We start from the raw sequence: 200,428 nt of genomic DNA, 5'->3' as shown, positions 1-200,428 counted from the left end.
CCCGATGCGGTACATAGGGGGTTCTGAGTAGAGAAATGCTAGTTGAAAATGTGTAAACCTATTTCAGGACTAGACAGGGCTATTTGCCAGAAGCTCCGTGCCAGCAGGCCGATAGTCCAGAGGTGGCTGCGGCGATCTCATCGTGGCGGGTGAATACTCCTTTAGCCTCCCTCCTCAGCTCCTTTTCTTGTCCCCCAATCTGTCCTCATTGCGACCAATAAATAGTTAGATGTGTAATCATTTGGTCGTTGTCGATTATCTGGATGGCGCGTTACACAGTTACCGTCATTAACCTGCATTTTATTGCGCTTTTTTGATTGTTTTTGAATGACTTTTCCCAGTGCATCTTCGTTTTATATGGAAAATTTTATGGATAAAGCCAGGCTTTGTTCGGTTTTTATTGATAAAAATAACTTTTTAAAATCAATGGTTTATTTTGTGGTTTGTTTTTGTGGACTCTATTGGTTCTTTTGTTTTGGTTGTTAATTGCTTAGTGTAAAAAACAATCGATTCGCGTTCGGCAGGTTAATCACCAAGATGTCGACCATGAAAAAAGGACAGTATGACAGTCAAACTCGAGGTTAAATCACTCTACAAAATCTTCGGCGATCAGCCGGAAAAAGCGTTCAAATTGCTGGCGAAAGGGCATGACCGCGCCAGCATCCTGCAAAAAACCGGGCAGACCCTGGGGGTCCAGGATGTCAATCTGGCCATCGACGAAGGGGAAATCTTCGTGGTGATGGGCCTCTCCGGCTCGGGCAAATCCACCCTGGTGCGTCTCTTCAACCGGCTGATCGAGCCGACCCGCGGCCAGGTGCTGATCGATGGCGAGGACATCGCCGCCATCTCCGACAGCGAGCTGCGTCAGGTACGGCGCAAGAAGATCAGCATGGTATTCCAGTCCTTCGCCCTGATGCCGCACCTGAGCGTGCTGGAAAACACCGCCTTTGGGCTGGAGCTGGCCGGTGTGCCGCTGGCGGAGCGCCAGCAGAGCGCCTGTCAGGCGCTCCATCAGGTGGGGCTGGGTCAGTGGATCGATGCCTTCCCCGATGCCCTCTCCGGCGGCATGAAGCAGCGGGTCGGCCTGGCCCGCGCGCTGGCCAACGACCCCGACATCTTGCTTATGGACGAGGCTTTCTCCGCGCTGGATCCGCTGATCCGCACCGAGATGCAGGACGAGCTGCTCAAGCTGCAGGCCAGCCAGCAGCGCACCATCGTCTTCATCTCTCACGATCTGGACGAGGCGATGCGCATCGGCGATCGCATCGCCATCATGCAGGACGGCCAGCTGGTGCAGGTCGGCACCCCGGACGAGATCCTCAACCAGCCCGCCAACGACTATGTGCGCGCCTTCTTTCGCGGGGTGGATCTGGCCAACGTGTTCAGCGCCCGCGACGTGGCCAGCCGCAAGCAGATGCCGCTCATCAAGAAACACACCACCGACGGGCTGGGCAACGCCTTGCGCCAGCTCAAGGAGCAGGAGCGGGAGTTCGGTTACGTGGTGGATCGCCGGCGCCGCTTCATCGGGGTCGTCTCGGTGGAGTCGCTCGGTCAGGCGGTCAGGGCCAAAGGCCGCCTGGAGCAGGCGCTGCTGGCGGACATCCAGCCCATTCTGGCGGACACCGCTCTCAACGAACTGATCAGCCAGGTGGCGGCCGCCCCCTGTCAGGTGCCCGTGGTCGAGGAGGATGGCACTTACCTGGGCCTCATCTCCAAGGCCAACCTGCTGAACACCCTGGACAGGAGTACCCCGGCATGAAGCGGATGAATCCCCATTTTTTACTGAGCGGGCTGCTGGCCCTGGTGCTGCTGGCGAGCCCCTCCCTGCGTGCCGATGAGGCTGCGGTCGACCCCTGGGGGGCCAGTGCGGCCGCCACCGAGGTTGCCGATCCCTGGGGCAGTACCGACACTGAGGCGACCGACTGGCAGAACCAGATCGAGGCGGTCGACACTACCGCCGCCGTCGACTGGCTGGATCCCTTCCAGCAGGCGCTGGTGCCGCTGGATAGCTGGGTCGAGGGCGGCATCGGCTGGCTGGTCGACAACCTGCGTCCCGTGTTTCAGCTGATCCGTGCACCGGTGGAGCTGGCGCTGGGCGGCATGACCCATCTGTTGCAGACGGTGCCCTCCACCCTGATGATCGGCCTGCTGACCCTGATCGCCTGGCAACTGGTGAACGGTCGCATGGCGCTGGGTACCCTGTTCTCACTGGTAGTGGTGGGGCTGATCGGCGCCTGGTCCGATGCCATGGTGACCCTGTCGCTGGTGCTGACCTCGCTGTTCTTCTGCGTGCTGATCGGGCTGCCGGTCGGCATCCTGCTGGCGAGGAGCGAGCGACTGTCGCGCTGGACCCGGCCGCTGCTGGATGCGATGCAGACCACGCCGGCCTTCGTCTACCTCATCCCCATCGTCATGCTGTTCGGCATCGGCAACGTGCCCGGGGTGGTGGTGACCGTCATCTTTGCGCTGCCGCCGATGATCCGGCTCACCATGCTGGGCATTCGCCAGGTACCCGCGGATCTGGTGGAGGCGGCTCACTCGTTCGGTGCCAGCCCCTCCCAGCTGCTGTTCAAGGTACAACTGCCGCTCGCCATGCCCACCATCATGGCCGGGGTCAACCAGACCCTGATGCTGGCACTCTCCATGGTGGTGATCGCCTCCATGATCGCGGTGGGGGGCCTCGGCCAGATGGTGCTGCGCGGCATCGGCCGGCTCGACATGGGGCTCGCCTCCATCGGCGGCCTCGGCATCGTGCTGCTGGCCATCGTGCTCGACCGCCTGACCCAGGCGATGGGACAGCCGGATCGCAGCCGTAGCGGCCGCTGGTATCAACGCGGCCCCGCCGCCCTGCTGCTGCGCCTGCTCGGCCGCGACAAGTCAATCGATTACAAAGGAGTAAATGCATGAGGCTTATCACCAAGACGCTGACCCTGGGTTCCCTGCTGTTGAGCTCCCAACTGCTCGGTCCGCTCGCCATGGCCAGCACCGAGCTGCCGGGGGAGGGCGTGCGCGTCCAGCCCCTGCAGAGCTCGTTGCCGGAGGAGAGCTTTCAGACCCTGCTGGTGAGCAAGCTGATGGCGCGCCTCGGCTATGACGTCCAGTCGGCTCAGGAGGTGGATTACAACGTGGCCTACGCCTCGGTGGCGCAGGGGTATGGCACCTTCCTCGCCTTCAACTGGATACCGCTGCAAAACAACAAGTATGAGCAGGCGGGAGGTGACAAGGTGTTCTTCCGTGAGGGCACCTATGTGGCCGGGGCCGCCCAGGGCTATCTCATCGACAAGCAGACCGCGACCCGCTACGGCATCACCAACCTGGGTCAGCTCAAGGATCCCAAGCTGGCGGCGCTGTTTGACGGCGATGGCGACGGCAAGGCCGATCTGGTGGGTTGCAACCCGGGCTGGGGCTGTGAAGAGGCGATCAACCGTCATCTGGCCGGGTTTGGCCTGACCCCGACCGTCACCCACAAGCAGGGCAACTACGCGGCGCTGATCGCCGATACCCGTGCCCGTTACCAGGCCGGCAAGCCGGTGCTCTACTACACCTGGACCCCCTACTGGCTCAGCAGCGAGCTGGTGCCAGGCAAGGACGTGGTGTGGCTGGAGGTGCCCGCCGATGGCCCTGATGCGGCCAAGACCCGGCTGCCGAACGGCAAGAACTATGGCTTCCCGGTCAACACCATGCACATCGTCGCCAACAAGCAGTTCGCCGAGGCCAACCCGGCAGCCGCCAGGCTGTTCTCCATCGTCAAGCTGCCGCTTAATGACATCAACGTGCAGAACGGCCTGATGAACAAGGGGCAGAACAAGCCGGCGGACGTGGAGCGTCACACCGACGCCTGGCTCAAGGGCCACGAGGCGCTGGTGAACGACTGGCTGACCCAGGCACGCGCCGTCGCCAAGTAATGAGGGGCGGTAGCTCGCTCTTTGCGCAAATAAAAACGCCCGGCAGTTGCTTGCCGGGCGTTTTTTATGGAGGCCGTGCGGGTGGACCCTCTGGCTCAGATGCCGGAGCCGTCGTTCTCGCCGTTCTCCTCGTGCAGGCCGCATTCGCGCTTGAGGCCGAAGAAGCGGGTCTGCTCCTCGCTCATACCGGGCTCCCACTTGGTGGTGGTGTGCACGTCGCCCACCGAGAGATAACCCTGCTCCCACAGCGGGTGGTAGGGGAGGTCGAACTCCTTGAAGTAGTAGAAGACATCCTTGTTGCTCCAGTCGATCACCGGCAGGAACTTGAAGCGGCCGCGCTGGATGCCCAGCACCGGCAGCTTGCCACGGCTGCCGGACTGCTCCCGGCGCAGGCCGGAGAACCAGGTCTGGGCCCCCAGCTCACGCAGGGCGCGGTCCATCGGCTCCACCTTGTTGAGCTGGTTGTAGCGGGTGATCCCCTCCACCCCCTGCTCCCACAAGAGACCAAATCGCGCCTCCTGCCAGGCAGGGCTGAACTCGGCCCGGTAGATCTTCAAGTTGAGCGCGAGGCGCTCGGTCAGCTCGTCGATGAAACGGTAGGTCTCCGGGAACAGATAACCGGTATCGGTCAGCACCACTGGCACGTCGGCCCGCTCGCGGCTCACCAGATGGAGCATCAGTGCCGCCTGAATGCCGAAGCTGGATGAGAGTACATGCTCCCCCGGCAGATTGGCCAGGGCCCAGCGCACCCGCTCGGGGGCACTCATGGTATCCAGCTCCCGGTTGAGGGGCACCAGTGCCTCGACTTGCTCCTCACGGCCGAGGGCTAGCAGCGCCTGCAGGTTAAGGCGGCCATCTTCAGTGACATTAAGCGGCAGATTAAGCGGCATAGAAGTCCCTCGCAGAATCGATAACGGGGGCAATTACCCCAACCCGGATCACGAAGTCGCCGAAGCACTCACCCTGATTGCGCTCGGTGGCCCAGCGGCCGATCAGAGCGTCCAGTTCGGCCAGGATCTGCGGCTCGGTGATGTTCTCCTGATAGAGGCGCGGAATGCGGGTGCCCTCCAGGTTGCCCCCCAGATGGAGGTTGTAGCGGCCGGGCGCCTTGCCCACCAGACCTACTTCGGCCAGCATGGCACGGCCGCAGCCGTTGGGGCAGCCGGTGACCCGGAAGACGATGGCATCGTTCGCCAGCTCGTGTTTGGACAGCAGCCCTTCAAGTTCGGTGACGAAGGCGGGCAGCATGCGCTCCGCCTCGGCCATCGCCAGCGGGCAGGTGGGCAGGGCCACGCAGGCCATCGACTGCTTGCGCTGCTCGCTGACGCCGTCATCCAGCAGGCCGTACTGGCGTGCCAGCCCTTCGATACGGGCCTTCTCGCCAGCCGGAACGCCCGCGATGATCAGGTTCTGGTTGGCGGTCAGGCGAAAATCCCCCTGATGCACCTTGGCGATCTCCAGCATGCCGGTTTTGAGCGGCTTGCCCGGGAAGTCCAGCAGGCGGCCGTTCTCGATAAACAGGGTGAGGTGGTGCTTGCCGTCGATCCCCTCGACCCAACCGAAACGGTCGCCACGGCTGGTGAACTCATAGGGACGCACTTCGCCAAACTGGATACCGGCACGGCTCTCCACCTCGGCCTTGAACGCTTCGACGCCAACACGTTCGAGGGTGTACTTGGTCTTGGCGTTCTTGCGGTTGACCCGGTTGCCCCAATCGCGCTGGGTGCTGACCACGGCTGCCGCCACCTCCAGCACGTGGGAGAGCGGAATAAAGCCAAAGTCGCTCGCCTTGCGTGGATAGGTGCTGGTGTCGCCGTGGGTCATGGCGAGGCCCCCGCCGACCAGCACGTTAAAGCCCACCAGCTTGCCGTGATCGCTAATGGCCACGAAGTTGAGATCGTTGGCGTGGATGTCCACATCGTTGTGAGGCGGGATCACCACAGTGGTCTTGAATTTGCGCGGCAGGTAGTTGGAACCCAGGATTGGCTCCTCATCCTGTCCCAGTTTTTCACCGTCCAGCCAGATCTCCACGTAGGCACGGGTTTTGGGCAGCAGGTGCTCGGAGATCTTCTTGGCCCACTCGTAAGCTTCCTGATGCAGCTCGGACTCCACCGGGTTGCTGGTGCAGAGCACGTTGCGGTTCACATCGCCTGCAGTGGCGATGGAATCGATGCCGGTGCTGTTGAGAGTCTGGTGCATCAGCTTGATGTCGCGCTTCAATACCCCGTGAAACTGGAAGGTCTGCCGGGTGGTGAGACGGATGCTGCCGTAGAGGGTGTTCTCTTCGGCGAACTTGTCGATCACCTGCCACTGAGCCGGAGTAATGATGCCGCCGGGCAGACGGGCACGCAGCATGACGTTGTGCAGTGGCTCCAGCTTTTGCGCCGCGCGCTCCGGGCGGATATCGCGGTCATCCTGCTGGTACATGCCGTGGAAGCGGATCAGCTGGAAGTTGTCGCCATTGAAGCCGCCGGTGAGCGGATCCTGCAGATCCTGCTCTATAGTGCCGCGCAGAAAGTTGCTTTCGCGTTTGAGGCGTTCGTTGTCGGCCAGCGGTCCTTCGACCGGCCCCGCTTTTGGGTGAGAAAGAGGTTGTTTGCTCATCAATAGACATCCCTTTGATAACGTTTGGCACGACGCAATTCGCTCAAATACTCTTCTGCTTCCTCACGGCTCTTGTGGCCATGTTCGGCAATCACATCCAGCAGGGCCTCCTGCACATCCTTGGCCATCCTGTTGGCGTCACCACACACATAGAAGTGAGCGCCTGCTTCCAGCCACTGGTAGAGCTCAAGCCCTGCCTCGCGCAGACGGTCCTGCACATAGATCTTGTTGGCCTGATCCCGGCTGAAGGCCAGGGAGATCTTCGACAGCAACCCCGATTTCACATAACGCTGCCACTCCACCTGATAGAGGAAATCCTGGGTAAAGTGGGGGTTGCCGAAGAAGAGCCAGTTCTTGCCTTCCGCGCCCTGAGCTTCCCGCTCCTGCATAAAGGCGCGGAACGGGGCGATGCCGGTGCCCGGGCCCACCATGATGACGGGTGTGTCGGGATTGGCGGGCAGGCGGAAGTTGTCGTTGTGCTCGATGAATACCCGCACCTCGCCATCCTCAATCAGCCGATCCGCCAGATAGGAGGAGGCGGCGCCAGAGCGCACTGAGCCATCTTCCTGCGGGTAGCGCACCACGCCGACGGTCAGGTGCACCTCCTCTTCGACTTCGCTCTGTGCGGAGGCGATTGAGTAGAGGCGCGGGGTGAGGGGTCGCAGCAGGCCAACCAGCTGCTCGGCCGTGAGCGCGGTCGGGAAGCGTTTCAGCACATCCACCACCTGAGCGGAGGCGACCAGTGTATTTACCTGGGCCTTGTCACCGGCCAAGTCTTTCAGCGCCGCGTTGTCCGATATATCAGCGAGCCCTGTGATAAAGCCGCCGTGCAGCCGGGTCAGTTCGAAGTGACCGGTCAGGGCGGCGCGCAAGGTGCCGTGGGCCGTGGCTTCATCGCCAGAGAGGCCGGTCAGGGCCAGCACTTCCCCCACCAGGTCGGCGTCGTTGTCGAACCAGACGCCGAGGGCATCACCCGGTTGATAGGTGATGCCGGAGTCGGCCAGATTGATCTCGATATGGCGGATATCCTTGGTGGAATCCCGGCCGGTGATCTTCTGATTGACCGACAGGCGGGCAGGGAAGGGGTTCTCCTTGCTGTACTGGCTGTGGCCAACCGCCTGCTGCACCGCGCTGGCTACGCTGCTGCTGGCCGCTCCGGTAGAGAGGGTCGCGGCAATGGCGTTGAGTGCCTGTTCGCCCCACGCCTTGGCGGCATCCTGATAATCCACATCGAGGCTGGCGAGTTCATAAATGCGCTCGGCCCCTGCGCTGGCGAGGAAGTTGTCAAAATCTTTGCCGGTCTGGCAGAAAAATTCGTAGGAGCTGTCACCCAGCCCCAGCACCGCGAACTTGAGGCCGTCCAGCTTGCCGATCTTGCCTTTTTTAAGCTGCTCGAACAGATCGACGGCGCTCTCCGGCGGTTCACCCTCCCCGTAAGTGCTCACTACCACCAGCAGATGGCTCTCTTTCTTGAGCTGCTTGGGTTTGTAGTCGGCCATCGACGCGAGGGTGGCCGGTAGACCACGGGCTTCGGCCTGCGCCTTGATGGCAGTAGCGACACCTTTGGCGTTGCCGGTCTGGGAGCCGTAGAGAATAGTTAGGCTACCGCTGGGAGCCACGACTTCTGCGCCTGCGGTCGCAACGGGCTGGATGCCCACCTGGGAGAGGCCGTAGAGATATCCGCTCACCCAGGCCAGTTGCTGGGTATTGAGGGTCGAGAGTACCTGACCCAGCTGACGTTGCTGCTCGTCAGAGAGGGGAGAGAGGTTGAATGGGAAATCCTTCAATTGCATCACACGCGTCTTCCATGGTCTGATTTTTGGCCAGATTAAAGGGCGTGTTGGTTAACAACAAAGAATAAAAATATCTTCTTTATTCCATTATTGAATTTATAAAGTGATTTGGCGGCAAAGGAGATAGAAAAACGCCCCGCAGTCGCGGGGCGTTTTTATGGGCTATCACGCTCGGGATTGACCCAAGGGATGTAGCTGGCTTCTGTGGGCCTTACTTCTGCGGGCCTTACTTCTGCGGGCCTTATTTCTGCGGACGCAGGGCTGGGAACAGAATGACGTCACGGATGGTGTGGCTGTTGGTGAACAGCATCACCAGACGGTCGATACCGATACCCTGACCGGCAGTCGGCGGCAGGCCGTGCTCCAGTGCGGTGACGAAGTCGGCGTCATAGAACATGGCTTCGTCGTCGCCTGCTTCTTTCTGATCAACCTGATCCTGGAAGCGCTTGGCCTGGTCTTCTGCATCGTTCAGCTCGGAGAAGCCGTTGGCCAGCTCGCGGCCACCGATGAAGAATTCGAAGCGGTCGGTTACGTCCGGGTTCACGTCGTTGCGGCGAGCCAGCGGAGAAACGGCGGCCGGGTACTCGGTGATGAAGGTCGGTTGCAGCAGCATGTGCTCCACGGTCTCTTCGAAGATCGCGGTGATCACGTGGCCCAGCTCCCAACCCTTCATCAGCTCGATGTGCAGACGCTTGGCAACGGCCTTGGCGCTCTCCAGGGTAGCCAGATCGTCCAGAGTTACATCCGGGTTGAACTTCAGGATGGACTCGACCATGGTGAGGCGCTGGAACGGCTGACCGAAATCGATGGTCAGGCCCTCTTCGCCCTCTTTGGCGTAACGGATCTTGGTGTCGCCCAGGATGTCCTGCGCCAGGGTGCGCAGCAGCTCTTCGGTCAGGTCCATCAGATCGATGTAGTCGGCGTAGGCCATGTAGAACTCGATCATGGTGAACTCGGGGTTGTGACGAACCGAGATACCTTCGTTACGGAAGTTGCGGTTGATCTCGTAGACACGCTCGAAACCACCGACCACCAGACGCTTCAGATAGAGCTCCGGAGCGATACGCAGGTACATGTCGATGTCCAGCGCATTGTGGTGAGTGACGAACGGACGCGCGGAGGCGCCACCCGGGATGACTTGCATCATCGGGGTTTCCACTTCCATGAAGCGCTTTTCGTTGAAGAACTTGCGGATACCGGCAACCACCTGGGTGCGGATCATGAAGGTCTTGCGGGACTCTTCGTTGGCGATCAGATCCAGGTAGCGCTGGCGGCAGCGAGCTTCCTGGTCGGTCAGGCCTTTGTGCTTCTCGGGCAGCGGACGCAGCGCCTTGGTCAGCAGGCGGATATCGGAAACGTGAACGGAGAGCTCACCGGTCTGGGTCTTGAACAGGGTACCTTCGACACCCACGATGTCGCCCAGATCCCACTTCTTGAACTGCTCGTTGTAGAAACCTTCCGGCAGGTCGTCACGGGTGACGTAGACCTGGATCTTGCCGGCCATGTCCTGCAGGGTGGCGAAAGAAGCCTTGCCCATGATCCGGCGGGTCATGATGCGACCGGCAATCTTCACCCGTTTACCCAGGCTCGTCAGCTCCTCGGCGCTTTTGTCGTCGAACTCTGCGTGCAGATCGCCAGAGAGGCTGTCGCGACGGAAGTCGTTGGGGAAAGGATTACCCTGGGCGCGCAGGGCGGCCAGCTTGGAACGACGCTCGGTCATCTCGTTGTTGAGTTCGAGAGTTTGGTCGACTTCCGGAGTGATGGTTTGTTCAGACATGGTGATTCCTGCTTGTTTACAGACCTGATTTCAGGCTGGCTTCGATAAACTTGTCCAAGTCACCGTCGAGCACCGATTGGGTATTACGGGTTTCGACGCCGGTGCGCAGATCCTTGATACGGGAGTCATCCAGCACATAGGAACGGATCTGGCTGCCCCAACCGATATCAGACTTGGTCTCTTCCAGGGCTTGTTTCTCAGCGTTCTGCTTCTGAATTTCCAGCTCGTAGAGCTTGGCTTTCAGCTGCTTCATACACTGGTCTTTGTTTTTGTGCTGGGAACGGTCGTTCTGGCACTGTACCACGACACCGGTCGGAACGTGGGTAATACGTACCGCGGATTCGGTTCGGTTAACGTGCTGACCACCGGCACCGGAGGCACGGTAGACGTCGATCCGCAGATCCGCCGGGTTGATCTCGATATCGATATCGTCGTCGATCTCGGGGTAGACGAACACAGAACAGAAGGAGGTGTGACGGCGGCCACCGGAATCGAACGGAGACTTGCGAACCAGACGGTGTACGCCGGTTTCGGTACGCAGCCAGCCGAATGCATATTCGCCGGTGAACTTGATGGTGGCGGATTTGATACCAGCCACGTCGCCTTCGGAGCATTCAATCAGCTCGGGCTTGTAGCCGTGGGCATCGCCCCAGCGCAGGTACATGCGCAGCACCATGTTGGCCCAATCCTGCGCTTCGGTACCACCGGAGCCGGATTGAATATCGATATAGCAGTCGGAGCCGTCGTGCTGGCCGGAGAACATGCGGCGGAACTCGAGGTCCACCAGCTTGGCTTCCAGTTGCTCGGATTCGGCGATAGCTTCGTTGAAGGTCTCTTCGTCTTCTCCTTCCACGGCCAGGCTCACCAGCATCTCGACGTCATCCACGCCCTGGGTCAGGGTGTCGATGGTGCCGACCACGTTTTCCAGCGCTACGCGCTCTTTGCCCAGCGCCTGTGCGCGCTCGGGTTCATTCCATACGTCCGGCTGTTCCAGCTCGGCGTTGACCTCTTCTAGACGCTCTTTCTTGGCGTCATAGTCAAAGGTACCCCCTAAGAAGCTCGGTCCGCTCAGACAGCTCCTTAAGTTTATTTAATACGGGATTAACTTCGAACATCGTGAAAACTCTCAGGGTCGATGTGATTTAAAAACGGGATATTCTAGCCAATTGTGGAAGGAATAAACAGGGTTGCCTTGGCTTGTGCGGCTCATGCCGTCAATTTCTGGTGTACTTTTCTCCACCTCGGCAGAAAATATCGCCTGCCGACCCATTTTCGGCTTCAGTTTTGGCCATTCGGGCCGCTAATGACTACGTAGTGTTGTGCACTTTTAGGGAAAAACCCGCTCCTCACCTCAATAAGAAGAACGCATGATGAAAAACCTGTCACTCAAGCAGAAGATACTGTTGTCAGTGGTGATCGCCCTTTCGCTGGTGATCTCGTTGCTCTCCTGGCAGAGCTATAGCAGCCAGAAGAGTCTGTTGCTGCAAGGCAGTCAGGAGCAGTTGCAGCGGTTAGGCACCCAGCAGGCCGAGCGTGTCAGCGACTGGCTCGCAGCCCGTCGCGACGTCATTCAGGCGCTCGGCAACAAGGCAGGTGCCGACCCCCTCAATGCCTTGCAACAGGCACAAGTTTCCGGCCGTTTCCAGCTTACCTATTTCGGTGAGAGCAGCGGCAAGATGAATGACTCCGATCCCTCCATCAACCGCGATGGCTACGACCCGCGCTCCCGTGGCTGGTATCAGGAAGCGATGGGCAAGGGCGGCCTGATTGTCACCAAGCCCTATCTCGATGTGGCCTACAACATCATGGTGGTCACTCTGGCCCAGCCGGTATCCGGCGGGGTAGTAGGTGGTGACCTCTCCATCGCCTCGCTGGTGGAAGACGTGACCAAGATGCAACTGCCTGCCGACGGTTTTGCCATCATGATGCACAAGGATGGCACCATCATCGCCTACAAGGATGCGGCCAAGGCGATGAAACCGGCGATCGAGATCGACAACGATCTGACCAACACGCTGATCGAGCAGAGCAAGTCGAGCAAGGAGCTGGTTCCGGCCTACTTCGACAGCGAAGGGCGTGACAAGCTGCTGTGGGCGGTCGATATCCCCGACACGGATTGGGAACTGGTGCTGGTGCTGGACAAGGCCGCACTGGAAGCGCCGCTCTCCTCCTTGCTGATGACCCAGCTGGGGATGGCGCTGCTGGTGCTGGTGGGCAGTATTCTCGCCATCTCCTGGTTGGTCAGCATGCTGCTTGGCCCGCTCAGCAAGGTCTCCCAGGCCCTGGCCCGCATAGCCGATGGTAACGGCGATCTGACCCAGCGCATCAAGATCGATGCCAACGACGAAGTGGGCCAGCTGGCCAACAGCTTCAACCGCTTCGTCGGCAGCCAGCACCAGCTGATCGCCAATATCCGCCAGCTGGCCAACGAGTTGAACGCCGATGCCGAGCGCAGTCTGGTGACCAACCAGGCCGCCGTGGACGAGCTGCAGCGTCAGCAGCAGGAGGTGACCATGGTCGCCACTGCGGTCACCGAGATGGCGAGCGCCACCATGGAGATCGCTGGCAATGCCGAGAATACCGCCGCCGCTGCCCAGCAATCTGCCCAGAGCAGTGAACAGGGCAAGATGCTGGTCAACAAGACCCGCCAGTCCATCAATGGTCTGGCTGAAGAAGTGGGACAGGCGACCGAAGTGATCGGCGAGCTGAGCCGCCACGCGCAGGCCATCACCAGCATCCTCTCCACCATTCAGGGGATTGCCGAGCAGACCAACCTGCTGGCACTGAACGCGGCCATCGAAGCGGCTCGTGCCGGTGAGCAGGGCCGTGGTTTTGCTGTGGTGGCTGACGAGGTGCGGGTGCTGTCGCGCCGTACCCAGGACTCCACCCAGCAGATCCAGTCCACCATCGAGACCCTGCAGCAGACCACCGCCCGTGCGGTGAGCCTGATGCAGACTAGTCAGAGTTTGGCAGATAACAGTGTGCAGGATGCCGATGCCGCCGCTGCCGCGCTGGAGGAGATCACCCAGGCAGTGTCGCTCATCTCCGACATGGCAGGCCAGATCGCTACGGCGGCTGAGGAGCAGACCCAGGTGACCGGAGAGATCACCCAGAACACCACCGCCATCAAGGATGTGAGTGACGAGATCACCGCCGCCGCCATGCGTGATCTGGATCAGGCCCAGAGCCTCAAGGGGCGAGCTACTGACCTGAACCAGCAGGTGTCGACCTTTATTCTGTAAAGTCCGGTTTTAGGCAGTCATCAACAAGCCCCGCACTCGGCCGAGTGCGGGGCTTGTTGTTACCCGGAATATGATGGAGCCTGTCTGTATGGTTGGTTTGGTTGGTACCTTCATGCCTGTGTGGTGCCATTGCCCAGCAAAGAGGCCACAGACGGAAGACTTAGCCAGTAAACAAGATGACGAGTCCAGTAAACAAAAAGCGCCCACCGATTGGTGGGCGCATTTGTATTTACGTCTGACTACAGGGAATTACAAGAAGGGCAGTGCCAGGAATAGCTTGATCACCATGGCGTTAATGATGTCGATAAAGAAGGCGCCCACCATGGGCACCACCAGAAACGCCAGATGGGAGGGACCAAAGCGCTGGGTGATGGCCTGCATATTGGCAATGGCTGTCGGGGTTGCTCCCAGACCGAAGCCGCAGTGGCCCGCTGCCAGTACGGCCGCATCATAGTTGCTGCCCATCACCCTGAACGTAACGAAGATGGCGTAGAGTGCCATCGCTACGGTCTGGGCGGCCAGCAGGATAAAGATGGGGAGCGCCAGGTTGGCCAGATCCCACAATCGCAGACTCATCAAGGCCATGGCGAGGAATAGTGACAGGCTGACGTTGCCGAGCAGGGAGACCTCGCGGTCGCTCACCTCGTGCCAGTTCAGCAGGGTCAGCACATTGCGCAGCAGTACGCCGACGAACAGCACGCAGACGAACACTGGTAGTTCGAAAGCGCCCCCTTTCAGGTAGGCGGAGAGTATCTCGCCTCCCTTGAGACTGATGGCAATCAGCGCCAGCGTCTCGATGACGCTGAAGGTGGTGAGGGGCCGCTCCATGTCCGGCATCTCGAAGCCTTGAGGTGCGCCATCCCGGTTGTGCTCCTCACCGGGCACCTGCACCTTTTTCACCAGATAGCGGGCCACCGGGCCGCCGATCAACCCCCCCAGTACCAGGCCGAAGGTGGCACAGGCGATGGCCAGTTCGGCGGCGGATTGCACACCGTACTTCTCGGTGAAGGTGGCGCCCCAGGCCGCCCCGGTACCGTGACCGCCGGAGAGGGTGATGGAACCGGCCAGCAGCCCCATGTGGGGATCCAGGCCAAGCAGAGTCGCCAGACCCACGCCCAGGCTGTTCTGTACCAGCAGCAGACCGGTAACTACCAGCAGAAAGGTGAGTACCGCTTTGCCGCCGCGCTTGAGGCTGGCGAGATCGGCAGAGAGACCAATGGAGGCAAAAAACGCCAGCATCAGCGGTGTCTGCAGGCTGGTATCGAATTGCAGCTCCATCTGCAGGGTGGAGCGTAGCAGCAGTAGCACCAGCGCGACCACCAGACCACCGGCAACCGGTTTAGGGATGTTGAAGGTTCGAAGCAGCCCGACACGAGTGACTAGCACTCGGCCAAGCAGTAATACCAGAGTGGCAGCGACCAGTGTTGCGTAGGAATCAAGTTGTATCATTCAGTACTCCCATGTTGATTGGCTGTGCCTTCTGTTGGTGAAGACTCACAGATTCAGCCGGGATAAAAACAGTGTGGCTTATAGGCCAACTTTAAGAAGGGGAGAGTGCTCCCCGCCCCATGAAAATAGGGCCAGTGCGGGCCTGAAATATTCAGGCATCCAGATGATATTTACGAAAAATCGGGCGAATAGTAGCAAAAAACGTCGTTTGGTGCCAACTTTGTCGTATTAATGTTCGCCTGGGTGCCTTATTGTGAAATTTAATACCATGGTGGTGGTGAGTGAAAAAGCCAAAAAGAGGGTAGGGAACGGCTGTCATTTAGGGTGTCAGTCTCTATAATTCGCCGGTTTCCGCTGCGCGCAGAGGAGCTGGCGGGTGTTGACATTGTGGTTCACCCCGATATGGCTCCTGTGCCGGCGGTGTTCACTTCATCAAGAGGAGAGGGTGTGAAGAAGAAGTCCATCTATATCGCCTACACAGGCGGCACCATTGGGATGCAGCGTTCCGAGCACGGCTACGTGCCGATGGCTGGCTTTATGGAAGACTGTCTGGCGCGGATGCCCGAGTTCCACCGCCCCGAGATGCCGGATTACCATATCCACGAATATGCGCCCCTCATTGACTCTTCCGACATGACCCCGGCGGACTGGCAGCGTATCGCTGAAGATATTCGCGACAACTACGACAAGTACGATGGCTTTGTGATCCTGCACGGCACCGACACCATGTCGTTCACCGCCTCGGCGCTCTCCTTCATGCTCGAAGATCTGCACAAACCGGTCATCATTACCGGCTCCCAGATCCCGCTCGCCGAGCTGCGATCCGACGGTCAGCAGAACCTGCTCAACGCCCTCTATATTGCGGCCAACTACCCGATCCACGAGGTGACGCTGTTCTTTAACAACCAGCTCTATCGCGGCAACCGCAGCAAGAAGGTGCACGCCGACGGCTTCCACGCCTTCGACTCCCCCAACTATCCGCCGCTGCTCAATGCCGGGATCGCCATCTCGCTGGAGGCGGGCGAACTGGGTGTGCCGTCCGAGCGGCCGCTGGTACTGCACGACATCACCCCTCAGCCCATTGGCGTGGTGACCCTCTATCCGGGGATCTCCAGCGAGGTGATCGCCAATATCCTGCAACAGCCGGTGAAGGCGCTGATCCTGCTGTCGTTCGGAGTGGGCAATGCGCCGCAGAATCCGGCCATGCTGGCACTGCTCTCCGAGGCCTCGGCCCGCGGCGTCATCATCGTCAACTTGAGCCAGTGCCTGCACGGCAAGGTCAATATGGGTGGCTACGCCACTGGCAATGCCCTGTCGCGGGCCGGGGTCATTTCGGGCTTTGACATGACCGCCGAGGCAGCACTCACCAAGCTCCATTTCCTGCTGAGCCAGAACTTGCCTTCCCACCGCATTCGCGAGTTGATGCAGCAGTCCCTGCGTGGGGAGCTGACTCCCTGAGAAACTGTCCACGATCTTACTGCGAAGCCGCGATCAAGGCTCATGTGCTGCTCGCGTGTTTGTGAACCAGAGGCTCACGTATATCTATACGCTCCGCTTCCTGCGCTGCTCTTCACCTTGCTGACGTCTTCTCGCTACAGGTCGTGAACAGCTTCTGACCTCCCCACCATGGGGAGAGTGGAAAAAGAGGGGAGCCATTATGGCTCCCCTCTCTGTTGTGGCCGCTGCGAGCGGCCTACCGGGTCAGGTTCAATGGTTAAGGTCGACCCGCACTATCTCTTCCTCATCGCGATACTGACGCTTGAGCTCGCTCTTGCTCTTCATCACGATCTCGCCATCACGACCGATATTCATGTGCTCCGGATTGTCGAGATGCATCGCCTGCCAGGCCATCACTGCTTGCAGGGAGGTGGCCTTCTGCTCGTCGGTGAGGGGCTTGCCATCGGGCCACTTGCCCAGCTCGACTGCGGTTTTGAGCCGCTCGTACACCTCTTGTGGCATCTGCCTGATTGCTTGCAAAAACTCACCCTGTTGAAACGACATCCGGCCTCTCCTTGAACTATTGAGCTATAAGCTGCGGGATCTGACGGGCAGATCCTGACGGGCTATGCAGGCAGATCCTGGCGGACTACGCCAGCCATCTGTTCCATCACCCGCACTACCTGACAACTGTACCCGAACTCGTTGTCATACCATACGTAGAGCACGCAGTGATCCCCCTCGGCGATGGTCGCCTGGGAGTCGACGATGCCCGCATAACGGGAACCCACCATGTCGGAGGAGACCAGCTCGGTGCTGGCACTGAAGTCGATCTGGCGATGGAGGGCCGAGCTTAGCGCCATCTGCTGCAGATAAGCGTTGAGGCTCTCCCGATCGGTGGCCTGCTCCAGCGACAGATTGATGATGGCCAGCGACACGTTGGGAGTCGGTACCCGGATGGCGTTGCCGGTCAGCTTGCCCTTGAGTTCGGGCAGCGCCTTGGTCACCGCCTTGGCGGCGCCGGTGCTGGTCATCACCATATTGAGGGCCGCGCTGCGACCGCGGCGCTCGCCTTTGTGGTAGTTGTCGATGAGGTTCTGATCGTTGGTGTAGGAGTGGACCGTCTCCACGTGGCCGTGGCGGATGCCGTACTTGTCCTGCATCACCTTGAGCACCGGGGTGATAGCGTTGGTGGTGCAGGAGGCGGAGGAGATGATCCTGTCACCCGGGCCTATCACCTCATGGTTGACCCCGAACACCACGTTTTTCATCTCCCCCTTGCCGGGAGCTGTCAGCAGCACCTTGCCGGCACCGCGCGCTTTCAGGTGCTCGGAGAGGCCTGCTTCGTCACGCCAGACGCCGGTGTTGTCGACGATCAGCGCATCGTGAATGCCGTAGGCGGTGTAGTCGATGTCGGCCGGGCTATTGGCGTAGATCACCTGAATGAAGGTGCCGTTGGCGATGATGGCGCTGCGCTCCACATCCACCTCGATGGAGCCGTTGAAGGGACCGTGCACCGAGTCGCGGCGCAGCAGGCTGGCACGTTTCTCCAGATCCCCGTCGCGACCGCCACGCACCACGATGGCGCGCAGGCGCAGCGGATTGGCGGCGCCGGTACGCTCGATCAGCAGGCGGGCCAGCAGGCGACCGATACGGCCAAAGCCGTAGAGCACCACGTCGGTCGGCTGCGGCATCTGGCTGCGGCCAAGGGCAGGTGCCAGTCGCGCTTGCAGATAGTCCTCGATCCCCGCTTCATCCTGATGATCCTGCCAGTAGCCGACTGCCAGCTTGCCAAGGTCAACCTCGGCGGCGGTGGGTTTGAGGGCAACGATGGCCTGGAGCAGGGGGAAGCTTTGCTGGATGGGGAGTGGAGCGCCCTGGTGGCGGCGGACGACCCGGTGGGCCTTGAGGATATCGATGGTGGAGGCGTTTTGCAGCGGGCGGCCGTAGAGGGTGATCTCGACCCCTTGTTGTCGGTAGAGGCGACCAATCAAGGGCTGCATGGCTTCGGCGAGCTCCTGGCTCTCCTGCCACGCTTGCAAGTAGTGCTCGTGGGTCATTGACCAGATCCTTTATTTCACGTTGTTGGTGTAAATAGAAAATTCGTCGAATGCAGATCAGTGTAGGGGTCTATATTTCGTTATATTATTCTGCAGTCGCGGCCTTATATGGCGCGCGCATTGTAATGGATATGTAACCGGTTTGCTAGCCGGAGGTGGCCTGTGAAGGCGCCAGTTGTTACCAACAAGATGTGAACCATGGCCAATTTCCCTCTGCGACAGACCTTCATCATGCTTTCAGTCGGCCTTGCCGTGGCTGGCTGCAATGACGATCGGATCCACAACATCTGTGGCAATCATCCCGAGCTCTGCCAGGATCTGGTGGACGATGGCTGGTGTCGCTACGAGCGTACCGATGTGATCCGCAGTCGCTTCTATCTCAAGGAGGAGGGGACGGATCGGCGCAAGTACGAGCTGATGCGCAACCTTGAGCGCTATCTCAAATGTGCCGAGCGCTCCACCAGCATTGAATACAAGAATGCCCGCGAGCAGAAGAGTCCACGGGTAGAGGGCATGCTGGCGGCCGAGGATCAGCTGGCCCAGCTCGATGCGGCGACTCGCAATTCGCAAGATCCCTACCTGCTGCTCTGGCACTGGACCAACAACACCAACGAGCTGGCCCGTCAGCAGTTCATGGCACTGGAAGGCAACAAGGTGCTCGACGAACCGGAACTGCAGCTGGCCCTTGGCGGAGCCTACGCCAAGAGCGACCCCGAGAAAGCTATTTCCATCATGCATCACGGCCTCTCCCTCTATCGGGAAGGTGACAAGATAAACAGCCGCCTGCTCACCTCCCTCAGCACCCTCTATATGGGCCAGAAACAGTATGGGCTGGCCTATCTGTGGGGCAAGGTGAGCGAGTCGTTTCAGGATAGCCCCGAGGTCTCAGCCAAGCGTTTTGGCATCTACCACACCCTGAGCAAGACAGAGCAGGATGGCTACGATGTTCGGGCTGCCGAGATTGTCGAGCAGCTCAAGCATGGCAACTACCGACCCTGATGCAGTGATGACGACGTTTTCTCCGGCCAGCTGCTGGCCCAATCCGTTCGATCTCTCTTTCGTTCATGGCGAGGTACGTACCGATGGCCGTACTCTGGAGCGCCTCACGGTGCGCGCCGTGGTGCCCCGTGGCGACGAGCTGCTGCTGGTGCACTCCCGGGTCAACGGCGATCTGATGTTCCCCGGGGGCGGCATTGAAGCGGGGGAGAGCCACCATGTGGCGCTCGCTCGCGAGCTGCTGGAGGAGTGTGGTGCCGAACTGCGGGAAGTGGGTGGCCTGCTTGGCGAGACCCGTGAATATCGCGCCGCCCGCGAGCCGGGGTTTGATGCCTACTGCATCCGCTCGCTCTACTACTTGTGCCGGATTGGCGATCAGCTGGTGGCCCCGCAGCCACAGCCCTACGAGATCCGCCTTGGCTTCGTGCCCGGCTGGTTTGCCCTCGACGAAGCGCTGCAAACCAACAAGACCCAGCTGGCGGGACCCTGTCCCCAGTGGACGGCGCGAGAGACCCGGGTGCTGGCCCAGCTGCAACGCTGGCATCAACAGGGGATCTTCGACCACGGCTACTGAAGTAGATCAAGCCGCGACGGTCAGTGATACCAGCAAAAAGAGCGCCAATAGGCGCTCTTTTTAATTGAGATGGAGGCGGTTATTTGGCCTCTCTGTCGTGCGAGATCATTTGACCTCTTCGCCCTTGGCTTGCAGATCAGCATGGTAGGAAGAGCGAACGAAAGGACCACAGGCGGCGTGGGTAAAGCCCAGCTCCATGGCGACATCTTTCAGCTCGTCAAACTCTGCTGGCGGCACGTAGCGCTTGACCGGCAGGTGGTGGCGGCTCGGCTGCAGATACTGACCCAGGGTCAGCATGTTGACGCCGTGGGCGCGCAGATCCTTGAGCACCTCGACGATCTCTTCGTTGGTCTCGCCAAGGCCCATCATCAGACCGGATTTGGTCGGCACGTGAGGGTGCATCTCCTTGATACGGCGCAGCAGCTCCAGCGACCACTTGTAGTCGGCACCCGGGCGAGCGACGCGATACATGCGCGGCGCAGTTTCCAGGTTGTGGTTGAAGACGTCCGGCGGCGTTTCGCGGAACACCTCAAGGGCCTGCTCCATCCGGCCACGGAAGTCCGGGGTCAGGATCTCGATGCGGGTCTGCGGGCTGTGCTCGCGGATCTCGCGGATGCAGTCGGCGAAGTGCTGGGCACCGCCGTCGCGCAGATCGTCGCGGTCCACCGAGGTGATCACCACATACTTGAGGTTCATCTCCTTGATGGTGAGCGCCAGCTTCTTCGGTTCTTCCGGATCGAGTGCCAGCGGGCGGCCGTGGGCCACGTCGCAGAAGGGGCAGCGCCGGGTGCAGATCGCGCCCATGATCATGAAGGTGGCCGTGCCGTGGTTGAAACACTCCGCCAGGTTGGGGCAGGAAGCCTCTTCACAGACCGAGTGCAGCTTGTTCTTGCGCAAGGTGCTCTTGATGTGTTCGATCTTCTGGCTGGAAGGGGGGAGTTTGATCCGCATCCAGTCCGGCTTGCGAAGGATTTCTTCGTTGGGATCCGGCATGAATTTCACCGGGATCAGGGCCATCTTGTCGCCATCGCGCAGCTTGACGCCCGGCTCCATACGAACGGGTTTGCTCATGATTCACTCTCGGTGTTTGTTATTGTCTGATAGCCAATCAGGCTGGCCAGTTCGGCCACCAGAATGGATTGCGCCTCGGCCACGCTCTGCGGGCCGCCCAGGGCGCTGGTCTGGGTCATGGCCATGCCCGCATAGCCGCACGGATTGATGTGCAGGAAGGGGGTCATGTCCATGTTGATGTTGAGGGCCAGCCCGTGGAACGAGCAACCCTTGCGGATGCGCAGTCCCAGCGAGGCCAGTTTGGCCTCCATGCCAAGGTCATTTTTCACATAGACCCCGGGGGCATCTGCCTTGGCATAGGCCTGGATATTGCTTTTGGCCAAGGTGTTGATGATGGCTGTTTCCAGCGCGGTCACCAGCTCGCGCACCGAGAATTTGCAGCGGCGGACATCCACCAGGACGTAGAGTACCAGCTGGCCCGGGCCGTGATAGGTCACCTGACCGCCGCGATCGCTCTGCACCACCGGGATATTGCCCGGATTGAGCAGGTGTTCGGCCTTGCCGGCCTGGCCCTGGGTGTAGACGGGGTCATGTTCGACCACCCAGAACTCGTCCGGGGTGTCGCTGGTGCGGTTGTCGGTGAAGGCTTTCATGGCGTCCCATACCGGCTGGTAGGGGCGGCGACCCAGCTGCCTGACTATCAGGCTGTGCTGAGCGGGGATCTGGGATGACATGGTGTCCTCGTGGCGTGCTGCGGCCAAAAACAGTCGCCCCGCAGAACGGGGCGAGAGAGAAATTACAGTACGTATTTCACCAGCTCGATCTTGCCAAGCGCAGTGTACATCGCTTCGATGTGCTCTTTGCTCTGGGCTGTCACGGTCACGCGAACCGAGTGGTAGTTCCCCTTGGAGCTTGGCTGGACGGTCGGGCTGTAGGTACCCGGAGCGTGCTGCTGCAGCACTTCAACCACCATATCCGGCAACGCAGGATCCGCGATGCCGAGTACCTTGAACGGGAATTTGCAGGGAAACTCCAGCAGTTCATCAAACTTGGTATTCATTTACTCACCTTTTTCGTCATCAGCATGATGACTTCATCTTGGATGGCTAGTGGCCGATGGCCCGTGGAGGCCGCCATTTCAAGTCTGTATGGGTGCGGCTAAACCCTATATGGGCGCCGCACACTCCGGGATCAAGGCCGAGAGCGGTCAGACAAGGATGGAAGTGCTGCTTTTTACCACAAATCAGGGTAAGGCGGAACCTGCAGTTTACAGGGTTATTCACTGCCATTGTCCGGCGCAGACAGCAGCGGCGCCTGTTGGCGCCGCTGTTTGGTGAGGATTGTGCGTCGGATTACTTGAACCAGCTGGTGACCAGCAGTACCAGGTAGTCCCACAGACGGCTCATCAAGCCACCTTCCTGCACCTCTTCCAGAGCGACCAGCGGTACCTGCTTGATCTCTTTGTCACCCTGCTTCAGGAACACGGTACCAACGCGTTGACCCTTGGCCAACGGGGCTTTCAGCTCGCTGTCGAGCTGGAAGTCTGCCTTGAGGTTGTTGCCCTGACCGCGGGTGACCAGCACGGAGACATCCTTGTCGACGCCCAGTTTCACTTCAGATTTGTCGCCCATCCAGATCTTCTGGGTGACCAGCTCGGTGCCTGCCTTGTACGGAGTCAGGCTCTGGAAGAAGCGGAAGCCGTAGGTGAGCAGTTTCTTGCTCTCGGCGGCGCGGGAGGCTTCGCTGCTGGCGCCCAGTACCACGGCGATCAGGCGCATGCCTTCGTTGTTGGTGGCAGAGGAGACCAGGTTATAGCCGACCTGGCTGACGTGGCCGGTCTTGATGCCATCCACTTGCAGGGATTGATCCCACAGCAGGCGGTTGCGGTTGTGCTGGGTGATACCGTTGAAGACGAAGGATTTCTGGGAGTAGATCTTGTACTCCTCCGGCTGATCATGGATCAGTGCCTGACCCAGGCGGGCCATATCACGGGCTGTACTGTAGTGACCCTCTTCATCCAGACCGTGGGGGTTCTTGAACTGGGTGTCCTTCATGCCGAGCTTGGCGGCCCAGGCATTCATCAGGCTGGCGAAGGAGTCGGTACTGCCGGCCAGATGTTCGGCCATGGCGACGCAGGCATCGTTGCCGGACTGGATGATGATGCCCTTGTTCAGGTCATCGACAGAGACCTGCTTGCCCACCTCGATAAACATCTTGGAGGAGTCTGAGTAGTTCTTGGACCAGGCGTTCTGGCTGATGGTCACCATGTCGGTGCCCTTGATGTTCCCCTTGTGCAGCTCGTCGCCAACGATGTAGGAGGTCATCATCTTGGTCAGGCTGGCAGGGGGCAGACGCTCGTCGGCGTTCTGCTCGGCCAGCACCTGACCGGAGTAGTAGTCGATCAGGATATGGGCCTTGGCGGAGATCTCCGGCGCGGCGGGAACCACCACTGGGTTGGCGTTCGGCGTGGGTGTCGGCACCGGCGTATTGGCCTGAGCGGTTACGCTGATCAGTGAGGCCAGAAGAACTGAACGGGCAAATTTGGACATCTTGAAATTCCTGCGAGCCAGATGGGGATAAAATGCGGGCCTAACTATACCAGATGCGCCCGCAGGTTATAGTCCGACATGGCGATCATGACTGGTTTTTTATCCATCAATCCCTGCCATCACGCCATAAAGCGACGTGATGGCGGGGCCAGGAGATTGGTCACCGCCGCTGTCAGAGGAGGGATCAGGGCACGATAAAGGCCTGTTCCAGTCCCCCTTGCCGTACTTTTTCCAGCAGTGCGGCTTGTTTATCCGCCTCCACCGGGCCGATCAAGACCCGGAAGATGGCGCCATGGGCTTCAATCCGGTAGGGCACACCATGGCGCTGGGTCATCACCTTGCCCATCACCTCGGCCCGATCCCGGGAGCCGCTGGCCAGTACCTGGATCATCTTGCCATCACCGCTGCTGGCGGGCGCTGCAGCCTTGGCCGGAGCCTGCTTGACAGGTGCCGCTTTGGCAGGCTTGGCCGCTGGCGCCTTGACGGGAGCAGGGGCAGCAGCGGGAGTGGCCATCGCCAGTGCGGTTGGTTCACCCAGGAAGCCATCTTGCGACAGCGTGTTGGAGGCCGCAGCCGGAGTGGTCGGAGTCATTTCGATGGGCTTCATCGGCTCCATGATCACCATCTGATCCGGGGTGTCGCTAATCAGCTCCAGCCGTACTCGGGCCTCACCGCTGTCGACCATCTCCAGCTGCTTGGCCGCTGCGTAGGAGAGGTCGATCAGGCGCGGGCTGTTGAATGGACCGCGATCGTTGACCCGCACTATGGTCTCCAGCCCGTTGTCCAGATTGGTGACCCTCACATAGCTCGGGATGGGCAGGTTGCGGTGGGCGGCACTGAACAGCTTGCTGTCCAGCACATCGCCGTTGGCGGTCTGCTGGCCGTCCAGATCCGGCGACAGCCAGCTGGCGGTGCCCTCTTCGCTGTAGTGTTTGATGTCGCGCCACACCTCGTGCTTCTGCTTGCCGATCCAGTAGTCCCGGTTGCCGCTGGCACTCAGGGGCTCGGGGCGCGGAATGGCGCCGGTGGCTTGCGGGATCTCGATAACGGGTGGCTTGCTGACCGGTGCTTGCGGCTCTACGGGGGCGCTCTGTTTCGGCTGGCTGCTACAGGCGGCCAGCAACAAGCTCAGGCTGAGCGGGAGGAGTTTGTGACGAAGATGCATACGCTTCCTGAATGGCTTGGCTAAGTTGATACACCGCCATCGCGTAGAGTGGGCTGCGATTGTAACGGGTGATCACATAAAAGTTATGCCGTGCGACCCAGTATTCCGGTCCATCGGCTTGGGCAAACGCCAGCAACTTGACCGGCGTCTGTGGGGCCAGCGGCGTGGCGAGCTCAATCCCTGCCGCCGCCAGTTCTGACCACTGTTGTGTTAACTCGGGCTCAGGCCTGAGTAGAGGTTCGACTGCCATCAACCCGATCTGGGCCGGTTCCACCACGGATTCGCCCCAGCGCCACTGGTGGCTGGCAAAATAGTTGGCCACGCTGCCGATGGCATCGACCGGGTTGGCAAACAGATCCCGCTTGCCATCCCCGTCAAAGTCGACGGCGTAGTGGCGGTAGCTGGAGGGCATGAACTGCCCCATCCCCATGGCGCCGGCATAGGAGCCCTTGAGGGCATCGAGTTGCCACCCTTCCTCTTTGGCCAGCACCACCAGCTGGGCAAACTCCTTGGCAAAGAAGTCGCTGCGCTCCGGGTAGTGGAACCCCAGGGTGTAGAGGCTATCGAGCACCGGATGACGGCCCATCTGGCGACCGTAGAAGGTCTCGACCCCTATGATGGCCACGATGAGCGAGGCCGGCACCCGATAGAGCTGTTCCGCGCGGGCCAGCGTCTCGGCATGTTGCTGCCAGAACTGCTGGCCGTCACGGATGCGATCCGGGGTAACAAACAGCGGCCGGTAGCGATGCCAGGGTTTGGCCTCCCACGGCTTGCTGATGGTGTCGAGCACCTCCTGCCGTAACTGAGCGCGGGCGACGGCAGCCTGCAGCTCCGCCAGCGGCACTTGCTGCTGTTCGGCGAGCAGGGCCAAGCGATCCGGCGCCACGGCAGCGGTTGCCATCGAGGCGGCGAGAGAGAGCAACAATCCAACCCGTTTCATCAGGCAAGCAGCCCTCTATGAGTCTGAATTGACATCAGGATACCGAATCCGGCCATCAAGGTCACCATGGAGGTGCTGCCATCGATCTTCAGCAGCAGGGGAACACCCACCGCCGGCAAATAGATCCATCTCATCATGCCAGCAGCCTTCTATGAGTCTGGATGGACATCAGTATGCCAAAGCCGGCCATCAGGGTCACCATGGAGGTGCCGCCATAGCTCACCAGCGGCAGGGGAACCCCCACCACCGGCAGGATGCCACTCACCATGCCCATGTTGACGAACACATAGACGAAGAAGGTGAGAGTGATGGCGCCGCCCAGCAGTCGCTCGAAGCTGTTCTGGGCCTGCATCGAGATAAACAGACAGCGGCTGATGACATAGAGATAGAGCACCAGCAGCAGGGCAACCCCCACCAGACCGAACTCCTCGCTAAATACCGCGAAGATGAAGTCGGTGTGGCGCTCGGGCAAGAACTCCAGCTGGGACTGGGTCCCTTGCAGCCACCCCTTGCCGAAGACGCCACCGGAGCCGATGGCAATCTTGGACTGGATGATGTGGTAGCCGCGGCCGAGCGGGTCTTTCTCCGGGTCGAGCAGCATCAGCACCCGCTGGCGCTGGTAGTCGTGCATCAGGAAGAACCAGAGCACCGGCATAAAGGCCAGCATCAGTAGAACCGCCAAGCCGATCAGCCACCAGCTGAGCCCCGCCAGAAAGATCACGAAGAAGCCGGAGGCGGCCACCAGAATGGAGGTGCCAAGGTCGGGCTGGGCGGCGATCAGCAGGGTGGGCAGCAGCACCATGATGAGGGCGATCACCACATGGCTGAACTTGGGGGGAAGCGAGTGGCGGCTGAGCCAGGCCGCCACCATGATGGGCATGGAGAGCTTCATCACTTCGGAGGGCTGGAACTTCATAAAGCCGAGATCGAGCCAGCGCTGGGCCCCCTTGCCGATATGGCCGAATACGTCTACCGCAATCAGCATCAGCACCACCACGGCGAACAGCGGCACCGACCAGCGGGCGTAGAGGGAGGGAGGGAGCTGGGCCATGCCTATCATCAGGGCAAAGGCGAGGCCGCCGCGCACCAGTTGGCGCACGATGGAGTCCATATCCTGGCCTGACGCTGAGTAGAGCACCACCATGGAGAGGGCGACAACGGCCAGCAGACCCAACAGCAGGGGCAGGTCGATATGCAGCTTGTACCAGATACTCTGCTGGCGGGCTGAATTACTCATGGGGGGCGACCTCACTCGGTTGGGACGGCTTTTCCGGTGCCGGTGGCAGTTGCGGATCTGGAGGCAGCAGATAGGCATCCAGCATCTGGCGTGCAATGGGCGATGCAGCCCGGCCACCACCACCACCAATGGAGTTTTCCAGCACCAGTGCGACGACCGCTTTGGGCGCCTCAAAGGGGGCATAGGCAACGAATAGGGCGTTATCGCGATGCTCCGCTTTGACGGTCTTGATGTTGTAGACCTGATTTTCCTTCAAACCGACTACCTGCGCAGTGCCTGATTTACCACCTGACGAGTAGGGGGCCTTTGCAAATGCATGACGGCCACTGCCTTCACTGCCATGGTTGACGCGCCACATGCCGTCCTGGGCTACTTTCCAGTAGCTGTCGCTCTTGAGCTTGAGGGCGATGTTGGGGTTGACCGGGGCATCGACCACCCCCGCCTGCGAAGCGGTGCTCTTGAGCAAGTGCGGCGTCACGTCGTGGCCGTTTTGGGTCAGGATGCTGATCGCCTTGGCCAGCTGGAGTGGTGTCGCGCTCCAGTAGCCCTGACCGATACCGACCGAGATGGTGTCACCCTGATACCAGGGCTGGCGCCAGCGGGCCATCTTCCAGTCGCGAGACGGCATGACGCCCTTGGTCTCTTCATAGAGATCGACGCCAGTGTACTGACCGAAACCGAACTTGGTCATATAGCTGTGGATCTTGTCGATACCGACCCGATAGGCGAGATCGTAGAAGTAGGTATCGGCCGAGACCTCGATGGCGCGATAGACATCGAGCCAGCCGTGGCCCCAGCGGCGCCAGTCACGGAACTTCTTGGTGGTGCCGGGAATGGAGAAGCTCGGGCCGCCGAAATAGCGGTAGCCCGGGGTAATGGCCCCCTCGTTGAGGCCCATGATGGACATCATGGGTTTGACGGTGGAGGCGGGGGCATAGATCCCCTGAGTGGTACGGTTCACCAGCGGCCGTGCCGGATCGTTGAGCAGTGCCGAGTAGTTGGCGCTGGATATGCCTGTCACGAACAGGTTGGGGTCATAGCTCGGGCTCGACTCCAGCGCCAGGATGGCACCGGTTTTCGGGTTCATCATCACGATGGCACCACGCTGGCCGGCCAGCAGTTGCTGGGCCTTGAGCTGCATCCGGACGTCGATATTGAGGTAGATATCCTTGCCCGGAACCGGAGGCTGGAACTTGAGGGTGCGGACAATCCGGCCGCGGTTGTTGACCTCGACCTCCTGATAACCCGCCACCCCGTGCAGCTCATCCTCGTAATACTTCTCCACCCCCTGCTTGCCGATATCCTTGGTGGCGGCATAGTTGGCGAGTTTGTCCTCTTTTTCGAGACGTTCCACGTCGCGGGTATTGATCTTGGCCACATAACCCAGCGCATGGGTCAGGGTGTCGCCAAACGGGTAGTAGCGCTTGAGGTAGGCCTCGATGCTTGCACCCGGATAGTTGTGCTGGTTGACCGAGAAGAGCGCCACCTGATATTCGGTCAGCTTCTCGTAGAGAGGGACCGGCTTGAAGCGACGCTGGCGTTTTACTTCGGTCAGAAACTTCTCTTTGGTGCCTTCCGGCAGCCCCAGCAGGGCGATCAGCTGGTCGGCAGTTTTTTCAAGATCCCTGGTCTCTTCCGGGACGATTTCCAGACTGTAGACAGGGCGATTCTCCGCCAGCAGCACGCCGTTGGTGTCGTAGATGAGCCCCCGTGGTGGCGCCACCGGCACCACCCGGATACGGTTGGAGTTGGAACGGGTCTGGTAGGTGTCGTAGGACTCCACCTGCAGGTAGTAGAGATTGCCCAGCAGCACCAGCATCAGCACCACGATGCCGATGTAGGCTACCAGGGTGCGCCGGAAGAACAGATTGCCCTCGGCACTGTGATCGCGCATCTCGATGCGTTGTTTCAACATGCCTTTACCTCGGATTTGTGGGGGGCAATAACGGCAGGAACGGCATGGTTCACTCTCTGTGATAAGGGTGATTGGTCGTTATGCTCCAGGCACGGTAGAGGCTCTCGGCCACCAGTACCCGTACCAGCGGATGGGGCAGGGTGAGCGGCGACAGCGACCAGCTCTGCTCGGCGGCAGCCTTGCACTCGGGGGACAAGCCTTCCGGCCCACCCACCAGCAGGGCCACATCGCGGCCATCGAGCTTCCACGCTTCCAGTTGCACGGCGAGTTGCTCCGTGGTCCAGGGTTTGCCCGGAATATCGAGAGTGACGATGCGCGAGCGCCCCGCTGCCGTCAGCATGGCCTCCCCCTCTTTTTGCAGAATGCGGGGAATATCGGCATTTTTGCCCCGTTTGCCGGCGCCAATCTCCACCAGCTCGAACGGCATATCTTTTGGGAAGCGACGGCGATACTCTTCGAAGCCATGCTCCACCCAGGCGGGCATCTTGGTGCCCACCGCAATCAACTGAATCTTCATCTTGCTACGTTGCTGCTCTCGTTATTGCGTGTTCATCTGAGCGGCACCGCTCCACAGTTTTTCCAGTTGGTAGAAGTCACGATATTCATCCTGCATCACATGCACGATCACCGAGCCCATATCTACCAGCACCCACTCGCCGCCAGATTCACCTTCCACGCTCAGTAGATCAAGCCCGGCATGGCGGGCCTCACTGGCCAGATGGTTGGCGATGGCGCTGACGTGACGACTGGAGTTGCCGGAGCAGACGATCATGGTGTCAGTGATGCTGGATTTGCCGCGTACATCGAGGGTGATGATGTCGCGGCCTTTCATGTCATCGATCTTGTCGATGATAAAGGCGTGCAGTTCTTGGCCTTGCAATGAGTCTCTCCTGTATTCCGGCGCCTGACAGCGTGAGGGCGGCGGATTATATCATGGTCACTCCCGTTTCCTATCGGAACGGAGCCGCCGGGAAGTCTTACCGGCAAATGGCGCGGTAGAGCCCCTGTTGATCAATATAGTGCGCAACCGGCTCGGGCAAGAGGTAGCGGGGATCTTCTCCCGCCGCCAGCAGTTGGCGCAGCCAGGTGGCAGACAATTCAATGGGCTGGTTGCTGGCCAGCCAGATATAGCCAGCCCGTTGCCGACGCAGGGCTTCGACCTCTTTGACCTGATGACTGGCTAGCAGCTGCGCCAGTTCGGCCGGGTAATCGGGTTGCCAGCCGGGGCGGGTGCTCACCACCAGATGGGCATAGTCGAGCAGCTCCTGCCAGCGGTGCCAGCCTGGCAGGCTCAGCAGGGAATCCATCCCCATCAGAAAACATAGCGGCGTATCGGGCAGCTCCTGACGCAGCTCGATCAGGGTATCGATGGTGTAAGAGGGCTTGTCCCGTCGCAGCTCCCGCTCATCCACCACAAAGTGGTGGTTCTCCGCCGCCGCCAGTTTGACCATGGCGAGACGCTGCTCGCTCGAGCAGAACGGGTTGGCGCGGTGGGGCGGGATATGGTTCGGGATCAGCCGCACTTCGGCCAGACCAATGGCATCGCGCGCCTCGATGGCGGGGCGCAGATGGCCGATATGAACGGGGTCGAAGGTACCGCCAAGCAAGCCGACAGGTGCCTGCAGCGAGCTGCCAGAACGCTTCAGCATGGGCTGCTCTCCATGACCAGCGGCAGTGGGGTGCCATCACGAAAGCCAAGGGCGATGGTCTGCAGCATCAGCCAGGCTTGCTCGGTATCAAAGCGGCGCTGGGCGTCATCCAGCTGGGCCATCAGCAGCCACAGTTGCTGCAGCTTGGCGAAGGGGAGGCGAGTCAGCGCCTGTTGAATGAGTTGCTGGCGGCTTTGCCAGATGCGCAAGCGGCTGAAGTGCTCCCCCAGCGGCTGGCCGTTGCGCATCGCCAGCGACAGCTCTGTCAGCTGCTCCAGCTCGCGGCAGAGGGTCCATGCCAGCATCCCCGGCTCGGTGCCTTCTGCCCGCAGGGCGGCCAGGATCCGCTGGGCCCGGTTCACCTTCCCCTCCAGCAGGGTATCGACCAGCTGGAACGGGGTGAAGTGGGCGTGACGGATGATTGTTTCCTGCAGATAGGTAACGCTGATGGGCTGTGGCGGCGAGAGCAGAGTCAGCTTCTCGATCTCCTGACTCGCCGCCAGCAGGTTGCCCTCGTAGGAGTGGCACATGAAGTTGATGGCATCCGGCAGCGCCTTGAGGCCAAAACGCGCAAAACGGGCGCTCATCCAGCGCGGGAAGAATTTGGGTTCCGGATGGTTGACCGGCACATAGGTGCCAATCTGGTAGAGCTTATCGAACCAGGCTGCCTTCATCTGGGTCTGGTTGAGGCGACCGCCGCTCAGCACCAGCAGCAGGTCTGGATGGAGCTGTTTGCCGATTTCGCTGATACGGGCGGCCAGATCCTTGTCGACCTTGGCGGGCAGCTCCAGCTCGATGATCTGGCGGGCTGAGAAGAGGCTCATGGCCTGACAGGCGTCATAGACCTGATTCCAGTCCAGACCGGCTTCGACCACAAAGGTGTGGCGCTCATCGAATCCCTGTTTACGGGCGATCTGACGGATGGCGTCGATGGCTTCCAGCCGTAACAGAGGCTCGTCGCCAAAAACGAGATAGCAGGGCCGAAGCCCTGCTTTGAGGTGGTCACCAAATTGTTCCGGGTAGACTCTCATCAAAATACTCGCATCAGAAGCTGACCTGGCTCAACTGCCGGATCACCTGATTGGCCGCCTGCTCCTGCATCTCGCGATTGAGCTGCTCCTGTTCACGAGAGGAGGCGAGAGCTGCATCCGGCTTGTTGAGGAAGCTGCGGTTGAAGTTGATGGGGAAGACCTGGGTCGGCTTGCCCGGGGCCGAGATGGTGAACTGGGTCGTGAAGCCCAGCACATATTCGGTGTCCGTCCCCAGCGCGTTGACCGAGGCGACCTGGCTGGAGCTGCGAATGATGCCCAGAGTGAGCACGGGAATGCCCTCCTTGTCAGCCAGGGTTACGCCAGAGGCCTTCAGGCGGGTGGTCACCAGCCGGTAGAAGTCGCTCTTGTTGTCGCCCACGACCTTCATGGTCATCAGCTCGGCCGGGATGCCGGTGCCGCGCATGTGAAAGCCGCAGCCTTGCATCAGCAGACCCGCCAGCACGATGGCCATCCAGCGGGTGAAGATGGTGCCCATAGAAAATCCTCTTTGCATTAAGGGAAAGCGGCGGGCGCAGGGCCCGCCGTTATCATCCGTTTGCTGTCACAGATTGACAATGATCAGCTGGCAGCCAATTAGTTAGCGACAATGTTGAGCAGCTTGCCAGGTACATAGATCACCTTGCGCACGGTCAGCCCGTCGGTGAACTTCTGTACGGAGGCATCGGCCATTGCCAGCTTCTCGACGTCGGCCTGGCTGATCTCGGCCGGCACGGTCAGCTTGCCGCGCATCTTGCCGTTGATCTGTACCACCACCAGCTTCTCGGTCTCGACCATGGCCGCTTCATCGGCCACCGGCCAGGCTGCGTGATCGATGTCGTCGCCCTTGCCCAGCATCTTCCACAGCTCGAAGCCGATGTGCGGAGTGATGGGGTAGAGCATGACTACCACAGCTTCCAGCGCTTCCTGCAGCAGGGCGCGGTCCTGCTCGTCGTTGCCCAGCTTGGAGAGATTGTTCATCAGCTCCATGATGGCGGCGATGGCGGTGTTGAAGGTCTGACGGCGACCCACGTCATCGCTCACCTTGGCGATGGTCTTGTGCAGTTCACGGCGTACCGCTTTCTGCTCGTTGGTGAGAGCAGCGACATCGAGTGCGGCAACGACACCACCGGAAACGTGTTCGAAGGTGACGCGCCACAGGCGACGCAGGAAGCGCTGGGCACCCTCTACGCCGGAGTCGGACCACTCCAGCGTCATTTCTGCCGGAGAGGCGAACATCATGAACAGACGGACGGTATCGGCGCCGTAACGCTCGACCATCAGCTGCGGGTCGATGCCGTTGTTCTTGGACTTGGACATCTTGGTCATGCCGGAGTGCATTACCTCACGGCCTTCGTTGTCGATGGCCTTGGTGATGCGACCCTTCTCGTCACGCTCTACCTTGACGTCGGTCGGGCTGACCCAGACGTTGCCGCCCTTCTCGTCCTTGTAGTAGAAGGCGTCGGCCAGCACCATGCCCTGGCAGAGCAGGCGCTTGAACGGCTCGTCGCTGTTGACCAGACCCGCGTCACGCAGCAGCTTGTGGAAGAAGCGGGCGTAGAGCAGGTGCATACAGGCGTGCTCGATACCGCCGATGTACTGATCCACCGGCAGCCAGTGGTTGGCAGCAGCCGGATCCAGCATGCCCTTGTCGTAGTCCGGGGAGCAGTAGCGCGCGTAGTACCAGGAGGACTCCATAAAGGTGTCGAAGGTATCGGTCTCGCGGAACGCTTCCTGACCGTTGTAAGTGGTCTTGGCCCATTCGGCGTCAGCCTTGATCGGGCTCTGGATACCATCCATCACCACATCTTCCGGCAACAGTACCGGCAGTTGATCTTCCGGCGTCGGCACTACGGTACCGTCAGCCAGGGTCAGCATCGGGATGGGGGCACCCCAGTAACGCTGACGGGAGACACCCCAGTCACGCAGACGGTAGTTGACGGTGCGCTTGCCCTTGCCGAGCCCTTCCAGCTTGCTGGCGATGGCATCGAAGGCGCCCTGGAAGTCGAGACCGTCAAACTCGCCGGAGTTGAACAGCACGCCTTTCTCGGTATAAGCGGCGTCGCTCACGTCGACGTCGCCATCAACCGGCTTGATCACCGCCTTGATGTCGAGGCCATATTTGGTGGCGAATTCGAAGTCACGCTGATCGTGGGCCGGAACCGCCATCACGGCGCCGGTGCCGTAGTTCATCAGCACGAAGTTGGCGACCCAGACCGGTACCTTGCGGCCATCCAGCGGGTGAATGGCGTAGAGGCCGGTGGCCATGCCCTTCTTCTCCATGGTGGCCAGTTCCGCTTCGGCGACCTTGGTGTTCTTGCACTCTTCGATGAAGGCGGCCAGCTCCGGATTGTTCTGGGCTGCTTGCAGCGCCAGCGGGTGACCGGCAGCGATACCGACATAAGTCACGCCCATGAAGGTGTCCGGACGGGTGGTGTAGACCTCCAGCTGCTCAGCCTGGCCCTCGATATTGAAGCTGATGTTGACCCCTTCGGAACGGCCAATCCAGTTGCGCTGCATGGTCTTGACCATCTCTGGCCAGCCTTCCAGATTGTCGATGTCGTTGAGCAGCTCTTCGGCGTAGTCGGTGATCTTGATGAACCACTGGGGGATCTCTTTCTGCTCCACCGGGGTGTCACAGCGCCAGCAGCAGTTGTCGACTACCTGCTCGTTGGCCAGCACTGTCATGTCGTTCGGGCACCAGTTGACGGAGGAGGTCTTCTTGTAGACCAGACCCTTCTCGTAGAGCTTGGTGAAGAACCACTGCTCCCAGCGGTAGTAATCCGGTTTGCAGGTGGCGACTTCACGATCCCAGTCATAACCCAGACCCAGCATCTTCAGCTGGTTCTTCATGTATTCGATGTTTTCGTAGGTCCAGGGCGCCGGTGCGGTATTGTTTTTGACTGCGGCGTTCTCCGCCGGCAGACCGAATGCATCCCAACCTATGGGTTGCAGCACGTTCTTGCCATTGAGGCGTTGATAACGGGAGATCACATCACCTATGGTGTAGTTACGAACGTGCCCCATGTGTAGTCGACCAGACGGATAGGGGAACATGGACAGGCAGTAGAACTTCTCCTTGTCTACCTTCTCCACGGCCTTGAAGGTTTTCTTGGCATCCCAGTGCTTTTGCACTGCTGGTTCGATTGATTGGGGAACGTATTGCTCTTGCATTGGTGACATCCGGATCTGTGAAATGAATAGATAAATCAGCTGGGAAATCGCAATAGAATACCCATATCCTGCGGCGGCAACAACCGCCAGCGTCCCTTGGGCCTTAAGCCGGGCCAGATCAGGGTTTAGTAGAGGAGTTAGAGCCATGGACAAACGTCAAAAAGGGTACGAAGCCTTCATTGCCGAGCTGCAAAAACAGTGGCAAGAGACTGAAGAGTTCCAGGGGGAGCGCCTCAACCGGATGATTGCCAAGGTGCAGGCCTATCTGGAGGCTGCCAGCGACCTGACCCAGGACGAACTGGCGCTCATCGCCGAGTACGTGAAGCGGGATCTGGGCAACTATGACGAGGGGCGCCATGACGATAGTGCGCAGGTGGAAGAGTCTGCCTTTATGCTGGCCCTGAAAGACACCGCCTGGTCCTGGCTGGCGGATGTGACCGACCGCGCCCAGGTGGAGTGGCGGGAGCTGGCCGACGAGCTCGAGCACAAGGGGGTTTACGAAGCGGGTGATTGGGTAGGGCTCGGGGTCATGGTGTGCGACCAGTGCGGCTGGCGCCATACCGTGCTACACCCACAACAGCTCGATACCTGCCCCGAATGCGGCTGCGCCGAGTATCACCGCGAGCCGCTCTCGCCCTGAGTCATGCCATCAATGCGGACGAGATAACGAGCAAAAAGGCGCCATCAGGCGCCTTTTTCTTACTTGCAGGTTTCGTCGGGGCATTTACTTGCCCGCGACGGAGAGACCGCCAAAACGGATAAGCGGGGCGTAGAAGCCCTTGCCATCGTTGTGGTGCAGGGTGTCACCGACCGCTTCCAGCTCACCCAGCAGGCGATAGAAGTTGCCCGCTACCGTGATGCCGCGCACCGGCTGCAGTCGCAACCCGTCGCGACAGAGGAAGCCCGACGCGCCAAAGGAGAAGTCGCCGCTCACCGCATCGGCACCGGAGTGCAGGCCATCCAGCTTGACCAGCTCCAGATAGTCGCCGCTCTGCACCTCCGCTTCGCAGTGGGGGCCTGCGCCAAACACCAGGTGGCGAGCTGTCACATCGAGGGCGCTGCGAGCGCCGCGGGCGGCCGAGCCGTTGCTGGCGACGCCAAAGTGGCGGGCGGTGGCGCTGTTGTGGAGCAGGGTTTTCAGCTCCCCTTCGCCAATCAGCAGCAGATCCGAGCTGGCCGCCCCCTCGCCATCAAACGCCTTGATGTTCATGCCGCCAGGCATATAGACCCGGCTCTCCAGAGTAAGCCAGCGTGACGCCACGCTCTGGCCGACCTTGCTGCGCCAGGGGTTGATCCCCTGCTGGGCCCACTTGCCCGACAGCACGCCCTGAAAGCAGCCAAACAGGCTGGCGAAGCAGTTGGTGCTAAAGATGACGCTGTAGCGACCGCTCGGCACCGCTTCACCGGGCAGCAGACCATCGGCGATGGCGTAGATCTGCTCGATTAGGGCCTGACTATCCAGCTCGTCGAAGCGACGGCCATACTGCCCCTGCGAGTGCATCGACTGGCGGCCATCCCGTTCCACTAGCGCCGAGGTGTAGCAGCCGACGCTGAACTCGCCGTGCTGACAGAGGGTGCCCTGACTGTTGGCGAGCCAGAGCTGGCTCTCCCCTTCGAAGAAGCTGTTGTAGGGGGCGCCGCTCACATCGGGCATGGCCAGCATGTCTGATTCGAGGCGCAGGGCCAGGGCGATCTTCTCCTCAACCGGCGTGGTATCGGGCAGGTTGATCTCGGCGCAATCTGTGGTGATCCGGCTATTGGCCACCGAGATACGCTGGTCCGCATCCACCTTGGCAAAGCGGCTGGCATCGAGCGCATCCTGCAGCATGGCATCCAGCGCCAGCTCATCGAGGGATTCCGAGTAGGCTATGCCGACCCGACCCTCTTTGATCAGGCGAATGCCGAGCTGCTGGCTGCTGGTGACCTTGTATTCACCCAGCTCGCCCTTGTCTGCCTTGAGGGAGAAGGCCTTCTCCTGATTGGCGATGATGTCTGCCTCGGCGCCGAGGTCGGCCACCTTGCCTAGCAGGCGGGTGAGCAGTTGGTTCATGTCGAGCTGGCTCATCAGGCGTTCCCTCCCACCAGAATATTGTCCACTTTCAGCGCCGGCTGGCCCACCGAGGTGGGAACCGAGCCCGAGATCGAGCCGCACATGCCGGCGGCCAGTGCCAGATTGCTGCCCACCATGGAGATCTCTTTCAGCACCTGCGGGCCGGTGCCGATAAGGGTGGCCGACTTGAGCGGCTTGGTGATTTTGCCGTGCTCGATGAGGTAGGCCTCCTGCACATTGAAGTTGAACTCGCCGGTGCCGGGCTGTACCGAGCCGCCCCCCATCTTCTTGGCGTAGATGCCGTGCTCCACCGTGGCCAGCATATCGTCGAGGCTATGGTTGCCCGGTTCGATATAGGTGTTGCGCATACGCGAGGTGGGGGCATACTTGTACGATTCGCGCCGACCCGAGCCGGTGCGGGCGTAGCCCGTCTTGAGGGCGCCCATTCTGTCCACCAGAAAACCGGTCAGTACGCCGTCCTTGATGAGCTGGGTGTGCTGGGTCGCCATCCCCTCGTCATCGACGTTGATGGAGCCCCAGGCGTTGCTCTGCAAGCCTTCATCCACAGCGCTGACTGCCGGATTGGCGATGAGCTGGCCCATCTTGTCATGGAATACAGAGGCCTTCTTGGCTACCGAGGTGGTCTCCAGCAGGTGGCCGCACGCCTCGTGGAAGATGACGCCGCCAAAGCCGTTCTCCATGATGACCGGCAGAGTGCCGCTCGGGCAGGGAGCCGCGCCCAGTTTCACCAGTGCCTGACGGGTGGCGGTGAGGGCCAGCTCGCGCGGATCGATGCGATCGGCATGCTCCCAGCCCATCAGGGCGCCGGGGGCCTCGTAACCGACGCTCTGCTCGCTCCCTTCCATGGCGATGGTCTGGGCCATGATGCGGTTGTAGTGGCGGCGATCGGCGACTTGCACCCCTTCGCTGTTGAAGATCTCCACCTCCTGCTCCCAGCCCAGCACGTTGCCGGAGAACTGGCTCACCTTGCTGCTCTCGGCACGGGCCACCGCATCCATGGCGTGCAGATAGGCGATCTTCTGCTCCAGCAGCTTGTCTACCGACAAGGGCAGGGCCACCGGGTTGCGATCGCTCAGGCGGGTGAAATCGAAGGCGGTGGCGGTCACCACGGGGTCGCGGCGGTCTTTGGCCGCCAGCAGGGTGACGATGCGCAGCAGTTCGTCGCGGCTGGCTTGGTTGGTGTAGCCGTAGAGCACCTTGTGGCCGTAGCAGAGGCGCACGCCGATGCCGAAATCGAGGCCACCGCTGATGTTCTCTATCTGGCTGGAGAGCAGGCTGAGTTGGCTGCGGCGCTTGCGCTCGACAAACAGCTCGGCGAAATCGGCACCCAGTGCCAGCGCGTGATCGAGCACGTCACGGGCGATGGCGGGGGCCAACAGGGAGAATGGGGTCATAGAATATCCTTTTCTGGTCTGTCCGTTTGCTTCCGACATCCAGCTCTGATTGTTATGGGATGTCGAGTCCATTGTTGCAGACCAGCACAAAAAAGTCGCTATAGCGTCATGCGATGATACCGATTGAGAAAATCGGTGCGATAACTGCGCCCGGCGGCCAAGGCCAGGCGCTCAGGGTCGTTTTGCCAAAACGTGGGAAAGATCAGAGCAGGGCGTGGATTTCGCTCAGGATCTGCTCGACCCACTGCTCGATGCGCGGATCGGTCTGGTCATATTGGTTGGCATCATCGAGGGCCAGCCCGACGAAGTGACGGCCATCGTCGATCAGTGCCTTGGAGGCATCGAATTCGTACCCTTCGTTGGGCCAGTAGCCCACCAGCTTGACCCCTTTTGGCATCAACTGATCGTGCAGCATGCCGAGGGCGTCCTGGAACCATTCGCCATAACCGAGCTGATCGCCGAGGCCAAACAGGGCCACGATGCGTCCCTCCAGGTGGAGGTCGGCGATATCTTCCCAGCGGGACTCCCAGTCCTCCTGCAGTTCGCCAAAATCCCAGGTGGAGATGCCGAGGATCAGGATCTCGTAATCCTCCATCCGGCGCAGGGAGACATCCTTGATATTGTGAATATCCACCAGCTCGGGGCCGATGAGGGCGCGGATCTTCTCGGCTGCCATCTCGGTGTAGCAGGTGGTGGAACCGTAAAACAGACCAATCTTCATCGCTCTTCTCTCTGTTGGCGCTTTCTCGCTTGCTTTTGGCGCGTTCTCGCATGCTCGTGTGGGCTGCGCCATGTTGGCAACACGATGGGTAACGTAAGGGGAGGGCGCCAGTCTAGCAGATTGCCATTCGACCTTCACCGCCCGGCAAGGGGTGTGGCAAACGTGCCTTATCTTTCCAATGAAAGTGCCTTGTCTTTCCAAGGAGTTGGCGCGTTACAATGGGCCATCGATCCCCTGATTGCAGCGCACCATGAGCAAGCCCGACCCCCATCCCCTGATTGAACCCTTCCTCGACGCCCTCTGGCTGGAGCGGGGATTATCTGACAACACGGTCAGCTCCTATCGCAGCGATCTGGAGAAGTTCTCCCTCTGGCTCGACGAGCAGGGGAGCTCGCTGCTGCTGGCGGGGATGGACGAGATCCAGCACTACCTCGCCTGGCGGGTCGATCACCAGTTTGCGGCCAGCAGCACCGCCCGCTTTCTGTCGGCCCTGCGCCGCTTTTACCAGTATCTCAACCGCGAGAAGCTACGCAGCGACGATCCGACCGTGCTGCTGGAGGGGCCCAAGCTGCCGAAAAAACTTCCCTCCGATTTAAGCGAAGCGGAAGTGGAGGCACTCTTGAGTGCGCCGCTGGTGGATGACCCGCTGGAGCTGCGGGACAAGGCAATGCTGGAGCTGCTCTACGCCACCGGGCTGCGGGTTTCCGAGCTGGTGGGGCTCACCGCCGAGCATGTCAGCCTGCGTCAGGGCTTGGTGCGGGTGGTGGGCAAGGGCAACAAGGAGCGGTTGGTGCCGATGGGCGAGGAGGCGATGCACTGGCTGGAGCGTTACTACCGCGAGGCCCGTACCCTGCTGCTGGGGGGCACCAGCTCGGACGTGGTCTTTCCCTCCAAGCAGGCGCGCATGATGACCCGCCAGACCTTCTGGCATCGCATCAAGCTCTATGCCCAGCGTGCCGGCATTCAGGGCGAGCTCTCCCCCCATACCTTGCGCCACGCTTTTGCCACCCATCTGCTCAACCACGGCGCCGATCTGCGGGTGGTGCAGATGCTGCTGGGCCACGCGGATCTCTCCACTACCCAGATCTACACCCATGTGGCCAACGAGCGGCTCAAGGCGCTGCACGGTGAGCACCACCCCAGAGCCTGAGTGCTGTCCTCCCAAAAACAAAAAACCGCCAGCAGGCGGTTTTTTTATCTCTACACGACAGGAGATGGCGCTTATTTCCCTTGCTGGGATTTCAGCAGATCACGGATCTCGGTCAGCAGCTCCTGATCCTTGGTCGGGCCTGCCGGGGCGGCGGCTTCCTCTTCTTGTTTCTTCTTGAGGGTGTTGATGGCCTTCAGTCCCATGAAGATGGCAAAAGAGATGATCAGAAAGTCGATGATGGTCTGGATGAACTTGCCATAGGCGATGACCACGGCGGGTGTTGTCCCTTCTGCGGCCTTCAGGGTGACCGCTAGGTCGCTGAAGTCCACGCCGCCCAGGATCAGGCCTATGGGCGGCATGATCACGTCACCGACGAAGGAGGAGACAATTTTGCCGAAGGCGGCACCGATGATGATACCGACGGCCATGTCGATGACGTTGCCGCGGGCGGCAAAGGCTTTGAACTCTTGAATCAGACTCATTATTTCCTCCGAAATTAAACAAGATAGCGCGTTGATAACCCTTGCCAAAGGGCGAACTCTTGTCAGGAAAAACAGAGGCTAAGCCGCGTTATTCCTGTCGTCCTGACTAGCTTGCTGGGGTTATGCCCCCTTGGCAATCGGGGGAGACATTTTTTCTCCTCCTCTTCACTGATATTGATTTTGTTGTAAATAGCGAGTTGAGTAATGAACTTGGCTGCTGTACCTTCTTGAATCCATTCATTCATGCCGCATGAGCAATAAAATGAAGTATTTACTACTGGTTGTGATGCTTACATGCACATTTTCTGCCAGAGCAGGGATGGATCCCAAAGTCTTGAAACAGACCATTATCGCCCGTCTTGGGGTCTCTGTTTATCTGGTGGAACAGACCCCCATTCCCGGGCTCTATATGTTGGGCACTTCGCAAGGAGTGCTCTACAGCGATGCCAAGGGGAACTATGTTGTGCAGGGGGTCATGCTGGATATGACTCATAACATGAAGAACCTTACCGTCTCGGGTATGCGCGAGCAGCGTCGGTTGGGCTTGTCCCAGGTGACCCATCCACCTGTCGTGCTCAAGGCCAGGAATGAGCGCCATCGGGTTGCGCTCTTTTTCGGTGAACAGGATGCCGCTCGTCGTCAACTGTCTGGCACGTTGCAACATCTGCAAACATCCGGTGTGAGCGTCGAGCTCTACCCTGTGATTGAACATGCCGGACAGGCTTCCCACTGGTGCAAGGATCCCCTGCTGCAGAATGATCCCTTCAAAGCCTATTTGCCTCAAAAGGAATGTAGTGAGACCCTTATCGAGAATATTGGCCTGAGCCAGTGGTTGGGGGTCAAGGTACTGCCTGCCTGGGTCTCCTCTGATGGAGATCTGGTACGTGGCTACCAGAGCCCTGAACAACTGCTCAAGATACTGGATCACATCAATGCCCCTGCAAATCCGTCGTCGTCCGCGAGTTGATGATTCCCATCTCCCCGCTAACCTGCACCCCCTGCTTCGTCAAATCTTCGCCAGCCGTGGCGTAGAGGATCCTGCCCTGCTCGAGCGCAGCGCCAGCCAGTTGCTGCCGCCCCAGCGCCTCTATGGGATGGGGCGTGCGGTGCCGCTGCTGGCGGAGGCTCTGACCGCTCAGAAACGGATCCTTATTGTCGGTGACTTCGACTGCGACGGCGCCACCAGCTCGGCGCTGTGTGTGCTGGCCCTGCGCGCCATGGGCGGTCGCCACATCGATTTTCTGGTGCCCAATCGCTTCGAGTTCGGCTATGGACTGACTCCCGAGATCGTCGAGCTGGCGGTGGCGCGCGGCGCCGAGTTCCTGATCACGGTAGACAATGGCATCTCCAGCATCGCCGGGGTGGCGGCTGCCAAGGCGGCCGGCATGCAGGTACTGGTTACCGATCACCATTTGCCGGGTCAGGAGCTGCCTGACGCTGATGCCATCGTCAACCCGAACCAGCATGGTTGCGATTTCCCCTCCAAGTCGCTGGCCGGGGTGGGGGTAGCCTTCTACCTGATGGCGGCCCTCAACACTCATCTGCGTCAGCTCGGCTGGTACGAACGGCAAGGGCTGCGCGCCCCCAATGTGGCGGATTACCTCGATCTGGTGGCCCTCGGCACGGTTGCCGACGTGGTGGCGCTCGATGGCAACAACCGCATTCTGGTCCATCAGGGGTTGCAGCGGATCCGGGCCGGGCGCTGTCGCCCCGGCATTCAGGCGCTGGTGGATGTGTCGGGCCGCGATGGTCGTCGCCTCACCGCCGCCGACCTCGGTTTTGCACTGGGGCCACGCCTCAATGCGGTAGGGCGCCTCGATGACATGTCCCTCGGGGTCGCCTGTCTGCTCTGCGATGATCTCAATCTGGCGCGCCAGCTTGCGGCCGAGATGGATAGCCTCAATCAGGAGCGCAAGGAGATCGAGCAGGGGATGCAGCAGGAGGCGCTTGCCACCCTGGAGCAGATCCGGTTTCGCGATGGCGAGGTGCCCTCTGGCATAGTGCTGCACCGGGACGAGTGGCATCAGGGGGTGGTGGGGCTGGTGGCCTCCAAGGTGAAGGAGAAGTACTACCGCCCGGTCATCGCCTTTGCCGAGAGCAGTGAGACCGAACTGAAGGGCTCCGGCCGCTCCATTCCCGGGGTGCACCTGCGCGATGCGCTGGAACTGCTCGATACCCGCCATCCGGGCCTGATGGGCAAGTTTGGCGGCCACGCCATGGCGGCGGGGCTGACCCTGCCCAAGGCCAATATCGAGGCTTTTAGCCGCGCCTTTGAGGCGGTCATCGGCGAGCTGGTGACCCCCGAGCTGCTGACCGGAGTGCTGCTCACCGACGGCGAGTTGTTGCCGGATGAGCTCAACCTCGAGCTGGCGGAGCTGATTCGCGCCTCCGGCCCCTGGGGTCAGGCCTTCCCCGAGCCACTGTTTGACGGCGAGTTCGTGCTGGTGCAGCAGCGGCTGGTGGGGGAGAAGCACCTCAAGATGATGCTGACAACCGATTCTGGTCACGCGGTGGATGCCATCGCCTTTGGCGTCGATCTCAAGCGCTGGCCCGATGCCTCGGTCAAACGGGTGCGGCTTGTCTACCGGCTCGATGTCAACGAGTGGCGCGGCAACCGCAGCGTGCAGCTGCTGGTGGAACATCTGGAGGCAGCCGGTCTCTGAGCCGGGAGCATTGCTGCTTTGTCGCTGACATCGCTGACAACGGCCACCCTCGGGTGGCCGTTTTACTGTGGGCCAGGGGGACTCTACCGCTTTGTTATGTTGGTATTTAATTGCTGGCTTTCTGAGTGAGATGGTTTTTTTGTATCGCTTTACGTCATTCAATGCGGTTAAAAATTCAAGAAAAAGAGGTGTTGTGATACATTCATCCCTGCATCATTTTGTTGTTTGAACGGGACTGACTCTTTGCTGCCTTCTGGTCGACTGTCGACCTGGACGATTGCCCTCGCTATCGCCAGCCTGCTGTGGTTTGCCGCTTTCGCTGCGGTAGGGGTCACTGCAACACCTCATCAGGCGTCGGTCAGGCAGAAGGTCTCGATGCAGTTGCATGAGCAATCCGATCCGGGATTGGTCAACAGTGTCGGCCTCCCCCCAACCTCCCAATGGCGACTCGGCTTCGAGCTGGGGCGGCGGCTCGAAGGGGCCACTCATCCCGAGCGCTATCAGATGGTGCTGGCCTGGTTCCAGCACGATATCCTCGGCCTGCTCTGCGGTCTGCTACTGGTTCTCCCTCTTCTCTATGTCAGGCAGCTCCCCGGCTACTTCGGTTATCTGCACCGACGGCTACTGCGCTGTCGCCACCTGCAATATCGTTTCTGTCACGGCGACTAGCTCACCCTGCTGGCGGGCGCCCATCCACCTTTTCACTCGGTTTGTAACGCTCCTGATTGACTGACGGGCAGGCTTGCACCTGTTGCCTGCGCTATATCGTCCGGTGTTGCGTCCGCGCTTCCTGTTGCTTCGTCCATGCTGCTGGCCATCGGCCAGAGGCAGACTTTTCTTTGCGCAAACATCTGGTGAGCACACCCTATGGACTACTACTTCAACCTGTTTATTCACTCGATCTTTGTCGAGAACCTCGCCCTGGCCTTCTTTCTGGGGATGTGTACCTTTCTGGCCGTCTCGAAGAACATCAACACCGCTTTCGGCCTCGGCATGACGATCCTGGTGGTGATGGTGATCGCCATTCCTCTCAACAACCTGATCTACCGCCATATCTTGCGGGCAGGCAGTACCTTTTTCGGTGAATTCGATCTGGGCTTTCTCGATTACATCATTTACATCGGGGTGCTGGCGGCGCTGGTGCAGGTGATGGAAATGGTGCTCGACAAGTACGTTCCGGCGCTCTATCAGGCGCTCGGCATCTATCTGCCGCTGTTGACGGTGCACTGTGCCATCTTCGGAGGGGTGATGTTTATGGCGCAGCGGGATTATGGTTTCATCGAGTCGCTAGTCTACAGCGCAGGCTCCGGACTTGGCTGGCTGCTGGCCATTGTCGCCATGGCCGGGCTGCGCCAGAAGCTGAAGTACGCCGATGTGCCCGAGGGGCTGCGGGGCATTGGTATCACTTTTATCGTGGCGGGGCTGATGTCCCTTGGCTTTATGTCCTTCTCCGGCATATCGATCTGATGAGGAGATGAAAAAACGAGGCGCCTGTGGGCGCCTCGCTGTTTATCGGAGATTGCGGGTGGTCGTTACAGCTCGCGGGCCCAGGGGTGTGCCTTGGGGCGCAGCGCCAGCGCCAGACCCAGCAGCAGCACGGTCAGGCCGTAGAGGGGCCAGGTGCCAAAGCGCATGTAGGGAGTCTCGCCGTGGGCGGGACGCACCTCGCTGCGCAGCACACCCGCTTCAAACTGCGGGATCTGGCCGATGATGCTGCCGTCAATCTCGGTAACAATAGTGATGCCGGTGTTGGTGTCGCGCAGCAGCGGACGAGCCAGCTCCAGCGCGCGCATCCGGGCGATCTCCATATGTTGCCAGGGGCCGATGCTGGTGCCGAACCAGGCATCGTTGGAGACGGTCAGCAGGAAGTCAGTATCGGCATTGACGTTGCGGCGCACCTCCTCCGGGAAGATGATCTCGTAGCAGATGGCGGCGGCGAACTTGAGCCCCTTGGCGATCAGATTTGGCTGCACTTCATCGCCCCGGCTGAAAGAGGACATCGGCAGATTGAAGAAGGGGGCGATGGGACGCAGCAGATCTTCAAATGGCACGAACTCGCCGATGGGCAGCAGGTGGTACTTGTTGTAACGGTTGGGGTGCCCGTAGAAGTAGGACTCCTTGCCATCCGCATCCTGTACCCCCATGCCGAGCACGGTATTGAAGAAGCGTCGTTGCTCGAAATCATAGTGAATAATCCCCGCCAGCAGACCGGTGTTGTTCACCTTCATCGCTTTGTCGAGGCTCTCCAGATAGGGGCCCATCTCCTTCTCGATGGCCGGGATGGCCGACTCCGGCCAGACGATGATATCGGCATCCTGATTCTCGCGGCTGAGATCCTGATATTTGCGCACCGTCGGCACCAGCGCCTCCGGATCCCACTTGAGGGACTGGGCGATATTGCCTTGCACCAGTGCTACCTTGACCGGCTCGCCACGGGTGACCCAGCTGAGCTGCATCAGACCGTGGGCACCGGCTACCAGCAGAGCGGGCACTGCCAGCCAGAGCGGGGAGCGGGATTTCCACACCAGCCAGATGGCGGAGGCAGAGAGCAACAGGGCGAGGGTGATGCCCTGCACCCCGAAAATGGGAGCAAAGCCCCTGAGCGGGCCGTCGATCTGGCTGTAGCCAAACCAGAGCCAGGGGAAGCCTGTCATCACCCAGCCACGCAGCCAGTCCGCCAGCAGCCAGAGTGCCGGAAAGGCGAGCAGCCAGCGGCTCCAGTGACGGCTGCCAAAGAAGCGGGCGAAAACCCAGCAGGCGAGCGTCGGGTAGAGCGCCAGATAGGCGGATAGACCGGCCAGCAGTATAAAAGCGACCGGCAGCGGGATGCCGCCAAATTCGGTCATGCTGACGTGGATCCACCACAGGCCTGGTAAAAAGAGCCCCATGGCATAGCCAAAACCGCGCCAGGCGGCCTGCTTTGGCGTGGCTTTGTCCAGCAGGGCATAGAGGCCAAGCAGGGAGGGGAGCACCAGCGGCCAGTAGCCGAAGGGGGAGAAGGCCAGCACGGCGATGGCGCCAGAGGCCAATGCACTGAGGCTTAACAGAATTTTGGAAGTAACAGGGGATAATCTCACGGGCGATGGTGCTCGTCTTGGTGTGCAACTGGGGTCGAATGGCCGGTATCTTACCCCGTACGGCGGTTAACGGCGAGCCTCGCGCCATCCGGATAGCACAACGCCCCGCAGGCGGGGCGTTGTCAAAAGATCGCTGGCAGTTTACTGGGGTTCAGATTGTGCCACGACATGGTTCTCCGGGATCTTCACCTGCAACTGCTGCAGACGACGCCGGTCGGCATGCATCACCTTGAACAGGTAGCCATCCAGCTCAATCTCCTCGCCCTTTTTGGGCAGATGACTGAAGGCGTGCATCACCAGACCACCCACAGTATCCACCTCTTCATCGCTGAACTGGGTGCCGAAGAAGTCGTTGAAATCCTCGATCTCGGTAAGGGCACTGACCGAGAAGACCCGTTTGCTGATGCGGCGGATCTCGTCCGGCTCATCCTCGATGTCATCGAATTCGTCATCTATCTCGCCGACGATAAGCTCGAGAATGTCTTCAATGGTCACCAGACCGGAGACGCCACCAAATTCGTCGACCACGATGGCCATGTGGTAGCGCTCTTCACGGAACTCCTTGAGCAGACGGTCAACCCGTTTGCTCTCGGGCACGATCACCGTGGGGCGCAAGATTTTCTCGAGCTGCAGCGGCTCGCTGGCGTGATGGCCGCCAAACCCGAAGGGAAGCAGATCCTTGGCGAGCAGAATGCCCTCCACATGATCCTTGTCTTCGTTGATCACCGGGAAGCGGGAGTGACCGGACTCGATGATCACCGGCAGAATCGCATCCACCGGTTGGGACTTCTCGATGGTCACCATCTGGGAGCGGGGGATCATGATGTCTCGCACGCGAAGATCGGCGATCTCCAGCACCCCCTCGATCATGTCCTTGGTGTCCTGATCGATGAGGTCGCGCTCCTCGGCATCGGCTATCACGTCTACCAAATCGTTGCGGTCTTTTGGCTCGCCCTGGAAGAGTTGGCTGAGTTTGTCGAGCCAGGTTTTCTTCGGCGAGCCGGTACTAGGGTGATCGTCGGTCATTTTCTCTCTTGGTTACTCGCTTAAACACACTTGAAATTGTTCGGGTTATATAAGGATGGCCATCTGCTGTTTCAAGTCGATGACCATCCGGCGTTTTACTCTTCGTCGTTCAGATAGGGATCGGCAAAACCGAGCTCCTGCATGATGTCGCGCTCAAGCGCTTCCATCTCTTCGGCTTCCTCATCCTCGATATGGTCATAACCTAGCAGATGCAGACTGCCGTGCACAACCATGTGGGCCCAGTGGGCCATGACGGGCTTGCCCTGCTCTTGGGCCTCACGCTCCACCACCTGACGGCAGATCACCAGATCGCCCAGCAGCGGCAGCTCCAGACCGGGTGGCGCCTCGAACGGGAAGGAGAGCACGTTGGTGGGCTTGTCCTTGCCGCGATAGGTGAGGTTGAGCTCGTTGCTCTCCGCCTCGTCGACGATGCGCACCGTCACTTCAGCCTCTTGCTGGAAGCCGAGAATGGTGCCGTCGAGCCAGCCTTGCAGCTGGGCCTCGCTTGGCAGGCCTTCGATGCTGGCACTGGCCAGTTGCAGATCCAGGGTTACGCTCATTGCTCGCTCTCTTTGCCGATGCTCTCTTTCCCAAAAATGGGGGCTGCTTTTTCCGCTGCCTGTTTGGCATCGAATGCCTCGTAAGCCTGCACGATACGGGCCACCACCGGGTGGCGAACCACGTCTTTGGACTCGAAGAAGTTGAACGACAGACCATCGACCCCTGGCAGTACTTCCAGCGCATGGCGCAGGCCGGATTTGGCATTGCGCGGCAGGTCTACCTGGGTGATGTCACCGGTGACCACCGCCTTGGAGTTGAAGCCGATGCGGGTGAGGAACATCTTCATCTGCTCGGTGGTGGTGTTCTGGGCCTCATCGAGAATGATAAAGGCGTCATTGAGGGTTCTTCCGCGCATATAGGCGAGCGGTGCCACTTCGATGATGTTGCGCTCCATCAGTTTCTCGACCCGCTCAAAGCCCAGCATTTCAAACAGGGCGTCGTATAGCGGGCGCAGGTAAGGGTCGACCTTTTGGGAGAGATCGCCGGGCAGGAAACCAAGCTTCTCGCCCGCTTCCACCGCTGGACGGGTCAGCAGAATGCGGCGAATTTCCTGACGCTCCAGGGCATCCACTGCCGCCGCCACCGCCAGATAGGTCTTGCCTGTTCCTGCAGGGCCTATGCCGAAACAGATATCGTGGCGCACGATGTTGGCGATGTACTGGGCCTGATTGGGGCTGCGTGGCTTGATGAGACCGCGCTTGGTCTTGACTGTCACCTCTTTGCCATAGGGGATGCTCGGCGCCGGTTCCTCATCCTGTTCCAGCACCCGAGACTCCTGAATGGCCAGATGGACCATGTCGGGGGTGATGTCGGTCACCTTGCCGCCTTTGAGGGGCTGGGTTTCCACATAGAGGTGCTTGAGGATAACGGCAGCGGCATCCAGTTGGGCTGGTTTGCCCACCAGCTGGAAGTGGTTGTCACGGTAGCTGATCTCGACGCCGAGGCGGCGCTCCAGCTGCTTGATGTTGTCATCGAACGGACCGCACAGACTGGCGAGACGCTGGTTGTCGGCAGGATCCAGATGCAGATTCAGGGTCGAGATGTGTCGGCTCACAATATCCTCGTATCGGGGCGCTCCCCATCCGCCAAGCGGATAGGGAGGGAAAATTAATGGGGAGTGAAGGCAGCTACACCCAGCTCGTCCGGCACATTGTCCGGGCGACGGGCCAGGATCTCGCTCGGGGCGGTGGCGATGCGCAGGTTCATCTCGTTCTCGCCGCGGATGAATTTGCCGCGCAGGGAGTTGGGACGTACTTCGGTGATCTCCACGTCGGCAAAGCCGCCGATCAGGGTGTGCGGACCTTCGAAGTTGACCACCCGGTTGTTCTCGGTGCGGCCGCACAACTGCATCGGGTCGAGCTTGGAGGGCCCTTCCACCAGAATACGCTGGGTAGTGCCCAGCATAGCGCGGCCAATCTGCATCGCCTGGTTGTTGATGACGTGCTGCAGGCGGCTCAGACGGGCTTTCTTCACCTCCATGTCGACGTCATCGGGCAGGTCGGCGGCAGGGGTTCCGGGGCGTGGGCTATAGATGAAGCTGAAGCTCATGTCGAAGTTGATCTCTTCGATGAGTTTCATGGTTGCCTCGAAATCCTCATCCGTCTCGTTCGGGAAGCCGACGATGAAGTCCGAACTGATGGTGATGTCGGGACGGGCGGCGCGCAGGCGACGGATCTTGGACTTGTACTCCAGCACGGTGTGCGGGCGCTTCATCATGGTAAGAATGCGGTCGGAGCCGCTCTGCACCGGCAGGTGAAGGAAGCTGACCACTTCCGGGGTGTCCTTGTAGACCTCGATGATGTCGTCGGTGAACTCGATGGGGTGACTGGTGGTGTAGCGAATGCGATCGATGCCGTCGATGGCGGCCACCAGCCGCAGAAGCTCGGCGAAGGTGCAGATGCCACCGTCGAAGGTCGAGCCCCGGTAGGCGTTGACGTTCTGGCCGAGCAGGTTTACTTCGCGTACGCCCTGTTGGGCTAGCTGGGCGATCTCATAGAGCACGTCGTCCAGCGGTCGGCTTACCTCCTCGCCGCGGGTGTAGGGCACCACGCAGAAGGAGCAGTATTTGGAACAGCCTTCCATGATGGAAACGAAGGCGGTCGCCCCTTCGGCGCGCGGCTCGGGCAGGCTGTCAAACTTCTCGATTTCGGGGAAGGCGACGTCAACCTGGGCGCCGCGCCCTTCCTGTACCTGCTTGATCATGGTGGGCAGGCGATGCAGGGTTTGCGGGCCGAACACGATGTCCACATAGGGGGCACGAGTGCGGATGTTGTCCCCCTCCTGGGAGGCGACGCAGCCGCCCACGCCGATCACCAGACCGGGTTTGTTTGCCTTGAGCTTTTTCCAGCGACCCAGCTGGTGAAACACCTTCTCCTGCGCTTTTTCGCGGATGGAGCAGGTATTGAGCAGCAAAACGTCTGCCTCTTCGGGCTCTTCGGTAAGCGTGTAGCCATTGCTGGCATCCAACAGGTCGGCCATTTTGGACGAGTCGTACTCGTTCATCTGGCAACCCCAGGTTTTAATGTGAAGTTTTTTGCTCATTGCTTCTCTTGACTTGTTTTGAATGCGGCATGGTCAAAGGACCGCGCATTTTACTCCGCAATCGTGAGACTGCCTAGCGAATATCCAATTTGCCCCCTTTTCCCAGAGGGGTGATTGCATGCGGGGAAAATCGGCTTTCTCCTTGATTTGACGCAGCAATTCTCAAATCCCTTCACTGTTTATCCCGTTCCCTTGCGCTATCATGCAGCCATCCGGTTCACGTCCGGGCGCTGTCGCCGGACGCACCCTTTCAGGAATCAATCTATGGAACAGTGTGATATCGCCATCGTCGGCGCCGGTATGGTGGGCGCAGCTACCGCCAGCCTGCTGGCGGCCCAAGGCCTCTCTGTGCGGGTCATCGAGACGCAACTACCAGAGCAATACGCGCCAGAGCAGCCGCTGGATCTGCGGGTTTCCGCCATCAGTCAGGCTTCGGTGGCGCTGCTGGAGCAGGCTGGAGCCTGGCAACATCTGCAGCAGATGCGGCTCTGCCCCTATCGCCGGCTGGAGACCTGGGAGCTGGACGGTTTTGCCACCCGCTTCAATTCCGCCGATCTTGGCCTGCCCCAGCTTGGCTACATCATCGAAAACCGGCTGGTGCAGCTCGCCCTGCTCAAGCGGATGGAGGATTTTCCCACCATCCAGACCCACACTCCGGCGGTGGTGACCAGCCTGCGCCAGGATGCGGATGAAGCTGTGTTGACTCTGGATGATGGCACCGAGCTGGCCGCCCGCTGGGTGCTGGCTTGCGACGGTGCCGAATCCCATACCCGCAAGCTGGCGGGTATTGGCGTATCGCGCTTCGAGTATCGCCAGCACTGCATGCTGATCAATATCGACACCGACTTCGCGCAGGAAGATATCACCTGGCAGCAGTTCACCCCGAGTGGTCCGCGTGCCTTCCTGCCGCTGCCCGGCCAGCACGGCTCTCTGGTGTGGTATGACTGCCCGGCCCGTATCCGGGCGCTGGTTGCCATCAGCAACGAAGGGCTTGCCGCCGAGGTGCGCCGCCACTTCCCGAGCCGGCTCGGCGGGTTTACCGTCACCGGCAAGGGGAGCTTCCCGCTGGTGCGCCGTCACGCCAACGACTATCACGCCGGTCGGGTGGTGCTGCTCGGCGATGCCGCCCACACCATCAACCCGCTGGCGGGGCAGGGGGTCAACCTCGGCTTCAAGGATGTAGCCTGCTGGGTCGATCTGCTGCAAGGGGCTGGCGCTGACTGGCATCAGCTGGCGCTGGCCGAGCGTTACGAGCGGCGCCGTCGTCCCGACAACCTGTTGATGCAGTCGGGGATGGATCTCTTCTATGGGGTTTTCAGCAACGAGATTGGCCCTCTCAAGCTGGCCCGCAATCTGGTCCTCAATCTGGCGGACAAGGCAGGCCCGCTCAAGGAGATGGCGCTACGCTATGCGCTGGGGCTGGTTTGACCGGTTGGAACCAGATATCACGGGCTGAATTTGCGAAGGAGCAAAGGTGATGAACAAGGCACTGCTGGTGATCGATTTTATCAACGATATTGCCCATCCCGACGGGCGCATCGCCGCCTCGGCGGCCCATGTGCTGGAGCAGGATGCCATTGGCCACGCCAATCAGGCGCTGGCCCATGCCCGTGCCCACGGTTGGCTGGTGGTGCTGATCAAGGTGGGCTTCGACGACGGCTATCAGCTGCAACCCAAGGGGTCTCCCATGTTTGGTCGAGCTAACCAGCTGGGGGCGCTCTCCCTGGCTGACAGTGGCACCGATTTTCACCCGGAGCTGGATGTGCAGCCCGGCGATCTGGTGCTGGTCAAGCCCAGAGTGAGCCCCTTCTATGGCACGGCGCTGGAGCCTGCGCTGCGGGCCAACCACATCAATCACCTCTATCTATGCGGGGTGAGCACCAGCTGGGCCATTCAGGCGGCGGCACGGGATGGCCATGACAGGGACTACGCCATCACCATTCTGGAGGATGCCTGCGCCGCCGCCGATGCCACCGAACACCACTCCTCGCTGCGGATGCTGGGTCGCATCGCCGAGATCATCAAGGTTGCCCAGCTGGCCTGAAGCCCACCGCAGGCTGCGCCCGATCACCGTTTTGAGATTTAATTTGCTGCTCCCTGTCGGGCCGCAGTGCTTTTGGGCAACATGATGATTGGGCAAGAGAGTGCTCACATGGATAACAACAGGGATGAACAGATGCGTTATCAGGGACGGATCGCGAGCTGGAACGAGGCGCGCGGCTTTGGATTTATTACGCCGGAACAAAATGGCGATGAGCAGGCATCTCATGGCGTGCGTGGTGGGCTCTTTGTGCATATCACTGCGCTGCAATCTGATGGCCGCTTGCCCGAGCCGGGAGAGCGGGTCACTTATCTGATCGGCATTGGTCAGGATGGCAAGCCGCGGGCGCTGCAGGTTTTTTTCCCCGATCGCCCGCTCACGTTGGCTGATGCAGGGCTGTCGGCCGCGTCATTTTCTGCATCATCATCATCAGCAGCAAGGTCAGCAACACCATCGGCAACTCCATCATGGCGGGCGGCAAGCCAGCCGCCACGATCCACTGCGACCAGAGAGCGACGTAAGCCCTATCGGCGCCGCAAGAGCAGTTGGCGCGGCAAACTTATTCCCCTGCTGGTGCTCGCTGGCCTTTTTTCTATCTACTCACGCTTCTCGGCCGAGTCGATTGCGCCCTTGCCGGTCTCCTCTTTCAATCAGGAGGAGGCCAGCACCACGGTCAGCAGGCCACAGGCAACCACATTTATTCGTCAGTGTGATGGCCGGCAGCATTGTTCCCAGATGACATCCTGCGAGGAGGCGACTTGGTTTTTGCAACATTGCCCGAACACCAAAATGGACGGAGAGGGCGATGGCATCCCCTGTGAAGATCAGTGGTGTGGGCATTAAATGTTACTTATCAGTCAAATACATTCATAACGTGCTTTTGCTATCTGGTTCGGGGTTATTGGCCTGAAACCTTGCCGGATGGTGTGCATGATGAAATTTGGTCTCAGTTGGCCAAGTGGAAATTGGGTGCTTTACTCTATCTGCTGACTTAATAGTTAATAGATGGCGATACGCCACTTTTGCCACAGGATGGCCATCATGGTGGATGATATACAGAGGCCGCGAAGTCACTTCGCCGAGCGAGCTCATTATCTGGCTGCGCTGCTGGATTCGCTGGAAGACCAGATATCGGTGATAGACCGGGATGGCGTGATTCATTACACCAATCTCGCTTGGGATCTGTTTGCCGAGCAAAACGGCATGCCCCAAGGGTATGACTGGCTCGGGGTTAACTACATCGGGGTGTGTGACAGCTCTGACGAGCCGCTGGCGCGCAGCGCAGTGGAGGGGATCCGTCTGGTGCTGCGTCGTGTTCAGGAGAAGTTCTATCTGGAGTACCCTTGCCACAGCCCCGATACCCAGCGCTGGTTTATGATGAGGGTGGCGCCAGTGATCGGCGTCGATGACGAATTTTATGCCATTGCTCATATCAATATCACTGAGCGCAAACGGCTTGAACTGGAAGTCGCCAACCTCTCCCAGCATGATCCCCTGACCGGACTGGCCAACCGGCGGTTGTTCAACAGCTTCCTGCACAACGAGTGGCGCCGCAGCGTGCGCGAACATACCCCGCTCTCCCTCATCATGCTGGATCTGGATAACTTCAAGGCGTGCAATGACCATCTTGGTCATCAGATGGGGGATGGCTCCCTCCAGCTGGTGGGCCATCTTCTGCAATCCTTCTGCCAGCGCCCGGCGGATTTGCCCTGTCGCTTTGGCGGGGACGAGTTTGCCCTGATCCTCGGCAATACTGACAGGGAGGCTGCGCTGACACTGGGGGAGATGATCCGCGAGGCCATCAATGAGCTCGGCATAGTGGTGAAGGAGGAGATCCGCCTTAGCGCCAGCATTGGCATTGCCACACGCAACAGCGATCTGCCGCTCGCCAGTGAAGGGGATCTGCTGGCCGCTGCCGATGCCGCGCTCTATATCGCCAAGGGGTCGGGCAAAAACCGCAGCCATAGCGTCAGCTGCTAGCAATTCACCGGCATCATGTTGTCAGGCCCCCGTTGCGGGGGCTTTTGTTTTTACAGGGGTTAGCGTTCCGGGCGTGGCCGAGATAGGCGTGGGGTGAGTGGCGACCACCAGCTTGACGAAGTTGTCGCGAATGGGGTCGGCAAACAGGGGATTCCATACCAGGCTGACCTCCCACTCGGAATTGGGGCCAGAGAGGGGATAGAGGGTCACGTCGGGACCGGCAATAAAGCTGACGCTGCGCGGCAGGATGGCGTTGCCGATACCGGCGGCCACCAGCGCTACCAGAGTCTGGATATCCTCGGCCTCCTGGATCATCCCGGTCAACCGGTTGGCGCCGAGAAAACCGGCGATCTGCTGGCTGAGGCCGGGGCAGCGGTGGCCCACCATCTGCAGCAGCGGCTGGCTGGTCAAGGCTTGCTGGAGATCAAACGCAGCCGGATCTGGCTGGGTCATCCGGGTTGGTACCGCAAGTACCAACCGATCAATCAGCAACCTGTGCTCGCGTAGCTGCGGCAACTGCGGGCGGCGCATAAAGCCAAGCTGGAGCTGGCCGGAGAGCAGCTGCTCCTGCTGGATGGCAGAGGGCATGTCCTGCAGATGCACCATCACATCGGGCTCCTGCTGCTTGAAGCGGGCGACCAGCGAGGGTGCCAGTGCAAAGCTCGACAAACCAAAGCCAATCTTGAGCCGACCGGCAATCCCGCTCGCCACCGCCAGGGCATGGCTCTCGAACTCCCGCCCGTGCTCGACCAGCGCACTTGCCTGGGTCAACAGCTGGGCGCCGACAGCGGTCAGTTCGGCACCGTGACGACCGCGATTGAACAGGGTGCTGCCGAGGGTCTGCTCCAATCCCTGGATCTGCTTGGTGAGGGCGGGCTGGGTAATGAAGAGGCGATTGGCCGCTTCCCGGTAGTTGGCGGTCTCGGCCAGCATCACGAACGCCTGCAGTTGTTTGAGGTCGAATTTCATTCCGTTTGATTATCGAAGGTGGCTATTTGCTCATTATAAATTATCTAAACGCCCTGTTCTAATGGCGCTGAAGGGGAGTCGAGTCCCCTCCGGTCTGGAACAAGGAGTCATATCATGTCTACCCAACGCTATCTCTTTTTGATGAAAGGCACCTTGGTGCTGGCCCAACCGCTGGCCGCGCCTGAAACGGGGGAGCTGCTTGCCAGCCTGCTGCAACAGGGTTTTGTGGTCGGCCCGCTGCAGGTCTGGGCAGGCAGCGCCGAACAGGCGCTCGCCTGTTATGAACGTGCCGCCCAGCAGCAGGCTTTTGCCGATGCGCTGCAGGGAGCTGAACCTGAGCTGGCGGGAGTATCGGCATGATTACCGGCATGAGTTGCGAACCGGGCGTTTGTATGAGCGGCACAAAAACCGTGGCGGTCGCCGCCCTGCTGCTCGATATGGATGGCACCTTGGTCTGCTCGACCGACGATGTGGAGCAGGTATGGCGGATCTGGTGTCGTGAGCATCAGCTCGACCCCGAGCCGGTGCAGGCGATGTGCCACGGCATGCGCTCGCGGGAGGTGATCCGGGCGCTGGCCCCGCAACTGGATGTGGAGCGGGAGGCGGCGCGCCTCGACGAGCTGGAGATGCTGCACACTGGCGGCGATGCCATCGCCGGATGTGGCGAGTTGCTGCGCCGCTTGCCACCACTGCGCTGGGCCATCGTGACCTCCGCCAGTGAGCGGGTTGCCCGTCACCGCCTGCATTGTGCCGGTTTGCCGCTGCCCAACCTGCTGGTGGGGGCCGAAGCTGTGGTCCATGGCAAACCCGATCCCGAGCCCTATCTGCTGGGGGCTGAACGGCTTGGCGTCTCGCCCGCTGGTTGTCTGGTGTTCGAGGATGCCCCGGCCGGTATCGAGAGCGCCCTGCACGCAGGCTGTGCCGTGGTGCAGGTGGGGGGCGATGCGCCGCTCAATCCGGTAGTGGTTGCGGTGATCCGCGACTGGCGCGAGGTGAAAGTGGAACTTGGAGAGACATCCCTGCTGGTGACGCTGCCCGCCTGAGCGGTGGAGATAAGGGGTTGCGGCCGCATATTGCGGTATGAACCATCGTCATCCGCACCCGATGTCGCAATAAAAACGCCCCCGAACTGCGGGGGCGTTTTGCTATCTGACCGTTATTTGAAGACGCGAAAACGGGTAGCGTCGTCGATAAAGGTCTTGTCGCCAGCCGCTTGCTTGATGCTGCCAAAGGGCATCTGGGCGCGCAGTAGCCAGCTGGCGGGCAGGTTCCACTCCTTGCGAACAGCCTCGTCGATGAGCGGGTTGTAGTGCTGCAGGGATGCGCCGACTTGCTCCTGCGCCAGCGTCGTCCAGACCGCAAACTGGGCGATGCCGGTGGCATGTTCCGACCAGATGGGGAAGTTGTCGGCATAGAGGGCGAATTTTTGCTGCAGATCCTTGATTACGTCGGTGTCTTCAAAGAACAGCACAGTGCCAAAACCTGCGCGGAAGCTGCCATCCACCTTGGCCTCACTCTGGGCATAGGCTTCCGGCGGCACAATCTTTTTCAGCTCGGCTTTGACGATATCCCACAGCTTGTGGTGCTGGGCGCCAAACAGGATGACGGCGCGGGAGCTCTGGGAGTTGAAGGAGGAGGGGCTGTGCTTGATGGCATCCTGGATCAGGGCCGTCAGCTGCTCCGGCGTATGGGACACCTGGTCACCCAGGGCATAGATGGTACGACGTGCTTTGATCTGCTCGATAAACGGACTGCTCATAACATCTCCTTTGCTTGATAGTCACCGGGCGCCAGCCTTGTGGCCAGCCATCCCCTGTTGTTCAAGCTATAGACTATACCACCCGATTATCTTCTGGGCGTTTACATGCAGTGGGTTCACTTTCAACCGAGGGTAAAAAACCGTCTACAGGCGACCGGATTGATCGCCTGTAGACGGAGTAGGTTTAGTTGAACAGCAGGTAGGAGAGGGTCATGCAGCAGATGATGCCCGAGATGATGGGCACCGAGGTGCGCTTGATGATCTCGATGGGGTTGCTGCCGGTGATCGAGGCGATGACGATGATCACCGCGGCGACCGGCGACATGGAGCGGATCAGGTTGGCGGTGAGCTGCATCGGCAGGGCCACTGACACACTGTTGACCCCGACTTTCTCGGTAATCTCGGGAATGATGTTGATAAAGGAGTAGAAGACCGCCAGCCCGCTGCCGCTGATAAAGCCGATCAGCGCCGCCGTGCCGGAGAAGAAGAACATCAGGATCGAGCCGACCCCGTCGATGTGCTTCACGCTCTCCACCAGGGTATCTATGATGCCAATAGCTTTCAGACCCTCCACCAGCATGCTGGCTGCCACGATAAGCGAGACTACCTGAGCCAGACCTGTCCCCATACCGGTAAAGAAGATGGCGAACTCCTTGCTGGTCTCCTTGATATTGCCTTTGCGCAGCAGCTCCACCCCGATAGTGAGCAGCAGGCAGACGAAGGTAATCTCCACCAGCCCGAGGGAGATGTGGGTGAAGCAGACGCCAAACAGCAGTACCAGCACCAGCGGCAGCACAGGGAAGAGGCCGTAGTAGGCGGGGGGCAACCCAGTGGGCACGGCGAGCGATTCATCTTTCTCTTCCAGTCCACCGCGTGCCTGTTGGCGCTTGTCCATCGCCTTCTGCCAGAAGTAGTGCACCACCGCCATCAACGCCAGCGTGGGCAGCGAGATGGGGGCGTGGTAGGAGACGATATACTCCACCAGCGGGATCCCCAGTTTCTCAGCGGCCAGCACGTTATCGGCCCCCAGCGGGCTGGGCATGATGGTGGCAGTGGTGGCGATGACGGCCCCGGCAGTGAGGGAGGACATGTTCGACGCCTTGAGCACCGGATAGAGGGTGGCCATCAGTAACACTGCCAAGCTGGCGGCACTGGGCACCACCAGCGAGAGCAGGTTGCCCAGCAGGAAGATCACCGGCACCAGCAGGTAGGGGGAGCGGATGTGGCTCAAGGGGCGGGTGAGCAGCATGACGGTGACGTCGTTGGCGCCGATGTGGCTCATGTAACTGGAGAAGCCGAACAGCACCATGATGGTGAGACCGACATTGCCCATCTGGCTGATGAAGATCTGCTTGATCTGGACGAAGGGATCGAGCCAGCTGAGGCCACTGCTATCTGCGGCGGGCAGCAGGGTGTGGCCCAGTCCGACGGCGGCAAACATCAGTAGTAACCCGGCGCCAAACAGCACTATCTTGGCATCGTAGTTTTTGGCGATGAGATAGCCGCAGATGATCAGGAGCAGGGTGCTGACAATTATTTCCAGCATGTTTCAAACACTCTCTTCTTGATGTGAATTGACCAGCAAGCTGGCGGTTCGGGATCAGATGGCGCGGGCAAGGGTCTCCATGCACCAGGCTCTGAATCCGGGCACGTCGATATCGAGGCACACCTCGGCATTGGGTGGCCGCTTGAGCCGGTTGTTGATATCCACCGAGGTAGTGCCCAGAGTGTGTTCACCTCGGGTTTCGATGGCCACATGGCAGGCTCGGGTGATAAAGAGGTCAGGGCGCACCAGATAGGCGATGGCGCAGAGATCGTGCATCTTGAGCCCAGTCTGCATGCTGCCACCGCGATAGTGGCCAAACAGGGCGTGAAGCATGGCACCGGTGCGGTTGAGGGCGGGCAGCTCTGCTATCATCTCGCCAGTCAGGGTGGCCCGGCTGGTGACGTCTAGCCCGCACATCACGATAGGCAGGCCGCTGCTGAAGACGATGTGAGCGGCCTCTGGATCTATGTAGATGTTGAACTCGGCGTTGGGGGTGTGGTTGCCTCGACTGGCCGAGCCTCCCATCAGCACGATCCGCGCGATCTTCTCCCGGCACTCTGGGTGCAGGGTGAGCAGCAGGGCGATATTGGTCAACGGCCCGATAGGCACCAGGGTCATGGCCTGTTCGCTGGCGAGCAGGGTGGCCTTCATGGCTTCTACGGCATGCATTGGCAGCGGTTGTTGCCCGGGCTCGACAAACTCGTAACCATCGAGGCCGGAGTGACCGTGGATATGGCTGGCATTGTCGAGGGGGCGCACGAGGGGCTGGCTGGCCCCTTGTGCCACCGGCACCTGTTTGTTGAAAAAGTGCAGCAGGCGCAGGGCGTTGCGTGTGGTCTTGCTGACCTCTACGTTACCGGCGACCGTGGTGACAAGTGTCAGCGCGATCCCGGGGTGAAAGAGAGCGGCGGCGATGGCAACGGCATCGTCGATGCCGGGGTCGGTATCCAGAATAATCGCGACAGGGTTCACGCTGTTCTCCTCGGTGTTAATCGGCTTGGCTGGCATCGTGGGGCCAGCAGCAGATGAAGGGGTCGACAATCTCGCGGGTCAGGCCATCGGTGAGACCAAGGTCGGTCAGGTGGGGCCCCGCATTGCAGGCGAGACAGGTTCCCTCGATGGCCTTGAAGACCCGGTAGGGGGGCTCCCACTCCGCCACCTTGCCGCTCACTTCGCGCAGAGCGTGGAAACTGGCGGCCAGCTCGCTGGCCGCCAGGTCGGAGAGCATGCCGGCGATGGGCATGGCAACGTGGGCCAGCACCTCACCTTGCTGAACGACCGCCATGCCGCCCCCGCTGGCGATCAGGGTGTTGGCGGCCAGCATCATCTCTTGCGGGTCGCGCCCCAGCACCACCAGATTGTGGGAGTCGTGGGAGTAGCTGGTGGCGATGGCCCCTTGCAGCTCGCCCCACCCTTCCAGCAGCGCCAGCCGGGTGCCCGCCTGATGGCGGCCATGGCGGTGTTGCACCGAGATGAGGCTAAATCCTGCCGGCACAATCACCTGACCATCCCGAACCTCAACCTCGGTTTCACTCCACTGGGTGAAGCGAGCCCCCTTGATGGTCTTGAAGCGGGCACGCCCCGCAGTCAGCCCGGGTACCCGAATGACAAAGTCCTCCGGCGTGCGCAGGGGGATCTGCATGGTATCGCGCGGCACCTGACAACCTGCGACAGGCTCGGAGGGCGTGAGAATGGCGCCATGGCGGGCGACCCGCTGGCCGCTGCTATAAACGAAGATCGGATTCAAGTCGGTGAGGTTGTCGAACACCACCAGATCGGCGTTGCGGCCAGCGGCAACCAGCCCCAGATCGTTGCGCTGCAGGCGGATGGCGGCGTTGAGGGTGGCCATCCGCAGCACGTCGGGCGCCGCCAGCCCCAGCTCAACCAGCAGTTTGACCAGCGCAATCATGCCTCCCTTCTCCAGCAGCATGTCGGGCGGCACATCGTCGGTACAGAGAGTGATTTGGGAGGAGAGGTGGGGCAGCTGTTTCAGCGCCGCGACGATCTCCGGCAGCAGATAGGGGTGGGAGCCGCGCAGCTGCAGGGTAAGCCCGGCCCGCAGCTTCTCCAGCGCATCGGCAGCCGAGGTGAGTTCGTGATCCGAGCTTACCCCGGCGGCCAGATAGGCTTGCAGCCGGTTGCCACTGAGGCCCCTGGCGTGCCCCTCAATCAGGGCATTGCGCTGCAAACCGGCGTGCAGGATGCCGGTCATCCGTTCGCTGCCGCCCAGCACCCCCTGCATGTCCATCACCTCGGCGATCCCCGCCACCTCCGGCCACTCCAGCATGGTAGCCATCTCGGGGCCGTGGAAGTCGGCGCCAGACATCTCGAGACCCGGCGTCGAGGGGACGCTGGAGGGGGCGGCGCAGATGATCCGCAGTGGCAGATTGCGGCTGGCGTCGATGGCGTAGCGCACCCCCGCCAGCCCGAGCACATTGGCCAGCTCGTGGGGATCCCAGAAGATGGTGGTGGTGCCCTGGGCGACCACCACATCGGCGTAGCGCTCCGGTGTCAGGTGGGAGCTCTCCACATGGACATGGCTGTCGATCAGACCGGGCGAGAGATAGGCGCCAGCCAGGTCGTGGGTCTCGTGTGCCTGCTGGAAGGTGCCGACCGGATGAACGCTGGCGATCAGCGGGCCGACCAGCCCCACGTCGACGGGGCGGATCTCGCCAGTCACCATGTCGACCAAGTTGGCGTTGGTCAGCAGCAGATCGAAGGGTGCTTCGCCGAGGGCTGCCTGCACGGCGCGGCGGCGCGAGTTGAGGGATGCATCTTGTTCACACATGAAGGAGATGGCCTGACAAGGGGAATAATGGGCCCACTTTAGGGAGGGGATTGGCCCGTGCATAGCGCAAAGAATTTATAACTGGATAAGAAAGGGTTATGCTGCTGCAAACGTTTTTCTCCGGTTGTCGATTTCATGTCCGAACCTTGGCGCCGTCTGCCTGCGCTCTCTCTCAAGCAGATCCAGTATTTTGTCACCCTGGCCCAGCTGCGCCACTTCACCGAAACGGCCAATCAGATGGCCATCAGCCAGCCTGCTCTGAGTAGTGCCCTGCGCCAGATTGAATCTGTACTCGGCGGCAAACTTTTTCACCGCACCGCGCAGGCGGTCACCCTGACCGAACAGGGGGAGGCGATCCTGCCCCACGCCAAGGGGCTGCTCAATGTGGCCCACGCCGCTTTTGCCGATATGCAGCAGGTGATGGCAGAAGGTGGTGATGGCACCCTGCGCATCGGTCTGATCCCGTCGGCCTGCACCCTGATGTTTCCGCTGGCGGCCGCCCGTCTGCAGCAGCAGTTCCCGGGCTTGCGGGTCGAGTTTCAGGATCACACCAACGACGGTCTGCTGCAGGCGCTGGCCGAGGGGTCTCTGGATGCGGGGATAGGCGTGCTGGATGGCGAGTTGCCCGATTCGCTGGAGGTGACGCCGCTGCTGGACGATGCGCTGGTGGCGGTGATCAACCGGCAGGATCCGCTGGCAGGGGAAGAGGCCATCAGCTGGCAGGCGCTGACCCGCCGCGACATCGCCCTCTTTGCCAGAGGCAACGTCAGCCGGCAGGTCAACGGACTGGCCCAGAGCCAGCTGCCCGGGCTCAAACCCAGATACACCACAGATTATGTCGAGACGCTTTACGGCCTCGTGCGTTCCGGGCTGGCGGTTGCCATCCTGCCCGGGCTCTATGCCGCGCACCAGTGCGATCCCCAGCTCAAAGTCGTGGCGTTGCACGAACCGGTGCTGAGCCGCACCCTGGCCCTGATGTGGGCGAAGGGGCTCTCCCGTTCAACCCGTATTGATGAGGGGCGCGCGTTGCTGCGTCAGGTCATCATGGCGCAGTACGCCGCATCCTCCTCTCGCTAACCGGCTGCAGGGCTGGTGACAGGAGCTGTCCGATGGCCGCTTGACTCTGACAGGAGCAAGTTGTTGCAACTGCCTTTGGTTGCTCTCCTCCACTTCTGATATTTCACCGGTTTCCCCTTCTGATTCAATTCGTTGCATCGGTGGCTCTGCCTGCATTCCTGATTTGGCGCGACTTGAGTAGCATAGGTGGCGATTGCCTCCCATCTGGCGCTGGCCACGCTGCTTTGTATAGTGCCGGTGGAATTAATCAGGTTTGACAGGAGTACCCATGGAGATGAATTCGCGCGCGCTTCGCGCACTGGCCCTGTTGGGCGCCTTGCTCGCTGGCAGTACGACCGTGCACGCCTCCGAGACCCTCAATACCATTCTCGGTGGCGGCGCAGGCGGGGTGGCGGGCACCATGATCGGCAAGGAGTTGGGGGGCGATACCGGTGCGCTGGTTGGTGCGGCCATTGGCGGCGCAGCTGGTGGTGCGGCGACGGCCAACAAGGGCAACAAGAATGAAGCGGCCCTTGGCGGCGCGGTGGGGGCGCTGGGCGGTGCTGCCATCGGCAAGAGTGTCGGTGGCGATACCGGTCAGCTGATCGGCGCCGGGGTCGGCGGGGCGAGCGGTTCAGCCATCGGTGCCAAGACCGGCGATGGCCACAAGAGCCAGGATCGTTATTACGATGATGACGATGATCATCACCATCACAAGCACCACAAAAAGCACAAGAAGCATAAAAAACACAGATGGCATGACGACGATTGATGCGTGTGCAGTGAGTGAGTGCGGAAGATGCAAAACGGGGCCTGTTGGCCCCGTTGTGCATTGTGTGGTGACTCGATCGTGCAGTCACACCAGCCGGTGCTGGCGGCGACCGGCGGCAAAGGCGTTGATGTTGTCGATCAGCTGGTCGGCCAGCCGCTGCATCGACTCCTCGCTGGCCCACGCCACATGTGGGGTGAGGATGAAGTGGGGGTATTGCAGCGCCTTCATCAGGGGATGGTCGGGGGGCGGCGGTTCGACGCTTGCCACATCGAAACCGGCACCGCCGAGGCGGCCGTTGGCCAGCGCCCGCAGCAGCGCCTCCTCATCCACCAGACCGCCACGGCCGACGTTGATCAGCAGGGCGCCCGGTTTCATCAAGCCCAGCTCCCGCTCGCCAATCAGGTTGCGGGTGTAAGGGGTGAGCGGGCAGTGCAGGCTGATCACATCCGAGCTTTGCAGCAGCTCGTCGAGCGGCAGGCGATCTTCGTCGTGGCTGCCACCGATCTGGCTCTGTGCATAACGCACCGTCATCCCCATTCCCTTGGCCCGCTCGCCGAGCGCCTGACCGAGGGTTCCCTTGCCGATGATGCCAAGCTGCTTGCCGTGCAGATCCATGATGTTGTGGTCGAAGAAGCAGAACTGACCGCTCTGTTGCCAGCGCCCCTCCAGCAACGACTGGCGCCAGCAGAAGAGGTTGCGCGACAGGGCCAGCATCAGCGCCATGGCGTGTTCCGGCACCGAGGGGCCCGAGTAGTTGCGGATATTGCACACCCCGACGTTGGCGGCGCGGCACGCCTCCAGATCCACGTTGTCGCTGCCGGTGGCGGCGAGCGCTATGAGTTTGAGCTCCGGTAGCTGGGCCAGCTCGGCGGCGCCGATCCGTACTTTGTTGATGATGGCAATACTGGCATCTTTCAGCCGCTCGACTACCTGTTCCGGGGCCGTGCTGGGATAACTCTGCCAGTGGTGGGGGAAGTCGGGATGACGCAGGGTGATGCCCGCATCCAGGGTATCGCTGTCGAGAAATACGATTTGCTGCATGGTCCTTCCTGCCATTTTTCCGGTGTCGAGGGATCATGATGCCAAACAGGATACAGTCATTGCCAGCTCGCCGCTGTGTCATGACTGGGCTTTATCCGGCAGATGTGAGCTTGCGCGCTTTATTGCGCCACGCTAGCGGCCGGTTTAGAGCCAGCCCAGATGGTTGAGCCAGCCCTGAATGCGGGTGGGGGTCTCCTCCAGCTCCATCAGGGCGTAGGGGCGATAGTTGAGCTTGTGGCTGCGCCGGCTCTCGGTTTGGCGCGCCTCGGCCGCCAGCAGCGGCCAGCGGCCGCCATCCTCCTGATAGAGATCCAGAGTAGGGATGGAGCCCTGCGCTATCTCTTTTGCGAGGATCTGGTTGCTCTGCTGGTCGGGGAAGAAGCCATCGAGCAGCACCAGCGCATCGGGGGCGGGCAGCTGTTCGCTGGCGATAAGGTTGGCGGTCCAGGCGGCGCCGGTGCCTTGCGCCAGGATCAGCTTGAAGCCCCCCTCCTGCAGCTTGGCATCGGCCAGCTTGCTGATCCGCTCGGCAAACTGCTTGCGAAACTCATCGCTGTTTTTCGCTTTTTTCTCGGCGGCTGGGTCCAGTTCGGTCTGCTGGGGGGAGGGCAGCAGCAGCAGGGTATCAAAGCCCAGTCGGCTGAGGGCGCGAGTCAGTTGCCAGAGTTGGCCGCTGCGCTGCCAGTCGGGCAGTAAAATGGCGAGCCCCAGATAGTTTTCACTGTCGTGTTTGGCGAACAGCACCGTCTGCTTGTCGATCTGGGTAGCATCGGGCAACCCTTTCCAGTCGCTGGCTTGCCAGTGGTCGAGGGGCATAGGTTTGGCAACGGGGGGGGCGACCTCGCTCGCCTCTGCCCCATGGCCAGCCAGCAAGGTCAATAACAGCAGTGATAAGGATAATCTGGCCATAGTGTGCTCCCCCGGTTATCTGGGTTAGCGGCGGCGGCGGGATTTTCTGAAGGCGGGCGGTGTGATGGCAACTCGGAGGCAATAAAAAAGCGAGCCGGTGGCTCGCTTTTTTGTAATCAATTCAAAGCGGTCAATTAGTTGACGCGACGCTTGAATTCGCCGGTGCGGGTATCGATTTCGATCTTGTCACCGATCTCTACGAAAGCGGCAACAGCCAGCTCGTAGGTAGTGCCTTTCAGACGGGCAGGCTTGGTCACTTTACCGGAGGTGTCGCCACGGGCAGCCGGCTCGGTGTACTCAACTTCACGCACGATGGTGGTCGGCAGTTCTACGGAGATGGCTTTCTCGTTGTAGAAAGTCACTTCGCAGATGTCTTCCATGCCGTCTACCAGGTAGTTCAGCACGTCACCCAGGTTGTCTTTCTCTACGTCGTACTGGTTGTACTCGGTGTCCATAAAGACATACAGGGGGTCGGAGAAGTAGGAGTAGGTGCACTCTTTACGTTCCAGCTGAACAACGTCCAGCTTGTCGTCGGCCTTGAAGACGGTCTCGGTAGCGCTGCCGTTCAGCAGGCCCTTCAGCTTCATTTTGACCACGGCGGAGTTACGGCCGGATTTGTTGAATTCAGCCTTTTGAACCACCATCGGCTCGGTGCCGATCATGACTACGTTACCAGCGCGGATTTCCTGTGCGGTTTTCATGTAAAAAATTCCTGTTCGTGAAACGGACGGATAAAAACTGCCAGATTATATACGGCTTTCTAAAAATTTCACCAACCGTGTGACGAGATCCCCATCCCGGAGCAACTTCTGTGACCAGCTTCGCCCATGTTGCTGCCAAATGGCGCTATATCGTGGCCATTGGGTCCAAAGTTCGCGGCAATCTTCACCACGGTTGAGAGCCAGATTAAAGCGGCGCAGCCATTGGCCGCACTCGGCGGGTAGATCGGATAAGTAGTGGTCAAGGAACTGCTCCAGCTTGACCAGATGGGCCTCCTCCTCCTGTTGGTAGATGTGCCAGAGGAAAGGACGTGCTGCCCACTGGGCCCGCACGAAGGAGTCCTCCCCGCGCACCAGATTGAGATCGCAGCTCCACAGCAGTCGATCGTAACCGGCCTGATCGGTCATCGGCAGCAGCTTGATGGTGAGGTTGCCCGAGTGGAGCAGATCCCCCGCCCTGGCGGTGGTGATGGTATCTTCAAGGCTCGCGCCGCGCAGCACATCTTGCAGCGAGCGCCCCAGCGGCAGCAGCAGGGTGACGGGCGTGGTGCTCTGGCACCAGCTCTCGACCAGGCTTTGCAGTGCATCGCTCTCGTAGGTAAAGAGACTGACCCGCAGCTCGTTCTCTTGTCTGGGCGGCAAACCGAGGCTGGCCCAGTAGGCGGTAAGTCCCGCATCATCTTGCTGCCACCGCTCCTGTTCGGCGATGAGGTCGTGCTCGCACAAAAGGCCGCCGGTTTTAGCGGTAAAGCCTGGGAAGAAGAAGTATTTGTTGAGGCTTTTATTGCCAACCCGCTGGGGCGAGGCGAGGCCGTGGCAATCCTCTACCCAGCTCTCCGCCGAGAGGTACTCCAGATTGATCCAGCATGGGGGGCTGGGTTGGCTCGCCATCAGCTCTATGAAGAGGTTGGGCAGCTCGCAGGCAAAAGCCTCGATCACCACTCTGGCCGGGGTCATGTCGGTCGGCAGGGTCTCATGCCAGTGCTGGATATAGATGCCATCGACCCACTGGCCATCCTGCGCTGGGTCGAGCTTGGGGCAGATGCGGGCGAAACTTTCCAGATCGTCCACCCAAAGCCGCACCTGAACCTCATTGCCATGTGCCGCAATATTCCCCTCCCGCTTTAACTGGCGGGCAAGTCGCCAGGTGACGCCGATGTCACCGAAGTTGTCGACGACGCAACAGAAGATATCCCAGTCAAACGGGGGCAGGGGAGTGGTCATGGCTCGGGGTTCCAAATGCAAAAAACCGGTGCGCAGGGTAGCACACCGGTTGACTGGCTTCTAACCGTCAGCGCGTGACGGTCGCTGCGGCAGGTTACTCCTTGCCGTAGACGTTGTTCTCTTGCTCACGTACCCGGATAAAGGTGGTGCGTTTGGTGAGCTCTTTCAGCTGGCTGGCGCCCACGTAGGTACAGGTGGAGCGCACGCCGCCCAGAATGTCGCGCACGGCGTTCTCGACCGGGCCGCGGTAGGGCAGCAGCACGGTTTTACCCTCGGAGGCGCGGTATTCGGCGACACCACCGGCGTGCTTGTCCATGGCGCTGGAGGAGCTCATGCCGTAGAACTTCATGAAAGGCTCACCGTCTACATCGACGATCTCGCCACCGCACTCCTCGTGGGCTGCCAGCATGCCGCCCAGCATCACGAAGTCGGCGCCGCCGCCGAAGGCTTTGGCGACGTCGCCCGGGCAGGTGCAGCCGCCGTCACCGACGATCTGGCCGCCGAGGCCGTGGGCCGCATCGGCACACTCGATGATGGCAGAGAGCTGAGGGTAGCCGACGCCGGTCTTGACGCGAGTGGTACAGACTGAGCCCGGGCCAATACCGACCTTGACGATGTCGGCGCCGGAGAGGATCAGCTCTTCGACCATCTCGCCGGTCACCACGTTGCCCGCCAGAATGACGTGGTTGGGGCAGGCTTCACGAATTTTGCGCACGAACTCGACGAAGTGTTCGGAGTAGCCGTTGGCCACATCGACACAGATGAAGCGCAGCGCTTCGGACATGGCGAGGATTTGGCGGGTCTTGGCGAAATCTTCAGCCGAGGTGCCGGTGGAGACCATCACATGGCCCAGCAGCGCCGGGTCGGTCTCGTTGACGAAAGCTTGCCACTGCTCAAGGCTGTAGTGCTTGTGTACCGCGGTCATCATCTCGAAACCGGCCAGCGTGCGCGCCATGGCGAAGCTGCCGACGGTATCCATGTTGGCGGCGATAACGGGTACGCCTTGCCATTGGGTCTGAGTGTGTTTGAAGGTGAACTGACGGGTCAGGCTTACTTGGGAACGGCTCTTGAGAGTAGAGCGCTTGGGGCGGAACAGGACATCCTTGAAACCGAGCTTCAAGTCTTCTTCGATACGCATTACAAATTCCTTATTGAGCCTTGTTGAAAGTCACTTTTGCAGTGGCAAATTTTCGGCAGGCGCAAAAAAACCGGTGGTTTTCAGGCCCTCCGGTTTACAACAGTGTAGGCAAAAATCCCTTCAGAACAAGACTGATAATTTGTAAATCCTTGTGGTAGCCTTTGGCGTCACAACCTGAGGTTAACCACCAGTTTCATCCAGCACCGTTCGGTGCCTTGCTCTCCTGCGATATTCCCGCTCGCTTGGGCCGCCGTTCGGCCACTCTTTGTCGTCTCTCTCCTGACCCGCCAGATATTATCCAACTAACTGAAATAAATCGGATTGACCCACAATGGGACTGTGGTAGATCTGGGCGCAGGATTGACAAGGCAGGGCAGTAAAATGGGCAAGATGATGGTGGGGATCACCCTGATGCTGGCACTGTGTGGCAGTGCGCTGGCTGAGACCCCGACCACCTATGGCTGGATCGAGAAGGGGCTTATTTTGCCTACCGGCGTGGCGGTAAAGATGAAGCTCGACACCGGGGCGCTCACCTCTTCCCTCGATGCACGCTCCATCACCAGATTCAAACGGGATGGCAAGCCCTGGGTGCGCTTCATGCTGGTGGTGACCGATGCCGACAGCGGCAAACTGGTCAAGCAGCAGTTCGAGAGGCGGGTCGAGCGCAGCGTGACGGTACGTGGGGCGGGCGGCATGGAGCAGCGGCCAACGGTGACCATGTCCATCTGTCTGGGGGACAAGGTGTATGAGGAGTGGTTTACCCTGCGGGATCGCAGCAAGATGATCTATCCGGTGCTGCTGGGCCGCCGCTTGCTGGCGGAGCTGGGCCCGGTGGATGCCAGTCGAACCTTTACCGTGCAGCCAGATTGTCATTGAAAAAAACAGCCCGCATCGCGGGCTGTTTGCTTATCGCTTATCTTGCCGGAGGTTGCGGGAGCAGCACACTCACCTCCAGTCCTCCTTCCGGTCGGTTGTGGACATCGAGGTCGGCGCCGTGCAACTGGGCGATACGTGAAACGATGGCCATGCCGAGACCCACGCCATCCCCCTGCTGGGGATTGACTCGAAAGAAGCGTTCACACAGCCGGCTCAAGGCGTTGGTGGGGATGCCGGGGCCGTTGTCGCTCACATCCACCCTCACCCGGTTACCCTCTCGCTGAACTCGCACCCTGATCTCGCCCTCCGGCTGGGTATAGCGCAGCGCATTGTCGATCAGGTTGCTGAACAGCAGCTCGAGCAGGGTGGCCTGCCCCATCACCAGCTGCGGCACTTCACACTCCAGCGACAGCTGCTGATCCTTCTTGAGCGCGATGGGTGCCAGGGTCGCGAGGGTGCCTTGCAGCAGGTGTCCCACCTCCAGTTCGGTCAGTACCAGTCCCTGCTGGTTGTCGATACGGGCCTGGGTCAGCAGTTGGCGGATCAGCCGATCGCTGCGGTCGAGTGCCTGCAGCATTTTGTGCAAGGATTGCTGGCGGCTCTCTTCATCTTCGGCAGCCAGGGCATTTTCACTGTGGATCCGCAGCACCGCCAGCGGGGTGCGTAGCTCGTGTGCCGCCTCGTTGGTGAACTGCTTCTCCCGCTCTATGGTCTCTGCCAGCGCCTGCATCAGGCGGTTGATCTCGTTGGTGAGGGGGGTCAACTCCTGAGCGCTTATCTTGAGGCTGAGTGGGCTCAGGTTGGCGGGGTGGCGTTCGCTAATGGCCTGTGCCAGTTGGCGCAGTGGTGCCAGCCCGCGGGTGATGAGCCACCAGAGCAGGGCCAGCAGGAACGGCAGGGTGATCAGCAGCGGCAGCATGGTAAGGGTGGCCATCTTGCTGGCCAGTTCGCTGCGCTCGTCGTCCCGCTCGGCCACCACCAGCCAGGTCTGCTTCTGCTCGTTGTAGAGGGTGAAGGTGCGCCACTGATGTCCATCCTTCTCTACCGTGTTGAACCCGAGAGCCAGCTCAACCAGTGGCTGGGCCGGAGCGCTGGGGGCACGCAGCAGCAGGCCGCCCTTTCCATCGAGGAGCTGGAAGTAGAGGTTACGTTCGAACTCGTGGCCGTAGGGAGTGAGTTCCCGATCTTCGCCGGTCAGGTTGAGGCCGGGATCTTTTTGCCACTCGTCGGGATTTTGCGCCTCCCACTCCTGATAGACGGTGCCGTTGGCGGGCAGTTGCCCCTGCTGTGCCAGGTAGCGGACCAGCAGCTGGTTGGTGATACGGGCTGACTGGGCGAGGCGGGCATCAAACAGCTCCTCCATCTCGTGGCTCGCCTCCATGTAGCCGATAAAGGCACTGATGGTGAGACTCAGGCTCACCAGCGTCAGGATGCCGGTGAGCAGAAAGCGGCGAATGGAGCGGGGACGTTTCATCGTGCTGATGTCCGGCTTGGTTGTTCGAGCTGGGGAATGATGTAGCCGACTCCACGAATATTGCGGATGAGGTCGCTGTAGAACTTCTTGCGCAGATGGTGGATATGCACCTCCACCGCGTTGCTCTCGGCACCTTCATCCCAGCCATAGAGGCTCTGTTGCAGCTGATCTCGACTAAGTACCCGGCCGCTCTGGCTGATCAGCTCCTGCAGCAGCTTGTATTCGTGGGGGGTGAGTTTGACCGCCTCCCCCTGATAGGTGACCTGCTGGGATTCGGGATAGATGAGAATATCGCCATACTCCAGTACTGCCTGGGCCTGCCCCTTGCTTCGGCGTACCAGGGCGCGCAGACGGGCGTTGAGTTCCTGCAGGGCGAAGGGTTTGACCATGTAGTCGTCGGAGCCGGCATCAAGGCCGATCACCCTATCATCCAGCGCATCGCGGGCGGTGAGGATCAGCACCGGCAGCTGGTGGCCTTCCCGGCGCAGTTTGCGCAGCAGGCTGAGGCCGTCGATGTCGGGCAGGTTGAGATCGAGGATCAGGGCGGCGAACTCGTCACTTTTGAGGGCAGCCAGAGCGGGCAAGCCCTGTTGCAGCCAATCCACCGTGTAGCCGCTATGGCGCAGGGCATCCTGCATACCGTCACCCAGCATCACATCATCTTCTACCAGCAGGATCCGCATTCTTTTCTCCCTTTTTTGTCGGCTGTGGCGATGTGGTTCAGTCGCCAAGGTTGACCGTGGCATAAAGAACGCTGCCCACCAGTATGCAAGCTGGTGGGCAGAGTTTAAATAGATCTTTGATCCATCAGGGGTTTATAGCTTTGCCAGCCGTTCGCGGATCTCCATTCTGCGCCCTTCGTCGGCCACTTCCCGGCCCGGGCGGGCCGGGGCGGCCAGCGCCTTGTCGAGGTAGGTTTTGGCCTCGGCCTTGCGCCCCTGATCCAGCAGGAAGTCGCCATAGAAGAAGTTGGGGTCGATGCCATCCGGATTGATGGCCAGCGCCTGCTTGAGCAGTTGCTCCGCCTTCTCGTCATCACCGAAGCCGACCGGCCAGCCGGGTACCTGATAGTAGAGAGAGCCCAGACTGGTGTAGGCAGAGCCGTCCAGCGCCTTGGGGTCTTGCTTGAGCGCCAGCTCCAGCTTGGCTTTGGCCTCTTTCACCAGTCCCAGTGCCCCCAGCCCCCCTTTGGCCCCCGCCCAGGTGCTCTTGACGATGGCAGACCAGATCAGCAGATCGGCGCGAAAAGGCTCCTTGGCGCTGGCCGTTTCGGCCCGGGTGCTCAGGGTCTCGAGGCAACTCTCTTTCGCTTTGCCGGTCTGTTGATACTGGCAAACTGCCCACTGCTGCTGGATGGGCGCGAGAGCATCATCCGCGGCCATGACCGAGGTGGAGCCCAGCAGGATGGCGATGGCACAAGCGGTCACTGATTGACGGACAAAGTTCATATTAATGCTCCTTCTTGGTCGGGATCGGGCGAGAAAAGTCTGGTTGCGGCGCACTGTTGGCGCATACATCAGTCGTCCCTGGCTGAAGATGTCGGGCATAACGCTTGATGATCGGCAGCTGTCTGGCCAACGCCTTGTCGACGATGCCGGGCAGCAGGGCATTGAGTCGTACGAACAGTTTTTCCGGCCAGCCGAGCCAGCTGCGGCGGGTCTCGTTGCACAGGGCGATGATGGCCTCTTCGGCTACCTCTTGCGGGCTGTCAGTCTGGGTGCCGAGCGCTGCATTCATCTCGTAGGCGGCCTCGGAATTGAGCTTGGTGCGGGTGGCGCGCGGAGCAAAGTGCAGCACCTTGACGCCGCTCCCCTCCAGCTCCCGTCCCAGCGCCTCGCTAAAGCCGCGCAGGGCAAATTTGCTGGCGCAGTAGACGCTGTAACCGGGGTAGCCAATGCTGCCCAGGCTCGACCCCATGTTCATGATGATCCCCGGCTTGCGCAATCTGGGCAGCAGGGCGCGGGTGAGCTGGATTGGCGCCTCGATATTGAGCAGCAGCTGGCGCTCCACCTGCTCAAAGCTCTGATCTTCCAGCCAGGCAAACTGGTTGCAGCCAGCGTTGTTGATCAGGATGTCGAGTCCATTCTCCAGCGCCGGGTGTTGCAGCAGCTTGGCTCGCTCCTGTGCAGAGCCGAGGTCGGCGAGCACCACCTGATGGCGCTCGGGATGCGGCAGTGACTTGCACTGCCGTTCCAGCACAGGAGCACGGCGACCATGCAGCAGCAGGTGGGCCCCCTGGGCCGCCAACTCCTGCGCGAGCTCTTCACCTATGCCACCGCTGGCGCCGGTGAGCAGCACGAGTTTCCCTTCAAGGTTCATGGTGTGGGTTCCCTTTTTGCTGTCTGCTGCCAACTTATACAGTGGCGGTGAGGTTGTAGAGCATCTCGCCATAGAGACGATAAACCACCTTGGCCCCGTGAATGATGGCTGCTTGATCCGCCGGGCTCTCGACCCGATCCATCAGGGATTCAAAGAACTTGAGGTGCTCCTGATCCAGGGCGCCGTGGGAGCTCAGGTAGCTCATCGCCTGGGGTGGCAGGCCGAGGCCCTTTTTCAGCTGGTCGGCGACGGTGAGGGCGATGGCCACGCTGGTGCCTTCCAGCACCTGTACCATGCCGAAGAAACCCATGGGGTTGCCGCGCTGGATCTGGTCGTAGAGAAAGGCCACCATCAGCTCGATGGGCAGCCCCGGTTGGCCGTGGCGCACTGCCTCGGCATCACCGCCACAGGCGCGGATGTCATTGAGGATCCACTCCTGATGGCCATACTCCTCGTCGATGTATTCGGCAATGGCGCCGCGCACCCACTCGTACTCCTGACCCAGCTTGCCGCCGGTTGCCATCAGCAGCGGGACCGTGTGGCGCACGTGGTAGTAGGCCTGCGCCAGAAAGGCGAGATAGGTGTCACGGCTGATGTCGCCACGGCGGCAGGCTTCGATAATGGGGGCGTTGAACAGATGCTCACGCTCACTTGCAGTTGCTTGTTGCAGAGTCTGATAGAAGCTCATGACGATTCTCCTGTAAGGCATTGGCTGATTTGCCGGGAAAAGTGTTGGTAAATCTCGTTGCGACGTGGGCGCCCGTTGGCGGTCAGCAGGCCGGGATGCTGGTCGAGTGCCACCGGCAACCAGTGGTGCAGCCGGGCATAATCGGGCAGCCGCTGGTTCAGACCTGCGATCTGGCGTGGCAGATCCGCCTCTTTGCCCGGCAGGGGTTGGATCAGCGCCACGTTGGCGGGTTGACCATCGCCAAACACCACGATGCGGGCGATGGCGGGGCAAAGCTGTGCTTCGGCCTCCACCCACTCGGGTGAGAAGTTGCGGCCAAAGGCGGTGATCTGGACATTCTTCTTGCGCCCGGTGATATGGAGGTAGCCCTCATCGTCCAGATGACCCAGATCGCCAGTGGCAATCTGTTCGGGAGTCAGTTCGTTGCTGCCGAGATAGCCCAGCATGGCGCTGCCGCTCACCATAATTTCGCCATCGGTGGCAATGGAGACCTGACAGTGGGGCAGTGGACGCCCCACGCTGCCGGGCTTGTCAGCATCCGGACTGTTGAGTGCCACCACGGAGCCGCACTCCGAGAGGCCATATCCCTCATACACCGGCAGGCCGAGCTGGCGGGCGTGTTTGATCTGGTCGGGAGCCACCTTGCCGCCACCGACGGCAATAAAGCGCAGACTCTTGAGCTGCTGGGCCAGCACTGGGGTGCTGGTGCAGAGCGCCAGCAGCAAGCGCAGCAGTTCGGGCACCAGCACCAGACTGTGGGTCGGCCAGCGCAGCAGGGCCTCCCCCAGCATGGCTGGATTGAGCGAGCTGGAGCCGGTGAAGCCGAGTTCGCCGAGGGACGGAATGCGACTGCAAGCGCCGGTCAGCAGCGGCACATAGAGGCCGGTGATGTTCTCAAGCAGGGTCGCCAGCGGCAGCAGGGTCAGGTGTTTTTCCACCTTGGCTAGCGCGACCCGCTCAGCCAGCGCATGGCTCACCGCCATCATCTGGCTCAGTGACAGGCAGACGCCCTTAGGCTGGCCCGTAGTGCCGGAGGTGTAGGTGATCTTGGCGGTGCCTTTGGGCAGCGCCGGTCGATTGGCTGGTGTGTGGCGCCAGAGCGGCAGCTCTCCGGTGATCAGCGAGAGCGGCTCGGCGGCATGCCACCCCTGATGATGTGGGCCCACCAGCGCATCGGCGCCGCTGCTCTCCAGCAACCAGGCCTGCTGGGCCTGACTGAAGAAGTGGGGCACCGGGATGACCACGATACCGGCACGGGTGCAGGCGAGATCCAGCAGCGCCCAGGGCAGGCCGTTGTCCAGCTGCAGAGCCAGACGATTGATGTCGAGCTGTTGCAGTTGGCTGGCCAGACGCTGGATCTGTTGCCACAGGGTCTGATAATCGAGACGCTGCTGGCTGCTCACTAGTGCAGGCGACTGAGGATCCTCGTGGGCATGTTTGGCGATGGCGTCGAACAGGCTCATTGGGCGCACCTTTTTTGATTGGTCAGGTTGTCATTACTCTTGCTGGTATCGTCAAACAGGGTCGGCATGGGGGCCAGCAGATTGAGCAGCAGGCTGCTCTGGGCCAGCACCTCGCGCCCCTGATTGATGTCGCCCACCATCACCTTGGGTTGGCAACGGTAGTACTCACCCCAGGCATCGGCGTCGGCCCCCACCTGATGGGCCTGGGCGGGGGCCAGCTCCACCGGGTTGAGTTGCAGGCGGGCAAAGCTGTTGCGCAGCTTGGCGGTGCCGGTAAAGACCACGTAGTCGAGGGCGTTTTCACACAGCAGACGACACAGGGCCGCAAACATCAGGCGGGCATTGCCCGGTTCGCTGCAGGCCAGATTGCCCACTTCGATAATGCGGTGGCGTGCCGGATAGACCCCGAGGCGGGTGTTGATGGCCGCCTCGATGGGTTGCTCCAGATACTGTTCCAGATAGAGAGTCCCCTCACTGGCATGATTGAGACCACAGGCACCGACCAGCGTCCCGTCTGCCCGATAGAGACCCAGCAGGCAGGGGAGAAAATGGGGAATACGGGCATTGAACTCACGGGTGTAGGCGGCCTGGATATAGGTTTGCAGCGCCATGACCTGCTGCGGGGACTCGGCCAGGATCAACCGGTAGGGTGCTTGGATCTCAATGGTCATGGGTGACTCCTTCTCTTGCGATGGTTTGAGAGTAAAAGGGCAAACTTAAGAAACCCTTAAGGAGCAAAAAAAGTTGTCAGCGAGGCAGCGGGCAGGCAATCTGCGCCGCTGTTATCCAACAGGAAGCACCCAAGAGGAACCGTCATGTCATCCAACGTCTGCTGCCCCCTGTGTGCCAGTCATCGCAGTTATCCCCTGCCGGTGGCAGGCAAGCGCTATCATCGCTGCCTCGCGTGCGAGCTGGTCTGGCTGGATGAGGCGGATCATCTGGATGAGACTGCCGAGAAGGCGGTTTATGACAGTCACGACAACCGGGTGGATGATCCCCGTTATCGCACCTTTCTGATGCGGGCATTTGGCGAGGTGTTGAGCCGGGTGCCGACTCCTGCCTGCGGCCTCGATTTTGGCTGTGGCCCAGGCCCAGCGCTGGTGGCGATGGGGCGCGAGGCGGGTTACCAGATGGCGGGGTATGACAAGTTCTACGCCGATTTTCCCGAGTTGCTGACGCGCCAGTACGACTTCATCACCAGTACCGAGGTGATCGAGCATATCGCCGAGCCGCGTGCCGTGCTGAACAAACTGTGGGATTGCCTCAAGCCGGGCGGTGTGCTGGTGCTGCAGACCCAGCGGGTACTCGGTGACGAGCGGTTTAAAAACTGGCGCTATCGCCACGACCCGACCCACATCGTCTTCTTTTCCGAGGCATCATTTCAGGTGCAGGCCGCCAGCTGGCAGGCCGAGCTCAGCTTCCCCCACACCGATGTGGCGGTTATCACCAAACCTTGAACTGGGTGTATTCATTTGATCATGGATTGGGCATGCTGATCGCCTGACTTCTGGAACGGATGCCCTGTTTTCATGTCCATACCCCACATCTCACTGCAAGATGCCCGTCATCTGCAGCTGGCGGCGCAGGGGCTGCTCGTCCCCCGTCGCAGCAAGGCGACCCCGGCCAATCTGCTGGCCACCATTCGCCGAATGGCGTTGCTGCAGATTGATACCATCTCGGTGGTTGCCCGCAGCCCCTATCTGGTGCTCTTTAGCCGGCTTGGCCAGTACGAACCGAACTGGCTGGAGCAGTTGCTGGCCGACGGCGAGATCTTCGAATATTGGGCTCACGAGGCCTGTTTTGTACCCCGCGAGGATTACCGGCTGTTGCGCCACCGGATGCTCGACCCCGCGGCCATGGGCTGGAAGTTTTCGGCCAACTGGCTTGCAACCCATCAGCAGGAGATTGACCAGCTTATCGAGCGCATTCGTGACCATGGTCCGGTGCGGGCGATCGACTTTGAGCGCACAACAGGCAAGGGGAGCGGCTGGTGGGACTGGAAGCCGGAGAAACGCCATCTGGAGGTGTTGTTTACCACCGGTCAGTTGATGGTGCGGGAGCGGCGCAATTTTCAGCGGGTCTATGACTTGGCCGAGCGGGTCATTCCCGAATGGAGCGACCAGCTGCATCTGCCGAGTGTTGCAGAGGCGCAGCGGGATATGGTACGTGCCAGTTGCCGTGCGCTGGGGCTGGTCAAAACCGGCTGGGTTGCGGACTACTATCGGCTGCGGCGCGGCAAATATGATGTCCTGCTCCATCTGCTGGCGGACGAAGGTGAGCTGCTGCCGGTTCGGGTGGAGGGGTGGCAGCACGATGCCTTTGTGCACGTATCTCTGGCCGATGAGCTGATGCAGGTCAAGGAGGGCCGTCTCAAGGCAACCCATACCACGGCCTTGTCGCCGTTCGACCCGCTGGTGTGGGATCGCAAACGGGCCAGTGAACTGTTCAACTTCGACTATCGCATCGAGTGCTATACCCCGGCCCCCAAGCGCCAGTATGGCTACTTTGTGTTGCCCTTGCTCCATCGCGGCAAGCTGGTGGGCAGAATGGATGCCAAGGCCCATCGCCAGCAGGGGATCTTCGAGATCAAGAGTCTCTATCTGGAAGTCGGGGTGAGAGTGACTCGCACGCTTGCACAGGATCTGGTGAAAGCCCTGCACAAGCTGGCTGATTGGCACCAGACCCCGCAGCTTCGTTATGGTGCCATTCCGGCCAATTTGCTGGCGTTATGGCATGAAAGTGTTATTGACGAATGAGCGCTATCCCTTCTGGACTAAGCTGCAAGAGGAGAAAACAGTTCGGGAGCGGGAGATGAAACGAGCGGTGACATGGTTGACTGGGCTTGTGCTGGCTAGCCTCTCACCCGTGCTATGGGCACAAGGACCTGTGGTACGGATCTGTTTGGGGGAGGGCAACGAGTGGGCTCCCTTTACCTACTGGGAGCGCAAGGACGGGGTGCCCGATACCAGCCGTCTGACCGGTTCGGCGACCACACTCGTGCTCGATGCATTGGAAAAGAGCGGATTGTCATATCAGATCCGCTATCTTCCCTGGGCGCGGGTCCAGCAGGAGCTGGCAGACTATCGCCAGAATGGTCTGTGCGAGTTGACCTGGGATGCCAGTTACAAACCGGAGCGGGCCGAGTTTGCTTTCTACAGCGTTCCTCTCTATTACACCCGCCTCGGCTTTTTCTATCTCAAGCGTCGCTTCCCCGACGCACCAGATTTACAGATGGTCAATCGCTCACGTGTGTGCGGGGTGATTGGCTATAACTACACCCCCTACGGTTTGGCACAGGAGCCACGCAGGGTGAGGCAGTTACAGCAGGCGCTCGATATGCTGGAGCGGGATCGCTGCGATTTTCTGCCAAGCGAAATTGAACCACTGGTGAGTGGCATCAGTCTCGGGATTTACCAGAGCGAGAGTGGATTGCTCAACCTCGTCTTGCCCAGCCGAAAGCAGTTTTACCTGCTGGTCAGCAAGGGCTCCCCCCGCGCTCACGAGCTGGTGAACAACCTCAATCAGGCTCTGGTGGCGTTTCAGGAAGGAGGGCATGCCGACGAGGTGATGCGCCGTTTCTTGCCGCCGATGGAGTAGGTGCTCATCAGGAAATGCAGCTGAAAAGGGCCAGCCTGAGCAATCTTGCTGGCCCTTTTCAGCTGTTCAGGAGGATAAAAAAACCGGGCAGAGTGCCCGGTTTGGTCTATCAGTCAGATGTGATTACTGGAGTACCAGTACCATCAGCAGGCCGACGGTAATGGCAGATACCAGGAAGGCAAAGCCATAGAACACATAGTGGTGCAGCTTGGTGGTGTGGATCCCGAGATCATGCAAACCGTGGTAGATACGGTGCATGCCGTGCCAGATCGGCAGGGCGATGATCACCAGCAGGATGCAGGCACCCCACCAGGAGCTGGCGAATTCGAGCACGCGCTCGTAGCTCATGGTCTCTACGTCCATGATACCCATGGGTACCAGCAGACCGGTGATGAGGACAATGACCGGCAGCAGCATGGCAACGACCATGCCACCCGCACCAAACAGACCCCAGTAAATTGGCTCGTCAGAACGTCTCATTGTTTTCTCCTCAGGCCACGATGATCAGGACAAGCAGGGATACCACAGCCAGCGCCACATACTGGGCGATGACGATCGGTTTCTCCGGCACCAGGTCTTCACCACGGAAGATACGCATGGCTTTCGGCGCCAGTGCGAACCAGGTCTTGGCGTGGAACAGGCAGGCTGCCAGCGCAATCACATGGAACAGGATGGCGATCGGGCTTTGCAGGGATTCCAGCCAGCCGTTGAACGCTTCCTGACCCTGTACCAGACGCATCAGACCCCACATCAGCACAACAGCGTAGATGGAGACGAAGATACTGGTGCCTTCGCGGATCATGTAACCGGTGTAGAAGGCGTTCTTTAGCCACCAGTCTTTCTTCATTTCGCGGACGTAAGGTTTACGTTTGCTTTCAGTGTTGTTCATGGTCTCAATCCTGCTCTCAATCTGGCTTGAACATGGCGATCATGTAGTCCTTGGCACTCTCTACCTTGCCAAGCTGGATGGCCGCTGCCGGATCGACGCCCTTCGGGCACACTTCGGAGCAGTAGCCCACGAAGGTACAGCCCCAGACGCCTTCGTCCTGGCTGATGATGCGCATACGCTCTTTGGCGCCGGCATCACGGTTGTCGACGTTGTAGCGATAGGCCAGAGCCAGTGCCGCCGGACCGGTGAACTTCTTGTTGATGCCGTACTGCGGGCAGGCCGCGTAGCAGAGACCACAGTTGATGCACTGGGAGAACTGCTTGTACTTCGCCATCTCCGCCGGAGTCTGGATGTACTCGCCATCGCACAGGTTGCGCGGCTCGCTCGGGATGATGTACGGCTTGATGCTCTCCAGCTTCTCGATGAAATCGGACATGTCGACCACCAGGTCGCGCTCGATCGGGAAGTTGTTGAGCGGCTCGATGGTCATCTTGCCCGGCAGATAGTCGCGCAGGAACGCCTTGCAACCCAGCTTGGGCACACCGTTGACCATCATGCCGCAGGAGCCGCAGATCGCCATCCGGCAGGACCAGCGGAAGCTCAGGGTAGAGTCCAGGTGATCCTTGATGTACTGCAGGGCATCCAGCAGAGACATCTCTCTCTGGTATGGCACCTGGAAGGTTTGCATCCAGGGCTCGTTATCCTGTTCCGGACGGTAGCGCAGGATCTCAATTTCAATCATCTCAGCCATTCTTCTTAGCCTCGTCTTGTTTCTCACCCTCGGAGCCGTACACGCGTTTTGCCGGCTGGGACTTAGTGATCTTCACATCGGAGTAATCGATGGAGGGCGTTTCGCCATTGTTGTAGAACGAGAGCGTGTGCTTGAGGAAGTTCACGTCATCACGCTCTTCGTAACCATCCAGACGCTGGTGGGAACCGCGGGACTCTTTACGATTGATGGCGGAGTGAGCCATGGCTTCTGCCACGTCCAGCATGTAACCCAGTTCGATGGCGTACAGCAGGTCGGTGTTGAAGACAGAGGACTTGTCGTTGATCTTGACCTTCTTGTAACGGGCTTTCAGCTCGTTGATCTTGTCGATGGTGCCCTGCATCAGCTCTTCGGTACGGTAGATACCGACACCGGCTTCCATGGAGGTGCCCAGTTCGTTGCGGATGTCTGCCGGGTTCTCGGTGCCATCGATGTCGAGCAGGGAGAGATGCTGCTTGACCAGAGCCTCGGCCTTGGCGACCAGCGCTTCGGTATTGCCATGCTTCTGGGTCTTGGCGAATTCACCGGCTTGTTCACCAGCCAGCTTGCCGAATACCACGATCTCGGACAGGGAGTTGGAACCCAGACGGTTGGCGCCGTGCAGACCAACAGAGGCACATTCGCCAGCGGCGTAGAGGCCGGCCAGACGGGTGGCACACTTGTTGTCAGTCTCGATACCACCCATGGTGTAGTGGGCAGTCGGACGTACCGGGATAGGCTCTTTGGCCGGATCCACGTTGACGTAGGCTTTGGCCAGTTCGCAGATGAAGGGCAGACGCTCTTTCAGGTACTTCTCGCCAAGGTGACGCAGGTCGAGGTGAACCACATCGCCCATCGGGCCCTGGATCACGCGGCCTTTCTGCTGCTCTTGCCAGAATGCCTGGGAAACGCGGTCGCGCGGACCCAGTTCCATGTATTTGCTCTTCGGCTGGCCGATCGGAGTTTCCGGGCCCAAGCCGTAGTCTTGCAGGTAGCGGTAGCCATCCTTGTTGAGCAGGACGCCACCCTCACCACGACAACCTTCGGTCATCAGGATGCCGGTGCCCGGCAGACCGGTCGGGTGATACTGGACGAACTCCATATCACGCAGCGGTACGCCGTGACGGTAGGCCAGTGCCATGCCGTCGCCGGTGACGATGCCACCGTTGGTGTTGTAGCGATAGACACGGCCAGCACCGCCGGTTGCCACGATCACGGATTTGGCCTGGATGAAGCGGGTGATACCGTTCTGGATGTCGAAGGTCAGTACGCCCTGGACACGGCCGTCGTCCACGATCAGATCAAGGCAGAAATGCTCGTCGAAGCGCTTGATGCTCGGGTATTTGACGGAGGTCTGGAACAGGGTGTGCAGAATATGGAAACCGGACTTGTCTGCGGCGAACCAGGTACGGGGAACCTTCATGCCACCAAATGGACGCACGTTGGCTTTGCCATCCGGCTTGCGGCTCCAGGGGCAACCCCAGTGCTCCAGCTGGATCATCTCTTTGGTCGCGTTGTTGACGAAGTATTCCACTACGTCCTGCTCGCACAGCCAGTCACCACCGGAGACGGTGTCGTTGAAGTGGTTTTCGAGGGAGTCGTCATCACGGACGACACCGGCGGCGCCGCCTTCGGCAGCAACCGTGTGGCTGCGCATCGGGTAAACCTTGGAAATCAGGGCGATGTCCAGGTCTGGCTGTGATTCGGCTATAGCGATAGCGGCGCGTAAGCCGGTACCGCCAGCACCGATGATGGCCACATCGGTCTTGATAATATCCACATCTGCCTCCTTAGGGATAGATTTGCTGGGCACGATTTTGCTCTATGAAAAAAATTCAGGCTTGATGCAAGTCAAACTGCTAGGTTTTATTCCCTTTTTATTGGTTATTTTTCTATAAAACACCCAAATCCCTGGATGAAAATGTCGTTATTATCGTCATTTTTTGGTGTCACTGAGCAGTTGAACACCTAGCTACGAGCACTTTAACTTCTGGATTGTACGTAGTTTTCTTTCAATAAAATGCGAATCACCTCTCTTTTTAGGTACTCGCGAAAAAAATTTTAAGTTTTTTATTGTAATTTTTTAATGAGAATTATTGGTATTTATCTATTCGGATAGAAATAGGTAATCCGAAATGCTGCGGTGACCACGGCGGTGATCTGATAATTCCAGACGAATTACAAGGATTTCAAGGCGGGGTATTTGGCGGGTAATGTGAGATTACTCACTGAAAATTAAGCGCTATTTAGAAAAATAAAAGGGGCCTGTACGGCCCCTTTTGCTCATGCTCAAATGCGGAACATGCCGACCTGATTGCTCAGTTCACCCGAAATATTTTTAAGTTGTTCAGAGAGATGGCGTGAGCTGTCTGCATCTACTGCCAGTTCGTCCGAGACATCTTTCACCGCCTGAATGTTGCGGCTTACCTCGTCGGTGACGGCCCGCTGCTCTTCAGCCGCGCTGGAGATCTGGGTCGCCATGTCGGAGATCTGGTTGATCGAGGTGGTGATCTGTTCCAGCGCATGGGTGGCGTTGTTGGCGTCATCCACGCTGTTCTGGGCCAGCAGCTGGCCTTCGTGCATGGTGCTGACCGCCCCTTGGGTATTGCGTTGCAGGGTTTCGATCATATTGCGGATCTCGACGGTGGAGCTGTGGGTACGCTGTGACAAGACGCGCACCTCGTCGGCCACCACCGCAAAGCCGCGGCCCTGTTCGCCGGCACGTGCCGCTTCGATGGCGGCGTTCAGTGCCAGCAGGTTGGTCTGCTCGGCGATGCCCTGAATGGTGGAGAGGATGGTGTTGATCTCCTGAGCGTTTTTCTCCAGCTCCTGAATGATGTTGGAGGCCTGTTCCACCTGGGTGGCCAGATCGGTGATGGAGCGCTGGTTGCGGGCGATCACCTGCTTGCCATGCTCGCAGCTGCTGGAGGAGCTGCGGGCCGCTTCGGCGGTCTGCTCCGCGTTGCTGGCAACTTCGACCGCAGTGGCCGACATCTCGTGTACCGCAGTGGCGATCTGGGAGATCTCGTTTTGCTGGCGTGCCAGCCCCTGATTGGCCTTCTCCGCCATGCTGTGGGAGGACTTGGCCTGCTGGTTGAGCTGGCCGGAGGAGTTGGAGATATCCTGCACCATCACATGGATCCGCTCGATGAAGGTGTTGACGTGTTTGGCAACCGCGCCTACTTCATCCTCACGTTCAATCTTGATGCGGCGGGTCAGATCGCCGTTGCCACGGGAGAGATCGGCAATCGCTTCGCCCAGGGTTTTCAGAGGGGCCAGCGAGCTGTTGATGGCGACATAGGAGAAGCCTGCCACGATCAGTATGGTGATAAGCCCCTGAATGAGGGAGGAGGTAACCATGCGGCGTACCGACTGGTAGGCGATCTCTTCATCCACCATCATGCCGTAATACCAGTTGGTATTGGGAATGGCATTAAAGTCGTAGACCTCTTTCTTGCCGCTGATCACCAGCTCGTTGATCATGCCGTCATGGGCGACCTGATTGATGTAGGCCGCAGTCAGCTCCGGTGCCAGAGCGGTGGCGGATTTCAGGCTCAGGGAGGCATCGGGGTGCGCGATGATGGTGCCATTGCTGTCCACCAGCATGGCGTAGGTGCCCTCGGTGGTGACCGCAAGAATGTCCGAAATCAGTGAGCTGATGGAGACGTCACCGGCGATGACCCCCTGGGTATTGCCGCGCTGGAACGGCTCGGCAATGGTGACAATCAGCTGGCCGGTGGAGATATCGGCATAGGGGGCTGTGATGACCAGCTTGCCTGCGGCGGCCGCGTCCTTGTACCAGGGGCGTTGACGTGGGTCATAACCGGCAGGCAGGTCGGTTGGTTTGCTCTGGATCATCTTGCCGTCTGCGGTACCGGCATAGACCAGGTCGAAGCCACCGGCATTCATGGACTGGGCCAGATGACTGATGGGCTCGTCTTCTTTAGCGAATGCTTCCTTGGTGGTGCTGACCATGCTGATCCGGGAGTCGACCCAGCGGGAGATCCCCTTGACGTTGGCCATGGAGCTTTCGTCGATGATGTTCCAGACCAGTCGCTGGGTCTCGCTGCGCAGTTGCGAGGTGTTGTACCAGACCTGCAGGCAGGTGATCACCAGAATGATGACCCCGATAGCCAGAACAAGCTTGTTTTTAATGGATAAGTTCATAGTTACATCCTTGTGAGCGTCAGTCTGAAGTGTGTGTGGAATCTAGTTATTGTTATGAGCCTCTGTTTATCGGCTGAAGTTGAACTCTTTGTATCCCGGTCAGCTATTTAAAGTTAGTGCCTAAATCAGTGGTTATCCATGCGCGTATCGCCCCCTCACTGTGTCAGAAAACGATCTGGTCGATTGGTGAAGATTCCATCGACCCCCATGCTAGAGAGCGTTTCATAATCTTCTGGATAATCAACGGTATAAACCAGAACTTTGAGCCCCCGGCGATGGGCATCATCGACCAGCGCGGCGTCGATGAAATCAACATCGCAATTGATGGACCAGCACCCCAGCTCGTCGGCAAACTGCGCCAGGTTGAGCGGCAGGTTGGCGGTCAGGGCTCCGAGCCGGATATCGGGCCGCGAGGCGGCAAATCGGGCCAGCTCCGGGTGATGGAAGGAGGAGACCATCCACTGCCCGGGAGTAAAGCCCAGCTCGGCCTCTGCCCGTCGGGTCAGGGCTGCCACCGCATCGGCGGTATGGGCGCCCTTGAGCTCGATATGCAGCTCGCAGCGTCCGGCGATGATCTCCATCACCTGCCACAGGGTCGGGATCACCTCTCCCTCACCGGCATCGAGTTGCTCCAGATAGGAGCGGGATTGCTCGGTCAGCACCCCCTTGCCATTGGTGCAGCGCTCCAGCCGACGGTCGTGGAAGACCCACAACTCGCCATCGGCCGCCTGCACGTCGATCTCGATGGCTGATGCTCCCAGCTCCAGCGCTTTGGCCATCGCCTTGAGGGTGTTTTCGGGGGCCAGGCCGCTGGCGCCACGGTGGGCAATAATCTGCATGTTCTGCTCCTTTCAACTCGCGGATCAGCCGCGGCTCAGGTGAATGTCGATCTGTTGATGGGGCAGGGTAAGTCCCTGCTGTTGCATCTTCTCCAGCACCAGCGAGTGAACCTCGTGGGTGATGGGCATCCGGTGATCCATGTTGTTGACGTAGAGGCGGATCTCGTAGATCAGTGCCGAGTCGGTGAATTCGATCAGGAAGACCTCGGGCGTCGGCGTCTCCAATACCAGGGTCGATGCCTGGATGGACTCCTCCAGAATGCGCTGCACCAGTTTCGGATCCCGGGTCAGGCCAATCCGGATACGCAGTTTGACCCGGGTTATCGCATCGGAGAGCGACCAGTTGATGAACTGCTCGGTGATAAAGGCCTTGTTGGGCACGATGATCTCCTTGCGATCCCAATCCACTATGGTGGTCGCCCGGGTTTTGATCTTGGTGACGGTGCCGGTGAGATCGCGAATAGTAACAGTGTCACCGAGCCGGATTGGTTTCTCGAACAGGATGATGAGGCCGGAAACAAAGTTGGCGAAGATCTCCTGCAGGCCGAAACCCAGCCCTACCGAGAGGGCGGCTACTAGCCACTGGGTCTTCGACCAGTCGATACCGAGCATGGAGAAACCGGTGAGGGCGCCAACGAGGATCACCAGATACTTGCTGATCGTGGTGAGTGCAAAGCCGGTTCCGGGAGAGAGGCTGAGGTGCTGAAGCAGGGTCAGCTCCATCAGCCCCGGCAGGTTGCGGGCGGTCACTACGGTCAGGATGAAGACGAATGCGGTCAGCATCAGATCCTGCAGGGTGATGGCGGAGAGCTGCTCGATGCCACCAATCTTGCTGCTCACCTGCCATACCTCGATATTGCTGAGGAAGCTGAACGCCGAGTTGAGATCCGACCATTGCACTACCACCAGCATGGTGAAGCCGAGCATCAGCAGGGTGCGCACCAGCCCCAGCGACTGGGCGCTGATGGTGTCGAGGTCCAGCTCAGTCTCTTCCACCACATCGGGGATCTCCGAACTTAGCTCCTCCTGATTGTCGTCACGGCCGCGCTGGGCCAGCATCTCGGCCCGCTTGCTCTTGGCACGCTCGAAGGCAAGGCGGCGGCGCTGGATCAGCATCCAGCGTCTGGCCAGATAGTAGATGAGCAGGCAGCCCAGCCCCATCAGCAGGCTCAGCTCCAGCTGGCGCAGCAGGGTACGCGAGGTATAGAAGTAGCCAAACAGGGAGCCAATCACCGCCAGCAATGGTGCCAGCATCAGGCTGTTCCAGATGAAATGATGCAGCAGGTGGGGCTTGGTCATGTCACTCTGGCCCCAGGTGAGCGGTAGTCGCTCCCGGTTGAGGCGGGCAAAGAAAAGCAGCAGCCAGAGCGCGCCGATCATGAAGGCCATCCGGCCGAGGGAGTCGTAGAAGGCGTGCTCCTGATAGCTGTTGGCCATCCCCTGCACGAAGAAGCTAGGGATCAGCACCAGCAGCAGGGTTCGAAACTGGTTCCATACCTGCTGGACCCGCTCTTTTGGCCAGCGGAAGTGAAGGATCAGGATCCCCCGCTCGAGCGTCAGGTGACGGGCCATCACCAGTGCCAGCAGCAGAAACCATATTTCCCCAAGTCCACGCCCGATCGCAACGGCGAACGGGTATTGCCAGGCCCCTTCGAGCAGGCCGCGAACCATCAATACCATTGCGGGCAGCGGCAAAGATGCAATCAGGGAGCGCAGCAGCAGGCGGCTGGTGAGACTGAATTTATCCTGGGTCACCTTGCCTATACGCGGTGCTATGTAGTCGCAGAACTGGCTCAAATGGCGGGCCAGTTTGATCCAGCTCCAGGTCAGCACCAGTAGACCAAGGCTTGCCAGGGTGAGAGTGATAGGACTGTTCTCGGCGATGGCATAGGGCAGTTGCAGCCAGTTGTTCGGGTTAAAGGCCAGGGCCAGCGCGGCAGGAATACCGAGCATCACCTGCGGCGTAAAGGGGCGCACATCCGGCAGCCAGAACAGGTGGCTGGCGCTGAGTTCGCGGATTTCGTCGATCTTGCTGTTTTGGCGACTATAGAGCAGTTTGAGCCTGGTCTGTTCCTGGATCAGGGTGTCTGATGCATCGTTTAGTCGGGTCAGCAGTTGACGACGGGCCTTGAGCAGGTTGTCGAGCACCGACAATTGTGGGCGATCCAGTGTCACTTCCTCCCCGGACAGCAGCTTCTCGCGCAACAGGTTGGTGTCCTTCAGTCCATCCTGCTCGCTCTCGTACTGGTACTTGGCCATGCGGGCATTGACGATCTCCGACTCCAGTTTGTCGAGGGGGAAATAGGCTGGCAGGTCGGAAAGTTTGCTGCGAAGGTTTTCACCATAAGCCGTACTGATCTGCAGCCACTCCAGCTGTTCTCGTACCGAGTTGACCAGATCGTTTAGCTCAAACAGATTCTTGTCGATGGTGCGCTGTTCGTCCTGCACTCGCTCAATCTGATCCTCCAGCGTGCCGAGCTGGATCGAGAGCGCCTGGTTTTTTTGCTGCTGCTCCAGCAGCAGCGGCATGTCTGTGGTCAGTTGCTTGCGCAGCCGCTCGCTCTCTTTGAGTGCCAGCTCGGTCTTCTCCCGTCGCAGCTGGTTCTGCTGGGCCAGCAAGCTGGCTTGCCACTCATCCTCATCGGCGATGGCCAGATTGAGCTGTTGCAGTTTCAGCTTGCCAAGATCGTTGCGCTGCTGGGCGGAAAGCTGCTCCAGCTCCAGCATCTGGATCCGGTCTGAGAGACTCTGCTCCTTCATTCTGGTCACCAGTTGCTGGGACTCCTGCAACCGATCCGATTCGCTGCTGAAGCTCAGTCGTTCCAGCTGGCTGCGGGTCAGCTGCAGCTGTTTGCGCAGATCATCTACCCGCAGGTGATACTCCTGACCTGTGCTTTCCAGCTGATTGAGGCTGTCCATCACCCCCTGTCGCTCTTTGCGCAGATTGAGTTGACGGTTGCTGCTCAGGCCAATTGCCTGGCGTAGGGCCTCCTCCTTGAGTGTGGCGAGCGGTGGACGAGAGAGGGGCTGATAGTTGTGCAGGCTCTCCTTGAGCCGTGCCGACTCCTTGGGGTAGTCGATAAGGATCTGCTGATAGGCTTTGCTCTGTTCCCGGTAACGTAGCGCTTCTCTGGCATATTGCAGCGCCTGCTGGTAGCTCTCCCGCAGCTTCTGGTTTTCCGGGGTGTCGCTTTTGGGCACGCTCTGCAGCAAGGCTTCGGTCTGGGCAATGGCATCATCAGCTTGTGCCGCGGGAAGCAAGAGCAGAGAGAGCAGCAGAAAGGTGAGCAGGCGTTGCAACATGAGGCTCGTTTCCGTTCAAAAAGGGTGGTCCTAGCCTAAAGCAGGGCCAGGCGCTGGGTAAAGCAGTCTATATTAATGATTCGTAACACAAATAACAGGAAGTCATGCTGTCCTTTCGCTATTATCCCTAGCGCTTTTTCTGCACTGGGCCACATATGTCAGCCGTTGATCTGGGCACTGCCCCGCTATCTCGCCTTTTCTGGCGTTACGTTACGCCGACTGTGGCCGCCATGCTGGTCACCGGCATCTATGTCACCATAGACGGCATCTTCGTCGGTCATATTCTGGGTCAGGACGGGCTGGCTGGTCTGATGCTCGCTTACCCGATTTGTGCCGTGCTCTATGCGGTCGGCGCCCTAATAGGCATGGGCGCATCGGCCCTGGTCTCCTTTCATCTGGGACGCGGCGAGCAGCAGAAGGCCCGCCATATTGTCGGCAATGCACTGGTGATGGTGCTGCTGGCCGCGGTGCTGCTTGCCTACGTCGGGATCCGTCATGGCGACACCATGCTGGCCTGGATGGGGGCCGAAGGAGAGATTTTCAGCGCCGGTCTGGCCTATCTGCACTGGTATGCCTGGCTCGGCGGTTTTGCCATTCTCTCCATGGCCTTTACCGCCCTGCTGCGCAATGACGGGCGCCCGGGGCTCACTACCTGGATCCTGGTCGGCGGCGGCCTGCTCAATGTGCTGCTTGACTATCTGCTGATGGCTGTTATTCCGTGGGGGCTGGCTGGTGCCGCCATCGCAACCATGCTCTCCCAGGCGGTGACCGGCGGGCTCTGTCTGTGGCACTTCTTTACCCCGCGCAGCAAGCTGCGGATTGGTTGGGATACCCTGATGCCAAACTGGCGGCTGATGGGGGAGACGCTGCGTCTCGGAGTGTCGAGCTTTCTGATGTACCTGTACCTCTCGGTGGTACTGGCACTACACAATAAGGCACTGCTGGCCGTAGGCACCTCCCTGCATGTGGCTGCCTACGGGGTGATCAGTTATACCGAGGCGTTCTTCTATCTTATCTTCGAGGGGATCGCCATGGGCATTCAGCCTATCGCCAGCTTCAATGCGGGAGCAGGCAACTGGCAGCGGGTGTTGCGGGTACGCAATCTGGCACTGACCGTGACGGTGGCCATCGCGCTGTGCGGTATGGTACCGCTCTACCTCTGGCCGGAGGCGGCTGTTTATCTGTTTGCCGGCGACAACGCGGCTCTCTTGCCGGTGGCGAGCCTCGGGATCTGGCTCTACTTCTGGGGGCTGCCGATGGAGGGCTTGCTGCTGGTGGGGGCCACCTATTTTCAGGCCATCAATCGGGCCCGCATCGCCTCCCTGCTCACCGGCGGCAAGCTGGTGCTGATCGGCGGTTTCTTGTGGGGATTCTCGACCCTGTGGGGCGTGCCCGGGGTATGGCTGGCATTGCCTAGCTGCAGCTTGTTGCTGGTGCTGGTGATGTGGCGGGCAATGCATCGGGAATCCGGTGCTCACACGCAGGCCGGATAGGCAATCAGGTACGACGTGCAGATAGTAGAGAGGCAGCCATGGGTTGCCTCTCTTGTAATCAGGTCAAGGCTTGAAGGCGCCGATAAAGATGGCGGGATCGACCCGGGTATCGTTGAGGCTGACGTTCCAGTGCATATGTGGGCCGGTAGCGCGGCCGGTCGAACCGACTCGCCCGACGATGCCCCCCCGCGGCAGGCTCTGGCCGAGCTTCACATCGATCTTCGACATGTGGCAGAACATGCTGATGAGCCCCTGACCGTGGTCGACAAAGACGGTATTGCCATTGAAGAAGTAGTTGCCGATCAGGATCACCTTGCCTGCGGCGGGGGACTTGATCGGGGTGCCGGCGCCCACGGCGAAGTCGAGGCCGGAGTGGGGGTTGCGCTCCTCGCCATTGAAGAAGCGACGCAGGCCAAACGGGCTGGAGAGGGGGCCGTTGACCGGCTTGTCGAACAGCAGGTTGCTCGGCTGGTTGGGGCTGAAGGTCTGGTAAGCCCGGGTCTGCTCCGCCAGCTCGCGGTTGATACGGGTCATATCCTCGGCAAGCGGATTGACCTGACGGCTGTTCTTGAGCTTGATGTGCTGCTCGCGGTAGTGCTTGGGGGTGACGGTGAAGCCGAGAGTGCGGCCATCACCAGTGGTCAGTTGCTGGGCCCCAAGCGGGTTTTTGAGAGAGATGCCGACGATGGCGATCCACTGGTTATCTTCGCGCACCACCAGCACGGGGTTGTCGTGATAGCGGGCCGTGGGGGCAGTGGGTGACGCGCCAAGAGGGATCACCGCAACGCCACCCGGCACCGGATGGTTGAGCAGGCGACTGATAAAACCCTCGGCCAGGGCTGATTGGCTGGCCAGTAACAACAACAGACAACACACAACTCTCATGACGATACCACTCGATGTTAAAGCGCCCGGGATGGCGGGATGACAACCCCCTGTCCGGTATTCATCGATCACTAAAGGGTGATCACGACACGTAGGCCACGACAGGCGCGGCTGGGGAAGGGGGCAGATTGTGCCTCGTTATGGTCGGGGCAGCCAGAGGCGGGGCGTGGCTGACGCCCCCTTTTGTGCATCGCTGCGTCAGGTTTTATGTCGTGGTCGGGTTGCTTCGCCATTGAGTCGCCCCCGCCCTGGCTCTAGAATCGGCTTCCGGCACTGATGCCACCGACACTCCGAGGAGACGATATGAACGGATTACCCCCTTTGCGTACCACACCGGCCCGGTACACAACAGGTCGTGGCTGGCTTTGGGTTCGCAGCGGGTTCGATATCTTCAACAAGGGGATGGGGATCAGCGTGGCCATGGTGCTGGTCTGGTTTATGGTCGGCATGCTGCTGGAGCAACTGCCGGCGGGGGGCCTTATCTCCCAGCTGCTCTACATGGTGTGGGGCGCGGGTTGGGTGGCGGTCGCCGCACGGGGCTATCGGGGCGAGCAGCTGCAGTTTGCCGATCTCTTCGCCGGTTTTCGCCACAAGCTGACCCCGCTGATGCTCGGTGGTCTACTGGTGTTGCTGCTGTTCAGCCTGGTTGGACTCGTCTGTCTCGGTCTGCTCTCCGTGTGGGGGCTGCTCCCGCTGCTGACGCAGGCTCCCGAGAGCATGGTGGTCTCTGCGAGCCAGTTGCAGCAACTGCTGCTGGTATTGCTAGTGGGGATGTTGCTCATTGTTCCCGTGCTGATGGGGGTCACCTTTGCCCCGGCGCTCATCTATTTCCACGATATCGGCATCATCCAGGCGGTGCGTCTGAGCTTCGTTGGCTGCTGGCGCAATATGTGGCCCTTCTTCTGGTGGGGACTGCTCTCAGCTATGTTGTTGCTGTTTGGCGCTATGTTGTTGCTGGTAGGTCTGCTGGTGGTGATCCCGGCGCTCAACTACTCCATCTATGTGGCTTATCGGGATATTTTCCTCGACGAGAGTGCGCAGCCGGAAGCGCCGCACTCAGAACCATTCGGATTTGAAGCCTGATCAAGGGATCAGAGTGAAGAAGGGGCCTGCAGCGGCCCCTTCGTTATGTTTGTGCTGCTTGGGTGTGAGGAGTGCTTACTCCTGCCAGATGTGATCAGCCGCCATGCGGGCCAGCAGAAAATCGAGGAAGCTGCGCAGCAGCGGCGACATCTGTTTACGGGTGGCATACACCCCGTAGACCCCGAGGCGCTTGGGCTGCCAGGCGGTCAGCAGGGGGACCAGTTCTCCTCGCTCCAGATAGGGTTGGGCCGAGTAGCGGGGCTGCAGGCTGATCCCGGCGCCTTCAAGCGTTGCTTCCAGCAGCAGGTTGGAGATGTTGGCGCTCAGGTTACCGCTGACCGGCACTGACTCGGGGCCATCCGGTCCATTGAACTCCCACAGGCTCTTGCCGAAGTAGGTGTAGGTGAGGCAGTTGTGCAGCGCCAAATCCTGCACCTTGTGTGGCATCGGATGACGGGCCAGATAGGCCGGGCTGGCACAGACCACCGAGTGGCAGGTGCCGAGACGGCGTGCCACCAGATTGGGGTCGAGGTCGTTGGTGATGCGCACTGCCAGATCGATCCGCTCCTCTACCAGATTGACGGTTCTGTCGAGCAGCAGGATGTCGATGGCCGTCCCAGGGTATTGCGCCAGATAATCGTTGGCAGCACCGACCAGCAGCGCTTCTGACAGAGAGTAGCTGCTGGTGATCCGCAGTTGTCCCTTGGGGGCGTCATCCCCCTTCACGGCGATCTGCTCCATCTCTTCGCCGAGCGCCAGCATGGCGCGGGCCCGGTTCAGTGCCTCCTCTCCCGGCCCGGTCAGGCTCAGACGACGGGTGGTGCGGTGCAGCAGGCGGGCGCCCATCCAGCTCTCCAGCTCGGCAAGATAGCGCGACACCATGGCGCGCGACATATCCAGCTTCTCTCCTGCGCCGCTCAGGCTCCCTTGTTCGACTACGCTGACGAAGACCTGCAATGCGGTCAGTCGATCCATGTATGGCTCTCTATATGTTCGATATGTGCAACAGTGATGCGCTTTTTATGCTGTATTTGCACCTTACGCGATCTAATACACTGTGTCCATCAAATGACCCCCCGAATACTTAATGAGGAATAGATGATGAACAACACCCTGATCCGCAACCTGACTCTGGCTACCACCCTGCTGAGTGGCGCCGCACTGGCCGCCCCTCTGAGCGTGACCGTCTACAACCCTGGCGAGAAGGCGATCTTCCCGGTCTCCTCCTCACTGGTGACCGGTGACAAAGAGGCCATCCTGATCGATGCCCAGTTCGACGTGCAAAATGGTCAGGCGCTGGTCGACATGATCAAGAAGAGCGGCAAGAAGCTGACTACTGTGTATATCAGTGCCGGTGACCCCGACTTCTACTTCGGTCTGGAGCCCGTCATGGCTGCGTTCCCTGATGTCAAAGTGCTGGCTGACCAGCATGTGGTTGACCATATCAACCAGACCAAGGATGCCAAGCTGAGTTACTGGAGCCCGATCCTCGGCAAGGGCGCACCGAAGAGCCTGACCGTGCCGCAAGTGATGACTGCCAGCCACCTGACATTGGATGGCGAGAAGATTGAGATCAAAGAGATGAATACCCCGAATGCCTACCTCTGGGCCCCTTCCATCAAGACTGCTTTCGGTGGTGTGCCGGTTTATCACGGGGTGCATGTCTGGATGGCAGACAGTCAGACCAAGGGAGCCCGCAGCAACTGGGTCAAGGCGCTGGACAACCTGCTGGCCCTGAAACCCGAGCGCGTGGTTCCGGGCCACTTCCTGGGGACTGCTCCCAAAGGCACTGCGGCTGTGACCTTTACCCGTGACTATGTAGAGCGTTTCGAGCAGGAGTTGGCCAAGGCAAAAAATTCCGGCGAGCTGATCGAGGCTCTGAAGAAGGCCTACCCAGCGCTGCCGGTTGACGATGGTCTGGCCATCGGTGCCAAGGTCAATACCGGCGAGATGAAGTGGTAAGCCACTGAGCCTGCTTTCCCTGTGTTTTTTTACCGGGCCTCAGGGCCCGGTTTTTTATCCAAGATTGAAGCGAGAATGAAGATGAGCGAACAACAAACTACCCTCCATTATGTCTATGACCCGCTCTGTGGCTGGTGCTACGGTGCCGCGCCCCTGTTGCAGGCGGCAGCCACCCTTGACGGGCTCAAGATCGAGCTGCATGCGGGTGGCCTCTGGCTGGGCAGCCGCCGTCAGCCGATGGGCGAGGCATTGCGTGATTATGTACGCCCCCATGATCAGCGGATCGAAGCGCTGACCGGCCAGCATTTTGGCGAGCGCTATTTCAACGAATTGCTGTTGCGGGAAGGGGCTCTGCTGGACTCCGAGCCGCCGATCCGCGCGATCTTGGCTGTCACGGCATTGGGGGGCGATGGGTTGGCTATGTTGCACCGGATCCAGCAATCCCACTATCGAGACGGGATCTGGACTGGCGAGCTGGCGTTTCTTGCCACTCTGGCGGCAGAGCAGGGGATTGCAGCCGAGGCATTCCAGCAAGCTTATCTGCAGGCCCCCTTGCTGCAACATCTGGCAGATAGCCAGGGCTGGATGAAGCGGCTGGGTGGTCAGGGCTATCCTACTTTGGGTATAGAGCGAGAGGGAAGACTCGAAAGGATAGAGCTCAACCAGTATCTGGGAGAGCCGGAATTGCTGATTCCAATACTGGTTAAACGGTGATGAGTTCGCGTTAGTTAACGTGCTCCTATCTGTGTGTCGATAGCGATCAATAGCGTGCTTATCCAAACTACAAAAGCACTGCTCTACGGCTATGCTCAATTACAAAAATATAAACAGATAGCTCCTCTCAAAACCGACATTAAACGATGACACGCAGTTAAGGATGAATCTATGCTCCAGAATATGTCCATAGGCCAGAAGTTGAGTGCTGGCTTTGCAGTATTGGCAATTTGCGTATGTTTGCTTGCAGGGTACGGCGTGTCACGGCTGTCGTATCTCAACCAACAGAGCACCCTATTGGCTGACAACCTTATCCCTTCTGTTCGTTATGCCACCCAGATGAATATCGCGTTGCTTGATGCTCGTCGATCACAACTATCCATGGTGATAGCGATGGATAACAATGACAGTGCTGAGATAGAGCGTACTCAACAGGGGGTCATGGAAGCTAAAGCGCGCTTCGAAAAAGCTACGGCTGATTATGGTCGATTGGCGTTTAATGCTGTCGATGAAGAGCAAACCTTCCGCGCTTTGAAAACAGCAGGAGAAGCTTACTTTGCTGTTCACACTCCGCTTTATCAGGCTGCAAAGTCGAGCCATAGCAATATTAGGGAGATCCTTCAAGGTGATATCCGCGTTTCTCTGGATCAAGCGACAAAACTCACTGCGGATTTACGTGAGATCAATGAACGCATTGGCAGGGAAATGGATGCACATGGAGAGGATGCTTACAACAGCTCCAGAGTACTCAGTCTAATTACGGGAGCCGCAACATTGATCTTCGTTGTATTGATTGCGTGGTATTTGAGTCAGCAGATTAAACGCCCTGTAAACCGTTTGTTGGAGGCTGTAGACAAGATTGCTGCAGGTGACTTGACCCATCGCCTAGATCTACATGCGTTCAATCGAGATGAACTGGGGCAGCTGGCAAAAGGGTTTGCACAGATGCAAGACAATTTGCGTAAGTTAGTAGGGGAGGTGTCTGGCTCTGTTGTGCAGATGAGTTCTGCGGTGGAAGAGATTAGTGCCGTTGCAAGACAATCAGCTGACAACATGAACGCGCAGCAGCATGAATTGAATCAGCTTGCAACAGCGATGAACGAGATGCAGGCCACGGTGCAGGAGGTCTCTCGCAACACCAGCGATGCCGCCAGTGCCGCCACCTCGGCGAGTGAGACAGCTGAACTTGGTGCGCAAACGGTGAATGACTCCATTTTGCGTATTGAACGGGTCGCCGGTGCCATCGAGAGTACCGCGGTGGTGATCCGCCAACTGGGCGATGATAGCCGCAATATCGGCATGGTGCTGGAGGTGATCCGCGGCATTGCCGAACAGACCAACCTGCTGGCATTGAACGCGGCCATTGAAGCGGCCCGTGCCGGTGAGCAGGGACGGGGGTTTGCGGTGGTGGCTGATGAGGTGCGTACGCTGGCCAAGCGCACTCAGGACTCCACCTCCCAGATCAATACCATCATTGCCGAGTTGCAGCAGCGTGCCGAACAGGCGGGCAGTACCATGCAACAGAGTCAGGAGCTGATGAACACCACTGTAGCTACCGCTCGGGAGGCGGGAGAGTCCATTTCCCAGATCAGTGGCTCGGTCAGCAGCATCTCCCACATGAATATCCAGATTGCGACAGCCACCGAAGAGCAGGGGGCGGTGAGTGAGGAGCTCAACCGCAACGTGGTCAATATCAGCCACGCCTCCGAAGAGGTGGCGGCCGGTGCCACCCAGATGGCTCAAGCTTGCAACGAGTTGAACCATTTGGCCAGCCAGTTGCAGGATATGGTGCGCCGTTTCAGGGTGTAATCCCTTGTCGAGTCAAACAGCCCGATTGCCGCGAGGTGATCGGGCTTTGTTATTTCCGAGGGCCAGAGCGAGCCGATGACTTGTTCCGCCGGGTGATATTGTGCATGCTGATGGCCCATTTTCCAGGCAGGACTCTTGCTGTATGAATCTTCGCGATCTCGAATATCTGGTGGCGCTGGATGAGGAAAAACATTTTCGCAAAGCCGCCGAACGCTGCTTTGTCAGTCAACCTACCCTGAGTGGTCAGCTGCGCAAGCTGGAGGATGAACTCGGCGTCATTCTGATCGAACGTACCTCGCGCAAGGTGCTGTTTACCCCGGCTGGCGATGCCATGACTCATCAGGCGCGTCGGGTGCTCAAGGAGGTGCGTGAGCTCAAGAGCATCGGCCAGCATTTTTCCGAGCCGATGTCCGGGGAGATCCATATCGGCTTTATTCCGACTGTGGGCCCTTATCTGTTGCCCCGCATTATCCAGGCCCTGCGTGAGCGTTTCCCCCAGCTGGAGTTTTACCTCTATGAAGAGCAAACCCAGACCCTGCTCAAGCGGCTGGAAGAGGGGGAGCTGGATTGCGTCATTCTGGCCGAGATGCCGGGGATGGAGGGGTTTGGTTCAATCCAGCTCTACCACGAGCCGATGTGGTTGGCGGTGCCTTGCCATCACCCCGAAGCACAGGCCAGACAGGTGCCGCTCGGCAATCTCAAGGGCAAGAAATTGCTGATGCTGGCCGATGGCCACTGTTTGCGGGATCAGGCGATGGGATTCTGTTTTGCTGGTGGGATAGGTGAAGATCAGCGCTTCAAGGGTACCAGTCTCGAGACCCTGCGTAACATGGTAGCTGCCGGTAGCGGCATGACCCTGGTACCAAAGCTGGCCGTACCTGCCGATCATGATGAGGGAGGAGTCAGTTATCGACCAGTGGTCGACCCGGTGCCAGGGCGGACTATCTCGCTGCTCTATCGCCACTACTCGGTGCGTCGCCCTTGTTTCAACGAGTTGGCGGCCACGATCGCTACATTGATGCGCAAGCAGTTGGCCCAATAAAAAACCGGCAGCCAAGGCTGCCGGTTCTGCTTCTGCCGCAAAAGCGACCTAGAAGATATCGTCGGTAGAGACAGGCCCTTCCATATCGGGGTTGTCGCCGCCGTAGACCTGATTGCCGTCCGAGCTGGGCGCAGCGTAACGGGTCGGCTCAGTACCTTCCTTGAAGTATTCGTCGGTGCCACCACTGGTCGCCAGCAGGCCTGTTTCGCTGTCAATCTTCACCGTCATGATCCCCTCGGGAACCGGCATCTTGTGCTCCGGTAGCTTTTTGAGAGCGACTTTCATGAAGTCGATCCAGATAGGCTGTGCGGCGCCACCACCAAATTCGGCACGACCAAGGCCACGTTGGTGGTTGTCAAAACCGATCCAGGAAGTAGCGACTATGTCCGGGGTGTAGCCGGAGAACCAGGCATCCCGCGATTCGTTGGTGGTACCGGTTTTACCGGAGATGTCGTGACGCTTCAGGTCGCGGGCTGCACGCCAGCCGGTACCACGCCAGCCGTTGCCACCCCAGATGGCTGTGCTCAGGGTGTCGGTGATCAGGAATGCGCTCTGGGCACTTATGGTATGCGGGGCTATGAGCGGTGCGAGAGGAGTCTGAGAGCCATCTTGTGCTGTGCCATCAACAGTTGGCTGTGACTGTGTGCTCTGTTCGGACGCCGTCTGCTGTTCGCAATTGCTGCAGGCGATGGCGGGATTGGCCTGATAGAGGGTGTTCTCTAGGCTGTCGGTCACTTTGTCGATGAAATATGGTGTCACCAGGAAGCCACCGTTGGCCAGTACCGAGTAACCACGTACCACCTCGAGGGGGGTGAATTCGGCAGCGCCCAGTGCCAGCGACTCATGGGGAGAGATGAAGTCGCGAGGGAAGCCAAAGCGGGTCAGACCATCTATATAGGTATCCAGACCGATGGCGCGCATCAGTCGAACCGACATCACGTTCTTGGACTTGGCCAGACCCAGACGCAGCGGGGTGGGACCATCATAAACGGCCGGGGAGTTCTTGGGCTGCCACATGGGCCCTTTTGACGGATCCCACTGGTTGATCGGCGCATCGTTGATGAGCGACGCCAAGGTATAGCCGTGCTCCAGCGCGGTCGCATAAAGGAAAGGCTTGATATTGGAACCAATCTGGCGACGAGCTTGATCGACCCGGTTGAATTTGGAGAGCTCAAAGCTGAACCCCCCGACCAGTGCTTCCAGTGCCCCATTTTTCGGGTTCATGGCAACCAGCGCGGCGTTGACGTCCGGGATTTGGGACAGCAGCAACTCTTCGCCCTCTTCCCGCACCCAGATCTGGGCGCCGACTTTTAGTACATCGCGCGCCGATTTCGGGGCATAGCTCTGACGGTCGTCGGTAATAAAGGAGCGGGCCCATTTAATGCCGTTCCAGCCGAGCTCTGCTTCCTTGCCATTTTTCAGTACCAGCGTTGCGCTCCGGTCACCGAGCTTGGTCACGACCGCCGCCATCAGCGGATCATAAGTGGGCTGCTTGCCAAGGTGGGCCACGATCTGCTCGTAATCCCAAGCTGACTCACCAGCCTTCCACAACTGAGCCGTCGGGCCACGATAGCCGTGACGCATATCGTAGGCAAAGACGCCATCCAGCAGCGCCTGTCTGGCCGCCCGCTGGCGTTCGGCAGAGACAGTAGTGTAGACGTGCAGGCCCATGGTGTAGGCATCTTCACCGAACTGCTCGACCATCTTCTGGCGAACCATTTCCCCCAGATAGGGGGCGTGCAGGGTCACTTCGGCGCCGTGAAAACGGGCCTTGATCGGCATTTTGGAGGCTTCGTCAAATTGGGCCTGGGTGATCTTGCCGGTCTCCAGCATCCGGCCCAGCACAACGTTGCGGCGAGCAAAGGCGCGTTCGGGGGAGCGGATGGGGTTGAGCATGGAGGGGGCTTTGGGCAGACCGGCAATGATGGCGATCTCGTCCAGCCCCAGATCCTTGACCTCTTTACCAAAATAAACCTGAGCCGCAGCACCGATCCCGAAGGAGCGATAACCGAGAGGGATCTTGTTGAGGTAGAGTTCGAGGATCTCGTCTTTCGAGAGATTCTGCTCGATCCGCCAGGCCAGGAAGACCTCCTTGATCTTGCGGATGATGGTTTTCTCATTGCTCAGGAAGAAGTTGCGGGCAACCTGCTGGGTAATGGTGCTGGCACCCTGACGGGCATGACCTGATACGGCCCAGACGGAGGCGGCGCGAATGATGCCGATGGGGTCAATGCCGGGGTGCTCGTAGAAGCGGGCATCTTCGGTTGCCAGTACGGCATCGATCATTGGTTGGGGGATTTCATCCAGGCGCAACGGAATGCGACGGATTTCGCCATATTGGGCGATCAATTCCCCATCTCGGCTGTAGACCCTCATCGGGGTTGCCAGTTTGACATCACGCAGTGCGGTGACATCGGGCAGTTGGGGTTTGATATAGAAGTAGATACCGATGAGGCTGGCAACACCCAGCACAGCACCCAGCATCATGACAATAAACAGGCGAACGAGCCATTTCAGCATGGAAGAACTACCAATCGTCTTAAATTTAGCCAACGGGCGCAGAGTATAGCCCTTTTGCCATCTGGAATTCGAGGTTTTCCTGTGGCAAGTCACCCATCGACAGGATGCGAGAGGTTAGCACTACAGTGAGCAATAACCAAGGTGCCTCCCTTTATCTCAAGAAAGCGAGGTGGGTCACTTTTCGGTATAAACTTTATGACATTGATAGTTAGAGCATTTAGGATGGGTCAAGCTCTCATATGATAGAGTGTCCTACACTCAATTCAGGTATAAAACCCAATAACGCATGGATGTGTATATGTTTGGGCTATTTAATAAGGGATCCCTCCTCCCCCTGGCGGGCATTGATTTCGGTAGCCAGACCATCAAGGCCGTTACGCTCAGTGGCCGTCCCGGCAAGCTGCATATTGAATCTGTAGCCGAGGTTGTCACCCCGAAAGGAACACTGGTTGACTACCAGCTGCAGGATATCGAGCGGGTCAGCCCATCTTTGAAAAACCTCAAGCGTCTTATCTCTGGCCATAGCGATTATGCAGCGACTGCAGTGACTGGTTCCAACGTGATCACCAAGGTAATTCAGATTGATGCCCGTCTCGGTGACAAGGAGTTGGAGAGCCAGGTGCAGCTGGAGGCCGAGCAGATCATTCCCTTCCCCCTTGATGAAGTCAGTCTCGATTTTGAGGTGCTGGGCACCAATGCCAGTGAAGATCGTCAGGATGTTCTGCTGAGTGCCGCTCGAACAGAGAGTGTCAATGGTCGTGTCAGTGCCCTCGCTGAGGCAGGCATTGCCGTCAAGGTAGTAGATGTGGGGGCACATGCACTTGGACGAGCCGTAGTGGCCTGTTTGCCCGAGTTGCAGGAGAGTGAGCGACCGATCGGAGTGATCGACATTGGTGCCAGTGCCATGACTTTCGCCGCCTTGGTTAAGGGGGAGGTGATCTACTCTCGATTGCAGAATTTCGGCGGTGATCAATATAGCCAGGCCATCTCATCCTTTTATGGCATGACCCTTGATGAGGCTGAACAAGCCAAGACCAAAGGTACTTTACCTGTTGACCATGAGCTGGACGTGCTGATGCCACATATCAACTCGCTCCTACAACAGGTGCGGCGTAATATCCAGCTGTTTTGCAGCTCGTCAGGCTACCGCGATATTGCCAAGTTGGTGCTGACCGGGGGTGGTAGTTTACTACCTGGCTTGTTGGTGCAAATAAAAGAAGAAGCCAATTGCGAGGTACTTCATCCGGATTTGTTCACCCTGTTTGGAAAACCGAAAGGGAACGCAGACCTGGTACATGGAGCTAAATATATGACGGCATTCGGGTTGGCTCTGAGGAGTTTTACACCATGTCAAATATAAACCTTCTCCCTTGGCGCGAGGCCCGGGCTCAGCGTCAAAAGAAACAGTTCGGAGCCCTGCTTGGGCTTTTCGTGTTGGTCACTGTCGCACTGAGTCTCTTTGCCAACTGGCTGGTCGAGCGCCAGATTACCGCCCAGCAGCAGCGCAATCAGCGGTTGGTTCAGGAGATGACCATCCTCGATGCGCAATTAGGTGAGATTCGTTTGCTCAAGGAGCGTCGCAAAGAGCTGATCGATAGGATGCAGCTTATCGAACATCTGCAGATGCGGAGGAATGTGCCTGTTCGCCTCTTTAACCAGCTCCCCTCTCTGGTACCCAATGGGGTTTATCTTAATACCCTCTCATTGCAAAACAACATTATCGATGTCAATGGCAAGACAGAAGCTTATGGCCGAGTGGCCAGCATGATGCGTCGAATCGATGGCTCCGGTTGGTTGGGGCAGTCAAAAATCAGCACAATTTTTGCATCAGAGGTCGCACCGGTATCGTTGAGCCAATTCTCGATGATGTTCCTGATTGCCAGTAACGCCGCGGCTGCCGGGGATATGGCCAAGGAGAGCAAATGAATCTTCAGCAACTCAACGAGCTTGATCTGAATGACATCGCGAGCTGGCCAAAATGGGCTAAAGCGGTCTTTATCCTGCTGTGCTGTGTATTGACTGGTGGTGCTATTTATTACTATGTGATAGCCAATTCATTGGGCAATCTGACTAACGAGAGTGCCAGAGAGACAGAGCTGAAAAGTCAGTTTGAAAGCAAGGCGATGCTGGCAGCTAACCTGGGAGCCTACAAGGCACAAATGATCCAGCTCGAGCAGTTGGTCGATACTCAGCTTAAACAACTCCCAAATACCCATGAGGTTGCCGGCTTGCTTGACGATATCAGCTTTATTGCCACCGATAATGGCTTGAAACTGAATCGCATCAACTGGGAACCAGAAGTCAAGCACGAATTTTCTACCGAACTGCCTATGAGGATCGAGGTAGTGGGTGATTATCATCAGATAGGCAAATTTACAGCAGATATGGCGGCCTTGCCTCGTATCGTTATTCTCGACTCCTTTACCTTGAGTCAGAGCAAGGATCCAGGAGACCTGATTTCTATGTCGATGCTTGCCAAAACATATAAGTACAATGGTAAAACAGTGGAGCAGAAACAATGAGACGCATCTGCTGCTTGTTACCTGCTCTCTTGCTGGCGGCGTGTGGTGGTCAGGAGGAGATGGATTCCTATATTGCGCAAATCAAGGCAAGACCTCCTGTGCCGATTGAACCGTTACCCCAGTTGAAGCCGTTTTCCCCCATGCACTATCAACAACGTGACCTGCGTAGCCCTTTCATGATGCCTCAACCAGAAGCAAGTGTCGGACGAGCGAGTGCCTCCCAAGTGAAACCTGATTGCGCGCAGGTTATGATGGACAGAGAAAAAGAGGTGCTGGAAAACTACTCCCTCGCCAGCTTGTCAATGCATGGCTCTTTGGGCAAGGCCGGGCAGTTGTGGGCCCTGATCAGCACACCCGATGGAAAATCCATACGGGTCGGGCTCAACCAGTATATGGGGCTCGATCAGGGGCGAGTCATCAAGATTACTCCTACGGCTGTGGATTTGCTGGAAACCATTCCGGATGGAAAGGGGTGCTGGGTAACAAGAGAAACCCAGTTGGCGATGGCCAATATGCAAGAAAAACAATAATCAGGGACGAACAGCAATGAGAACAACCATAGACAGTCTAACAAAAGTGGCTTTGCTGTTTTGCGCCAGTGCCTTCAGCCAGGCGTGGGCAGTGGCAACCTTGCAAGAGATAAAAGTTAATCCATTGCTGGCAGATCAGTTACAACTGGAGCTCAGCTTCAGCGAGCCTGTGAGTGGCTTTACCGATCGCCTCTCTTATCAACCTAATCAGCTTCTGCTGCATGTGCCTGGAGCCGTGGGGGCGCTCAAGGTAAATCCGCTGCCTATTCAGCGTCAGGGGGTAGACAATATTAAGGTGGAAGGGAAGGGGGCTGGCCTTGACATCAAAATTGCGCTCGATCAGCTGGCTCCCTATCAGGTTCAGCAGCAGGGTAACAAGTTGCTGGTTTCCCTGGGGGATGGGACCTCATCTGCCCTGAATAATGGTGATAGTGCTCTGATTGCTCCTGCTGTAACAGCGTCCTCTGCAATGCTGGCCACACCAGCACCCTCGGCACTACTCAATTCTCAGGTAGTTGCCAAGTCACTAGCTGTTACACCTGTCAGCTCCCCTGTTGCTACTCCTACCGCCAGTAAACCATTGCTCAGCAACTATCAGAACGGTGGGAGTGGAGCCTATTTCAACTCGGTGACTGGGGTGGATTTTCGTCGTGGCAAGGATGGCCAGGGGGAGTTTCTGGTCACGCTGGACAACAGCTCGGCTGCCGTCGATGTGAGCAGCCGCGGCCAGACCGTACTTGCCAAGTTTCATGGCACTAGGGTGCCCGATGGTTTGCTTAATCTGATCAACGTGCAGGATTTTGCAACGCCGGTCTCTCAGGTTGAGGTGTCTCGACAAGGCAGTGACACTCTATTTGAACTGTCGGTTAATGGTCAATTTGATTACCGTTACGATCAGGCCGATAAACTTTTCATTATCGAGGTGAAAAAACGTCAGGCGGCATCGGCGTCCTCAAGGCAGTACCAAGGAAAGCCTATCTCATTGAACTTTCAGGATATTCCAGTCCGTACTGTGCTGCAGCTTATCGCAGATTTCAACAACCTCAATCTGGTGACCACCGACTCTGTAGCCGGCAATCTGACATTACGACTGGATGGTGTGCCCTGGGAGCAGGCGCTTGACATCATTTTGAAAGTACGTGGTCTGGATAAGCGGCTTGATAACAACATCCTGCTGGTTGCTCCGGCTGAAGAGATTGCGGCACGGGAGAAACAGCAGTTAGAGAGCCGTAATCAGGTGGCCGATTTGGCCCAGTTATATACCGAATACTTGCAGATTAACTATGCAAAAGCATCCGAAGTAGCTGCTCTGCTCTCATCCGAGAGTACCAAGTTGCTGTCGCCACGTGGCGCGGTGAGTGTGGATGAGCGCACCAACGTGTTGGTGGTCAAAGATACGGCTGAAGTGATCAGCAGCATCAAGCGGATGCTCGATATTCTGGATATTCCGGTCAAGCAGGTCGTCATTGAAGCACGCATGGTGACCATCGACGACGGTTTTGATGAGGCGCTTGGCGTGCGTTGGGGGGTGACCAAGAATGATGGACATGGTAATAGCACGTCCGGCTCTATTGAGGGGAATGATGGCTCAGGTAATAACAACGGCGGTTCGGCTATCAATCCCCGGCCATCAGCTGACGATCGGTTGAACGTCAACCTGCCGGTGACCAATGCTGCTGGTACTTTGGCATTCCAGGTTGCCCGTCTGGCTGATGGCACCTTGCTGGATCTCGAGTTGTCGGCGCTGGAAAAAGAGAGCAAGGCAGAGATTATCGCCAGTCCGAGGGTGACCACGGCTAATCAGAAACCGGCATTGATTGAACAGGGTACCGAGATCCCCTATGTGGAGTCCTCTTCCAGTGGTGCAACCTCGGTCACCTTCAAGAAGGCAGTGCTGAGCCTGAAGGTTACACCGCAGATCACCCCTGACAATCGTGTGATTCTCGACCTGACCGTCACCCAGGATACCAAGGGCGAAACCGTACCGACCGGTACCGGTGATGCGGTTTCCATCAATGCTCAGTCCATCACGACACAGGTGCTGGTGAACAATGGTGAGACTCTGGTACTCGGCGGCATCTATCAGCAGACTATCAAAAGTGATGTGACCAAGGTGCCTTTGCTGGGCGATATACCCGGATTGGGGGCCCTGTTTCGCAAGACCACCAGCGAGAACAAAAAGCGGGAATTGCTGATTTTCGTGACCCCCAAGATAGTCACCGACGCCTTCTGAAGGCTTTACATGTGAAGGTAAAACACATATAACCTTACGCCCCAATGAGGTTGGGGCGTAAGGGCTGCGGTTGCCAGTCCCGATATCTATTGAGATAATCCCCCTCCTGATCCATCGCAAGATAAGGTTCATAGGTACCCCGATCCAGTATTCATCGGGGTCGTACAGTTTGTAATTACTAACGAAAAAACATGGCTGAGAAACGCAATATTTTCCTGATAGGTCCCATGGGTGCGGGCAAGAGCACCATAGGTAGACATCTGGCAGAACAACTGCATATGGAGTTTTTCGACTCAGATCATGAGATTGAGCGCCGCAGTGGTGCCGATATCGGCTGGGTGTTTGATGTTGAAGGCGAAGAGGGTTTCCGTATTCGCGAAGAGAAGGTGATCAGCGAATTGTCTGAGCAGCAGGGTATCGTGCTGGCAACCGGTGGTGGTGCCATCAAGAGCCGGGAAACCCGCAACAAGTTGTCTGCTCGTGGCATCGTGGTCTACCTCGAAACCACCATTGAAAAGCAGTTGGCGCGCACACAGCGAGACAAACGCCGTCCTCTGCTACAGACCGAAGAGCCGCCGCGTGAGGTGCTTGAGCGTCTGGCACAAGAGCGCAACGCCCTTTATGAAGAAGTGGCTGACTTTGTTATCCAAACAGATGATCAAAGCGCAAAGATCGTTGCCAATCAGATTGTGAAGCTGATCGGTATGTAATCAAGAGGACGTCCATGGAACGGTTGAAGGTTGAACTGGGTGAGCGCAGCTATGCTATCGAGATAGCTGCCGGGTTGTTGCAGCGTCCCGAGGCGCTGGGATCGACCATCAAAGGTAGGCGGGTGATGATAGTGACCAACACGGTCGTTGCCCCACTCTATCTTGAACGGGTAATGGCACTGCTGTCCGGTTTTCAGGTTGAATCCCTGATCCTGCCTGACGGTGAGGCATACAAGAACCTGGCGACCTTTGAGCGGATCATGTCTGCTCTGCTTGAAACCAACCATGGGCGTGATACCACCCTCATCGCTCTGGGGGGCGGTGTGATCGGGGATGTGGTGGGCTTTGCGGCAGCAAGCTATCAACGTGGTATTCCTTTTATCCAGATCCCGACCACCCTGCTCTCCCAGGTTGACTCCTCTGTCGGCGGTAAAACCGCTGTCAACCACCCCCTCGGCAAGAACATGATTGGGGCTTTTTATCAGCCCAAACAAGTTGTTATCGATACCGAATGTCTGAGTACCTTGCCAGCCCGCGAATTTGCCGCGGGGATGGCCGAGGTGATCAAGTACGGCATCATTTGGGATGCTGATTTCTTCAGCTGGCTGGAGCAGAACATGGTGCGTCTGCAACAGCTGGAATCTGCCGCGCTGGCCTACGCCATCAAACGTTGCTGCGAGATCAAAGCCGATGTGGTCGGTCAGGATGAGACCGAGCACGGCGTCCGTGCATTGCTCAATCTGGGTCACACCTTTGGTCATGCCATCGAGGCCGAGCAGGGGTATGGCAACTGGCTGCACGGTGAAGCAGTATCCGCCGGCACCATGCTGGCAGCCTGGACTGCGCAGGCCCGTGGCGATATGAGCGAAGAGGACGTCGCGCGAGTGCGCGCCCTGCTGCTGGCCGCCAATCTGCCCATTCATGCGCCTGCCGAGATGGATTTCGCCGCCTTTATTCGCCATATGCGCCGTGACAAGAAGGTGCTGGAAGGCAAGCTGCGTCTGGTGTTGCCGGTTGGCATCGGCCATGCGCAGGTGGTGGGGGATGTGTCCGATGCCGAGTTGCTGGCGGTGATCGAGTCTGGTCGTGACGAATAAACTGCTAAAACTTCCTTCCCAGCGGCAGCTGGTTGACCGGCTGCTGCATCTGATTGAATTCAATCACCCTTTCATTTTTCTCTCCGGTAAACCCGGTTGTGGTCGCGGTACGCTGTGCGAATCCCTGCTCGGCGTGTTACCGGAAAAAGTGCGGGTGGTAAGCCTGATCGGTACGCCTGCCATGAAGATGGTGGATGTGCGCCAGCTGTTGCTACCACAGGTGGTGGCGCGCCCGCTCTTCAATCCACAGGATGCGCTGGCGGAGAGCTTCTTTCGCATGCTGGAGGGGAGCAAGCCTGCCACCCTGTTGCTACTGATAGAGCGTGCCGACCAGTTGCCGGCCGAATTGCTGGGAGAGTTGTGGGCGATCATCCGTCATAACGATACTCTGGCGGCGCCCCATCAGCTGGCCATTATCGTCTCGGGCAGTGACGTCTGGTGTCGTACCCAACGGCCGCAGCTCAAAGGGCGTGCCATGCCAGCCCTTGAGCTGGAAGTGCCGCCCCTGAGCCCGCCCGAGCAGCGCATCTTCTTGTATGAGAAAGCCAAAGAGCTCAAGATCCCGGCGACCCTCTTGCCCAAGCCGCAAGTGGAGGAGATCCTGAAAACGGCGAATGGACATCCGTCCACCATCATGCAGTTACTGGAGGATATCATGACCGACAGAAGGCCCAAGAAGCGTCAGGCGGAGTTGCCTGTCAAGAAGATTGCCACCGCTATCGCGCTGGTCGCTGGCGGCCTGCTGGCTTTGAGCTACCTGCTACCTGCGCTGTTTGACAATGAAAGCAAACCGGCGCTGCAGGATCCGGCGCAGAACACGGCATTGCCGATCCCAGTAGCGGGAGGCGATCCCCTCACCGCAGGCGGCTCGAATACCGATGCCGCTGCACAAGGCGCGCAAAACAGCGCTGCAGCCAGCAATCCCAACGGGGTTGTGAAGGATTGGCAGCCGGAGGCGAAAGTGCTGCCCAAGTCGGTAGAGAGCGAAACCGTGACCACCGAATCAACCAATTACGAAGGGCGTCGGGTGGTGATCTCTGACGAGGTCGTGCAAAAGCTGATGACCGAACCCAAGGTGAGCGGCGCTCTGCCTACTGACGTGGTGGACGAGCTGACCGGCAAGAACCCGAGTGGCACAGCCCCCAGTGGTGCAATCGCAACCACGGCGCCAGCCAGTACCGCCAAGGCACTGAATCCGGCGACAACCGCAACGCCTGCTGCTACCACCAAAACAGCCAGCAACGAGCCGGTTGCCGCGCCAGCACCCAAAGTGGCCCTGACACCGGTCGCCACCTTGAACAAGAAGCCGCGCAACCACTACAGCGTTCAGCTGATGGGGGCGAGCAACACCAAGGCGGTGGATCAATTTGTCGCCGAGCATGGTCTGGCGGGCAAGGTATGGGTCTATCAGACCAAATTCCGTGGCAGCCCCTGGTATGTGGTGCTGCAAGGGGATTATGCCGGTCTGACCCAGGCCAAGAGTGCCATTCGCAAGCTTCCGCCAGCCTTGCTGAAAGGTCAGCCCTGGCCCAAGTCGTTTGCACAGGTACAAAAAGAGCTGAAGCAATAGCCTTGATACCGGATAAGGGGGTAAAATCGTCCCCCTTTTTGGGTCTTGCCTTCTTACACACCGGATTTCCATGAAAAAAACACGCGCTTTTTTAAAATGGGCCGGGGGAAAATACTCCCTGGTTGAAGAGATTGCCGAGCGCCTGCCGGCCGGGCGTGTGTTGCTGGAGCCCTTCGTCGGGGCCGGGTCTGTGTTTCTCAACACCGACTACGACGCGTATGTGCTCAACGACATCAATCCGGATCTGATCTGCCTGTACAACCACCTCAAGCTGACGCCGGACAGTTTCATTGCCGAGGCGCGCAAGCTGTTTGTGGCAGAGCACAACCACAAGGCGGCCTATTACCGGCTGCGTACCCAGTTCAATCAGACCGAGACCACCTTCGAGCGGGCACTCTTGTTCCTGTTTCTCAACCGTCACGGTTTCAACGGACTGTGCCGCTACAACAAGAAGGGCGGCTTCAACGTGCCGTTCGGTTCCTACAAGAAACCCTATTTCCCGGAAAAAGAGCTGTGGGCCTTTGCCGAAAAGGCGCAGAAGGCGACCTTTATCTGCGAGAGCTACGCCGACGCCATCAAGCGTGCCGAAGAGGATTGGGTTATCTACTGTGATCCACCCTATGCGCCGCTCTCCACTACGGCGAGCTTCACCACCTATGCCTCCGGTGGGTTTACCCTGGATGATCAGGCGATCCTGGCGCGACTGGCCCGTCACACCGCCGCTCACAAAGGGGTGCCGGTGCTGATCAGCAACCACGATATTGAGCTGACTCGTGAGCTTTATCGCGGTGCCCGCCTCGACGAGATCCTGGTCAAGCGCACCATCAGCCGCAACGGCGGCACCCGCAACAAGGTGGCCGAGTTGTTGGCACTCTATCCGCCCGGAATCGAACCGGAGCAGGGCTACTATCCCAGTGACAGCGAACTGCTGCCACTGACGTAACAGACCATGCGGCGCCCAGGGGCGCCGTTTTTTATGGGCGAGTCCGCGCCCGTGCCGATGTCCTATAACTCGGGTTGCTGCGGGAGGGGAGGTGATTGCCCCCTTTACCCCGCATTCGAGTCGTTTTCGCCCGCCTTTTACGTTAAAATTGCGCCGCTTTTTCTCCCTGGCTGCCAATGGATGATGCTGATGAAAGACTTTCTGATTGCCCCCTCGATCCTCTCTGCCGATTTTGCCCGTCTGGGTGACGATGTAGCCAAGGTACTGGCTGCCGGTGCCGACGTGGTTCACTTCGACGTGATGGACAACCACTATGTCCCCAACCTGACCATTGGCCCCATGGTCTGTCAGGCGCTGCGTGACTACGGTATCGAGGCCCCCATCGACGTGCACCTGATGGTCAAGCCGGTGGATCGCATCATTCCCGATTTTGCCAAGGCGGGTGCTTCCCTCATCACCTTCCATCCGGAAGCGTCCGATCACGTTGATCGCTCTTTGGGCATCATCAAGGAGATGGGCTGCCAGGCCGGTCTGGTGCTCAATCCTGCTACCTCGCTCTCCTGCCTCGAGTATGTGATGGACAAGCTGGATGTGATCCTGCTGATGTCGGTCAACCCGGGTTTCGGTGGCCAGAGCTTTATTCCGGGCACCCTCGACAAGCTGCGTCAGGTGCGTCGTCTGATCGATGAGAGCGGTCGCGATATCCGCCTCGAGATCGATGGCGGGGTCAAGGTCGACAACATTCGCGAGATCGCCGAAGCGGGCGCCGACATGTTTGTCGCCGGCTCGGCCATTTTCAGCCAGCCTGACTACAAGGCGGTGATCGACAAGATGCGTGCGGAGCTGGCTCATGTCACACGCTGAGCGCGCATTTGATTTGGTGCTGTTCGATCTGGACGGCACCCTGATCGACAGCGCCGCCCAACTGGCGCTGGCGGTCAATCTGACGCTGACTGATCTGGGTCTGGAACAAGCTGATGAAGCGGTGATCCGTACCTGGGTTGGCAACGGCGCCGACAAGCTGATCCAGCGGGCGATCGCCTATCGCGAGGCCGACCCCGAGCTGTTTGCCAAGGCCCGTCCGATCTTTTTCCAGCACTACAACGCCTGTTTGCTGCAGGGGCTGGCTATGTATGATGGGGTTGCCCGGAGTTTGCGCCGTTTGCAAACCCTGGGCTACAAGCAGGCGATCGTCACCAACAAGCCGAGCGATTTTGTCGCGCCTATTCTTGATGCCCTCGGTATCAGCGATTGCTTCGCGCTCTGGCTCGGTGGCAACTGCGTACCGGTCAAGAAGCCGAGTCCGGAGCCCTTGCTGCACGCCTGCCAGGAGCTGGGAGTGAGCCCGGCTCGTACCCTGATGGTAGGTGACTCCGAAAATGATGTGCTGGCTGCCAAGGCGGCCGGCATGAAGGTTGTGGGCCTGACCTACGGTTACAACTATGGTCGCCCCATTGCCGACTCCCGGCCTGACTGGGTGTTCGAACACTTTTCCCTGCTCGATGCGCTGCTGAGCTAAGCGCGTCGCCGGACTGGCTGAATTACAAGGATTACTACTCTTATGACCAAACCAATCGTATTGAGCGGGGCGCAGCCCTCCGGTCAGCTGACCATCGGCAACTACATGGGCGCGTTGCGTCAGTGGGTCAATATGCAGGATGAGTACGACTGCCTCTACTGCATCGTCGACCTGCATGCCATTACCACCCGCCAAGATCCGGTTGCCCTGCGCAAGGCCTGCCTCGATGCTGCTGCCCTCTATCTGGCGGTCGGTATCGATCCCAAGAAGAGCACCGTTTTCATCCAGTCTCACGTGCCGCAGCATGCCGAGTTGGGCTGGATCCTCAACTGCTACACCCAGATGGGTGAGCTGTCGCGCATGACCCAGTTCAAGGACAAGTCCGCCCGTTTCGAGAACAACGTCAACGTCGGCCTGTTCGGCTATCCGGTGCTGATGGCCGCCGATATCCTGCTATATCAGGCCAATCAGGTGCCGGTCGGCAACGACCAGAAGCAGCATCTCGAGCTGACCCGCGATATCTGCACCCGCTTCAACAACCTCTATGGTGAGGTGTTCACCATGCCTGAGCCCTTCATTCCGACCGAAGGGGCGCGGGTGATGAGCCTGCAGGATCCGACCAAGAAGATGTCCAAGTCGGATGACAACGAGGCCAACTTCATCGGCTTGCTGGAAGATCCCAAGCAGATCGTCAAGAAGATCAAGCGTGCGGTAACCGACTCCGACGATCCGGCGGTGGTGCGTTTCGACCCGGAAAACAAACCGGGCGTCTCCAACCTGCTGACCCTGATGTCCGGCGTGACCGGCCGCTCCATCCCGGAGCTGGAGCAGCACTTCGAAGGCAAGATGTATGGTCACCTCAAGACCGAGACCGCCGAAGCCGTGGTTGCGCTGCTGGAACCGATCCAGGCTCGTTTCCACGAGTTGCGTCAGGATGAGGCCCATCTGATCGCGATTCTTGCCGAAGGGGCACAAAAGGCGCGTGAAAGAGCTGAAAAAACCCTGACCAGCGTATATGATGTAGTCGGCTTCGTTCCTCGAGCCTGACATACTGGGAAGGTGTAGTAGAAGAGAGCTGGGTATTTGCCTGGCTTTCTTTATTTTCCCACGTTGTATTTTGTTTAATTCTTTATTTCAACCCGGGTTATATCCCCAAGAGTACGCATGTCTGTTCAACCAAATATCTCGATTGAAGAGCTGAGTGACAAAGGTCACTGGCTGCGCAAGTTTCGCAAGGCGAAAAACCTCAATACCCTGCAATTGATGGTCTCCAATGCCATCGACAAACATCACAAGACTGCTGCCATCGCTGCCGCCATCTATCTGGCCGAATGTCAGCGTGAGCGGGAAATGGAACAGGGTCGTTTTCTCGATCGTTAATTACTGCCGCCGGTTATCTCATGTTGCTGTTAATTGATAACTACGACTCCTTTACCTGGAATCTGGTGCAATATTTTGGTGCGCTGGGCCAACAGGTGGTAGTCAAGCGTAATGACGAATTGATGCTGACCGATATCGAGCAGTTATCCCCCCGTTTTCTGGTTATCTCTCCCGGTCCCTGTACACCAAACGAGGCGGGTATCTCCCTCGATGCCATCACCCATTTTGCCGGCAAGCTACCCATTCTTGGCGTCTGCCTTGGCCACCAGTCACTGGCGCAGGCCTTCGGCGCCCGTGTAATACGTGCCCGTCAGGTAATGCACGGCAAAACCTCGCTCATCCGTCATCGAGGTGAGGGGGTGTTCAAGGGGCTCAACAACCCGCTGCGGGTGACCCGTTATCACTCACTGGTGGTGGAGCGCGACACGCTGCCCGACTGCTTTGAGGTCACCGCCTGGAGCGAGCATGCCGATGGCTCGTTTGACGAAATCATGGGGTTACGCCACAAGACACTTCCTGTCGAGGGTGTTCAGTTCCATCCGGAGAGTATTTTGAGCGAACAGGGTCATTTGCTGCTGGCCAATTTTCTGTCCTGTTCATAAAAATTTGTGATCACCTTCTCAAGTTTGAAAGAAGGTAAAAAAAATTTCTCTGACACTTTATTCAGCCCCCTTCCAGCCCAAATTATCTCTTGCCAAGCCCCCCTGAGTCGTTATGCAATGCGGTTGCCTAAAATCTCAAGGTCAATCGAACATTGTTCCTCATAGGTCGTCTTGTTACAGACTTTTTACTTTATTTCTGTGATAATCCCGTCACGTTTACACGGATTTAACTTTTAGGCGGTGGATTATTCTGTCGCCGAATCTGAAGGAGAGCTATATGTCAGAGTTGTTGGCAGTGACACGTGAAGTGTTTGATGAAGTGATGGTTCCCAACTATGCGCCAGCCAAGATCATCCCGGTGCGTGGTGAAGGGTCACGTGTCTGGGATCAGGAGGGGCGCGAGTATGTCGACTTCGCCGGTGGTATCGCCGTTAACGGCCTGGGTCACTGTCATCCCAAGCTGGTCGAGGCTCTGAAAACCCAGGGCGAGAAGCTGTGGCACCTCTCCAACGTAATGACCAACGAACCGGCCCTGCGTCTGGCCAAGAAGCTGGTCGCGGCCACCTTTGCCGACAAGGTCTACTTTTGCAACTCCGGCGCCGAAGCGAATGAAGCTGCCCTCAAGTTGGCTCGCCGCTACGCCATCGAGAAGTTTGGCGAGCAGAAGACCCAGATCATCGCCTTCAATCAGGGCTTCCACGGTCGTACCTTCTTTACCGTCAGCGTCGGTGGCCAGGCTGCCTACTCCGATGGCTTCGGTCCCAAGCCCGGTGACATTACCCATGTTCCCTACAACGATCTGGCGGCACTAGCCGAGGTGATCTCCGACAACACTTGCGCCGTGGTAATGGAGCCGCTGCAAGGGGAGGGGGGCATCATTCGTCCTACCGACGAGTTTGCCAAAGGGGTGCGCGAGCTGTGCGACAAACACAATGCCCTGCTGGTGTATGACGAAGTGCAGTCAGGGGTCGGCCGGACCGGTGATCTCTATGCCTATATGGGGCTCGGCGTCACGCCGGACATCCTCACCAGCGCCAAGGCGCTGGGGGGCGGTTTCCCCATCGGCGCCATGCTGACCACCGACGAAATCGCTTCTTACCTGAAAGTGGGCACTCACGGCTCTACCTACGGCGGTAACCCGCTGGCCTGTGCGGTCGCCGAGGCAGTGATCGACGTGATCAATACTCCCGAGGTACTGGACGGGGTCAAGCGGCGCGAACAGCTGTTCCGCGATGGGCTTGAGGCGATCAACGCCAAATACCACTGCTTTAGTGAAGTGCGTGGCAAGGGGCTGCTGCTGGGTGCCGCTCTGAGCGAGGACTTCAAGGGGCGTTCCCGCGACTTCCTGCTGGCCTCTATCGATCAGGGGCTGATGGCACTGGTTGCCGGTACCAACGTGGTTCGTTTTGCCCCTTCACTGGTGATCCCGGAAGCGGACATCAAGGAAGGGTTGGCCCGCTTCGAGAAGGCGGTTGCCCAGGTGGTCAACGCCTGATTCCAAATTGAGGTGGGGAGCTCTCCCGGCAGGAGCCGGGCCCCCACCTGTCGTCAATGAAAGGGAGTTGTCATTTATGTTGGTTATCCGTCCCATCGAGCAAAAAGATTTTGCCGGGCTCAAGACCTGCGCCATCGAGTCCGGCACCGGCATGACCTCGTTGCCCGTCAACGATGAGTTGCTGCAGCGCAAGATCGATGCTTCTACCCAGACTTTTTCCGACAAGCCCGCCGGCAAGGGGGACTGCCTCTACTTCTTCGTGGCTGAGGATCTGGAGACCGGCGAGATGGTCGGCACCTGTGCCATCGATGCCGCGGTTGGCCTCTCCCAGCCGTTTTACAACTACCACATCGGCAAAGTGGTGCACTCTTCTCCCAAGCTCGGCATCTACAACGTCGTTGAAACCCTGACTCTCTCCAACGACTACACCGGCAACTCCGAGCTCTGCACCCTGTTCTTGCGCGAATGTGCCCGCGAAGGGCTCAACGGCCGCCTGCTCTCCAAGCACCGCTTTCTGTTTATGGCCGAGCACCCCGAGCTGTTTGACGAGACCGTCTTCGCCGAGATGCGTGGCGTCTCCGATGCCAACGGTCACAGCCCCTTTTACGAGTGGCTGCAAACCCACTTCTTCTCGATGGATTTTCCCACCGTCGACTATCTGACCGGCATCGGCAAGAAGCGCTTTATCGCCGAGTTGATGCCCAAGTACCCCATCTACGTCAATTTGCTGAGCAAAGAGGCGCGCGCCGTTATCGGCCAGACCCACGAGAAGACCCGCCCGGCCATCAAGATGCTGCAGGACGAGGGCTTCGTGAACCGTGGTTACGTCGATATTTTCGATGCGGGCCCCACCGTCGAGTGCGACGTGAAGAATATTCGCAGCGTGCGCCGCAGCAAGAAGCTGCGGGTGCTGGTGGGCGAGCCTATCGGTGGCAAGACCCACCTTATCTGCAACAGCCGCTTCGAACATTACCGCGCCTGCTACGGCAATATCCGGGTCGATCTCGACAAGCACGAAGCCATCATTCCGCCCAAGATGGCGGCGGCACTCAAGGTGCAGGATGGCGACATGGTGCGGGTGGTCGACCTCGACTGAGACAAACAGGACAAGCAAACCGATTATCAGACAGGCAGCCGAGGCTGCCTGCCAGCGACAGGGAGTGAATGGATGAGCCAGTTAGTGCAATTTATCGACGGTCAGTGGCTTGCCGGTGAAGGCAAGCCGTTCGAGTCAACCGATCCGGCCAAGAACGAGGTGATCTGGCAGGGGGCTGCCGCCAGCACGGCGCAAGTGGATGCCGCCGTCAAGGCCGCCCGTGCCGCCTTCTACCACTGGGCGGACATGAGCCTTGAGGATCGCCTGGCCATAATGCGTCGTTATGCCGACCTGCTCGGCGAGCAGAAAGAGGCGCTGGCCCTGACTATCGCCCGCGAAACCGGCAAACCGCTGTGGGAGACCCGCACCGAAGTGGCCGCCATGCAGGGCAAGATTGCCATCTCCATTCGTGCCCACGACGAGCGCACCGGCACCGTTGAAAATGCCATGCCGGGCGCCAAAGCGTTTGTCCGTCACAAGCCCCACGGCGTGGTGGCTGTGTTCGGCCCCTACAACTTCCCGGGCCATCTGCCCAACGGCCATATAGTCCCAGCCCTGATCGCGGGTAACGCCGTGGTGTTCAAACCCTCCGAGCTGACCCCCATGGTGGCCGAGGCCATGGTCAAGGTGTGGCAGCAGGCCGGATTGCCCAAGGGGGTGCTCAATCTGGTGCAAGGGGAGGTAGAGGCCGGCAAGGCGCTGGCGGGCAACCCCGATATCGACGGCCTCTTCTTTACCGGTTCATCCCGTACCGGTCATTTCCTCCATCAGCAGTTTGCCGGCCAGCCGGGCAAAATTTTGGCGCTGGAGATGGGCGGCAACAACCCGCTGATCGTGAAAGATGTGAGCGACATCGACGGCGCCGTCCATGCCATCGTCCAGTCGGCATTTATCACCTCGGGTCAACGTTGCACCTGTTCCCGCCGTCTGTTTGTCGAGCGCGGTGAGCGGGGCGATGCCCTGGTCAATCGACTGATCGAGGTGGTCAGCCAGATCAAGGTCGGCCTCTATGACGCCGCCGAGCAGCCGTTCATGGGCTCGATGATAAGCGAGAAGGCAGCACAGGGCATGGTCGAGGCGCAAGCCAACCTGCAGCGCCTCGGTGGCGAGAGCCTGCTTACCCTCAAGCACCTGGAAGCGGGCACAGGCTTTGTCTCCCCGGGCATTATCGACGTGACCTCAGTGAGCGAGCTGCCTGACGAAGAGTACTTCGGCCCGCTGTTGCAACTCATTCGTTATGATGATTTCGATGCCGCCATCGATCAGGGCAACGCCACCCGCTATGGTCTCTCGGCCGGTCTGCTGGGGGACAAGGAGGCGGACTGGCACCACTTCTTCAAGCGGATCCGCGCCGGTATCGTCAACTGGAACAAGCCCATCACCGGCGCCTCCAGTGCCGCGCCGTTTGGCGGCATCGGCGCCTCCGGCAACCACAGAGCAAGCGCCTACTACGCTGCTGACTACTGTGCTTACCCAGTTGCCTCCGTTGAAGACAGCAAGGCCGCTATGCCGGATCAACTGTCGCCTGGCCTGCGCTTCTAATAACGACACGGGGCATCCAGCGGTGCCCCCATCTGTACCCGCAATCAAAGGAAAGAGAGATGCAAAAGGATATCGACACCCTGTTCAGCCATCTGTGGGACAACTACATCAAGGTGACCCCGAGCGCCCTCAAGGTGCACACCCTGCTGGGTGGCGGCGAGCCTATCGTCAACGATCACGTGGCGTTTCGTACCTACAACCTGCCCAAGCTGGGGCTGGAGAAGCTGGCAGCCCACTTTCTGGCGCTCGGTTACGAGCAGAAGGGCGAGTATGTCTTCAAGGCCAAGAAGCTCTACGCCAAGCACTTCGAGCATCAGGATCCGGACGCTCCCAAGGTGTTTATCAGCGAGCTGAAGGTGGAAGAGCTCTCCCCGGCTGCCCAGGCCATCATCCACAAGCTGGCGGATCAGGTGCCCGATCATCTGACCGATACCCCGGCATTTCTCTACACCGGCGCCCCCTGGCAGGTCTCTTACGCCGACTACCAGACCCTGCTGGCTGAGAGCGAGTATGCAGCCTGGATGGCAGCCTGGGGTTATCGTGCCAACCACTTCACGGTCAATATCAACAAGTTGAAGGATTTCGACACCATCCATCAGGTCAATGCTGCGCTCAAGGCGGCGGGTTTCGTGCTCAACAGCGTGGGTGGCGAGGTGAAAGGGGACCCGCAGGTGATGCTGGAGCAATCCTCCACCATGGCGGACAAAGCAGAGGTGCCGTTCAGCGATGGGGTGCGTACCATCCCGAGCTGCTTCTACGAGTTTGCCCTGCGCTATCCGCAGGCCGACGGCGTACTCTATCCGGGCTTTGTCGAAGCGTCCGCCGACAAAATTTTTGAGTCCACCAATGCCATGTAACAACGGGTGTTGGCCAAAGTGCCACTGTTCATGATGTGACATGACGACAGCCCCATATCGGGGCTGTCGTCATTTGCATATCTGGGGGATATCTAGGGTGCGGGGTAGAGAGCACCCAGCACAGCCGGACGGCTGGCGCCGGTGACGGCGGGCAGGTTGCCGGGTTTGTGCTTGATAAAGCGCTCCGCCAGCCAGGCAAAGGCTGCGCCTTCCATCCAGTCGGGGGCAAGGCCCAGCTCGGCAGTGCTGGCGATGCGCCAGCCGGGCAGCAGGCTGGCCAATTCGCTCAGCAGCGGGGCGTTATGGGCGCCGCCGCCGCAGACAAACAGCTCGGGACGGGTTTGCGCCTCATTCGGGGCAGGCAGCTGGCGGGCGATGCTGTGGCAGGTGAGCGCCTGCAGAGTGCGCTGCACATCCGCCGCGGCATAGGGTTGGCCAGCCAGCTCGCCATCGAGCCACGCCAGGGTGAACATCTCCCGCCCGGTGCTCTTGGGGGCGGGGGCGGCGAAATAGGGGTGAGCCAGCAGCTTCTCCAGCAGGGCCGGGATTGGCTTGCCGCTGGCCGCCCACTGGCCGCCGGCATCGTAACCGGCCCCCTTGGGGTGATGGCGGCGATACCAGCCGTCGAGCAGGGTGTTGGCCGGGCCGGTATCGAAGCCATAGACCCCGTTGGCATGGCCCGGCAGCACCGAGATATTGGCGATGCCGCCGAGGTTCAGCACCACCCGCAATGCACCGGGGCGGGCAAAGAAGGCCTGATGGAAGGCGGGCACCAGCGGGGCCCCCTGACCGCCGAGGGCCATGTCCATGGTGCGAAAGTCGGCGATGACATCGATGCCGGTCAGCGCCGCCAGCAGGGCCGCGTTGCCGATCTGCAGGGTGAAGCCAAGCTGGGGGCGGTGGCGGATGGTCTGGCCGTGGCTGCCGATGGCGCGAATATCGGCGGGCGTGAGGCCCGTCTTGGCCAGTAGGGCGTGGGTGGCGGCGGCAAATTCGCGCGCCACCAGATTGTCGGCCACCCCCATGCGATCGATCTCGTTGTCGCTAGGGGTACAGAGCTCATGCAGCTCGTGGGCGGTGGGCCAGGGGTGGCTGAGGGCCGCCTCGACCCGCAGTTGATCCCCGTCGATCACCACCAGCACGGCGTCAATACCGTCCATGCTGGTGCCTGACATCAATCCGATATAGCGTTCAGCCATTGGCTCTCCTCACTCGCTGGTCGGGATAGTCCGCTTCCCGACACCGATGCAGCATGGCGCCGAGCCATGCGCAGGCAAAATAAAAAGGGCTGGCGGGGCTGCTACCCCGCCAGCCCTGATGGCTTAGTTGCCGCGGCTATCCCGCTTGTTCTGGGCCAGCTGCAGCTCGGGGCTGTCGAGCTTGGCCAGTTGCGGCATCGCCAGCTTTTTGAAGTTGGCCAGCTCGCGTCCGCTCAGGGTCTCTGCCTGCGGCAGGGTGAGGGTGCGCGGGTTCTTGTGAATGCCGCCCACCACGAATTCGTAGTGCAGGTGCGGGCCGGTGACGCGGCCGGTGCCACCCAGAGTGCCGATGGTCTGCCCCTGCTTCACCCGCTGTCCCTTGTTGACGGTGCGTTTGGAGAGGTGCAGGTACTTGGTCACATAGTTGCCGGCATGCTTGATAAAGACGTAGTTGCCGTTGAACTGGTTGTAGCCCGCCGCCACCACGTTGCCGGAGCCCGCCGCCATGATGGGGGTGCCCACCGGCGCCACATAGTCGATGCCGTTGTGGGGGCGGATCTTGCCGGTCACCGGATGGAGGCGGCGCGGGTTGAAGTTGGAGCTGATGTATTTGAAGTTGACCGGCGCACGCAGGAAGCTCTTGCGCATGGCTTTGCCTTCCGGGGTGTAGTAGTTGCCATCTTCATTGAGCACGGCGCGGTAGGCAGTGCCCTGGTTGACGAACTCGGCGGCCAGAATATCGCCGGAGGCGACCCGCTCGTCGTCGCGGAACTTGTCTTCATAGACCACCCGGAAGCTGTCCCCCGGCTGCAAGTCCTGGGCAAAGTCGATGTCCCAGCCGAAGATGGCGGCCAAGTCCATGATCTGATCTTCGGTCATCCCCGCATCCACCGCCGCGCCCCAGAAGCTGGAGCGGATCTCGCCCTTGCTCACCTGTTCGCGGGTGTCGAGGGCGATCTTGACGTTGCGGGCGACAAAGGTCTCCTCCTTGCGGCTCACCTTGAGCGCCTGCTCCAGACTGTGGGGGTAATAGAGGCTGTGCAGCTCGCCGTTTTCGGTGAGCTTGAAGGTGAGCTCCTGCCCCGGTTGCAGCATCCGCAGGGGATCGCTGCCCTCGAGCTGATCGATCAGGTGCAGATCCGTGGTGCTCAGGCCAATGCGCTGGAAGATGACTCCCATGTTGTCGCCACGGCGTACCTTCACCTGCTTGGTGATATAGCGCGGCTTGGGCGGGGTAACGGGCTGGGCGGCCTCGGCCGGCAGCTCGTCGTTCAGCGCGTTATCGTTGGCCGGTTCCCGCAGGGCAATTTCGTTGCCGTTTTCATCGACCCGTGTTGCTACTGCCTGTTCGCTTGGCCAGGCAGCCAGCATCATGATCATGATGCTCAAGATCAGCACCATCTTGCGGTGCCAGTGGGGGAGTGCGTTGAAGGCGTGCCAAATAACCATGAGAAGCAGATGAAGTCGGGCAGAATGGACGGATTTTACAGCCTTTCCAATTGGCCCGCCATTCCAGTAATATGTTTGGCCCTGTGGAATCGTGATGGAGAGTCAAAAAATGTCCCAGCTCGAGGTGGCGCTAGCCGAGATCAAGCGCGGAGCGGAAGAAATTCTGGTTGAAGAAGAACTTGTCGCCAAGTTGAAGGAAGGGCGCCCGCTGCGCATCAAGTTGGGCATGGACCCGACCGCCCCCGACATTCACCTGGGTCATACCGTGATCCTCAACAAGCTGAAGACCTTCCAGGATCTGGGCCATGAAGTGATCCTGCTGATCGGTGACTTCACTGCCATGGTGGGTGACCCCTCCGGCAAGAACGCTACCCGTCCGCCGCTCTCCGAAGAGGCTATCAAGCATAACGCCCTCACCTATGCCGAGCAGGCGTTCAAGATCCTCGATCCCGCCAAGACCCGCATCGAGTACAACTCGACCTGGCTGAGCGAGCTGGGTGCGACCGGCATGATCAAGCTGGCGGCCAAGCAGACCGTGGCCCGCATGATGGAGCGCGATGACTTCAAAAAGCGCTACACCGGCGGCCAATCCATCGCGATTCACGAATTCCTCTATCCGCTGCTGCAAGGCTATGACTCGGTCGCGCTGAAGGCGGACGTTGAGCTCGGTGGTACCGACCAGAAGTTCAACCTGCTGATGGGCCGCGAGCTGCAAAAAGATGCCGGCATGGCGACCCAGTGCGTGCTGATGATGCCGCTGCTGGTGGGTCTGGATGGCGTCAAGAAGATGTCCAAGTCCGCAGGCAACTACATCGGCGTTCACGACGCTCCGGGCGAGATGTTCGGCAAGATCATGTCCATCACCGACGATCTGATGTGGAACTACTACGAGCTGCTCTCCTTCCGCCCGCTGGCTGAAATTGAAGAGTTCAAGGCAGGCATCGCTGCCGGTACCCTCAACCCGCGCGATGTGAAGATCTGGCTGGCCAAAGAGATCATCGCCCGTTATCACGACGAAGCGGCGGCTGAAGCGGCCCACGAAGATTTCACCCAGCGTTTCTCCAAGAACGCCATTCCGGACGAGATGCCGGAAATCGAGCTGGCTCTGGAAGGCGAAGGGCTGGCCATCGCCAACCTGCTGAAAGAGGCCGATCTGGTGGCCACCACCTCCGAAGCGCTGCGGATGATCAAGCAGGGCGCGGTCAAGGTGGATGGCGAGAAGCTGGAAGATGGCAAGGCACTCATCGGTGCCGGTACCGCCGTCTATCAGGTCGGCAAGCGCAAGTTTGCCCGCGTGACTGTCAAATAAGCAGTACCGTCAAATAAGCCGTCGCATCAGGCAAGCTGGTCATCAAACCGGTTCAAGCTTGTTCAACAGGGCCTCCTTCGGGAGGCCTTGTTGTATCTGGGCGGCACGGATCTGGGCGATAAAGTGCCGCAGCACGGCACTGCTTGGGTGTGGCCGTGTCGCCAGACTGATGCTGGTCATCATGCCGTTGCCCTCAATGGGGTGATAACTGACCCCGAGCGGGCGCAGCGCCGCCACCGAGCTGGGCACCAGAGTCACGCCAAAGCCAGCCTGCACCATGCCGACGGTGGAGATCACCTGCGGGCATTCGGGCCCCAATATCGGCTCGAAGCCCGCCTCCCGACAGAGGCCCACGATGCCGTCATAGAGCCCGGGCCCGATGGCGTGGGGAAACAGAATAAAACTCTCGTCCTTCAGGCTGACCAGTGGCAAGGGGCCCGGCTTGGCCTTGGGATGGCTGGTCGGCAGGGCGATCAGCAGCGGCTCCTGCTCGATAAGGTGATGGGCAAAGCCCTCGCTACCCCGGCAGGGGAGCCGCAAGATGGCCGCGTCCAGCCGATCGTTGCGTAGCGCCTCCACCAGTGCCGGCATGGTGCCCTCCTGCGGGCTGAGGGCCACCTCGGGGTAGCGCTCCCGATAGTCGTGCAGCAGGGTCAGCACCGCGGGGTGGAGCACGGTGGAACCGGCAAAGCCGATCCGCAGTGCCCCTTGCTCGCCCCGGGCAATCCGCTTTACCTTCAGTTTTGCCGCATCGGCCAGCGCCAGGATCTGCGCCGCATCCCGATAGAGGCTCTCGCCCGCCTCGGTCAGCTCGACACTGCGGGTCAAACGGCGCAGCAGCGGGGTGCCCAAGGTCTCCTCCAGCTTGCGGATCTGCTGGCTCAGCGGCGGCTGGGCCATGTTGAGTGATTCGGCTGCGCGGGTGAAATTCTGCTTTTCAACAACGGCCATGAAGTAGCGGAGCGTACGAAGTTCCATATCGATTGAGTCTCAAAGTCATGGGATCAGCGTATTGGTGTTGAAATGTGAACCAAGTCACCATTGGATCCGAACGCTAACAGGATTCACGGTGGAGGTGAAACCCGAATGGAACATATTGCAACATCTGACAGTGCCGGGTGCAGCTGTGCCCTCGAAGTGAGCCAGCAGTTTTCTCGCTGGCGCAGGCAGCATGACGGTGGCGAGATCTACCAGAGTTCCCTGATGAGCGCCCTGCTGGCGGGGGTCTACGAAGGGGAGACCACCATGAGCGAGCTGCTGCGCCACGGCGACTTTGGCCTCGGCACCTTCAATCACCTCGATGGTGAGCTGATCGCCTTCGAGCGGCAGATCCACCAGTTGCGCTCCGATGGCTCGGCTCGGCCCGCCCGCGCCGATCAGAAGACCCCCTTTGCGGTGATGACCCATTTTCGCCCCTGTCTGGAGCGTCGTTTCGATCACCCCCTGAGCCGTGACGAGATCCACCAGTGGGTGGATCGGCTGGTGGGCTCCGACAACGTCTTCGTCGCCCTGCGCCTCGACGGCCAGTTTGAAACGGCCAAGGTTCGTACCGTGCCGCGTCAGGAGCCCCCCTATCGCCCCATGCTGGAGGCCATCGAGCAGCAGCCGCTGTTCCGCTTTGCCGCGGTAGCGGGGACTCTGGTGGGCTTTCGCTGCCCGCCGTTCGTGCAGGGGGTCAATGTGGCGGGCTTTCACGAACACATGATCACCGCCGATCGCAAGGGGGGCGGCCATCTGCTCGACTACACCATGGCCCACGGCACCCTGCGACTTTCGGTGGTGCGTCACCTCAATCTGGCCCTGCCATCGGATCCCGCTTTCCGGCAGGCCGACCTCACCCCCGCCGATCTCGATCGCGCCATTCAAGCCGCCGAAGGCTAATAGACAAGGAGCAATAACATGGAAAACAGACAGTGGAAGTGCGGTGCCGAGCTGGTGGTTCGTCATCTGGAGGCGCAAGGGGTCAAGCAGGTGTTCGGTATTCCCGGTGCCAAGATTGATCGGGTGTTCGATGCGCTGGAGGATTCCCCCATCGAGACCATAGTGGTGCGCCACGAGGCGAATGCCGCCTTTATGGCGGCCGCCGTGGGGCGCCTGACCGGCAAGGCGGGGGTGGCGCTGGTCACCTCGGGCCCCGGCTGCTCCAACCTCATTACCGGGTTGGCGACTGCCACCTCGGAGGGAGACCCCATGGTGGCGCTGGGCGGTGCAGTGCGCCGTGCCGATGGCCTCAAGCTCACTCATCAGAGCATGGATACGGTCAACCTCTGCCGTCCGGTCACCAAGTTCAGCGCCCAGGTCAACAGCGGGGCGGCGATCTCGGAAGTGATGGCCAACGCTTTTCGCGCCGCCGAGCTGGGACGGCCGGGGGCGGCGTTTGTCAGCCTGCCGATGGATATCATCAACAAGCCGGTACAGGGCAATGTGCTGGTACCCCGCGAAGTGCCGGAGCCGGGCTGCGCCGATGAGCAGAATATGGAGCAGGCATTGACCCTGCTGCGCAACGCCGAGAATCCGGTGGTACTGCTCGGCCTGATGGCGAGCCGGCCGGAAAATGCCGAGGCAGTGCGCGCCTTCCTCGACAAGGCGCGGCTGCCGGTGACCGGTACCTATCAGGCTGCCGGGGTGGTGGACAGCTGCCACTTCGATGACTTTGCCGGACGGGTCGGGCTCTTCAACAACCAGCCGGGGGATCAGCTGCTGGCAGGGGCCGATCTGGTGATCTGCATCGGCTACAGCCCCATCGAGTACGACCCCGTGCTGTGGAATGGCGATCGGGAGCGGCGCATCCTCCATATCGACGTGCTGCCTGCCGATATCGACAGCAGCTACTGCCCGACTGCTGAGCTGGTGGGGTCGATCCGCGCCAACCTGTTGCAGCTGACCCGTATCATGGGCAATCCGAAAATCCGCCCCCCCGAAGTGGATCGGTTGCTGCAATGGGTACGCCAGCAGCGGCTGCGACTGGCGATGCGGGCCGACGATCTGCACGGCAATCCGGTTCACCCCTTGCGTATCGTGCGCGAGCTGCAGGATCTGGTGCGCGACGACATGACCCTCTGCGTCGACATGGGCAGCTTCCATATCTGGATTGCCCGCTACCTCTACAGCTTCCGCGCCCGTCAGGTGTTGATCTCCAACGGTCAGCAGACCATGGGGGTGGCCCTGCCGTGGGCCATCGGTGCGGCGCTGGTGCGGCCGGGAGAGAAGGTGATCTCGGTATCGGGGGATGGCAGCTTTATGCAGTCGAGCATGGAGCTGGAGACGGCGGTGCGGCTCAAGAGCAATATCGTCCACATCATCTGGGTCGATAACGGCTACAACATGGTGGCGATGCAGGAGCAGCAGAAGTATTGTCGCACCTCTGGCGTCTCTTTTGGCCCCATCGACTTCAAACGCTATGCCGAATCGTTCGGGGCGGCCGGGTTTGCGGTGCGCTCGGCCGACGAGCTGCGCGCCACCCTGCGGGCCGCGCTGGCGGTGGAGGGGCCTGCTGTGGTGGCCATTCCGGTGGATTACTCCGACAACCCGGGGCTGATGGCCCAGCTCAGGCCAGAAGTATTGGCATAGTGTGGGCAGCAGTGCTGGCCTGAATCCTCGAGTAAGGGCAGGCAGACCCGCCCATATAGCAGAAACCGGCATCAGGGGATGCCGGTTTTTTATTGTTTTGCGGGATGGGTGGTCTTAACGGGCCAGCTGGACGGCGGCGCGTGCGCGGGCCGGTTGCGGGCGACGCTTGTTTTTTGGCGCGCAGGCCATCTTCAGGCGCAGCCACTCGCGCCACAGCAGCCAGCAGAGCGGCAGGGTGAGCAGCAGCACGGTCGCGGGCTGGGCCATCAGCACCCCATCACGACCCCACAGTTGTGGCAGCAGGAAGATGAGCGGCAGCAGCAACACGGTTTTGGCGATGGAGATGACCAGCGCCTGACGGGTACGCGCCATGGATTGCAGCAGCACTATGCCGAACATGATGATCCCCTCCAGCGGAATGGCGCCGAGGTTGAGGGTCAGGCTGCTGATGGCAGCGGCCAGCAGTTCGGGATCCTTGTCGCCGGTATAGAGCATTGCGACCTGTCCCGGCAGCAGCTGGATGGTGAGCCACACCAGCATGCCGTAGATAAAGGTGAACTTGAGCCCCATCTCCATGAGGTACTTGAGGTTGCGGTGGCGCTTGGCCCCCGCCGCCTTGCTGATGAGCGGCTGAATGCCGAACGCCAGCCCCTGCAGGATGACGATAAAGACCGCCTCGGTGTAACCGGCAACGGTAAAACCCGCCAGATCCTTCACATTGCCATACACCATCAGCTGGCTGTTGTGCAGCATCAGCAGCAGGCCGAGGTTGAACTGGGCAATCAGGCTCGGCAGGCCGGTAAAGAGCAGGTGCGGCATGGCGGGGAGGTTGGGCACCAGATCCCGCCAGCTGAGGCGCAGCCGCGCCCAGGGGGTAAAGAAGTAGCCAAGGCCGATCAGGCTCACCGCACCCTCTGCCATCAGGGTGGCTTGCGCAGTCCCGATCAATCCCAGCCCCAGCCGACCCACCATGATGTAGTTGAGGATGATATTGAGCACGGCGCCGCTGCTCACCAGCACCATGGCCAGTTTCGGGCGGCCATCGTTGCGCAGCAGATAGGGCACCGCCAGATTGCTGGCCAGCAGCAGGGTACCGCCGCCAATCCAGGTTAGGTAGTCGCTTGCCTGTTTCCAGGTCTCGGTGCCCTGTTCAATCCCCAGCCCCAGCAGGATATCGGTGTGGGTGTAATAGAGCAGCACCGGCGCAACGCCCCCGAGTCCGGCCAGCAGCCAGAGGGCGTTGACCAGCGCCTGACGGGCCAGCTTGTCGTTTTTCGCCCCTTGCTGGAAGGAGATGGCAGTGGCGGCCCCCATGCTGATCATGGCGGCCAGACCAATCAGCACCATGATGACCGGATAGACCAGGTTGATCCCGGCGAGGCCAGCGGCACCGACATAGTGGCCGACGAAGATGCCGTCGATGAGGTAGTAGGCCCCCGAGACCAGCATGGCAAGAATGGAGGGGAGGGCGTAAGCCCAGAAGCGACGGGTCATGGCCCGTTGCCGCAGTGTTAAATAGGCAGACATATCTGTTCTCTCGGGGAGTTCGATTATCGAACAGCTAGTCTAGATTAATACTTATTTGGTGATAATCAGGGTTTCACTTGATGAATTGCTGATTATTACTCATTAATCCGGGGTTTTGGTAGTGGGCCTTGAGCATGTCGATCAGGATGCGCAGGCCGCTGCCCAGTTGATGCCGACTGGGATAGAAGAGGTAGAAGCCGGCAAAGGTGGGGCACCAGGGCTCCAGCACGGTGAGCAGTTTCCCTTCCGCGACTTTTTGGCTCACCTCCTCTTCCAGACAGTAGGCGAGCCCCAGCCCCGCCTCGGCGGCGCCCAGATAGAGGGCTGGGGTGCTGGTAGTGAGCGGCCCGGTCACTTCGATCTCCAGCATGGTGCCATCGGCGGCAAAGGCCCAGCGATAGTGATGGTGCGGGGTGAGGCGATAGCCGATGCAGGCGTGGCGGCTCAGCTCGCTCGGGTGCTCCGGCGTACCGTGCTCCGCCAGATAGGCCGGGGAGCCCACCACCAGATAGCGCTGGGGCGGGCCGAGGGGGATGCCGATCATCTCCTTGGGCAGCAGATCCCCATAAAAGAGCGCGGCATCGTAACCATCTTCAATCAGCCGGGGCATCAGCTCCTGCTCCACTACCTCCACCTGCATCCGCGGATAACGGGCCAGATAGTCGATCAGCACAGGTGCCAGCAGACTGTCGATGGCGCCGCGGGGGGCGCAGAGTTTGAGTCGACCCACCGGTTCATCGCTGTTGCGGGCCAGCTCGCAAAGCGCCTCTTCAAGAGTATTGAGGGTGGGGAGCAGCTGCTTGAGCAGCCGCTGGCCCGCTTCGGTCGGTACCACGGCGCGGGTACTGCGGTTGAGCAGCCGCACCCCCAGACGGGCTTCCAACCCTTTCAGGCTGTGGCTGAGGGCGGAGGCGGAGACCCCGAGTTCGAGGGCGGCCTTGCTGAAACTGCGGTGACGGGCGACGGCGGCAAACACCGCCAGTTCGGCGAGATCGGTACGGGTAATGGTCATCATCAATCAACAAAAAGGCGTGAGTCACAAGGGTACGCCAAGGCCGTGTCGCACACAATCCGCGCTAAACGGGTGGCTTGTTGCAAATATGTAGCTGCTCGCAGGCCATTGATTCCAGTGAAACTAAGTTGAATTGTTAAAAAAACTCACAATAAGGCGCCTTGAGTGTGATCTTGGTCGTCCGAAAGGCGACCAAAATCAAACTTTGGTTGATTAATTCAAAAAAACGCTGTGATTAATAAGGGCATTTAATTAAAGTCAGCCCATCAAGAGTGGTGCACGTTAATCGGTTGTTAAGTGAGACGGGCGCCGACCCTCAGGGTCAAAATCTCGCACTGTTGTTTGTTGCAATCCTGTTGTCACAAGGAGTGATGGCCAGGTTGCCGGGGGGCGAGAGGTTAATATCAAGGACGGACAGCAGGCGTTCCAGGGAGATGGAACCGGGCCAAGGCCCGACCAAACAAGAATCCCATTTTCCTAGATGACAGGAACAACGTATGTCTGACATGAATATTGCAGCTGATGGTCGTTTAGCCAGCAACACCTCCCGCGGCGTCAACAAGGCCGATGTGGTCTGGATGCTGGGTCTGTACGGTACCGCGATCGGTGCCGGTGTGCTCTTCCTGCCAATCAACGCCGGTGTAGGTGGCCTGTGGCCGCTGGTTGCCATGTTGATCCTGGCGCTGCCGCTGACTTTCTTTGCTCACCGTGGTCTGACCCGCTTCGTGCTGTCCGGCTCTACCCGTGATGGCGACATCACTGAAGTAGTAGAAGAGCACTTCGGCAAGACCGCAGGCAAATTCATCACCCTGCTCTACTTCTTTGCCATCTACCCGATCGTGCTGATGTATTCAGTCGCCATCACCAACACCGTCGAGAGCGTGATTGTTCACCAGCTGGGCATGTCTGCACCTCCCCGTGCCGTTCTGTCACTGGCTCTGATCCTCGGTCTGATGGCGGTTGTTCGTCTGGGCGGCCAGGTTATCGTCAAAGCGATGAGCGTGCTGGTATTCCCGTTCGTGCTCACCCTGATGGGTCTGGCGTTCTACCTGATCCCGCACTGGAACGGTGCCATCATCACTGAAGCTCCGGCCCTGTCCGACGCCTTCAACGGTGACTTCATCAAGACCCTGTGGCTGGCTATCCCGGTAATGGTATTCTCCTTCAACCACTCCCCGATCATCTCCTCCTTCGCGGTGGACAACAAAGGTCGTTACGGTGAAGGTGCCGAGAAGAAGTGCAGCAACATCCTGCTGGGCGCCCACGTCATGATGGTGATGACCGTTATGTTCTTCGTATTCAGCTGCGTACTGAGCCTCTCCCCGGCTGACCTGGCTGCTGCCAAAGAACAGAACATCTCCATCCTGTCCTACCTGGCCAACCACTTCGATAACCCGGTTATCGGTACTGTGGCTCCGCTGATCGCCATGGTTGCCATCAGCAAATCCTTCCTGGGTCACTACCTGGGGGCGCAAGAGGGCATGAACGGCCTGATGGCCAAGGCGCTGCGCGAGAAGGGCAAGAACGTTGACACCAAGCAACTGAACAAAGTCACTGCCGTGTTCATGATCCTGACCACCTGGGCCATCGCTACCATCAACCCGAGCATCCTCGGCATGATTGAAGACCTGGGCGGCCCGATCATCGCAATGCTGCTGTTCCTGATGCCGATGTACGCCATCACCAAGGTTCCGGCCATGCGCAAATACGCTGGCAACATCAGCAACGGCTTCGTGACCATCATCGGCCTGATCGCCATGTCCGGTATCATCTACAAGCTGATTGCCTGATAACTCCGGTTACCAAGTTGAATGAAGAAGCCGCCTCGCAAGAGGCGGCTTTTTTATGGCCGGGATTCAGGATTGGGCATTGTCGATATTCTCCGACTGCCAGAGGGCGTAGCCCTTGCCGGAGGCCGTGGTGGGCAGATCAATCTGCATCAGGTCGTTGCCGATGATAAAGGGGCCCGAGTAGCGGGCACGCAGATCCTGCGCCAGATCTTTGACCCTGATCTTGCCGTTGAGGCCGATATGGCTGAACACGGTCAGCGCCGGTTTGGCTTCGTTCATTACCCGGGCCGCCTGCTCTGGAGAGGCGAGGTGATTGGCGATCGCCTTGTAGCCGGGGTTGGCCTTCATCTGCTCGGCAGAGGTCATGGAGACGCAGTGCACCAGCAGATCGGCCCCTTTGGCCTGCTCCACTACTTCGGGGCTGTAGCGGGTATCGCCGGAGAGCACCACGCTGTGGCCGTGGTAGTCGATGCGATAGCCGAATGACGGCTTGATGTTGACCCCGTGGTCGTTGTCAAAGGCGGTTACCTTGACCCCGTCATGGTTGTAGACCACCCCGGCGGTAACTTCGTGGCTGTTGATCTCCACCCCGTCCAGCGGCGTTCCCTCATCCTTGACCCGGGTGGCGATGTCAGTGGCGTAGGCCTGCTGCAAGCCACGGGCGAGAGCTGTGGTGCCTTTGGGGCCGTAGAGTTCCATCGGCGCGTGGCGCTGGCCATAGGCCGGTTGCAGCCAGCCGGTCAGCCAGAGATCCGCCAGCCCGTTGGTGTGGTCGGAGTGAAAGTGGGTGAGGAAGAAGGCGTTGACCCGGCCGATGGGGATATGCAGCTGCCACAGGCGAGTGGCGGAGTTGCGGCCAAAATCGAACACCAGCTTCTGGTTGCCCGCTTCGACCAGGGTGCTGTAACCGCCCCGGCTGATCTGGGGTACCGGAGTGCCGGTGCCGAGCAGGCTGACCCGAAAGATATCGGGCCGGGCTTGAGTTGCTGAGGCAGGGGCATGATCGTGGTTGCTGATAAAGCTGCTCTCGGCAGCCTGACTGGCGCCGCTGGCCAGCAGACCGACCAGCAGGGCGGCCAGATAGGTGCTTTTCATGGGGATTTATCCTGTGGGGAAGGGATGGCATCACTGTATTAGCAACTAAAAGTTGAATAAATTGGCTAAAATCCATTTCTTACTAAACTTTGGGTTGTGAATCAGGGTCTTTGTCGCGGGCTAAATGGCCTTGAAACGGGCAAAAAGGAGGGGTTGTGGACCGATTGACCAGCATGCGTATCTTCACCCGGGTGGTGGATCTCGGCTCCTATAGCGCGGTGGCGAGCGAAGAGGGGATCAGCGCCCAGATGGTGGGCAAGCATGTGCTGGGGCTGGAGCAGTGGCTGGGGGGCAAGCTGTTTCACAAGACCACCCGCCAGCAGACTCTCACCGAGCTGGGCCAGCTGTTTTTGGCTCGCTGCCAGCGGGTGCTGGAGGAGCTGGCACTGACCGAGTCGCTCACCCAGAACCTGCTGGCCGAGCCGGCCGGACGGCTGCGCATCGCCGCTCCCCTCAGCTTTGGCCACCACCGGCTGGTGCCGCTGCTGCCCGCTTTTCTCGACCGCTACCCCAAGCTGGATCTGGATCTGCAGCTCACCCCGCGCTGGGTCGATCTGGTGGAGGAGGGGTTCGACGCCGCCATCCGCACCCTGCGCCCGCAGGATGAGGCGCTGATCGCCCGTCCGCTGCTGACCCAGCACTACCGGCTCTGCGCTGCCCCCGACTACCTCAATCGCCACGGCGTGCCCCGTCATCCGGCCGATCTCGCTCGCCACCAGTGTCTGCATGGCAACTGGGGGGAGCACGAGCGCTGGCAATTTGTTGGCGAGGATGGCCAGAGCGAGGAGGTGCGGGTCGCCTCGCGCCTGCGCATCAATCACTGGCCAGCCTTGTTGACGGCTGCGCTCTCGGGGGCTGGCATCACCTTGCAGCCAGCCGAACAGGTGCGTGAGCATATCGCTGCGGGGCGTTTGCTGCCGCTGCTTGGTCGCTATCAGAGCCCGGCCAAGACCCTCTACTTCATCTATCCGGCGGCGCGGCGGCAGGTGCTCAAAATCACCCTGCTGGGGGATTTTCTGGCCGAATCCCTGCAAGCTGAGTCCGAGCCTGAATAAAAGGCTGCATATTCTCGCCACAGTGCTTAACCATCGTACTTAACAAAAGGGCGGGGCAGGCCTAACATGGCGGGATGTTTTTTTAGTCAGGACAAAAGGATATGTCTGGGTTGAAAAAGGATCTCGGGCTCTGGCAGGGGATGGGGCTGCTCGCCACCTCGCTGCTTGGCACCGGGATCTTCGTGGTACCGGCGACCGCCGCCTCGCTGGCGGGCGGGGCCTCGCTCTGGGCCTGGTTGCTGCTGATTGCGCTGGTGCTGCCCATCGCCTTTACCTTCGCTCGCCTCGGCCGTCGCTATCCCCATGCGGGCGGCGCGCCGCACCTGATTGGCCTAGCCTTTGGCAACGGCGCCGAGCGCTTCTCCGCCTTCCTCTTTCTGGCGGTGCTGCCGGTGGGGCTGCCTGCCGCCCTGATGATTGCCGCCGGCTTCTGGCACGCCCTGTTCGAGATGGGGGAGTGGACCCTCTGGGCCATCCAGCTGCTGACCCTGCTCGGGGTCTTTCTGCTGGGGCTGCGTGGGGCGCGATCTTCCGGCAACCTGCAACTGCTGATTGCGCTCGCCATTTTGGGGCTGACCCTGCTTATCTGGTTCAAGGGGGAGGTGAGCTGGCGCGATGCAGCCCGGCCATTGCCTAGCGCGGACGAGTGGCCCCCTATGGCCACCGCGCTGGCGGTGATGTTCTGGTGTTTTGTCGGGCTGGAAGCCTTCGCCCATATGGGGGAGGAGTTCAAGCGGCCGGAGCGGGACTACCCCATCGCTCTGCTCGGCGGGGTGCTGCTGGCGGGGCTTATCTACTGGATCCACTCGCTGGTGGTGCTCAAATATGGCCTCTACGGCGATGAGGCGAAAAACGCCACCGCCATCCCCTCCCTGCTGGTGCTGCTGTTTGGCCCCACCGCCAAGTGGCTGGTGGCGGTGCTCGGTTATCTCTCCTGCTTTGCCAGCATCAATATCTACATTCAGGGCTTTGCCCGGCTGATCTGGAGCATGGCGCGGGAAGGCAAGCTGCCCCCCTCGCTGGCCGTACTCACCGCGCGCGGCGCGCCGCTGCGGGCACTCGGTCTGGTGCTCGCTATCTGTCTGCTCTGCATCACCCTGATCATCTGGCTGCGACTGCCGCTCGATGAGCTGATCCGCTACGCCAACGGCAACTTCGTGCTGGTCTACCTGCTCTGCATGGCGGCGGGCTGGCGTCTGCTTGGCGGTGTGGGCAAGGGGCTGGCGGGGGTGAGCGTGCTGCTCTGTGCTCTGGTGCTGGTGGCGCTCGCCACTCAGGTGCTCTATGCGGTGGCGCTGAGTCTTGGCTACGGCGGCTTCTCGTTGTGGCGGCGTCATCTGCGCCGCAGTCGTCAGCAGGATGCGCTCCCGGTAGCGAAGTAACGTCTCCCCGATGGTCGAAGAAATGAGAAAGCCCTGATGTTCAGGGCTTTTTGATTCCGGCATATGGGATGTTCATATGAATACTGGTTGGCACGCTATTTGCCGAAAAGTGCGGTGTCGGATCAACTCAACGGCGATTTATAGCCAAAAAAAGTGGGATCCAGCTCCCGTTTTGCTTAAAGTGCTTTTTCCGATCCCGTTAGTCGGAATGCCCGCAAGGATGCCCTTCAGACGCTAGCAGGATGGCCTGGCCAGACTGGCTCACAGAGATTTTATTGCTTCGGTTCTCTTTCATCTGTCACCTCGTGACAGCATCCTGTTCCGTTCAGTCAGTCCGGGTTTTGCGTCTCTCTCATCGTGCATTGTCTCCATCTGCAGCGAGTGAATCATGAGCGAATCGGTTTTTGAGATCCACGACTGGACCCTGAGCGTTGACGACAACATGTTGTGTCGCCCCGACCGCGAGGTCTACCTCGAACCCAGACTGGTCAATCTGTTGCGGTTTCTGGCCCATAATGCCGGCACCGTGTTTGGCCGCGATGCCCTGATCAACGAGGTGTGGGATGGCGCCGAGGTGACCGATCAGGTGGTGACTCAGTCCATCTTCGAACTGCGCAAGATCCTCAAAGATGGTCGCACCGATGCGACCGACTATATCGTCACCGTACCCAAGCGCGGCTACAAGCTGGTGGCACCGGTGCGGCCGCTACAGGTGGTTTCCGTGGTGATGGCGGACGAGCAGCCCGCGCCCGCGGTCAATACCGCTCTCTCCGACAACCCGACTCTCTCCGATCTGAGCCCGCCCGCGGCTGAGCAGGATGATGATGCACAGCCCAATGTCGCCCCTTTTCCCGCCGGGCCCCTGACCCGCGCCATCTCCACCCATGCCAAGGATGCCCGCAGCCGCTGGAAGATGGTGAGTTTCGATATCTTCGTTGCCATCGTGCTGATCGCCATTGTCAGCATGCTCAGCTACCAGCACACCAGCCCCCAGGTACACGCCATGCTGGATCCCAATCTGCTGGTGTTCCGCTTTCACTCCGGCATGGATGACAACAACGAGAACGTGCGCCTCGCCGATGGCATTACCCGCGCCCTGATGGGGGAGGTGGCGGTGGCTACGCCGCTGCGGGTGCAGTACGGCGCCACCACTCTGATGGGGGGCATCATGCCCGGCAAGGAGCTGAGTGTGCGGGTCACCCGCCAGCCCCGTGGCACCTATCTCGATCTGGAGTATCGCAATATCAACACCAACCGGGTGCTGTTCAGCCATCAGTACCAGCTCAGTCGCCACAGTGTGCACGGCGTGTTGCAGGCCAGCAGCCAGGATCTGCTGCGCGCCCTCGACCAACCCGATGCCGAGCCGGGGATGGGCTGGCCGACCGATGATGCCTCCCTGATGGCGATGATGGAGGCGCAGTACTACATCAACAGCCGGGATCCGGTCGCCCTCAAGCGTGGCATCGATCTGCTGGAGCAGGCGCTGATTGCCCATCCGGATCAGCCGCTGCTGTTGGCGGAGCGCTATCTGGCGGGCGAGGCGCTGGCCACCTTGGCGGGCAAATCCGAGAGCGAACGGCTGCAGGGGATTGGCACCCATCTCGCCAGCGTGGTGCAAAACAGCGGCGCTCTCCCTGCTCGGGTGTGGGAGGCGTTGACCCTGCAGGCGCTCCTCAACGGCCAGCAACAGCAGGCCAACTATCTGCTGGAGAAGGCGGCGAGTCGCGGCCGCTCGGTGCTCTATTACATACTGCAGGGCAAGCTGGCGGAGCTGGACGGTCGTCCCGAGGCGGCGGGTGATGCCTACAGTCAGGCCTTTCTGATGGAGGCGACCGAGCAGACCTATCTGCTCTGCCAGCAGCTCGGTTTCTACAGCAATATGGAGAGCCTCACCCCGGCTCTGTTCAATGCGCTGGGTCAGAGCAAGGTGAAGCTCTTCTAACTCTGCAGTGTTGGTTTTCTCCCGGTCGGCGCGGTTGCCGGCCCCATCCACAGGCTGCCTTCGGGCGGCCTGTGCGGTTTCTGCTCGTCTCAATCCTGCTTCTTTGCCATTGGGGATAGTCGCTCTGGCGAGTCATGATTTATCCCCCACCGCTCCCCACTATCCCCACTTGCCTTGCCCACGGCATTCGTTGCACTCGCGTTTGTTCGGCTTTACGCCGTGTGCAGCTTGTGACATCTGCTCATGGTTGGCGGCGGGATAAGCTGTCTGTCTCGACCCATTTCTCATTGCTTACCGGTTATCGCCGTTGCGCTTTACCTCTGAGTTTGGATTGTGATGAGCCGAGCTGAGGGGCGAACAGGAGGTGAGTGGCCACTCAGGGTGATGGTCAGCTGGGCGTTCGGATGGTTACAAGGGGAGGGGGCGCAATGGGCGCTGCTTTATCCCGGGTTTATCTGACCAAAAATATCAAGACGGCGAGATAAGGGGGTTATCAAGGGGCAAAAACGGGTTGGCCGGATATCAAAGTTTTATCAAGAGGGCTGTGTGATGTGATGTCAATTTACTGTTTTTAAATGGTTTTTATCAAAAGTGACGAGGCGGCGAAAAAAGTTGCCTCATATTTTTATCCGTTAGCTGGTCTTTATGTTTTCCGGGGATGAGAGGCCTAGTCTGTGCCCATTCTTTGGCGGGGCGTTCCGCCAAATGTGTATGTGACGACCCGACCTTTTATAGAACCGGAGATCTTATGTCCCTAGATACGAGCAAGAAGATTGGCCTTATCGCCTGTACAGGTGTGGTGGCCGGCAACATGATGGGGAGTGGTATTGCGCTGCTGCCTTCGGCACTGGCCAACATAGGTTCCATTTCTGTATTCAGCTGGGCAATCTGTCTGGTAGGCGCCATGGGCCTCGCCTTTGTCTTCGCCCGCCTTGCTACCAAGAACCCGCAAGAGGGTGGCCCCATTGCTTACGCTGGCGAGATCTCTCCGGTGTTCGGTTTCCAGACCGGTGTGCTCTATTACCACGCCAACTGGATCGGTAACCTGGCCATCGCCATTACCGGTGTCTCCTACCTCTCGGTCTTCTTCCCCATTCTCAATAGCCCAATTCCGGCCGCCGCAGCCACCATCGCTGCCGTCTGGATCTTCACCTTCGTCAACCTGCTTGGCGGTAGCTGGGTGAGCCGACTCTGTACTCTGGGTCTGGTGCTGATCCTGCTGCCAGTTGTCGGTACAGCGGTGATGGGCTGGGGTCATTTTGATGCCACTGTCTACAGCCAGAACTGGAACACCACCAGCGGCAGCGACCTGCATGCGGTCATCAGCGCCGTGCTGATCTGCCTCTGGTCTTTCGTCGGTGTTGAATCTGCCGCCGTCTCTTCCGGCATGGTGAAGAATCCCAAGCGCACCGTACCGCTCGCTACCATGCTGGGTACCGGTATCGCCGGTGTTATCTACATCCTCTCTACCCAGGTGATCAGCGGCATGTTCCCGGCCGGTGAAGTGGCTGCCTCCGGCGCCCCGTTTGCCATGGCCTCTTCCGCCATCTTCGGTAGCTGGTCTGCACCATTCGTCTCTGCCTTCACCGCCCTGGCCTGCTTCACCTCGCTCGGTTCCTGGATGATGCTGGTGGGCGAGGCGGGCAAGCGTGCCGCCAACGACGGCAACTTCCCGAAAATCTATGGTGAAGTGGACAAGAACGGCGTGGCCAAGAAGGGTCTGATCCTGGGCTCCCTCAAGATGACTGCCCTGATGATTGGCCTGACCGCCTTCACCTCCCAGTCCGCCCACGCTGCCGACCTCTTCAATGTGCTGACCACAGATGCGGTGTTGCTGACCATGCTGCCCTACTTCTACTCCAGCATTAACCTGATCCGCTTCGAGGGCATGACCTCCCGCAGCATCGGCGCCATGATCTTCTCCGGTGTGGCCTGTGTCTTCTGTCTGGTGGCCCTGATGGGCGCCAAGGGTTCCAACCTTACCGCTACCTTCGTGGTGTCGCTCATCATCCTGATGTTCTACGCCAAAAAACAGGGTCTGCGTCAGCACGACGCCCTGCTCAACGAGCAACCCAGCAACTAATTCCCCCTTTTATCTTCCGAGCGCTCTTCACTCACCATCCCTGATGGAGAGCGCCCCTTTACGTGTGGAGCATTACGATGAATATCATTGCCATCCTCAACCACCTGGGCGTTTTCTTTAAAGAAGAACCCATTCGCCAGCTACAAGCCTCCCTCGAGCGCAAGGGTTTCGAGGTTGTTTATCCGGTAGACGTCGCCGACCTGCTGAAACTGATCGAGAAGAACCCCCGCGTTTGCGGCGCCATCTTCGACTGGGACAAATACTCTCTGGGCCTGTGCAAGGAGATCCATGATCGCAACGAGAAGCTGCCGATCTTTGCCTTTGCCAACGACCAGTCCACCCTGGACATTCACCTGACCGACCTGCGTCTGAACGTGCACTTCTTCGAGTACCGTCTCGGCATGGCTGACGACATCGCCCTCAAGATGGGTCAGGCCACTCAGGAGTATCAGGACGCTATCCTGCCGCCGTTCACCAAGGCACTGTTCAAGTACGTGGAAGAGGGTAAATACACCTTCTGTACTCCGGGTCACATGGGCGGTACCGCCTTCCAGATGAGCCCGGCCGGCAGCATCTTCTATGACTTCTACGGCCCGAACGCGTTCAAGGCTGACGTCTCCATCTCCATGCCGGAGCTGGGCTCCCTGCTGGATCACTCAGGTCCGCACAAGGAAGCCGAAGAGTACATCGCCCGTACCTTCAACGCCGATCGCTCCTACATCGTTACCAACGGTACCTCCACTGCCAACAAGATCGTCGGCATGTACTCCGCGCCTGCCGGCAGCACAGTGCTGGTTGACCGTAACTGCCACAAGTCGCTCACTCACCTGATGATGATGAACGACGTGACGCCGATCTACTTCCGTCCGACCCGCAACGCCTACGGCATTCTGGGTGGTATCCCGCAGAGCGAATTCAGCCGCGACACCATCGCTGCCAAGGTTGCCGCGACACCGGGTGCCCAGGCTCCCCGTTACGCCGTGGTCACCAACTCCACCTATGATGGCCTGCTCTACAACACCGGCTTCATCAAGGAGGCGCTGGACACTCCTTACATCCACTTCGACAGTGCCTGGGTGCCTTACACCAACTTCAGCCCGATCTATGAAGGCAAGTGCGGCATGAGCGGCGAAGCGATGCCGGGCAAGGTGTTCTACGAAACTCAGTCCACCCACAAACTGCTGGCGGCCTTCTCCCAGGCCTCGATGATCCACATCAAGGGTGACGTGGAGGAGGAGACCTTCAACGAAGCCTTCATGATGCACACCTCCACCTCGCCGCAGTACGGCATCGTGGCCTCGACCGAGATCTCCGCCGCCATGATGCGGGGCAACACCGGCAAGCGTCTGATCAAGGACTCCATTGATCGCGCCATCTCCTTCCGCAAAGAGATCAAGCGTCTGCGTGATCAGAGCGAAGGCTGGTTCTTCGACGTATGGCAGCCGGACAACATCGACACCGTCGAGTGCTGGAAGCTGGATCCGAAAGATGACTGGCACGGCTTCAAGGACATCGATGACAACCACATGTACCTGGACCCGATCAAGGTCACCCTGCTGACTCCGGGTATGGGTCGTGACGGCCAGCTGCTGGAGAAGGGCATCCCTGCCTCTCTGGTCTCCAAGTTCCTGGACGAACGCGGCATCGTGGTCGAGAAGACCGGCCCTTACAACATGCTGTTCCTCTTCTCCATCGGTATCGATCAGTCCAAGGCGATGCAGCTGCTGCGCGCCCTGACCGAGTTCAAGCGCGGCTACGACCTGAACCTGACCATCAAGAGCATCCTGCCGAGCCTCTATCGTGAAGACCCGAGCTTCTACGAAGGGATGCGCATTCAGGAGCTGGCGCAGCGCATTCACGAGCTGACCAGCAAGTACCGTCTGCCGGAGCTGATGTTCAAGGCGTTCGACGTACTGCCAGAGATGAAGATGACTCCGCACGCCGCATGGCAGCAAGAGCTGGCCGGCAACGTGGTGGAAGTGCCGCTGCGTGACATGGTTGACCGCATCAGCGCCAACATGATCCTGCCGTACCCGCCGGGAGTTCCGCTGGTACTGCCGGGCGAGATGGTGACCCAGGATTCTCTGCCGGTGCTCGAGTTCCTCGAGATGCTGTGCGAGATCGGTGCCCACTACCCGGGTTTCGAGACCGACATCCACGGCCTCTATCGTCAGGCCGATGGCAGCTACACCGTCAAGGTGCTGCGTTAATCGACAGTGACAACAGTCGAAAGTGACAACAACGGGCCGCAAGGCCCGTTTTTCCCTCCGGAATTCCTGTTCTTATTGCGTGAGTCGCCAACCATGAAGCGAGTGCTCTCCATTCAATCCCACGTAGTCTTTGGCTGTGCCGGCAACAGCGCCGCCGTTTTTCCCATGCGTCGCCTCGGGATCGAGGTGTGGCCGATGAACACGGTGCAGTTCTCCAACCACACCCAATACCGCGAAGGCTGGCAGGGGATGGTGATGCCCGGCGGCCATATCCGTCAGCTGGTAAACGGCCTGGCGGAGATCGGTGTGCTGGCCGAGTGCGATGCGATCTTGAGCGGTTACCTCGGCTCGGCCGAACAGGGGGAGGAGATCCTGGCGGCGGTGGCCCGGCTCAAGGCGCTCAATCCGGCCGCCCTCTATTTTTGTGATCCCGTGATGGGTCACCCCGACAAGGGGTGCATAGTGGCACCCGGCGTCTCCGATTTTCTGAAAACCAGGGCACTGGCCTGCGCCGATATGCTGGCCCCCAATCTGCTGGAGCTGGAACAGCTCACCGGCCGCGATATCCGCAATGTGCCGGAGGCCATCGAGGCGTGCCAGCAGCTGCGCGCGCAAGGGGTCAAGCTGGTGATGGTCAAGCATCTGGGCAAGGCTGGTTTTGCCATGGACCGCTTCGAAATGTTGCTGGTGTGCGAGGAGGGAACCTTTCATCTCTCCCGCCCACTCTACCCTTTTGCTCGCCACCCCATCGGGGTGGGGGATCTGCTAAGCGCCACCATGCTGGCCAATCTGCTGGCGGGTTGTACCCCGGTGGCGGCGTTCGAGCTTACCAATGCCAGCGTGGATGCCGTGCTGGCCCGGACCTGGCTGGCGGGGGCCTACGAGCTGCAACTGGTGGCGGCCCAGCACGAGATGGCGCTGCCGCTGGTGCGCACAAAGGCCACTCGCCTTGAGTAGAGGCGTCGCCGATTCTGGATACAAAAAAGCCCTGAAGGTCAGGGCTTTTTCTATTTCTGAAGCACGGGGGGCAGCCGCGCCTTAATCCTTGGGATCCTTGAGCGCCTCGATCACATCCTCCTTTGGCCCGAGTCCCTCGACATGGTTGAAGGTGTCGAGCCCCTCCAGCGTACTGATGGTAAAGGCGTCGGCGCTCAGGTAGCTGCCGCTGCCGGCGCTCTCCATGATGACCACCAGCTCGGGCTGTTTGTCACCGTTGAGATCCAGCAATTTCAGCTCCTTGATGGATCCATCGCGCGGCAGCACCTTGCCGTCGATGAACTGATCCAGCGGAAACTGGGGATTGGCGCCGGAGTAGAGGCGCACATCGTAGCTGCCGATGGAAGCGGGTTCACCGCGTCCTTCGGCCACCGTGATCACCTGACCGGAGGGGAGTGTCAGCTGTTTGAAGAAGCTCTCCGCTGCCTGGCCGGTCAAGGGCAGAGTGAGCAGACCGAGTGTCATCAGCAAGGTTTTCATAGGCGTTACTCTTGTTACTGCGGTGAGCGGCATGGCCGTTCACTGACGTCAACGTATGGAGATGGGGCGGTGCCGACACATGGCATCTGCCCCTCTGTTATGCCTCACAAGAGGCGTGCATTACCAGATCTTCACCCGTTTTTGGGGCGGCAGATAGAGCTTGTCCCCCGGCTGGATGTTGAATGCCTCGTAGAAGGCGGGAATGTTCGGCACCACGCCGTTGACCCGGTACTCGGGGGGCGAGTGGGGGTCGGAGCGCAGCAGCATCTGCATCAGCTCGGGGCGATACATCCCCTTCCACACCTGCGCCCAGCCGAGGAAGAAGCGCTGTTCGCCGGTGAAGCCATCCAGCACCGGCGCCTCCTTGCCATCCAGCGACAGCTCGTAGGCCTTGTGGGCGATGGTGAGACCGCCGAGATCGCCAATGTTCTCCCCCAGGGTAAACTGGCCGTTGACGAACTGGCCGTTGATGGGCTCGAAGCGGTTGTACTGGGCCACCAGCCGGCTGGTGCGGAAGCGGAACTCCTTAAGATCCTGCGGTGTCCACCAGTCGCGCATCATGCCATCACCGTCGGATTTGGCCCCCTGATCATCAAAACCGTGGCCCATCTCGTGGCCGATCACCCCGCCGATGGCGCCGTAGTTGACCGCATCATCCGCCGTCATGTCGAAGAAGGGGGGCTGCAAGATGGCCGCCGGGAAGACGATCTCGTTGTTGCTCGGGTTGTAGTAGGCGTTCACCGTTTGAGGCGACATGTGCCACTCGTCCCGGTCGACCGGTTTGCCGAGGCGCGCCAGACTGTCTGCGTATTCAAAGGCTTGCGAGCGTTGCAGGTTGCCCACCAGATCATCCGGTTTGATTGTGATGGCGCTGTAATCCTTCCACTTGTCGGGGTAGCCGATCTTGGGGCGGAACTTGGCCAGCTTCTCGAGTGCCTGCGCCTTGGTCTCGGGCGACATCCAGTCGAGCTCCTTGATGCTCTGGCCGTAGGCGGTGCGCAGGTTCTCCACCAGCAGCTCCATCCGCTCCTTGGCCGCTGGCGGGAAGTAGCGGGCCACATAGAGCTGGCCGACTGCTTCACCCAGATGATCGTTCAGCACCCCGAGCGCCCGCTCCCAGCTGGCCCGCTGCTTGGGCGTGCCGCTCAATGTGGTGCCGTAGAAGGCGAAGTTGGCGCGGTCGGTCTCGCTGTCAAGATAGGGGGCGTAATCGGTCAGCAGTTGCCACTTGAGGTAGGCCTGCCAGTCGGCGATGGGAGTCTGGGCCATCACCTGATCCAGCGCGCTCAGATAGGTCGGCTGACCGATAATGAGCTCCGGCTGGCCAGCAATGCCTGCGGCATTGAGATAAGCCTGCCAGTCGAGATGGGGGGCGAGGCGTGCCAGTTCGCTGGCGGGGCGCTTGTTGTAGTTCTTCTCCCGATCCCGCAGAGCGACGTTGTCCCACTGGATGGTGGCGAGCCGGGTTTCGAGGGCCAGAATCCGTTTGGCCTTGCCGCTCGGGTCAGATTCCCCGAGGCGGTTCAGCATGGCGGCGATATGCTGTTGGTACTTCTGGCGCAGGGCCTGACTGTCGGGATCCTGCTTGAGGTAGTAGTCCCGATCCGGCAGCCCCAGTCCACCTTGATAGAGGTAGACCGCATAGCGGTCGGGGGACTTGGCATCGGCGTCGATCCAGATGCCAAACGGCGCGCCGCCGCCCATGCGGCCACTTTGGGCAAAGGCGCGGGCCAGCGCGGCCTGATCACCGATCCGGTCGATATCGGCCAGCGCCGGTGCCAGCGGGGTGAGCCTCTTGGCGTCACGGCCTGCCTGATCCAGATAGCTGGCGTAGAGATCGCGGATCTGCTGGGTCGGCGTGCCGGTGGCGGCCTCCTGCTTGGCCAGCCCCTCGACCAGCACCCGCACGTCGGCGAGGGATTTGTCCCGCAGCATGTAGAAAGCGCCATCGGCGGGGCGATCGTCGGGGATCTTGGCGGTGGCGAGCCACTTGCCATTGACGTAGCGGAAGAAGTCATCGCCGGGTTTGACCTGGGTGTCCATATTGGCCAGCGCCAGCCCGGAGTGTTTGGGGGAGTCTTGCGGTACCTGACTGCAGCCAGCCAGCAGGGCCAGTCCAATCAGGCCGGCCAGTAAGCTTTTCTTATTGTTCATCTTGTTTGATTCCAATTCGGATTGTTTGCTTCCCTGCCCATCTTCCTTGCTCCAACCGGTTATACGACCGCCTTGCGGCCAGCCTGGTGGAGAGGGCGGGCGAGCCTCACTCTAGCAGCAGGGTTGCAGCTTGATAAGCCCGACTCTGCTAAGATCGGCCGGTCCGTTTTGGGGAAGCCTATGATTTCTCATCTTTATTCTCGCTTTTGTCTGACTATGCCAGCGCCGGAAGGTTCCACCGGTCTGCTGGTGGCTTTCAGTGGCGGCCTCGACTCCACCCTGCTGCTGGTGCTGGCGGCGCAGTATGCCCGCGAGCACAGCCTGCCACTTCGCGCCCTGCACGTGCACCACGGCCTCAGTCCCCATGCCGATGAGTGGGTCGCTCATTGTGAAGCCGTGTGTCAGCAATTGGCGGTGGAGCTGCTGGTCGAGCGGGTGACTCTGGCCCGTGGCAATGGCGAGAGTCTGGAGGCGCAGGCGCGCACAGCCCGTTACCAGCGGCTGACCGCCCGGATGCGGGAGGGGGAGTGGCTGCTCACCGCTCACCATCAGGACGATCAGCTGGAGACCCTGCTGCTGGCCCTCAAGCGCGGCGCCGGTCTGCGCGGTCTGGCGGGGATCTTGCCAAGCCAGCCCTTTGCCGGTGGCCTGTTGCTGCGCCCGCTGCTCGATATGAGTCGTGCCGAGCTGGCCGAGGCGGCGGCGAGCCTCCCCTTTGGCTGGGTGGAAGATGAGAGCAATCAGGACGTGAGCTATGACCGCAACTTTTTGCGCCAGACGCTTATCCCCCAGCTCAAAGCGCGCTGGCCCGCCATGGCCCAGACCGCGGCGCGCAGCATGGCCCTGTGCGCCGAGCAGGAGGCGCTGCTGGATGAGTTGGCCGAGAGTGACTGGCAGCTGGCGGGCGAGGGGGAGGCGCTCCATATCGGCCCGCTGCACGCCCTCTCTCCCACCCGGCGCAACAACCTGCTGCGCTACTGGATCCGCCGTCAGGGGGGCGAGATGCCATCCCGCGAGCAGCTTGCCCGGTTGTGGCAGGAGGTCGCGTTGGCGCGCGGCGATGCCAACCCCCAGCTCAACTGGGGGCGCCAGAGCTGCCGCCGTTTTCAGGAGCGGCTCTATCTGGTGAGCCCTGACTTGCAACCTTGTCATCAGGTGTTGCCGATGATTGTGGGCGAGCCGCTGACCCTGCCGGATGGTTTGGGCGAGCTGGTGGTGCGCATGGCGGAGCACGGCGAGGATCTGCTGCGTTCCCCCCGAGCGGACGAGCCCCTCTCGGTGCGTTTTCAGGTAGCGCCCGGGATCCCCCTCAAACCGGTGGGGCGAAGCGGTAGTCGGCGGATGAAGAAGCTGCTGCAAGAGTATGGTGTTCCCTCGTGGCAACGGGGACGCATTCCCATCCTCTACTATGGCGAGCAGGTGGCGGCGGTGGTGGGGCTCTTTGTCTGCGACGGTTTTATGGCACAGAGTGCCGGGCTGGTTTGCCACTGGCAGGGAAACGGTGCCGCCCCCATCCTGCCCGAGCAGGATCTTGCATGAGGTGATCTCGGTGTGAGGGAGGATTAGCCCCAAAAAAAGAAGCTCCGGTCACATGGCGCGCATGTGCCGGAGCAAAGAAGAGTTCGGGATTATTCGTTAGGGCTGGCCTTGCCGGCTTTTTTGCGGGCGTAGAGGTGACTGTCGGCCGCCTCGTAGAGGCTCGGCACATCGACCCCGGATTGCCAGCTGGCGGCGCCAAGGCTGCATCCGACCGAGAAGGTGCTGAGCTCCTTGTTGGTCATCAACATATGCTGCAGTCGCAGCCAGACCGGGCGCCACGCCTCGGGTTCGGCCGGTTGCAGCAGCAGGGCAAATTCATCTCCCCCGAGCCGGAAGGCTTGATCCGTACTGCGGATGCACCCCTTGAGCAGCTGGGCGAAGCGGCTCAGCACCAGATCCCCCACCGGATGGCCCCAGGTATCATTGATCTGCTTGAAGCGATCGAGATCCAGCAGCACCAGCACCAGACCGTGGGGCTCTCGGCTGTGCTGCTCGATGGCGCGACCGATGGCCTCGTCAAAGTAGGAGCGGTTGCCAAGGCCGGTCAGGTGATCGAGCCGGACCAGCTGATCCAGTTTTTCCAGCCGCAGATAGAGGGGGAGCAGCAAGCAGAGTAGCTGATGGTATTGCATCAGTACCCGTTGCTGGCTGCCGCTCAGCGGATGTTCCAGCTCGTAGTGGAGCTGGCCGAGCAGCTGGCCATGCTGACCGCGCAGCTCGAACGGATAGTTGTGCAGGTTGAGGGTGGCCAGCGGCGGGTGCTGGATCAGCACATGGGGCTGGCCACAATCGAGGTAGAGACCGTGGATCCTGACAATTCTTGCCGCACGATCGGCAAAAGTTGTCAGCAGACCGCCGAGATCGCTCTGCCCCAACAACTGCTCGAGCAACTGGTTGCGTTCAACGCTGGGCAACGGCGTGAGCCGCTCCATCTGGCGAACCCACTGCTCGATGCCATGGCTAAAGCCATTAAGTGACGACGTATTTTCCATGGTCTTCCACCTGTAACACCTGACTACTGTCTCCTCCCTGCAATTGGCATGCCCAATATATCTTTCCTGCCCGCCAGATCGGCTGACTAAGCTTAAGTCGATAAAAGGAGAGGGAAATTTGTACACCGACCTGTTGATCCTGTTGTTCGCCGCCGTGCTGCTGGTGGCAACTTTCCGGCGCCTCGGCTTGCCGGTCATCCTTGCCTACCTGATTGCCGGCGTCTTGCTCGGCCCCCACGGGCTGGCGGTGATCACCGGTCAGTCGATCATGCAGACCATTGCCGAGCTGGGGATCGTCTTTCTGATGTTCTCGCTGGGGCTGGAATTCTCCCTGCCGAAACTACTGGCGATGCGCCGGTTGGTGCTGGGGGTCGGGATGTTGCAGGTGCTGCTCACGTCACTGCTCTTTTTCGCCATCGGCTGGTGGTGGGGGCTGGGTCTGGCCCAGTCGCTGGTGGTGGCGGGAACGTTGGCACTCTCCTCGACGGCGGTGGTGATCAAGCAGCTCGGCGAGCAGAAGCAGCTCCATACCCGCCGCGCCCAGCTGGGGGTGAGCGTGCTGCTGTTTCAGGATCTGGCGGTGGTGCCCCTGCTGGTGATGATCCCGATCCTCGCCCAGCCGGAAGTGCAGGGCAGCGCCCTGGCCGCCGAGATCGCCTGGGCCACCCTCAAGGGGCTGTTTGCTCTCTTCACCCTGCTGGCGGTGGGTAAGTGGTTGCTGCCACTGCTGTTTCACGAGGTGGCGCGAGCCCGCTCCGACGAGTTGTTCGTGCTGAGTGCCCTGCTGGTGGCGCTGCTGGCTGCCTACATGACCCATTCACTGGGGCTGTCGATGGCGCTGGGGGCGTTTCTGGCGGGGATGATGCTGGGGGAGTCCCACTACCGTCATCAGCTGGAGGTGGACATCAAGCCCTTTCGCGATGTGCTGATGGGGCTCTTCTTTATCACCATCGGCATGGCCATGGAGTGGGAGCTGGTGGCGCGGGCTTGGTGGCAGGTACTGATCTGCGTAGTGTTGCTGGTGCTGTGCAAATCCCTGCTGGTACTGCTGGCCGGGCGGCTGATGGGGGAGCGAAAGCGCGACAGCATGGCCGCCGGTATCATGCTCAGTCAGGTGGGAGAGTTTGGCTTCGTGCTGCTGGCACTGGCACTGCACCACGGCTTGCTGGATCAGCAGCTGGTCTCACTGCTCATCGGTATCGGCATCATCTCCATCGCCATGACCCCCTGGCTGGTGACCCAGGCCCATTCGCTGGCCCGTAGCCTCACCGATCCGGCGCTGCTGACCCGCTCCGAGGTGGCACAGTCGGGCCTGAGCAAAAACCAGCACGTCATCATCGCCGGGTTTGGCCGGGCGGGGCAGACCTGTGCCCGCTTTCTCAAGATCGAGGAGATCCCCTTTCTGGCCCTCGATCTCGACCCGGAGCGGGTGAGCGAAGCCAAGCTGGCGGGGGAGCAGGTGGCCTTCGGCGATGCCAGTCGCCGCGATATTCTGCTGGCCGCCGGCTTGTTGCGGGCGCGGCTGGTGATCATCACCTTCGATGATCTCAAGCGGGTGGAGGCTATGCTGGCACTGATCCGCGAACTGGCGGTGGATCTCAAGGTGCTGGTGCGTACCCGGGATGACAGTTTTCTGGAGCAGTACAAGCAGGCAGGGGCGTTTGAGGTGATTCCCGAATCCCAGGAGGGAGCCCTGATGCTGGTCTCCCACCTGCTGCTCAACTGCGATATCCCTATCGGTCGGGTGATCCGCCGGATGGAGCTGGAGCGCAGCAGCCAATATCGCTTCCTGCACGGCTTCTACTGGGGGGATCAGAGTGCCAGCAATCTGGAGGCGGATCAGCTGCTTGAACGTCTCCACCCGCTGTTTCTGCACGATCAGGCGTGGGCGGTAGGCCGTGAAGTGAGAGAGCTGCCACTCGATGAGGTGCGGATCAAGGAGGTACAGCGCGGCGATCAGAGTCTCGAGCCCAGACCCGAGCTGGTGCTGGCAGCTGGCGATCGGCTGATCCTGTTTGGTACCGTGGTGGCGATGGAGCAGGCGGAACAGCGTTTGCTGGAGGGGCGCTGAGTCCCCTCGCACTCATCGGCTGCCTCCTCTATTCCCGCTCTTTTGGTAGCCCTTCGATATCGAGGAAGGCGGCAACCCGCTCCTGCTCCCTGAGTGTGTCCTGATAGCCCAGCTTGATCAGCTGTTGGCAATAACCCGGATAGAACATCAAAAAGCTGGCCAGACTGCTGGTCTCATCCCCCTTCACGCCCAATACCCGCAACAGGCGGCGCAACTGCAGCGGCAGCTTGCGCAGATAGGCCAGCGCCATGATGTCGAGATCCTGACTCGGTTTCAGCACGCAGGTCTCCACCCGTTTCAATTGCAGGCGGTTGCGCTCCCGTAGCGGGATAAGATCCAGTGTCTGGTTGATGCGCCACAGTCGCTCCAGATCGGAGTTGAGGGTGTCGGTAAAGACGGTATCGAGCAGATGGCTGGCGATATTGGAGCTGGTGAGGTGGCCGTGGTGATGGGTCGGTGCTGAGTGCTCAGGCGGATCCAGAGTGATCAGCAGGATCCGCTCCGCCCCCAGATGGATGGCGGGGCTGAGTGGGCTTAGCTGGTGGATGGAGCCGTCGCCGTAGAACTTCTCGCCGATCCGGGTGGCCGGAAAAACGAAGGGCAGTGCCGAGGAGGCGAGCAGATGCTCCGATGTAAGCACGGTGCGCACCCCGCGCCGTCTCGCCCGCTCCCACGGATGGTGCTCGGCCCGCCCCTGAAAGAAGGTGGTGGAGAGACCGTCATCGTAATCCGACGCCGTGATGGCCAGCGCCTCCAGACTGCCGTAGAGGATGTTGTCATCGATGCGGTGATAGTCGATGAGCTGATCCAGCAGGCGGTGCAGCGGCGCGTTGTCAAACAGGTGAAAGGCGTGGTTGGTGTGGGGATTGATCAGCCCCGCCGACCCTTCGTACAACAACCGCCACAGCAGTCGCCCGGGGTGAAAATCGAAGATGTGGTGAGTCTCGAAACGGCGCCAGACCCACTCCAGCTTGCGAACCCCCAGATGGAAGCAGGAGGCGTAGCAGGCCAGTGCAGTGACATTGATGGCCCCCGCCGAGGTGCCGCACAGGATGGGAAAAGGGATGCCGAGATTGCGCGGGTAGAGCTCCGCAATCGCCTTGAGGGCACCGACCTGATAGGCGGCACGAGCACCGCCACCGGTGAGCAACAACGCTGTATTGGGTCTGGCCATATGCTGGCGCCTTATTGTTGGCCCGGGAGGGGCGTTCCCACTGACAAGTTAACTATAAGGCGCTGTATCAAATATAAAAACGGGCGCTTGCCCGTTTTTTTCATGGCCCCATGTCAAAGAGCCCGGTGAGGATTTTCCGGCCGAGCCAGCTGATCGAAGGCGGCGAATACCGGGGCGCTGGCGAGGATGCGACCATGGCCCAGTCCCCGGGTGCTCACCAGCCGGGTATGACCATCCTGACTGGCCCGCAAGGAATCGCCGTGTGGGGCAAATCTGTCCTCCTCGTCATGCACGATTATCGCCGCGCCGCTGCGACTGGCTAGGCGACCCAGCGGATCGACCGTGCTCAAGGGATGCTGGTACTCTTGCTCAATCTCCTTGACCACCGCATCGAACAGCCGGATGGAGTAGCCGGAGCGCGCCACCATGCCGTAGAGCTGGGGCACATAGTCGAGCACCGGCGAAATCAACAGCAGCGGCAGGGTATCGATACCCGGCTGACGGCTGGAGAGGGTAACGGCCCCCCCCATGCTGTGGGCGATGACCCCCTGCAACGGGCCTGCTTCGCTGGCCAGCCTGGTCGCCAGCTCGTCGAAGGCGCGCACGAAACGGGGCAGGTGGCCAGTGTTGCCCGCGCTCTGGCCGTGGGCCGGATGATCGTAGGCAATGGCGGTGAAACCCTGCGCGGCGATATGGCTCATCAGCGGATAGAACTGGCTGGCGCTGCCGGACCAGCCGTGCATCAGCAGCCACTGCGGCCCCTGACCGAGCCGATAGCTCATCAATACCCCTTCGCTGGTATGGACGGCCTGCTTCACCAGACCGGCAGGTTCGTGGTCATCCCGCTGGTTGCGCTGGGGGGTGAGCAGCAACTTGCTGGCGGTGCGCTTGGCATGGGTGGGGGCGAGTCTGTGGTGTAAGCGGGTGCCTATCCCCAGCAGCCATTTGCTCGGGCTGAAGCGGCGGGTGTTGAAGTAGATCTTGCTGCTCATGGTCATCCTGTGGTTTTTATGTGCGAACGGTCGTGCTTTTTTGTTGGTTTTTAAAAATTCGTGTTGAACGGATGCCAAAACATCAGCGCCAGCTGCTCAGCAGAGCGTCCACTTCGGGCCAGAAGTGGCGGGCCGGATCCTGACACAGTTCGAGATCGTTGAACACCTGATCCGCCAGATAGAGGCCATAGAGGCGATAAACGGCGCGCCAGGGATCCATCTCCTGTCGCCACTCGCCTGCGGCCTGCCCCTGCACCACCTGACGGGCCAGATAGTCGAGCCAGAAGCGCACCAGTTGCCGAGCGGCTTGTTGTACAGGGCTCGCTTGCTCATGGCCATCCTGCACCGAGGTCCAGGCGTCGAGGAACATGCAGCGTCCGGCTAAGCAGTGGTTCCAAGTCTGCCAGGCACGCAGCAGGGCGATCAGCTTGTCGTGCTGGCTCTGGTGCTCCTGCTGGCGTACCGGCTGGATCACCCGCAGCCGGAACACCTCGGCGGCGTACTCCAGCACGGCGATCTGCAGATTGTCGCGGGATTGAAAGTGGGCAAACAGGCCGCTTTTCGACATCTCGCAGGCGCTGGCCAGCGAGCCTATGGTCAGGCTCTCCAGCCCTTGCTGGCTCGCCTGCTCGAAGGCAGTCTGCAAAATGGTTTCCCGGGTCAGGCGCCCCTTGCTCATCACTCTCTCCTCGTTGGCGCTGGCAGCATAAAGTACGATCGTGCTAATTGTCGAGCAACAAATAGCCAGCATGGCTGGCTATGTCGTCTCCCGCGTGTCACTGCGCGCGGGGGTCAGTTCTCCTTGATATCGAGCTGTTGCAGGGCGATAACCGCCTGAGTGCGGTTCTTGACCCCCAGTTTTCTGAAGATGGCGGTGATATGGGCCTTGATGGTGGCTTCTGAGACGTTGAGCTCCCAGGCGATCTGTTTGTTGAGGCTGCCATCGCGCAGCATGATCAGCACCTTGTATTGCTGGGGGGTGAGGCTGGCCAGCTTGCTGGCGAAATCGGGGCCATCTTCCGATTCGGGATGGAGCGAGATGCCTTCCGGCACCCAGTTATCCCCCCCGATCACCGTATTGAGGGCATTGACCAGCTCCTTCATCGGCACCGATTTGGGAATGAAGCCGAGCGCCCCGAGCCGCAACACCTGCTGGATGATGGCCGCATCTTCCGAGGCGGAGACCACCACGATGGGCAGGTCGGGATATTGGCCGCGCAGGTGGGCCAGCCCCTCGAAGCCGTTGGCCCCCGGCATCTTGAGATCGAGCAGCAACAGGTCAACTTCGGGGTGCTCGCCGAGCAGACTGGTCAGGCTGTCGATGGAGTCCGCTTCCAGCAATTGAGCGTCGTTGATGGCCATGTGCACCGCTTGGTAAAGGGCGCCCCGAAACAGGGGGTGGTCATCTGCGATGACGATGGTAAATTGGCTGTCCATATTTCGGTTAATGGCTCACATTGTTGCTAACTGATTGTTTTGAAAAATCAAACTAGCATCGCTCACCAAGAGGGTCAAACCCGCCGGTGCGCAAATGTGAAGCGACCATCGGATGTTTTGCCATCAGGGCAGATCGGCCGGTCGCAGGCAACTCATGCAGGAGGCAACAGATGGGATCCTTGGTATTGGCGGTGGGCACCGGCTCCACCTGGGCGATGCGGGCGGCACTGGTGCTCGCCATGAGCGGGTTGACGTGGCAGGAGCTGGTGTTCGATCTGGAGGATGCCAAGTCGCTGGCGCGGCTCAAGCGGTTGGCACCGGCCGGTCTGGTGCCCTGGCTCGAACACGATGGCGTGCGGGTTCACGACTCGCTGGCCATCGCTGAATATGTTCACGAGCTCTGTCCCGACCGCCAGCTCTATCCTGTTTCGCTGGCCGAGCGGGCACAGGCTCGCAGCCTCTGTGCCGAGTTGCACGCCGGATTTCGGCAGATCCGTTCTCTGCTCCCCTTCTTTCTTGGGGCGCCAACCCGTATCGATCCCCCGGTGGAGGCGGTCGGTGAGCTGGCCCGTTTGCAGGAGATCTGGTCGCAGGCGCGGGGCCCCTTCTACTTTGGCGAGGCGGGCATTGTCGATGCCTTCTATGCGGTGATGGCCTATCGGCTGGCCAGCTACGGCATCCTGTTGCCCGGTCAGGCCGGAGCCTATCAGCAGGCGCTGCTCTCTTGGCCTCTGTGGCAGGAGACCCTGCTCAAGGCGCGGTTGCAGTGGTCGGCGGCGGCGCGCAAGTCACAGTGAACCGTGGCAGATAGATAAACGAGAGAGGGGAGCCAGTGGCTCCCCTCTCTGTTGCTGGTATATATGGCACAAGAGTTACTTCTGCCGACCGGCAAAGACCACCACCACCCTGTCATCCCCCTTCTCCCGCACGAAGGCGTAGGGGGTATCCGAGAGCTTCTGGTGGCTGCCTGCCGCAATGGCCGGATGGGCGGCACGGAACTGGCCCAGTTGCTGCCAGTGCTTGACCAGCTCGGCCTTGTCTCCGCTGGCCAGCTCCTGCCAGTTCATGTCCGAGCGCAGCGCCTGATCGAACACCCCGCCATCCTTGGCCAGCCCGCGGCCGGACTCGTCGCCGTAGTAGAGCTGGATGCCGCCCGGCAGCAGCATAAAGCTGTTGGCGACCCGGCGCTGTAGCGGCACATCCTGATAGTCGCCAAAGAACAGCTTGGTGTCGTGGGAGCTGATGTAGCTCAACACGTTGAACTCGGGATCCTGATTGATGCGGCTGGCGTAGCTGGCATAGGTGGGCTCGGCGCTGGCCATGCACTGGGCCTGGGGCAGGGCGAACTCGCGCTGATAGTCGAAGTTGATCAGGGAATCGAAACCGTTCTGATACCAGAAATCCTTGGCTACCCCGTGATCCCACACCTCGCCCACCATGTAGAAGGGCAGATCGTCGAGGGCCTTGCCCGGGTTCGCAGTCTTCCACTCCTTGAGCGCAGCGGTGCCCGCCTGTTTGAGCTTGGCCCACACCTCGGGCTCCAGATGCTTGACGGTGTCTGCGCGGAAGCCGTCGATGCCAAAGCGGCGCACCCAGTCGGTGTGCCAGGCGATGAGATAGTCATTCACGGTAGCGTCGGGTAGCGCCTTGGCAAGGGTATCTTTTTTCGCCGCCAGCAACGGCGGCAGCCCTACCGGTTTGGTCGATTCGGTGAGAAAGTCCGGCAGCCCCGCCACCGAGCCGGTGACATCGTCGGTGCCGGGCTGCGGGTAGCCGGGCAGACCGGCGCGCACCCAGTCACCGCTCCACCATTTGCTCCACGCGGGTGATTGATAGTCGATGAACTGGTTGTAGCCATGCCAGTTGAGGCCGCCGCTCGGGCGCCACTGGTTCCAGACGGTTGGCAGTTTGCTGCTGTTCTGGGTCAGTTCGGTGAGCCCGAGATCTTGCAGATCGGCGAGGGTGGCGTAACCGGCGTGGTTCATCACCACGTCGAGGATGATCCGCATGCCGCGCTTGTGGGCCTCATCCACCAGGGTTTTCAGACTCTCTTCATCGCCGTAGTTGGGGTCAATCTTGGTGAAGTCGAGCGCCCAGTAGCCGTGGTAGGCGTAGAAGGGGAAGTTGCCCTGCTCGCCACCGCCAATAAAGCCGTGTACCTGCTCCACCATGGGGGTGATCCAGATGGCGTTCATGCCGAGGCTCTTGATGTAGTCGAGCTTCTCGGTCAGTCCCTTGAAGTCACCGCCATGCCAGGTGGCCACCTCATCCTGTCCATCCTTCTGGCGGCCGAAGCTGTGGTCGTTGGCGGGGTCACCATTGTGGAAGCGATCGGTCAGCAGAAAATAGACGCTCGCCTGATCCCAGCTGAACGGTGCTGGCTTGGCTGCCTTGACCGGCTCGAGCAGCAGCAGGCCGCCGCTCTCTTTACTCGGGGTCAGGGTCAGCTTGCCCTGTTTGACCACCGCCTCCTGTTTCGAGTAGGCATCCCTCAGTCGGGTGTCGTCGGGCCAGACCCCTTTCAGCGACACCGTGACCGGGCCGCCATCCCAGCTGATGCAGGGCTCTTGTGGTGGTTGGCGCTTGAACTCGCTCTTCTTGGTCGCCCGCAGCACCTTGAGGCTGGGGGTATCCGGGTTGAAGGTGAACTGATATTCCCCGGCCAGCATCACCCGCAAGGTAAAGCTCTGATCCTTGCTGCATTTGTCCATGGGCTGTGCGGTGCCGAAGGGAAGCGGCTTGCTCTCGCTCGGGCCAAAGCTGGTGCCGCAACTGTTGCCTGCGTCACTGATGCGGATCTGGTGGCTCCCCTTGGCAAGGGGATGGGTCAGCTCCACCGTGCCCTTGTCCAGCGAAATCGGGGTCGCCACCGGCTGACCATCCACATAGAGGTGAACCTCGGAAGCGGCCATCGCCTGTGGGGTGAACAGAGGGGCGGCCATCAGGGCGAGCAAGAGGGGGGATAAGTTTTGAGCACGACGCATAAGCCATTCCTTGAGCAGGGCAGTTCGGACAAGGGCCCATTCTAGGAGCAGCAAAGCGCGCCTTGGATCGGCAAAACGCCAATTTGTGACATCAGTTCAAATGGTTACGTTTTCAAGCCGAGGAAAGTGTGACGGAGAGGAGATGGGAGGCTCTGTCGATAAAAATAGCGGCCATAAAAAATGCCGGTCAGGTGACCGGCATTTGGTGTGTCAGGCATCGTCGTCACATCAGACGGTGAAGAACTTGAAGTTGACGAAGGCCACCGCGATGAAGGAGGCCACCATGCCGCTGATGCAGAGCACTGCAGGGCGGATAGCGGGCCAGCGATGGGTCAGCAGAATGATGGCCAGCAGGGTCGGATAGAGCCCGAACATGTAGCGTGGCATGGCGTTGAGGCCGGTCATCAGCGGAATGGTGCAGCAGATGAACATCAGGGTCGCTTCGGCCCAGCGTTTCTGGCTGAACAGGTAGCCGTTCAGACACCAGCCGAAAATCACCATGATGGAGAGATAAGCCTTGCGGCCGCCCAGCTCGAAACCGCTCAGCCACCAGTCCAGCGGGCTGTCCATGTAGCGACCCCATGCCACCTGAATGTGCTTGAAGGCGAAGGCATCGCCGGTCAGGTGATAGAGGTAGACCATGTAGGCAAACAGGCCAAAGGGGATCATCCAGAGGGTGAAGACCACCTTGAAAGCGCGCTCGGTGAAGCGGAAAAATTCCCGCCAGCCGTAGGCCTGCAGCGCCAGGATCAGCACCGGGAAGACCATCATCACCCCCAGGTTGCGGGTGGCGGAGATACAGACCCCCAGCACGGCCACCATCAGCCACTGCTCTCGATAGGCGAACAGGAACATCCCCAGCATCAGCGCCATAAAGGTCGACTCGGTATAACCGGAGACGAAGTAGGCCGAGAAGGGTGAGAAGGCGAGCAGCCAGACACCGAAGCGAGCGGTATCGTCACCCAGTTTAAGCTGACGCAGCACCAGCAGCATCAGCGGCAGGCTGGCGAAGAAGGAGGCGTTGGCCACAATGATGAGGCCGATCAGGCTCTCGACATTGAACAGGTTGGAGATGGCACCGGAGACCATCGGGTAGAGCGGCATAAAGGCCCAGTTGGCCGCATTGCCCTTGCTCAGCCAGCGCGGGTAGAGGTCGTAGCCGTTCTCGATGATGCGCTGGAACCAGACGCAGTCGAATTGACAATAGGCCTGCAGCGGGCCTATGTCGGGGGAGCTATAGAGCTGGACACCGAAGTAGCCCATGCCATACAGCGCCACCCGGCTCAGCATGAAGGCGGCGATGATCATCAGCCAGTCACGACCGCTGATGCGCAGTGACGGGCGATAGGGGAGTGCAGCCCCGGTTAACGGGACGGTATTGGTCATATCATTCATCAGGCAAAAACCCAGACGCGAGAGAGAACGTAAGTGAGGACGGTAACGGTCAGGGTGGCGATGACCACCGGCAGCAGACCGGAGAGCCCCGCAAACAGCAGGCCGCTCAGGATCAGGTTACGCACCGCAAGCGAGAAGAGGGCGACCAGCAGAAACTTGCTGGCGGCTCCCTGCTTCTGGAAGGTGATGTAGCGGTGACCAAAGAAGGAAAACCAGAACGCTATGGCAAAAGCCAGTGTGGTAACCAGGTGCTCCGAGATGGTGGGCCAGGTATGAAACAGTGCGATGGAGGTGCCAAGGTCGACGAGGGTAGCCCCCCCGCCGACAAAGCCGAAACGTACCAGCCGCCAGAATTCCTCGCGGGAGATCATTGAGGCGCCTGCTCCTGCTGCTCTTGCGGATTGCTTTCTGTGCTCTGCGGTTTGGCCGCATCCTGCTTGGCATACTGGCCATAGACCCCTTCAATGAGGTAGACCGGGCGCTGTTTCACTTCCACGAACATGCGGCCGATGTACTCGCCGATGATGCCGAGTGACAACAGCTGGATACCGCCGAGGAACAGCACCACGGACATCAGGGAGGCGTAACCGGGCACGTCGATGCCGAAGAAGATTACTTGGGTGATGATTTTCAGGATATAGAGGAAGGCTACCAGCGAGACGCTGACACCCACATAGCTCCAGACCCGCAGCGGCCAGCTGGAGAAGCTGAGCAGGCCGTCGAGGGCGAAGTTCCACAGTTTCCAGTAGTTGAACTTGGTTTCACCGGCGTGACGGGCAGGGCGCTCGTAGGGGACGCCAACGGCACGGAAACCGGCCCAGGCAAACAACCCCTTCATGAAGCGGTTGCGCTCCGGCAGCAGCTTGATCGCCTCTACTACGCGGCGGTCTATCAGGCGGAAGTCACCGGCGTTCTCCGGCAGCTTGGTACTGGTGGAAAGGGCGTTGAAGAAGCGGTAAAAGCCACCGGCAGTCAGACGCTTCATCGGGGTATCGGCGCTACGATCGACGCGGATGCCATAGACGGTGTCATAGTCACCGGTCTGCCACAGTTTCACGAACTCCAGGATCAGGGCGGGGGGATCTTGCAGATCCACGTCCATTGGCACGATGGCATCCCCTTTGGCCTGATGCAGACCGGCGGTCAGGGCTGCCTCTTTACCGAAGTTGCGTGCCAGGTTGACCAGGGTCACGCGGGGGTCACGGGCGATTGCCTGTTCGACTACCTCACGTGTACGGTCACGACTACCGTCGTTGACGAATACAATTTCAAGCTGGTCTTTGAGCGGGGCCAGTTCATTGTCTATCGCGCTGATGAAGGCATCGATGCTCTCCTCCTCGTTATAAACGGGAACAACCAGAGAGAGTCGAAAATCTGGATGCGACATAAGAACGTCCTTATTGGCTGGTTATTTTTATAAAACGCTATCGGGGACCCATATCACTGGGCAACAGTCAAACGCACCGACTGAACATTGATGGGAGTGGGTGCCGAGAGTGCCAGAAAATTGGGGTGCTTGGGATCGGCCGTGAGCGAATCTCCTGGCAGGTTGAGCCGGATTTCATTGATACCCGCTTTGGCCAGTTTCACGGTAGTAGTGAAGTCGTGACCAAGAGCCACTTTCAGTAGCGCACCAGCTTCAGGGCTATTGACGCGGGCATGGACTGTCAACTGTTCCGGTTTTGCTGCTTGTTTGGGTAGCACAAAATAGAGTCCCCCTTTGCCACTTAGCTGGGTGCCTTCGTCACTCGGTTTTTTGGCCCAGCCTTCGCTGGAGAGAAAACGGCTCGGCTTGGTCAGGTTCAGCTCGTTGCCGGGCTGATAGGTCATGCTGGAGTTGTGTTCCCAGAAACGGGTTTTACCCTCCAGATAATAGAGGCGATAGGCCAGGCTCACGTTAGGGTGAGCAGCCAGATAGAGGGTATAAAGATAGAAACCGCTCAGTGCCAGGATGGCGGTCAGAAAACCAAACTTTTTGTACGTCATATCACTCTCTATGCCTGACATAAATTGGTAGGCCGATGTCGCGCATATGCTAATCCAATTGCAAAAAAAGCATAGTGGATCACAAAAAAATATTTGGTCACAAATCAACCCCTCATCAAGGCGTTCACCATTGCACTTTCTTTGTTAATGACAACATTGACGGTAATCAAGGGCTCCATGGTAATGGGAGGATTTTATCTGGTAAAAAGAGGTTTTCTGTAATTTGCTGCGTCATATTCTTACAGATGCTGCCGGTGATGCGGCCTCTATCGCCATTTTTCAGGGGAGGAATTATGATGATTCATCGTTTCGTCAAGGATGACCCATGAAGTGGATGTTCCAGGCGTGCTTGTTCTTTGGCTGGATTTCATCTCTCTCAGCCTCCACGCTCTGTCCTGCACCTATCAAGGCCGGTTTTGATAACTGGCCACCCTATCACTATCACGATAAAAGCTATCCTGCTCAGGTGCGTGGCTATGCCGCCGAGGTGCTCACTGCGGTTTTGACCAGAATGGGCTGCGAGATCGAGTTTAGGGAGTTGCCATGGAAGCGCATACTTCAGGAGGTTAAGTTAGGCGAGGTCGATATGGCGATGGAGGCAAACATCAACGATGAGCGCACCCGTTATGCGTGGTTTTCAGATGCCTATAATCCGGGTCGCACACTGTTGTGGGTTCGCAAGGGCAGCCATTACCCCGAGCAGGATCTGGCTAGCTGGCTCGCCAAAGGCTACGCCCTCGGCGTGACCAAAGAGTATTTTTATGGTGATGAAGTGATGGCTCTGCTCGGCCGCTATGCCGGCCAGGTGAGTGCGGTGAGCGACAAACAGAATTACGAGAAGCTGGCCCGTGGGCGCATCGATGGCTTCCTCGGTGACATGCTGGCGACTCCCAGTGGGTTGAGCAAGGAGGGAATGAGCAGTCAGTTCTCATATCATCCTATGGTCGTGTATGAATCTCCGGGCTTTTTCATGATGAGCAAGCGCACCATATCTCCGCAATTTTTGCAGCGTTTCAACCAGGTTTTGGCAGAATTCCAGCGCAGCGACGAATATGACATTATCTTGCGACGCTATGCGCCAGGAAACTAGCAAACTGTTAGCCATTCACGCATCATGAGCGGCCTGATGGTCGTGTTTGACTACGTGCATCAATCGTTTTGAGGTATCCATGGGGATGAAGTATTGGGTGGCCCTTGCCAATCTGCTCTGGTTTGGCTGTTTGCCTGCCGGATTAGTGCACGCGGCAGAGGCTCAAGTCGTTGTGGCGGTGACTGAAACCCGTCATGACTGGTATCAGGGCAGTCAGGCCGAACAGGCCCGTGTCGAGCTGGAACAGCAGTTGCAAGAAGCTGTGCTGGCCCAGCTGCACCCCGATTTTTTCACGCTGTGGAAGCGCCTGCAGGCTACGCCGGCAGCGCAGCGCAGTGCTATCTATGACGAGGTCTTTACCAAGCTAGCCCGTTTTCAGCACGCCTGGCGAGGGATGGATCTGGTCTCTCGCGAGCAGATGAAGACCCTCAAGCTTGATTTGAAGCGCCCTGTGGTGACCAAACCCAGCGATGATGATCTGCTCACCCAGGTGAAATCCCTGCGCCCCCAGGTGGCGGAATACGAGGCGGTGCGGGCAAAAGTGCACAAACTGCTGGCGATGCCTATGGCCAGCAAGTGGCCGACCCTTGATATGCCGACCCTGCGTGCCGGAGAGAGCTCAGCCGAGCTCGGTCAGATCCGCGCCATGCTCAACGAGCTGGGCGACAGTGCTCCGAGCCATGGTGATCAGATTTACGATGGTGATACCGAGCAGGCCATCAAACAGTTCCAGCGTCGTCATGGGCTCACCGCGGACGGTATCATCGGCCGTCAGACCCGCTCCTGGCTCAATACCGGCCCGCAAGTGCGTGCCAGCTTGCTGTTGCGCAACCTGTGGCGTCGTGATCTTGTGGATCAGCTGAGCAAGCCACGCTATGTGCTGGTCAATATTCCCGACTATCGGCTCAGCGTGGTGGAGTCCGGCAACGAGGTATTCACCAGCCGGGTTATTGTCGGCAAGGAGCAGCGGGCCACCCCCATTCTGGCCAGCGAAATTCGCTCCATCGTGCTCAACCCCTCCTGGCATGTGCCGCGCTCCATCCTGAGCAAGGACATCCTGCCCAAGTTGGGGCGCGATCCCGCCTATCTGAGTCGCGAGCAGTTCGAGGTGATCGACAGCGAGGGCAACCCGGTGCAGTTCACCGAAGAGGGCTGGCATCAGGCGCTGGCCGCCGGTTTCCCCTATCGCCTGCGGCAAAAGCCGGGTGATCACAATGCCCTGGGACGCTACAAGTTCTACCTGCCCAACAATGACGCCATCTATCTGCACTCCACCCCGCGCAAGGCGCTGTTCGAGCAGGGGGCACGCGCCTTCAGTTCGGGCTGCATCCGGGTGGAACATGCGGACGATCTGGCCGAGCTGTTGCTGGCAGATTCCCGCTATCAGCCGGACAAGGTGGCCAATATCCTCAAGGAGAGCCAGACCAAATGGTTGCCGCTCACCACGCCGATCCCGGTCTTTACCGTCTATTGGAGCAGCTGGATCGACGAAAATGGTCGCCAGCAACTGCGCAACGACATCTACGGATTTGATCGGGTCAGCTTCCAGAGCCGCCTGCTGTGATCCCTGCCACAGAGTGAAAAGCCCGGCCTGTGCCGGGCTTTTCTATGGGCGATTGAGGTTTGACAGCTCCCCCTGCCGGAGGGTAGTTTCAAGCGCCTGTATCACATTCAATCAGTGATCTTATTCAACTATTTTTCGCTTGAATCTGCGATGGACGAACCCCTTATGCTGGAACAAGAGATAAGTCGACGTCGCCTGTTGCTGGGAGCCGGTTGCCTGCTGGGCAGCTCGCTGATCTCCTTCCCTGCACTGGCCAGCCGCAGTACCACCGGGCGTGAACTCAGTTTCTTCAATCTCAATACCGGCGAGCGGGTGCGCGCCAGCTATTGGGAAAATGGCCACTATCTGAGCGACGGGTTGGCCGAGCTCAATCACATTTTCCGCGATTACCGGCGCAACGAAGTGTTCAACATCGACAAGAAGCTGTTTGATCAGCTGTTCCTGTTGCAGCACAAGCTGGGTCGGCGCAGCGAAATCCAGCTGATCTCCGGTTATCGGGCACCGGCCACCAATCGCCAGAAGCGTCACAAGAGCCGCGGCGTGGCCAAGCACAGTTACCACACCCTGGGGCAGGCGGTGGATGTGCGGATCCCCGGCGTTCAGCTGGCCCATCTGCGCAAGGCGGCCCTCAATCTCAAGGTGGGTGGGGTCGGCTACTATCCCCGTGACAACTTCGTTCACCTCGATACCGGCCCGGTTCGCAGCTGGTAAAGGGGTTGGCAAGCTGCCAAGCTCTTCCCACCAGTGAGGAGATAGCGATGAAAAAGATAGTGATTGGCGGCCTGATCGCCCTGTCGTTGACCGGTTGCAGCAAGCTCAACCGTGAAAATTATGACCAGTTGAAGATGGGGATGAGTTACGCCGAGGCCAGCACCATTCTGGGCAAGGCGGAGCGTTGTGATGATGCCTTGGGCACCACCAGCTGCCTTTGGGGCGGGGAAGGGAAGAACATCAAGATCCGCTTTATCGCCGACAAGGCGACCTTCTTCAGCTCGGAAGGGATTAACTGAGTCGCAGAACGTCCATGAAAAAAGCGCCACTCGGGCGCTTTTTTGTTGCTCGCAATCCAACCCCCCTCGCCAGAAGCTGGCGTACTCAGTGGGTGGCGTATTGATAGTTGAAGGTGGGCAGTCCCCACTTGAAGCGAACCGCCAGCAGTCGTAGTACAAAGCCGATCCCGATGGAACCGAACGCGGCCCAGTTGGTCGGCAAGCCCTGATCCAGCGCCAGACAGTAAAGCGCTGCGGTGATCAGCGAAATGGCTGCATAGAGCTCGCGACGAAATACCAGTGGAATCCGCTGGCAGAGCAGATCCCGCAGCACCCCGCCAAAGACCCCGGTCACTACCGCCATGATGCAGGCAATACCGGCGCCGTGGCCCATATCCAGCGCCCGGGCCGCACCGAAGATGGAGAAGACCACCAGTCCCAGGGCATCAAGGGCCATGAACAGCTTGCCGAGATAGCGCATCAGGGGGGCGGAGACCACACCCGCCATCGCGGCTGCGGCAACCAGCAGCACATATTCCGGATGTTCAATCCAGAGCAGCGGATAGTGGCCGAGCAGCACATCACGAATAGTGCCACCACCGATGGCCGTCGCCGAGGCGATGATCACCACACCAAACAGGTCCATCCGTCGCCGACCCGCGGCCAGCGCGCCGGTCATCCCTTCGGCCACCAAGCCAACCAAGAAGAGTGCATGTAACATGAGATATCCCAGGGAACGAGAAAGGCCAGAATCCTACCAACTCGTGTCATATGGGACAAGCTATCGAATGCATGCATTAATTTAATTCATGCTAAATGCGAAAAAGGCACCGTTTCGGGTGCCTTTTCCTAATCAATGTTCAAGGGTTAGCGCCCCAGCTGCTCCTTCCGGTAGTGATCGACCCACATGGCGGTGGCACCACAGATGGCGACCGGCATCACGAAGAGGTTCACCACCGGAATGGCGGAGAAGAGGGTCACCAAAGCGCCGAAGCTGAGGCACTTGCCACGGCGTTGCTTCAAGGCGTCACGCATGGTGATGAAGTCGATCTTGTGGTTGTCGAACGGATAATCCACATACTGGATCGCCATCATCCAGGCGCTGAACAGGAACCAGAGCACCGGCGCCAGGGTCTGGCCCACCACCGGGATCAGGAACAGGATCAGGCAGCCAATGGCCTTGGGCAGGTAATACTTCAGCTTGGTCCATTCGCGGCCGAAGGTGCGTGGCACATCCTTGACGATATCCAGCATGCCGCCGTCATTGGCGGGCTTACCGGTGAGGATCTGCTCCACCTTCTCCGCCAGCAGGCCGTTGAAGGGGGCGGCTACCCAGTTGGCAACCGAGCTGAAGATAAAGGAGAAGACCACCAGTATGGTGATGAGGGCGATGGGCCACAGCAGGTAGTCCAGCCAGTCGAGCCAGGCGGGGATCTGCTGGTGGAGCCAGGCGAACAGGCCGTCCAGTTGCAGCAGCAGGGCATAGAAGGCCCCGGCAAACAGCACGAAGTTGACCAGCAGGGGGATCAGCACAAAGGTGCGGATGCCCGGTTGGCGAATAAGGGAAAACCCGCGCAGAAAGTAGTCTGCACCGCTGATTGAATCTTTGACCATATGGGGTGATTGGCTCATGTGAGCTCCATCTATGCATGGGAGAACTGCCAGCATATTACAAACAAGCCTTTGATTTGGTAAAGTCGCCGACTATTCCTTATTTCGTGCCGTGGCGACCAAAAGTCGGGCATGAATGGGGATGATGCCTGCATATTACAAACAAAGCCGGGTCTGGATTTGGTAAAATCGCCTGCCCGCCTCCTCTTTATTTAGCCACTGATACAGGTCGCCATGCGTCTGAAACTGATCAAACTCGCCGGCTTCAAGTCGTTCGTCGAGCCGACCCGCATCGAACTGTCGGCAGACATGACCGCCGTGGTGGGCCCCAATGGCTGTGGCAAATCCAACGTCATCGACGCGGTGCGCTGGGTGTTGGGGGAGAGCTCCGCCCGTCATCTGCGCGGCGAGAACATGACCGATGTCATCTTCAACGGCTCTATCAATCGCAGTGCGCACGGGCGCGCCTCGGTCGAGCTGGTGTTCGACAATCCCCACAACCGGGTGCCCGGCGAGTTCGGCCGCTTTACCGAGATCTCGGTGCGCCGCGAAGTGCTGCGCGACGGCTCCAACCACTATCAGATCAACGGCCAGAAGTGCCGCCGCAAGGATGTGACCGACCTCTTCCTCGGCACCGGTCTTGGCCCCCGCAGCTACGCCATTATCGAGCAGGGCACTGTCAGCCGACTGGTGGAGTCGCGCCCGGCCGATCTCAAGCTCTTTATGGAAGAGGCCGCCGGGGTCTCCCGTTACAAGGAGCGGCGCCGCGAGACCGAGCAGCGCATTCGCCACACTCAGGAGAACCTGGAGCGCCTCGGCGATATTCGCGGCGAGCTGGGTTCGCGCCTTGAGCACCTCAAAGCCCAGGCCGAAACCGCCGAACGCTACAAACAGCTCAAGAGTCGTTCGCGCGCCGCTCGCGCCGAGCTGATTGGCTCCGAGTTGTGGGCGCTGGAGACGCGCCTTGGCGAGGCCAAAACCGAACTGGCACATGCCGAGCAGGCGCTGGCGGCGCTCGATGCCAAGCGTACCGCCGATGAGGGGCGCCACGTCACCCTGTCGGTCGCCAGACAAGAGGCGCAAGCCGAGCAGGCGAGCCGTCAGCAACAGATTTTTCTCGGCGGGCAGGCCATCGCCCGTCTCGAACAGCAGCAACTGCACCAGAGTGAACTGGGGCGCGACTGGCAGGCCCGTGCAGAGGCGCTGGGCGAGCGGATTGCCACCCGCAAGGCGCAGCTGGCCAGCCAGCAGGATCAACTGACCGAAGGGGTATTGCGCGCTGAGCAGGAGAGCGCTCGGCTGGAGCAGTGTGAGCAGTTGCTTACCGAGCAGCAGGAGGCTCGCCAGCACGCCAGCGAGCAACTGGAACAAGCCCGCTTGCGCCAGCAGCAGTGGCAGCAACAGTTGGCCGGGGTGCAGGGGCAACTCAATCAGACCCGTACCCGGTTGGGTGGTTTGCAGGAGCTGCAAGCCAAGACCCGGCTGGCGCGCCTCAAGCTGGAAGATGAACGCGCTGGCCCCCTCGGCGCAGAGGCCGACGATCTGCAACCGGCCCTCGATGCCCTGAGTGGTGAGCTGGAGCTGACGCGGGCGGCCAATGACGAGCTGACCGAGCAGCTGGCGCAGGCTGTCCACACCCATGAACAACTCAAGCAGCAGCATGGCCAGCAGTTGAGCCTGCAGCGGGAGTTGGAGGCGCGGCTGGCGACGCTGGATCAGATCCTCGGCGAACAGATGGAGGGGGTGACTCTGGCCGACCGGTTGCAAGTTGCCCCCGAGTGGGCACAGGCGCTCGATAAGGTGCTGGGTCGCTGGCTCACCGCAACGCCAGCGGACGAGTGCAATCTGGCGCAAGAGGGACTCTGGATTGGCCCGGCACAACCGGCGGTTGCCGGTACGCTGGCGGCGCAACTGGGCGGCAAGCACATTCCCGCCTTCCTCAATGCCATCTGGCTGGTGGAGAGCCGGGAGGCCGCATTGGCCCGCCAGCCAAGCCTTGCGGCCGGTGAGTCGGTACTGACTCCTGCTGGCGACTGGCTGGGGCCAAACTGGGCCGATCTGGGGCTGGGCGCGGCGCTCGGCACCATGGCGCTGCTCGGTGAGCGTGAGCGGTTGCACACCGAGCTGGAGAAGGTTGCCGCGGGGCAGGCACAGCTGAGCGAGCAACTTGTGGCTGCCGATGCCCGGCGTGCCCAGCTTGCCAGTGCGCATGAGTTGTCGCAGCGAACCTTGCGCGAGCAAGAGCAGAAATGGCAACAACTGCGCGAAGCCTGGAGCCTGCAACAGGGTCAGCGGCAGGAGCGGTTGCAGCGGCTCGGTCAGCTCGGCGAAGAGCTGATCCGGCTTGATCAGGAGCAGGCCGAAGAGGCAGAGCGACTGGCCAGCGCCCGTGAACAACTGGAACTCGATGAGGCGCGCCTTGCCGAGTTGCAGGAGCAGGGGGAGCCGCTGACACAAGGGTTGCAGGTCGCGCAGGAGCAGCTGACCCGCTGCGAGCGGGCGGTCGATGAGGCGCGAGTGCGCCGCGAGCAGCAACAAGCGGCCTGCCAGCGTTTGCAACTGGAGTTGGGCAATCTGCGCCAACTCATTACCCTGGGTGAAGAGGAGCTGGCGAGGCTCGGGCTGGAGCTGGCCGGGCTGAAAGGGCCGGATAGCGAGGCAGTGCCGGATCTGGCGCCCCTGCTGGCCGAGCAGCGCAATCTGGAGGCGCAGCAGCTCGCCTGCCATCAACGGCTTGCGGAGCTGGAGCGCCAGCTGACCGAGCTGGAACAGGCCAGAAGAGCCGATCACAAGCAGCTTGTTACCTTGCAAGAGAAGCTGGCAACCCTGCGCCTTGAGCGTGAACGCAGCCTCACCCGTCGACAGGGGCTGCACGAGCAGTTCGAAGAGCTGGGGGTTCGACTGGTAGATCTCGATCAGGCGGTGCTGATCGCTGCAGATCGCAGCAAGCTGCGGCAGGAGATCCAGACCCTGGAGGCGCAAGTGGAGGCACTCGGCGCCATCAACCTGGCGGCGCTGGAGGAGTACGAAGAGGCGAAAACGCGAGCAACCTATCTTGAAAATCAGTGTCAGGATCTTGAGCAAGCGCTGGAAACCTTGAGCCAAGCCATTAAAAGAATTGATAAAGAGACACAAATACGGTTCCGGGACACTTTCGATAAGGTCAACGAAGATTTAAAATCCCTCTTTCCGAAAGTGTTCGGTGGGGGCAGTGCCTGGCTTGAGCTCACCTCCGATGATCTTTTGGAGGCCGGAGTGAGCATCATGGCGAGACCTCCGGGTAAGAAGAATGCTACCATTGCCCTGCTTTCCGGGGGGGAGAAGGCGTTAACCGCGCTTGCGCTGGTTTTTGCCATCTTCAGACTCAACCCAGCACCTTTTTGTCTGCTGGATGAGGTGGATGCACCGCTCGATGAAGTGAACGTCGGTCGCTTCTGTTCTCTTGTCAAAGAGATGTCGAGCACAGTACAGTTCGTTTACATCAGTCATAATAAGGTCTCCATGGAGATGGCTGAGCAGCTGGTTGGCGTCACGATGCAAGAGCCCGGGGTTTCGCGCATTGTGTCGGTCGATATCGGTGAAGCCGTCGCTTTGGCTGAGCAAAACTAGAAAGAGAAGCAGCTAATGCAGGAATTGCGTTACATCTTGGTTGCCCTGGGCGGTATTGCCATCGCGGCATTGCTCATTCACGGGTTGTGGAGCAACAGAAAGAATCGTCAGGCACCGATCAAAGAGAAACCCCTTGGCCGGATGGAATCCAAATCGCGAAACCGCGATGATGACGCCTTCGACAGCGATGGCATCGGTCAGGTGCGTGTAGTCAGCAGTGGCCGCCGTGCCGAGCCCAAGCTGCGCAGTGAAGAGAGCCTTCAGCCGGAGTTTGGTCGCCGTGCCGCCGTGCCCGCCTTTGACGATGAAGATGATGAGGATGAACTGCCACCGCCCGTCGTGCGCAAGCCTGCTGCCCGTCCGGTTCCGCCGCCTCCTGCCTATGAAGAAGAGGAACCGGGCTTTGATGAGCCGCTGCCTGACGTCATTGCGCAAGAGCCTGCCGCTCCGGTACGCAAACCGGCCCAGGTCAATCGCCGTACCCCGGTCTACCGTTCACGTCCCCAGCGCGAGCCAGTCATGCCTGTTCAGGATGACGAGCCGCTGATCGAGCCTGCTTATGCCACAGCGCCCACCTTTGGTGTGCGAAATGAGCCTGTGCGAGCCACTGAACCTGAAGTGAAGGCCCAGCCACGCCATGTGGAACCTGAACCTCTTTACGAAGAGCCCGTCTACGAGGCTCCCGTTGCAGAACCTCGCTCAGCTCCCCAGCCGGTAGAAAAAATCTGGCAGGATGTCTATGTCATCAACCTGATGGGCCGCCCGGGGCATGAGCTGCAAGGGGCGACTCTGCTCTCCTCCCTGATGGCGCTTGGCTTCAAATTTGGCGAGATGGATATCTTCCACCGTCACGAAGATGCCAATGGCAAGGGGGAAGTGCTCTTCTCCATGATCAACATGGTCAAGCCGGGCACCTTTAACCCGTACCGGATGGAGCAGTTCACCACGCCGGGTGTCTCCCTGTTCATGCAGCTGCCGCTGCGCAGCAACGCCGCGTTTGCCTTCGAGGATATGCTGCAGGCCGCCGATCAACTGGCCAGCGATCTCGATGCCATGCTGACCGATATGGAGCGCAGCCCGCTGAGTGACGAGACTATTGCCCGTTACCGGCATGAACTGGCTGCCTACGAGGCCAGCCGCGACTAATACGCCATGCGGGTCGAATAGATAAAAGTGCGGTACCCAGGTACCGCATTTTTGTTTCTACCCCGGGCCGGATTTTCAATCACACTTCGAGACTTTTTCATGAGCGATATTCTCTCCCGCCACCGTCAACTGTGTGAGCTGCTTACCGAATATGGTCATCAGTACTATGTGCTGGATAACCCGACCGTACCGGATGCTGAATACGACCGTTTGATGCGCGAACTGATCGCGCTGGAGGCCGACCATCCCGAGCTAAAAACTCCGGCTTCCCCGAGCGTGCGGGTCGGCGGTCAGCCGCTGACCGCCTTCAAACAGGTGCGCCACGAGATCCCCATGCTGAGTCTGGATAACGTCTTTAGCAGCGAAGAGTTGCTGGCGTTCGAACAACGGATGAGCGATCGCCTCAAGCGTGACGTGCGTTTCACCTTCTGCTGCGAGCCCAAGCTCGACGGTCTGGCGGTGAGCCTGCTCTATGTAAATGGTCAGCTGGTGCAGGCGGCCACCCGGGGCGATGGCGCCACTGGTGAGGAGATCACCGAGAACGTGCGCACCATCAAGGCCATTCCGCTCGCGCTGCGCGGCACTGGCTGGCCAGAGCGGCTCGAGGTGCGTGGCGAAGTCTTTATGCCCAAGGCCGGTTTTGAGGCGATGAACGCCAAGGCGCTGGCAGCGAGCGAGAAGGTGTTCGTCAACCCGCGCAACGCCGCCGCCGGCAGCCTGCGTCAACTCGATTCACGCATCACCGCCAGCCGTCCCCTGAGCTTTTACGCTTACGGTGTCGGTGTTGGCGGCGAGCTGCTCGGTGACTCTCACTTTGGTCGCCTCAATCAGCTCAAGGAGTGGGGGCTGCCGCTTAGTCCCGAGGTGAAACTCAAAGAGGGGGCTGCCGGTTGTCAGGCGTTCCACGACGACATTCTGGCCCGCCGTGGCGAGCTGCCTTACGAGATCGACGGCGTGGTCTACAAGGTGGATGCCATCGCTCTGCAAGAGGAGCTGGGCTTTGTGGCCCGCGCCCCGCGCTGGGCGACCGCCCACAAGTTCCCGGCGCAGGAGGAGATGACTCTGCTTGAGAACGTCGAGTTTCAGGTTGGCCGTACCGGCGCCGTGACGCCGGTGGCCAAGCTCAAGCCGGTGTTTGTCGGCGGCGTCACCGTCTCCAACGCCACTTTACACAACGCCGACGAGATCGAGCGCCTTGGCGTCATGGTCGGCGATACCGTGATCGTGCGCCGGGCAGGGGACGTGATCCCGCAGATCGTCGCAGTGGTGGAGGCGCAGCGCCCAAGCGACGCCCGTGCGATCCTCTTCCCGACCGAGTGTCCGGTCTGTGGCTCTGCGGTGGAGCGGCTGGAAGGAGAGGCGGTTGCCCGCTGCTCCGGCGGCCTGTTCTGCGAGGCGCAGCGCAAGGAGGCGATCAAGCACTTCGCCGCCCGTCGTGCCATGGATGTGGACGGCCTTGGCGACAAGATTGTCGAACAGCTGGTGGACAAGGGGCTGGTGAAGACCCCCGCCGATCTGTTCAGCCTCAACGCCATCCAGCTGGCAGGTCTTGAGCGGATGGGGCAAAAATCGGCCCTCAATCTGGTAGCCGCCATCGATGCGGCGCGTAGCACCACCCTGCCGCGTTTCCTGTTTGCCCTTGGGATCCGCGAAGTAGGGGAGGCGACTGCGCTCAACCTTGCCAATCACTTCCTCACCCTGGATGCCCTGCGCGCGGCCTCGGTGGAGCAACTGCTCGAAGTGGCCGATGTGGGTGATGTGGTGGCCAAGCATGTCTACTACTTCCTGCGTCAGCCCCACAACGTGGAGGTGCTGGAAGCCTTGCTGGCTGCCGGCATCCACTGGCCGGCCATCGAGAAGAAAGAGGCCGCGGAGCAACCCTTTGCCGGCAAGACCTTCGTGCTGACCGGCACCCTGACCACCTTGTCGCGCAACGACGCCAAGGCGGCATTGCAGGCGCTGGGGGCCAAGGTGGCGGGCTCTGTATCTGCCAAGACCGATGTGCTGGTCGCGGGGGAAGCGGCCGGTTCCAAGCTGGCCAAGGCACAGGAGCTCGGTATCACCATCTGGACCGAAGAGGAGCTGCAACAGGCGTTGCAAGGCCAGAGCTGAGTTCGTCTCTCTGATAAAAAAACAACCCGGCATTCGTGCCGGGTTGTTTTTTATTCCCCCGCTATCACCATTTTTTGCGGGGGAGCAGCAAGCGCCTGAGCAATATTTCCCGAGTGCTCAGTTTGCTCAATCAGTATGGCAACACTCTACAAGGCCACCTGATGCATCAAGCCGAAGGGGGGCATCCTCTCTCGAGGCTTATTCCTGTGGCTTGAGGAAGTTGCGATAGAGCATATAGAGGTGGGCCGAGCTCCAGCTGAAGTTGCTGGCCCCCTGCATGGCGCCGGTCTCCGGATTGTAGTTTTCGCGGATGGGGCCGCTGCCCGCCAAGCCCTCAGCGTTGTTGAACAGCTTGTTGACCAGAGCCTCGGCATCGCTGCGGTAGCCGTAGTTTTCGAGCCCCTTCACCCCGAAGTAGAACTGATCGAGCCATACCCGGCCGCGCCAGTAGATATTGGGGTCGTAGGCCGGGTTGGTCAGCGCGGCTGTGCCCAGCGGGATCTTTGTGTTGAACTCCTGGGCGTTGAGCATCACCTCGCGCACCCGTGCCGCTTTCTCCTTGTCGGCGACTTCTGCCCAGAGCGGGCTCCACCCTTCCGGGCCACGGCCGCGGGCTGTCAGCAATTTGCCGACGCAGCCGTTGCCGTCAGCAACATCCCCCTGAGCAATCTGGCGATCGTAATAGAAGCCTGATGCCTCATCGAACATGCAGCTGTTGATGTAACCAGCCAGCTGGGTCGCGCCATCGCGGTAGCGGCTCGCGTCGTCCGGCTTGTCAAGCAGGTCGGCCATGTCTGCCAGAATGCGTTTCTCCTTGGCCAGGAAGGCGTTGAGCTCCACTGACTCCTGATCGATGGAGAAGCCGATCAAATCGCCATTGTCCTGATGGTTTTCAAAGAAGGCGACGTTCCAGTCCTGACGTGCCTTGGCCAAATCTCCGCCATAGGTCTTGTCGGCATAGCGTTGCAGCTGGCCCGGTTCGATAAAGCCGAAGCGGGCGGCGTTGTCCATGCCTGACTCCCAACCGGCGCCGTGCTGGGCACCGATATCCATGTCGCTGTACCCGCCCACGTTCAACACCTGTTGATAGAGCGGCATACCGGCGCAGGCATACCAGCCATCCCCCTCACTGGTACAGCTGGAGAGATCCAGCCCGGCGGGAATACCGTTGGAGTACTGCACTTTGAAGGTGATATTGCCGTACTCGTCGTTGTGCTCCACATGCTTGGTGGCGCCATATTCGATGATGCCGTTGCGGTTGTTGTCCCGCGCGCGGTACCACCAGTCGTGGTAGGCCTGCAGCTTGGGATACATCTCGGCGATAAAGGCCTTGTCCTTGGTGGCGCTGTAGATTTCCCAGATGGCCCAGGCGGAGAGGGGCGGCTTGGTGTCGCGCTCGTTCCAGTTGCCGCCATCGCCACCGCGATCCGCCAGCTTGTTGTAGAAGACGGCGTCGATCACCATGCCCGCATCCTGTGGTCGCACCGGATCATCCGGCTGTACCTGATAGTCATACATGGCGCGCACGTTGTTCTTGGCCACCTCCGGGTTGAAGTGTGCCATGGCATAGGCGTGCTTCCAGCTATCCCAGGCCCAGACGCCGTCGAACCAGCGTGCGGTATTGGAGGGGGTTACCCCGTCGTGGAGGATGGCGCCAGCCGGGGAGCGCCAGTTGCCGTTGAGGGTCTCCATCGCCTTGACGGCGATGCGACGCTCCGACTCGGGGATCCCCTGATTGGAGAGACCGTTGGCAAGGTAGCCCTCCCAGCGGCGGATGGAGTCGGCAAAATAGCTGGCCGGGTCGGCCAGCAGGGCCTGACGGCTCTGCTGATGGCGGCTGGCGTCATCTGCGGAGTGGAGATAGCTCTGCAGGGTGTAGATATCCTCGCTCCCCTTGGCGGCCAGGGTAATGCTGGCGTCACTTTGGTATCCCAGTGTCTTCTGGTCGAGGGTGGTGCGACTTGGCAGGGTGCGGTCGATGCGATAGCGGGCGCTGCCGCTCTGCATGATGTTCCAGGTGCTGCGCAGTTTGCCGAACTGGAATTCGATTCCTTTGTCGCTCTCGCTGATGGTGCGAGTCCAGCCTGGATATTTGCTGGCAATCGTATCCTTGGCATCCCATTGATTGAGCAACTCGCCCTGCCAGTTGAGGTTGAGGGTGAGCGGTGCATCGGTCTGATTGATGAGTCGGGTGCGGATAAGGGCGGTGCGGGCATCGCCATAACGCAGCTCCAGCTCCAGCGTAAAGGGCTCGAACTCGAAGCGTTGCACCAGCGCACCGGGAATGGCGTACACCTCCTGCTTGCGGGCGCTGGTGAGCGGGAACGGGCGGCCGCTCGCATCGCTCAGGGTGAGCTTGTCCAGCTCGCTGGCAAAGAAGAGGCTGTACTCCTCGGAGATGACCATGGGGCCGGTAAAGCCCCCCCACTCCTTGTCGCTGGCAGGCAGCAGGAAACCGTGCCATGCCCCCAGATCGAGCAGCGGGTTGTATTTGAGGTTGGAGTAGCTGTCAAAGTCGCGGAATTGGGTCGGTGTTCCCCGACGGTCGATCACGTCCTTGTACTGGATGGCCTGCTCCGGTTTGGCGACTGTGCTGCTCTCTGTCTGGTTATCGTTGCAGGCGGTCAGTCCGAACAGGGCGGTGCCGAGGGCTACCGAGAGTAAAGTTTTACGAAACATTTCTCGCTCCAATTCCGTTTATGTAGGTTAAAAGGAAGATTTTTTACGCTTATTTTTAGTGAAAAGGTGTTCGGTAGCCATTGTATGGCAAGGGGAAAGGGAGCGTTGGCGCGAGATCACACTCTGAAGAGGCGGCAATGTGAGCGGGATCACCGGGTTACATCAGGTTACATAAGATTGGATTTAAGTAATATTTTACTTGCCGTTGCTCGCCAATCTGGCAGGGCAGGTGTGCAGGTATTGGTGGGGCGTCAGGCCGAACTCCTGTTTGAAGCGGGCGGCAAAGCGGCTGGGGGAGTCATAACCGCAGGCGAGGGCAACCTCCAGCGGGGTCAGGCCCTGTTGCAACAGGTTGAGGGCGTGGCTCATGCGTACCTGAGCCAGCAACTGGCGAAAGCTGCGACCTTCGGCTGCCAGCTTGCGCACCATGGAGGCGCGGCTCATGGAGAAGTGGGGGGCCACTGCCTCCAGGGTGTGGTCGATGCCGGGTTCCACCGCCAGGTAGCGTGCCAGCCGCTCTGCGAGGGTCATGGTGCTGGCGGGAAAGAGCAACCCGAGGGCGTTGGCGGCCCGCAGCTCGGCATAGAAGCCGCGCAGCAGTTCGGCCTGGGTCGCCTCGCTCAGTCCCCGTTCGGCCATGGTGCTGATGAGCTCAAAGCAGAAGGCGAGCCCGGGGGTGACCTTGACGGCGGGTTCCTCCAGGTCGGCGTGGGAAGGGGCTGACTCGGCCAGCCATTCTGGTGGCGGCGGAGTGAGCAGCGTGATGGCGTGGGAGCGAAACTTGCCCTGCTCCGGCTGATTGACGAAGGTGAGCTGGTGGCCTGCCGGGATCAGCAGCCACCGCTCCCTGTCAAACGACAGACGTCGCTCGCGCCACCATAGTTGCTTGCTCCCCTGGGTGACCCATATAAGGGTCGGGGCATAGATGAGCACCCGGTGCAGGGGCTGCTGGCGGATCCCGAGATAGTGGCTCTGTTGCAGCAGGGGAGTGCTCATCCGGTTGGCTCCTAGGGGGTGACGAAGGTGGCGGTCAGGGTGGCTTTGCCGAGCGCCATGCTGTTGAGCATGTAGCCTACCATAGCCGGCGGGGTATCAGCCTTTACCTCGAGATCATGGGGCAGGGCCCAGGCGGTGAACTGATAGCGGTGCATGCCGTGACCAGCGGGCGGGCAGGGGCCGCCATAACCCTGGCTGCCAAAGTCGGTGCGGATCTCCAATCCCTGCTTGAGCTTGCCGGAGGCATTGCTGGCCAGTTCGCTCTGGGTGGCAGGCAGGTTAACCACCAGCCAGTGCCACCAACCGCTGCCGGTGGGGGCATCTGGGTCATAGGCGGTGATGGCAACACTCTTGGTGCCTGCCGGCAGATCCTGCCAACTCAGCTGGGGCGAGTGGTTGTCGCCGCTGCAGCCAAAGCCGTTGAAGCTGAACTGTTTGTCCATCAACTGGCCTTCGTGAATGTCCGTGCTCTTTAGGGTCATGGCAAAGGCTGGCATGGCCGTCAGGCAGAGCAGTGGCAACAGGGCACTCTGTTTGAGCAATTTCATCGGGTGACTCCTCGTGTGGTAACGGGTTCACTTTAGCGAGAGCAGGGCAGAATAATATTGCAGAACGGCTCAATGTGAGGTCGATTGTTGAGTTAATTGAGCCTTTGGGTGGTTTTTATGGCGATAAGGTAAATAGCAGCCATAAAAAAACCGGCATCAGGGATGCCGGTTTTTTGTTTGACGATAAGAGGTGCGGCTTAGCGCAGGATCATCTCGTCACGGCCCGGGCCGACGGAAACCATCGGAACCGGTACGCCGAGCAGCTCTTCGATACGCAGCACGTACTGCTGGGCAGCGCGCGGCAGCTCTTCGAAGGTGCGGCAACCGGTGATGTCTTCGCTCCAGCTTTCCATCTGCTCGTAAACCGGCTTCAGGGCTGCAGTTTGCGGCCAAATCGGGTTCTCGGTGTGGGCACCTTCGTAGGCCACGCAGATCTTCAGATCCGGCAGACCGGTCAGGCAGTCCAGCTTGGTCAGGGCCACTTCGGTGGCGGCTTGCAGCTCGACACCGTTCTTGGTGGCGACAGCGTCGAAGTAGCCGACATCACGAGGACGGCCAGTGGTAGCGCCGAACTCGTTGGTGATCTTGCGGAACTCGTCCTGGTTCTCCATGGCGGTCAGCAGGGTGCCGGTACCGACAGAGGAGCTGAATGCCTTGGCCACAGCGATGACGCGCTCCGGACGCAGACCCGGCAGACCGCCACCGATACCGGCGTAGGCGCCAGATACGTGGGAGGAGGTCACCCAGGGGTATTCGCCGTAGATCAGGTCACGGCCAGCGCCCAGCTGGGCTTCGAACAGCAGGGTCTTGCCTTCAGCCTGCAGCGCTTTGAGCGGCATGCTGACGTTGCACACTGCGTCGATCCAGGGTGCAGAGACTTCCAGCAGCCAGTCGGCCATCTCCTGGGCAGTCTGGGTGAATTCGAAGGAGGGGTAGATAGCCTTCATCTGCGGCAGTTTCCAGTCCAGCATGAACTGGATGCGCTCGACCAGCACGTCCGGCTGTTTCAGCCAGCCAACCAGGATTGCTTTCTTCATCACGCGATCGCCGTAGGCAGGGGCGATGCCCTGACGGGTGGAGCCATAGGCGCCGTCACCCAGACGTTGCTCTTCCAGGGTATCTTCCAGTGCGTGCAGCGGCAGGCAGAGAGTTGCGCGGTCAGAGATGGCCAGCTTCGGAGTCACGCCGGAGGCTTTGACTTCCTCGAGCTCGACGGTCAGTTTCTCGGGGCTGATCACCATGCCCGGGCCGAGGACAACCAGGCAATCCGGGTTGAATACGCCACTCGGAACCTGGTGCAGCTTGAAGGTGCCAAGGTCGTTGACCACGGTGTGGCCAGCGTTGTTGCCGCCCTGGAAGCGAATGCTGGCGCCAGCTTGACCTGCCAGATAATCCACGATGCGGCCTTTGCCTTCATCACCCCAGTTAGCACCTACGACTACGATAGACGACATGACTCTTTCTCCTAAGACGTTAGGCGTCCATCCTAGGAGCCTGATGCGGATTAGAAAAATTAATTATCTTTATAATTCCGATAAGAGAATCATATAATTATGGCCAATTTAGCGGCAAACCGTCCGATTTTGCCTGGCAAGCCCCGCACATTGCGGGTTGAGGGACTCTTATGCTGGATATTCACTGGTTGCAAACCTTTGTCACCCTGGCCCGATTGCAACATTTTGGCCAGACAGCCACCGAGCTGCACATGACCCAGCCCAATGTCAGCCTGCATATCAAGCGGCTGGAGCAGGCGACCCGGGTGCGGCTGATCGAGCGCAGCCCGTTTCGCCTGACGCAGGCGGGGGAGCGGCTGCTGCAAAGCGCCGAGCGCACCATTGCCGAGTTGCAGCTCTGCCAGTCCGATCTCAATGCCCTCAACCAGCTGAGTCAGGGGACGCTGGCCATCGCCGCCAGCGACATCATCTCCCGCCTGCTGCTGATCCAGCCGTTCCAGCGCTTCAAACGGGAGTTTCCCGGCATCGACCTCACCCTGTTCAACACCACTTCGGATCAGGCGGCCGAGCTGGTCAAGGCGGGCAAGGCGGATCTGGGTTTTGTCATGGCGCAAAAGCGCAGCGATCCGCTCTTCTATACCGAGCTGCAACAGGTGACCTGGTGCGCCCTGGGCCACGGCCTTGCCCGCTGGCAGGCGCGGGCGGTGGCGGGAGAGAGCGATCCCCTTGATGAGCCGACCCTGATCCTGCTCGGTCACGACACCCGCACCCGGGCGCTGATCGACCCGTCCCTGCCGCTGCTGGCCTTGCCCCCCTGCCGCATCATGGAGGTAGGCAGCGTCGACGCCCAGCTCGATTGGGCCGAGGCGGGCTTTGGTGTCGCCATCGTGCCGGACTTCTCCCTGCATCCGCGCCTCAACCTCACCGCGCCGGTCACCAGCCTCGGCGACTTTCCCGGTACCAGTCTGGGTTATGTGGTGCGCCAGAATCAGGTGTTGTCGCGGGCCATCAAGCAGTTGCTGCACTGGGTGGAGGAGGAGATCCAGAAGCCCAACCCCTATCTGACCCGGGTGATGGAGCCGTAGCTGAGCGGCAAGGTGAGCAGGCCTATCGGGGTGACTGCGCCGCCATCAATTGCGTCACTATCGAACGCGCGTAAACAATCAGGGCAGCCGAGGCTGCCCTGATGCATTTGTGGGAGCTGACTACTCAGGGTTGCAGCTGTGTGGCTGCGCTGGTAGCAGGGGAGGGAGGCGTGTCGGTTTTATCCTGCGGTGGGGTTTTGCCAGCAACCGCGCTGCTGGCAGGCTGGATTGCCTGCTCTTGCGGCGCAGTGGCTGCAGAGGCGCTTTGTGGCCATTGAGTCGACACGGCAGCCGATGGTGATGGAACCGTTGACGCTGCGGCAGAAGGGGCCACGCTCTCATCCTCTGTGGTTGGCACCATGAGCTCGGGGGTGACCTCGAGGGCCTCTTCGGGCAAGGAATTAACCTCTGTGGCTTCTGTTGCCACTGCGGCATTGCTGGTGGCGGTCGCGTCAGAGGGCGCTTCAAGGGGGGCAGTCGTCCCATCGGCGGCACTCACCTGCTCTGCCGTTGGTGCCGCCTCCGAGGTCGATGGTGCTGGTGTTAACGGCTCTGGTGTCAGCTGTTCCACAGTTAACTGTTCGGGGGTCAGTGGCAAAGGGGCTGGCGGTTGATCTGACATCCCCGCATGGAGGGGGAGCTCGGTTTGCGCCTGCAACTGCTCGGGGGTCACCTTGCTCAGGGCCGGATGCAACCGGCTGAACTGCTTGAACCGGGCCAGCAGGGTATCGCGCACGGTACGGACGATGGGGTCCGGCAGGCTGGCCAGCGCCACCAGTTCGGCACTCATTCCGATATTGTTGATGGCGGTGGTCTGCCCCGGATAGAGGTTGGCGGCGATGCGGCTGCGCTGGTAGTAGGGGTGTTTCTTGAGCAGCGTGTCGATCTGCTCCCCTTCGATAGGGATGAGGCGCACTTTGCAGCGGCTGAGCAGATCGCCGACTGCCAGACTGGGGTGACCGGCTACCACAAAAGCGGCATCCAGCGAGCCATCGCAGAGCCCTTCCAGCGGTTCGCTCTCCGACTTGAGCTGATAGGCAGCAAACTGCCCGGGTTGCCATCCCATAGCTGCCATCAGGGCCTGGCTGGTGATCTGCTCACCGGCGCCATTGTTGCCCGGGTAGACCCGTTTCCCTTCGATATCTGCCAGGGTGGTGATGCCGCTGTCGGGGGCGGCCAGCAGGGTCAGCGACTCCTGATAGAGGCGAAACAGGCTGCGCAGCTCATTGTTGGCTCCCTGCCCGCTGAAGGGACCGGTGCCGTGCAGGGCGTGGTGCAGTACATCGGACTGCACCAGCGCCAGCTGCACGTCCCCTTTGCCGAGCGCCTTGAGGTTGGCCATCGAGCCGCGGGTGCTCTGCACGGTGCAGCTGTCCCCATGGAGGGCATGGTCGGCATTGAGCACCCGGCAGATGGCGCCACCGGTCGGGTAGTAGACCCCGTTGAGCGGTCCCGTTCCGATAGTCAGCGCCTGGCTGCCAAAAGGGAGCAGCGCAGAGAGTGCACAGAGGGGGAGCAGAAGGTGATGCAAGATCCGTAGAGACATAATTGACCGTTGACTGAGTTGACCGCTGGCTGATGACACAGGGTAAAAGGGATGGGGCTTGCCCATCCCGTTGCTGGGCTGATCAGGGCTTGCTGTGGTTGAGGATTGCCCGCTCCATCCGCGCCAGCGCGTCGGTCAGTCGTGCCCTGGTGCAGCCGAAGTTGAGCCGCACAAACTGACCGTCGCCAAACTGGGCGCCGGGGGAGAGACCAACGCCGGCCTGCTCGAAGAAGGCGATGGGATCGGCAAGGCCAAGGGCGCATACATCGATCCAGGCCAGATACGTTGCCTGATGGTTGGCCAGCTTGACGCCGGGCCAGCGAGCCACCGCCTGCTGGATCAGGGCCAGATTGGCCGCCAGATAGTCGAGTTGCTCGGTCAGCCACTGTTCGCCGCCCTCGTAGGCTGCTTCGGCGGCGACAAAGCCCAGCAGGTTGACGTCGGCGCTGATGCCGCGCATTGCCTGCTGCAGCCTGAAGCGCAGACGGGCGTTGGGGATAATGGCGAAGGAGCAGCAGAGACCGGCGATATTGAAGGTTTTGCTCGGAGCCATCATCACTGCACAGCGCTCGGCCGCTTCCGGACTGAGGGCGCCGTAGGGAATGTGGCGGGCGTTTTTATCCAGCAGCAGATCGCAGTGGATTTCATCGGAGCAGATCACCAGATTGTGGCGCGCGGCGATGGCATCGATGGCCAGCAGTTCGTCACGGGTGAAGATGGTGCCGCCCGGGTTGTGGGGGTTGCAGAGCAGCAGCAGATCTGCGGCGGGGGCCTGACGCTCCAGCTCTTCAAGATCCAGCACCCAGCGACCCGCTTCCTCAATCATCGGCACGGTGAGCAGGGGACGATCATTGAAGCCCGGCGCCTGCAGGAAGGGGTAATAGACCGGCTTGGGGGTGATGATGCCGCGACCATGCTGGCTCCAGGCCTTGCAGGCGAGGTTGAGCCCCGGCACCACGCCTGGCAGGAATACCAGCCATTCGGGCTCGATAGTCCAGCCATAGCGGGTCGCCATCCGTTCGATAATGAGTTCGATCAGTCGCGGCGAGGGGCGTGAATAGCCGAAAATGCCGTGGGCGACCCGTTTGGTCAACGCCTCGATCACGGATGGGGGGGAGACAAAGTCGGTATCGGCAACCCACATGGGCAGCACATCCTGACCCTTGTACTTGTCCCATTTCAGGCTCATGGTGCCACTGCGGTCTACTTCCTGATCAAAATCAAACATGCGAACTCCTTGTGCTGGCAGGATGGGCTTTCACTCTACGGGGTCGCGGCCTCCCTCGCAAGGCGCACACCTGCTTATGCCATCCTTGAGCCCGCTCTTGATAGTGACATAAGATAGGCGCCGAATTTTCATACGGCTGCCGCCCGTTAGCCCGTATCGTCCTTCCAATCAGTGGTAACCCTATGAGCTTGTCGATAGCGGCGGTCAAACGCCCGGATCCCGTCTCTCTTTCATTTCTTGCCGTGACTTTTATGACCGGCGTCGCGGTGGCATTGCAGGTGCCTACCTTAAGTCTGTTTCTGGCCGAAGAGGTGCAGGTGCGCCCCTTTCTGGTCGGGCTCTTCTATACCATCAACGCCGTGGTGGGCATTCTGGTCAGTCAGTGGCTGGGCCACCGCTCCGACAACAAGGGGGATCGCAAGCGACTGATCCTGCGCTGCTGCTTTGCCGGGGTGGCGCTCTCCTTGTTGTTTGCCTGGAACCGCAACTACTGGCTGTTGGCGAGTCTGGGGGTGATGCTGGCGGCGCTGGCGGCCACGGCCAGCCCCCAGCTGTTTGCGCTGGCGCGGGAGTACTCCGACAGCCGCAACCGGCGGGCGGACATGTTCAGCTCGGTGATGCGGGCCCAGTTTTCGCTGGCCTGGGTCATAGGCCCACCCATCGCCTTCGCGCTGGCCATCGGCTACGGTTTTGAGCTGATGTACCTGGCCTCGGCACTCGCCTACCTGCTCTGTGCCCTGGTGGTGTGGCGCTGGTTGCCCTCGCTGCCACTACCCAAGCTGGCTGAAGAGAGCGAGCGGGTCAGCAGCTGGCGGGATCCGGCGGTGCGGGCGCTCTTTATCGCCTCCACCCTGATGTGGACCTGCAACAGCATGTACCTCATTAATATGCCGCTCTACATCACCCGGGAACTGGGGATGGATGAGAAGCTTGCCGGTATCCTGATGGGCACGGCAGCGGCGCTGGAGATCCCCTTCATGCTGCTGGCGGGTTACTACACGGCGCGCTTTGGCAAGCGCCCCATGATGTTGCTGGCGGTGCTGGCTGGCGCGGCTTTTTACACCGGACTGGTGACCCTCACCGACCAATACGCCCTGATCGCCTTGCAGCTGTTCAACGCCATCTTCATCGGTATCGTGGCGGGGATCGGCATGTCTTACTTTCAGGATCTGATGCCGGGGCGAGCCGGGGTGGCGACCACCCTGTTTGCCAACAGCATCCGCACCGGCTCCATCATGGCGGGGGCCATCGCCGGTGTGGTGGCGGAGGTGTGGAGTTTCCACGGGGTCTTTATGGTGGCGTTGGGATTGGCACTGGTAGCACTGGCCGCCAGCTGGCGGGTGCCCAACGTCTGACGGGGGATCTGGCTGTTATTTATCGTGCTGGGACTGGGCGTGCGGGAGCGGCGCTGATTCGCCCTGATACTCGTTACGCAGGCAGCGCAGCAGCAGCTCGGTCGCGGGGCCGAGGGATTCGGGGGAGAGGGTCAGCAGATAGGTGTAGAGGTGGCGCTCGTTGCCGCTTTCCAGAACCAGCTGTATGAGCGAACCTTCCGCCAGCTCCCGCTCCACCAGATGGCGCGGCAGCCAGGCATAGCCGAGGCCGAGGCGCAGCATGGCGAGCACTTCGTGGTAGTGGGTCGCCTTCCAGCCGGTATCATCCGCATCGTTCCAGTCCACCGAGCGGTGAATGGGGGGGTGAAGGCTGATCTGGTTGTGGCTGGTCAATACATCGTTGCGGATCGCCCCCTCCTCCTGTGCCAGCGGATGACTGGCGGCGCAGAGGGGCAGCAGGCACACCTCGTCCAGCAACAGGCCGGTGCGATCGCCGGGCAGGTGCTCGGAGAGCATCAGATCCCCCGGTTGCAGGGCGTTGAAGTGGCAGTGAATGCGTTCGTGCAGGTTGACCCGGCAACCCCGACTGCGAGGATAGAAGCTGGCCAGCGCCCGATAGAGGCGATCCCTTGGCTGCAGCGCCGAGACATAGAGGTTGATCTGCGGCTCCCACTGCCGCTCCAGGTTGTTGGCCAGATTCTCCAGCTCTTCCACCTGCTGGCTCAACTGACGGGCCCGCTTGAGGAAGATCTCGCCCGCCGGTGTCAGCACTGCCTTGCGGCCGCGCACCTCCAGCAAGGGCACCCCCAGACTCTGCTGCAACTTCGCAACCGCATGATTGAGGGAGGACTGGCTCTTGTTCAGCGCCTCGGCCGCCTGGGCGTAGCCGCCGCAGTCGACCACCGCCTGAAAGATCCGCCATTGCTCAAACGTGCTCTTGGGACGAAACATAGTTCAACCTGATTGGAGATAGGATGGTCAGTGGTTCGAACAGGGAGCCTGTGCCCCCTATTCAATTTAACCCTTGCCGCACAACACTCTGGGTATTTTATTGATTTATTTGGGCTGATACGCCTGTTTATTTTGGCTGAGCCACAAAGGTCTGGCCGGTTTTGCCGCGGCTGTCCGACCCCATCAGGTAGAGGTAGAGCGGCATCAGGTCGGCCGGGGTCTTGAGGTTCATGGGATCTTCCGCCGGGAAGGCGCTGGCGCGCATCTTGGTGCGGGTACCGCCCGGATTGAGGGTGTTGACCCGCACGCCTGTGTTCTCCAGCTCGTCGGCCAGCACTTCCATCATCCCCTCGATGGCAAATTTGGAGATGGCATAGGTGCCCCAGTAGGCGCGCCCTTTGCGTCCCACGCTGGAGGAGGTGTAGACGATGGAGGCATCGCCCTGCGCCTTGGCGGTCTGGCGCAGCAGCGGCAGCAGTGCCTGGGTCAGCAGGAATTCCGATTTGACGTTGACCTGCATCACCTCGTCCCACTCCTTCTCCTGAATATGTTCAAACGGAGAGAGGGTACCGAGCAGACCGGCGTTGAACAGCACGCCGTCGAGGCGGCCAAACTGCTGGGCGAAGGTTTCGGCCATGCCGCGGTAGTGGGCGGCGGTGGCCCCTTTCAGATCCACCGGCACGATGGCGGGCAGCGGATAACCGGCCGCTTCAATCTGGTCATACACGGCTTCGAGTTTGGCGCTGGTGCGGCCGAGCAGGATCACGGTGGCACCGTGGGCGGCGTAGGTGAGGGCGGCTTCGCGGCCGATCCCGTCGCCGGCACCGGTGACCAGAATGACTTTATCCTTGAGCAGATCGCGGGGTGCCTGATAATCGAGCATGACAACTCCTGTTAACAAATTCCGGCCATAAGTGCATGGCAATCGGCGCCAAGTGTACTGATCCGCGCGCCTGTTTGACCAGCCAGCGGCAAGAAAAATGTGAAGAAAATAGAGAGGTTGTGATGCTCTGGTTGGTTTTTCCGGGCACTGGCTGCGATTTTTTGCGCGCATTCACCAAACTCCCTAGAATGTGACGAAAACCGATCCATTCTGGAGTCCATCGTGACATTTCTGACCGAATATGGCCTGTTTCTGGCCAAGACAGTGACCTTTCTGCTGGCCATCGGCGCCATCATCCTGATGATCGTCAGCACTCGCCAGCCGAAAGCGCGCAAGGGTGAGCTGGTGGTGACCGATCTCTCGAGCGAGCTGGAACAGGGGCAATTTGCCCTCAAGAGTGCGCTGGCCAGCAAGGCTGAGCGCAAGGTGATGGAAAAGCAGCAGAAGGAAGAGCAGAAAAAACGCACCAAGGCCGGTGATGAGCGAAGCCGCCTGTTCGTGCTCGATTTCAACGGCAGCATGGATGCCAAAGAGGTGGCCTCCCTGCGCGAGGAGGTGAGCGCGGTGATTGGCGTCGCCCAGCCCGGCGACGAGGTGCTGCTGCGGCTCGAATCCGGTGGTGGCGTAGTGCATGGTTACGGCTTGGCCGCTTCCCAGCTGCAGCGGCTGCGCGATCGTGACATCAAGCTCACCGTGGCTATCGACAAGGTGGCGGCGAGTGGCGGCTACATGATGGCCTGCGTGGCGGACAAGATCCTGGCTGCCCCCTTTGCCATCGTCGGCTCCATCGGGGTGATCGCCCAGATGCCGAACTTCAACAAGTTGTTGAAAAAGCACGATATCGAATTCGAGATGCACACCGCCGGTCAATACAAGCGCACCATCACCATGTTCGGCGAGAACGACGATCTGGGGCGCGAGAAGTTTCGCGAGGAGCTGGCGGCGATCCACGAGCGCTTCAAGGCCTTTGTGGCCGAGCACCGTCCGCAACTCGATATCGATCGGGTCACGACCGGTGAGCACTGGCTGGCGAGTCAGGCCAAGGGGCTGGGGCTGGTGGATACCCTCTGCACCAGCGATGACTACCTGCTGGCGCAGGCCAGCCACCACAAGGTGATCGGCATCAGCTATCGCAAGCCAAAAAGCCTGACCCAGAAGCTGGGGCAGCAGGGCGCGCAGGCGCTCGAGGCAGGACTTGGGCGGCTGTGGCAGCAGAGCCCCTGGCGCTAAGCCTGGCCCTCTGGCGTTAGCCAGAGGGAAATCCCGCGATAAAAAGGCCAGCCGATGCCCATCGGCTGGCCTTTTTGCATCCGGTTGCACCTTGCGGGTGAGCAAAGGTTGTTTCTATTGAGGCCCTCTGTTACAACTGAATGCTTTCCCCGTTTATGACAGGATCTTGTGGTAAGAACTGCGGGGCATGGAGCATAGCGATGTCATGGAGCACCTTCAGGCAATTTACCCCGTTGGTCTGGATCGTCATTCTGGGCACCTTCATGGTGCGCACCAGCTACTACATGGTGTGGCCCTTCCTCTCCATTCTGCTCTATCGGGAGTATGACCTTTCGGCCACCTTCATCGGCCTGTTGCTGGGTGGCTCGATGGCCCTCTCTACCCTGGTCAGTTTCTACGGCGGCTGGCTCTCTGATCGCTTCGGGCGGCGCAGCATACTGCTGGCCGGTTGTCTGGTGGCGATGATCTGTTTCGGTCTGCTCGGTTTCTCCCATGCGGTGTTCTGGCTCGGGATAGGGGTGATGGGCAGCGGCCTCTCGTCGGGGCTCATCGATGCCCCCGGCAAGGCGCTGATGGCCGACAGTCTGGCCTCGGCCAAGGCGCGGGAGCTGGCACTGCACCTGCGCTATTTTCTGCTCAACCTGGGGGCGGCGCTGGGGCCGCTGCTCGGGGTGACCCTCGGGATCAACGCCCAGCAGGAGACCTTCCTGTTTCTGGTGGTGAGCTATTTGCTGCTGGCGCTGGCCTTTGGCTGGGGCTTTCGCCGGGCTGGCAGCACAGGCAAGCCGGGGACTGCCGGGCCCGGCTTGCGGGATGCAATCAAGGTGTTGCTGGCGGATCGCGCCTTCCTGTTGCTGGTGATGGCCAATCTCCTGATGGTGCTGGTCTACTCCCAGTTTCACTCACCGCTGGTGCAGTACCTGACCCGGGCCGGTATGCCGCAGGTGGCCGAGCTGGTTGCTCTGCTGGTGGCGACCAATGCCCTGACCGTGGTGCTGCTGCAGTTTCCGCTGCTGCGCTTGTTGTCACGCTGGCCGGTGCGGGTACGGCTTCATATCGGCATGGCGCTCTTTCTGGCGGCCCAGCTGCTCTTCGCGCTGGGGGACCCGATGGTGCGCAGCCACTGGTTTGGCGCTGTTCTGCTGCTCAGCATCGGCGAGACCATCCTGTTCCCCCTGCTCAACGTGCTGATCGATCAGATGGCCCCCGCTCATCTCAAGGGGAGCTACTTTGGTGCCAGCGCACTGGCCGGGTTGGGAGGGGCCGCCGGCGCGCTGCTGGGAGGCTGGATCCTCGAACAGTGGAGCGGTCAGCTGCTCTATGTGCTGATGGCGCTGCTCTGTGTGGTCACTCTTTCGTTGTATGAGTCGGGTGCTCGTTATAGCGCTCGACACAAGGAGGGGGTTGGCAAGGCGGTATGACGCCCGAGCTACCTGTGATGTTCCTACTTGAGTGCTAAATATCAGCCTGAAATCCCTCTAACGGGATGAAAGGCAGTCAACAAGGCCACGCTGGCTGACCTTGTGTATTGAGATGTTTCGGAGGAAAACGCCGTTCAGCTGGTCCGGCGCGGATAGTGGTTGCCTCGATGGAGTCCTCTGTTGCAACTCCCCTTTTTGCCACTGATTATTTGACCCACGCGCCACGGAGTCTTGCTATGCCATGGAATACCCTCAGGCAATTTCCCCTGCTGGTCTGGATCGTCATTCTGGGCACCTTTATGGTGCGTACCAGTTTTTTCATGGTCTGGCCTTTCCTCTCCATCCTGCTGTATCGGGAGTATGACCTCTCCGCTTCCGGCATCGGGATGTTGCTAGGTGGCGCGGCAGTGCTTTCCAATCTGATCGGCTTCGACGTGGGGTGGCTTTCCGACAAGATTGGCCGCGGCGCCATTTTGCTGCTGGGCTGTACGGTGTCGTGTGGAGCCTACCTGCTGCTTGGTTTTGGCCACTCTCTTTGGCTGATCGCACTGGGGGTGTTTGGCTCAGGGCTTTCCTATGCCTTTATCGATACCCCGGGCAAGGCGCTGATGGGCGATCAGCTGCCCCAGAAAGCGCAGCGAGAGCTGGCTCAACACCTGCGCTACTTCCTGCTCAATGTGGGGGCAGGGGTGGGGCCCTTGATTGGCGTGATGTTTGGGCTGGGGGCGCGGCAGGAGACCTTCTTGGTGACCGCGGTGAGCTACGGCTTGCTGGGGCTTGCATTTTTGTTCGGGTTTCGTCGTGCTTGCGCCAGTCAGCCTGCTGCCGGGCTCACGCTGGGGACCATGCTCAGGGTGTTGGCACAGGATCGGGCCTTTATGCTGTTTATCCTCGCTAACTTGCTGATGATGCTGGTCTATGCCCAGGTGGAGTCGCCGCTTATTCAATATTTGACCCGGGCCGGTGCACCTGAGGTCGAGACCCTGGTGGCGTTGCTGGTGGCGACCAATGCGGTCACCATCATCACCCTGCAGTTTCCGCTGTTACATGTGACCCGGCGCTGGCGGGTGAGTCTGCGGTTACGGTTCTCCATTCTGTTGATGGCGGCGGCCCAGGTGCTGTTCGCCCTGTCGAACCCGGCATTGCATTGGCCCTGGTTGATGGCTGTGTTTTTGCTAAGTGTCGGGGAAGCGGTGCTCTTTCCGCTCTTTAACGTGCTGATCGACGAGATGGCGCCCCCTCACCTCAAGGGGAGTTACTTCGGTGCCAGTGCTCTTGCCGGACTTGGCTGGGCGCTTGCCCCCTTGGTGGGGGGCTGGCTGTTGCAAGTATGGGGAGGGCCAGCGCTGTTTGTCGTGATGGCGGGGATCTGTGTGCTGGTGTTCGCCCTGTACGGAGCGGGTAACCGGGAGGCCAGGAGTCTGACCTGCCCGGTGAAGTAACTCAGAAGGTCAGTACTTTGTCGGCAGCCAGGGTCCATTGAGCCAGCATCGCCAGGGTGCCGACCTCAATCCCTTCGATCAGTGGCAGGGCGGTGATGCCCCGGGCATCGGTGCAGGTTTTGCACAGGCGAATGGTGACGCCCTGAGCCAGCAGGATCTCCAGCATTTGGCGCAGGTTGTACCCTTCGGCCGGTGCCTGACCGGCCAGTGCCGCACTCACCGCATCTGACAACAGGAACAGCTTCAGGCTGGCGTCACCCTGTTCGCTCAGGGCGATAGCGAGACGCAGGGCATTGAACAGGGATTCGCTGCCATAGGGGGCGCCATTGGCGATCACCACAATCTGTTGATTCATAAGAGACTCCTGATTCTAAAAAGCGTCATTGTAGAACCAACCGGATGACGATAGCGTGATGTCGCACAACTTCTGTCGCACCTTTTCCCTGCTTGCTTGACCCGTTAGCGAAACACGGTTCTTATGGTCAGTTCGCAAACATGACCGGGTGAATCGAGATGTGGAAAAGTGTAGGAATAGGGTTGCTGCTGTTGGCGGGTCATGCCTATGGCAGTGAAGCTGTCGGCTGCAAGGCTCGTCTGCAGGCCGTCAACGACCAACTGGTGTTTGCCAAAGCTCACAACAATGCCGGACAGATTGCCGGCCTGGAACAGGCCGCGCGCAATATCAAGGCCAACTGCACCGATGAGGGGCTGCTCAAGGAGCAGAAAGAGCGGGTTCACAAGCTGCGTGGCGAGGTGGGCGAACGCCTGCTCGAGTTGTAGGAGGCGAGAGTGAGTGGCAAGCCGGAGAAAATTGCCAAGCAACAGGCCAAGCTGGAGGAGTCCCAGACCAGGATGCTGGAGGCCCAGCGGGAGCTGGACAAGCTGAGTCGATTGATCGGCAAGTGATGGCCAGTTGCTGAACACAGGATCAAAAAAGGCCGATTGCTCGGCCTTTTTTTGTTTTACTGTCGGTGCATCCGCACAAACGTCCCCATCAACTGATCTTCGGTTTCCACATGAGCAGGATTCCGGATGATGCAGTCTGCGAGTTGCAGACGCTGATGCCTGAGTTACTGCCGGTGCATCCGGACGAACTTTTCCATCAGCTGATCTTCGGTTTCCACATGAGCGGGATCCCAGATGATGCAGTCGATAGGGCAGACACTGATACAGGTCGGCTTCTCATAGTGACCGACGCACTCGGTGCAGCGACTTGGGTCGATTTCGTAAATCTCCTCACCCAGGCTGATGGCCTGGTTCGGACACTCGGGATCACACATGTCACAGTTGATGCACTTGTCGGTGATGAGCAGTGCCATCTCAGGCGGCCGAGTGGGGCTGACGGGTATCCTGACGCTCACCGAGGTTGCGCAGCAGGATGCCGTAGTTCACGTCCACTTCCTTCGGCACCGGCACATAGACTACGTGGCCGTTGCCCGGTGCGGTGTCGATGAGTTCGCCCTTGCGGTTCTGCATCTGCTCCAGATTGAAGCTGAGGTTGCCCTGCGGGGTCATCAGCTCCAGGCTGTTGCCCACCAGGAACTTGTTCTTCACCTCGACTTCCACCATGTCACCGTTGCGACCGGTGATCTCGCCGACGAACTGCTGGGTGTCGGAGACGGAGTAACCGTAGTCGTAGTTCTGGTATTCGCTGTGGTTGTGACGGCGCAGGAACCCCTCGGTGTAGCCGCGGTGGGCCAGATTCTCGAGGGTGCCCATCAGGCTGCGATCGAACGGGCGACCTGCCACTGCATCGTCGATCGCCTTGCGATAGACCTGCGCAGTACGGGCGCAGTAGTAGAAGGATTTGGTACGACCTTCGATTTTCAGCGAGTGAACGCCCATCCTGGTCAGTCGCTCGACATGCTCGACGGCGCGCAAGTCCTTGGAGTTCATGATGTAGGTGCCGTGTTCGTCTTCGAACGCGCTCATGTACTCGCCCGGGCGGTTGGACTCTTCCAGCAGCACCAGCGCATCGGTCGGCTTGCCAAGTCCCAGGGTGTTGTCCGGACGCACGGCGATCGGCTCCTGACGGTGGACGATCTGGCCTACCTCATCTTCTTTACCTTCGTGCACCTTGTACTCCCAGCGGCAGGAGTTGGTGCAGGTGCCCTGGTTGGGGTCACGCTTGTTGATGTAGCCAGACAGCAGGCAGCGGCCGGAGTAGGCCATGCACAGTGCCCCGTGGACGAACACTTCCAGCTCCATCTCCGGCACCTGCATGCGGATCTCCTCGATCTCGTCGAGCGACAGTTCTCGGGAGAGGATGACCCGGGTCAGGCCCATCTGATGCCAGAATTTCACCGTGGCCCAGTTGACTGCGTTGGCCTGCACCGAGAGGTGAATGGGCATATCCGGAAAGGCTTCACGCATCATCATGATGAGACCGGGATCGGACATGATCAGCGCATCCGGCTTCATCTCCACCACCGGGCGCATATCGCGGATAAAGGTCTTGAGCTTGGAGTTGTGGGGCTGGATGTTGGCCACCACGTAGAACTGCTTGCCCAGGGCATGGGCTTCGTTGATGCCGAGTTGCAGATTCTCGTGATCAAATTCGTTGTTACGTACCCGCAGGCTGTAGCGGGGCTGGCCGGCATAGACGGCATCGGCACCATAGGCATAGGCGTAACGCATGTTCTTGAGGGAACCTGCGGGGGAGAGCAATTCTGGTTTAAACATGGCTGACTCTTTATGTCTGATTGCAAATCAGGACGACGCCACCTGATGGCATCGTATGGCTTGAGCTGCGGGGGGAGTAGATACTCGGACCGCTACCCGATAACGGCATATCCGGGCTGTACGTTTATAAACAATATGCGCCGGATAAACGGGGTGCGAGATTGTACTCGTCCTCACCGTATCATGCAATTTGGCAGGGGCTGGAGTCGACGTGATCAATGGGGCCTTTCAGGCCAAGCGTGAGAGGGGGGAGGGCATGGCATGGGCATAGCCCTGCTGATAGTCACAGCCGAGCTGGTTGGCGATCTCGATGTGTTGCTGGGTTTCAATCCCTTCGCACACCACCTTCATTCCGAGCCGCTGCAAGTACTCTACCAGGCCGGTTAGCATCCGTAGGGCATGGCTACTCTTGGTTGCTTGCAGCAACAGGGAGCGGTCCAGCTTGATGATCTCGTAAGGCATCGCCAGCATGCGCTGGAAGTTGCACTCCAGGGCGCCAAAGTCATCGCACGCGATATGGGCACCGTGGCTACGCAGCACCTCGATCAGGGCCAACGCCTTGCGCTGTAGCGGGGCGTACTCCACTACTTCGAACCATATGTCGATCCCCACCTTGCGCGCCTGCATCAGCACCAGTAATAACAGGTTCTGATAGGTGGGGCTGTTCAGTGCCGGGTTGAGATTGATGGAGAGGAAACAGGGACCGTTTTTCGCCAGAGTCGGTAGATCACGCATGATGGCTCTAAGCATGACGATGTCCAGATGTAGAGACTGCTCCTCACTGAGGGACGCAAAGTCGATGCCATGATAGTTCTGCCGGGCAGGCTCCCAGCGTCTGGCCAGTACCTCGTAACCCTTGACCTGATGATCCTGGCCAATGATTGGCTGATAAAAGGGCATGGCAAGATCGGCTACTGCGATGCTTGCCATGTCACTTATTGGGTACTCTTCTCGAAATGCAAACACGGCACTCACCTGTTGACTGATAAGGGGTGCGGATAATACAGCAGAGATGCGTGAGAAAGCCTGTAGGAATTGTCTGATATGTCGGCGGTGTTTTTTGAAGTCAATATCAGAATATTCTGATTAACAGTGGTTCATGTGACTCGTAAAGTAGTGTCATCGATATCCTTTCGGGTGGTTTGCAAAAATATATAAATTTCCACAACGTAGGGAAAATAAAAATCTCGCAGCAGTTTTTTGGATAAAAATTTATGAGGAAGTTCATTTCAATTCTTTTCTGCTTAATATGTGGAAATGTTTTTGCATCAGCTGAAATAAGTATTGGCACGCTCTATGATTACATGTCAGGACAACAGAGCACCTATTTGAAACGGGTTCGTAATCAGGGTGATGCAACAGCCTTTGTAAAGGTGGCCATCCATGAAATCACCTATGACAGTGATGGTATGCCACAGGAGTCGCCGGAGCTGACAGAAGGTAATCGAGCACTGGTTGCAAGTCCTTCCAGGCTCATTATTCCGGCAAGTGGTGTGCAGGCAACCCGTTTTCTGTTTATGGGAGATCGCGATAAAGAGCGCTACTTCAGGGTTCGGTTTATTCCTGTGTTGCCCAGAGCAGAAGACAGCTTTGATATTGATGCCGGTGCTATTCAGAAAGAACAACAACAGGTCTCCGCTGGTGTAAATATATTGACCGGATTCGGCTCAATCCTGTTCGTGATGCCAAGAAAAAGTCACTTTGATACCCAAATTATTGAAGATGAGAAGATGACCACCATCATCAATAAAGGCAACACAACACTCATACTGGATTTTTTTGAAGAATGTAATGAACGGAAAACAAATTGTTCCAGCCCGACCAAGATTCATCTGCTGCCAAATATGAAAAAGCAGTTGATGAAGAAGAGCGATCGCCTCTATCGATTTGTGCTGATAGAGGGCGACAAGAGTAGAAACATGGTGATTGGTCACTGATGTTTCTTATATCCGAGAGAGGAGAGAGTAATGAAAGTATGGATAGCTGCGCCCCTGGCCATGCTGGTGTCGGCCAATCTGATGGCTGCCGAACGTGTCGAGCATCAGGTCACCGTGACCGCCCAGATCCCGACCGAAGCTTTCTATGTGCAGCCGACCGGCGGGGACAACTGGATGAGCACCCCGCAGAAGCTGGCCTACAACCCTTATACCAAGAAGCTGGACAAGCTGAGCAAACAGCTGGATGCCAAGAGCACGATCGGCGCCATCACTGGCTACCTGACCAACCCGGCCGTGATGGCCAGCGGCAACGACAACATTCCCCTGACCGTTAAGGTGGGTGGTGTCGCCCTGTCGACCACCTCCGTTGAAGTAATGAAGGCTGATGATGCCAAGACCGGCAAGTTGTTGGGGCTGGAAGTGATCCCGGTGGATGCCCCGGTCACTGGCTACAAGCCAGGCAACTACCAGGGGGTAGTGAACATGATATTTGAATCGGAAGCCCCTAAAGGCGGCGCATAAGCCGATTGATGGAGGCTCCCTGTATCGGGGGAGCCTTTTTGTCTGTGCTTAGAAGAGCGAGATAGGTCGTGTCGTATTTCTCTTTCCTGTTGATCCTGGTTGCATTGTGTGTACCGGCCTGGGCTACGGGGGGGCATGTTGCACAACCCCTTGACCTGCTACAACAAGCAGAAGATTTGCCTGATGGTTTTGCCGACTACTTCTTCGGCGTCCCGCTGACGGTGCGCATCCTGGTGGATGGGCAACTGTTGGGGGAAGGCGAGATAGTGCTGGGCAAAGACACCAGTGTACAACTACTGGCTCTGACCGACGGCCACGAGAGCGAGTTGGAAGAACGGGACCGCCAGCGCTGGAGCAAGGTGTTGACGGCATCCCATCGACTGGGCCCATGTCAGAATCAGTGTACCGACGAAGTGCTGGCGCTGGAGTACAGCCTGGAGAACTCCCAGTTGTCGGTGCTGACGGCCGGTGCCGAGAAGGGGCAGCCGCTGACCCGTTATCACAACCTGCCCAGCGGGGGCAGCTATGGCGCCCTGTTGCGCCACCAGTTGAACCTGATCCAGGGGGAAGGGGAGCAGCGCAGTGGCCGTTACAACCTGATGGCACAGGGCAGCATAGGACAGTGGACTCCGCTGCTGGAGGGAGAAGTGAGCCAGTCTGGCAGCGGGCAGGCGGCTCAGCATCATGTGCAGCAACTTTATGCCGAACACGAAGGTACAGGACATTTCTATCGGCTGGGCTACTTCTCGCCCTATGCCCAGGGGCTGGTGCGTCAGCCCGCCCTGTTTGGCGGCGGCACTCCGACCGTGCTGGGGGTCATGCTGGGTGACTCCGACACCCTGTTGATAGAGCAGGGCCAAGTCAGTACCACACCTGTCTATGTCACCCCGAGCCGACCCGGCATGGTCGAGATCTATCGAGATGGGCAGCTCATCAACTCGCAGCAGGTGCTCTCCGGCTTGCAGGCGCTGGATACCAAAGTGCTGCCCACCGGCATCTACGAGGTGGAGCTGCATGTGCTGGAAGATGGCCAAGTCACCGAGCGGCGCAGAGAGATGATCTACAAGCCGATGAACTGGCAAAACCCGGATGAAAGCTGGCGCTTCAACCTGTTTGTGGGCCAGCAGACCCGCTTGTTCAGCAACTGGGAGGAGGACACGGCCCGGCCTCTGAGCAGCGGCGTCATGCTCAACCATCTGCTCACCCCTTCGGTGGTAGTCGGGGCCTCCAGCCAGTATATCGACCAGCGCTGGCAGCATGGTCTCTCTGCCGACTGGAGCCTGGATAAACAGTGGCGGTTGTTTGGCAACCTGATGGCGACACAGGCGCTGGGCAGCGGCTTCGATCTGCAGGCTTTGTACCATTATGGCGAAGGTAGCCTGGTGCTGAGCCACCAGCAGCAGCGCCAGCATGGGAAAGTCGGAGAGGAGAGCCGTGACCTCAAGCAGAGCAACCTGTCGTTGCAGCAGCGGCTCGATGAGTGCCACTCCGCCAACTTTTATCTGGCACACCAGGTGGGGCGGGGGCTGGGGGCCGATCTGGGCTGGCGTTACAACGGAGAGTTGCTTGGTCATACGGTGAGTTGGAACCTGACGGTGTTTGACCGGCCAGGTAGCATCAGTACCGATCATGCGAGGGACAGGGGCGGCATGCTCTCCCTGAGCATGAATCTGGGAGGAGAGCATAGCCTACTGGCCATCGGTATCGGCAGTCGAACCTCTCGTTCCGGTGGGCAGGAGCGCAACGCTTCCCTCGGGTACCAGCAACAGTTGGAGTGGGGCGCACTGCAGAGCGTGGGGGCCAACTTGACTACCGACAGTTACGGCGTCGGCACGGCAGGCTACGCCAAGTTTCAGGGGGCGTTGGTCAGTGGTGATGCCCACCTGCAATCATCCTCCTATAACCGGGCGCTGAGCGGGGGGCTCAACCTCGACAGTACCCTGGCGTTTGGCGATGAGGGCAGCTTGACCATGACAGGTCAATCGCAAGGGTTCGAGGCGGGCATGATAGTGGACCTGGAGTCCGATATGCCCGAGCTGACTCTGCGCGCCGATGACGATCAGGGTAGCAATATCAAGTTGCGGCCCGGTCGCAATCTGATACCCGTAGCCGCCTATCGCAGCGGTGCCGTGCAGCTGGATCTGGCAGAGCACGATGCGCCCTCGGTGAGCATTCGCCCCAACGTGCTGCCCTATCATCTCAACAAGGGGGGGGTGGCCTATCACAAAGTCAGGGTCATGCAGACAGTAACCGTCATCGGTCGATTGTTGGATGAGAAGGGCGATCCCTTGAGAGGCGCCATGGTGGTCAACCACGCGGGCCGCACAGTCAGCGAGGCAGATGGCTTCTTTGCGGTGGAGATGAGTGAGCGCAATCCCAGCTTGCAGGTGGAATATCAGGGAGCACAGCAGTGCGATCTGGCGCTGGACACGGCCCGAGCCGAACGCCAACAGGCTGTGTTGTTACTGGGTGATCTAGTTTGCAGTACCCAGGCCTGGGCCAGTCAATAAATGCTTGAGCAGGAAGAGATAATGAGAGCTGGTGCGATGTACGGATATTGGTGGTTAATAGCAGGCTTGCTCTTTGGATTTCCATGTCAGGCTGCAGTCGTTAAAGTGACCGCTGAATATAAGCCTGCAGTCTATGATGCTGATAATGGAACCTTTGTTAGCACTACAAAATGTGTGAAAACCAGTGAGGGAATGTGGCTTTCATCCTGTAGTGGCGGTGTAATGTCACTTGATAGCTTATTATTTTCATTAAAAACTAAAGTAAAGCGAAATGTGATAAAGGATTTTTCAAATACAAGGGATTCCTTTGTTTCTCTAAGTTCGTTGGGAAACAAAACCATGATTATTACATCTGATAAAGGGCAACAGTTCTCGGTTTTATTTAAGCCTGATAAGTTAGGAGTACATTTTGATTCTGTTGTCAATCAAAATGATGGCTGGAAAATATACAATACATCCTTTACAAATCCTCGAGGTGGATGTCGCTATCTTGAGCGGCAGGTTGCAGGATATATTAATCTAACCTCTTGGATCGTATTATGGGGAGATGTTGGGGGGAAATCTTGTTATACAGGACTATCTGTGGATGGCACGTCTAATATACAAGCGATGTTTTTCGGTTTTAAAATAACACCACCCTCCCCACTGAAAATGCCAAATGGAATTTATACCGGTTCGATAATTCTCTCTGTAGGCCAAAATAAAGATATCGATCTTGGTAATGGGGTATATGAAGATAATCAACTGATAATAGAATTGACATTAAAAGTTCAACATCAAATAAAGGTAGAGTTTCCTCCTGGTGGTGACAAAGTCGTGTTGCAACCTCCTGGTGGATGGCATGACTGGATTTATCGTGGGAAATCACATATTCCTCCCTATTTGATAGCGGAGTTACCATATCGACTATGGAGTAGTTCAGATTTTAATGTCTGGCTGAACTGCCAGTATGCCATTGGTGAAGTCTGTATGCTGAATAATGAAAGGCTCGGGATGCAAGTCAAACTTGATGTGATTTATGTAAATAAATCAAAAGAAGAGTTTCCTTTGACGCATGGCGTTAAGAAGCTATTCACAGCAGGTATAAAAGACCCATATTACATAAATGAAGAACGCAGCATCATCTTTAAAGTGCAAAAGCCAGTTCTGGCCTTGATGATGGAATATCCGGGCAGCACTTATAAAGGTAATGTAACCCTTATTTATGATGCCGCGATTTAAGGCTCGGGTGATTCACCAAGGTCAAGGTTCAGGCCAGCCCTTGCTCTTTGGCATAGTGAAACAGGTCGCTATCGCTTTGCAGGCCGAGGCGTACCATGGCGCTCTTTTTCTGGGTGCTGATGGTCTTGACGCTGCGATGCAGGTACTCGGCCACCTGGGTGACAGACATTCCACTGGCTAATAAACGCACGACTTCACTCTCTCTTGGTGTCAGTTGCTGTGATTGGGCCGGGTTAACCATACCGCTTTCCGCCAATAACATTTTCACTGAGTGGCCAAGATATTTTTGGCCCGATAAGACATGGCGAATGGCATCCGATAATTCACTGATGACGGCTTTCTTCAATAATATTCCGCTGACCCCAAGCTGCAGCAAGGCTTGGAGTATCCCGGCATTCTGTATCTGTGTCAGCACGATAATCGAGAGTCCCGGGTAGCTTCTTTTTAAATTTTGGAGCATCACCAGGCCATCACTGCGAGAGTCACCAGGCATACTAAAATCAGTTATCAAGAGATTGCATTGGTGTTGCTGCAATGTTTTGAATAATTCGGAGACCTGATGTGCCTCGGCAACAATTTCGCAACCTGGTTGGTGTTGTGCAATAAGGCTGCGGATCCCGGTCAGTATAAGCGGATGATCGTCGGCAAGAATGATCTTGGAAGACATAGATGAGCCCTATATGAATATTACAATAATATTTACACTAGCAAACATTTCATTTCTATACTACTTTACGCGACCTTTTTTAGTATTCAGATAATGCTCTCTCCTTCAGAAATCGTACAGTGAGTCGTCTTCATATGAACATATACCGATGCATAGTCGCCATAATGATATGTCATTTCTGCATATTCACGACGTCTGCCTCTGCTCATAAAAACAACTCATTACCAACAATAAAAGTCGGGTTATTAACTGGAGGATGGGGGCCATTTCAGCGGTGGGATGGACATAATGCCAGCGGTTTCAGTGTTGAATTGATCACGACCCTGGCAAGGAATCTTGATTATCATATTGAATGGAAAACATATCCTGACTGGAACCAGCTATACGTAGCGAGTTGTAAAGGGCAATTGGATATTATGCTGGACTCTTTTCGATCGGAAGAGAGTGAGTGCGTGACCTATAGTCGGCCTTATTATTCTTCACCGACCGTGGTAGTAGTGCGGCATGATTCACCTTTGTTTAAAAATGTCAGTGGTTTGAATAAATCGCGCATTGCGATAGAAGCAGGATTTCTGACTGAAAAGCTGGTGAGAGCGCATTATCCAGAGGTACAGCGACTGCTGTTTCAAGACACTGACATGGCACTCCAGGCCGTATTGGACAAGCGGGCCGATGCCTATATCGGCAATTTGCATGTCACGAATCAGTTTATTGCCCAGCATCCAGAACTGGCAGTGGTCGCCCAGGCTCCCTTGTTGATGGAGAGCCTGCATCTGGGAATAAGCAAACATAACTCTAGGCTGGGGGTTCGCTTTGATACAGCGATCCAGGCGCTGAGCATTGAAGAGCGCAGCGCTCTGGAACAACGCTGGTTGAGCGACAATAACCTTAACTTTCAGGGGCATAGTGGTTTTTTACTGCGACCGGATGAACGTGACTGGCTTGCGAGCCTGCCCCCCCTTAAGTTGAGCTTTATTCCCAAGTGGATACCGTTCTCCTACTCAGATGGTGACGGTAAGCTCACAGGATTGATCGGCGATTACATGAATGTCTTCAAAGACAAGCTAGGACTTGCCTATCAATATCGCGTTGATCAGAGTTGGCCTGAATTGTTACAGGGATTGCTGCATCAAGATGCGGATATTGCTGTCATCCCGACCCGAATAATCAAGCGTATTAGCGGTTGGCAGATTAGCCAGCCGATTGCTTCGTTTCCTGTTGTGATCGCCATGTCTCGTGCGAGTAGTACGTTTGGGGGATTTGCAGAATTGGTGGGCAAGCATTTGGTGGTTACCGATAGCTTGCTGGTTGCAGAGCTGCGTGCTCGTATTCCTGATATCAGGACTACTGTGGTTTCCGGCCCGAAAGAGGGACTAGCCATGGTTGCGTCTGGTCGCGGAGACGCTTACATAGGCAATCTTGCAGTGATATCTCGACTCATCAATGAGCAGTTTGATGACAGCCTGCATATTGTTGCGCCGACGCCTTTCAGAGATGAGCTGGCCGTAGCGGTGCGTGAGCCTTACACCCCCTTGCTGCCTTTGATTAACAGGGTGCTCGCCAGCATGAGTGACAAGGAGAAACAGCAGATCCGCAATAGCTGGTTGGCATTGAACTACAGCGAGGGGATCCCTTGGCATAAATTAATCAGAACTCTGATCCCTATAGGTATCGGGATTGCCCTGTTTATCCTGATACTCTCGGTGGCTTACTGGCGGCTACGTCAGGAGATAGTTCGTCGTCGTCAGGTCGAGGCTGCACTCGCCATGGCCAAGGCAAAGGCTGAGTCGGCCGCCACCCAGAAAGGGGAGTTTCTGGCCACCATGAGCCACGAAATTCGCACGCCCATGAATGGTATCGTCGGCATGGCGGAGCAACTCACCTTCACCGAACTGACCCTGGAGCAGCGCCAGATGGTGGAGATCATCAACCGTGGGGCTCAGGGGCTGCATGCACTGATCGACAATGTGCTCGACTACGCTAAGCTGGAGGCGGGCAAGATGCAGCTCGAGCAAACCCCGTTTCTTCTGCGTGAGCTGATTGACAGTGTGCTGACCATGACGGTGAGCGAGGTACACCGCAAGGGGCTCCGCGTCTACTTGTGGGCTGATGCCGGAGTTGCGGCCCGGGTAAGCGGCGATGCGCTGCGTTTGCGTCAGATCCTCTTCAACTTTGTCAGCAATGCCATCAAATTTACCGAGCGGGGCTTTATCGAGATTTCGGTGCAACTGCTGGCACAGGGGGAGGGGCAACAGCAATTGCGCTTCGGTGTGCGCGATAGTGGCATCGGCATGACACCCGAAGCGCGTGACCGGATCTTTAATGCCTTTGAACAGGCTGAGAGCTCCACCACCCGCAGTTATGGTGGCAGTGGCCTGGGGCTTAGCATCTGCCAGACCCTGGCCAACTTGATGGGGGGCGAGATCCGGCTGGAGAGTGCCCCGGGGCTAGGTACCTTTATCACATTGACAGTCACGCTGCCTGTTCTGGCACAGCGAGAGCCGGATCTCCGTCTCAATGGCCTGCAAGCCAGCATTGAACTGCATGACGATAAGCTGTGTCACACCCTGTTACTGCATCTTGACGCGCTGGGAGTCACGCGAACGTCGCCCCCTGATAATGCTCAGTTGCGTTTCAGTGACCATGACCTGGCGGCTGAGGGCGTTATCCGGGTGCTGCCACTGGCCACCCCTCTTGGCTATCGCAGTGATGAGAAGGGTTACATTCTCAACAGCAATCCCATGACCTGGCATGCAGTGCGGGAAGTCTGCTATCGCCAGCTGGCCTTGAGCGATGAGATTGTTACGCAAGCGATACAAAAGAGCGCAGAGTGCGAGCCCATGCTGCCCTGTAGGGTTCTGCTGGTGGAAGATAATCCCCTTAACCAGCAGCTGGTGATACGCCAGCTCGGGCAGCTCAAGCTGAACTGCGAACTGGCTGAGCATGGCCAGCAAGCCCTCGAGATGGTCGCGCAGTATCCCTATGATCTGGTGCTCTGTGACTGCCAGATGCCGGTGATGGATGGCTATGAGTTCACGCGCAGGGTACGGGCTGGGGAGGATAAGAAGCGCTTGCTGATCATTGCCATGACGGCCAATGTCATGCCTGAGCAGGCTGAACGCTGCTTTGCCGCCGGCATGGATGATTTGCTGGGCAAGCCGGTGCTGCTGGATGGTTTGCGTCAGATGCTGCAAAAGTGGCGTATCTTGCCATCACCATCCTTGATTGATGTCGCGGCCATGGCGGCTTTTTTTGGCCAAGGTGACAAGTTGCGGCAGATGTTCCCACTCTTTCGTCAGGAGCTTGAGCAAGCGATGGGGCAGCAACCACAGGATGACAAGGCTCTGGCTAATTGGGTTCATCGTCAGGCAGGAACTGTCAGTATGATGATGGCGCCGCAGCTGGCTGAAGAGGCATGGCGATTGGAAGAAAAAATCCGCCAGTTTGGATCGTCAGCTTGTACTGACGAGCTGACACGCTTTCGTGCCCAACTACAGCAAATCATCGGGGAGCTGATGCGTTTAAGCGAACAGTATGAAGAGTCAGTTGTTGTCGAGGGAAAACTGGAGTAGGGGAAACTGCTCACTCATAAAATCGCGGGGTGTATGGCCATTACCTGCGCCAGCCAGCCACTTCCAGTCCAGTTTTGGTGAGCCGGCTTTGAAGCGCTGATAGGCAATACCCTTGTGAACTGTCAGAAAAAGAGTCGTAGGGAGTCCCAGCTTGTTGCTGTAGCGCACCATCAGATCGCCCTGATAGTCGTTGCTGATTCTGATTTTGAGTGCCTGCAGTGTCAGACCTGTTGCGTGGCCATGCTCATCCCAGACTTCAAACATGATGTGAACACTCTGATGTTGATGATGCCACGATGAGCAAGCTGGGATGCAATTGCAACTGTCAGATCTGACAAGGGCGGAAAGGTGAATTGGCGATAAAGCGAAAACCCGGCGCTAGGCCGGGTTTTCTGAATGATGGTGGAGGGAGAAGGATTCGAACCTTCGAAGGCAGAGCCGTCAGATTTACAGTCTGATCCCTTTGGCCGCTCGGG

The 200,428-nt window shown here is 59.5% G+C and carries 172 protein-coding genes and 1 pseudogene; 80 read left to right on the top strand and 93 right to left on the bottom strand.

What is annotated here, in order from left to right; genetic code table 11:
- The first annotated feature begins 562 nt into the window (after positions 1-562).
- The 3 genes from proV to proX are packed head-to-tail and all read left to right on the top strand — an operon-like array spanning position 563 to position 3,905.
- Complete coding sequence (gene proV / locus G5149_RS09500) at positions 563-1,759, top strand: glycine betaine/L-proline ABC transporter ATP-binding protein ProV (protein WP_421212330.1); 1,197 nt, start codon at positions 563-565, stop codon at positions 1,757-1,759.
- Entirely contained in the window at positions 1,756-2,907 is a 1,152-nt protein-coding gene (proW, locus tag G5149_RS09495; RefSeq protein ID WP_216978160.1) for a glycine betaine/L-proline ABC transporter permease ProW, read from the top strand. Before proV ends, proW begins: the two co-directional genes overlap by 4 nt.
- Entirely contained in the window at positions 2,904-3,905 is a 1,002-nt protein-coding gene (gene proX / locus G5149_RS09490; protein WP_421212329.1) for a glycine betaine/L-proline ABC transporter substrate-binding protein ProX, read from the top strand. The genes proW and proX overlap by 4 nt, the downstream gene beginning before the upstream one ends.
- Before the next feature lie 95 nt (positions 3,906-4,000).
- Here proX and G5149_RS09485 read toward each other — a convergent pair whose 3' ends face one another.
- The 5 genes from G5149_RS09485 to prfB form a co-directional block, all read right to left on the bottom strand.
- Positions 4,001-4,795 carry a phosphoadenylyl-sulfate reductase gene (locus tag G5149_RS09485; protein ID WP_421212328.1) on the bottom strand — a complete coding sequence of 265 codons (795 nt, stop codon included), beginning with the start codon at positions 4,793-4,795 and terminating at the stop codon, positions 4,001-4,003.
- Positions 4,785-6,509, bottom strand: a complete 1,725-nt coding sequence (gene cysI, locus G5149_RS09480; protein ID WP_421212327.1) for an assimilatory sulfite reductase (NADPH) hemoprotein subunit — start codon at positions 6,507-6,509, stop codon at positions 4,785-4,787. The genes G5149_RS09485 and cysI overlap by 11 nt, the downstream gene beginning before the upstream one ends.
- Positions 6,509-8,302, bottom strand: a complete 1,794-nt coding sequence (locus G5149_RS09475) for an assimilatory sulfite reductase (NADPH) flavoprotein subunit (RefSeq protein WP_421212335.1) — start codon at positions 8,300-8,302, stop codon at positions 6,509-6,511. The genes cysI and G5149_RS09475 overlap by 1 nt, the downstream gene beginning before the upstream one ends.
- A gap of 241 nt (positions 8,303-8,543) precedes the next feature.
- Positions 8,544-10,079, bottom strand: a complete 1,536-nt coding sequence (gene lysS / locus G5149_RS09470) for a lysine--tRNA ligase (protein WP_005335201.1) — start codon at positions 10,077-10,079, stop codon at positions 8,544-8,546.
- A 16-nt stretch (positions 10,080-10,095) separates the two neighbouring features.
- Positions 10,096-11,194 (bottom strand): peptide chain release factor 2 gene (prfB, locus tag G5149_RS09465; protein ID WP_100645262.1). Its coding sequence is split into 2 segments (ribosomal slippage): positions 10,096-11,118 and positions 11,120-11,194, totalling 1,098 coding nucleotides; the frame shifts between segments, so codons are not numbered across the junction.
- 255 nt (positions 11,195-11,449) lie between these two features.
- On the opposite strand from prfB, the gene G5149_RS09460 reads away from it, so the two are divergent.
- On the top strand, positions 11,450-13,321 hold the full coding sequence (locus G5149_RS09460) for a methyl-accepting chemotaxis protein (protein WP_421212334.1): 1,872 nt from the start codon (positions 11,450-11,452) through the stop codon (positions 13,319-13,321).
- A 249-nt stretch (positions 13,322-13,570) separates the two neighbouring features.
- Here the strand turns inward: G5149_RS09460 and gltS are convergent, their stop codons facing one another.
- Positions 13,571-14,770: a sodium/glutamate symporter gene (gltS, locus tag G5149_RS09455; protein ID WP_216978165.1), complete on the bottom strand. Its 1,200-nt coding sequence runs from the start codon at positions 14,768-14,770 to the stop codon at positions 13,571-13,573.
- A 402-nt stretch (positions 14,771-15,172) separates the two neighbouring features.
- Between gltS and ansA the strand changes: the two genes are divergently transcribed.
- On the top strand, positions 15,173-16,228 hold the full coding sequence (gene ansA / locus G5149_RS09450) for an asparaginase (protein ID WP_216980274.1): 1,056 nt from the start codon (positions 15,173-15,175) through the stop codon (positions 16,226-16,228).
- Positions 16,229-16,477: 249 nt separating this feature from the next.
- On the opposite strand, the gene G5149_RS09445 is transcribed toward ansA, so the two are convergent.
- Positions 16,478-16,771 (bottom strand): YeaC family protein, encoded by a 294-nt coding sequence (locus G5149_RS09445; protein ID WP_042061025.1) that lies wholly within the window; start codon positions 16,769-16,771, stop codon positions 16,478-16,480.
- A 62-nt stretch (positions 16,772-16,833) separates the two neighbouring features.
- On the bottom strand, positions 16,834-18,267 hold the full coding sequence (locus G5149_RS09440) for a glyceraldehyde-3-phosphate dehydrogenase (RefSeq protein WP_421212326.1): 1,434 nt from the start codon (positions 18,265-18,267) through the stop codon (positions 16,834-16,836).
- A gap of 198 nt (positions 18,268-18,465) precedes the next feature.
- Between G5149_RS09440 and G5149_RS09435 the strand changes: the two genes are divergently transcribed.
- Both G5149_RS09435 and G5149_RS09430 read left to right on the top strand, forming a co-directional pair.
- Positions 18,466-19,266 carry a DUF2989 domain-containing protein gene (locus G5149_RS09435; protein ID WP_216978167.1) on the top strand — a complete coding sequence of 267 codons (801 nt, stop codon included), beginning with the start codon at positions 18,466-18,468 and terminating at the stop codon, positions 19,264-19,266.
- A gap of 7 nt (positions 19,267-19,273) precedes the next feature.
- Entirely contained in the window at positions 19,274-19,837 is a 564-nt protein-coding gene (locus tag G5149_RS09430) for an NUDIX domain-containing protein (protein WP_139409040.1), read from the top strand.
- A 105-nt stretch (positions 19,838-19,942) separates the two neighbouring features.
- Here G5149_RS09430 and lipA read toward each other — a convergent pair whose 3' ends face one another.
- The 15 genes from lipA to leuS all read right to left on the bottom strand — a co-directional run bounded on the left by lipA (position 19,943) and on the right by leuS (position 34,505).
- Positions 19,943-20,908: a lipoyl synthase gene (gene lipA / locus G5149_RS09425; protein ID WP_139740976.1), complete on the bottom strand. Its 966-nt coding sequence runs from the start codon at positions 20,906-20,908 to the stop codon at positions 19,943-19,945.
- Complete coding sequence (lipB, locus tag G5149_RS09420; protein ID WP_216953013.1) at positions 20,905-21,582, bottom strand: lipoyl(octanoyl) transferase LipB; 678 nt, start codon at positions 21,580-21,582, stop codon at positions 20,905-20,907. The genes lipA and lipB overlap by 4 nt, the downstream gene beginning before the upstream one ends.
- 62 nt (positions 21,583-21,644) lie before the next feature.
- Positions 21,645-21,908, bottom strand: a complete 264-nt coding sequence (ybeD, locus tag G5149_RS09415; protein ID WP_005348100.1) for a DUF493 family protein YbeD — start codon at positions 21,906-21,908, stop codon at positions 21,645-21,647.
- 292 nt (positions 21,909-22,200) lie between these two features.
- Entirely contained in the window at positions 22,201-23,397 is a 1,197-nt protein-coding gene (locus G5149_RS09410; protein WP_216953014.1) for a D-alanyl-D-alanine carboxypeptidase family protein, read from the bottom strand.
- Between the two features lie 184 nt (positions 23,398-23,581).
- Entirely contained in the window at positions 23,582-24,562 is a 981-nt protein-coding gene (locus G5149_RS09405) for a septal ring lytic transglycosylase RlpA family protein (protein ID WP_421212325.1), read from the bottom strand.
- Positions 24,504-25,502, bottom strand: coding sequence for a lytic murein transglycosylase B (mltB, locus tag G5149_RS09400; RefSeq protein WP_421212324.1), 999 nt, complete (start codon positions 25,500-25,502; stop codon positions 24,504-24,506). Before mltB ends, G5149_RS09405 begins: the two co-directional genes overlap by 59 nt.
- Positions 25,502-25,639 carry a hypothetical protein gene (locus G5149_RS09395; protein WP_216978171.1) on the bottom strand — a complete coding sequence of 46 codons (138 nt, stop codon included), beginning with the start codon at positions 25,637-25,639 and terminating at the stop codon, positions 25,502-25,504. The genes mltB and G5149_RS09395 overlap by 1 nt, the downstream gene beginning before the upstream one ends.
- On the bottom strand, positions 25,636-26,739 hold the full coding sequence (rodA, locus tag G5149_RS09390; protein WP_216978172.1) for a rod shape-determining protein RodA: 1,104 nt from the start codon (positions 26,737-26,739) through the stop codon (positions 25,636-25,638). The genes G5149_RS09395 and rodA overlap by 4 nt, the downstream gene beginning before the upstream one ends.
- Positions 26,732-28,654, bottom strand: a complete 1,923-nt coding sequence (gene mrdA, locus G5149_RS09385; protein WP_216953017.1) for a penicillin-binding protein 2 — start codon at positions 28,652-28,654, stop codon at positions 26,732-26,734. Before mrdA ends, rodA begins: the two co-directional genes overlap by 8 nt.
- Before the next feature lie 49 nt (positions 28,655-28,703).
- Positions 28,704-29,171: a 23S rRNA (pseudouridine(1915)-N(3))-methyltransferase RlmH gene (gene rlmH / locus G5149_RS09380; protein ID WP_005348087.1), complete on the bottom strand. Its 468-nt coding sequence runs from the start codon at positions 29,169-29,171 to the stop codon at positions 28,704-28,706.
- Positions 29,172-29,192: 21 nt separating this feature from the next.
- Positions 29,193-29,534, bottom strand: a complete 342-nt coding sequence (rsfS, locus tag G5149_RS09375) for a ribosome silencing factor (protein ID WP_005348085.1) — start codon at positions 29,532-29,534, stop codon at positions 29,193-29,195.
- Between the two features lie 97 nt (positions 29,535-29,631).
- Positions 29,632-30,303, bottom strand: a complete 672-nt coding sequence (gene nadD, locus G5149_RS09370; protein WP_216978174.1) for a nicotinate-nucleotide adenylyltransferase — start codon at positions 30,301-30,303, stop codon at positions 29,632-29,634.
- Complete coding sequence (holA, locus tag G5149_RS09365; protein ID WP_216978175.1) at positions 30,297-31,334, bottom strand: DNA polymerase III subunit delta; 1,038 nt, start codon at positions 31,332-31,334, stop codon at positions 30,297-30,299. Before holA ends, nadD begins: the two co-directional genes overlap by 7 nt.
- A gap of 13 nt (positions 31,335-31,347) precedes the next feature.
- A complete protein-coding gene (lptE, locus tag G5149_RS09360) occupies positions 31,348-31,830 on the bottom strand; it encodes an LPS assembly lipoprotein LptE (protein WP_005348079.1) in 483 nt (160 codons plus the stop codon).
- Between the two features lie 98 nt (positions 31,831-31,928).
- Complete coding sequence (gene leuS, locus G5149_RS09355) at positions 31,929-34,505, bottom strand: leucine--tRNA ligase (protein WP_337072457.1); 2,577 nt, start codon at positions 34,503-34,505, stop codon at positions 31,929-31,931.
- 145 nt (positions 34,506-34,650) lie between these two features.
- On the opposite strand from leuS, the gene G5149_RS09350 reads away from it, so the two are divergent.
- On the top strand, positions 34,651-35,145 hold the full coding sequence (locus G5149_RS09350) for a zinc ribbon-containing protein (RefSeq protein WP_005335155.1): 495 nt from the start codon (positions 34,651-34,653) through the stop codon (positions 35,143-35,145).
- An 84-nt stretch (positions 35,146-35,229) separates the two neighbouring features.
- Here G5149_RS09350 and G5149_RS09345 read toward each other — a convergent pair whose 3' ends face one another.
- From G5149_RS09345 to fldB, 3 genes are all read right to left on the bottom strand, one after another.
- Positions 35,230-36,570 (bottom strand): TldD/PmbA family protein, encoded by a 1,341-nt coding sequence (locus G5149_RS09345; RefSeq protein ID WP_421212323.1) that lies wholly within the window; start codon positions 36,568-36,570, stop codon positions 35,230-35,232.
- Complete coding sequence (locus tag G5149_RS09340) at positions 36,570-37,970, bottom strand: TldD/PmbA family protein (RefSeq protein ID WP_421212322.1); 1,401 nt, start codon at positions 37,968-37,970, stop codon at positions 36,570-36,572. The genes G5149_RS09345 and G5149_RS09340 overlap by 1 nt, the downstream gene beginning before the upstream one ends.
- A gap of 202 nt (positions 37,971-38,172) precedes the next feature.
- The gene (gene fldB / locus G5149_RS09335; protein WP_421212321.1) at positions 38,173-38,691 is read right to left on the bottom strand and encodes a flavodoxin FldB; all 519 of its coding nucleotides are present in this window, start codon (positions 38,689-38,691) and stop codon (positions 38,173-38,175) included.
- Positions 38,692-38,941: 250 nt separating this feature from the next.
- On the opposite strand from fldB, the gene xerD reads away from it, so the two are divergent.
- Entirely contained in the window at positions 38,942-39,841 is a 900-nt protein-coding gene (xerD, locus tag G5149_RS09330; RefSeq protein WP_201904921.1) for a site-specific tyrosine recombinase XerD, read from the top strand.
- A gap of 71 nt (positions 39,842-39,912) precedes the next feature.
- Here the strand turns inward: xerD and mscL are convergent, their stop codons facing one another.
- Positions 39,913-40,323 carry a large-conductance mechanosensitive channel protein MscL gene (gene mscL, locus G5149_RS09325; protein ID WP_042054731.1) on the bottom strand — a complete coding sequence of 137 codons (411 nt, stop codon included), beginning with the start codon at positions 40,321-40,323 and terminating at the stop codon, positions 39,913-39,915.
- Positions 40,324-40,642: 319 nt separating this feature from the next.
- Between mscL and G5149_RS09320 the strand changes: the two genes are divergently transcribed.
- The 4 genes from G5149_RS09320 (at position 40,643) to nqrE (ending at position 44,453) form a co-directional block, all read left to right on the top strand.
- Positions 40,643-41,290 carry a disulfide isomerase DsbC N-terminal domain-containing protein gene (locus tag G5149_RS09320; protein WP_421212320.1) on the top strand — a complete coding sequence of 216 codons (648 nt, stop codon included), beginning with the start codon at positions 40,643-40,645 and terminating at the stop codon, positions 41,288-41,290.
- Positions 41,256-42,986, top strand: a complete 1,731-nt coding sequence (gene recJ, locus G5149_RS09315) for a single-stranded-DNA-specific exonuclease RecJ (protein ID WP_421212319.1) — start codon at positions 41,256-41,258, stop codon at positions 42,984-42,986. The genes G5149_RS09320 and recJ overlap by 35 nt, the downstream gene beginning before the upstream one ends.
- Before the next feature lie 243 nt (positions 42,987-43,229).
- Positions 43,230-43,655: a hypothetical protein gene (locus tag G5149_RS09310; protein ID WP_236348389.1), complete on the top strand. Its 426-nt coding sequence runs from the start codon at positions 43,230-43,232 to the stop codon at positions 43,653-43,655.
- Between the two features lie 198 nt (positions 43,656-43,853).
- Positions 43,854-44,453, top strand: a complete 600-nt coding sequence (nqrE, locus tag G5149_RS09305) for an NADH:ubiquinone reductase (Na(+)-transporting) subunit E (RefSeq protein ID WP_421212318.1) — start codon at positions 43,854-43,856, stop codon at positions 44,451-44,453.
- Between the two features lie 65 nt (positions 44,454-44,518).
- Here nqrE and lnt read toward each other — a convergent pair whose 3' ends face one another.
- The 5 genes from lnt to miaB form a co-directional block, all read right to left on the bottom strand.
- Positions 44,519-46,063: an apolipoprotein N-acyltransferase gene (lnt, locus tag G5149_RS09300; protein WP_421212317.1), complete on the bottom strand. Its 1,545-nt coding sequence runs from the start codon at positions 46,061-46,063 to the stop codon at positions 44,519-44,521.
- Positions 46,064-46,204: 141 nt separating this feature from the next.
- The gene (gene corC / locus G5149_RS09295; protein WP_421212316.1) at positions 46,205-47,089 is read right to left on the bottom strand and encodes a CNNM family magnesium/cobalt transport protein CorC; all 885 of its coding nucleotides are present in this window, start codon (positions 47,087-47,089) and stop codon (positions 46,205-46,207) included.
- 95 nt (positions 47,090-47,184) lie between these two features.
- Positions 47,185-47,649, bottom strand: coding sequence for an rRNA maturation RNase YbeY (ybeY, locus tag G5149_RS09290; RefSeq protein ID WP_421212315.1), 465 nt, complete (start codon positions 47,647-47,649; stop codon positions 47,185-47,187).
- Positions 47,646-48,704, bottom strand: a complete 1,059-nt coding sequence (locus tag G5149_RS09285; protein ID WP_216978184.1) for a PhoH family protein — start codon at positions 48,702-48,704, stop codon at positions 47,646-47,648. The genes ybeY and G5149_RS09285 overlap by 4 nt, the downstream gene beginning before the upstream one ends.
- 53 nt (positions 48,705-48,757) lie before the next feature.
- Positions 48,758-50,191, bottom strand: a complete 1,434-nt coding sequence (gene miaB / locus G5149_RS09280; protein WP_005348044.1) for a tRNA (N6-isopentenyl adenosine(37)-C2)-methylthiotransferase MiaB — start codon at positions 50,189-50,191, stop codon at positions 48,758-48,760.
- 264 nt (positions 50,192-50,455) lie between these two features.
- Here miaB and G5149_RS09275 point away from each other — a divergent pair, with 264 nt between their 5' ends.
- The 4 genes from G5149_RS09275 (at position 50,456) to G5149_RS09260 (ending at position 54,212) form a co-directional block, all read left to right on the top strand.
- Positions 50,456-51,619 (top strand): FAD-dependent monooxygenase, encoded by a 1,164-nt coding sequence (locus G5149_RS09275; protein ID WP_421212314.1) that lies wholly within the window; start codon positions 50,456-50,458, stop codon positions 51,617-51,619.
- A 49-nt stretch (positions 51,620-51,668) separates the two neighbouring features.
- Positions 51,669-52,235 (top strand): cysteine hydrolase family protein, encoded by a 567-nt coding sequence (locus G5149_RS09270; protein ID WP_216978186.1) that lies wholly within the window; start codon positions 51,669-51,671, stop codon positions 52,233-52,235.
- Positions 52,236-52,367: 132 nt separating this feature from the next.
- Positions 52,368-53,075, top strand: a complete 708-nt coding sequence (locus G5149_RS09265; protein ID WP_421212333.1) for an excalibur calcium-binding domain-containing protein — start codon at positions 52,368-52,370, stop codon at positions 53,073-53,075.
- Positions 53,076-53,273: 198 nt separating this feature from the next.
- Positions 53,274-54,212, top strand: coding sequence for a diguanylate cyclase (locus G5149_RS09260; RefSeq protein WP_421212313.1), 939 nt, complete (start codon positions 53,274-53,276; stop codon positions 54,210-54,212).
- Positions 54,213-54,233: 21 nt separating this feature from the next.
- Here the strand turns inward: G5149_RS09260 and G5149_RS09255 are convergent, their stop codons facing one another.
- Positions 54,234-55,181 carry a LysR substrate-binding domain-containing protein gene (locus G5149_RS09255; RefSeq protein ID WP_421212312.1) on the bottom strand — a complete coding sequence of 316 codons (948 nt, stop codon included), beginning with the start codon at positions 55,179-55,181 and terminating at the stop codon, positions 54,234-54,236.
- Positions 55,182-55,295: 114 nt separating this feature from the next.
- On the opposite strand from G5149_RS09255, the gene G5149_RS09250 reads away from it, so the two are divergent.
- Both G5149_RS09250 and G5149_RS09245 read left to right on the top strand, forming a co-directional pair.
- Positions 55,296-55,541, top strand: coding sequence for a hypothetical protein (locus G5149_RS09250; protein ID WP_005348031.1), 246 nt, complete (start codon positions 55,296-55,298; stop codon positions 55,539-55,541).
- A 32-nt stretch (positions 55,542-55,573) separates the two neighbouring features.
- A complete protein-coding gene (locus G5149_RS09245; RefSeq protein WP_421212311.1) occupies positions 55,574-56,224 on the top strand; it encodes an HAD-IA family hydrolase in 651 nt (216 codons plus the stop codon).
- Between the two features lie 113 nt (positions 56,225-56,337).
- Here G5149_RS09245 and G5149_RS09240 read toward each other — a convergent pair whose 3' ends face one another.
- The 4 genes from G5149_RS09240 to G5149_RS09225 all read right to left on the bottom strand — a co-directional run bounded on the left by G5149_RS09240 (position 56,338) and on the right by G5149_RS09225 (position 61,274).
- On the bottom strand, positions 56,338-56,940 hold the full coding sequence (locus G5149_RS09240) for a nitroreductase family protein (RefSeq protein ID WP_421212310.1): 603 nt from the start codon (positions 56,938-56,940) through the stop codon (positions 56,338-56,340).
- Positions 56,941-57,124: 184 nt separating this feature from the next.
- Entirely contained in the window at positions 57,125-58,486 is a 1,362-nt protein-coding gene (gene dcuC / locus G5149_RS09235; protein ID WP_421212309.1) for a C4-dicarboxylate transporter DcuC, read from the bottom strand.
- A 54-nt stretch (positions 58,487-58,540) separates the two neighbouring features.
- The gene (gene rihC, locus G5149_RS09230; protein WP_421212308.1) at positions 58,541-59,458 is read right to left on the bottom strand and encodes a ribonucleoside hydrolase RihC; all 918 of its coding nucleotides are present in this window, start codon (positions 59,456-59,458) and stop codon (positions 58,541-58,543) included.
- Positions 59,459-59,474: 16 nt separating this feature from the next.
- Complete coding sequence (locus tag G5149_RS09225) at positions 59,475-61,274, bottom strand: adenine deaminase (RefSeq protein ID WP_421212307.1); 1,800 nt, start codon at positions 61,272-61,274, stop codon at positions 59,475-59,477.
- A 135-nt stretch (positions 61,275-61,409) separates the two neighbouring features.
- On the opposite strand from G5149_RS09225, the gene G5149_RS09220 reads away from it, so the two are divergent.
- A complete protein-coding gene (locus G5149_RS09220) occupies positions 61,410-62,351 on the top strand; it encodes a LysR family transcriptional regulator (RefSeq protein ID WP_421212306.1) in 942 nt (313 codons plus the stop codon).
- A gap of 268 nt (positions 62,352-62,619) precedes the next feature.
- Positions 62,620-63,102: a YMGG-like glycine zipper-containing protein gene (locus G5149_RS09215; protein WP_421212305.1), complete on the top strand. Its 483-nt coding sequence runs from the start codon at positions 62,620-62,622 to the stop codon at positions 63,100-63,102.
- An 84-nt stretch (positions 63,103-63,186) separates the two neighbouring features.
- On the opposite strand, the gene G5149_RS09210 is transcribed toward G5149_RS09215, so the two are convergent.
- The 5 genes from G5149_RS09210 to G5149_RS09190 form a co-directional block, all read right to left on the bottom strand.
- Positions 63,187-64,143 (bottom strand): D-2-hydroxyacid dehydrogenase, encoded by a 957-nt coding sequence (locus G5149_RS09210; RefSeq protein WP_421212304.1) that lies wholly within the window; start codon positions 64,141-64,143, stop codon positions 63,187-63,189.
- Positions 64,144-64,287: 144 nt separating this feature from the next.
- The gene (locus G5149_RS09205; protein ID WP_421212303.1) at positions 64,288-65,052 is read right to left on the bottom strand and encodes a DUF3530 family protein; all 765 of its coding nucleotides are present in this window, start codon (positions 65,050-65,052) and stop codon (positions 64,288-64,290) included.
- 134 nt (positions 65,053-65,186) lie between these two features.
- Positions 65,187-65,753, bottom strand: a complete 567-nt coding sequence (efp, locus tag G5149_RS09200; protein ID WP_005362323.1) for an elongation factor P — start codon at positions 65,751-65,753, stop codon at positions 65,187-65,189.
- 45 nt (positions 65,754-65,798) lie between these two features.
- Positions 65,799-66,995 carry an elongation factor P maturation arginine rhamnosyltransferase EarP gene (gene earP, locus G5149_RS09195; protein WP_216961267.1) on the bottom strand — a complete coding sequence of 399 codons (1,197 nt, stop codon included), beginning with the start codon at positions 66,993-66,995 and terminating at the stop codon, positions 65,799-65,801.
- Between the two features lie 94 nt (positions 66,996-67,089).
- The gene (locus G5149_RS09190; RefSeq protein WP_005348017.1) at positions 67,090-68,133 is read right to left on the bottom strand and encodes a GMP reductase; all 1,044 of its coding nucleotides are present in this window, start codon (positions 68,131-68,133) and stop codon (positions 67,090-67,092) included.
- Between the two features lie 381 nt (positions 68,134-68,514).
- On the opposite strand from G5149_RS09190, the gene G5149_RS09185 reads away from it, so the two are divergent.
- On the top strand, positions 68,515-69,009 hold the full coding sequence (locus G5149_RS09185; protein WP_421212302.1) for an ATP-dependent zinc protease: 495 nt from the start codon (positions 68,515-68,517) through the stop codon (positions 69,007-69,009).
- A 37-nt stretch (positions 69,010-69,046) separates the two neighbouring features.
- Here the strand turns inward: G5149_RS09185 and G5149_RS09180 are convergent, their stop codons facing one another.
- The 7 genes from G5149_RS09180 to G5149_RS09150 all read right to left on the bottom strand — a co-directional run bounded on the left by G5149_RS09180 (position 69,047) and on the right by G5149_RS09150 (position 75,624).
- On the bottom strand, positions 69,047-70,483 hold the full coding sequence (locus tag G5149_RS09180; RefSeq protein WP_421212301.1) for an ATP-binding protein: 1,437 nt from the start codon (positions 70,481-70,483) through the stop codon (positions 69,047-69,049).
- Entirely contained in the window at positions 70,480-71,166 is a 687-nt protein-coding gene (locus G5149_RS09175; protein ID WP_005348007.1) for a response regulator, read from the bottom strand. Before G5149_RS09175 ends, G5149_RS09180 begins: the two co-directional genes overlap by 4 nt.
- A 132-nt stretch (positions 71,167-71,298) precedes the next feature.
- Positions 71,299-71,931: a tetratricopeptide repeat protein gene (locus G5149_RS09170; RefSeq protein ID WP_337072446.1), complete on the bottom strand. Its 633-nt coding sequence runs from the start codon at positions 71,929-71,931 to the stop codon at positions 71,299-71,301.
- A gap of 1 nt (position 71,932) precedes the next feature.
- Positions 71,933-72,802: an SDR family oxidoreductase gene (locus tag G5149_RS09165; RefSeq protein WP_421212300.1), complete on the bottom strand. Its 870-nt coding sequence runs from the start codon at positions 72,800-72,802 to the stop codon at positions 71,933-71,935.
- Between the two features lie 34 nt (positions 72,803-72,836).
- The gene (locus G5149_RS09160; RefSeq protein WP_202001792.1) at positions 72,837-73,490 is read right to left on the bottom strand and encodes a TenA family transcriptional regulator; all 654 of its coding nucleotides are present in this window, start codon (positions 73,488-73,490) and stop codon (positions 72,837-72,839) included.
- Entirely contained in the window at positions 73,487-74,953 is a 1,467-nt protein-coding gene (locus G5149_RS09155) for an AMP-dependent synthetase/ligase (RefSeq protein WP_421212299.1), read from the bottom strand. Before G5149_RS09155 ends, G5149_RS09160 begins: the two co-directional genes overlap by 4 nt.
- Positions 74,950-75,624 (bottom strand): thermostable hemolysin, encoded by a 675-nt coding sequence (locus G5149_RS09150; RefSeq protein ID WP_421212298.1) that lies wholly within the window; start codon positions 75,622-75,624, stop codon positions 74,950-74,952. Before G5149_RS09150 ends, G5149_RS09155 begins: the two co-directional genes overlap by 4 nt.
- 144 nt (positions 75,625-75,768) lie before the next feature.
- On the opposite strand from G5149_RS09150, the gene G5149_RS09145 reads away from it, so the two are divergent.
- The 3 genes from G5149_RS09145 to G5149_RS09135 all read left to right on the top strand — a co-directional run bounded on the left by G5149_RS09145 (position 75,769) and on the right by G5149_RS09135 (position 78,550).
- Positions 75,769-76,410 (top strand): class I SAM-dependent methyltransferase, encoded by a 642-nt coding sequence (locus G5149_RS09145; RefSeq protein ID WP_201946281.1) that lies wholly within the window; start codon positions 75,769-75,771, stop codon positions 76,408-76,410.
- Between the two features lie 72 nt (positions 76,411-76,482).
- Positions 76,483-77,709: a winged helix-turn-helix domain-containing protein gene (locus G5149_RS09140; protein ID WP_216978200.1), complete on the top strand. Its 1,227-nt coding sequence runs from the start codon at positions 76,483-76,485 to the stop codon at positions 77,707-77,709.
- 55 nt (positions 77,710-77,764) lie between these two features.
- Complete coding sequence (locus tag G5149_RS09135) at positions 77,765-78,550, top strand: substrate-binding periplasmic protein (protein WP_041234336.1); 786 nt, start codon at positions 77,765-77,767, stop codon at positions 78,548-78,550.
- A 123-nt stretch (positions 78,551-78,673) separates the two neighbouring features.
- Here the strand turns inward: G5149_RS09135 and frdD are convergent, their stop codons facing one another.
- The 7 genes from frdD to mscM all read right to left on the bottom strand — a co-directional run bounded on the left by frdD (position 78,674) and on the right by mscM (position 88,496).
- The gene (gene frdD / locus G5149_RS09130; RefSeq protein ID WP_005347976.1) at positions 78,674-79,030 is read right to left on the bottom strand and encodes a fumarate reductase subunit FrdD; all 357 of its coding nucleotides are present in this window, start codon (positions 79,028-79,030) and stop codon (positions 78,674-78,676) included.
- A gap of 10 nt (positions 79,031-79,040) precedes the next feature.
- Complete coding sequence (locus G5149_RS09125) at positions 79,041-79,439, bottom strand: fumarate reductase (protein ID WP_033112664.1); 399 nt, start codon at positions 79,437-79,439, stop codon at positions 79,041-79,043.
- A 16-nt stretch (positions 79,440-79,455) separates the two neighbouring features.
- Positions 79,456-80,190, bottom strand: coding sequence for a succinate dehydrogenase/fumarate reductase iron-sulfur subunit (locus tag G5149_RS09120; protein ID WP_005347973.1), 735 nt, complete (start codon positions 80,188-80,190; stop codon positions 79,456-79,458).
- Positions 80,183-81,967, bottom strand: a complete 1,785-nt coding sequence (gene frdA / locus G5149_RS09115) for a fumarate reductase (quinol) flavoprotein subunit (RefSeq protein ID WP_201992075.1) — start codon at positions 81,965-81,967, stop codon at positions 80,183-80,185. Before frdA ends, G5149_RS09120 begins: the two co-directional genes overlap by 8 nt.
- 509 nt (positions 81,968-82,476) lie before the next feature.
- A complete protein-coding gene (locus G5149_RS09110; protein ID WP_005354019.1) occupies positions 82,477-84,354 on the bottom strand; it encodes a methyl-accepting chemotaxis protein in 1,878 nt (625 codons plus the stop codon).
- Between the two features lie 155 nt (positions 84,355-84,509).
- Positions 84,510-85,193 carry a glycerophosphodiester phosphodiesterase gene (locus G5149_RS09105; protein ID WP_421212297.1) on the bottom strand — a complete coding sequence of 228 codons (684 nt, stop codon included), beginning with the start codon at positions 85,191-85,193 and terminating at the stop codon, positions 84,510-84,512.
- Positions 85,194-85,217: 24 nt separating this feature from the next.
- A complete protein-coding gene (mscM, locus tag G5149_RS09100) occupies positions 85,218-88,496 on the bottom strand; it encodes a miniconductance mechanosensitive channel MscM (RefSeq protein ID WP_421212296.1) in 3,279 nt (1,092 codons plus the stop codon).
- A gap of 155 nt (positions 88,497-88,651) precedes the next feature.
- Between mscM and G5149_RS09095 the strand changes: the two genes are divergently transcribed.
- Positions 88,652-89,989 (top strand): MATE family efflux transporter, encoded by a 1,338-nt coding sequence (locus G5149_RS09095; RefSeq protein ID WP_005347939.1) that lies wholly within the window; start codon positions 88,652-88,654, stop codon positions 89,987-89,989.
- A 63-nt stretch (positions 89,990-90,052) separates the two neighbouring features.
- Here the strand turns inward: G5149_RS09095 and G5149_RS09090 are convergent, their stop codons facing one another.
- A complete protein-coding gene (locus G5149_RS09090; protein WP_005347937.1) occupies positions 90,053-90,874 on the bottom strand; it encodes a peptidoglycan DD-metalloendopeptidase family protein in 822 nt (273 codons plus the stop codon).
- A 303-nt stretch (positions 90,875-91,177) separates the two neighbouring features.
- Here G5149_RS09090 and G5149_RS09085 point away from each other — a divergent pair, with 303 nt between their 5' ends.
- On the top strand, positions 91,178-91,957 hold the full coding sequence (locus G5149_RS09085) for a BPSS1780 family membrane protein (protein WP_005347934.1): 780 nt from the start codon (positions 91,178-91,180) through the stop codon (positions 91,955-91,957).
- Between the two features lie 75 nt (positions 91,958-92,032).
- Here the strand turns inward: G5149_RS09085 and G5149_RS09080 are convergent, their stop codons facing one another.
- Positions 92,033-92,932, bottom strand: coding sequence for a LysR family transcriptional regulator (locus G5149_RS09080; RefSeq protein WP_288728471.1), 900 nt, complete (start codon positions 92,930-92,932; stop codon positions 92,033-92,035).
- A 126-nt stretch (positions 92,933-93,058) separates the two neighbouring features.
- Here G5149_RS09080 and G5149_RS09075 point away from each other — a divergent pair, with 126 nt between their 5' ends.
- The 4 genes from G5149_RS09075 to oxyR all read left to right on the top strand — a co-directional run bounded on the left by G5149_RS09075 (position 93,059) and on the right by oxyR (position 97,484).
- Positions 93,059-93,919: a Vmh family MBL fold metallo-hydrolase gene (locus G5149_RS09075; RefSeq protein ID WP_421212332.1), complete on the top strand. Its 861-nt coding sequence runs from the start codon at positions 93,059-93,061 to the stop codon at positions 93,917-93,919.
- A 75-nt stretch (positions 93,920-93,994) separates the two neighbouring features.
- Complete coding sequence (locus G5149_RS09070) at positions 93,995-94,633, top strand: DsbA family protein (RefSeq protein ID WP_041234335.1); 639 nt, start codon at positions 93,995-93,997, stop codon at positions 94,631-94,633.
- A 171-nt stretch (positions 94,634-94,804) separates the two neighbouring features.
- Positions 94,805-96,442 (top strand): methyl-accepting chemotaxis protein, encoded by a 1,638-nt coding sequence (locus G5149_RS09065; protein ID WP_005347931.1) that lies wholly within the window; start codon positions 94,805-94,807, stop codon positions 96,440-96,442.
- A 142-nt stretch (positions 96,443-96,584) separates the two neighbouring features.
- Positions 96,585-97,484: a DNA-binding transcriptional regulator OxyR gene (oxyR, locus tag G5149_RS09060; protein WP_421212295.1), complete on the top strand. Its 900-nt coding sequence runs from the start codon at positions 96,585-96,587 to the stop codon at positions 97,482-97,484.
- 48 nt (positions 97,485-97,532) lie between these two features.
- Here the strand turns inward: oxyR and G5149_RS09055 are convergent, their stop codons facing one another.
- Positions 97,533-100,004 (bottom strand): penicillin-binding protein 1A, encoded by a 2,472-nt coding sequence (locus G5149_RS09055; RefSeq protein WP_005347929.1) that lies wholly within the window; start codon positions 100,002-100,004, stop codon positions 97,533-97,535.
- 298 nt (positions 100,005-100,302) lie between these two features.
- Between G5149_RS09055 and tapM the strand changes: the two genes are divergently transcribed.
- The 18 genes from tapM to G5149_RS08965 all read left to right on the top strand — a co-directional run bounded on the left by tapM (position 100,303) and on the right by G5149_RS08965 (position 118,100).
- Entirely contained in the window at positions 100,303-101,364 is a 1,062-nt protein-coding gene (tapM, locus tag G5149_RS09050) for a PilM family type IVa pilus assembly protein TapM (protein ID WP_421212294.1), read from the top strand.
- Positions 101,352-101,930 carry a PilN family type IV pilus biogenesis protein TapN gene (gene tapN / locus G5149_RS09045; RefSeq protein WP_288728479.1) on the top strand — a complete coding sequence of 193 codons (579 nt, stop codon included), beginning with the start codon at positions 101,352-101,354 and terminating at the stop codon, positions 101,928-101,930. The genes tapM and tapN overlap by 13 nt, the downstream gene beginning before the upstream one ends.
- Positions 101,927-102,526 (top strand): PilO family type IV pilus biogenesis protein TapO, encoded by a 600-nt coding sequence (gene tapO / locus G5149_RS09040; RefSeq protein ID WP_005347920.1) that lies wholly within the window; start codon positions 101,927-101,929, stop codon positions 102,524-102,526. The genes tapN and tapO overlap by 4 nt, the downstream gene beginning before the upstream one ends.
- Positions 102,523-103,056, top strand: a complete 534-nt coding sequence (locus G5149_RS09035) for a pilus assembly protein PilP (RefSeq protein ID WP_005347917.1) — start codon at positions 102,523-102,525, stop codon at positions 103,054-103,056. The genes tapO and G5149_RS09035 overlap by 4 nt, the downstream gene beginning before the upstream one ends.
- Positions 103,057-103,072: 16 nt before the next feature.
- Positions 103,073-105,289 (top strand): type IV pilus secretin PilQ, encoded by a 2,217-nt coding sequence (locus tag G5149_RS09030; protein ID WP_421212293.1) that lies wholly within the window; start codon positions 103,073-103,075, stop codon positions 105,287-105,289.
- A gap of 191 nt (positions 105,290-105,480) precedes the next feature.
- A complete protein-coding gene (gene aroK / locus G5149_RS09025) occupies positions 105,481-105,999 on the top strand; it encodes a shikimate kinase AroK (protein ID WP_005347909.1) in 519 nt (172 codons plus the stop codon).
- Between the two features lie 14 nt (positions 106,000-106,013).
- Positions 106,014-107,096: a 3-dehydroquinate synthase gene (gene aroB / locus G5149_RS09020; RefSeq protein ID WP_421212292.1), complete on the top strand. Its 1,083-nt coding sequence runs from the start codon at positions 106,014-106,016 to the stop codon at positions 107,094-107,096.
- Positions 107,086-108,666 (top strand): SPOR domain-containing protein, encoded by a 1,581-nt coding sequence (locus G5149_RS09015; RefSeq protein WP_323969331.1) that lies wholly within the window; start codon positions 107,086-107,088, stop codon positions 108,664-108,666. The genes aroB and G5149_RS09015 overlap by 11 nt, the downstream gene beginning before the upstream one ends.
- Positions 108,667-108,736: 70 nt before the next feature.
- Positions 108,737-109,609 carry a Dam family site-specific DNA-(adenine-N6)-methyltransferase gene (locus tag G5149_RS09010; protein WP_005335008.1) on the top strand — a complete coding sequence of 291 codons (873 nt, stop codon included), beginning with the start codon at positions 108,737-108,739 and terminating at the stop codon, positions 109,607-109,609.
- Between the two features lie 189 nt (positions 109,610-109,798).
- Positions 109,799-110,473, top strand: a complete 675-nt coding sequence (rpe, locus tag G5149_RS09005) for a ribulose-phosphate 3-epimerase (RefSeq protein WP_421212291.1) — start codon at positions 109,799-109,801, stop codon at positions 110,471-110,473.
- Complete coding sequence (locus G5149_RS09000) at positions 110,460-111,128, top strand: phosphoglycolate phosphatase (RefSeq protein ID WP_421212290.1); 669 nt, start codon at positions 110,460-110,462, stop codon at positions 111,126-111,128. Before rpe ends, G5149_RS09000 begins: the two co-directional genes overlap by 14 nt.
- Positions 111,129-111,170: 42 nt before the next feature.
- A complete protein-coding gene (trpS, locus tag G5149_RS08995; protein ID WP_245133605.1) occupies positions 111,171-112,175 on the top strand; it encodes a tryptophan--tRNA ligase in 1,005 nt (334 codons plus the stop codon).
- Positions 112,176-112,292: 117 nt separating this feature from the next.
- The gene (locus tag G5149_RS08990) at positions 112,293-112,508 is read left to right on the top strand and encodes a hypothetical protein (protein WP_019446358.1); all 216 of its coding nucleotides are present in this window, start codon (positions 112,293-112,295) and stop codon (positions 112,506-112,508) included.
- Between the two features lie 20 nt (positions 112,509-112,528).
- Positions 112,529-113,110 (top strand): aminodeoxychorismate synthase component II, encoded by a 582-nt coding sequence (locus G5149_RS08985; protein WP_421212289.1) that lies wholly within the window; start codon positions 112,529-112,531, stop codon positions 113,108-113,110.
- 277 nt (positions 113,111-113,387) lie between these two features.
- Positions 113,388-114,605, top strand: a complete 1,218-nt coding sequence (locus G5149_RS08980; protein WP_216953066.1) for an aspartate aminotransferase family protein — start codon at positions 113,388-113,390, stop codon at positions 114,603-114,605.
- A gap of 76 nt (positions 114,606-114,681) precedes the next feature.
- Positions 114,682-115,701, top strand: a complete 1,020-nt coding sequence (gene astA / locus G5149_RS08975) for an arginine N-succinyltransferase (protein ID WP_005334994.1) — start codon at positions 114,682-114,684, stop codon at positions 115,699-115,701.
- Positions 115,702-115,773: 72 nt separating this feature from the next.
- Positions 115,774-117,243, top strand: a complete 1,470-nt coding sequence (astD, locus tag G5149_RS08970) for a succinylglutamate-semialdehyde dehydrogenase (RefSeq protein ID WP_421212288.1) — start codon at positions 115,774-115,776, stop codon at positions 117,241-117,243.
- Between the two features lie 59 nt (positions 117,244-117,302).
- Positions 117,303-118,100, top strand: a complete 798-nt coding sequence (locus tag G5149_RS08965; RefSeq protein WP_021229798.1) for a DUF1338 domain-containing protein — start codon at positions 117,303-117,305, stop codon at positions 118,098-118,100.
- 92 nt (positions 118,101-118,192) lie between these two features.
- On the opposite strand, the gene G5149_RS08960 is transcribed toward G5149_RS08965, so the two are convergent.
- Together G5149_RS08960 and G5149_RS08955 are read right to left on the bottom strand one after the other, a co-directional pair.
- The gene (locus G5149_RS08960) at positions 118,193-119,299 is read right to left on the bottom strand and encodes an anhydro-N-acetylmuramic acid kinase (RefSeq protein WP_421212287.1); all 1,107 of its coding nucleotides are present in this window, start codon (positions 119,297-119,299) and stop codon (positions 118,193-118,195) included.
- A 123-nt stretch (positions 119,300-119,422) separates the two neighbouring features.
- A complete protein-coding gene (locus G5149_RS08955) occupies positions 119,423-120,748 on the bottom strand; it encodes a peptidoglycan DD-metalloendopeptidase family protein (RefSeq protein ID WP_216978222.1) in 1,326 nt (441 codons plus the stop codon).
- A 109-nt stretch (positions 120,749-120,857) separates the two neighbouring features.
- Here G5149_RS08955 and tyrS point away from each other — a divergent pair, with 109 nt between their 5' ends.
- The gene (tyrS, locus tag G5149_RS08950) at positions 120,858-122,057 is read left to right on the top strand and encodes a tyrosine--tRNA ligase (protein WP_005347884.1); all 1,200 of its coding nucleotides are present in this window, start codon (positions 120,858-120,860) and stop codon (positions 122,055-122,057) included.
- Between the two features lie 42 nt (positions 122,058-122,099).
- Here tyrS and G5149_RS08945 read toward each other — a convergent pair whose 3' ends face one another.
- A complete protein-coding gene (locus G5149_RS08945; RefSeq protein WP_139443209.1) occupies positions 122,100-123,035 on the bottom strand; it encodes a LysR family transcriptional regulator in 936 nt (311 codons plus the stop codon).
- Between the two features lie 108 nt (positions 123,036-123,143).
- On the opposite strand from G5149_RS08945, the gene budA reads away from it, so the two are divergent.
- Positions 123,144-123,938, top strand: coding sequence for an acetolactate decarboxylase (gene budA, locus G5149_RS08940; protein WP_227342115.1), 795 nt, complete (start codon positions 123,144-123,146; stop codon positions 123,936-123,938).
- Positions 123,939-123,956: 18 nt separating this feature from the next.
- Entirely contained in the window at positions 123,957-125,627 is a 1,671-nt protein-coding gene (alsS, locus tag G5149_RS08935) for an acetolactate synthase AlsS (RefSeq protein WP_421212286.1), read from the top strand.
- A gap of 114 nt (positions 125,628-125,741) precedes the next feature.
- Here the strand turns inward: alsS and G5149_RS08930 are convergent, their stop codons facing one another.
- Positions 125,742-127,154, bottom strand: coding sequence for an MATE family efflux transporter (locus G5149_RS08930; RefSeq protein WP_076492884.1), 1,413 nt, complete (start codon positions 127,152-127,154; stop codon positions 125,742-125,744).
- 73 nt (positions 127,155-127,227) lie between these two features.
- Entirely contained in the window at positions 127,228-128,166 is a 939-nt protein-coding gene (locus G5149_RS08925; RefSeq protein ID WP_421212331.1) for a LysR substrate-binding domain-containing protein, read from the bottom strand.
- 497 nt (positions 128,167-128,663) lie between these two features.
- Here G5149_RS08925 and G5149_RS08920 point away from each other — a divergent pair, with 497 nt between their 5' ends.
- The gene (locus G5149_RS08920; protein WP_005338498.1) at positions 128,664-129,956 is read left to right on the top strand and encodes an HAAAP family serine/threonine permease; all 1,293 of its coding nucleotides are present in this window, start codon (positions 128,664-128,666) and stop codon (positions 129,954-129,956) included.
- Between the two features lie 66 nt (positions 129,957-130,022).
- Here the strand turns inward: G5149_RS08920 and G5149_RS08915 are convergent, their stop codons facing one another.
- On the bottom strand, positions 130,023-131,051 hold the full coding sequence (locus G5149_RS08915; protein WP_421212285.1) for an MBL fold metallo-hydrolase: 1,029 nt from the start codon (positions 131,049-131,051) through the stop codon (positions 130,023-130,025).
- Between the two features lie 155 nt (positions 131,052-131,206).
- On the opposite strand from G5149_RS08915, the gene G5149_RS08910 reads away from it, so the two are divergent.
- The 6 genes from G5149_RS08910 (at position 131,207) to pdxY (ending at position 140,680) form a co-directional block, all read left to right on the top strand.
- Positions 131,207-132,106 carry a LysR family transcriptional regulator gene (locus G5149_RS08910; RefSeq protein WP_421212284.1) on the top strand — a complete coding sequence of 300 codons (900 nt, stop codon included), beginning with the start codon at positions 131,207-131,209 and terminating at the stop codon, positions 132,104-132,106.
- Positions 132,107-132,207: 101 nt separating this feature from the next.
- Entirely contained in the window at positions 132,208-133,488 is a 1,281-nt protein-coding gene (gene yjeH / locus G5149_RS08905; RefSeq protein WP_421212283.1) for an L-methionine/branched-chain amino acid transporter, read from the top strand.
- Positions 133,489-133,876: 388 nt separating this feature from the next.
- Complete coding sequence (cadC, locus tag G5149_RS08900) at positions 133,877-135,430, top strand: lysine decarboxylation/transport transcriptional activator CadC (RefSeq protein ID WP_421212282.1); 1,554 nt, start codon at positions 133,877-133,879, stop codon at positions 135,428-135,430.
- A 748-nt stretch (positions 135,431-136,178) separates the two neighbouring features.
- Positions 136,179-137,513: a cadaverine/lysine antiporter gene (gene cadB / locus G5149_RS08895; RefSeq protein ID WP_421212281.1), complete on the top strand. Its 1,335-nt coding sequence runs from the start codon at positions 136,179-136,181 to the stop codon at positions 137,511-137,513.
- A 77-nt stretch (positions 137,514-137,590) separates the two neighbouring features.
- Positions 137,591-139,723 carry a lysine decarboxylase CadA gene (locus G5149_RS08890; RefSeq protein WP_058059046.1) on the top strand — a complete coding sequence of 711 codons (2,133 nt, stop codon included), beginning with the start codon at positions 137,591-137,593 and terminating at the stop codon, positions 139,721-139,723.
- Between the two features lie 93 nt (positions 139,724-139,816).
- The gene (pdxY, locus tag G5149_RS08885) at positions 139,817-140,680 is read left to right on the top strand and encodes a pyridoxal kinase PdxY (RefSeq protein WP_421212280.1); all 864 of its coding nucleotides are present in this window, start codon (positions 139,817-139,819) and stop codon (positions 140,678-140,680) included.
- Between the two features lie 81 nt (positions 140,681-140,761).
- Here pdxY and G5149_RS08880 read toward each other — a convergent pair whose 3' ends face one another.
- On the bottom strand, positions 140,762-141,199 hold the full coding sequence (locus tag G5149_RS08880; RefSeq protein WP_421212279.1) for a PliI family lysozyme inhibitor of I-type lysozyme: 438 nt from the start codon (positions 141,197-141,199) through the stop codon (positions 140,762-140,764).
- A 120-nt stretch (positions 141,200-141,319) separates the two neighbouring features.
- A complete protein-coding gene (locus G5149_RS08875; protein WP_421212278.1) occupies positions 141,320-143,353 on the bottom strand; it encodes a M13 family metallopeptidase in 2,034 nt (677 codons plus the stop codon).
- Positions 143,354-143,533: 180 nt separating this feature from the next.
- On the opposite strand from G5149_RS08875, the gene tilS reads away from it, so the two are divergent.
- The gene (gene tilS / locus G5149_RS08870) at positions 143,534-144,892 is read left to right on the top strand and encodes a tRNA lysidine(34) synthetase TilS (RefSeq protein ID WP_421212277.1); all 1,359 of its coding nucleotides are present in this window, start codon (positions 143,534-143,536) and stop codon (positions 144,890-144,892) included.
- Positions 144,893-144,981: 89 nt separating this feature from the next.
- On the opposite strand, the gene G5149_RS08865 is transcribed toward tilS, so the two are convergent.
- Positions 144,982-145,884, bottom strand: coding sequence for a GGDEF domain-containing protein (locus G5149_RS08865; protein ID WP_005347848.1), 903 nt, complete (start codon positions 145,882-145,884; stop codon positions 144,982-144,984).
- Positions 145,885-146,002: 118 nt separating this feature from the next.
- On the opposite strand from G5149_RS08865, the gene G5149_RS08860 reads away from it, so the two are divergent.
- On the top strand, positions 146,003-147,955 hold the full coding sequence (locus G5149_RS08860; RefSeq protein WP_421212276.1) for a cation:proton antiporter: 1,953 nt from the start codon (positions 146,003-146,005) through the stop codon (positions 147,953-147,955).
- 28 nt (positions 147,956-147,983) lie between these two features.
- On the opposite strand, the gene G5149_RS08855 is transcribed toward G5149_RS08860, so the two are convergent.
- The 4 genes from G5149_RS08855 to G5149_RS08840 form a co-directional block, all read right to left on the bottom strand.
- Positions 147,984-149,129 carry a patatin-like phospholipase family protein gene (locus tag G5149_RS08855; RefSeq protein WP_421212275.1) on the bottom strand — a complete coding sequence of 382 codons (1,146 nt, stop codon included), beginning with the start codon at positions 149,127-149,129 and terminating at the stop codon, positions 147,984-147,986.
- Positions 149,130-149,242: 113 nt separating this feature from the next.
- Positions 149,243-150,121 (bottom strand): alpha/beta hydrolase, encoded by an 879-nt coding sequence (locus G5149_RS08850; RefSeq protein ID WP_421212274.1) that lies wholly within the window; start codon positions 150,119-150,121, stop codon positions 149,243-149,245.
- 82 nt (positions 150,122-150,203) lie between these two features.
- The gene (locus tag G5149_RS08845) at positions 150,204-150,800 is read right to left on the bottom strand and encodes a TetR/AcrR family transcriptional regulator (RefSeq protein WP_421212273.1); all 597 of its coding nucleotides are present in this window, start codon (positions 150,798-150,800) and stop codon (positions 150,204-150,206) included.
- Between the two features lie 113 nt (positions 150,801-150,913).
- Positions 150,914-151,558: a response regulator gene (locus G5149_RS08840; RefSeq protein ID WP_005347836.1), complete on the bottom strand. Its 645-nt coding sequence runs from the start codon at positions 151,556-151,558 to the stop codon at positions 150,914-150,916.
- Between the two features lie 170 nt (positions 151,559-151,728).
- Between G5149_RS08840 and G5149_RS08835 the strand changes: the two genes are divergently transcribed.
- Positions 151,729-152,355, top strand: coding sequence for a glutathione S-transferase (locus G5149_RS08835; RefSeq protein ID WP_421212272.1), 627 nt, complete (start codon positions 151,729-151,731; stop codon positions 152,353-152,355).
- 75 nt (positions 152,356-152,430) lie between these two features.
- Here G5149_RS08835 and G5149_RS08830 read toward each other — a convergent pair whose 3' ends face one another.
- From G5149_RS08830 to G5149_RS08810, 5 genes are all read right to left on the bottom strand, one after another.
- A complete protein-coding gene (locus G5149_RS08830) occupies positions 152,431-154,542 on the bottom strand; it encodes an alpha-amylase (protein WP_421212271.1) in 2,112 nt (703 codons plus the stop codon).
- A 228-nt stretch (positions 154,543-154,770) separates the two neighbouring features.
- A complete protein-coding gene (locus G5149_RS08825) occupies positions 154,771-155,937 on the bottom strand; it encodes a hypothetical protein (RefSeq protein WP_421212270.1) in 1,167 nt (388 codons plus the stop codon).
- On the bottom strand, positions 155,937-156,308 hold the full coding sequence (locus G5149_RS08820; RefSeq protein ID WP_005338463.1) for a GtrA family protein: 372 nt from the start codon (positions 156,306-156,308) through the stop codon (positions 155,937-155,939). Before G5149_RS08820 ends, G5149_RS08825 begins: the two co-directional genes overlap by 1 nt.
- Positions 156,305-157,324 carry a glycosyltransferase family 2 protein gene (locus G5149_RS08815; RefSeq protein WP_005347828.1) on the bottom strand — a complete coding sequence of 340 codons (1,020 nt, stop codon included), beginning with the start codon at positions 157,322-157,324 and terminating at the stop codon, positions 156,305-156,307. Before G5149_RS08815 ends, G5149_RS08820 begins: the two co-directional genes overlap by 4 nt.
- 53 nt (positions 157,325-157,377) lie before the next feature.
- Positions 157,378-157,923, bottom strand: coding sequence for a hypothetical protein (locus G5149_RS08810; RefSeq protein ID WP_005347826.1), 546 nt, complete (start codon positions 157,921-157,923; stop codon positions 157,378-157,380).
- 325 nt (positions 157,924-158,248) lie between these two features.
- Here G5149_RS08810 and G5149_RS08805 point away from each other — a divergent pair, with 325 nt between their 5' ends.
- The 4 genes from G5149_RS08805 (at position 158,249) to G5149_RS08790 (ending at position 161,587) form a co-directional block, all read left to right on the top strand.
- Complete coding sequence (locus tag G5149_RS08805) at positions 158,249-159,013, top strand: substrate-binding periplasmic protein (protein ID WP_419772924.1); 765 nt, start codon at positions 158,249-158,251, stop codon at positions 159,011-159,013.
- Positions 159,014-159,092: 79 nt separating this feature from the next.
- The gene (locus G5149_RS08800; RefSeq protein WP_236347378.1) at positions 159,093-160,577 is read left to right on the top strand and encodes a L,D-transpeptidase family protein; all 1,485 of its coding nucleotides are present in this window, start codon (positions 159,093-159,095) and stop codon (positions 160,575-160,577) included.
- 165 nt (positions 160,578-160,742) lie between these two features.
- Positions 160,743-161,288 carry a DUF882 domain-containing protein gene (locus G5149_RS08795; protein WP_033136140.1) on the top strand — a complete coding sequence of 182 codons (546 nt, stop codon included), beginning with the start codon at positions 160,743-160,745 and terminating at the stop codon, positions 161,286-161,288.
- A gap of 47 nt (positions 161,289-161,335) precedes the next feature.
- Complete coding sequence (locus G5149_RS08790; RefSeq protein ID WP_219594582.1) at positions 161,336-161,587, top strand: DUF3862 domain-containing protein; 252 nt, start codon at positions 161,336-161,338, stop codon at positions 161,585-161,587.
- An 85-nt stretch (positions 161,588-161,672) separates the two neighbouring features.
- Here G5149_RS08790 and G5149_RS08785 read toward each other — a convergent pair whose 3' ends face one another.
- The gene (locus G5149_RS08785) at positions 161,673-162,287 is read right to left on the bottom strand and encodes a trimeric intracellular cation channel family protein (protein ID WP_005338456.1); all 615 of its coding nucleotides are present in this window, start codon (positions 162,285-162,287) and stop codon (positions 161,673-161,675) included.
- 146 nt (positions 162,288-162,433) lie between these two features.
- Positions 162,434-163,198, bottom strand: coding sequence for a sulfate transporter CysZ (gene cysZ, locus G5149_RS08780; protein WP_337072415.1), 765 nt, complete (start codon positions 163,196-163,198; stop codon positions 162,434-162,436).
- 213 nt (positions 163,199-163,411) lie between these two features.
- On the opposite strand from cysZ, the gene G5149_RS08775 reads away from it, so the two are divergent.
- From G5149_RS08775 to ligA, 3 genes are all read left to right on the top strand, one after another.
- A complete protein-coding gene (locus G5149_RS08775; protein ID WP_337072414.1) occupies positions 163,412-166,786 on the top strand; it encodes an AAA family ATPase in 3,375 nt (1,124 codons plus the stop codon).
- Between the two features lie 15 nt (positions 166,787-166,801).
- The gene (zipA, locus tag G5149_RS08770) at positions 166,802-167,932 is read left to right on the top strand and encodes a cell division protein ZipA (protein WP_005347811.1); all 1,131 of its coding nucleotides are present in this window, start codon (positions 166,802-166,804) and stop codon (positions 167,930-167,932) included.
- Positions 167,933-168,031: 99 nt separating this feature from the next.
- Entirely contained in the window at positions 168,032-170,044 is a 2,013-nt protein-coding gene (ligA, locus tag G5149_RS08765; protein ID WP_421212269.1) for an NAD-dependent DNA ligase LigA, read from the top strand.
- Positions 170,045-170,242: 198 nt separating this feature from the next.
- Here ligA and ygjK read toward each other — a convergent pair whose 3' ends face one another.
- The 4 genes from ygjK to G5149_RS08745 form a co-directional block, all read right to left on the bottom strand.
- On the bottom strand, positions 170,243-172,723 hold the full coding sequence (gene ygjK / locus G5149_RS08760) for an alpha-glucosidase (protein ID WP_216978246.1): 2,481 nt from the start codon (positions 172,721-172,723) through the stop codon (positions 170,243-170,245).
- A 195-nt stretch (positions 172,724-172,918) separates the two neighbouring features.
- The gene (locus G5149_RS08755; protein WP_042082583.1) at positions 172,919-173,719 is read right to left on the bottom strand and encodes a helix-turn-helix transcriptional regulator; all 801 of its coding nucleotides are present in this window, start codon (positions 173,717-173,719) and stop codon (positions 172,919-172,921) included.
- 11 nt (positions 173,720-173,730) lie between these two features.
- Entirely contained in the window at positions 173,731-174,267 is a 537-nt protein-coding gene (locus G5149_RS08750) for a YbhB/YbcL family Raf kinase inhibitor-like protein (RefSeq protein WP_005353872.1), read from the bottom strand.
- A 197-nt stretch (positions 174,268-174,464) separates the two neighbouring features.
- Positions 174,465-175,721: an adenylosuccinate synthetase gene (locus G5149_RS08745; RefSeq protein ID WP_005347796.1), complete on the bottom strand. Its 1,257-nt coding sequence runs from the start codon at positions 175,719-175,721 to the stop codon at positions 174,465-174,467.
- 170 nt (positions 175,722-175,891) lie between these two features.
- Between G5149_RS08745 and G5149_RS08740 the strand changes: the two genes are divergently transcribed.
- Positions 175,892-176,806, top strand: coding sequence for a LysR family transcriptional regulator (locus G5149_RS08740; protein ID WP_337072411.1), 915 nt, complete (start codon positions 175,892-175,894; stop codon positions 176,804-176,806).
- 124 nt (positions 176,807-176,930) lie between these two features.
- On the opposite strand, the gene G5149_RS08735 is transcribed toward G5149_RS08740, so the two are convergent.
- Entirely contained in the window at positions 176,931-178,352 is a 1,422-nt protein-coding gene (locus G5149_RS08735; RefSeq protein WP_337072410.1) for a TAXI family TRAP transporter solute-binding subunit, read from the bottom strand.
- An 82-nt stretch (positions 178,353-178,434) separates the two neighbouring features.
- Entirely contained in the window at positions 178,435-179,580 is a 1,146-nt protein-coding gene (locus G5149_RS08730) for a MalY/PatB family protein (protein WP_421212268.1), read from the bottom strand.
- A 182-nt stretch (positions 179,581-179,762) separates the two neighbouring features.
- Here G5149_RS08730 and G5149_RS08725 point away from each other — a divergent pair, with 182 nt between their 5' ends.
- Positions 179,763-180,935, top strand: a complete 1,173-nt coding sequence (locus tag G5149_RS08725) for an MFS transporter (protein ID WP_064335729.1) — start codon at positions 179,763-179,765, stop codon at positions 180,933-180,935.
- A 15-nt stretch (positions 180,936-180,950) separates the two neighbouring features.
- Here G5149_RS08725 and G5149_RS08720 read toward each other — a convergent pair whose 3' ends face one another.
- Both G5149_RS08720 and G5149_RS08715 read right to left on the bottom strand, forming a co-directional pair.
- On the bottom strand, positions 180,951-181,865 hold the full coding sequence (locus G5149_RS08720; protein WP_421212267.1) for a LysR family transcriptional regulator: 915 nt from the start codon (positions 181,863-181,865) through the stop codon (positions 180,951-180,953).
- Positions 181,866-181,992: 127 nt separating this feature from the next.
- Positions 181,993-182,748, bottom strand: coding sequence for a YciK family oxidoreductase (locus G5149_RS08715; protein ID WP_005334909.1), 756 nt, complete (start codon positions 182,746-182,748; stop codon positions 181,993-181,995).
- Between the two features lie 222 nt (positions 182,749-182,970).
- On the opposite strand from G5149_RS08715, the gene sohB reads away from it, so the two are divergent.
- The 3 genes from sohB (at position 182,971) to G5149_RS08700 (ending at position 186,841) form a co-directional block, all read left to right on the top strand.
- Complete coding sequence (gene sohB, locus G5149_RS08710) at positions 182,971-183,978, top strand: protease SohB (protein WP_421212266.1); 1,008 nt, start codon at positions 182,971-182,973, stop codon at positions 183,976-183,978.
- A gap of 200 nt (positions 183,979-184,178) precedes the next feature.
- A complete protein-coding gene (locus tag G5149_RS08705) occupies positions 184,179-185,399 on the top strand; it encodes an MFS transporter (protein ID WP_421212265.1) in 1,221 nt (406 codons plus the stop codon).
- A gap of 236 nt (positions 185,400-185,635) precedes the next feature.
- Complete coding sequence (locus tag G5149_RS08700) at positions 185,636-186,841, top strand: MDR family MFS transporter (RefSeq protein ID WP_216978254.1); 1,206 nt, start codon at positions 185,636-185,638, stop codon at positions 186,839-186,841.
- A gap of 1 nt (position 186,842) precedes the next feature.
- Here G5149_RS08700 and G5149_RS08695 read toward each other — a convergent pair whose 3' ends face one another.
- Complete coding sequence (locus tag G5149_RS08695; protein ID WP_216978255.1) at positions 186,843-187,196, bottom strand: DsrE/DsrF/TusD sulfur relay family protein; 354 nt, start codon at positions 187,194-187,196, stop codon at positions 186,843-186,845.
- Between the two features lie 158 nt (positions 187,197-187,354).
- Between G5149_RS08695 and G5149_RS08690 the strand changes: the two are divergent.
- Positions 187,355-187,747: pseudogene (locus G5149_RS08690) on the top strand (DUF1090 domain-containing protein).
- 164 nt (positions 187,748-187,911) lie between these two features.
- Here G5149_RS08690 and G5149_RS08685 read toward each other — a convergent pair.
- The 3 genes from G5149_RS08685 to G5149_RS08675 all read right to left on the bottom strand — a co-directional run bounded on the left by G5149_RS08685 (position 187,912) and on the right by G5149_RS08675 (position 190,489).
- Positions 187,912-188,160 carry a YfhL family 4Fe-4S dicluster ferredoxin gene (locus tag G5149_RS08685; protein WP_005334896.1) on the bottom strand — a complete coding sequence of 83 codons (249 nt, stop codon included), beginning with the start codon at positions 188,158-188,160 and terminating at the stop codon, positions 187,912-187,914.
- A gap of 1 nt (position 188,161) precedes the next feature.
- Positions 188,162-189,523, bottom strand: coding sequence for a tRNA 5-hydroxyuridine modification protein YegQ (gene yegQ, locus G5149_RS08680; RefSeq protein WP_421212264.1), 1,362 nt, complete (start codon positions 189,521-189,523; stop codon positions 188,162-188,164).
- A gap of 228 nt (positions 189,524-189,751) precedes the next feature.
- Positions 189,752-190,489 (bottom strand): EAL domain-containing protein, encoded by a 738-nt coding sequence (locus G5149_RS08675; protein ID WP_421212263.1) that lies wholly within the window; start codon positions 190,487-190,489, stop codon positions 189,752-189,754.
- 248 nt (positions 190,490-190,737) lie between these two features.
- Here G5149_RS08675 and G5149_RS08670 point away from each other — a divergent pair, with 248 nt between their 5' ends.
- The 4 genes from G5149_RS08670 to G5149_RS08655 all read left to right on the top strand — a co-directional run bounded on the left by G5149_RS08670 (position 190,738) and on the right by G5149_RS08655 (position 195,713).
- Complete coding sequence (locus G5149_RS08670) at positions 190,738-191,460, top strand: hypothetical protein (protein ID WP_216978259.1); 723 nt, start codon at positions 190,738-190,740, stop codon at positions 191,458-191,460.
- Between the two features lie 30 nt (positions 191,461-191,490).
- Complete coding sequence (locus G5149_RS08665) at positions 191,491-191,982, top strand: CS1 type fimbrial major subunit (protein WP_216978260.1); 492 nt, start codon at positions 191,491-191,493, stop codon at positions 191,980-191,982.
- A gap of 68 nt (positions 191,983-192,050) precedes the next feature.
- Positions 192,051-194,492, top strand: a complete 2,442-nt coding sequence (locus tag G5149_RS08660) for a CS1-pili formation C-terminal domain-containing protein (RefSeq protein ID WP_421212262.1) — start codon at positions 192,051-192,053, stop codon at positions 194,490-194,492.
- Positions 194,493-194,513: 21 nt separating this feature from the next.
- On the top strand, positions 194,514-195,713 hold the full coding sequence (locus tag G5149_RS08655) for a hypothetical protein (RefSeq protein WP_216978262.1): 1,200 nt from the start codon (positions 194,514-194,516) through the stop codon (positions 195,711-195,713).
- A gap of 28 nt (positions 195,714-195,741) precedes the next feature.
- On the opposite strand, the gene G5149_RS08650 is transcribed toward G5149_RS08655, so the two are convergent.
- Complete coding sequence (locus G5149_RS08650; RefSeq protein WP_216978263.1) at positions 195,742-196,380, bottom strand: response regulator; 639 nt, start codon at positions 196,378-196,380, stop codon at positions 195,742-195,744.
- A 164-nt stretch (positions 196,381-196,544) separates the two neighbouring features.
- Here G5149_RS08650 and G5149_RS08645 point away from each other — a divergent pair, with 164 nt between their 5' ends.
- Positions 196,545-199,952 (top strand): ATP-binding protein, encoded by a 3,408-nt coding sequence (locus tag G5149_RS08645; RefSeq protein ID WP_254204437.1) that lies wholly within the window; start codon positions 196,545-196,547, stop codon positions 199,950-199,952.
- Here the strand turns inward: G5149_RS08645 and G5149_RS08640 are convergent.
- Complete coding sequence (locus tag G5149_RS08640) at positions 199,923-200,216, bottom strand: hypothetical protein (RefSeq protein ID WP_337072401.1); 294 nt, start codon at positions 200,214-200,216, stop codon at positions 199,923-199,925. The two genes, G5149_RS08645 and G5149_RS08640, sit on opposite strands and share 30 nt — an antisense overlap.
- Between the last annotated feature and the right edge of the window lie 212 nt (positions 200,217-200,428).

Source organism: Aeromonas sp. 600479 (genome assembly GCF_049175515.1).
Taxonomy (GTDB): domain Bacteria; phylum Pseudomonadota; class Gammaproteobacteria; order Enterobacterales; family Aeromonadaceae; genus Aeromonas; species Aeromonas veronii_A.
This window is presented reverse-complemented; position numbering and strand designations above follow the sequence as displayed.

What these genes read in the sequence shown, in the direction of transcription:
- proV (WP_421212330.1), top strand. Translation starts at nt 563, where the DNA reads ATGACAGTCAAACTCGAGGTTAAATCACTCTACAAAATCTTCGGCGAT.
- proW (WP_216978160.1), top strand. Translation starts at nt 1,756, where the DNA reads ATGAAGCGGATGAATCCCCATTTTTTACTGAGCGGGCTGCTGGCCCTG.
- proX (WP_421212329.1), top strand. Translation starts at nt 2,904, where the DNA reads ATGAGGCTTATCACCAAGACGCTGACCCTGGGTTCCCTGCTGTTGAGC.
- G5149_RS09485 (WP_421212328.1), bottom strand. Translation starts at nt 4,795, where the DNA reads ATGCCGCTTAATCTGCCGCTTAATGTCACTGAAGATGGCCGCCTTAAC.
- cysI (WP_421212327.1), bottom strand. Translation starts at nt 6,509, where the DNA reads ATGAGCAAACAACCTCTTTCTCACCCAAAAGCGGGGCCGGTCGAAGGA.
- G5149_RS09475 (WP_421212335.1), bottom strand. Translation starts at nt 8,302, where the DNA reads ATGCAATTGAAGGATTTCCCATTCAACCTCTCTCCCCTCTCTGACGAG.
- lysS (WP_005335201.1), bottom strand. Translation starts at nt 10,079, where the DNA reads ATGTCTGAACAAACCATCACTCCGGAAGTCGACCAAACTCTCGAACTC.
- G5149_RS09460 (WP_421212334.1), top strand. Translation starts at nt 11,450, where the DNA reads ATGAAAAACCTGTCACTCAAGCAGAAGATACTGTTGTCAGTGGTGATC.
- gltS (WP_216978165.1), bottom strand. Translation starts at nt 14,770, where the DNA reads ATGATACAACTTGATTCCTACGCAACACTGGTCGCTGCCACTCTGGTA.
- ansA (WP_216980274.1), top strand. Translation starts at nt 15,173, where the DNA reads ATGGCTCCTGTGCCGGCGGTGTTCACTTCATCAAGAGGAGAGGGTGTG.
- G5149_RS09445 (WP_042061025.1), bottom strand. Translation starts at nt 16,771, where the DNA reads ATGTCGTTTCAACAGGGTGAGTTTTTGCAAGCAATCAGGCAGATGCCA.
- G5149_RS09440 (WP_421212326.1), bottom strand. Translation starts at nt 18,267, where the DNA reads ATGACCCACGAGCACTACTTGCAAGCGTGGCAGGAGAGCCAGGAGCTC.
- G5149_RS09435 (WP_216978167.1), top strand. Translation starts at nt 18,466, where the DNA reads ATGGCCAATTTCCCTCTGCGACAGACCTTCATCATGCTTTCAGTCGGC.
- G5149_RS09430 (WP_139409040.1), top strand. Translation starts at nt 19,274, where the DNA reads ATGACGACGTTTTCTCCGGCCAGCTGCTGGCCCAATCCGTTCGATCTC.
- lipA (WP_139740976.1), bottom strand. Translation starts at nt 20,908, where the DNA reads ATGAGCAAACCCGTTCGTATGGAGCCGGGCGTCAAGCTGCGCGATGGC.
- lipB (WP_216953013.1), bottom strand. Translation starts at nt 21,582, where the DNA reads ATGTCATCCCAGATCCCCGCTCAGCACAGCCTGATAGTCAGGCAGCTG.
- ybeD (WP_005348100.1), bottom strand. Translation starts at nt 21,908, where the DNA reads ATGAATACCAAGTTTGATGAACTGCTGGAGTTTCCCTGCAAATTCCCG.
- G5149_RS09410 (WP_216953014.1), bottom strand. Translation starts at nt 23,397, where the DNA reads ATGTCCAAATTTGCCCGTTCAGTTCTTCTGGCCTCACTGATCAGCGTA.
- G5149_RS09405 (WP_421212325.1), bottom strand. Translation starts at nt 24,562, where the DNA reads ATGCATCTTCGTCACAAACTCCTCCCGCTCAGCCTGAGCTTGTTGCTG.
- mltB (WP_421212324.1), bottom strand. Translation starts at nt 25,502, where the DNA reads ATGAAACGGGTTGGATTGTTGCTCTCTCTCGCCGCCTCGATGGCAACC.
- G5149_RS09395 (WP_216978171.1), bottom strand. Translation starts at nt 25,639, where the DNA reads ATGATGAGATGGATCTATTTGCCGGCGGTGGGTGTTCCCCTGCTGCTG.
- rodA (WP_216978172.1), bottom strand. Translation starts at nt 26,739, where the DNA reads ATGAGTAATTCAGCCCGCCAGCAGAGTATCTGGTACAAGCTGCATATC.
- mrdA (WP_216953017.1), bottom strand. Translation starts at nt 28,654, where the DNA reads ATGTTGAAACAACGCATCGAGATGCGCGATCACAGTGCCGAGGGCAAT.
- rlmH (WP_005348087.1), bottom strand. Translation starts at nt 29,171, where the DNA reads ATGAAGATTCAGTTGATTGCGGTGGGCACCAAGATGCCCGCCTGGGTG.
- nadD (WP_216978174.1), bottom strand. Translation starts at nt 30,303, where the DNA reads ATGCTGAAGCGTTCTGGCAGCTCGCTGCAGGCACCTGTCGGCTTGCTT.
- holA (WP_216978175.1), bottom strand. Translation starts at nt 31,334, where the DNA reads ATGAGAGTCTACCCGGAACAATTTGGTGACCACCTCAAAGCAGGGCTT.
- lptE (WP_005348079.1), bottom strand. Translation starts at nt 31,830, where the DNA reads ATGGGCACCATCTTCACCCGCTGGATGGCCATCGTGCTGGCGGGTCTG.
- leuS (WP_337072457.1), bottom strand. Translation starts at nt 34,505, where the DNA reads ATGCAAGAGCAATACGTTCCCCAATCAATCGAACCAGCAGTGCAAAAG.
- G5149_RS09350 (WP_005335155.1), top strand. Translation starts at nt 34,651, where the DNA reads ATGGACAAACGTCAAAAAGGGTACGAAGCCTTCATTGCCGAGCTGCAA.
- G5149_RS09345 (WP_421212323.1), bottom strand. Translation starts at nt 36,570, where the DNA reads ATGAGCCAGCTCGACATGAACCAACTGCTCACCCGCCTGCTAGGCAAG.
- G5149_RS09340 (WP_421212322.1), bottom strand. Translation starts at nt 37,970, where the DNA reads ATGACCCCATTCTCCCTGTTGGCCCCCGCCATCGCCCGTGACGTGCTC.
- fldB (WP_421212321.1), bottom strand. Translation starts at nt 38,691, where the DNA reads ATGAAGATTGGTCTGTTTTACGGTTCCACCACCTGCTACACCGAGATG.
- xerD (WP_201904921.1), top strand. Translation starts at nt 38,942, where the DNA reads ATGAGCAAGCCCGACCCCCATCCCCTGATTGAACCCTTCCTCGACGCC.
- mscL (WP_042054731.1), bottom strand. Translation starts at nt 40,323, where the DNA reads ATGAGTCTGATTCAAGAGTTCAAAGCCTTTGCCGCCCGCGGCAACGTC.
- G5149_RS09320 (WP_421212320.1), top strand. Translation starts at nt 40,643, where the DNA reads ATGGATCCCAAAGTCTTGAAACAGACCATTATCGCCCGTCTTGGGGTC.
- recJ (WP_421212319.1), top strand. Translation starts at nt 41,256, where the DNA reads ATGCCCCTGCAAATCCGTCGTCGTCCGCGAGTTGATGATTCCCATCTC.
- nqrE (WP_421212318.1), top strand. Translation starts at nt 43,854, where the DNA reads ATGGACTACTACTTCAACCTGTTTATTCACTCGATCTTTGTCGAGAAC.
- corC (WP_421212316.1), bottom strand. Translation starts at nt 47,089, where the DNA reads ATGACCGACGATCACCCTAGTACCGGCTCGCCGAAGAAAACCTGGCTC.
- ybeY (WP_421212315.1), bottom strand. Translation starts at nt 47,649, where the DNA reads ATGAGCGTAACCCTGGATCTGCAACTGGCCAGTGCCAGCATCGAAGGC.
- miaB (WP_005348044.1), bottom strand. Translation starts at nt 50,191, where the DNA reads ATGAGCAAAAAACTTCACATTAAAACCTGGGGTTGCCAGATGAACGAG.
- G5149_RS09275 (WP_421212314.1), top strand. Translation starts at nt 50,456, where the DNA reads ATGGAACAGTGTGATATCGCCATCGTCGGCGCCGGTATGGTGGGCGCA.
- G5149_RS09270 (WP_216978186.1), top strand. Translation starts at nt 51,669, where the DNA reads ATGAACAAGGCACTGCTGGTGATCGATTTTATCAACGATATTGCCCAT.
- G5149_RS09265 (WP_421212333.1), top strand. Translation starts at nt 52,368, where the DNA reads ATGCGTTATCAGGGACGGATCGCGAGCTGGAACGAGGCGCGCGGCTTT.
- G5149_RS09260 (WP_421212313.1), top strand. Translation starts at nt 53,274, where the DNA reads ATGGTGGATGATATACAGAGGCCGCGAAGTCACTTCGCCGAGCGAGCT.
- G5149_RS09255 (WP_421212312.1), bottom strand. Translation starts at nt 55,181, where the DNA reads ATGAAATTCGACCTCAAACAACTGCAGGCGTTCGTGATGCTGGCCGAG.
- G5149_RS09250 (WP_005348031.1), top strand. Translation starts at nt 55,296, where the DNA reads ATGTCTACCCAACGCTATCTCTTTTTGATGAAAGGCACCTTGGTGCTG.
- G5149_RS09245 (WP_421212311.1), top strand. Translation starts at nt 55,574, where the DNA reads ATGAGCGGCACAAAAACCGTGGCGGTCGCCGCCCTGCTGCTCGATATG.
- G5149_RS09240 (WP_421212310.1), bottom strand. Translation starts at nt 56,940, where the DNA reads ATGAGCAGTCCGTTTATCGAGCAGATCAAAGCACGTCGTACCATCTAT.
- dcuC (WP_421212309.1), bottom strand. Translation starts at nt 58,486, where the DNA reads ATGCTGGAAATAATTGTCAGCACCCTGCTCCTGATCATCTGCGGCTAT.
- G5149_RS09225 (WP_421212307.1), bottom strand. Translation starts at nt 61,274, where the DNA reads ATGTGTGAACAAGATGCATCCCTCAACTCGCGCCGCCGCGCCGTGCAG.
- G5149_RS09220 (WP_421212306.1), top strand. Translation starts at nt 61,410, where the DNA reads ATGTCCGAACCTTGGCGCCGTCTGCCTGCGCTCTCTCTCAAGCAGATC.
- G5149_RS09215 (WP_421212305.1), top strand. Translation starts at nt 62,620, where the DNA reads ATGGAGATGAATTCGCGCGCGCTTCGCGCACTGGCCCTGTTGGGCGCC.
- G5149_RS09210 (WP_421212304.1), bottom strand. Translation starts at nt 64,143, where the DNA reads ATGCAGCAAATCGTATTTCTCGACAGCGATACCCTGGATGCGGGCATC.
- G5149_RS09205 (WP_421212303.1), bottom strand. Translation starts at nt 65,052, where the DNA reads ATGGCCAGATTATCCTTATCACTGCTGTTATTGACCTTGCTGGCTGGC.
- efp (WP_005362323.1), bottom strand. Translation starts at nt 65,753, where the DNA reads ATGAAAACCGCACAGGAAATCCGCGCTGGTAACGTAGTCATGATCGGC.
- earP (WP_216961267.1), bottom strand. Translation starts at nt 66,995, where the DNA reads ATGACCACTCCCCTGCCCCCGTTTGACTGGGATATCTTCTGTTGCGTC.
- G5149_RS09190 (WP_005348017.1), bottom strand. Translation starts at nt 68,133, where the DNA reads ATGCGTATCGAAGAAGACTTGAAGCTCGGTTTCAAGGATGTCCTGTTC.
- G5149_RS09185 (WP_421212302.1), top strand. Translation starts at nt 68,515, where the DNA reads ATGGGCAAGATGATGGTGGGGATCACCCTGATGCTGGCACTGTGTGGC.
- G5149_RS09180 (WP_421212301.1), bottom strand. Translation starts at nt 70,483, where the DNA reads ATGAAACGTCCCCGCTCCATTCGCCGCTTTCTGCTCACCGGCATCCTG.
- G5149_RS09175 (WP_005348007.1), bottom strand. Translation starts at nt 71,166, where the DNA reads ATGCGGATCCTGCTGGTAGAAGATGATGTGATGCTGGGTGACGGTATG.
- G5149_RS09170 (WP_337072446.1), bottom strand. Translation starts at nt 71,931, where the DNA reads ATGAACTTTGTCCGTCAATCAGTGACCGCTTGTGCCATCGCCATCCTG.
- G5149_RS09165 (WP_421212300.1), bottom strand. Translation starts at nt 72,802, where the DNA reads ATGAACCTTGAAGGGAAACTCGTGCTGCTCACCGGCGCCAGCGGTGGC.
- G5149_RS09160 (WP_202001792.1), bottom strand. Translation starts at nt 73,490, where the DNA reads ATGAGCTTCTATCAGACTCTGCAACAAGCAACTGCAAGTGAGCGTGAG.
- G5149_RS09155 (WP_421212299.1), bottom strand. Translation starts at nt 74,953, where the DNA reads ATGAGCCTGTTCGACGCCATCGCCAAACATGCCCACGAGGATCCTCAG.
- G5149_RS09150 (WP_421212298.1), bottom strand. Translation starts at nt 75,624, where the DNA reads ATGACCATTGAGATCCAAGCACCCTACCGGTTGATCCTGGCCGAGTCC.
- G5149_RS09145 (WP_201946281.1), top strand. Translation starts at nt 75,769, where the DNA reads ATGTCATCCAACGTCTGCTGCCCCCTGTGTGCCAGTCATCGCAGTTAT.
- G5149_RS09140 (WP_216978200.1), top strand. Translation starts at nt 76,483, where the DNA reads ATGTCCATACCCCACATCTCACTGCAAGATGCCCGTCATCTGCAGCTG.
- G5149_RS09135 (WP_041234336.1), top strand. Translation starts at nt 77,765, where the DNA reads ATGAAACGAGCGGTGACATGGTTGACTGGGCTTGTGCTGGCTAGCCTC.
- frdD (WP_005347976.1), bottom strand. Translation starts at nt 79,030, where the DNA reads ATGAGACGTTCTGACGAGCCAATTTACTGGGGTCTGTTTGGTGCGGGT.
- G5149_RS09125 (WP_033112664.1), bottom strand. Translation starts at nt 79,439, where the DNA reads ATGAACAACACTGAAAGCAAACGTAAACCTTACGTCCGCGAAATGAAG.
- G5149_RS09120 (WP_005347973.1), bottom strand. Translation starts at nt 80,190, where the DNA reads ATGGCTGAGATGATTGAAATTGAGATCCTGCGCTACCGTCCGGAACAG.
- G5149_RS09110 (WP_005354019.1), bottom strand. Translation starts at nt 84,354, where the DNA reads ATGAACTTATCCATTAAAAACAAGCTTGTTCTGGCTATCGGGGTCATC.
- G5149_RS09105 (WP_421212297.1), bottom strand. Translation starts at nt 85,193, where the DNA reads ATGCAGATTATTGCCCACCGTGGCGCCAGCGGCCTGGCCCCCGAAAAC.
- mscM (WP_421212296.1), bottom strand. Translation starts at nt 88,496, where the DNA reads ATGTTGCAACGCCTGCTCACCTTTCTGCTGCTCTCTCTGCTCTTGCTT.
- G5149_RS09095 (WP_005347939.1), top strand. Translation starts at nt 88,652, where the DNA reads ATGTCAGCCGTTGATCTGGGCACTGCCCCGCTATCTCGCCTTTTCTGG.
- G5149_RS09090 (WP_005347937.1), bottom strand. Translation starts at nt 90,874, where the DNA reads ATGAGAGTTGTGTGTTGTCTGTTGTTGTTACTGGCCAGCCAATCAGCC.
- G5149_RS09085 (WP_005347934.1), top strand. Translation starts at nt 91,178, where the DNA reads ATGAACGGATTACCCCCTTTGCGTACCACACCGGCCCGGTACACAACA.
- G5149_RS09080 (WP_288728471.1), bottom strand. Translation starts at nt 92,932, where the DNA reads ATGGATCGACTGACCGCATTGCAGGTCTTCGTCAGCGTAGTCGAACAA.
- G5149_RS09075 (WP_421212332.1), top strand. Translation starts at nt 93,059, where the DNA reads ATGAACAACACCCTGATCCGCAACCTGACTCTGGCTACCACCCTGCTG.
- G5149_RS09070 (WP_041234335.1), top strand. Translation starts at nt 93,995, where the DNA reads ATGAAGATGAGCGAACAACAAACTACCCTCCATTATGTCTATGACCCG.
- G5149_RS09065 (WP_005347931.1), top strand. Translation starts at nt 94,805, where the DNA reads ATGCTCCAGAATATGTCCATAGGCCAGAAGTTGAGTGCTGGCTTTGCA.
- oxyR (WP_421212295.1), top strand. Translation starts at nt 96,585, where the DNA reads ATGAATCTTCGCGATCTCGAATATCTGGTGGCGCTGGATGAGGAAAAA.
- G5149_RS09055 (WP_005347929.1), bottom strand. Translation starts at nt 100,004, where the DNA reads ATGCTGAAATGGCTCGTTCGCCTGTTTATTGTCATGATGCTGGGTGCT.
- tapM (WP_421212294.1), top strand. Translation starts at nt 100,303, where the DNA reads ATGTTTGGGCTATTTAATAAGGGATCCCTCCTCCCCCTGGCGGGCATT.
- tapN (WP_288728479.1), top strand. Translation starts at nt 101,352, where the DNA reads ATGTCAAATATAAACCTTCTCCCTTGGCGCGAGGCCCGGGCTCAGCGT.
- tapO (WP_005347920.1), top strand. Translation starts at nt 101,927, where the DNA reads ATGAATCTTCAGCAACTCAACGAGCTTGATCTGAATGACATCGCGAGC.
- G5149_RS09035 (WP_005347917.1), top strand. Translation starts at nt 102,523, where the DNA reads ATGAGACGCATCTGCTGCTTGTTACCTGCTCTCTTGCTGGCGGCGTGT.
- G5149_RS09030 (WP_421212293.1), top strand. Translation starts at nt 103,073, where the DNA reads ATGAGAACAACCATAGACAGTCTAACAAAAGTGGCTTTGCTGTTTTGC.
- aroK (WP_005347909.1), top strand. Translation starts at nt 105,481, where the DNA reads ATGGCTGAGAAACGCAATATTTTCCTGATAGGTCCCATGGGTGCGGGC.
- aroB (WP_421212292.1), top strand. Translation starts at nt 106,014, where the DNA reads ATGGAACGGTTGAAGGTTGAACTGGGTGAGCGCAGCTATGCTATCGAG.
- G5149_RS09010 (WP_005335008.1), top strand. Translation starts at nt 108,737, where the DNA reads ATGAAAAAAACACGCGCTTTTTTAAAATGGGCCGGGGGAAAATACTCC.
- rpe (WP_421212291.1), top strand. Translation starts at nt 109,799, where the DNA reads ATGAAAGACTTTCTGATTGCCCCCTCGATCCTCTCTGCCGATTTTGCC.
- G5149_RS09000 (WP_421212290.1), top strand. Translation starts at nt 110,460, where the DNA reads ATGTCACACGCTGAGCGCGCATTTGATTTGGTGCTGTTCGATCTGGAC.
- trpS (WP_245133605.1), top strand. Translation starts at nt 111,171, where the DNA reads ATGACCAAACCAATCGTATTGAGCGGGGCGCAGCCCTCCGGTCAGCTG.
- G5149_RS08990 (WP_019446358.1), top strand. Translation starts at nt 112,293, where the DNA reads ATGTCTGTTCAACCAAATATCTCGATTGAAGAGCTGAGTGACAAAGGT.
- G5149_RS08985 (WP_421212289.1), top strand. Translation starts at nt 112,529, where the DNA reads ATGTTGCTGTTAATTGATAACTACGACTCCTTTACCTGGAATCTGGTG.
- G5149_RS08980 (WP_216953066.1), top strand. Translation starts at nt 113,388, where the DNA reads ATGTCAGAGTTGTTGGCAGTGACACGTGAAGTGTTTGATGAAGTGATG.
- astA (WP_005334994.1), top strand. Translation starts at nt 114,682, where the DNA reads ATGTTGGTTATCCGTCCCATCGAGCAAAAAGATTTTGCCGGGCTCAAG.
- astD (WP_421212288.1), top strand. Translation starts at nt 115,774, where the DNA reads ATGAGCCAGTTAGTGCAATTTATCGACGGTCAGTGGCTTGCCGGTGAA.
- G5149_RS08965 (WP_021229798.1), top strand. Translation starts at nt 117,303, where the DNA reads ATGCAAAAGGATATCGACACCCTGTTCAGCCATCTGTGGGACAACTAC.
- G5149_RS08960 (WP_421212287.1), bottom strand. Translation starts at nt 119,299, where the DNA reads ATGGCTGAACGCTATATCGGATTGATGTCAGGCACCAGCATGGACGGT.
- G5149_RS08955 (WP_216978222.1), bottom strand. Translation starts at nt 120,748, where the DNA reads ATGGTTATTTGGCACGCCTTCAACGCACTCCCCCACTGGCACCGCAAG.
- tyrS (WP_005347884.1), top strand. Translation starts at nt 120,858, where the DNA reads ATGTCCCAGCTCGAGGTGGCGCTAGCCGAGATCAAGCGCGGAGCGGAA.
- G5149_RS08945 (WP_139443209.1), bottom strand. Translation starts at nt 123,035, where the DNA reads ATGGAACTTCGTACGCTCCGCTACTTCATGGCCGTTGTTGAAAAGCAG.
- budA (WP_227342115.1), top strand. Translation starts at nt 123,144, where the DNA reads ATGGAACATATTGCAACATCTGACAGTGCCGGGTGCAGCTGTGCCCTC.
- alsS (WP_421212286.1), top strand. Translation starts at nt 123,957, where the DNA reads ATGGAAAACAGACAGTGGAAGTGCGGTGCCGAGCTGGTGGTTCGTCAT.
- G5149_RS08930 (WP_076492884.1), bottom strand. Translation starts at nt 127,154, where the DNA reads ATGTCTGCCTATTTAACACTGCGGCAACGGGCCATGACCCGTCGCTTC.
- G5149_RS08925 (WP_421212331.1), bottom strand. Translation starts at nt 128,166, where the DNA reads ATGACCATTACCCGTACCGATCTCGCCGAACTGGCGGTGTTTGCCGCC.
- G5149_RS08920 (WP_005338498.1), top strand. Translation starts at nt 128,664, where the DNA reads ATGTCTGACATGAATATTGCAGCTGATGGTCGTTTAGCCAGCAACACC.
- G5149_RS08915 (WP_421212285.1), bottom strand. Translation starts at nt 131,051, where the DNA reads ATGAAAAGCACCTATCTGGCCGCCCTGCTGGTCGGTCTGCTGGCCAGC.
- yjeH (WP_421212283.1), top strand. Translation starts at nt 132,208, where the DNA reads ATGTCTGGGTTGAAAAAGGATCTCGGGCTCTGGCAGGGGATGGGGCTG.
- cadC (WP_421212282.1), top strand. Translation starts at nt 133,877, where the DNA reads ATGAGCGAATCGGTTTTTGAGATCCACGACTGGACCCTGAGCGTTGAC.
- cadB (WP_421212281.1), top strand. Translation starts at nt 136,179, where the DNA reads ATGTCCCTAGATACGAGCAAGAAGATTGGCCTTATCGCCTGTACAGGT.
- G5149_RS08890 (WP_058059046.1), top strand. Translation starts at nt 137,591, where the DNA reads ATGAATATCATTGCCATCCTCAACCACCTGGGCGTTTTCTTTAAAGAA.
- pdxY (WP_421212280.1), top strand. Translation starts at nt 139,817, where the DNA reads ATGAAGCGAGTGCTCTCCATTCAATCCCACGTAGTCTTTGGCTGTGCC.
- G5149_RS08880 (WP_421212279.1), bottom strand. Translation starts at nt 141,199, where the DNA reads ATGAAAACCTTGCTGATGACACTCGGTCTGCTCACTCTGCCCTTGACC.
- G5149_RS08875 (WP_421212278.1), bottom strand. Translation starts at nt 143,353, where the DNA reads ATGAACAATAAGAAAAGCTTACTGGCCGGCCTGATTGGACTGGCCCTG.
- tilS (WP_421212277.1), top strand. Translation starts at nt 143,534, where the DNA reads ATGATTTCTCATCTTTATTCTCGCTTTTGTCTGACTATGCCAGCGCCG.
- G5149_RS08865 (WP_005347848.1), bottom strand. Translation starts at nt 145,884, where the DNA reads ATGGAAAATACGTCGTCACTTAATGGCTTTAGCCATGGCATCGAGCAG.
- G5149_RS08855 (WP_421212275.1), bottom strand. Translation starts at nt 149,129, where the DNA reads ATGGCCAGACCCAATACAGCGTTGTTGCTCACCGGTGGCGGTGCTCGT.
- G5149_RS08850 (WP_421212274.1), bottom strand. Translation starts at nt 150,121, where the DNA reads ATGAGCAGCAAGATCTACTTCAACACCCGCCGCTTCAGCCCGAGCAAA.
- G5149_RS08845 (WP_421212273.1), bottom strand. Translation starts at nt 150,800, where the DNA reads ATGAGCAAGGGGCGCCTGACCCGGGAAACCATTTTGCAGACTGCCTTC.
- G5149_RS08840 (WP_005347836.1), bottom strand. Translation starts at nt 151,558, where the DNA reads ATGGACAGCCAATTTACCATCGTCATCGCAGATGACCACCCCCTGTTT.
- G5149_RS08835 (WP_421212272.1), top strand. Translation starts at nt 151,729, where the DNA reads ATGGGATCCTTGGTATTGGCGGTGGGCACCGGCTCCACCTGGGCGATG.
- G5149_RS08830 (WP_421212271.1), bottom strand. Translation starts at nt 154,542, where the DNA reads ATGCGTCGTGCTCAAAACTTATCCCCCCTCTTGCTCGCCCTGATGGCC.
- G5149_RS08825 (WP_421212270.1), bottom strand. Translation starts at nt 155,937, where the DNA reads ATGAATGATATGACCAATACCGTCCCGTTAACCGGGGCTGCACTCCCC.
- G5149_RS08820 (WP_005338463.1), bottom strand. Translation starts at nt 156,308, where the DNA reads ATGATCTCCCGCGAGGAATTCTGGCGGCTGGTACGTTTCGGCTTTGTC.
- G5149_RS08815 (WP_005347828.1), bottom strand. Translation starts at nt 157,324, where the DNA reads ATGTCGCATCCAGATTTTCGACTCTCTCTGGTTGTTCCCGTTTATAAC.
- G5149_RS08810 (WP_005347826.1), bottom strand. Translation starts at nt 157,923, where the DNA reads ATGACGTACAAAAAGTTTGGTTTTCTGACCGCCATCCTGGCACTGAGC.
- G5149_RS08805 (WP_419772924.1), top strand. Translation starts at nt 158,249, where the DNA reads ATGAAGTGGATGTTCCAGGCGTGCTTGTTCTTTGGCTGGATTTCATCT.
- G5149_RS08800 (WP_236347378.1), top strand. Translation starts at nt 159,093, where the DNA reads ATGGGGATGAAGTATTGGGTGGCCCTTGCCAATCTGCTCTGGTTTGGC.
- G5149_RS08795 (WP_033136140.1), top strand. Translation starts at nt 160,743, where the DNA reads ATGCTGGAACAAGAGATAAGTCGACGTCGCCTGTTGCTGGGAGCCGGT.
- G5149_RS08790 (WP_219594582.1), top strand. Translation starts at nt 161,336, where the DNA reads ATGAAAAAGATAGTGATTGGCGGCCTGATCGCCCTGTCGTTGACCGGT.
- G5149_RS08785 (WP_005338456.1), bottom strand. Translation starts at nt 162,287, where the DNA reads ATGTTACATGCACTCTTCTTGGTTGGCTTGGTGGCCGAAGGGATGACC.
- cysZ (WP_337072415.1), bottom strand. Translation starts at nt 163,198, where the DNA reads ATGAGCCAATCACCCCATATGGTCAAAGATTCAATCAGCGGTGCAGAC.
- G5149_RS08775 (WP_337072414.1), top strand. Translation starts at nt 163,412, where the DNA reads ATGCGTCTGAAACTGATCAAACTCGCCGGCTTCAAGTCGTTCGTCGAG.
- zipA (WP_005347811.1), top strand. Translation starts at nt 166,802, where the DNA reads ATGCAGGAATTGCGTTACATCTTGGTTGCCCTGGGCGGTATTGCCATC.
- ligA (WP_421212269.1), top strand. Translation starts at nt 168,032, where the DNA reads ATGAGCGATATTCTCTCCCGCCACCGTCAACTGTGTGAGCTGCTTACC.
- ygjK (WP_216978246.1), bottom strand. Translation starts at nt 172,723, where the DNA reads ATGTTTCGTAAAACTTTACTCTCGGTAGCCCTCGGCACCGCCCTGTTC.
- G5149_RS08755 (WP_042082583.1), bottom strand. Translation starts at nt 173,719, where the DNA reads ATGAGCACTCCCCTGCTGCAACAGAGCCACTATCTCGGGATCCGCCAG.
- G5149_RS08750 (WP_005353872.1), bottom strand. Translation starts at nt 174,267, where the DNA reads ATGAAATTGCTCAAACAGAGTGCCCTGTTGCCACTGCTCTGCCTGACG.
- G5149_RS08745 (WP_005347796.1), bottom strand. Translation starts at nt 175,721, where the DNA reads ATGTCGTCTATCGTAGTCGTAGGTGCTAACTGGGGTGATGAAGGCAAA.
- G5149_RS08740 (WP_337072411.1), top strand. Translation starts at nt 175,892, where the DNA reads ATGCTGGATATTCACTGGTTGCAAACCTTTGTCACCCTGGCCCGATTG.
- G5149_RS08735 (WP_337072410.1), bottom strand. Translation starts at nt 178,352, where the DNA reads ATGTCTCTACGGATCTTGCATCACCTTCTGCTCCCCCTCTGTGCACTC.
- G5149_RS08730 (WP_421212268.1), bottom strand. Translation starts at nt 179,580, where the DNA reads ATGTTTGATTTTGATCAGGAAGTAGACCGCAGTGGCACCATGAGCCTG.
- G5149_RS08725 (WP_064335729.1), top strand. Translation starts at nt 179,763, where the DNA reads ATGAGCTTGTCGATAGCGGCGGTCAAACGCCCGGATCCCGTCTCTCTT.
- G5149_RS08720 (WP_421212267.1), bottom strand. Translation starts at nt 181,865, where the DNA reads ATGTTTCGTCCCAAGAGCACGTTTGAGCAATGGCGGATCTTTCAGGCG.
- G5149_RS08715 (WP_005334909.1), bottom strand. Translation starts at nt 182,748, where the DNA reads ATGCTCGATTATCAGGCACCCCGCGATCTGCTCAAGGATAAAGTCATT.
- G5149_RS08705 (WP_421212265.1), top strand. Translation starts at nt 184,179, where the DNA reads ATGTCATGGAGCACCTTCAGGCAATTTACCCCGTTGGTCTGGATCGTC.
- G5149_RS08700 (WP_216978254.1), top strand. Translation starts at nt 185,636, where the DNA reads ATGCCATGGAATACCCTCAGGCAATTTCCCCTGCTGGTCTGGATCGTC.
- G5149_RS08695 (WP_216978255.1), bottom strand. Translation starts at nt 187,196, where the DNA reads ATGAATCAACAGATTGTGGTGATCGCCAATGGCGCCCCCTATGGCAGC.
- G5149_RS08685 (WP_005334896.1), bottom strand. Translation starts at nt 188,160, where the DNA reads ATGGCACTGCTCATCACCGACAAGTGCATCAACTGTGACATGTGTGAT.
- yegQ (WP_421212264.1), bottom strand. Translation starts at nt 189,523, where the DNA reads ATGTTTAAACCAGAATTGCTCTCCCCCGCAGGTTCCCTCAAGAACATG.
- G5149_RS08670 (WP_216978259.1), top strand. Translation starts at nt 190,738, where the DNA reads ATGAGGAAGTTCATTTCAATTCTTTTCTGCTTAATATGTGGAAATGTT.
- G5149_RS08665 (WP_216978260.1), top strand. Translation starts at nt 191,491, where the DNA reads ATGAAAGTATGGATAGCTGCGCCCCTGGCCATGCTGGTGTCGGCCAAT.
- G5149_RS08655 (WP_216978262.1), top strand. Translation starts at nt 194,514, where the DNA reads ATGAGAGCTGGTGCGATGTACGGATATTGGTGGTTAATAGCAGGCTTG.
- G5149_RS08650 (WP_216978263.1), bottom strand. Translation starts at nt 196,380, where the DNA reads ATGTCTTCCAAGATCATTCTTGCCGACGATCATCCGCTTATACTGACC.
- G5149_RS08645 (WP_254204437.1), top strand. Translation starts at nt 196,545, where the DNA reads ATGATATGTCATTTCTGCATATTCACGACGTCTGCCTCTGCTCATAAA.
- G5149_RS08640 (WP_337072401.1), bottom strand. Translation starts at nt 200,216, where the DNA reads ATGTTTGAAGTCTGGGATGAGCATGGCCACGCAACAGGTCTGACACTG.